This window comes from Streptomyces sp. WAC07094 (assembly GCF_036320405.1).
Lineage (GTDB): Bacteria > Actinomycetota > Actinomycetes > Streptomycetales > Streptomycetaceae > Streptomyces > Streptomyces lannensis.
This window is the reverse complement of sequence record NZ_JAVMJZ010000001.1, coordinates 2,171,836-2,402,521: the sequence shown is the minus strand read 5'-3', so window position 1 is coordinate 2,402,521 and position 230,686 is coordinate 2,171,836. Positions and strand designations below refer to the sequence as shown.

Below are 230,686 nucleotides of genomic sequence, written 5' to 3'. Positions count from 1 at the left end.
CTCGGCGCAGCCCGCCATGGGCCGGGAGATGGACGCCGTGGACGTCGCCGCTGCGGCCGCCGCAGCCCTGGACGGCGCAGTCCTGCACGGCATGCCGCCGTCGCCCATCGTCGCCGACCTCACCCAGGGCGTGAGCGTGGGCGACCGGGCGGAGCCGACGCCGGTGCCCGCCGCGCGCCCCCAGCAGGAGAAGCTCCCGGTCGACTCCGTACCGGACCTGACGAAGGCCGCGCCGGAGGATTCCCGCGGGCTCCCGCCGCGGGCCGAGCAGCTCCAGCTCTCCGGCGACATCACCTACGCCCTGCCGTCCCTGGACCTCCTGGAGCGCGGCGGGCCCGGCAAGGCGCGCAGCGCCGCCAACGACGCCGTCGTCGCCTCGCTCACGAACGTCTTCACCGAGTTCAAGGTCGACGCGGCCGTCACCGGCTTCACCCGCGGCCCGACGGTCACCCGCTACGAGGTCGAGCTGGGTCCCGCCGTGAAGGTCGAGCGGATCACCGCGCTCGCCAAGAACATCGCGTACGCCGTCGCCAGCCCCGATGTGCGGATCATCAGCCCGATCCCCGGCAAGTCCGCGGTCGGCATCGAGATCCCCAACACCGACCGCGAGATGGTCAACCTCGGCGACGTGCTGCGCCTCGCGGCGGCCGCCGAGGACGACCACCCGATGCTGGTCGCGCTCGGCAAGGACGTCGAGGGCGGCTACGTGATGGCCAACATCGCGAAGATGCCGCACGTGCTGGTCGCCGGCGCCACCGGTTCCGGCAAGTCGTCCTGCATCAACTGCCTGATCACCTCGATCATGATGCGGGCCACCCCGGAGGACGTGCGCATGGTCCTGGTCGACCCCAAGCGGGTCGAGCTGACCGCGTACGAGGGCATTCCGCACCTGATCACCCCGATCATCACCAACCCCAAGCGGGCCGCGGAGGCGCTCCAGTGGGTGGTGCGCGAGATGGACCTGCGCTACGACGATCTCGCGGCTTTCGGTTTCCGGCACATCGACGACTTCAACGCGGCCATCCGGGACGGCAAGGTCAAGGCGCCCGAGGGCAGTGAACGCGAACTTCAGCCCTACCCGTATCTGCTGGTGATCGTCGACGAGCTGGCCGACCTGATGATGGTCGCGCCGCGCGACGTCGAGGACGCGATCGTGCGGATCACCCAGCTCGCCCGGGCGGCCGGCATCCACCTGGTGCTCGCCACCCAGCGGCCGTCCGTGGACGTCGTGACCGGTCTGATCAAGGCGAACGTGCCCTCCCGGCTCGCCTTCGCCACCTCCTCCCTCGCCGACTCGCGGGTCATCCTCGACCAGCCCGGCGCCGAGAAGCTGATCGGCAAGGGCGACGGTCTCTTCCTGCCGATGGGGGCGAACAAGCCGACGCGCATGCAGGGTGCGTTCGTGACCGAGGACGAGGTCGCGGCGGTCGTCCAGCACTGCAAGGACCAGATGGCGCCCGTCTTCCGGGAGGACGTCACGGTCGGCACGAAGCAGAAGAAGGAGATCGACGAGGACATCGGCGACGACCTCGACCTGCTGTGCCAGGCGGCGGAACTGGTCGTCTCCACGCAGTTCGGCTCCACCTCGATGCTCCAGCGAAAACTGCGCGTGGGCTTCGCCAAGGCGGGAAGGCTGATGGACCTCATGGAGTCGCGGAACATCGTCGGTCCGAGCGAGGGTTCGAAGGCTCGTGACGTTCTTGTGAAACCTGACGAACTGGACGGAGTGCTCGCCCTGATCCGTGGGGAGTCTCCTTCCTAGAGAAGTGTGCGGTTCCGGTTGGCCGTAGGAGTGGGCCGACCGGGTGTGTCCGCCCGCGTCGGGTGACGCGCCCGGAAGCCCGACCGTGACCGACTCGTAAGTGATCCGTGAGCAACCGTTTCCCGCCCGCGTACGTCAAGTTGAGGGAGGGGACAGGTACATGTCCCAGCATCAGGATGACCGGCCATTCTGATGGCGTACAAAGTCATACCGCCCGGTTGCCCCACCCTTTCGTAACCCCCCTAGACTGAACTTCCAGCACAGGTGGCTCAACGCTCGAAAGGCGCCCCCGTGTCCATCGGCAACTCCCCTGACGGCAACTCCCCCGAGGACGAGCGTCCGTTCGAAATCGATCGCGACGACGCCACGGCGTCGGAGCACGTCTCGATCGGCCGAGCCCTGCAGCAGGCGCGTATCGCGGCCGGGCTGACCGTCGACGACATCAGCAACGCCACCCGTGTCCGTGCCCCCATCGTGCAAGCGATCGAACAGGACAACTTCGCCCCCTGCGGCGGCGCGGTGTACGCCCGGGGGCACATTCGCACGCTCGCGCAGGCGGTGCATCTCGACCCGGCTCCGCTGCTGGAGCAGTTCGCCGCCGAGCACGGTGAACGCCGCAGCACTCCCACCCCGGCCACCCCGCTCTTCGAGGCGGAGCGCATCCGCCCCGAGCGGCGCGGGCCCAACTGGACCGCCGCCATGGTCGCGGCGATCGTCGCCGTGATCGGCTTCGTCGGCTTCACCGTGGTCAAGGGGTCCGACGGCGGGGACGGCGGCAAGACGCAGGTCGCCGAGGGCTCCAAGCCGTCGACCAGCAAGTCCGCCTCGCCCACGCCCAAGACCAGCAAGCCGGCCGAGCAGAAGCCCGAGCCGTCCGACAGTGCCATCGCGGCCGCACCCCGGGACAAGGTGACCGTCCAGGTGAGCGCCACCGACGGCCGCAGCTGGATCTCCGCCAAGGACCACAACGGCCGGACGATGTTCGACGGGCTGCTGGAGAAGGGCGACTCGCAGACCTTCCAGGACAAGGAGAAGATCGACCTGGTCCTCGGCGACGCGGGGGCCATAGAGCTGTACGTGAACGGCAAGAAGATCCAGGACGACTTCCAGCCCGGACAGGTCGAGCGTCTGACCTACACGCAGGGCGACCCCGTCGCGGGCTGACGGGACCCGCTCGGGCACCTGTGAGGTGCCCGAGCGGTACTGAACGGACAGGAACACACGGGGTTGGCCAAGATCGGCCAACCCCGTCGACGTGGGCCGTCAGCGGGACGAAGTAGTCTTGAGCCCATGCCTGAACGCCGTACCGTCGCACTCGTCACCCTTGGCTGCGCCCGTAACGAGGTGGACTCGGAGGAGCTCGCAGGCCGTTTGGAGGCGGACGGCTGGCAGCTCGTGGAGGACGCCGAGGCCGCCGACGTCGCGGTCGTGAACACCTGTGGCTTCGTCGAAGCCGCGAAGAAGGACTCCGTGGACGCCCTGCTGGAGGCCAACGACCTCAAGGGCCATGGGAGAACGCAGGCCGTCGTGGCGGTGGGCTGCATGGCCGAGCGATACGGCAAGGAACTCGCCGAGGCCCTCCCGGAGGCCGACGGCGTCCTCGGCTTCGACGACTACGCGGACATCTCCGACCGCCTCCAGACCATCCTGAACGGCGGCATCCACGCCTCCCACACCCCCCGCGACCGGCGCAAGCTGCTGCCGATCAGCCCGGCCGAGCGGCAGGAGTCCGCCGCGGCGGTCGCGCTGCCCGGACACGGGCCCGTGGACCTCCCCGAGGGCCTCGCCCCGGCCTCGGGCCCCCGCGCGCCACTGCGGCGCCGCCTGGACGGCTCTCCGGTCGCCTCGGTGAAGCTCGCCTCCGGCTGCGACCGGCGCTGCTCCTTCTGCGCCATCCCGTCCTTCCGCGGCTCCTTCATCTCACGCCGCCCGAGCGACGTGCTGAACGAAACGCGCTGGCTGGCCGAACAGGGCGTGACGGAGATCATGCTGGTCTCCGAGAACAACACCTCCTACGGCAAGGACCTGGGAGACATCCGTCTCCTGGAGTCCCTGCTGCCCGAGCTCGCGGACGTGGACGGCATCGAGCGTGTCCGCGTCAGCTACCTCCAGCCGGCGGAGATGCGGCCCGGACTGATCGATGTGCTGACCTCGACCCCGAAGGTCGCGCCCTACTTCGACCTGTCCTTCCAGCACTCGGCGCCCGACGTACTGCGCGCCATGCGCCGCTTCGGTGACACCGACCGCTTCCTCGAACTGCTGCACACCATCAGGAGCAAGGCCCCCGAGGCGGGCGTGCGGTCCAACTTCATCGTGGGCTTCCCCGGTGAGTCCGACGCCGACTTCGCCGAACTCGAGCGGTTCCTGAACGGTGCGCGGCTGGACGCCATCGGCGTCTTCGGCTACTCCGACGAGGAGGGCACCGAGGCCGCGACCTACGACAACAAGCTGGACGAGGACGTCGTGGCCGAGCGCCTGGCCCACATCTCCCAGCTGGCCGAGGAGCTGGTGTCCCAGCGCGCCGAGGAGCGCGTCGGTGAGACCCTGCAGGTGCTCGTGGAGTCGGTGGACGACGAGGACGGCGCCTACGGCCGCGCCGCGCACCAGGCGCCCGAGACGGACGGCCAGGTGCTGTTCACCGGGCGCGAGGGCCTGCGGGTCGGCCGTATGGTCGAGGCGAAGGTGGTCGGTACGGAGGGTGTCGATCTGGTGGCCGAGCCGCTCGCGGGTTCGCTCGGTCCTGAGGAGGCGGGCAGATGACGGGAATCCCGGCATCCGCGGCGGGTGGCTCCTCGGCCGCGCGTGGAGCATCCGGGCCGGGAGGCTCGGGGCCGCCCGGCCTGACCGGTGCAAGGGCGGCCAAGGGCTCGTCCGGCCAACAGGCGGCCAGGAACGACGCGGACACCTCCGGCGACCAGGAGGGCGCACGCCAGGCGCGAGGCGGCAAGCTGACGGCGGCCGCGGTCAACCAGGCCAGCGTCTGGAACGTCGCCAATCTTCTGACGATGCTCCGGCTGCTCCTCGTGCCGGGTTTTGTCGCGCTGATGCTGGCGGAGGGCGGTTACGACCCGGCCTGGCGCTCGCTCGCCTGGGCGGCCTTCGCCATCGCCATGATCACCGACCTCTTCGACGGGCATCTGGCCCGCACGTACAACCTCGTCACGGACTTCGGGAAGATCGCCGACCCGATCGCCGACAAGGCGATCATGGGTGCGGCGCTGATCTGTCTGTCCGGGCTCGGGGACCTGCCGTGGTGGGTGACGGTGGTGATCCTCGGGCGTGAGCTCGGCATCACACTGCTCCGCTTCCTGGTGATCCGCTACGGAGTCATTCCGGCGAGCCGTGGCGGCAAGCTGAAGACGCTGACGCAGGGAGTGGCCGTCGGCATGTATGTGCTGGCGCTCACAGGCTGGCTCGCGACGCTGCGGTACTGGGTGATGGCCGCCGCGATCGTACTGACCGTCGTCACCGGACTCGACTATGTGAGACAGGCCATCGTGCTGCGCAGGCGCGGGATCGCGGAGCGACGGGCGGCGCCCGAGGAGGCCCAGGGGTGAACCACCCGGCCGCCGAGATCGTGCGACTACTCACAGTGAGAGGCGAGACGCTCGCCGTCGCCGAGTCGCTGACCGGTGGCCTGGTGGCCGCGGAGATCACGGCGGTGGCCGGGGCCTCCCGGGTCTTCCGGGGTTCCGTGACCGCCTACGCCACGGATCTGAAGCGGGACGTCCTTGGGGTCGACGCCACCCTTCTGGAGGCACGCGGAGCGGTGGATCCGCAGGTCGCGGCGCAGATGGCGGCCGGTGTGCGCAAGGCGCTCGATGCCGACTGGGGGCTTGCGACGACCGGTGTGGCCGGGCCGGACCCCCAGGACGGGCAGCCGGTCGGCACGGTCTTCGTCGCGGTGCACGGGCCGTTCGAAGAGGTTTCCGACGAACTCGGTGGCGGCAAAGTGGTCTCGCTGCGGTTGAACGGCGACCGCGCGGAAATCCGTATGGAGAGTGTACGGAGCGTGCTCGCACTGCTCCTCAGGGAGCTTGCGGGCGAACAGACTGGGAATGAGCGGGCACAGGATACGGAACAGAACGGGGGGACTTGATGTTTGCAGCCCTGAGTGAACACAACAGCGCTCCCCGCACGGCCGCGGCGCGAGGCGGTACGGTGGGGCGTGAAGGATGCGGTTTCGCGGTCCGAGGAGGGAGCCACCGATGATTCTGCTCCGTCGCCTGCTGGGTGACGTGCTGCGTCGGCAGCGCCAGCGCCAGGGCCGTACTCTGCGCGAAGTCTCCTCGTCCGCCCGAGTTTCTCTCGGCTATCTCTCCGAGGTGGAGCGGGGGCAGAAGGAGGCGTCCTCCGAGCTGCTCTCCGCGATCTGCGACGCGCTGGACGTACGGATGTCCGAGCTCATGCGGGAAGTGAGCGACGAGCTCGCGCTCGCCGAGCTGGCACGGTCGGCTGCGGCACCCGAACCGGTGCCCGCACCGGTACGTCGTCCCATGCTCAACTCCGTGTCCGTCGCCGGTGTCCCACCGGAACGGGTCACGATCAAGGCGCCTGCCGAGGCAGTGGACGTGGTCGCCGCCTGATACTCACTCGCGTGGGTGGGTGAGGTGGCAACGTGTGAAAGAGCCCTGGCCAGAGCCTCTCCGGGAGACCGGAGAGGCCGGGCCGGGGCTCTCGCGCGTCCGGGTGCCGTCACCCGGCGCGTTCCTCCGGTGAGCGGCGCGCGAGCCGGGTTTGTGCTTCCGCCGCCCGTGTGAGGGCCGTGCGGCCATCCGGCCCCGTTTGCCGCGCCCCGACGGTGCGGCCATGGTGGAAGGACGGGGGGCTCGGGGCCACACGAACGCATGCGGAGGATGCCGATGTACGTCGTGAAGAGCCCGCTGTCCGACACGGACCTCAAAATCGTCTCGGAGGCGCTGCAGGGAGCCCTGGTCGATCTGGTCGACCTCTCCCTGGTGGCGAAGCAGGTGCACTGGAACGTGATCGGACCGCGCTTCCGCTCCATCCACCTGCAACTCGACGAGGTCGTGGACAGTGCACGCCGGCACTCCGACACCGTCGCGGAACGGTCCTCGGCCCTGGGGGTCCCGCCCGACGGGCGGGCCCCGACGGTCGCCCAGGGCAGTGGCATCGGCTCTGTGCCCCAGGGCTGGGTCAAGGACACGGATGCGGTGGGCACGCTGGTGGCCGCCCTGGGGGCGGTGATCGGAGCCATGCGCGAACGGGTGGTCGCCACCGCCGAGGCCGACCCTGTGAGTCAGGACATATTCCTGGGGATCACCGCGGACCTCGAGAAGCACCACTGGATGTTCCAGGCGGAGAACGGGTGAACGCGGGGCACCGTGGTGCTCCGCACACCGGTGGGGCCGGTGGTGGGGGAGGGTGGGCGCGGGGTGCGCCCCGTGCGACAGACGCCGGGGGCATGCGCTGGTGCCGGTGCGCCTGTGTGCCGCTGGTGCGCCCTCCTCAGCCGCGACAGGCCGGTCTAGGGTCTGGTTCCTCGGGTTGGAGGTGACGACCATGGCGAGGCCCACGGCGCGCTGGGGGGCTGCGCTGGCGCTGGGCGCGCTGTGGTGGTGGGGAGTGCTCCGACTCGTGCTGGCACCCGATGCGGGGGTGCTGGAGGGGGCGGTCGCGACCGGGGGATGGGGACTGAGTCTGCTGCCGGTGCACTGTGTGCCGAAGTCCCGGGCCGAGGGGGCGGCCGGGTCGGACCAGTGGGCCCGGTCCTGGCGACGGTGGCGTACCGCATGGGGGCGCGGGAGGGGTACGCAGTCCCGCTGAGAGGGTGGGGCGCGGACGGGACCGGTGGGATCGTGCCCGGGGGTGTTCAGGGGACCCCCGGAGGGGTCGGCTGCCGGCCCGGCCGCGCCGCACCGCCCACGGGGTGTCACCAGGGCATCGCGACGCCGCCGTTCGGGCGGAGGATCTGGCCCGTGGTGAACGATGCCGCGTCGGAGGCCAGATGCAGGACCGCGTGGGCGATGTCCTCCGGTTCCCCGACCCGGCCGAGAGGCGACAGGCGCGTCATGAACGCCTCCGTCTGTGACTGTCCTTCCCCGTGACGGGCGGTCATCGGCGTACGGGTCCAGCCGGGCGCCACCGCGTTGACCCGGATGCCGTGCCGCCCGACCTCGGCCGCGAGCGTTTTTGTCATCTGCACCACAGCGGCCTTCGCCACGCCGTAGCAGAGCAGCCCGGGACCGCCGGTGTCGACGGCGCTCGAGGCCATCGTGACGATGCTGCCGCGTGTGCCGTCCGCGATCATGCGCAGTGCGGCCTCCTGGCAGGCGTGCAGCACGCCCTTGAAGTTGACGGCCAGGACCCGGTCGAGGTCCTCGTCCCGCGTCTCCAGCACCGGACTGCTGTGCATGATGCCGGCGACGGCCGCCATGATGTCGAGGCCCTCGCAGGACGCGACCGCGCGTTTGAGGTGCGCACGGTCGGTCACATCGAGGTGGTGGGTGCGCGCCGCGCCCCCTCGGTCCTTGATCAGGATCGCGGTCCCGTGCAGGCCCTGTGCGTCCTGGTCCGCACAGTGCACGGTGGCGCCCGCCTCCGCGAGCAGCACGGCCGAGGCGCGGCCGATGCCGCTGGCGGCGCCGGTGACGAATGCGGTGCGTCCGCTGAGGTCGTACGCCGCGACGGCCATGACAGCGACGGTACGAGTGTTTCTGACGGGTCGTCAATTGGTTGTGCGGGGTGGGGTGCTGTGACGGCCGGCAGGCCCGTGCGACGGGGACGGAGCCGGACCGCGCTGGCAGACCGGACACCAGTAGGTGGGACGGTCGCGGGAGCCGTCGCCCTGATCGGCCACCCTGACGGGAGCGCCGCAGCGGGCGCACGGGCGCGGGGCACGGCCGTAGACGAAGAGGTTCTGCTCGCGCCGCCCTGTGGTGTTGCGGGCGGGGCGGTCGCGATTGGCCTCCAGGAGCCGCTTGGCGAGATCGGGGAGGCGGGACGCGTACTCGGCCGGAAGATCGCCGACGGCGAGCCAGGGGGTCACCCGGAGCAGGAAGCACAGCTCGCTCTTGTAGACATTGCCGATCCCGGCCAGATTGCGCTGGTCGAGCAGGGCCTCACCCAGCGGGCGGGCGGGGTCGCTCAGCAGGTTCTCCAGCGCCCTCTCGGGATTCCAGTCCGGGCCGAGGAGATCGGGACCGAGATGGCCCACCGCGCGGTGCTCGTCCACGGTGCGCAGCAGCTCCAGGACGGGCAGCCGGTAGCCGACGGCGGTGCGATCGCCGGTGCTGAGGATCGCCCGGATCTGGTGGGCGGGGCCGCCGCTCCAGCGCTGCCCGGGTGTGTAGACCTTCCACACGCCGTCCATCCTCAGATGCGAGTGCAGGGTGAGCCCGCCCTCGACCCGGGTCAGGAGGTGCTTGCCGCGTGCGGTGACGTCCAGGACGGTACGGCCGGTCAGGTCGGCGGTGGCGTACCTGGGCACGCGGAGGTCGGAACGGGTCAGCACCTTTCCCGCGAGCGCACCGTGCAGACGCTTCGCGGCTTGGTGGACGGTGTCGCCTTCGGGCATGGGACAAGGGTGACACGCCGGGGAGGTGGGGCGGAGGGTGCCCGCACGGAGGTACGGGCCGTCTCCGTCGCCCCGCCGCGGCCTCCGTGCCGACGTGTCATGCCCGGATCCGCAGTCCTCTTGGCGTCGCGATGAAGCCGACTCCCTCCAGCACCACGCCGAACGGGGACGAAAGGGCCGGGGCGCCGTTGACGCGTTCCACCGTGACCGTGCCGAGCGAGCCCGCCTTTGCGGCCGTGCCCAGCGCCTCGGCGGCGGCGCGCACCCGGGGGTCCTCCGTCGCCCTGGCATCCGGCTCGGACGGCCAGACCAGGAGGGTCTTGCCACCCCGCTCCATGTAGAGCGCCAGCTCACCGTCGACGAGCACCACCAGCGAACCCGCTTTGCGCCCCGGCTTGTGTCCCGCGCCGTCCGGTGGCTCCGGCCACGACAGCGCCGCGCCGTACGCGTTCGCCGGGTCGGCGGCCGCCAGGACCACGGTCCGGGCCTGGCCCGTGGGGCGGCCGCGGTGCGGCGGAAGACCCGGCCCGTACGGCGCGTAGGGAGCGCGAGGGCCCGGTCCCGTGGCGGAGGGGCCGGAGCCCGAGCGGGGGCCACCGAAGCCCGGAGCGGACAACGGGTCCCGGCCGATCGCGTCCGGGTCGAAGACATCGCCGAACGGGTCGTCCAAGCCGTCGGCGCCGGGGCCGTCGGGATCCGGAGCGCCGGCGGGATCGAAGCCGTATGGATGCGCGGCCGTCTCGGGGAAGCCGTTGGCGAAGCCGTTTCCGGCGGGGGGCGCCCCGGGAGCGCCGGGCAACGGCTCGCCCCGCTCGCGTGCGTTCGCCACGGCGCGCAGCCGGTCCACCGCGCCGTCCATCGCGAACTGCGCCGCACCGAGACCCTCGACCACATAACCGCGCCGGGCCTGACCGCTCTCCTCGAAGGCGGACAGCACGCGGTACACGGCCGAGAAGCCGCCCTCCACGCCCTCCGCCGCCACCGCGCCGCGGGTCACCACGCCGTGCCGGTCCAGCAGCGTCCGGGCCAGGGCGTGGGCACGGACGGTGGTGTCCGCCTCGCGGGCGGGCAGCAGCGACCAACGGCCCGCCACGGTCGGAGGGCCGGTACGGGACTGGGGTCGGGCGGCGGCCGTCAGCGAGCCGTACCGTCCGCGTGGCACCGTGCGCTTGGCGCGGTGGGCCGTGGAGCCCGCGGTGCGGCCCGAGCCGAGCAACGACCGCATCGGTGCGAGCGTGTCGTTCGTGAGCCGTCCCGACCAGGCCAGGTCCCAGATCACGTCGGCCAGTTGAGGATCTGTCGCGTCCGGGTGCGTCGTGGCGCGGACCTGGTCGGCGATCTGACGGAAGAACAGGCCGTAACCGCCGGAGAGGGCATCGAGGACGGACTGGTGGAGCGCCGTCAGCTCCAGGGGGTGAGGAGGCGGCAGCAGCAGGGGCGCGGCATCCGCCAGATACAGCGAGACCCAGCCGTCCTTGCCGGGCAGTGCACCGGCGCCCGCCCACACCACCTCGCCGGCGGCCGTGAGCTCGTCCAGCATCGCGGGCGTGTAGTTCGAGACCCGGGACGGCAGGACGATCTTCTCCAGGGCGGACGCGGGAACGGACGCGCCCTGCAACTGTTCGATCGCGCGCACCAGGCCGTCGATGCCGCGCAGTCCGTGTCCGCTGCCCACGTGTTGCCACTGCGGCAGGAACTGCGCGAGCGCGGCCGGAGGCACGGGCTCCAGTTCGTGCCTCAACGCCGCCAGGGAACGGCGCCGCAGCCTGCGCAGCACCGTCGCGTCGCACCACTCCTGGCCGATCCCCGCCGGGTGGAACTCGCCCTGGACGATCCGCCCCGACGCCGCCAGCCGCTGCAGTGCGCCCTCGGTCACGGCCACCCCGAGGCCGAACCGCGCGGCAGCCGTGGCCGATGTGAAGGGTCCGTGGGTGCGGGCGTAGCGCGCGAGGAGGTCGCCGAGGGGATCCTTGACCGGCTCGGTGAAGGCTTCCGGGACTCCCACCGGCAGCGCCGTGCCCAACGCGTCGCGCAACCGGCCCGCGTCCTCCACGGCCGCCCAGTGATCGGTGCCGGCGATCCGGACCTTGATCGCGCGGCGGGCGGCGGCCAGATCCGCGGCCCAGTGCGCGTCGGCGCCCCGCTCCACCAGCTCCGCCTCGGTGAGCGGGCCGAGCAGCCGCAGCACGTCCGCGACCGACTCGACGTCCTTGACGCGCCGGTCTTCGGTGAGCCACTGAAGCTCGCGCTCCAGCTCGGTCAGCACCTCGGCGTCGAGCAGCTCGCGCAGCTCCGCCTGGCCCAGCAGCTCGGCCAGCAGCCGGGAGTCCAGCGACAGGGCGGCGGCCCGGCGCTCGGCGAGCGGGGAGTCCCCCTCGTAGAGGAACTGCGCGACGTATCCGAACAGAAGTGAGCGGGCGAAGGGGGACGGTTCGGGGGTGGTGACCTCGACGAGCCGCACCTTGCGGGACTCGATGTCGCCCATCAGCTCGACCAGCCCCGGGACGTCGAACACGTCCTGGAGGCATTCGCGGACCGCTTCCAGGACGATCGGGAACGAGCCGAACTCGCTCGCCACCTGGAGCAGTTGGGCCGCGCGCTGACGCTGCTGCCACAGCGGGGTGCGCCGGCCCGGGTTGCGGCGCGGCAGCAGCAGCGCGCGGGCCGCGCACTCCCGGAACCGGGAGGCGAACAGCGCCGAGCCGCCCACCTGGTCGGTGACGACCTGGTCCACCTCGCCCTTGTCGAAGGCCACGTCCGCCGCCCCGACGGGTGCCTGCTCGGCGTCGTACTCCGTACCGGCCTTCAGCGGCTCCTGGTCGAGCAGGTCCAGGCCCATCAGATCGGCGTCCGGCAGGCGCAGCACGATGCCGTCGTCGGCGTGCATGACCTGGGCGTCCATGCCGTAGCGCTCGGACAGCCGGGCGCCCAGCGCGAGCGCCCAGGGTGCGTGGACCTGGGCGCCGAACGGGGAGTGCACCACGACCCGCCAGTCGCCCAGCTCGTCACGGAACCGCTCGACGACGATCGTACGGTCGTCCGGGATGTGGCCGCAGGCCTCGCGCTGCTCGTCCAGGTAGGCGAGCACATTGTCCGCGGCCCAGGCGTCGAGGCCCGCGGACACCAGTCGCAGCCGCGCGTCCTCCTTCGACAGCGAGCCCACCTCGCGCAGGAACGTGCCCACCGCCCGGCCCAGCTCCAGCGGCCGGCCGAGCTGGTCGCCCTTCCAGAACGGCAGCCGGCCGGGGACGCCGGGAGCGGGGGAGACCAGGACCCGGTCGCGGGTGATGTCCTCGATCCGCCAGGAACTGGTGCCCAGCGTGAACACGTCCCCGACCCGGGACTCGTACACCATCTCCTCGTCCAGCTCGCCGACCCGCCCGCCGCCCTTCTTCGGGTCGGCCCCGGCCAGGAAGACCCCGAAGAGACCGCGGTCCGGGATCGTGCCGCCCGAGGTGACGGCGAGACGCTGCGCGCCGGGGCGGCCGGTGATCGTGCCGGCGACCCGGTCCCACACCACACGCGGCCGCAGCTCCGCGAAGGCGTCGGAGGGGTAGCGTCCCGCGAGCATGTCCAGCACCGCCGTGAACGCCGACTCGGGCAGCGAGGCGAAGGGGGCCGCCCGCCGGACCGTCGCAAGGAGGTCGTCGAACTGCCAGGAGTCGAGGGAGGTCATGGCGACGAGTTGCTGTGCGAGCACGTCCAGCGGGTTCGCCGGGACCTTCAGCGACTCGATGGAGCCGGACCGCATCCGCTCGGTCACCACGGCGGCCTGGACGAGATCGCCGCGGTACTTGGGGAAGACCACACCGGTGGACACTGCGCCGACCTGGTGTCCCGCGCGGCCCACGCGCTGCAGACCGGAGGCCACGGAGGGCGGCGACTCGACCTGGACGACCAGGTCCACCGCGCCCATGTCGATGCCCAGCTCGAGGCTGGAGGTGGCGACGACGGCGGGCAGCCGGCCCGCCTTGAGGTCCTCCTCGACGACGGCCCGCTGCTCCTTGGAGACCGAGCCGTGGTGGGCGCGCGCGAGCACCGGGGGCGCGCCCTGCGCCGCACCCGAGCCGCCCATCAGCTGTGCCGGCGAGTGGTGCTCCTCCAGCGGCTCTCCGGTCGCCCGCTCGTACGCGATCTCGTTGAGCCTGTTGCACAGCCGCTCCGCGAGACGGCGGGAGTTGGCGAACACGATCGTGGAGCGGTGGGCCTGGACCAGGTCCGCGATCCGTTCCTCGACGTGCGGCCAGATGGAGGGGCGCTCCTTGCCCTCGCCGCCGTCGCTGACGGGGGAGCCGCCCAGCTCGCCCAGGTCCTCGACGGGAACGACGACCGACAGGTCGAACTCCTTGCCGGACTCGGGCTGGACGATCTCCACCTTGCGGCGGGGGGAGAGGAAGCGGGCCACCTCGTCCACCGGGCGCACGGTGGCGGACAGGCCGATGCGGCGGGCGGGCCGGGGCAGCAACTCGTCGAGCCGCTCCAGCGAGAGCGCCAGATGGGCGCCGCGCTTGGTGCCCGCCACGGCGTGCACCTCGTCCAGAATCACCGTCTCCACGCCGGTCAGCGCGTCGCGCGTGGCGGACGTCAGCATCAGGAAGAGCGACTCGGGCGTGGTGATCAGGATGTCCGGCGGGCGCGTGGCCAGCGCCCGGCGGTCGGCGGCCGGGGTGTCGCCCGAGCGGATCCCCACCTTCACCTCCGGCTCGGGCAGGCCGAGCCGCACCGACTCCTGGCGGATCCCCGTGAGCGGACTGCGCAGGTTTCGCTCCACGTCGACCGCGAGGGCCTTCAGCGGGGACACGTACAGCACGCGGCAGCGTTTCCGGGGGTCGGCGGGCGGCGGCACGGAGGCCAGCTGGTCGAGCGCGGCGAGGAACGCGGCCAGTGTCTTGCCGGAGCCGGTCGGGGCGACCACCAGCACGTCCGAACCCTCGCCGATGGCGCGCCACGCCCCGGCCTGGGCCGCGGTGGGCGCGGAGAACGCCCCCGTGAACCAGTCGCGGGTCGCGGGGGAGAAGCCGTCGAGGGCCGGATGCGCGGGACTGGGCATGCGTCCATCCTGCACCCGTCCACTGACAACCACTCCGACCTGCGCAAACGTGGTGCGTGAGGGATGCGTTCCGGTCCGGTCCGCATCGGGCGTGCCGCAGAATGGGGCCATGGCGGGTTCCGGGGAGAGGGCACGGCACTGGCAGTACGAGGAACTGCCCGGTGTCGACCTGCTGCGAGCCCGCTACATCCACAAGAGCTTCGTACGGCACACGCACGAGCACTTCGTGATCGCGGCCATCGCCGACGGCGTCGAGGTCTTCCACCACGGCGGCTCCGACCAGTACGCGGGCCCGGGCGCCCTGGCGCTCGTCAACCCCGACACCCCGCACACGGGCCGGGCCGGCAGCCCCGAGGGCTGGCGGTACGGAGCCGTCTACCCCTTGCCGGGGCTGGTGGCCGAGATCGCCGCGGCGACCACGGTCATCCGTGGGACGCCAGGCTTCGCCAGTCCTGTGCTGGAGGACCCCTATGCGGTCGGTCTGGTCCACGAGGTGCTCAGGGCCGCCGACGAGGGGAACGCACTCGCCGCCGACACGCTGCTGCGGGTCGCCGTGACCCGGCTGCTGCGCCTGAACGGCGGACCGATGCCGCAGCGCACCCCGCGCGGTGCGGGTGCCCGGGCGGCGGCACGCGCGCGTGCGGTGCTCGAGGAGCGGATGACCGAGCCCCCGACTCTGGAGCGGTTGGCGGCCGACCTCGGCACCAGCCCCTTCGCGCTGTTGCGTGCCTTCCGCGACGCCTACGGCATGCCGCCGCACACCTGGCTGACCGACGCCCGGGTCCGCCGGGCCCGGCGCCTTCTGGACTCCGGAGTCGCCCCCGCCGCAGCGGCCGTCGCCGTCGGATTCACCGACCAGCCTCACCTCAACCGCCACTTCACCCGGATCGTGGGGGTGCCGCCCGGGTCGTACCAGCGCGAGCGCAGACGTGACGATCAAGGGGCCACGGGGCGCAAGAACGTACAAGACGTCCGTCACGGGTCGGCCGTACCGTCCGCGGCGTGGCAGAACAAACCGCACGAGCGGACATACACAGCCAAGACGTTGGAAAACCGGACGCGGCGGTCGTTCGTGACGCCCTCGGAGTCGGGGTCGCCGTAGGGCTGTCCGGCTTCGCCTTCGGAGTGACCTCGGCCGGCAGCGGCCTCACGCTGCTGCAGACCTGTGCGCTCAGCCTGCTGGTGTTCACCGGCGCCTCGCAGTTCGCCCTGGTGGGCGCCCTCGCGGCCGGCGGCAGCCCGTTCACTGCGGCCGCCGGCGCCTTCTTCCTGGGGGTGCGGAACGCGTTCTACGGGCTGCGTCTGTCGCAGTTGCTCGCTCTGCCGCGGGCCGTGCGCCCGCTGGCCGCTCAGTGGGTCATCGACGAGACCACCGCCGTCGCGCTCGCCCAGCCGACCCGGCGGAGCGTGCGGATCGGATTCACCGTCACCGGGCTCACCCTCTACGTGCTCTGGAACCTGACCACGCTCCTGGGGGCCGTCGGCGCACGTGCCATCGGGGACACAGGCGCATGGGGTCTGGACGCCGCCGGTCCCGCCGTGTTCCTTGCGCTGCTCGCGCCGATGCTGAAGACCACCACCGAGCGTGCCGTCGCCGGTGCCGCCGTGGTCCTGGGGCTCGGTCTGCTGCCGGTGCTGCCCGCCGGCGTGCCGGTCCTGGTGGCTGCGCTGGCGGCCCCGGCCGTCCTCTGGGCGGAGGGACGCCGGCGCGGGGCGGGACCCGTGGCCCGGGCCGCCGACGACGTACCGTACGAACAGGGGGAGGACCGTTGAACGTCTGGATCGCGATCGGTGTCACCGCGGTCGGCTGCTACGTCGTCAAGCTCACCGGCCTTCTCGTGCCGGCGGGCTTCCTGGAGAAGCCGCTCGTGCGGCGGCTGGCGGCCCTGCTGCCCGTGGCCCTGCTGGCCGCCCTCACGGCCCAGCAGACCTTCGCCGACGGCCGTTCCCCGGTGCTGGACGCCCGGGCCGCGGGGCTCGCAGCAGCGGCCGTGGCCCTGCTGCTGCGCGCCCCCTTCCTGCTCGTCGTCGCCGCGGCCGTCGTGGTGACGGCGGGAGTGCGGGCGATGGCGGGCTGAACGGCCGCCGGGGCAGCACGCACCCGGAGCACGGGACCCCGCGGGGGCGCGCGTGCCAGGGCCCTGCGCCGTCAGTCGATGGGCCGTCCGTATGCCCGCAGGGTGCGCAGGGCCTCGATGGTCACCATGGGGCGGCACTCCAGCGCGGTACCCGGGGCCCAAGCGCGCCACCGGATCGGCCAGCCGCCGTCCGCCTGCTGTTCGGCCGCGAGCAGGTCGAGTGAGCGGGCCATCTCCTCGTCGGTGAACCAGGCCCGCGCCACGGAGTCGGGGGCACGCGCGAAGTCGTGGGGGAAGTGGTGCTCGCCCGGCGCGTATCCGGACGCGACCGGGTAGGCGTCGAGGCGGTCCGGGTCCAGGACCGCGAGCCGCTGCGCCCGCACCAGGCGGCCCAGCCGCTCGGCCGCCGCCTGCGCGCGCACGCGGTCGGGCGCCGAGTCCAGGAAGGCCACGGCCGCCTCGATCTCGTAGGGATGGGACTTCTCCAGGGATTCGACCGCCTGCCAGCAGAAGTCGGTGGCCCGGAACAGCCACGCGTGCCACACCTCGTTGCGGTGCAGCAGGCCCACCACGGGAGCGGTCGCCAGGAGGTCGCTCGCGGGATCGTCGACGATCGGCAGGAAGGGCGCCGCCGGATAGCCCCGCTGACCGGGGTGGATCGCCGGCAGAGCGCCGTCCGGCGTCGCCACCGCGGTCAGATAGCGGCACACCCGCTCCGCACGCCGCCCGCCGCAGCGCCCGATGGAGTCGAGGACGCGCAGCGCGTGCATGGTGTGCAGGGGCTGGCTGAACGGTCCGCGCAGATCCGGTTCGAGGGCGTGACCGTAGCCCTCGTCCTCGTTGCGGTAGGCGGTCAGCGCGGACTCCACCGGGTCGGCGCCGCCGGCGAGGAAGTGGTACTCGAAGCGCCGCTGCTCCAGTACGCGAGCGGTGAGCCAGACGAAGTGCTCGGCGCGGGACAGCGGTGAGCGCGCCGAGGGCGTCGTGGGGAGTGGGGATGCTCCGGTTACGGCCATGGCTCAGACCGTAGGGCGCACAGCGGTCCCGGAAAGCGGTCACCGGCCGGGCCCACTCTCAGGAGCGGGATACTGAGTGCATGCGGTTGACGGTCTTCTGGCAGCGGATGGCGGATCACTTCGGTGAGACCTACGCCGACACCTTCGCGCGCGACCACGTCATGGCGGAGCTCGGGGGGCGCACGGTGCATCAGGCACTGGACGCCGGATGGGAGGCCCGGGACGTGTGGCGCGCGGTGTGCACGGCTGTGGAAATTCCCCACGAGAAGCGCTGAAAGGCCACGACGATCCGTAACGATTCCCCGATCGACGGTGGAGTGGGCGAGACTTGCCCCGTGCCACCCACAGACGAGACCGCGCAGGTCCCTCAGCAGGATTCACCGCTCGGTACGACTCCGCCCCGCCCCCCGGCGGCTGGCGGCGCCGCGCCGAGCGGCCGCATGCCGCGCTGGCTGCCGCGCGCCATGGTGCTGGCGCTCGCCCTCGTCGCCGCGTTCCAGCTCGGCAGCTGGGCGTTCCACCAGGTCACCGGCCTGCTGATCAACATTCTGATCGCCTTCTTCCTGGCGCTCGCCATAGAGCCCGCGGTGAGCTGGATGGCCGCACACGGCATGCGCAGGGGGCTGGCCACCTTCCTGGTGTTCCTCGGGCTTGCGATCGCGGTGGCCGGGTTCGTCACCCTGCTCGGTTCGATTCTCGCGGGCCAGATCATCAAGATGATCGAGGGCTTCCCGGGCTACCTCGACTCGGTCATCAACTGGATCAACTCCACGTTCCACAGCGAGCTCAGACGTGTGGACGTACAGGACAGCCTGGTCCACTCCGACTGGCTCAGGAAGTACGTCCAGAACAGCGCCACCGGTGTCCTGGACGTCTCCGCGCAGGTGCTGGGCGGTCTCTTCCAGTTGCTGACGATCACGCTGTTCTCGTTCTACTTCGCCGCCGACGGACCGCGGCTGCGCCGCGCCCTGTGCTCCGTGCTGCCGCCCGCGCGGCAGGCCGAGGTGCTGCGTGCGTGGGAGATCGCCGTCAACAAGACGGGCGGTTACCTCTACTCACGCGGCCTGATGGCGCTGATCTCGGGCATCGCCCACTACGTCCTGCTGGAGGCGCTGGGCATTCCGTACGCGCCCGTGCTCGCCGTCTGGGTCGGTCTGGTCTCGCAGTTCATCCCCACCATCGGCACGTATCTCGCCGGGGCCCTGCCGATGCTGATCGCCTTCACCGTGGATCCCTGGTACGCGCTGTGGGTGCTGATCTTCGTCGTGGTCTACCAGCAGTTCGAGAACTACATGCTGCAGCCCAAGCTGACCGCCCGGTCCGTGGACATCCATCCCGCGGTCGCCTTCGGGTCGGTCATCGCGGGCACCGCCCTCCTCGGTGCGGTGGGCGCCCTGATCTCCATCCCCGCGGTCGCCACGCTGCAGGCGTTCCTCGGGGCGTACGTGAAGCGGTACGCCGTGACGGACGATCCCCGGGTCCAGGGACACCGGACACCACGGGCCTCGAGCGGTCTCACCACGCGACTGCGGCAACTGCTGCGCGGCTGACGGCGCGAGGTCGTCGCCCGGCGGGGATCACCAGGTGAGCCCCGCCCGGATCCCCGCCACGAGCACCGCGGCCGCATAGGCGCCGACCGCCGCGTACAGGACCCGCTGCCTGGCGACCTCGCTCCAGGAGGTGCGCGCGAGCAGCAGTACCAGGACGGGCAGCACCAGCACGGCGTGCAGGCTCACCCCGTGCAGCGGCTTGAGCGACGCCGTGGAGTCGTACGCCGCCTGCTGGTGTCCGGTGCGGGACAGCACCACCCCGCGCGCGATCATCGCGGCGCCGGAGAGCAGTGCGACCATCAGGATCGCGAACCCGGAGCGCAGTGCGAGCGCCATGCCCGGGGGGCCGCCGGGACGGCGCCGGAACGCCGCGGCGGCGAACGCCGAGAGGACGACGACCAGGACGCCGCCGCCGACCGCGAGTGTCATCGCGACCGCGGTGTCGAAGGGCGTCTCGGTGTTGAGGTGGGACGGCACGCGGCGCCACGCCTGAAGGGTGATCCCGGCGACCTCCACGACGCAGTCGGCGGCGAACACCACCAGGAGGGCGGCGCGCCGCCGCGCGCCGATCCGCAGGTACGAGGTCACCCAGGTGACCGCGATCAGGGTCAGTCCGAAGGACAGTCCGAACGTGACGGGCTTGCGCCAGGAGACGGGTCCGTACCAGGGGCCGCCGTCGACGAGGAACACCACCAGATGCACCAGGCCGGACAGACACAGGAAGACGCCGGTCGCGACGCACAGACGCTCGGCCCGGCTCATACCGGACACCCCGGACGGCACGAGCGCCCGCCGCTCCGGTGCGAGGGATGCCGCCATCAGGCCGGGGCCCCCTTCATGAGGAGTGCGGTGTCCCCGGCGAGGCCGGGACGGGCGACGCGCCCCACGACGGTGGGGACGACGGGCAGGCCGTCTTCCGAGGGGAGACGCCCGCCGGTGTCCCGGCCCCCCGGCGCGCCCACCGCGACGGGCGGACCGGCGGGGTAGGGCCCGGCCGTCGGGCGGCTCGCGGTCCGGTCGGGCGGGTCGGCCGCCACGAGCGGGACGGCGAGGCGGGCGGGTACGACGGGGCGGCCGGTGCCGTCGGCGATGCGGCCCCCCGCCGGCGAGGCGGGCGGGGGCGGTGCGGTCGGTGCCGCGGTCGCGGCGGCGGGACGGCCCGTCCCGCGGTTGTGCGGGGGGATCCTGTCGTTCTCCATGCGCCAAGCCTGGCGAGAGCGGCCCGGCCGGTCGTCCGCCGGCCGGAGGCACCCGCCGTACGCCGTCGGGAGTACCGCGAAAACCGGGTCGCCGTCGGACCCCGAACGTAGTCTCGGTGGTGCCGGGTTGTGCGCTTGACACGAAATTCGAACATCCATTCTTATGGAAGCTCCGGCGGGGTTCTCGACGGGGATTCCGACATGGATTCACGGAGAAGTGCCCGAGTTATCCACAGGCCGGACGGGCGTCGGGGCGCATTGTCAGTGGCAGGCGTTAGCGTCTTTGACGTGAAGCGATCGACTCAAGCAAACCGGGTGGAACCCATGGCAGGAACCGACCGCGAGAAGGCTCTCGATGCCGCGCTCGCACAGATTGAACGGCAATTCGGCAAGGGCGCGGTCATGCGCATGGGCGAGCGGTCGAGGGAGCCCATCGAGGTCATCCCGACCGGGTCGACCGCGCTCGACGTGGCCCTCGGTGTCGGTGGACTGCCGCGCGGCCGTGTGGTGGAGATCTACGGGCCGGAGTCCTCCGGTAAGACGACCCTCACCCTGCACGCGGTGGCGAACGCTCAGAAGGCCGGCGGACAGGTCGCCTTCGTGGACGCCGAGCACGCCCTCGACCCCGAGTACGCGCGCAAGCTGGGCGTCGACATCGACAACCTGATCCTCTCCCAGCCGGACAACGGCGAACAGGCGCTGGAGATCGTGGACATGCTCGTCCGCTCCGGCGCGCTCGACCTCATCGTCATCGACTCCGTCGCCGCGCTCGTCCCGCGGGCGGAGATCGAGGGCGAGATGGGCGACAGCCACGTGGGTCTGCAGGCCCGGCTGATGAGCCAGGCCCTGCGGAAGATCACCAGCGCGCTCAACCAGTCCAAGACCACGGCGATCTTCATCAACCAGCTGCGCGAGAAGATCGGCGTGATGTTCGGCTCCCCCGAGACCACGACGGGTGGCCGCGCGCTGAAGTTCTACGCCTCGGTGCGTATCGACATCCGCCGCATCGAGACCCTGAAGGACGGCACGGAGGCGGTCGGCAACCGCACGCGCTGCAAGGTCGTGAAGAACAAGGTCGCCCCGCCCTTCAAGCAGGCCGAGTTCGACATCCTCTACGGGCAGGGCATCAGCCGCGAGGGCGGTCTGATCGACATGGGCGTCGAGCACGGCTTCGTCCGCAAGGCCGGCGCCTGGTACACGTACGAGGGCGACCAGCTCGGCCAGGGCAAGGAGAACGCGCGCAACTTCCTGCGCGACAACCCCGACCTGGCCAACGAGATCGAGAAGAAGATCAAGGAGAAGCTGGGCGTCGGCGTCCGTCCCGAGGAGCCCTCCGCCGAGCCGGGCGCGGACGCGGCAAGTGCCGCACCCGCGGGCGAGGACGCCGCCAAGTCGGTGCCCGCCCCGGCGGCCAAGGGTGCCAAGGCCAAGGCCCCGGCGGCCAAGAGCTAGCCCATGACACGACGAACCGACTGGGCCGAGTGCGCACACCCCGTCGCCTCGCAGGGCAGGGGGAACCGGGGCGACGGGGGGTCGGTCGGGGGCGGTGACGCGGGGTCGGACGATGTGCGCGGCGAGGCGGACGCCCATGACGAGGGCACTCCGTACGGGGACGGGCGGGCACGCGGGCGACGAGGGCGAGGGCGGCGGCGCGGATTCGGGGATCCGGCCGAGGGCCCACAGGACGGAGGTTCCTTCCACTCGTCGAGGGCCGAGGAGGGGGGGCCCCCGGGGGACCCGGTCGAGCGGGCGCGGGCGATCTGTCTGCGCCTGCTCACCGGGACCCCACGCACGCGGAAGCAACTCGCGGACGCCCTGCGCAAGCGGGAGATCCCCGAGGACGTGGCGGACCAGGTGCTGTCACGGTTCGAGGAAGTGGGCCTGATCGACGACGGCGCCTTCGCGGACGCCTGGGTGGAGTCCCGGCACCACGGACGGGGACTGGCCCGCCGGGCACTCGCGCAGGAACTGCGTACGAAGGGCGTGGACACCTCGCTCATCGACGAGGCGGTAGGCCGGCTCGACGTGGAACAGGAGGAGGCCACCGCGCGTGAACTCGTCGCACGCAAGCTGCGCGCGACCCGGGGCCTGGACCGCGACAAGCGCCTGCGCCGCCTTGCGGGCATGCTCGCCCGCAAGGGCTACTCCGAGGGCATGGCCCTGCGGGTGGTCCGCCAGGCACTGGAGGCCGAGGGGGAGGAGACACAGGGGCTGGAGGACGAGGGCTTCTGAACCCCGCTGCTCGGCGCCCCGGTTCCCCGTTGCCCGAAGCACAGTGGCGACGGACGTCGGTCACGGCTCGAAGTGCCGGCGGGCAGCCCGGCCGCCGGTCCGCCCGGATGCGTGGCCAGGGTCTGTCGTTTGGATCATGCCGGCGTCGCGGGGCCCTAGGTCATGACCGGCAGCCCGGCGGCCCTCCAGGCCTGGAAGCCGCCCACCAGGTCCGTGGCTCGCCGCAGGCCGAGTTGGCGCAGGGACACGGCGGCGAGGCTGGAGGCATAGCCCTCGTTGCAGATGACGACGACGCGCAGGTCGTGGCTCGTCGCCTCGGGGGCGCGGTGGCTGCCCTGGGGGTCGAGGCGCCACTCCAGTTCATTGCGCTCGACGACAAGAGCGCCGGGGATCAGCCCGTCCCGGTCGCGCAGCGCGGCGTACCGGATGTCCACGAGCAGGGCCTCACCGGCCTGCGCGGCCTCGAAGGCGTCCGCCGCCTCCACCCTGTCGAGGTCCACGCGGACCCGTTCCAGGAGTTCGTCGATGCCCAGGGGGCGTTCGGATGCCGAGCTCAACTCCAGTCCTCCGGTCGCTCGACCTGCTCCAGCCGCAGCACCTGGCCGGTACGGCTGTAGCGGCGGATCTGCGGCAGGGGCGGGTAGTAGGCATGCACCGAGACCGCATGCCGGTCGGGGGACTCGTTGAGCACCTCGTGCACATGGTGCTGCCCGAAGGAGCGTCCGGTGCCGGCGGGCAGCCGTCGCTCCCGGTCGACCCCCTCGGTCAGTTCCAGGGTCTTCCAGCCGTCGGAGGGCAGCCGGGCCGCGAGCGAGTTCTCCTTGAGTTCGCCCGACGCGGTGACAAAGGCGCCGCACGAGTCGGCGTGATCGTGCCAGCCGGTACCGGTGCCCGGCGGCCAGCCGATGAGCCAGGCCTCGCTGCCGCCCGGGCCCTCCAGGCGCATCCAGGTACGACCTTCGGGGTCCAGCGGGAGAGAGGTGATCAGCTCCGCATCGGCGGCCGTTCGGCGTACGAAGGCGAGCAGATCGGCCTGGGTGGGTGCCTGCGGCGGGGCGGAAACGGAGGCAGAAAGGGATGCAGACATCGGGTACCGTCCTGAGGGTTCGCGCGAGGCGCGCATCCGTCAGAACACGGCGCGCGCAGGTGAAAGAAGCGAGATCAGCAGGACGGGCGACACACGCAGCCCGCATAGCGGACAAGGTCCATATGGACCCTCCGCCACAGGTGCACACAGGTGTCGCTCACGATCCGGAGTACACCATGGCGGTGCGGTGCGGTCAACCGACAGTCACCATGTGGACGTCGTGGCAATCAGGTGTTCGGGCACATCGGGTCCTGCGTCTGACGCCCTGTCATCCGAAGGCCGCGCCTCCCGCACCGTCACCTCGCGCTCGCGGCCGCCTTCGCCGTCGACTGACCTCCCAGTGCCGCCTCCGCCGCCTGGTACAGGTCCGCCGGGCGCACTCCGCCCAGTGCCGTGACCAGATGGCCGTCCGGACGGATCAGGAGGACCGTGTGGGCGGCCGCGCCCGGGTAGCTCTCGGCGACCAGCAGTTCCGCGGGATGCGGCAGGGCCGTCACCGCGGCGGCCAGCCGGGGCATGATCCCGGCTGACACCCAGTGCTTGCGCTCCCACACACCTGTGCCCGGAGCGACCAGTACCACCAGCAGCGATCCACGCCCGAGCCGGTCCCGCAGCCGTACGAACGAGCCGTCCTCCGCGGTCACCCGCACATCCACGACCGGCGCCCCGGGCTCGGTGCCGACCGGCACCGCCGCCTCGGTGGGGGCGGGCGCGAGCGTGGAGGCGCCGTAGGCTCCCGGAGCCCCGAGCGGGCCGCGCCCGAGGTGGCCGTCCGCGAGCAGCGCCTCCTGCCCACGGGCTGAACCGGGCACGTACGAACGCAGTCCTCCGCCGCCGCGCAGCAGGGGCAGTGCCTGGTCGGCGGCGCGCAGCCGGGCGGCGACCGCGGTCCGGCGCTCCCCCTGGTAGCTGTCGAGCAGGGCCTCGTGCGGACCGTGGTGCCAGGCCAGTGCCAGCTTCCAGGCGAGGTTGTCGATGTCCCGGAGGCCCTCGTCCAGGCCCTGGGTGCCGAGCGCGCCGAGCAGATGCGCGGAGTCCCCGGCGAGGAAGACGCGGCCGGAGCGCCAGCGGCGGGCGAGCCGGTGGTGGACGATGTGCACCCCCGTGTCCAGCAGGTCGTACGCGGGGGTGGTGCCCCCGTTCCAGCCGGCCAGGGTCTCCCGGATGCGGGCGACCAGCAGTTCGGGCGTGACCAGGTCCTTGCCCGGCAGCAGCCAGTCCAGGCGCCACACGCCGTCCGGCAGGGGGCGTGCGGTGACCTCGCCGCCCGAAGGCCCCGACGTCCGCCAGGGCGGCATCCGGTGGAGTAACGCCTCACCGGCCCAAGGAAGTTCGGCGCGCAGCGCCGCGACGGCGTGACGCTCCACGGCCGTACGGCCCGGGAAGCGGATGTCCAGGAGCTTGCGCACGGTCGAGCGCGGTCCGTCGCAGCCGACCAGATGACTGCCGCGCCACCATATGGCGTTGGGTCCTCGGGTGTGTGCCGTCACGCCTGAAGGTTCCTGCTCCAGCAGGTCCAGCCGGCTCTCCACCGCGACCTTGACCAGCCGTTCGCCCGCGATGGCCTCGCGCAGGGCACCGGTCAGCACGTGCTGGGCGATGTGCAGCGGTGGGGGACCCTCGACGGTCCGGGGCCCTTCGGCCGTGCCCTCGCGGTCCTCGACGGCCCGCTCGACCGCGGAGCCGTAGCCGCCCGGGCGGTCCTGCCCGGCGCCGGGCGGTTCGAAGGCGACCTCCCGGATCACCTGCTTGCGCCGCATCGACCGCCATCCGGTCCAGCGCAGTCCGTACTCGCCGAGCGGCACCCCGGTCAGCCGTTCCATCAGCGCGGCGGTGTCCTCGGGCAGTACGACCGTGCGTGCGGGCCGCTGCTCGTCCTTGCCCGGCCCCTCGTCGAGGACCACGGACGGCACCTCCTGGCGCGCCAGCGCAAGGGCGAGCGAGAGCCCCACGGGCCCCGCGCCGACGATGATCACCGGGTCCACGGCGTGGCGCCCCCTGCCCGTGGCGGTGTCCCGTGGGACGCCTGTGAACAGGGGGTTGGAGCAGGGTGCACGATCACAGAACGTATGCAACCTATTGCCGGTGCTTGCGTCAAGCTACCGAGGCAGCGGCGGCCGGGCCGCTGCTCCGGTGTCGTACCTTCGGGTTGACAGCTCGTCAGGCGGCGGCGCCTGTCGACTCGGTACCTGCCATCGCCGCCGGCGGCAGTACCACGCCGGTGGACTTCTTGCCGCGCCGCAGCCGGCGCTCCAGCCAGCCCGCGAAGGTCGTGAGGCTGAAGTTGATCAACACGAAGATCAGTGCGACGACCGTGAAGCTGGCGATGGTGTTCGCGCCGTAGTACGAGCTCATCGTGTTGGCCGAGGCCAGCAGTTCGGAGAAGGTGAGGACGGCTCCGCCGAGTGCGGTGTCCTTCACGATCACAACGAGCTGACTGACGATGGCGGGCAGCATCGCGGTGACCGCCTGCGGCAGCAGGATCGACGTCATGGTCTGGGTCTTGCGAAGACCGATCGCGTGCGCGGCCTCCGTCTGGCCCTTGGGCAGGGCGAGGATGCCGGCCCGGACGATCTCCGCGAGCACGGAGGCGTTGTAGAGCACCAGGCCGGTGACGACGGCGTACAGCGGGCGGTCGTCCGAACTGACGCTGGTGTACTTGAAGAACAGTGCCACGCCGAAGATCATCAGAATCAGCACGGGGATGGCCCGGAAGAACTCGACCACCACGGCGGCCGGCACCCGGATCCAGGCGTGGTCGGACAGTCGCGCGATGCCGAAGACGGCGCCCAGCGGGAGCGCGATGATCATCGACAGCGCCGCGGCGATCAGGGTGTTCTTCAGGCCGGGCAGGATGTACGTGGTCCACGCCTCCGTGCCGGCGAAGAACGGCTTCCACTTCTCCCAGTCCAACTGCCCCTTGTCGTCGAGGCTCTTGAACACCCACCAGCCGGCCGCCGCGAGGACCAGCAGAAACACGATCGTATAGAGGACGTTGCGCCGTTTGGCCCGGGGGCCCTGGGCGTCGTACAGCACGGAGCTCATCGCTTCACCGCCACCTTCTTGCCCACCCAGCCGAGGATCAGGCCGGTCGGCAGCGTCAGGCACACGAAACCGAACGCGAACACCGCGGAGATCAGCAGCAGCTGGGCCTCGTTCTCGAGCATCTTCTTCATCAACAGGGCGGCCTCGGCCACGCCGATCGCGGCGGCGACCGTGGTGTTCTTGGTCAGGGCGATCAGAACGTTGGTCAGCGGGCCGACGACCGAGCGGAACGCCTGGGGCAGCACGATCAGTGTCAGGACCTGGGTGAAGCTCAGCCCGATGGCCCGGGCCGCCTCCGCCTGGCCGACCGGTACGGTGTTGATGCCGGCCCGGATCGCCTCGCAGACGAAGGCCGAGGTGTAGGCGATCAGACCGAGCACGGAGAGCCGGAAGTTGATGGTGTCGAAGTTGTGCGCACCGAGGCTGATGCCGAGGGTCTGGTTGAGGCCGAGCGAGGTGAACAGAATGATCACCGTGAGCGGGATGTTGCGCACGATGTTGACGTAGGCGGTACCGAAGCCGCGCATCAGGGGCACAGGACCGACGCGCATGGCGGCCAGCAGCGTCCCCCATATCAGGGAGCCGACGGCCGAGAGCAGGGTGAGCTGCACCGTCACCCAGAAGGCCCCCAGCAGGTCGTAACCTTCAAGAAAGTCGAACACGATCTCCCGCGCTTCCGCGTGTGGGTTGCCCCGGTGCGCCGCCCCCCGTGGGCGGCGCACCGGCCGGGCGATGACTCAGCTCTTGATGTCGCCGATCTTCGGCGCGGGCTCGTTCTTGTAGTTCGCGGGACCGAAGTTGGCCTGCACGGCCTTGTCCCAGGAACCGTCGGAGACCATGTCCTCGAGGGCCTTGTTGATCTTGTCCTTGAGGTCGCTGCCCTTCTTGACGCCGATGCCGTAGTTCTCGTTGGTCATCTTGAAGCCGCCGAGCTTGAACTTGCCCTTGAACTGGGCCTGGGAGGCATAGCCGGCCAGGATCGAGTCGTCCGTGGTCAGCGCGTCGATGGCCTTGTTCTGCAGACCGGTGAGGCAGGCCGAGTACGTCGGGTACTGCTGCAGGTCCGCCTTGGGCGCCAGCTTGTCCTTGACGTTCTGGGCCGAGGTCGAACCGGTCACCGAGCACAGCTTCTTGCTGTTGAGGTCGGCCGGCGTCTTGATCGCGCTGTCGTCGGCGCGGATCAGAACGTCCTGGTGGGCGAGCAGGTAGGGGCCCGCGAAGTCGACCTTCTGCTGGCGCTCCGGGGTGATCGAGTACGACGCGGTGATGAAGTCCACGTCACCGCGCTGCAGCATGGTCTCGCGGTCGGCGCTCTTGGACTCCTTCCACTCGATCTGGTCCTCGTTGTAGCCGAGCTTCTTCGCCACGTACTTGGCGACGTCGACGTCGAAGCCGGAGTAACCCTGCGGCGTCTTCTGGCCGATACCGGGCTGGTCGAACTTGATGCCGACGGTGATCTTCTTGCCGCCGCCCGAGCCGCTGTCGTCCTTGTCGCCCGAGCCACAGGCGGTCGCGGCGACGGCGAGCGCGAGGACGGCGGCCGAGGCGGCGGTGACCTTGCGGAGCTTCATGGTGAACATCCTTTGCGTGGTGATCAGATGCGGGCCCGGGGCCCGCGAGGCGGACCGCCGGTGGCGGACGCCCCGGCCGCCGTGCAGATGGGGTGGGCCGTCAGTGGTGCAGGATCTTCGACAGGAAGTCCTTCGCCCGGTCACTGCGCGGGTTGCTGAAGAACTGGTCCGGCGTGGCCTCTTCGACGATGCGGCCGTCGGCCATGAAGACCACGCGGTTGGCGGCGGAACGGGCGAAGCCCATCTCGTGCGTGACGACGACCATGGTCATGCCGTCCCGGGCGAGCTGTTGCATGACTTCGAGGACCTCGTTGATCATCTCGGGGTCCAGGGCGGAGGTCGGCTCGTCGAAGAGCATGACCTTGGGGTCCATCGCCAGCGCGCGGGCGATCGCGACACGCTGCTGCTGGCCGCCGGAGAGCTGTGCGGGGTACTTGTCCGCCTGGGTGCCGACCCCCACACGGTCGAGCAGGCCGCGCGCCTTCTCCTCAGCCTTGTGCTTGTCCGTCCGGCGGACCTTGACCTGACCCAGCATCACGTTCTCGAGCACCGTCTTGTGCGCGAAGAGGTTGAAGGACTGGAACACCATGCCGACGTCGGCGCGCAGCCGGGCCAGCTCACGGCCCTCGTCGGGCAGCGGCTTTCCGTCGATCAGGATCGTGCCGGAGTCGATCGCCTCCAGGCGGTTGATGGTGCGGCACAGAGTGGACTTCCCCGACCCCGAGGGGCCGATGACCACGACGACCTCGCCACGGGCGATGGTCAGGTCGATGTCCTGGAGCACGTGCAACGCGCCGAAGTGCTTGTTCACGCTGCTCAGGACGACCAGATCGTCGGTCGCGGCCACCGAGTCCTTGGCCACCGATACTTCGGTCATGTGCTCACTGGCTCCGTCCTCGCTCGGTTTCGGAGGACAGTAGTAAGGCCGTACGACCAGCGTCATTACATCTGAGGGAGATCTGAGCATCACAATCCGATAGCGGCCGGGCACGATCCGTAGTACCCGTGCGGGAGCGCGTACCGGCTGGATAACGGAAGCCCTCCGCAACCCGAAGCCTCTTGACGCCGTCCTTGTTCATCGGAGTGACTGCCATGGTGCACGCGCGCGGGTGGCCGCGTTCGCGTGATCGACGCTTTCCGGTACAAGACGTGAGCACGTACGCGTACGTGCCGGGAGCGGGACCGTAGGGCCGAGTAACCGGAGGGGGCCGGGCATGAGACTGCTTCTTGTCGAGGACGACAACCACGTCGCGGCCGCCCTGTCCGCGGTGCTGGCCCGGCACGGATTCGACGTCACACACGCCCGCAGCGGCGAGGAGGCGCTCCAGGCACTGGTGCCCGAGGGCGCCGGGTTCGGTGTCGTCCTGCTCGACCTCGGGCTGCCGGACCAGGACGGCTACGAGGTCTGCGCGAAGATCCGCAAGCGCACCGGCACCCCGGTGATCATGGTGACCGCACGCTCGGACGTGCGCTCCCGGATCCACGGCCTCAACCTGGGCGCCGACGACTACGTGGTCAAGCCGTACGACACCGGGGAACTGCTCGCACGTATCCATGCCGTCAGCCGGCGCACCCCCCTGCTGGACGACACGGGCGCCACCGAGACCGCGCTGCGTCTCGGCTCCGTGCACATCGAACTCCCCACGCGCCGCGTCAGCGTGGACGGTGCGGTGATACAGCTGACCCGCAAGGAGTTCGACCTGCTGGCCCTGCTCGCCCAGCGCCCGGGTGTGGTCTTCCGCCGCGAGCAGATCATCAGCGAGGTGTGGCAGACCAGCTGGGAGGGGACCGGGCGCACCCTCGAGGTGCATGTGGCCTCCTTGCGCTCCAAGTTGCGCATGCCCGCGCTGATCGAGACCGTGCGCGGCGTCGGGTACCGGCTCGTCGCCCCGGCCGCCTAGCGGGGCCGGGTGGGCGCACGACTGCTCCCGCTGCTCATCGTCCTGATGGCTGCCGTGCTGCTCGCACTGGGCGTGCCCCTCGCGGTGAGTCTCGCGGCCGCCCAGCAGCAAAGGGTCGTCGTCGACCGCATCGACGACACCGCGCGCTTCGCGGGCCTCGCCCAGTACGTCACCGACAGACCGGGGCCGACCGGCTCCCGGGTGGACGACAAGGACGAGCGCGGCGAGACGCTGCGCAAGGAACTCGCCAAGTACTACAGCGTGTACGGCATTCGGGCCGGTGTCTTCTACCGCGACGACGTACCCATGGCCAACGCGCCGGGGAACTGGTACCTGCCGCAACGGGGTGAGGGACGCAACGCGTTCAACGAGGCGCTCCTCGGGCGCCGCAGCCACGATCCGGAGCAGGTGTGGCCCTGGCAGCGCTCCCGGCTCGTGGTCGCCTCGCCGGTCATCCGCGACGGCGACGTCGTCGCGGTCGTGGTCACCGACTCGCCGACCGGGCAGATGCGGTCGAAGACGCTGCACGGCTGGCTCCTCGTCGGCGCGGGCGAGGTGGCCGCGATGCTGCTCGCCGTGGGCGCGGCGCTGCGCCTGACCGGCTGGGTCCTCAGGCCTGTGCGCGTCCTGGACGCGACCACCCACGACATCGCGACCGGTCGACTGAAGTCCCGGGTTGCCGCGGCCGGCGGACCGCCTGAACTCAGGCGTCTGGCCAGGTCGTTCAACGAGATGGCGGACAACGTCGAGGAGGTCCTGGAGCAGCAGCGCGCCTTCGTCGCCGACGCCTCCCACCAGCTGCGCAACCCGCTGTCCGCGCTGTTGCTGCGCATCGAGTTGCTCGCTCTCGAACTGCCCGAGGGCAACGAGGAGATCGCCTCGGTCCGCACCGAGGGCAAACGGCTCGCGGAAGTCCTGGACGATCTCCTCGACCTGGCGCTCGCCGAACACGCCGAGGCCGATCTCCGGCTCACCGACATCGGCGCGCTGGCCGCCGAGCGGGTCGCGGCCTGGGGCCCGGCCGCGGAGGCCAAGGGGGTGCGGCTCGTCGGGAGCTGCCCGCCCACCACCGCCTGGGCTGATCCCGTCACTCTGTCCAGCGCCCTGGACGCCGTCATCGACAACGCGGTGAAGTTCACGCCCGAGGGAGAGCGCGTCGACGTGGAGGTCGCGGCCGGCGGCGACAGCGCGACGGTCGTGGTCACGGACGGGGGCCCGGGACTCGGGGACGAGGAACTCGCCCGTGTCGGCGACCGCTTCTGGCGCAGCCCGGCCCACCAGAACATCAAGGGTTCCGGCCTCGGCCTGTCGATCTCCCGGGCGCTGCTGGAGGCGGGGGGCGGGTCGATCTCCTACGGGCATCACCAGCCGCACGGGCTGAAGGTGACGGTCGAAGTGCCACGAACGGGGACGCCGACGGGCCCCGCGGCCCGTAGTCAGGGCTTGATCGACCGGTAGTACCGGCGCGCGCCCTCGTGCAGATCCAGGGGGTCCGTGTAGATGGCCGTGCGCAGGTCGACCAACTGGGCTGCGTGTACCCGCGCGCCGATCCGGTCCCGGCTGTCGATCACCGTGCGGGTGAGCTTCTCGGTCAGGTCCGCGTCCATGTCCTGGCGGGTCATCAGCAGGTTGGCGACGGCCACGGTCTGCACGGAGGACCCCTGTTCGGAGTCCGGGTAGGCGTCGGCGGGCATCACGGCGGCCCGGTAGTAGCGCGACGCCCCGCCTTGCGCGTGCAGCTTCGCGACCAGATCACCGCCGATCGGCACCAGCCGGATCGCGGCGCGCTGCGAGAGCCCGGTGACCGCGCCGGTGGGGAGCCCGCCCGACCAGAAGAACGCGTCGATCTTGTGTTGCTGCAACAGCCGGGGCATGGTCCCGATGCCGTCGGACAGGGGCGCGATGTCCTTCTCCGGGTCGAGTCCGGCCGCCTTGAGCACGTTCTCCGCGATCAGCCGCACGCCCGAACCGGTCGGCCCCACGGCGACCTTGCGGCCCTTCAGGTCCGCCACGGACCGCACGGGGGACGAGCGCGGCACCACGAGGTGGACGTAGTCGTCGTAGAGCCGGGCGCAGCCGCGCAGCCGGTCGGCCCCGGGCTTCTTCTCCAGTTTGTAGGACTCCACCGCGTCGGCCGCCGCGATCGTGAAGTCGGCCTCTCCCGTCGCCACCCGTCGCACGTTCTCCTGCGACCCGTCGCTGTCCAGCAGCCGGACGTCCAGTTTCGGCATGTCCTTGGCGATCGCCTGCTGCAGCAGGATGCCGTACTTCTGGTAGACGCCGGTCGGGGTGCCGGTACTGAAGGTGACCGTGCCGCCAGGGGTCTCCTCGCCGAGCGGCAGCAGCCACCACAGCAGCAGCCCGCAGACCGCGAGCGCGGCCGCCGAGCCCAGCAGCGCGCGGCGTCGGCCGATCCGGGGGAGTGCCTGGAACATGCGCGCGATCCTGCCAGGCCGCGGGCCCTCTGACCAGGGCGGGGGCCCGGGGCCTTGCAGGCGCTCGGGCGCGGGCGACCGGTAGGGTCACCGGATGCGCCCTTCCCCCGCCTCCCTCGTCCGTGAGTTCCACCTGGCCTTCGGCCTCGACGTACGCACTGTGCCGACAGAGGTCTCCCCGGATCTGGCCGCGCACCGTGGGGAGCTGCTCGCCGAGGAGGCGTCGGAGGTCGCGGAGGTGGCCGTCACCGGCCCCCTCGACCGGCTGGCGCACGAGCTGGCGGACCTCGTGTACGTCGCCTACGGCACGGCTCTCGTGCACGGCATCGACCTCGACGCGGTGATCGCCGAGATCCACCGGGCCAACATGACCAAGATCGGCCCGAACGGCACTGTCTCCCGCCGGGCCGACGGCAAGGTCCTCAAGGGTGACCACTACCGCGCTCCGGACGTCACGGCGATCCTGCGCGAGCAGGGCTGGAGGACCCCGGAGTCGTAGGAGGCGAACCCGCTCGGCGGATTCCGGATCGCGGGCCCGCCTTCGACGATCACCAGGACTGTCACGGCTCCTACCGCACGACCGGGTCGGAGGCGGAGCACGGTGGCGGTGGTTTCCAGAACCCGTCCGCCGAGGCGCCGGCGGAGGCGGCCGGTGCCGAGCGAGCGACCGTCCGCCGGGTGGGACGCGTCGGTCAGGGGCTCGCGCAGTCGTAGCCGTAGGCCAGCGGTTCGCCGTGCACGCCGGGATGGCGTCGGTAGACGTACACCGCCTCCACCCGGACACCGTCCTCCGGGGCCTCGACCCGGCAGGGACAGGTCACCTGCAACACCGAGGGCCGCCCAGCGACCTGCATGTGCAGGCCGTCGGCGGGCCCTCCCGCGAGGACCGCAGTCTCCCACTTCGTCGCGACGTGAAGATCCATGGCTGTACTTTAAAGTTGCGGAATGTTTGAAGTGTTGTGAGTTCTGCCACGTGGTGTTCGCCGCGTGGCGCGCACGACCTACGACCGAGGCGGATCCGTCGGCACGGATGTCTCGAGCACCTCCAGCAACGCCCGCAGCGGCGCGCTCGCGCGACGGGTCGCGGAGACCGCGACCGAAAGCGTCCACCGCAGAGCGGGGTCCGCCAGCGGCAGGACGGCCAGCCCCCTGCTGTCCACTCCGGACGTGCTGTCGTGCAGGAAGGCGACGCCCAGTCCGGCCCGCACATAGGAGGCGACGGTGCCGACGTCGGTCGCCTCCAGCACCACCTGCCGATGCAGCCCGGCGCGGGCGAAGGCGCGATCCGTCACCTCGCGGTTGCCGTATCCGGGCGGGGTGTCGACGAACGGCTCCTCGACCAGTTCCGTCAGCTCGCGCGGCTCGTCCGACCGGGCCAGCGGGTGTTCGGCCGGAACGAGGAGCGCCATCGGCGCGGCGTAGATCTCACGCACGCGCAGTCCGGCCGGGGGATCGCCGGGCAGCGAGACGAAGGCCAGGTCCAGGCTGCCCGCGAGCAGCCGCTCCACGAGTCCCGCCGATCCACGGGGGGACACCGCGAGCCTCAGTGTCACCGCAGGGTGCAACCGGTGGAAGCGTCCCAGGAGCCCGGGGAGGTCGGGACGGACGAGCGAGGTGAACGTCCCGATGTGCAAAGTGCCCTGCAGCCGTCCTTCGCTCAGCTGCGCCGCCTCGCGTGCGGCCTGTGCGGCGTCCAGGGTGTTCCGGGCCTCGGGGAGCAGGGCGGCGCCCGCGGAGGTGAGGGTGACGCGCTGGGAGGACCGTTCGAACAGGGTCGGACCGAGCTCCCTCTCCAGTGAGCGGATCGCCGCCGAGACGGCCGACTGGACCACGTGCAGCCGCGCCGCCGCGCGCGTGAAGCTCAACTCCTCCGCGACGGCGACGAAGTACTCCAACTGTCGCAGCTCCATGGGCCGATTATGGCCGGACCCCACCGGCCGGGCATCTGCGTCCCTGATGGGAGCACCGAGGGAGATCGCCTGCGTGTGATGATCGGTGGCCCTCGGCTCGGACATCGGCGCCCGGCGGCACCCGCGCCGGTGCAGAGTCAGCAGGCCGGGCGGGGGAGCGCCGCCGACCGGGGTGGGCCGACTTCGGCAACCACCTACTCTTGAGCCATGACCAGCAGCAGCGACCGGAGCCCGGCAGTGGACGTTCCCAGCACTATGACGTACGAGATCCGAACCTACGGGTGCCAGATGAACGTCCACGATTCCGAGCGATTGTCCGGGCTGCTCGAAGAGGCCGGCTATGTGCGCGCGCCGGAGGGGTCGGACGGCGACGCGGACGTCGTCGTCTTCAACACGTGTGCCGTCCGCGAGAACGCCGACAACCGCCTCTACGGCAACCTCGGCCGCCTCGCGCCGCGCAAGGCCCAGCGGCCCGGCATGCAGATCGCCGTCGGCGGCTGCCTCGCGCAGAAGGACCGGGACACCATCGTGAAGAAGGCGCCCTGGGTGGACGTCGTCTTCGGTACGCACAACATCGGCAAGCTGCCCGTCCTGCTCGAACGCGCCCGTGTGCAGGAGGAGGCGCAGGTCGAGATCGCCGAGTCGCTGGAGGCCTTCCCCTCGACGCTGCCCACGCGCCGGGAGAGCGCGTACGCGGCATGGGTGTCGATCTCCGTCGGCTGCAACAACACCTGCACCTTCTGCATCGTCCCGGCCCTGCGCGGCAAGGAGAAGGACCGCAGGCCCGGCGACATCCTCGCGGAGGTCGAGGCCCTGGTCGCCGAAGGCGTCTCCGAGATCACGCTGCTCGGGCAGAACGTGAACGCGTACGGCTCCGACATCGGTGACCGCGAGGCCTTCAGCAAGCTGCTGCGCGCCTGCGGGCGGATCGAGGGCCTGGAGCGGGTCCGGTTCACCTCGCCGCACCCGCGCGACTTCACCGACGACGTCATCGCGGCCATGGCCGAGACGCCGAACGTGATGCCCCAACTGCACATGCCGCTGCAGTCCGGGTCGGACACGGTCCTGAGGGCGATGCGCCGCTCGTACCGGCAGGAGCGCTACCTGGGGATCATCGAGAAGGTGCGGGACGCCATCCCGCACGCCGCGATCACCACCGACATCATCGTGGGCTTCCCCGGCGAGACCGAGGAGGACTTCGAGCAGACGCTGCACGTGGTGCGCGAGGCGCGGTTCGCGCAGGCCTTCACCTTCCAGTACTCCAAGCGGCCCGGCACGCCCGCCGCCACCATGGACGACCAGATCCCCAAGGAGGTCGTCCAGGCGCGCTACGAGCGGCTCGTGGCCCTCCAGGAGGAGATCTCCTGGGACGAGAACAAGAAGCAGGTCGGCCGCACCCTCGAGCTGATGGTCGCCGAGGGCGAGGGCCGCAAGGACGGCGCGACGCACCGCCTGTCCGGGCGCGCCCCCGACAACCGCCTGGTCCATTTCACCAAGCCGGACGAGGAGGTCCGCCCCGGTGACGTGGTGACGGTGGAGATCACGTACGCCGCCCCGCACCACCTGCTCGCCGAGGGCTCGGTCCTGGGAGTGCGCCGTACGCCCGCGGGCGACGCGTGGGCGAGGCGGAACGCCGTGGAGGCCGCCAAGCCGACCGGTGTGATGCTCGGGCTGCCGCAGATCGGCGTTCCGCAGCCCCTGCCCGTGGCCGCCGGCTGCGGCTGCGACTGACCCGCCCGTCGCCGGCGTGCGTGGGGGTCCTCCGACCCCCGCCGCCGCGCCCGGCGCGAGCGGGCGTGTCAACGTTCCGCGGTGCATGCGGGGGAGTGACACGTCCCGCTCCGGCGGGGTTACGCTGCGGATCATGCTTGTCGCCGCCGCCGTGTGCCCGTGTCCGCCGCTGCTCGTGCCCGAGGTCGCCGCGGGTGCCGCGCCCGAACTGGACGGCGCCCGCGCCGCGTGCGTGGACGCACTGGGCGTGCTTGCGGCGGCCCGTCCCGACCGGCTGGTGGTCGTCGGCCCCGGCGACACCGGGACCTACCCGGAGGGCGCCCCGGGCTCGTTCGGCGGGTTCGGCGTCGACATCGACGTACGGCTGGGCGCGGGCACGACGGCCCCGGCGGCGTCCCGGCCGGGGCTTCCGACCTCGCTCGCCGTCGCGGCCTGGCTGCTGCGGCGCACGGGCTGGGCGGCCGCACCCGTCGAAGGGACGAGCGTCGCGGAAACACTTCCCCCGGCGCGGTGCGCCGAGGTGGGAGCCGAGCTCGCCGCACGGGACGGGCGGGCGGCCCTGCTGGTCATGGGCGACGGCAGCGCGTGCCGCTCGCTCAAGGCGCCGGGCTACCTCGACGAGCGCGCGGCGGGTTTCGACGCACAGGTCGCACGCGCCCTCGGGGGTGCGGACGTGGCGTCCCTGCAGGCGCTGGACGTGGAGCCGGCGCGGGAGCTGAAGGCGTGCGGCCGCGCCCCGTGGCAGATCCTCGCGGGTGCGGCCGCGGGTGCGGGACTCTCCGGCGCGCTGCTCTACGACGACGCGCCGTACGGAGTGGGCTACTTCGTGGCGGCCTGGTCGTAGCGCGAGCCCCGACCGGCCGCACTCCCGACGGGGGGGACGGCCGTGAGGCGGTTCACCCCGCGGCCGTCCGCCGGGGCGCCCCCGGTGTCCGGGGCGTGCTCAGGAGGCCGTGGGCGGCGGTGCGTCCGGTGGCGTCCCGTCGCCACCCGCGGGGCCGGTCTCCCGGTGCGCGATGCGCTCCATCGCGTCCTTCGCCTTGTCCGTACCGGTGTGGATCTTGTCGCTGTACTTGCCCTTGGTCCTCTCGTCGATCACCTTTGCGGCCTTTTCGAGGCCGCGATCGACCTTGCCCTCGTGCTGCTGCGCGAACTCCGAGACCTTGGCTTTCAGATTGTCCACGAGACGCATGATCCACCTTCCCTTGCGGGGGCAGTTATCTGCGGGCGCCCTCGTCGGCCTCGCTGTCGACGGCCTTCTCGGCGGACTGCTGCTTCGGGATCCCGACGGCCTGGTCGGCGGCCCGGGCGGACACCTCCACCGCGCCCTGCGACCCGGCTGCGGACGCGGTCGCGTCCCGGCCCTCGTCGGGCGCCTCCGCCCCGGCCGGAGCCGTCGGCCGTGTGGCCTCCACCGCGGCGGACCGGTCCTCCTCCGTCGTCCTCGGCCTCCGGAAAAGCCGTCCAAAAACGCCCATATCAACTCCATACATTACCCGTGCGGGCGAAATCCCGTGCAGCTCGGGGCGTCCGATTGCGTCGCCCGGGTCTTTTGCCCTCGAACCGGCGGCCGGACCTCGCTTCGGGCAACGAAGCCGCCTCAGGGGCGTCACGTAACTCGTTCGAGGCGGGGTGCGCAGGTTTGGGAGACTGTTGCGGTGAGTAGTACACCCCCCGCACCGCGGGTCATCGCCGTCGTCGGACCGACCGCGGCCGGAAAGTCCGATCTGGGCGTGTTCCTGGCGCAGCGTCTCGGCGGCGAGGTCGTCAACGCCGACTCCATGCAGCTCTACCGGGGGATGGACATCGGCACCGCCAAGCTGACGCCCGAGGAGCGCGGCGGTGTGCCTCACCATCTGCTGGACATCTGGGACGTGACGGTGACCGCGTCCGTGGCCGAGTACCAGCGCCTGGCCCGGGACCGGATCGACGCGCTGCTGGCCGAGGGCCGCTGGCCCGTCCTCGTGGGCGGATCCGGACTGTATGTGCGCGGTGCGGTCGACAATCTGGAGTTCCCGGGGACCGACCCCGAGGTGCGCGCCCGTCTCGAGGAGGAACTCACGGTGCGTGGTCCGGGGGCGCTGCACGCGCGCCTGGCGGCCGCCGACCCGGAGGCCGCGCACGCGATCCTGCCGAGCAACGGCCGCCGGATCGTCAGGGCCCTCGAGGTCATCGAGATCACCGGGCGGCCCTTCACCGCCAACCTCCCGGGTCACGACTCGTTCTACGACACGGTCCAGATCGGGGTCGACGTGGCGCGCCCCGAGCTCGACGAGCGCATCGCGCTCCGGGTCGACCGGATGTGGGAGGCGGGACTCGTCGACGAGGTGCGCGCCCTGGAGCAGCAGGGGCTGCGCGAGGGGCGTACGGCGTCGCGCGCGCTCGGATACCAGCAGGTGCTCGCTGCGCTCGCCGGGGAGTGCACGCTGGAAGAGGCGCGCGCCGAGACCGTGCGCGCGACCAAGCGCTTCGCGCGCCGTCAGGATTCCTGGTTCCGCCGGGACCCGCGTGTGCACTGGCTCAGTGGTGCCGCCACGGACCGTACGGAACTTCCGCACCTCGCGCTGGCGTTGGTCGAACGACCGGTTACAGCCTGATCACGTGATGGCATCGGGACGCTCGGGCCGTCATACGGGCCTCCGGCGGCATGCCATCATCGAGCTTCGATCGACCAAGTGGAGTCCGAGTTGGGAGGGCGCGTGGCGATGGAGGCCGGCCCTCGCGACACCGCGCAAGGCGCGGAGTACGACAGTGCCGAGGACGGAGAGCAGGGGCTCAGTTCCGACGGTCCCGATCAGGAGCCGCCGGGCGGTGTGACCGCCGACGGACCGGGCGCGGACGAGCTGGCCGCGGGTGCCGAGGTGGAGGTCGAACTGCGGCCGCAGCGCCGGCTGCGGATCTGGCAGCTCGCCCCCATCGTGGGGCTGGCCGCGCTCGGCTCCCTGATGTTCGCCTTCCCCCTGGCCTTCGAGTTCGGCGACGGCGGTGCCGTGGTCGCCATGCTCGGCCTGCTGATCTGCTCGTGCGCGGCCGGCTGGGGCATGATGGCCGCGCGCCGCGTCGGATACGCCTGGCCCGGTCTGTCACCGAGCGGCTCACGGCGGAGCGCCGACTGGCGGGTGGCCCTCGTCTACGCGGTGGTCGTCGCCGCGGTCGTGGTGCTGGCCGTGTGGCGCGTCGCCAGACTGCGCTGACGCCGCTGTCCGCAGAGCGGGCCGGTCGTCGCGGTCGGCCGGCCGGGACCGCCCGCCGCGGCGTGTCGGGGCAACCCGTACGATCGAGGAATGAGCACGCGGATCGCCTTCCTCAAGGGTCACGGCACGGAGAACGACTTCGTGATCGTCCCCGACCCCGAGAACGCCGTCGAGCTGCCCCCGGCCGCAGTCGCCGCCCTGTGCGACCGCCGCGCGGGCATCGGTGGCGACGGTCTGCTGCACGTCGTGCGATCCGCGGCGCACCCCGAGGCCCGTGCGATGGCGGCCGAGGCGGAGTGGTTCATGGACTACCGCAACGCGGACGGCTCGGTCGCGGAGATGTGCGGCAACGGCGTGCGCGTCTTCGCGCGCTACCTCCAGCGTGCGGGGTACGTGGCCGAGGGGGACCTCGCCGTCGCGACCCGCGGGGGCGTGAAGACCGTGCACATCGCGAAGAGCGGGACCGGCGGCGACTCGGCCGAGGGGGACGTCACCGTCGGCATGGGGAGGGCGGTCCTGCCCGAGGGAGACGTCGAGGTGAGCGTCGGCGAGCGCACCTGGCCGGCCCGCAACGTGAACATGGGCAACCCCCACGCGGTCGCCTTCGTCGACGACCTCGCGGACGCCGGCCACCTGTACGACGCGCCCCCGTTCCGCCCGGCGTCGGCCTACCCGGACGGGGTGAACGTGGAATTCGTGGTCGACCGGGCACCCCGGCACGTCGCGATGCGGGTCCACGAGCGCGGTTCCGGCGAGACCCGCTCGTGCGGCACGGGTGCGTGCGCGGTCGCCGTGGCCACCGCCCGCCGTGACGGTGCCGACCCGGCCGTCACCGGTGTCCCGGCGACCTACACCGTGGACGTCCCGGGAGGCACCTTGGTGATCACCGAGCACCCGGACGGCCGGATCGAGATGACCGGGCCCGCGGTGATCGTCGCCGAGGGCGAGATCGACACCGCATGGCTCGCCGCCGTGACCCGCTGACGCGTGAGGGCCGGCGGGCTTCTGCCGGCCGACGCGACCCCAGGGGGTGAACGGGCGGCGCTGTGAAGCACGGTGTGGCACACGAGCGAAGACACGCCATGGCGCCAACTGGCCGGAATGCGCGGCCGTTCGGTTGATCGGACGACTCCGTATCGCAGTCCGGAGGGACCGGGACACTGTGATCCGAAGTTCTGGGGCCTGGGGGACGAGAGAATCGACGGTCCACCCCGTTGCCCTTGGCGAAAAACCGTAAACGTGCGGAACCTTCGCTCGAATGGGTGATCCGTTTCACGCTCGACGAGAGCCGGTCGGGCGCGCGTGATGGGCTCGGTAGCATCAAGCACCGGCCCGGACGGGGGATCGTCACCATCCCCTGCGCCGCGTACGCCATGGGGCACCCGTCCGCCGGTCGACGCAGCCGGAGGTGCCCAATGAGTGCGGAGGCCACGAACCCTGCCACGCCCGCCCCCGCGACACCGGGGACGCACCGCAGGAAGAGCCGCCCCCGGATCGATCTGCGCCGTCTGGGACGGGCGGCCCTGCTGGGCCCGGCCACCCGCGACCGGCTGCCCGACGCCATCGGCCACGTCGCCGAGGCGCACCGTGCCCATTACCCCGACGCGGACCTCGAACTGCTGCGCCGTGCCTATCTGTTGGCGGAGACCTCGCACCGTGGGCAGATGCGCAAGAGCGGCGAGCCGTACATCACGCACCCCCTCGCCGTGACCCTGATCCTCGCCGAACTGGGTGCCGAGACGACCACGTTGACCGCCTCACTGCTGCACGACACCGTCGAGGACACGGACGTCACCCTCGATCAGGTGCGCGAGGAGTTCGGCGAGGAGGTGCGCTATCTCGTCGACGGCGTCACCAAACTGGAGAAGGTCGACTACGGGGCGGCCGCCGAGCCCGAGACCTTCCGCAAGATGCTCGTGGCCACCGGGAGCGACGTCCGGGTGATGTCGATCAAACTCGCCGACCGGCTGCACAACATGCGCACCCTCGGCGTGATGCGCCGCGAGAAGCAGGAACGCATCGCCAAGGTCACCCGGGACGTGCTCATCCCGCTCGCCGAACGCCTCGGTGTCCAGGCACTCAAGACCGAACTCGAGGACCTCGTCTTCGCGGTGCTGCACCCCGAGGAGTACGAGCACACCAGGGAACTGATCGTCGAGAACGCCGCGCACGGCGACGACCCGCTCGCCGAGATGGCGGAGCAGGCGCGGGCCGTCCTGCGCGAGGCGGGGATCCCGGCCGAAGTCCTGATCAGACCACGGCACTTCGTCTCGGTCCATCGCATCTCGCGCAAGCGCGGCCGACTGCGTGGCGCGGACTTCGGGCGCCTGCTCGTCCTTGTGAACGAGGACGCCGACTGCTACGGGGTCCTCGGCGAACTGCACACCTGTATGACTCCGGTGGTCTCGGAGTTCAAGGACTTCATCGCGGTTCCCAAGTTCAACCTGTACCAGTCACTGCACACCGCGATCGCGCGCGAGGACGGCGAGGTCGCCGAAGTCCTCATCCGTACGCACCAGATGCACAAGGTGGCAGAGGCGGGTGTGGTCGCGCTCGGCAATCCCTACGCCCCCGCCTCCGACGACCCGGCCGACGGCGAGCGGGCCGACCCCACCCGCCCCGGCTGGCTGTCCCGGCTTCTGGTGTGGCAGGAGGCGGCCCCGGACACCGACACCTTCTGGTCGACGCTGCGCGAGGACCTCGCCCAGGACCGGGAGATCACCGTGTTCCGGCCGGACGGGGGCGCGCTGGGGCTGCCGGAGGGCTCCAGCTGCGTGGACGCCGCGTACGCGCAGTACGGCGAGGACGCCCACGCCTGCATCGGGGCCCGCGTCAACGGCCGTCTGGCGACCCTGAGCACGGTGCTCAAGGACGGCGACACCGTGCAACTCCTCATGGGGCAGGACCCGGCCTCGGAGCCGTCCCGGGAGTGGCTGGAGCACGCCCGCACCCCGTCCGCGCGCATCGCCATCCAGCGCCGGCTGGCGGCCCGTCCGGGGCCGGAGGGCCCGTCCGAGGACGGGCTCGACCCGGGCGATGTGCGGTACCGCGCCGAGACGTCGGCGGACGGCGGCGCAACCCTCGGGCCCGCCTCCCGCCCGCCCGCGCTCCCCGCCCACCCCACCCCGGAGGCCTCCGGCGCATCGGAGGCCAACGCCGTCGTCGATCTGCCAGGAGCCTCCGTACGCCTGGCGGGCTGTTGTACGCCCGTGCCTCCCGACGAGGTCACCGGCTTCGCCGTGCGCGGCGGTGTGGTGACCGTCCATCGTGTCGAATGCGCCGGAGTCGCGCGCATGAAGGGCGCGGGCCGTGCGGAGGTCGGCGTGCACTGGGGCGAGACGGCCGAGTGCCGGGTCACGCTCGTCGCCGAGTCCTTCGTCCGCCCCCACCTCCTCGCGGACCTCACCGAGGCGATCGCCCTGCAAGGCGTCGGGATCGTCTCGGCGACCGTCGAGCCCCCGAGCCAACAGCGGGTGCGCCACACGTACACGCTCCAGCTTCCGGACGCCTCCCACCTGCCGGCCCTAATGCGGGCGATGCGGAACGTCGCCGGTGTCTATGACGTCGGCCGGGCGCAGCACCCCGCGGCCGCCCAGTAACCTTGTATGACAAGTGAGTTGAGGGTGGAACATCGACGCTGAACCCGTTCGAGTGTGACCGGTGCGCGTCGTCACCGCGCGGCGGGCATGCGCTGGTAGCGGTGGTCCATGCCGCACAGCCTCCGTTCCGCGATCCCCCGTTCCCGCCGTACCACAGCCGCCCTTCTCGCCTGCGCCGTCTCCGGCTGCCTGATCGCCGCGAGCGCGCCCTCGCCCGCGACACCACTGGGCATCGGCGACCCCCTCTTCCCGACGCTCGGCAACCCGGGCTACGACGTGAAGTCGTACGACCTGTCCTTCACCTATCCCGGCAGCAACAACAAGCCCCTCACCGCCGTGACCAGGATCAAGGCGCGGGCCACCCAGCGACTGGAGAGCGTCAACCTCGACTTCGCGCACGGCACGGTCCAGTCCGTCGACGTCAACGGCCTGCCCGCGTCCTTCACCAGCGCGGGAGAGGACCTGGTGATCACACCGGCCGTACCGCTGCCCAGGGGCGGCACACTGCGGATCACCGTGCGGCACACCAGCGACCCCGTGTCCACGAAGGGCGAGGACGGAGGCTGGGTACAGACCGAGGACGGACTCGTGATGGCCAACCAGGCAGACGCCGCCCATCTGGTCTTCCCGTGCAACGATCACCCCTCCGACAAGGCGATGTTCACCTTCCACGTGACCGCGCCGGACACCTACACGGCCGTGGCGAACGGTGTGGTCCGGGGGGTCGAGCGGACCGGCGGGGCCACTACCTGGAACTACCGCACGCGGCACCCGATGGCGACCGAGCTCGCCCAGGTCTCCATCGGCCGCAGCACCGTCCTGCACCGCCGGGGACCGCACGGACTGCCCCTGCGCGACGTCGTACCCGCCGAGGACGCGGCGGTCCTCGAACCGTGGCTGAAGAAGACCTCCGACCAGATCGCATGGATGGAGAAGAAGGTCGGCCGCTTCCCCTTCGAGACGTACGGGCTGCTGATCGCCCAGGCGCGGACCGGCTTCGAGCTGGAGACGCAGACACTCTCCCTCTTCGAGAAGGGGGTGTTCACCGAGCCCGCCTATCCCGCCTGGTACGTCGAATCGATCATGGTGCATGAACTGTCCCACCAGTGGTTCGGCGACAGCGTCAGCCCGCGCGGCTGGTCCGATCTGTGGCTGAACGAGGGGCATGCCACCTGGTACGAGGCCCTGTACGCGGACGAGACCGGGCACCGGCCCCTGGAGACCCGTATGAAGGCGGCGTACGCCCGCTCCGACCAGTGGCGGGCGACCGGTGGACCGCCCGCCGACCCCAGGCCGGCGAAGCCCGGTCAGAAGATCAGCCTCTTCCGGCCCAACGTCTACGACGGCTCCGCGCTGGTCCTGTACGCGCTGCGCCAGAAGATCGGGAACCGCGCCTTCGAGCGCCTGGAGCGGGCCTGGGTGGCCGTGCACAGGGACGGCACGGCCGACACGGCGGATTTCGAGCACCTGGCGTCCGTCGTCGCCGGACGTGATCTGACCTCGTTCTTCGAGGGCTGGCTGCACGGCGAGAAGACCCCGCCGATGCCGGGGCACCCGGACTGGAAGCTCGACGCCGTGCGAGCCCCCAAGGCCACGCGATAAGTCGGGTGACGCGGCGAGCCGCGCCGTGCGACCATCGTCGGGTCGGCGGCGCGGCCCTCGGGGCGGCGGGCGGCCGGGAATGTCCCGGACCGCTCGAGCGTTGTCCCTGGTGCCGTGAGGTGTGGCCGAGATTGGCGCACACATCACCGCGAACGCTGTCCCAACGACGTAAGGACCCAATGACCTCCTCTTCTTCCTCTTCTCAGGACACCAAGCGCATTGCGCACACCTATCCCGAGGGTCTTCGGGCCGATGCCCTGATGGAAGAGGACGTCGCCTGGAGCCACGAGATCGACGGAGAGCGGGACGGCGACCAGTTCGACCGCTCCGAGCGCGCGGCGCTACGCCGTGTCGCCGGACTCTCCACCGAGCTCGAGGACGTCACCGAGGTCGAGTACCGGCAGCTTCGCCTGGAGCGCGTCGTACTCGTCGGGGTGTGGACCTCGGGGACCGTGCAGGACGCGGAGAACTCGCTCGCCGAGCTGGCCGCCCTCGCCGAGACCGCGGGAGCCGTTGTGCTCGACGGCGTGATCCAGCGCCGCGACAAGCCCGACGCCGCCACCTACATCGGTTCCGGCAAGGCCCTGGAGCTGCGGGACATCGTCATCGAAACGGGCGCGGACACCGTCATCTGCGACGGTGAGCTCAGCCCCGGCCAGCTGATCCATCTCGAGGACGTCGTCAAGGTCAAGGTCATCGACCGCACGGCCCTGATCCTGGACATCTTCGCCCAGCACGCCAAGTCCCGGGAGGGCAAGGCGCAGGTCGCACTCGCGCAGATGCAGTACATGCTGCCGAGGCTCCGAGGCTGGGGTCAGTCGCTGTCCCGGCAGATGGGCGGCGGCAGCGGCGGCCTGGCGACCCGTGGTCCCGGTGAAACCAAGATCGAGACCGATCGGCGGCGGATCCGCGAGAAGATGGCGAAGATGCGCCGGGAGATCGCGGAGATGAAGACCGGCCGTGAGATCAAGCGCCAGGAGCGCAGGCGCCACAAGGTGCCGTCGGTCGCCATCGCGGGCTACACCAACGCAGGCAAGTCCTCCCTGCTCAACCGGCTCACCGGCGCGGGCGTCCTGGTCGAGAACGCGCTGTTCGCGACCCTCGATCCCACCGTGCGCCGGGCCGAGACCCCGAGCGGGCGGCTGTACACCCTGGTCGACACCGTCGGTTTCGTGCGGCATCTGCCCCACCACCTGGTCGAGGCGTTCCGCTCCACCATGGAGGAGGTCGGCGACTCCGACCTGATCCTGCACGTGGTGGACGGCTCGCACCCGGTGCCCGAGGAGCAGCTGGCCGCCGTACGCGAGGTGATCAGGGACGTCGGTGCCACCGATGTGCCCGAGATCGTGGTGATCAACAAGGCGGACGCCGCCGATCCGCTGGTCCTCCAGCGGCTGCTGCGGACGGAGAAGCGCGCGCTCGCCGTCTCGGCCCGCACCGGCAAGGGCATCCAGGAGCTGCTCGCCCTGCTCGACAACGAGCTGCCGAGGCCGTCGGTCGAGATCGAGGCGCTCGTGCCCTACACGCACGGTCGTCTGGTGGCACGCGCCCACTCCGAGGGCGATGTGATCTCCGAGGAGCACACCCCGGAGGGCACGCTGCTCAAGGCACGGGTGCACGAGGAGCTGGCGGCCGAGCTCGCGCCGTACGCTCCGGCTCCCGCGTTCTGACCCACAGCCGGCCGAAGAGCCGTCCCTCACATGGAGAAGGCCCGCCCCCTGCACAAGGGGGCGGGCCTTCGGGTGTCCGCGGACCGCCTGCCGTCCGGAGCCGTCAGGGGCGGACCTTCACTGGCTCGCGAACTTATTGCTGACCGACTCGTAGACCCCCTTGGCCACGTTGCCGAGCCGGGGCCCGGCCAGCCAGCCGGAGGTCACCGGACCGATCGAGGTGTTCGACACCAGCACCGGGTTGCCGTCAGGGCCGTTCTCCACCCAGCCGCCGCCGGACGCACCGCCGGTCATGGTGCAGCCGATGCGGTACATCGTGGGGTCCGTCTTCTCGATCGAGAGCCGGCCGGGCTTGTCCTGGCACCGGTAGAGCTTCTGGCCGTCGTACGGTGCCGCCGCCGGGTACCCGGTCGCGGTGATGCTGTCCACCTTCGGGACGGCCGGTGCGTTGAAGTCGACGGGAAGGGCCGAACCGACCGTCTCCTCCAGCGACTTGCCTCCGCTGCCCTGCTCGGGGGTCACATGGATCACGGCGTAGTCGTACGACGCTCCCTGACCACCGGTCTGGCCGCCCTGCTCGATCCACTGCTCCGAGGTCTGAGCCCAGTCACCCCACCAGACCCCGTAGGGGGCGATCTCCTCCCGCTTAGCGTTGCCGAGCTCGGCCTCCGTCTTCCCGGAGTTGTTGTACGCGGGCACGAACGCGATGTTGCGGTACCAGCCGCCCTTCCTGCCGGCGTGCACGCAGTGGCCCGCGGTCCACACGAGGTTCGACTTGCCCGGGTGGGCCGGATCCTGGACGACGGTCGCAGAGCAGACCATCGTGCCCTCGGGGGAGTCGAAGAACACCTTGCCCGCCGTGGGGGCGCTGTCGTGATACGCGGGCGGCACCGCCTGTGCCCTCACCGGGGCCGGGACCGGGTCCGTGACCCCCTGGTCGCCCGAGAGGTCGTTGTCGTCGACGCCCCTGTCGGGGTCGTCGGCCTCACGCATCCGGTCCGGGTTCCACAGTCCCTTGATGATCGGGTTGATGTAGTCGTCGGCCTCGCGCAGCCAGTCGTCCTTGTCCCAGTTCTTCCAGGCGCCGTTCTTCCACTTGTCGATGTCGATCCCGTGTTCCCGCAGCCTCTGCTTGATGTCGTCCGGGATCTTGATCTTGCCGTCGCTCGCGGAGGACGCGGTCGCGGACGCGCTCGCCTTGGCGTCCGCCGTGCTGTCCCCGCCCGAGTCGCAAGCCGTCGCGGTCAGCGCCAGTGCCGTGGCGAGGCCGACCGCTGCCAGCGAGGGGACGACCGTGCGGCGCGCGCTCCCTCCTCGGCGTCCTGAGAAGAGCGGGCGTATGGATCGCATGGTCTGAACTCCCCCTGGAATGAACCTGTGTGAAGAGGACGGCAGCCCGCCGTGGGGGCGGGACGTCTTCGACGGGCGTGTGCTTCCACTGAACAGCACCACACACTATGCGTGTGCTGTGGGGGGCTTCCCACGGATCGGCAACGGTTCGGCTACAAGCCGCTCGCCCGTGGATCTTCCGGATTCCCTTGCGAGGAGACGTCGTTCAGTCCGGCGGAGGGACCATCCGCGCCGACGCGGTGGGATGCGACGAAGCCCGACGGCGGGCGCCTGCGCCGACGCGGGAAATGCGCGCGGGTGAGTCGGGGCCGCCCGGTGGGCGGGGTCGTTCGCGTGTGGACACACGCGGGCCACCGCATCAGCCGGTACCTGGGCGGCACCGGCTGATCGGATCCAATTTCCCCAACGGGGGTGCCCATCGCGGCAATCCGGCACCCGTGCACTACCCAGGATGGGCAACACCGGCCGACCACCACGTCCCCCGGAGAGGATGGGCGGCCCACCGGTTGGATGTTCCCATCCAATCTCTTCTGACTGAGCGTCAGCAAGAAGTTCCCGGGCGCATCACTCGAACAGGTGAGCAGATTCGTTTCCCTTGTTTTTGACGCGGTTGAACCGCCCTCGTCGGGTCACGTCGCCCATGTCCATGAACTGAATACCGACCTGGTGAATCGGAGGAATCGGCACGGTGATTCAGAAGCGATCGGGGGATTTCCGGCAAAGTCCTGCTGCCCGGTGAGGGGACGTTCCATGTGATGCACGTGCCGTCGTCGACCGTGAGAGAGTGCACGATCCGTCCTCGACGGCTGCGGCAGGGCGGACCGAGGTTCGCGTGTCGAAGCCAGCGGAAACGGCGCGCTCATGCCGGCGGGTGAGGCCGAGATGCTCGGTGCCGTGGCGACCGAATGGAGCGGCCTCAATTCACCTATTTGCAAAGGGACTTGCTTTTCATTCCACAAGTCGGGCGAGACGGGATCGAATTGCTCCATTCGAGTGATGAGGTCGACGAGCTCTTGTCACTCGATCGGATGCGTGCGTCACTGGAAATGTGAAACCGGCGGGCTGCCCATCCCCGTGCCGGGGGAACGTTCAGACAGGCAGCGCTTGCCGGTTTTCTCCATGCCCACAGGCAGGGAACGGGCTGTTGCGCACAAAGCCGTAGGTGCCGGGGTGACTGTCCCCTTGTTCGCCCTGCGCCCGGCAGCCCCCGCGCCGTGTTGCGCTCCGCCCCGGAGAGCCCGGCAGAGGCTGACGACTCCCGCCATCGGCGCCGGTCCAGGACCGCTCCGCCGGTTGCCCACACCATCCCAGCGCAGCAGGAAGAAGGAGTGTCCCCATGCCTATCTCTCCGAACCAGGGTTCCACCGGCGGCGGCACGCTGGTGACCATCACGGGTACCAACCTCTCCAACACCAGCGCGGTGACGTTCGGCTCGAAGCCGGCCACGGCCGTCACCAACGTCTCGCCGACCCAGGTCACCGCGGTCTCCCCGTCCGGCACCGGATCGGTCGGCGTGACCGTCACGACCCCGGGCGGGACCAGCAACCCGGTGCCGTTCTTCTATGTCGGCGCCCCGTTCAAGTCCTCCCTGAGCGAGAGCGCGGGACCGCTGGCCGGCGGCAACACGATCACCATCAACGGCACGGGGCTGTCGACCGCGACAAGCGTGTCCTTCGGCGGGAACACGGCCACCCCGACCGTGGTCTCCGACACTGCCATCACGGTGGCGGTGCCGGCCGGGGCGGCGGCGGGGCCGGTGTCGGTGAGCGTGACGACCGCGGGCGGTACCAACAACGGTCTGTCCTACACCTACATCGACGACCCCACGATCACCACGATCACCCCGACCACGGGGCCGACCTCGGGTGGCACGGCGCTGACCATCGTGGGTACCAACTTCACCAGCACGGAGTCGGTCACCTTCGACGGCGTCGCCGGGCCGTTCTCCGTCGTCAACTCCACCACGCTCTCGGTGGTCACCCCGCCCGGCACGGCCGGTGCCGCTGACGTCGTGGTCACCAACCCGGCCGGATCCGCAACCGCGGCCGGCGGCTTCACGTACGTCGCCGGTCCCGGCATCTAGTCCGCCGGCTCCGCACCGGCAGACGTTCGACACCCGTCCGAGCGGCGGTCCCACGCCGCTCGGACGGGCTCTCACGTCCATCGTCCGTGCCCGAGCGGATCTGTTCACGGATCCGACCCCACAGTGACGCGTGAAGGAGTGCACTCATGGCTGCCCCCGTCGTCTCCTCGATCAGCCCCAACCAGGGGCCGATGTCCGGTGGGAACACCGTCACCCTGACCGGTACCGGCTTCAGCGGTGCGACCGCCGTCAGGTTCGGCGGCAACTCCGCCATCTCGTTCACGGTCTTCGGCAGCACGAGGATCGTCGCGGTGGTCCCGTCCGGTGCCGGGGTGGTCAACGTCACCGTCACCACCAGCGAGGGCACCAGTGCCCAGGCCGTCACCTACACCTATGTCGCCGCCCCCTCGCTGTCGAGCCTGTCGCCCGATCGGGGTCCGGTCTCGGGAGGCATCGTGGTGACGCTTACGGGAGCGAACCTGTCGAGCGCGACGGCCGTGCGTTTCGACGGGATCGCGGCGCTGTCGTTCACCGTCGTCTCCGCCACCCAGATCTCCGCGGTCGCCCCCGCGCATGCGGCCGGATCCGCGGCGGTCACGGTGACCACCGTGGGCGGCACCAGCAACTCCCTTACCTTCTCCTACGTCCTGGAGCCCTCGGTCACCGGCCTGACGCCCGCTCAGGGCCCGGCCTCGGGGGGAACCGTGGTGACCCTGACGGGAGCGAACCTGTCGGGTGCGACGGCCGTGCGTTTCGACGGGATCGCGGCGCTGTCGTTCACCGTCGTCTCCGCCACCGAGATCTCCGCGGTGACCCCGGCCCATACCGCCGGATCCGCGGCCGTCACGGTGACCACCCCCGGCGGCACCAGCAACCCCGAGAACCCCAGCATGTACTTCTACTATGCCGCGGTGCCGTCGCTGATCTCCGTGACGCCGACGTCCGGAAACACGGCGGGAGGGACCGTGGTGACGATCACGGGCACCGGCCTGTCGGGTGCCACGGCCGTGAATTTCGACGGGATCGCGGCGGCGTCGTTCACGGTCGGCTCCTCCACTGTGCTGACCGCGGTGACTCCCGCCCATGCGGCCGGTGCCGCGGCGGTCACGGTGACCACGCCGGGCGGCACCGGCAACCCGCTCAACTACGACTATTTCGACACCCCCACGCTGAGTGCCGTGACCCCCACCCTGGGGCCCACCTACGCGGGAAACACCGTCACGCTGACCGGAACGAGCCTGACGACCACCACCGACGTCCGGTTCGACGGCGCTGCGGCGTCGTTCACCGTGCTGTCCCCCACCGAGGTCACGGCCGTCGCACCGGCGGGGTCCGCAGGGCCCGCGACGGTCACGGTCGTCACGACCGCCGGCGTCAGCAACGGACTGACCTACACCCGGGTTGCAGGCCCGGGTATTTGACGCCCCGTCGGACAACGATGCGGCCGGCGGCGGTACGGGCCGCCACTCGTGTGACCTCGGCGCCCCCGCCGCTGCCGGACGGACCTGCCATGAGAGGGATGATCAGGGTTTAGTCGTGTCATAACAACAATCTCTCTGGCATATGCGCTTTTCTCATCACGTCCCCCTTGATCGCAGACGCCCAGCGGAAGGCGTGGTGGTTCGAAATGCGTAGGTCAGTCGGTACATCGCTTGTTCTGGGGGCGGTGAGTCTCGGCCTGACGTGTGAGTTGGCAGGCGCCGCGACGGCGGTCCAGGGGGTGACGGGTGCCGTGCGGACCGGGACCGTCGCCCTCCACGCGGGCGGGAACGGGTCTTCGGAGCCGGTTCGCGGGACCGTCGAGGCCAGGTCCGGCTTGAGCGTCCGCGCCCTGCCGACGACCAACTCCGCCGAGTTGGGCAGATACCCGAACGACGCCCGGATCGGTATCCAGTGCCGGGCGCCCGGGGAGAGCGTCGGCGGCGACTCGACGTGGTACCGGCTTGCGAACCGCACCGGTTGGGTGGCTGCCCGCTACGTCAAGGTCTCGAGCCCCGTGCCGCCGTGCGGCGAGCCCGGTCCTCAGGGGGCGCAAGGGGCGCAAGGGGCTCAGGGTGCGCAAGGTACCCAGGGGGCTACGGGGGCGACCGGAGCTCAGGGGACGCAGGGAACCCAGGGGGCTACGGGGGCGACCGGAGCTCAGGGGACGCAGGGAACCCAGGGCACCACAGGGGCCACCGGTACTCAAGGGGCTACCGGGGCCATCGGCCCTCAGGGACAGATGGGTGTCGCCGGTCCGCAGGGCGGTGCTGGTGCGCAGGGTGCCCAAGGTGACACCGGCGCTCAGGGTATGACCGGTGTGCAGGGTGCCCAAGGTGACACCGGTGCGACCGGCGCTCAGGGCGGGACCGGTGCTCAGGGTGCTCAGGGTGACATTGGTGCTCAGGGCGACAATGGTGCTCAGGGTGTTGCTGGTCCGCAGGGTGAGGCCGGTATCCCGGGTACTCAAGGTGCGACCGGCGCGACCGGCGCTCAGGGCGGGACCGGCGCTCAGGGCGGGACCGGTGCTCAGGGTGCCCAGGGTGACAACGGTGCTCAGGGCGAGGCTGGTCCGCAGGGTGAGGCCGGTATCCAGGGTGCTCAAGGTGCGACCGGCGCGACCGGCGCTCAGGGCGGGACCGGTGCTCAGGGAGCTCAGGGCGGGACCGGTGCTCAGGGCGAGACCGGCATCCCGGGTGCTCAGGGTGCCACCGGTGCTGTAGGCCCCCAGGGCGGGCTCGGTGCCCAGGGCGCGACCGGTGCACAAGGTGACACCGGGGCGGTCGGTGCTCAGGGTGCTGTGGGTCCGCAGGGTGAGACCGGAGCGGCAGGCACTCAGGGCACGCCTGGCACTCAGGGCGAGCCCGGCGTGCCGGGTGCTCAAGGCGCCAACGGCGCTCAGGGCGCTGCCGGTCCTCAGGGCGAGGTCGGTGCCACGGGCCCTCAGGGTGAGATCGGTACCGTGGGCGCTCAGGGTGCAACCGGCGCTCAAGGTGCAACCGGGCCCCAAGGCTCCTCCGGTGTCCAGGAGATCACTACCGTCTCCGAGGAGGGGACGCTGGGGCCAGGGCAGACATCGAATGTGGTTGCTATCTGCGGACCGAACCAGAAGGTGATTTCCGGTGGTTTTTTGGCGGGTTTCGGGGTCGTGAGCCCCGACATCTATGCCACGAAGAGTTATGCGACCATGAGCAACGACAGCGCGGTCAACAATAGTTGGACCGTCGAATTCCATAACGTCTCCACCACTGAAACGTACCTCAACCTCGCTACGGCCTACTGCGTGCCGTCCTAGCGCAGCGCCGTCCCGTGACCATGAGCCGTCCGTCCGGCGGTTCGGGAACGGACGGACAGGCGAGCGGGGCTCTGTTCCGACAAAGGGTCGACCAGGACCCGCTGTCGCAACAGAGCCCCGTGGTCGTTCTCCGGGCCGGAAGTCGCACGACGCAAGAACGAGTTCGGCAGGCCGGGCGGTCGCCCGGGCTCGAAGTGATGGCGGCGTCACGGGCATTGAGCGCGGCCGGACAGCCGACGGTGTTGACCCGCCGCCCCTGAGGGGCCGTTGCCGCGGGACGGATGCAACGCCCGCCCACGGGCCGGGTGACCGGGTGTGCCGACGCCCGCCGCCCCGGTCGTGGTGGGACGACCGGCAACGATCTTGCTCTCACCCGCTTCCGCGGGGCGTTCACGTCGTTGGTATGTACGGGGTGATCTGCTGTCCGTGGTCAACTCTCGCCCCATCCCCTCTGGACAGCGGGAGGAACTGACGTCGTGACCGTGACGGAGATTGCGGTGGTGCCGGTGGAGGGAGAGCCGGAGGTGTACGCGGCAACGGACGGGGAGCGCGCGGCACATGAGACGGGGGGAGTGCGCACGGCGCACGAGAGCATTCTGCGGCGTCAGTCGGCGCGCGAGTCCGCGGCACGCACCTATGCGCGCGCCCTCCCGATCGTGCCCGTGCGGGCACGCGGGCTCACCATCGAGGGCGCGGACGGCCGCCGTTATCTCGACTGCCTCTCCGGGGCGGGCACACTGGCCCTCGGCCACAACCACCCGGTGGTCCTCGAGGCGATCCGCAAGGTTCTCGACTCGGGTGCCCCGTTGCACGTCCTGGACCTGGCCACCCCCGTCAAGGACGCTTTCACCACCGAGCTGTTCCGGACCCTGCCGCCCGGGTTGGCCGACCGTGCGCGTGTGCAGTTCTGTGGGCCGGCGGGGACGGACGCCGTGGAGGCCGCCTTGAAGCTGGTGCGTGCCGCGACCGGTCGCAGCGGGATCCTGGCCTTCACCGGCGCCTACCACGGGATGACCGCGGGGGCTCTGGAGGTCTCCGGAGGCGCGGCCGACGTCCGGGTGGCCCGGCTGCCGTACCCGCAGGACTACCGTTGCCCGTTCGGGATCGGCGGCGAGACCGGCGCCGAACTGGGCGCCCGCTGGACCGAGTCACTCCTCGACGACGCCAAGTCGGGCGTGCCACTGCCTGCCGGGATGATCCTGGAACCGGTCCAGGGCGAGGGTGGGGTCATCCCCGCGCCGGACCCCTGGATGCGCCGCATGCGCCGGATCACCGAGGCCCGGTCCATCCCGCTGATCGCGGACGAGGTGCAGACGGGCGTGGGCCGCACGGGGCGCTTCTGGGCCGTCGAGCACAGCGGTGTGGTGCCCGATGTCATGGTGCTCTCCAAGGCGATCGGCGGCAGCCTCCCGCTCGCCGTCGTGGTCTACCGCGACGACCTCGACGTCTGGCAACCTGGTGCCCACGCAGGCACGTTCCGCGGTAATCAACTCGCCATGGCCGCCGGCACGGCGACCCTTGCCTACGTCCGTGAGAACGGCCTAGCCGAGCGCGCCGAAGCACTCGGCAGGCGCATGCTGGCCCGGCTCGCCCCCCTGATGGACGAGTTCCCCTTCATCGGGGACGTCCGCGGCCGAGGGCTGATGATCGGTATGGAGATCGTCGACGCCGAGGCCACGCCCGGCCCGATGTCCCAGGACCCGCCCACGGCGGATGCCCGACGGACAGGGCCGCTCCCCGCCGCGCCCGCACTCGCAGCCGCCGTCCAGCAGGAGTGCCTACGGCGCGGCCTGATCGTGGAACTGGGCGGACGGCACGGCAGTGTGGTGCGGCTGCTGCCGCCGCTGACGATCACCGACGAACAGACGAGCGCGGTCCTGGACCGGCTGGCGGACGCGGTGGCCGCGGTGGCGCGGGGGACCGTCGAGTCCTGAGACCCGTGCCGCGCTCCCCGGACCGGGCTGCGTAGCCCGGTCCGCCTCGCGTCCGATGCCGCAGAAGGAGGACCAGGCCTGGACGCGTGACCGCCCCCCACATCCGTACCGCACGGCCCGTCGCCGCACGAGCCGGAGACCTCACGAGGAACGACCTTGAACGCCACCCCCACCCCCGACTGCGGCTCCCGGACCCCCGAGCAGGAGACCGGCGGCACACAGGCCACCGCGCTCGCGCCGAGGCCTCCCACGGTCCCCCGGCAGGAGGCGGCCCCGCCGGAGTCAGAGGCGGTGCGCGACGCCGATCTGCTGGAGCATCCCGATCCGCACCTGGCGGCCCAGGCCGCGAGCGTGGAGAACCTGCTGCGCTGCTGGGTCCGCGAGCACGATCTCGCCGCTCCGGCAGACGGTGTGCTGAGGATCCCGCTCCCGGCAGGCGCGACGACGCTCCTCGTCCCCGTCCGGTACTGGTCCATGACGGGTTGGCACCGGTTCGGCCTGCCGCGGCTCGCCGGGACACCCGAGTCGGCCCCGCCCGCCGACGCCGTGACGGTGGCGACCCTGCTGGCCCGGGAGGTCGGCGCCGCCTGGCAGGCAGCCGCCCCGGCCTCCTCACCGCCCCAGGGGTCCGGCTTCCCGCATGACCACGTCGCCGACCTGGTGGGCAGGGTGGCCGACTCCGTCCGCCACACCACGACCTTCATCGCTGAGCGGCGCGAGCGGCCCGTGGACGAGGCGGACCTCTTCCTCTCCGCCGAGCAGGCGCTGCTGCTCGGGCACCCCATGCACCCGACGGCCAAGAGCCGCGAGGGACTCTCCGACGCCGAGGCCCGGCTCTACTCGCCCGAACTCAGGGGCCGCTTCCCACTGCACTGGCTGGCGGTCGCACCCTCCGTACTCGCGGCCGACTCGGCGTGGACGGAGGGCGGCCGGACCGTGCCTGCCGGCCTGCTCGCCCTGCGGCTCGCGGCTTCGGACCTCCCGCTCCCCGAGAACTTCACCGCTCTGCCCCTGCATCCCTGGCAGGCGCGCGAGATCCGGCACCGCCCACAGGCCGTCGCCCTGCTGGAGACCGGACTGATCCGCGACCTCGGCGCACATGGAGAGCCCTGGCGCCCCACCTCCTCCGTCCGCACCGTCCACCGCTCCGGCGTCCCGGCGATGCTGAAGCTGTCGCTGGGCCTGCGCATCACCAACTCCCGTCGTGAGAACCTCCGAAAGGAACTCCACCGGGGCGCGGAGGTGCACCGACTGCTGCGCGGTGGGCTCGGCAGGGAATGGCGCTCCGTGCACCCCGGCTTCGACATCGTCCGTGACCCGGCCTGGCTGGCCGTCGACGACGCGGACGGTATGCCCGTGGCCGGATTGGACGTGGTCATCCGGCACAACCCGTTCGGTCCGACGGACGACGCCTGCTGTCTCGCCGGCCTTGTCTCGCCCAGGGCCCGCGCCCTGCCCGGGGAGCAACGACCCGGACCGGTCTCCAGGCTCGCCGAGACGGTGATCCGTCTCACCGCACGCACCGGCCGTTCGCGCTCGGCCGTCGCCACCGAATGGTTCCTGCGTTACCTGGAACAGGTGGTGCGCCCGGTGCTCTGGCTGGACGGGCAGGCCGGCATCGCCATGGAGGCGCACCAGCAGAACACCATCGTCCTCCTGGACCCCGAAGGCTGGCCCGTGGGCGGCCGCTACCGGGACAACCAGGGCTACTACTTCCGCGAGTCCCGCCGCGCCGAACTCGAGGCACGGCTGCCGGGCATCGGTGAGCACAGCGACACCTTCGTCGCCGACGAGGTGGCCGACGAACGCTTCGCCTACTACCTGGGCATCAACAACGTCCTGGGTCTGATCGGCGCGTTCGGCTCCCAGGGCCTCGCCGACGAACAGCTGTTGCTCGCGGCCTTCCGTCGCTTCCTCGCCTCCGCCGCCGACGGCTCCGGACGGCTGCGCAGCTCCCTGCCGGCCCGTCTGCTCGAGTCACCCGTCCTGCGCTGCAAGGCCAATCTGCTGACCCGGCTGCACGGTCTGGACGAACTCGTCGGCCCGGTGGACACCCAATCCGTCTATGTCACCGTCACCAACCCCCTTCATCCCTGAACGCCATCCGTCCCTTCTCCTGAGAGGAGCGTCGCCGTGTCCCCGATCGACGCGAACAGCGGCGCCGGCACCGCCTCCGCCCCCGGCGCGGGTCCCGCCACCCGCTCGGGCTCCGGATCCGGCGCCGACCGGCGTCTGCGCCCGAACCCCGGCTCGGACTGCGAGGACACCCTCGATCTCCGGCTGCCCGACCAGTTCATGGCCCTCGGCGTGGATCGTGGGCCGAGCCGGAGCAGAGCCGCGGCGCCGACCGTGTTCGACGCGCGTGAGGCCCTGACCGACGCGTCCCACGACCAGGTCGCCGGCGCTCCTGACGGTCCGGCCGACCCTCCTGAGAGCCCGGCAGACGCGATCGCCGGATCTGTCGTACGACCGGGCATCGCACGTGGCGACGACCTCCTGGACGACGTGGCCGACTGGGGTGCGACGCCCACCCCTGTCGGTCTCTTCCACCTCGTCCCGGTCGATCCGAGCCGGGATCTTCCGCTGGTCGCACGCTGGATGAACGACCCCGCGGTGGCGGTGTTCTGGGACCTGGCGGGAGACGTCTCGGTCACCGAGCGGCACCTGTGGGCCCAACTCGCCGGTGACGGCCGCAGCGTCTCGTGCCTCGGTGTGCTGGACGGCACCCCCATGAGCTACTGGGAGATCTATCGCGCGGACCTCGACCCCCTGGCCCGCCACTACCCGGCCCGTCCCCACGACACCGGGATCCATCTCCTCATCGGGGGTGTCGCCGACCGCGGGCGCGGTATCGGTTCCGCCCTCCTGCGCGCGGTGGCCGACCTCGTCCTCGACCGGCGTCCGTCGTGTTCACGTGTCGTCGCCGAACCCGACCTCCGCAACATCCCCTCCGTCGCCTCCTTCCTCAACGCCGGCTTCCGGTTCTCCGCCGAGGTCGACCTCCCCGAGAAGAGGGCCGCCCTGATGATCCGGGACCGGGTCCTTCGCCGTGTGCTGCAGCATCATCACTCTCTGTAACGAAAGGCATCCCGCCTCGGTTCCCGGCCCCCGGTCACCGATTTCCGCCCTCCGCTCGGGCTCCCGCCCCGAGGGCCCGGTTCCGGCCCCTGGCCCCGGCTCCAGTCCGTCCGCCCCGTTCCCGGTCGCGCGCGGCCCTGTGCCACAAAAGGAGTCCTGTGCCGCATCGTCCGCCGAACCGAGGGCCGTCCCGTTCCGCGACGCCAGGCGTGAGCCCCCGGTGGGCTGCGGGGACTCGTGCTCGTTTGTCAGTGCCGCGCCGTAGGGTGGTCGCGCTATGACGAAGCCCTCACTCCCCGAACTCCTGCATGCAGCCGTCTCAGCCGTCGGCGGTACGGAGCGCCCCGGCCAGGCGACCATGGCCCAAGCCGTCGCGGAGGCGATCGACGACGGTTCCCATCTGCTGGCCCAGGCCGGCACCGGCACCGGAAAGTCGCTGGGCTATCTGGTGCCCGCGCTCGCCCACGGGGAGCCCGTCGTCGTGGCGACAGCCACCCTGGCGCTGCAGCGCCAGCTCGTCGAGCGCGACCTGCCGCGCACGGTCGAGGCGCTGCACCCGCTGCTGCGCCGTCGCCCGGAGTTCGCGATGCTCAAGGGCCGGTCGAACTACCTGTGCCTGCACCGCCTGCACGAGGGAGTGCCGCAGGACGAGGAGGACGGCCTGTTCGACCAGTTCGAGGCCGCCGCGCCCACGAGCAAGCTGGGACAGGATCTGCTGCGGCTGCGGGACTGGTCCGAGGACACGGAGAGCGGCGACCGGGACGACCTCACTCCGGGCGTCTCGGACCGGGCCTGGGCGCAGGTGTCGGTGTCGTCCCGGGAGTGCCTGGGCGCATCGAAGTGCGCCTACGGCGCCGAATGCTTCGCCGAGACGGCCCGCGAACGTGCCAAGCTCGCCGAAGTCGTCGTCACCAACCACGCGCTTCTCGCGATCGACGCCATCGAGGGCGCGCCCGTCCTGCCCCAGCACGAGGTGCTCATCGTCGACGAGGCCCATGAACTGGTCTCCCGGGTGACGGGGGTGGCCACCGGCGAGCTCACCCCCGGCCAGGTCAACCGCGCCGTGCGCCGCGCCGCCAAACTGGTCAACGAGAAGGCGGCCGACCAACTCCAGACCGCCGCCGAGGGCTTCGAACGGCTGATGGAGCTCGCCCTGCCTGGGCGTCTCGAGGAGATCCCGGAGGATCTCGGGTACGCACTCATGGCGCTGCGCGACGCCGCCCGTACCGTGATCTCCGCGCTCGGGACGACCCGCGACAAGTCCGTCCAGGACGAGGACGCCGTCCGCAAGCAGGCGCTCGCCGCCGTGGAGGGCGTGCACGACGTGGCGGAGCGGATCACCCACGGCTCGGAGTGGGACGTCGTCTGGTACGAACGGGACGACCGCTTCGGTGCGTCCCTGCGGGTCGCCCCGCTGTCCGTCTCCGGCCTCCTGAGGGAGAAGCTCTTCGCGGACCGCTCGGTGGTCCTCACGTCCGCCACGCTGAAGCTGGGCGGCGACTTCAACGGCATCGGGGCCTCCCTGGGGCTCGCCCCCGAGGGCACGGAGGGAGACGACCTGCCGAAGTGGAAGGGCGTCGACGTCGGCTCCCCCTTCGACTATCCGAAGCAGGGCATCCTGTACGTCGCGAAGCATCTGTCACGGCCGGCCCGCGACGGCGACCGAGCCGACATGCATGACGAGCTGACGGAGCTGATCCAGGCGGCCGGCGGCCGCACGCTGGGCCTTTTCGCGTCGATGCGGGCCGCCCAACTCGCCGCTGAGGAACTGCGCACCCGTATCCCCGAGTTCCCGATCTTCCTTCAGGGCGAGGAAACGCTCGGCGAGCTGATCAAGAACTTCGCGGCCGACCCGCAAGCGTGCCTCTTCGGCACGCTGTCGCTCTGGCAGGGCGTCGACGTCCCCGGTCCGAGCTGCCAGCTGGTCGTCATGGACAAGATCCCGTTCCCGCGCCCCGACGACCCGCTGATGAGCGCCCGTCAGAAGGCGGTCGAGGAGGCGGGGGGCAACGGCTTCATGGCAGTGGCCGCCACGCACGCGGCGCTGCTGATGGCACAGGGCGCCGGTCGTCTGGTGCGGGCGACGGGGGACCGCGGGGTGGTCGCCGTGCTGGACCAGCGGCTGGCCACGGCACGCTACGGGAGCTATCTCAAGGCCTCACTGCCCGGCTTCTGGTACACGACGGACCGTAACCAGGTGCGCAAGTCGCTCGCTGCGATCGACGCAGCGGCCAAGGCGCAGGAGTCGTGACCCGGTAGGGCGCGGTTCGGCCAGGTCAGTACGCTGTTCGGCGGCCCCTGGGCCGCCGAACAGCGTACTGACGGCGGTCCCGCAGGGCGTCCGAGGGGCCCGGGCAGCGCGGGACCCCGGAACCGGCGCAGGGGTCCCGGGGCCCGGATCAGGGGGAGCGTCGTCAGGCCGCCCTCCGTGCGGGTCACACCCGCCGCAGCACCGCCACCACCTTGCCGAGGATCGTCGCCTCGTCGCCGGGAATGGGCTGGTAGGCAGCGTTGTGCGGCAGCAGCCATACATGGCCGTCCTCGCGCTTGAAGCGCTTGACGGTGGCCTCGCCGTCGAGCATGGCGGCCACGATGTCGCCGTTCTCGGCGACGGGCTGCCGGCGGACCGTGACCCAGTCGCCGTCGCAGATCGCGGCCTCGATCATGGAGTCGCCGACGACCTTCAGGACGAACAGCTCACCGTCGCCGACCAGCTGCCTCGGCAGCGGGAAGACGTCCTCCACCGACTCCTCGGCGAGGATGGGGCCGCCGGCTGCGATACGGCCGACGAGCGGGACGTACGACGCGGCCGGCTTGCCCGTGGTGTCCGTGGGCTGCACGGAGGCCGACTGGTCCGATCCGCGGACCTCGTACGCGCGCGGCCGGTGCGGGTCGCGGCGCAGGAAGCCCTTGCGCTCCAGTGCCATCAGCTGGTGTGCCACCGAGGACGTGCTGGAGAGACCCACGGCCTGGCCGATCTCCCGCATCGACGGTGGGTAGCCACGGCGCTGCACGGAGTCCCGAATGACCTCGATCACCCGGCGCTGCCGGTCGGTCAGACCGGAGCTGTCCGCCCGGATGCCTGGAGGTCGGCCGGGCAGGGACCGCTTGGGCCCCTCGTGATTCGTGGCTTCGTTCATGGCATGCACCGGCTCGAGTCGGCCCTGGGAGCGGTCCTGGGCAGTGATGGTGGCGCTGTCTGCGGTGGTGGTCACGTCGGCCCCTCTCGATGGTCTCCCGTGCAGCACAACGGTAGTTGCTTTCGAAAGGTTGCGCCAAACACACGTTCGAGTGAAAAACCGCGAATTATCTGACGCGGTCCTGCGTGCCGGTGTATGGCCGACCCTGATCGGCGGAGGTCCCCCCGCTCGGCCGTGACCGGGAGCGGAGGAGGGCAAAAGCGCTCATTGCTGTACCCTTCACCGCCGGGGCGATGGCCTTGTGGGCCGCCGTGATCGGCGCCCAGTCTGCCACCCGAGGCCCGGCGGGCCGGGTACCGACCCCCCTTCTCCATGCGGCGTCCACCGTATCCACCCATGGTCCGATCGGGTATGGCCCTGCGGCATGTGCCAATCTGCGGGCTGTCCGCGTGTCGCGGCCGAAAGTGTGAGCCGATCGCTAGATGTAGTGGTTGGATTGCACCAGTGGCCCATAGGTTGTGGTCCCCCCGGTCTTCCTGGCTCGGGAGATCGCCTATGCTTGGGGCTGCTTCGAGGGGCCTGTGAGGCCCACGAGGTCCAATCAGTCGTGCTGAAAAGGAGGGTGGGAGCCATGTACTGCCCCTTCTGCAGGCACCCGGACAGCCGTGTCGTCGACAGCCGTACGACCGACGACGGGACGTCCATCCGCAGGCGCCGCCAGTGTCCCGACTGCTCCCGCCGTTTCACGACGGTGGAGACGTGCTCGCTCATGGTGGTCAAGCGGTCCGGGGTCACCGAGCCCTTCAGTCGCACCAAGGTCATCAACGGCGTGCGCAAGGCATGCCAGGGGCGGCCTGTCACAGAGGACGCACTCGCCCAGCTCGGCCAGCGGGTCGAAGAGGCGGTGCGGGCCACCGGGAGTGCCGAGCTGACCACCCATGACGTGGGTCTGGCCATACTCGGCCCCTTGCAGGAGCTGGACCTCGTCGCCTTTCTGCGGTTCGCGTCCGTGTACCGGGCGTTCGACTCGCTGGAGGACTTCGAGGCCGCCATCGCGCAACTCAGGGAGCAGCAGCGCGGGCGCCCCGCCGTGGACGACGACGACCACGGAAACGCCGTCGCGGAGCGCCAGGGAACCGACCGCGGGTCCGGAGCGGCGGCAGACGCCCCCGTGCCCGTCAGCGCCGCCGACTGACGGGAGGGCCGACGGGCAGGGCTCCGTCGGCGGCGCACACAGACCCGTCACGCGCGCCGTCCCGCGACGTGCGTGACAAGCAGACACAACACCGTGCCTTGGGAAGAAAAGGGCACGTCAGGGCGTTTTTGCCTGATACAGGGAGGCGGCATGACAGAGACGGCGAGCGGTCCGGCACGAGGTTCCCGAGCGAAGGGCGCCAAGGCCACCAAGGGACTGCGTATCGAGCGCATTCACACCACTCCCGGCGTGCATCCGTACGACGAGGTCGAGTGGGCGCGCCGTGACGTCGTCATGACCAACTGGCGCGACGGCTCGGTCAACTTCGAGCAGCGTGGCGTCGAGTTCCCCGACTTCTGGTCGGTGAACGCGGTCAACATCGTCACCAGCAAGTACTTCCGCGGTGCCGTCGGCACCCCGCAGCGCGAGACCAGCCTCAAGCAGCTGATCGACCGCATCGTGAAGACGTACCGGAAGGCCGGTGAGGACTACAAGTACTTCTCCTCGCCCGCCGACGCGGAGATCTTCGAGCACGAGCTGGCCTACGCCCTCCTGCACCAGATCTTCAGCTTCAACAGCCCCGTCTGGTTCAACGTGGGCACCCCGCAGCCGCAGCAGGTCTCCGCCTGCTTCATCCTGTCCGTCGACGACTCCATGGAGTCGATCCTCGACTGGTACAAGGAAGAGGGCATGATCTTCAAGGGCGGCTCCGGCGCCGGCCTGAACCTCTCCCGCATCCGCTCCTCCAAGGAGCTGCTCTCCTCCGGCGGCAACGCCTCCGGTCCCGTCTCCTTCATGCGCGGCGCCGACGCCTCCGCGGGAACGATCAAGTCGGGCGGTGCCACCCGCCGCGCGGCCAAGATGGTCATCCTGGACGTCGACCACCCTGACGTCGAGGACTTCATCGAGACCAAGGTCAAGGAAGAGGAGAAGATCCGCGCCCTCCGTGACGCGGGCTTCGACATGGACCTCGGCGGTGACGACATCACCTCCGTGCAGTACCAGAACGCCAACAACTCGGTCCGCGTCAACGACACCTTCATGAAGGCCGTCGAGAACGGCGGCAAGTTCGGCCTGCGCGCCCGTATGACCGGTGAGGTCATCGAGGAGGTCGAGGCGAAGGCGCTCTTCCGCAAGATGGCCGAGGCCGCCTGGGCCTGCGCCGACCCGGGCATCCAGTACGACGACACGATCAACCACTGGCACACGTGCCCGGAGTCCGGCCGTATCAACGGCTCGAACCCGTGTAGCGAGTACATGCACCTGGACAACACGTCCTGCAACCTCGCCTCGCTGAACCTGATGAAGTTCCTGAAGGACGACGGCAAGGGCCGCCAGTCCTTCGAGGTGGAGCGCTTCGCCAAGGTCGTCGAGCTGGTCATCACCGCGATGGACATCTCGATCTGCTTCGCGGACTTCCCGACCCAGAAGATCGGCGAGAACACCCGCGCCTTCCGCCAGCTCGGCATCGGCTACGCCAACCTCGGCGCCCTCCTCATGGCGACCGGCCACGCGTACGACTCCAACGGCGGCCGCGCCCTGGCCGGTGCCATCACCTCCCTGATGACCGGCACGGCGTACAAGCGCTCGTCCGAGCTCGCCGCGGTGGTCGGCCCGTACGACGGCTACGCCCGCAACGAGCGGCCGCACCTGCGCGTCATGCAGCAGCACGCCGACGCCAACGCCACGGCCGTCCGCATGGACGACCTGGACACCCCGGTGTGGGCCGCCGCCACGGAGGCCTGGCAGGACGTGCTGCGCCTCGGTGAGAAGAACGGCTTCCGCAACTCCCAGGCGTCCGTCCTCGCCCCGACCGGCACCATCGGTCTGGCGATGTCCTGCGACACCACCGGTGTCGAGCCGGACCTGGCGCTGGTCAAGTTCAAGAAGCTGGTCGGCGGCGGCTCGATGCAGATCGTCAACGGCACCGTGCCGCAGGCGCTGCGCCGCCTCGGCTACCAGGAGGAGCAGATCGAGGCGATCGTCGCCCACATCGCCGAGAACGGCAATGTGATCGACGCGCCGGGCCTCAAGCACGAGCACTACGAGGTCTTCGACTGCGCGATGGGTGAGCGTGCCATCTCCCCGATGGGCCACGTCCGCATGATGGCCGCGATCCAGCCGTGGATCTCCGGTGCCATCTCCAAGACGGTCAACATGCCGGAGACGGCGACCGTCGAGGAGGTCGAGGAGATCTACTTCGAGGCCTGGAAGCTGGGCATCAAGGCGCTCGCGATCTACCGCGACAACTGCAAGGTCGGCCAGCCGCTCTCCGCCAAGAAGAAGGAGACCGCGCCGGCGAAGGCCGAGGAGCGCACCGCGGAGCCCAAGGTCGAGAAGGTGGTCGAGTACCGCCCGGTCCGCAAGCGCCTCCCGAAGGGTCGTCCCGGCATCACCACCTCCTTCACCGTCGGCGGTGCCGAGGGGTACATGACCGCCAACTCCTACCCGGACGACGGTCTCGGCGAGGTCTTCCTCAAGATGTCCAAGCAGGGCTCGACCCTCGCGGGCATGATGGACGCCTTCTCCATCGCCGTCTCGGTGGGTCTGCAGTACGGCGTGCCGCTCGAGACGTACGTCTCCAAGTTCACCAACATGCGCTTCGAGCCGGCCGGTATGACGGACGACCCGGACGTGCGGATGGCTCAGTCGATCGTCGACTACATCTTCCGCCGTCTGGCGCTCGACTTCCTGCCCTTCGAGACGCGTTCGGCGCTCGGCATCCACTCCGCCGAGGAGCGTCAGCGCCACCTGGAGACCGGCTCGTACGAGCCCAGCGAGGACGAGGTCGACGTCGAGGGCCTGGCCCAGTCGGCGCCGCGTGCCCAGGAGCTGAAGGCCGTGGCCACCCCGCGTGCCGAGGCTGCGACGGCCCAGCCGGCCCCGAAGCAGGCGCACACCAGCGCCGAACTGGTGGAGATGCAACTGGGCATCCAGGCGGACGCCCCGCTGTGCTTCTCCTGCGGTACGAAGATGCAGCGGGCCGGTTCCTGCTACATCTGCGAGGGCTGCGGCTCGACGAGCGGCTGCAGTTGAGAATGAGCGGTATCGCGTCGGATCCTGGATCCGACGCACGCCGCGAAGGTAGCTGACCTGCGGTTCCCGAGGGGGACCGGCCGACGGCCGGTCCCCCTCGGCGTGTCCTGGAAAGTGCCACGGCCGGCTCTTCCTCGGCGGCGTTGCCGACCGATGCATCACGGCCGGGCCGCTATCGGAACCCACGTCCCCGCACGGGTCGGCCCCTCTGTCGCTCGGCCACCGGCGCCGCCCCCTGGGCAGACCAGGCCAGTACGGCGGGTCATGCCCGCTCGGGAGCCTCCAGGACCATACGGATCTCGGCCACCTCGTAGCCCGCGCGCTCGAATGCTGCCGCCATAGGGGCGTTCGTGGTGTCCGTCGTCGCGGTGATGCGCTCGGCGCCTTCGGCCGCATGGAAGCGAGTGATCTCGGCGAGGATCTCGTCGATCAGGCCCTGCCCACGTTGCTCGGGTACGACTCCGAGATAGCCGACGTTGCGGTTGTACGGGGTCGCCGACGGCACGGCCAGACCGGCGAGCGTGCCGTCGGGCAGCTCCGCGAGCCGCCACCAGGAGCGCTCGCCGGGGCAGTCGAGGTAGAACCGCATGTCCTCCTCGGCCAGTTGCCCGGCGTCCTTGGTACGCAGTTCGTCCTGGGTGGCCTGGTCCAGGCTGCCGGAGGACACCCGGGCGAAGGCATCGAGGACCTCCTCGTCGCTGCCCTCGCGAAACGTCAGCCGACCACCGGCCTCGGGCAGTCCCGCAGCCGGAGTCCATTCGTAGCGCAGGCGCTCGATCTCCCGGCTCAGCCCGGCACGGGCGCCCGATTCGCGACGCCAGGCGACCGCCTGCGCGAGTTCCGATCGGGCGCGCCAGTCCCCTGGGAGGGAGACGTTGTACAGCGGGCGCGTGCCGAAGGTGGCATGCCCGGCGTCGAGGAGGCCGGTGGCGAGGGCGGCGGGGTCGGCGACCGTGGAGCGTACCTGGAGGCAGTCGAGGGCTATGGGCCGCTCGCTGTCGGCCCGACCCCACCACAGCGCGCGGGCAAGTATGTACCCGTCCTCGTCCTCGGCGAGCCAGATCCATTCCGGCCGGAATCGGTTGGCGTCGATCTCCTCGCGGATCCGCTCGGCGGTCAGAGCGGCGACGGGACCGTCGGCCGGATAGGCGAGGGCCCGGTCGAGGGCGGTGGGGTCCGCGGTGGCGGCAAAGAATCGCATTCGGCCCATGATCATGAGGGGAGAAAGGCGGAGCAACGCATTTGTCCTTGCCGCCCACCCGTGCCCCCGTCAGGTCGCACTCCGTCGGTGGCCCTCACCGGGGTCGCGCAGGATGCGGGAAACCGGCCCACCCCTCCTCGGCAGGCATCGACGGACGAGCGAACTCGGGATGTCGGACGCCCGGGACCGGTGACACGCGCCAGTACCCGGTCATGACGGGCGGCACCGCTGTCCGCCGGGTCACCGGGCAACGGTGTCAGGAGTCCTGCGGGCTGCCCATCACTCGGGCGAAGCTCTGCGGGTCCGTGTCGTAGCCGTGGATGCCCGGGCGGAACATCCACTCGCCGGAGGCGTCGCGCACGAACTCGGCGACCGTCGCCGCCGTCGCGCCCAGGACCCCGCCGAAATCGTCCTCGGCAAGGACGGTGTATCCCTCGCGCAGCCGCAGCGCAGGGTTCAGGACGCCGACGAACGTCCTGTGGCCGGTGCGCTGCTGTATGACGACTCCGGCCACCACGCGCGCGTACTTGCTGTCGAGGCGGTGGAGCTCAAGCGTCATGACCTCGTCCCAGCCGAAGCCCTTGCCGTCCAGGCTGTCCCGGTTGAGGTAGATCGTGCCGTCGGGGGAGCGGCTGTCGAAGTGCACGACATAGCCGGGCTTCCCGTACGGATCCGACGCGAGATAGGTCGCCGCGACGATGTCGAGGTCGGTCGGCGGCTGTCCGGGCGGACTCGGGTCCCACTTCACCGCCAACTCGACTTTGCGGATGCCCTTGTTGAGGTCGCTCATCACTCATCCCCTCCCCGTTGTCACGACCCTCTGAACGAACTCCTGTGCAGAGTGGGTCAGTTGTCCATTGTGCCTTGTGCGCCGGGGCGCTCGCCCGGGTGCAACCCGCCGGAGCGTGACCAGCGCCACGCATCGGGGCCGTACGATGGCGCGGTGCTGGTCAAGTGGATTCGCTGCACTGTGGTGGACCGCCGCGGTTTCGAGCGGGGGCAGCGAAAGTGGGCGGGACTGCCGGGGGAGCCGGGATTCCGCGGACAGGGCGGGGGCTGGAGCCGGGGGAGACCCGGCGTGGCGCACGTCTTCGCGTTCTGGGAGAGCCGTGCCTTCTACGACTCCTTCATGGCGCGCTCCCACGACCGACTGGCGGCTGCGCAGTCGGGGACGTTCAAGGAACAGCAGGTCAGGCTCTTCGACCACCGCTTCGACGTGAAGACCGGCTTCGAGCCCCGCTTCACCGACGCGGACCTGGTGCGGGTCGCGCACTGCAAGGTGCACGAGGAGCGTGCCGAGCACTTCGCACTGATGCAGGAGAAGGTCTGGAATCCGGCGATGGCCGGTTCGCCGGGCATGACCCGCGGACTGTTCGGCGAGGCGCCGGGTCATGAGTTCCTGATCCTGTCGATGTGGCAGTCGGCGGCGGAACACGGCAAGTACCGCGAGGAACGTATCGAGCGCCTGGCGCTGAGGGCGCAGACCGAGGCCGACATCGCTGCCCTCACGGGGGACATCGTGGACCTGGAACCGTCGTGGACCGTGTGATCGGATGGCGTGAACGGCTGCGGCGCCGGCCCGCGCCTCGGTCGGAGAACTGGACCGGTCCGACGAGCGTCGTTCGAATGTGACCCGTATCAAGGCCGCTCGGGTGCCCCTTCGCGTGTCACCCGATCTAGGGTTTTGGCATGGCACGACCACGGCGCATCGTCCTTGTCCGGCACGGAGAGTCGGTGGGCAATGCCGATGACACCGTCTACGAGCGTGAACCCGACCACGCGCTGCCGCTCACCGAGAAGGGGTGGCGGCAGGCGGAGGCGACGGGCAAACGGCTGCGGGACCTCTTCGGCGGGGAGCACGTCAGCGTGTACGTCTCCCCCTATCGCCGTACCCATGAGACGCTCCACGCCTTCCGTCTGGACCCCGATCGTGTCCGGGTCCGCGAGGAGCCCCGGCTGCGTGAGCAGGACTGGGGCAACTGGCAGGACCGCAACGACGTCATGGTCCAGAAGGCGTACCGGGACGCCTACGGGCACTTCTTCTACCGCTTCGCGCAGGGCGAGTCCGGCGCCGACGTCTACGACCGGGTGGGCGGTTTCCTGGAGAGCCTGTTCCGCAGCTTCGAGGACCCCGATCATCCGCCGAACGTGCTCCTGGTGACCCACGGCCTCGCCATGAGGCTGTTCTGTATGCGCTGGTTCCACTGGACGGTCGCCGAATTCGAAGCCCTCTCGAACCCGGGGAACGGTGAGACGCGCATGCTCCTGCTGGGCGAGGACGGCAAGTATCGACTCGATCACCCGTTCGAGCGCTGGCGGGACCCGCAGCCCTACTGGGTCACCGGATAGAGTGGCAGGGCGATGACCGCTGACTCCTCTTTCCCCGGGCGGCTGGAACGCGCCCTGGCCAGCCTGCGGGGACTGGCCGTCGGGGACGCACTGGGCTCTCAGTTCTTCGTCCCCGTGAACTATCCCCTGCTCAAGCGCCGTGAGCTGCCTCCGGGCCCCTGGCAGTGGACGGACGACACGGAGATGGCCTGCTCCATCGTGTCCGTTCTGGCCGCACACCGCCGTATCGACCAGGACGCACTGGCGCGCTCCTTCGCGGAGCACCATGACTTCGACCGCGGCTACGGGCCTGCCGTCAACCGCCTCCTCAGGCTCGTACGGGAGGGCGGCGACTGGCGCGAGCTGTCCTCGGCACTGTTCGACGGCCGGGGGTCGTGGGGCAACGGCGCGGCGATGCGGATCGCCCCCCTGGGCGCCTGGTACGCCGACGACCCCGAGCAGGCCACGCATCAGGCGGAGATCTCCGCCTATCCCACGCATCAGCACCGTGAGGCCGTGGTCGGGGCCATGGCCGTCGCCGCCGCGGCCGCCCTCGCCGCCGCTCCGGCCGGGCCGCCGGCCCCCGGGGCCCTGCTGGACGGTGTCATCGCGCTCGTACCGAAGAGCGCCGTCGGGGCAGGGTTGCGCCGGGCGCGGGACATGCTGGACTACAGCGACGCCACGACCGTCGCGGCCGTTCTGGGCTGCGGTCGGCGCACGTCGGCGCACGACACGGTGCCCTTCGCGCTCTGGTCGGCCGCCCGCGCTCTCGGCGACTACGAACAGGCCTTCTGGACGACCGCGCAGGTGGGCGGGGACGTCGACACGACCTGCTCGATCGTCGGCGGAGTGCTCGCCGCCGGGAAGGCGGGGACGCCGCCGGGGGAGTGGCTTGAGCGTGTGGAGCGGCTGCCGGAGTGGGCGTCGGCGGCGCCGTAGACGATCGGAGTCGTGCCCCGGAGCATAGTCGCGCTCGTAGGGGACGGCCCGTGTGGTGGCCGGAACCGATGCGCGCAGGGTGAGGCGGCCCCGGCCCAAGGGCCAGGACCGCCTCCGCCGGAAGGCACCACGACCGTGGGTACGGCCGGAGGGCTCTCTGTCGTCGTTCCCCGCCGTCCGGCCGGCGTGGGCGGCCCCTGCCGTCCGGTTCGCGGGCCGGACGACGGGAGCCGGGTCCCCTCAGCCTCCTGCGGGTCCCGCCGTGCCGGCCAGGGCCTCCAGGTCGCTCTTGCGTACGCGGATGACCACGGTCGCCGTGACCAGTGCCAGTACCGCCATCGCCACGGCCGGGATGAAGGCCGTCGAGATGCCGTGGGCGAGCACCTCGTGCCCCCAGGGCGCCGGCAGCTGGTGTGTCCTGGCGAACTCCGCCTTCTGTTCGGCCGTGCCGTTCGCCATGAGGTCGGGCACCTGCTTCTCCGCCTCGTTCCGGCTCGCGGTGCCGAAGATCGTGGTGAGGATGGAGAGCCCGAGCGAACCGCCCACCTGCTGCATGGCGTTCAGGAGACCGGAGGCCGCGCCCGCCTCGTGCGGGGCGACGCCCGAGACCGCGGTGAGCGTCAGGGTCACGAAGTTCAGGCCCATGCCGAAGCCGAACAGCAGCATCGGACCGAGCACGCCGGACAGGTACGAGCTGTCGGGGCTGATGAACGTCAGCCAGCCGAGCCCGAGCGCGACCAGGGTCGCGCCCACCAGCATGAACGGCTTCGGGCCGAGCACCGGCAGGAACCGCTGCGACAGGCCGGCGCCGATCGCGATGGCCACCGTCACCGGAAGGAACGCCACACCGGCCGCGATCGGCGAGTACCCCAGCACGTTCTGCACGAAGAGCACGATGTAGAAGAACATGCCGAACATCGCCGCGGCCAGGCTCAGCATGATCACGTATGTGCCCGAGCGATTCCGGTCGGCGAACATCCGCAGCGGGGTGATCGGCTCCTTGGCCCGCGACTCGATGAATCCGAAGGCCACCAGCAACACGACCGCCGTCGTGAAGGAGCCGATGGTGAGGCTGTCCCGCCAGCCGTCCTCCGCAGCACGGATGAAGCCGTAGACCAGGGACGCCATGCCGACGGTCGAGGTGAGCGCTCCCGCTATGTCGAACCGCCCGGGATAGCGTTCCGATTCGTTGATGAACCTCGGTGCGAGCACGGCTATCAGTACGCCAATGGGTACGTTCACGAAGAGGACCCAGCGCCAGTCGAGCCACTCCGTGAGCATGCCGCCGGTCAGCAGGCCTATCGCGCCGCCGCCGGCCGAGACCGCCGCGAAGACTGCGAAGGCCCGGTTCCGCTCGGGGCCTTCCGGGAAAGTGGTGGTGATGAGCGCCAGCGAGGTGGGTGACGCGATGGCGCCGCCCATGCCCTGCAGGGCACGCGCGGCGAGCAACTGCCAGGGCTCCTGGGCGAGTCCACCGAGCAGCGAGGCGAAGGTGAACAGCAGGATGCCTGTCATGAACACCCGGCGCCGGCCGAGTATGTCGCCGGCCCGGCCGCCGAGCAGCAGCAGTCCGCCGAAGGTGAGCGTGTACGCGCTGACCACCCATGTCAGATCGGTTGTGCTGAACTGGAGCGCGTCTTGAATGTGCGGGAGTGCGATGTTCACAATCGTCGCGTCGAGTACCACCATGAGTTGGCAGGCCGCGATGACCGTGAGCGCGATGCCGGGATGAGCCGCCCGGCGGGCGACTCCCGGCTTCTGTTCCTGGAGCAAAGGAGAGGTTGTCACTATGGAGCCCCCACGAAGTCGTTAGTGAACGACCGCGTTCACTGTCGCGTCAAACGGTAGTGAGTCCCCATCAGTGAACGCAAGCGTTCACTGAGTTCGATGCCGTGTGATTGCCCCCGACCGCTCGCCCCTTCCCCGAAATCCCCGCTTCCCCATGCTCAACGGAGACACTTAGATGGGTACTTCCTCCTGGACGGCCGCCTCCGCTCAGCCGGCTTCCCTTCGTCGACGTGGTGCTGTGCTCGAGCGCGCGATCCTCGAAGCCGCCCTGGAGCAACTCAGTACGGTCGGCTGGAACGGCCTCACGATGGAGGGCGTCGCCGCGGGCGCCCAGACCGGCAAGGCGGCGGTCTACCGCCGCTGGCCTTCCAAGGAGGATCTCGTCGCCGACGCGCTCCAGGCCGGGCTGCCCCGCCTCGACGAGGCGCCCGACCACGGGAATGTGCGCGAGGACCTCCTCGCGCTCTGCCGGCTGGCCCGCGAGGCGATGTACTCGCGCCCGGGTTTCGCGCTTCGATCGGTCATTCACGAATGCGACAACCTGCAGGCCGAGCGCTTCCACGGTGTGATCTACGACGGCGTCGTGGAGCCGACCCTCAAGCTGTTGCGTGAGGTCATCAACCGTGGAATCGAGCGGGGTGAGGTGCGGCCCGCCGCTGCGAACGGCTATGTCTTCGATGCCATTCCGGCGATGATGATGTACCGAGCAAAGATGTGCGGAAGCGAATGGATCGAGCAGGACATCGAGGAGATGATCGACCAGCTGATGCTCCCGCTGCTCCGTCCCGAGCAGGGCTGATCCCGGCCTTCCGAGCCGTCGGATCGCGGCGGCGGGCGCTTGCGAACGAGTCGCCGAGAGATGTGCCGCCGCCGCGGCAAACCGGGGTGTCGCACGGGGATCCGGGCGGCGTAGGCTAAGGGCGCCATGCCGTACGAACCACCTACTCACACCGTCGAGCGCTCCCTTCGCGCAACGACCGGAGCGAAGGTCATCGCCGGTGTAGACGAGGTGGGACGCGGTGCCTGGGCCGGCCCCGTCACCGTCTGCGCGGCGGTCACAGGCCTACGCCGGCCCCCCGAGGGACTCACCGACTCCAAACTGCTCACCGTGAAGCGGCGCACCGAACTCGCCGTGGTGTTGGAGCAGTGGGTGACGGCCTATTCCCTCGGTCACGCCTCTCCTGAGGAGATCGACGACCTCGGGATGACAGCCGCACTTCGGCTCGCCGCCGTTCGCGCCCTCGAAGTGCTTCCGATCCGCCCCGAGGCGATCATCCTCGACGGGAAGCACGACTATCTCGGGACGCCCTGGAACGTCCGTACGGTGATCAAGGGCGACCAGTCGTGTGTGGCCGTCGCGGCGGCCTCGGTGATCGCCAAGGTTCACCGCGACAAAATGATGGCCGAACTGGGTATCGACCATGCAGACTTCGGGTTTGCGGCCAACGCCGGGTATCCGTCCCCGGTGCACAAGGCCGCACTCGCGGAGCGGGGCCCCACCCCGTACCACCGCTTGTCGTGGGCGTATCTTGATGCGTTGCCTCAGTGGCGGCATCTCAAGAAGGTCCGCAGCTGGGCGGACGGAAGCGCACCGGAAATCGAGGGCCAGCTCGGCTTCGACTTCTGACCGGTTCCGATCGCACTCATGTGCCACCCGCCGACGCCGGCCGCACCGGCGTTTGATAGATATCAGCCCATGCCTCTCATTCCCGAGGAGCCTCAGATTCACGAGAGTGCCCAGGGTCCCCGCGCCACGCCGGCCGGAGGCCGCACCGCGCCGACCCCTCGTCCCGTGCCAGGACCGCGTCCCGCGGCCCCCCCGCGTCCCGGTCGTCCGGGGCCGAGGCCCATGCCGGCCCAGCGCACCCCGCGCGAACCGGCCAAGTCCGAACAGCCAGCTCCCTCCGTCAACCCACAGATCCAGCTCATCCCGGCCTCGGTCGAGGGCGCGCTGGACGCCGCTGAAGAAGCCGTCGACCTGCTGCTCGACTCGGGTCGTGTTCCCGGCGACGTGCTGGTGATCACCACCGGCGAACCGCATCCGTGGGCCGCACACGAAATGTCCTTCGGTGAGACCGCGTACTGGGCGCAGCACGACGCCGGTGACGACGTCTTCTACGCCGACGCCTCCGTGGCCTCCCGCGCCGCCGCCCGCCCGGTGGTCGTGGTCGCCGTCAACGGCGGCGCCGACGAGTCGGTCGCCACCGTGCTTCCGCTGGCAATGGGCCGGGCCGGTGCCCTGCTGATCGTCTGCGGCGACCCGAAGCAGATCGACTCGCTGCTCGGCGCGGGCGTCTGAGCGATCCGGGCCCTGTCCGGATCACTCAGGTCCCGCCAGTTCGCGCGGAGACCGGAGCCGGGTCACCCGGTTCTGGCTTCGGGCGTCGGCGGGAGCGCCGGATCGGCGGCCTGTGTGCGGTGGTCGATCCGTCCTGCTCTTTCGCCCGGGCGTCCGGTAGCGCGCGGACTGCCGGAACGCCGTCGGTGACCGCCGGCCCGGTGTTTCGCTGTGGCATATCCAGCTGTATCCATGGGCCAGGTCGGCGCGACGAGTCTCCGGCCGCCCACATTCCGCCTGCCGTTGTGTGTCGCGTCCCTGCGCGGCGCGCTTCGGGGTGGGCCATGGTCCGTCCGGCAGGCCGCCGTCGGAAGTGCCGCGGTCCCTGCGCGACCTGTCGCCGGCGGGCGGTTGTGCCGCCCTCAGCGGGCGGCGGCCCGGTGCATCACCTCGGAGGCGACTCCTCCGGTGCGCGGGAGCGCAGGCGGTGCCCCCATCGGATCGGTGCTCTCCGGAGCGGACTTCGAGTCCGGGCGGCGTCCGCCGCGTCTCTCGCCGAGAACCTGCCAGCCGTCACCGGTCAGCGTGATGTACGAACCACAGCGCAGTCCGTGCAGCGTGCAGGCGTCCCGCAGCCCCCACATCCACGCCCCGTCCTCCTCCGTCCACCGTGCGTCCCCCTCGCGGCAGTGGAGCAGCACGGCCGTCCGCACCGGCGTGCGGCGCCGCAGGTCGTGCGGAATCACCCGGCGCAGTTGGGCGAGAAGCGCGTTGCGGAACGTCCAGCCGTCCGCAGGGGCCTGGCGGCGCGTGAACGAGGCGCTCGCCCGCAGTTGTTCGTCCTGATCCAGGACCGCCACCACAACCGTGGAGGGGCGCGGCCGGTGCAGGGCATGGAGCCCGACGACGACTTCACGGGGGTTGCGCAGCAGCGGGATCCCTGCGGCTGCCCACTCGGCGGGCTCGAGCACCCGGGCCAGGGGATTGGCGGAAGCGGCGGACAGATCGGCGGACGCCGACATGGATGCCACCGGGGACGAAGCGAATCCGAAGGTCACGATCCTCCCTTCGGCTACGCGCCCACACTGCGGGCGAGGTCGGACTCGGGGGGTGCGCATCCCAACGGGCCCTGCCGGATCACGGACGGCCGTGCGGGGAGCGGACCTCAATTCTTGCCGTCGAACTGGAATGCGGCAACGAGCAATTGACGCCACCGGCCGGTTCCTGGCGATCTGTGGCCTATATCCCCTGCTGTATCTCTTCCGGATGTGTTCCCGAGCTCAGGCGAATGTGTTCCCAGGGAAGGGGCGGGTCACGCCTGCACGGCGAGTACCAGCGGCAACACCCCCTCTGCTCCGGCCCGGCGCAGCATGCGTGCGGCCACGGCCAAGGTCCAACCCGTCTCCGTCATATCGTCCACCAGCAGCACGGGACCGCCCGCGTTCCGCAACTCCGAGGCGAGCTCCGGGGGCACGGTCAGCGCACCGTCGAGCGCCTTGAGCCGCTGTGCGCTGTTGCTCCGGGGCACACGGGGGACGTCGCCGGAGTACCGAACGGAACCCAGCAGCGGCAGCCGTCCGATCTCGGCGATGCGCGCCCCCAAGGAGTGGATCAGCTGCGGACGTGTGCGTGAGGCCATGGTGACGACCCCCACCGGACGCGGCTGTGCGTCGGGTCGTCCCGAGGCCCAGCCGCCGGGTCCCTTGGCCCAGTCGGCCAGCACGCCGACCACCGCCTTCGCGACGTCGTCCGGGACGGGCCCGTCCTGGGCCTGAGGCGTCAGTATCGGCCGCAGCCGGTTGCCCCAGCCGATGTCGGAGAGCCGCCCGAGCGCTCGCCCCGGCGCGGCCTGTTCCGCGGCCGGGATGCGTCCCTTCAGCTCCACACCGACCGCAGGCAGACCCGTGGGCCACATCTTGCGGGGTTCGACCTCGACACCCGCGCGGCCGAGTTCACCGAGCGCCGCATCCAGCGCGGCAGGAGAGACCGTGTCGGTGAACCGCGGTCCCGTGCAGGAGTCGCAGCGTCCGCAGGGGGCGGCGCCCTCGTCGTCCAGCTGCCGCCGCAGGAACTCCATGCGGCAGCCCGTCGTGCTCACGTAGTCGCGCATCGCCTGCTGCTCGGTCTCGCGTTGCTTTGCCACCCAGGCGTAGCGCTCGGTGTCGTACGTCCACGGGACGCCCGTCGCGATCCAGCCGCCCTGCACACGGCGCACCGCGCCGTCCACGTCCAGCACCTTGAGCATCGTCTCGAGTCTGGACCGGCGCAGTTCGACCAGCGGCTCGAGGGCGGGCAGCGACAAGGGCCGGTCCGACCGGGCAAGAGCGTCCAGAGTGCGCCGCACCTGCTCCTCCGGGGGAAACGCGATCGACGCGAAGTACTCCCAGATCGCCTGGTCCTCCTTGCCCGGAAGCAGCAGCACCTCGGCGTGCTCGACACCGCGTCCCGCCCGCCCCACCTGCTGGTAGTAGGCGATCGGGGACGACGGTGAACCGAGGTGCACCACGAAGCCGAGGTCGGGCTTGTCGAAGCCCATCCCGAGGGCCGACGTGGCGACCAGCGCCTTGACCCGGTTGGCCAGCAGGTCCTCCTCCGCCTGCTGCCGATCGGCGTTCTCCGTCTTGCCGGTGTACGAGGCCACGGTGTGCCCGCACTGCCTCAGGAACGCGGTGACCTCCTCGGCAGCCGCCACGGTGAGCGTGTAGATGATGCCGGAACCCGGCAGCTCGTCGAGGTGGTCGGCGAGCCAGGCCATACGGTGGGCGGCGTCCGGAAGCCGCAGCACGCCGAGGCTCAGACTTTCCCGGTCCAGCGGGCCACGCAGCACCAGCGCGTCCGTACCGGCCCCGGTACCGAGCTGTTCCGCCACGTCCGCCGTCACCCGCGCGTTGGCCGTCGCGGTCGTGGCCAGCACCGGCACGCCGGGCGGCAGGTCCGCGAGCATCGTGCGCAGCCTGCGGTAGTCGGGTCGGAAGTCATGGCCCCAGTCGGAAATGCAGTGCGCCTCGTCGACCACCAGCAGACCGGTCGCGGCCGCCAGCTCGGGGAGCACCCGGTCTCTGAAGTCCGGGTTGTTGAGCCGCTCCGGACTCACCAGCAGGACGTCCACCTCGCCCGCGGTCACCTCGGCCTGGATGGTCTCCCACTCCTCGGAGTTCGACGAGTTGATGGTGCGGGCGTGGATTCCGGCCCGTGCCGCGGCCTCGACCTGGTTGCGCATGAGGGCGAGGAGGGGCGAGACGATGACGGTGGGGCCCGCGCCGCGCTCACGCAGGAGCGCGGTCGCGACGAAGTAGACCGCGGACTTGCCCCAGCCGGTGCGCTGTACGACCAGGGCTCTGCGCCCGTGCGCCACGAGGGCCTCGATGGCGCTCCACTGATCCTCGCGCAGCCGGGCCTCACCGGCCGGGGCGCCGACGAGCCGGGCGAGCACCGCGTCGGCGGCGGCCCGCAGCTCGCCCCCGGCCCCGGTGCGGGGTGGGTCCAGAGGGGCGGATCCCGAGATAGGGGTGCCCGTCGGCGTGGACGTGGTTCCATGCGTCGTGCGGCGCGGCTGTTCGTCGGTCATGGCATCCATGCAACCTGATCGGTCCGACATCGCGCGAACGAACCTCGTTCGCCTGTGGACAAAACCTGGCGTGCTCATGGCCGTGGTTATCCACAGGCCGAAACGGGATGTGAGGATCCGCGAGATCGTCGCGGCATGACGAACCACGACGAAGCTGCCGGCTCGTCCGGCACCGGTGACATGGGCGCATCCGCACACACCGGCGGCGAGCCCTCAGTACGCGAAGGACACGGACGCTTGGCGGGCCCGTGCAGTGAGACCCAGGTCACGCTGCGTTCCCCGGCCGAACTGGCCGACGCCCTGCCGTATCTGCTGGGGTACCGGCCCGAGGACAGCGTTGTGCTGGTCGCCCTGCACGATCGTGAGGGGCGGGGAAGGTTCGGCGGGCGGGCACGGCTCGGTGTCCCCGTCCTCCCCGACGACTGGCCGTCCGCGGCCCAGCAGCTGGCGCACGGCCTGGTGGACGGCAGCCGGCGCAGAGGGGCCAGGCCGGAAGCCATGATCGCCTACGTCGTCCAGGAACCGGTGGGCGGTGAGACGGGCCGTGACGTGATGGAGCGCCTGCGGCCGCTCGCCCAGTTGCTGCGCACGGCCTGCGGCAGCCTCGACGTTCCCGTGGTGGAGGCCCTGTGCATCTCCGACGGTCGCTTCTGGTCGTACTGCTGCGCGAGTCCCGTCTGCTGTCCCGCCGAGGGGCGGACGATGGGCCTTCCCGGCACCTCGGTGCTGGCTGCCGCGGCCGCCTATGCCGGTCTTCAGGTGCGCGGCACCCTCAAGGAGTTCAGGGTGCGGCTCAGTCCTCGGCAGACGTCCGACGTCCTCGCTCAGGAGGCCGCACTGGACGCCGCGAGCTCGGCACTCGTCCCCAGGATTCTGAGCGAGGGCACGCGTGACGACGTCGCCGCCGAAACACTCGCGCTCGCCGAGCGGGTCATGACCCGCCTCGCCGAGGCCACGCCCGTCGCGGCCACGCAGGTGGTCGACCGTCGCGACGACGAACTGCTCGAGCACGACGAGGCCGCGGCCTTGATCCTCGGCTTGCAGGACCGCACGACGCGTGACCGCGCCGCTGCCTGGATGGAGGGGCCGGAGGCCGCCGTGGCCCTGCGTCTGTGGCGCGCGCTGGCCCGCCGTTGCGTCGGGGGATACGGCGAGCATGCCGCCGCGCCGCTGACGCTCGCCGGATGGGTCGCCTGGTCGACAGGCGACCAGCTCGAGGCCCGTGAAGCCCTGGCAATGGCCCTGGCTGCGGACCCGGAATACCTCTTCGCCCGCCTCCTGCACCAGGCGTGCAACGACGGCATTGACCCGGAGGCGGTCCGCCGGTGCCTGCGGGCAGAGCGCGTGGATGACGGAGGCCACGAGAGCACGGACGCTGTGGAGCCGGACGGTGATGCAGCGGCGACAGACGATCCGGCTGCGTCGAGGGAAGAAACCGGCGGCGACCGTCGTCCGGCGGCGCAAGCCGAGTCCGCGGGCGATCCGCCCGAGGAGTGGCCCGTGCCCGTCAGCGATGACGGCTGCCCCGTCGACGAACCGTCCGACGAATGGCTCACGACGCTCTCGGACGACGAGCCGCTGCCCGACACTCCGGCGGCCTCGAATCCGTCGACCGACAGCCGCCCGGCACTTGACGAACGGGTCGGGCCGACCACTGATGACGCCTCTGCCTCGACGGACCCGGTCACAGCACACCCCGATCCGTCGCAGCCCGCACCAGCCGCACGGCCACCCCGTGGCACGACCGCTCGCGGTGGGTATCGCCGGGCACGTCGGCTGAGCCGAGGCAGCCGGTCCTGGAGTCGTTCCGGCGGGGCCGCCGGTGACCGTCGCCGGCGCCCTGCCGAGGCACCGGCCGAGACACCGACCGGTGGTGACGGGCCCCGCCGCGCAGCGGGCAGCCCCGGCGGCCGGTCGGCGATCCGCCGCAATGGGCGCAGGTGTGTGAGGGGTGAAGCCAAGTGAGTGGCTTGCGCCCCCGGATCTACCGCCGTTCGGTCGGCTTCCCGTTCACAGGCGTGACCCGGGGGAAGCCCTTCCTGTTCACCTGTGTGGCGGAACCCGTGCTCGGGCCGCCCCGCCGCATCACGCACCACCCTCCCGAGCCCCCACCCGGCGCTCGCCGCCTCCCGAGGCGCCCCGAGCGCAGAGGAAGCCCTCTCATGCCCCTGCCCACACCGCAGTTCGCCCACGACGGCGACAGACCCACCCGCCATGGCACCTCGGCGTCACAGCCCCCCAGAGGTGTGCCGGTAGCCCCGCCCCGCAGTGCCGATGGGACGCCGCCCGCCTCACGCGGGAGCCGGACGCGAACGACCGCGGCTCACGCGCCCCGTCATGTCGCCGACCTGCCACCCGCACACACCGCCCTGATCTGCGTCGCCCTTCCCGGACTGGTGATCTCCACGGATCAGGGGCAGCTGACGGGACGAGGACTGGAGGGGTTCTACCGCGCGGGTCGCCGCGTGCTGTCCCGCTGCCAGGTGCGCGTGGCGGGACGGGAGCCCCTGGCCGTGCAGGCTCGCATGATCGCGGCCGATTGCGCGCGATTCGTGGGTACCGTCCACGCGGCTGCGGACGTGGGTCCGGACCCGGACGTCGTCGTGGAGCGACTGAGGTTCGCGGACGGCACCGAGCGGATCATTCTGCACAGCGCGGCCACGCGCCCGCTGCGTCTGCCGCTGGAGGTGTCCCTGGCCACCGACCTCACGGAGCTGGCGGCAGTCGCCGCGGGGGATTCCGGTCCCGAAATCTCCGCCACCGTGCACGGCTCCGGGCTGCGCTGGTCCCACGCCAAGGGCGACTGCGCGGTCACCGCCAGCCCGCCGCCCGCCGATGTTCTCGCCTCCGCCGGGCTCCTTCGCTGGGAGATGGAACTGCCGCCCGGCGGGACACGAAGCGTGGAGGTGCGACTGAGGCCGGACGACACAGTGCCGGTCCGGGCGGTGGGTCACGGGACGACGAGCCCCTTCGCCCAGGCCCGGGCCACCGGCGACGACCCGAGAGTCCAGCCGCTGCTGAACACCAGCATCGAAGACCTCCAGGCCCTGCTCCTGCGTGATCCAGCCCGCACGTCCGACCTTCTCCTTGCGGCGGGAGCCCCCTGGCGTTGCGGACCGGCACCCGCCGACTGTCTGGCGGCGGCGCGGATGACGCTGCCACTGGGCACCCGGCTTGCCGCGGGCACACTGCGGATCCTGGCCGGTACCCAACTCGCCGGTCCCGGCCTGCGCGCGGGCATGATCCCGGGCCCTCGCCGCGACGCGGGCACGCATGTACCGCCGGGCTGCACGGGCACGGAAGCCACCCTGCTGTTCCCCGTCCTTCTCGCGGAGGCCTGGCGCTGGGGGCTTCCGGAGAGGGAGACCGAGGAACTGCTGCCCGCGGCCGAGAACTGTCTGCGATGGCTGCGCACCACGGTCGGCGACGGCGTTTACCTCTCCGATCCCCAGCCGGACGGGCCGCTGCGCTGTGAGACCCAGGCGCACGCGTACCGGGCGGCCATGGTCGGAGCCGATCTCCTGCACGCGTGGGGGCGGCCGGGCGGACCGGAGCTGCGCGAATGGGCCGAAGATCTGCGCGGAGCGTTCGGTGCGGACTTCTGGATCGAGGACCGGTCCGGCGGGAGACCTGCCGCCGCCCGTACCCGGGACGGGCGCGTGGTTCCGCATCTCGGGGCCGGCGCCGCGCATCTCCTGGACACCGGTCTGCTCGGATCGGGTGCGCTGGCCCCAGGCCTGCTCGACAAGGTGCGGACGGAGCAACTGGCGCGGCTGCTCGGCGGTCCCGACATGGACTCCGGTTGGGGACTGCGTGGCCTCGGCGCGACGGAAGGGGCGTACAACCCCTTCGGGCACCGCGGTGGCACGGTGCGGGCGCAGGAGACGGCGGTCGCCGTGGCGGGACTGGCCGCCGTCGGCCACGAGAAGGAGGCAGGCGCGCTGCTGGGCGGGATGCTCGCCGCGGCGGAGGCGTTCGGGTATCGGCTGCCCGAGATGTTCGGGGGCGAGCCGCGTGTGGAGGCCGGCAGACCGCTGCCGCATCCGGCGGCCTGCCGCCCCGCCGCCACCGCGGCCGCGGCCGGGGTTCTGCTGCTGACCACGCTCGCCGGTATCCGCCCCGATGTACCGGGCGGGACGGTGACCCTGTGCCCGGTCCGCAGTGCACCACTGGGCGAGATCGTCCTGACGGGACTGAGACTTGCCGGTGCGCCCTTCTCCGTGCGCGTGGGCCGGCTCGGCCTCGCCACGGTGGAGGAAGTCGCCGACGGGCTGCAGATGGGGGTGTGACCTCGGGTGACATGCCGCAGGAAGGCGGGTGGCGCCCCTCGATGAGGCGGGTCGGCGACAGAACTGGATCAGCTGCGGAAGCGGTTGCCGAAGGGAGTGTTTATCGTCAAGCAGACGACTATGATCGCGGCATGCCCTACGACCCGTCAGCCTTTCCGCCCTTCGCCGTTACCGTGGACCTGGTCGTGCTGACCGTGCGCCGCCATGCTCTGTGTGCGCTGGCGGTGCGCAGGGGCGAACCGCCGTTCCAGGGCCGATGGGCGCTCCCGGGGGGATTCGTTCGGGCGGACGAGGATCTGGCGCAGGCTGCCGCACGTGAGCTGGGCGAGGAGACGGGGCTGTGCGCCCATGACCCCAACGCACCCGTTCAGGACAACGGCGCTCACCTGGAACAACTGGCGACGTACGGCGACCCGAAGCGTGACCCGCGGATGAGAGTGGTGAGCGTGGCGCACCTCGCGCTCGCTCCCGACCTGCCGGCGCCGCGGCCCGGCGGGGATGCCAACAGCGCACGCTGGGCCCCTGTGGAGGAGTTGTTGCAGCAGGGCGGCTACGGCAGGGACGGGGAGCAGGCGGCACCGCTCGCCTTCGATCATGCGCAGATCCTGGCCGACGGTGTGGAGCGTGCCCGTTCCAAGATCGAGTACTCCTCGCTGGCCACCGCGTTCTGCCCGGCCGAGTTCACCGTGGGTGAGCTGCGCCGGGTGTACGAGGCCGTGTGGGGTGTGGCCCTCGACCCGCGCAACTTCCACCGCAAGGTGACCGGAACCCCAGGGTTCCTCGTTCCCACGGGGGGCACGACGACCAGACAGGGCGGGCGTCCGGCACAGCTCTTCCGTGCGGGCGGGGCCACGCTGCTGAACCCGCCGATGCTGCGTCCCGAGGTCTGACCACCGTAGGGGCATCGTTCGCGCAGCGAGGCCGCCGCGGACACATGTCCTATGGGGCAGTCGGCACGGTACCGACGCCACGGTGACCGAAAAAGCGGACATATCGCGCTATCTTGCATCAGGTGATCCAGGCGATCGGACTGACCAGCAATCCCCGCAGGGACCTTCCGCCCGCCGTCGACGACGTGTCCTTCGAGGCGCACGCGGGCCACGTCACCGCGCTCCTCGGAGCCTGCGGTGCAGGCAAGACGACGGCGCTCCGGCTGATGCTCGAACTCCAACCGGGCCGCGGCATCACCTACTTCCGAGGACGTCCGCTGCACCGCATCGCCCATCCGCAACGTGAGGTGGGCGTACTCCTCGGCGACGTCCCCGGCCATCCCGCGCGTACGGTCCGTGGGCAACTGCGCATGCTGTGCTGCGTGGCGGGCGTGCCCGTCCGTCGTGCGGACGAGGTCCTCGAGAGGGTAGGACTCGCCGGCCTGGGTCACGAGCCGCTGGGGACGCTCTCGCGCGGCATGGATCGCCGCCTCGGTCTCGCCTGCGCTCTTCTCGGCGACCCGCACACCCTCGTCGTCGACCAGCCCGTCCACGGTCTCTCCGCTCGCGAGGGGCGCTGGTTGCACGGCGTTCTGCGCGCGCACGCCGCCCAGGGCGGCACGGTCCTGTTCGCCACGGACGACCCCAAGGAGGCGGCCGGTAACGCCGACCGCGTCGTCACGCTCGACAGGGGCCGGCTCGTCGCCGACCAGGAGGCCGCCGACTTCGGCCGGACCCGGCTGCGCCCGCGCGTGGCCGTACGCAGCCCGCACGCAGAGCGACTTGGGGCGCTCCTCGTCAAGGAGGCGAGGGCGGCCCGGCGTTCGGTGGAGGTCGTCCATGAGGACGGCAACCGGCTCTCGGTGTACGGCAGTACGTGCGCCGATGTCGGGGAGGCGGCGTTCCGGCACGGCATCCTCGTGCACCAACTCGCTGACGAGATCGGTGACACGGGACTTGCTGCCGAAGCAGGGGCGGCAGCGGCGCCGTCGCCGTCGGCGAAGACCCAGGAGGCGGGTGATCTCCCCGCGTTGCCGCCGCCCGTCGGGGTTCGCGTCGCTGCCGATCCCCTTCGCCCACTGCGCTACGAAATGCTCCGTACCTCCGGTGTCGCCACGGCCTATCTCGTCACCGCCGCCGCGCTCGTCGTCTCCGTTCTCGTCTCCGTGATCCTTGCCCGCAGCGGACACACCCAGGGGCACCTGGTGGCGGCGGCCTGGCCGCAGGATCTTCCGCTGCCGCCCGCCGCGCTCGGCGCGGGCCTGCTCGGCGCGCTCGCTTTCGGCGACGAGTTCCGCCACCCCGTCCTCGCCGCGCACCGCGGGACCGTCCCGCGGCGCCTGGGGCTGCTGGCCGCGAAGCTCCTGGTCACCGGAGCCGTCGCGCTTGCCCTGGCCGTGCTCACGATCACCTTCGACTTCGAGGTCGTCGCCGTCGTCTTCGGGGGAGAGGTGGCGCGGGTCCCGGCTGACTGGTTTTCCCTCGTCGTGAGTTGGTGCGGGCTCGTCGTGGGGTGTGCCTGGGCCGGTGTGCTGGCCGCCGGGATCTTCCGGTCCACGATGGCCGGACTCGCCGCGGTGCTCGCGGTCCCCGTCCTCGTCGTACCCGTTCTGCAGCAGGTGCTGGCGAGGCCGTCCGTGGGGACCGCGGAGGGCCTCGCCGTACGGATGCGGGGACTCTCGCCGCTGCAGTGGCCCTTGGGCGGCGAGCGGTACCTGACAGCCGCGGTGCATGTGATCGCTCAACCCGTCGGCGGCGCACTGGCCTTGTCCCTGGCCTTGCTGCTCTGCGCGTATCTGCTCACGGTGCTGCGCGGCAGGGCCCGATGACAACCGTCTGTGCCCAACCCTGCCCGCCGTGCACGCAACTCCCCGGAAAGTGCCCATTTCTTTCCGATAAGGCGTCAATTGCGACGCTGTGAGCGATCACCCTTTCGTGTGCTTTTCACCAAAGACCTCAAGGCAGTTGAAGAGGGCGCCGACAAAGGATCCGTGAGTACCCTTGCGCACACCATGATGACCGCCGCCCGCTCCGCAGACTCCGGCCTGGCCGGACCGGGCGAACTCGACCGCTACCCCTACGCCGCGGCGCCCGCCGCCGACCGCGTCGGCTCACCCTCCTGGGAGGGCGCGGACCCGGAACTGGGTCGCGTCGGCCGACGCGCCGCGGGCAGCCGTGGACGTGGACTCCACGGCCAACTCGTCCAGCAACTGGGCCAGATGATCGTTTCCGGCGACCTGGGTGCCGACCGCCCCCTGGTACCGGAGGAGATCGGTCAGCGATTCGAGGTGTCCCGCACCGTCGTCCGTGAGTCGCTGCGCGTCCTCGAAGCGAAAGGCCTGGTCAGCGCCCGGCCGAACGTCGGCACCCGGGTACGTCCCGTGAGCGACTGGAACCTCCTCGACCCGGACATCATCGAGTGGCGGGCCTTCGGGCCCCAGCGCGACGACCAGCGCCGCGAACTCAGCGAGCTGAGGTGGACCATCGAGCCGCTCGCCGCCCGCCTCGCCGCAGGTCACGGACGTGAGGAGGTTCAGCAGCGGCTCGGCGACATGGTCGAGATCATGGGGCACGCCATGGGCCAGGGCGACTCCCTGACCTTCTCGCGTGCCGACGCCGAGTTCCACTCGCTGCTGATCCAGGTCGCCGGCAACCGCATGCTGGAGCACCTCTCGGGGATCGTCTCGGCCGCCCTGCAGGTCTCCGGCGGACCGGTGACGGGTTGCGAGCGCCCGAACGACGCGGCCCTGACGCAGCACGCCCGCATCGTCGACGCGCTCGCCGCGGGCGACGGGGCGGCCGCCGAGAGCGCGATGCGTCAATTGCTCACGGTCCACCCCGAGGTTGAGCGCGTGGTGCCGGCGCCGCGGGAGCACTGACCGCAACCGCGCGGGCGGTGCGACCGGGCGTGGGTGCCCGTCGTGCAGCACCGGGCCGTGCGGTCCGCAACCGCGCAGCGCCGTCCACCCGCCGTCGGACTCCGTCGGATCCTCCAGGGACCCGGCGGAGTCCGACGGGGACGGACGGCGTCGCCGGTTCCGGAGGGCGGCCGCGTCGCCGACGACGCGGAGCCGGTCATGGGTGTCGGCACCGCCGCAGGCCCCCGGGTCGATGGGGGGCTTCGGGGTGCGACGGCGCCCTGCTGCCGGGCGGTTGGCCTCCGGGACGACAACAGCTGAATATCTCTGCCCGTATCTGGACGTTTTTGAGCGGTTACGGGGTGTGATCCGGGCCACGCGGATTGGGCGTAACGCTCCGGGGCACTATGCGATGACCTAAGAGGTGACAGCCGAGGAGGGAATACGGACGCCGTTCACGGCGCTGTGCATCTCCCCGGCCCTTGCCCGCGCCGTCGGCCCATCCCCAAGCCGGCGGTCGGCTCCTGTCCTGGTGGACGGGGCCGGAAGCCGTTTTCCAACGTTCCGAGAGGTTGTTCGTGTCGGCCAGCACATCCCGTACGCTCCCGCCGGAGATCGCCGAGTCCGTCTCTGTCATGGCTCTCATTGAGCGGGGAAAGGCTGAGGGGCAGATCGCCGGCGACGATGTGCGTCGGGCCTTCGAAGCTGACCAGATTCCGGCCACTCAGTGGAAGAACGTACTGCGCAGCCTCAACCAGATCCTCGAGGAAGAGGGTGTGACGCTGATGGTCAGTGCCGCAGAGCCCAAGCGCACCCGTAAGAGCGTCGCAGCGAAGAGTCCGGCCAAGCGCACGGCCACCAAGACCGTTGCGGCGAAGACGGCGACCGCGAAGAAGGCCACCGCCCCAGCCGCTCCGGCCGTGCCGGTCTCCGACGACCCGGCTGAGGACGCGCCCGTCAAGAAGGCCGCTGCCAAGAAGGCGACGACCGCCAAGAAGACCGTCGCCAAGAAGACCGTCGCCAAGAAGGCGACGGCCGCCAAGAAGACGACGGCGACCGACAAGAAGGACGACGCCGAGCTGATCGAGGACGAGGTCGTCCTCGAGGAGACCCCCGGCAAGGCCGGCGACGAGCCCGAGGGCACCGAGAGTGCCGGTTTCGTGCTGTCCGACGAGGACGAGGACGACGCCCCCGCGCAGCAGGTCGCCGCGGCCGGCGCGACCGCCGACCCGGTCAAGGACTATCTGAAGCAGATCGGCAAGGTCCCGCTGCTCAACGCCGAGCAGGAGGTCGAGCTCGCCAAGCGCATCGAGGCCGGGCTGTTCGCCGAGGACAAGCTGGCCAACGCGGACAAGCTGGCCCCCAAGCTCAAGCGTGAGCTGGAGATCATCGCCGAGGACGGCCGGCGCGCCAAGAACCACCTCCTGGAGGCGAACCTCCGTCTGGTGGTCTCCCTGGCCAAGCGCTACACCGGCCGCGGAATGCTCTTCCTGGACCTCATCCAGGAAGGCAACCTCGGTCTGATCCGCGCGGTCGAGAAGTTCGACTACACCAAGGGCTACAAGTTCTCCACGTACGCCACCTGGTGGATCCGTCAGGCGATCACCCGCGCCATGGCCGACCAGGCCCGCACCATCCGTATCCCGGTGCACATGGTCGAGGTCATCAACAAGCTGGCCCGTGTCCAGCGCCAGATGCTCCAGGACCTGGGTCGCGAGCCCACCCCGGAGGAGCTGGCCAAGGAGCTCGACATGACCCCGGAGAAGGTCATCGAGGTCCAGAAGTACGGCCGCGAGCCCATCTCCCTGCACACCCCGCTCGGTGAGGACGGCGACAGCGAGTTCGGTGACCTCATCGAGGACTCCGAGGCCGTCGTTCCCGCGGACGCGGTCAGCTTCACGCTCCTCCAGGAGCAGCTGCACTCGGTCCTCGACACCCTGTCGGAGCGCGAGGCGGGCGTGGTCTCCATGCGCTTCGGCCTCACCGACGGTCAGCCGAAGACGCTCGACGAGATCGGCAAGGTCTACGGGGTCACCCGTGAGCGGATCCGCCAGATCGAGTCCAAGACGATGTCGAAGCTGCGTCACCCGTCGCGTTCGCAGGTGCTGCGCGACTATCTCGACTGAGCCTCGCTCGTAGTCCCCGGAGGGGCCGGTTCCCGTGGGAACCGGCCCCTCTGCGTGTGCGCGTCGCAGCCGAGTGGATCACTGTGGGTGTTCTACGACCATCCGACAGTGAGGAGTGTCCATGCGCCGCCACCTTGCCCGAGCCCTGGCTGTAGGGGTCGCAGCAGCCCTGATACCGCTGGTGTCCCCGGTTTCGGCGACGGCGGACAACGTCGTCATCGGAGGCTTCCCGGTCGACATCTCGAAGAGTCCGTGGACCGTCGCACTTTCCAGCCGTGACCGGTTCGGTGGTACCCGTGCGGGGCAGTTCTGCGGGGGAGTGGTGGTGGACCGTTCCAGGGTCCTGACCGCCGCCCACTGCATGAGCGCGGCCGTCCTGGGCGCACCACCGGGCCAGGTGCCGGACCTGAAGGTCATCACGGGTCGTACGGATCTCATGTCCGCCCAGGGCAAGGAGATCCCGGTGGCCGCCACGTGGGTCAATCCGACGTACAACAGCCTCACGAACGCCGGTGACTTCGCCGTGCTCACCCTTGCCTCCCCGCTGCCGGCGAGTTCGGTCATCGGCATGGCGGCGGCCGGTGATCCGGCCTATCAGCCGGGGACGCAGGCGACGGTGTACGGCTGGGGCGACACCACCGGCGCCGCGGACTACGAGCGCAGTCTGCGGGGCGCGAACCTTCAGGTCCTGCAGGACAATGCCTGCGGGAAGGCATACCCCGGCGGTCTGGACGGCAAGTACCAGCCCGCTTCCATGCTGTGTGCGGGCATGCCCCAGGGCGGTCACGACGCCTGCCAGGGGGACAGCGGCGGACCGCTTGTCGCCATGGGGCGTCTGATCGGTCTGGTGTCCTGGGGAAGCGGCTGCGGGCAGCCGGGCAGCCCCGGGGTCTATACGCGGGTCTCCGAGGCCGTCAAAGCGCTGAGCGGCGGCCGATGACGGTGACACGCGACCGGAGCTCCATCGCGTACCTCGGCGGGTGCCGCTCAGCGGACCACGCCTGCGTGACGGGGCGGGCGGCTCCTTGAGCGCTCTGCGGCGCCGTTGCGATGCGCCCTACGAATACGGGCGGCCACTCCGTGTGATCGGAGTGGCCGCCCGCTTCACCGGCCCAGGCGCCGGTGTCGGCTCGTCGGTACGCGCTAGGTGTCAGCGTTCGTCTTCCGAGGTGCTAGCCGGAACGGAGGTCAGCCGCTCCGTCTCGTCCTGTATCTCAGCGGCGATCTTCTTGAGCTCCGGCTCGAACTTGCGACCGTGGTGGGCGCAGAAGAGCAGTTCTCCGCCGCTCAGGAGGACGACGCGTACGTACGCCTGAGCGCCGCAACGGTCGCAGCGGTCAGCGGCCGTCAGCGGGCTCGCGGGGGTCAGAACAGTAGTCACGTCGCCTCTTCTCTAGCTCGACGAGCTGTCGTACCAGGGTCAACATCCAACCAGGCCGAAAACGTTCCCGCTCGCGGCTTATCCTCGAAAGATTCTTTCCGGGGCGGCTGGCTGCTGCCGGTTGGCGGCGAATGTGCCGTATTACGTCTGTATGTCGTACGGGTTCGCGCTGTTTATCGGTGGTCGCGTCCTCCCGGCGGCGTTGCCGGTTGTGGATGAGGACGTGCCCCGAGGCTAAATGGTTCATGCCTCGAAGGGAACGTGATATGTACTTCACCCCGACCGGGTGTCGAACGTCCGTGCGACTCTGGACTAGTGTGAGTTCTCGACGAGGGTGGCGGTACAACGGCTCTACCAGGCCTCGGTACCCTCGGTCCGGTGACCCAAGCCGGCCCGTTACCCCAAAGGGCCTCATCCGAAATTCAGCGAGGAGCGAACCGCGTGACCGCCGATACGTCCGTGCCGTCCACAGCGCTGCTGACAGGAGCAGACCGCGATGGCTCCAACTACACCGCGCGGCACCTCCTCGTCCTCGAAGGCCTCGAGGCCGTGCGGAAGCGTCCTGGCATGTACATCGGCTCGACCGACAGCCGGGGTCTGAGCCACTGCCTCTGGGAGATCATCGACAACTCCGTCGACGAGGCCCTGGGCGGGTACTGCGACCATATCGATGTGATCCTCCACGACGACGGCTCGGTGGAGGTGAGGGACAACGGTCGCGGCATCCCGGTGGACGTGGAGCCCAAGACCCGTCTGTCCGGAGTCGAGGTCGTGATGACCAAGCTGCACGCGGGCGGCAAGTTCGGCGGCGGCTCCTATGCGGCCTCCGGTGGCCTCCACGGCGTCGGTGCATCCGTGGTGAACGCCCTCTCCGCCCGTCTGGACGTCGAGGTCGACCGCGGCGGCCACACGCACGCGATCAGCTTCCGGCGCGGTGTGCCGGGGGCCTTCGCCGGTGAAGGCCCGACCGCGAAGTTCGAGTCCAAGAGCGGACTGCTCAAGGCCAAGAAGATCCCCAAGACCCGCACCGGCACGCGCGTGCGCTACTGGGCGGACCGCCAGATCTTCCTCAAGGACGCCAAGCTCTCCCTGGAGGCGCTGCACCAGCGCGCCCGCCAGACGGCCTTCCTGGTTCCCGGCCTGACCATCGTCGTCCGCGACGAGTTCGGGCTGGGCGAGGGCGGAAGCAAGGGCGAGGAGTCGTTCCGCTTCGACGGCGGCATCAGCGAGTTCTGCGAGTACCTGGCGAGCGACAAGCCGGTGTGCGACGTTCTTCGCTTCTCCGGGCAGGGCACCTTCAAGGAGACGGTCCCCGTCCTGGACGACCACGGCCAGATGACGCCCACCGAGGTCACCCGTGAGCTGGGCGTCGACGTGGCGCTGCGCTGGGGTACCGGGTACGACACGACGCTGAGGTCCTTCGTCAACATCATCGCCACCCCCAAGGGCGGCACCCATGTCGCCGGCTTCGAGCAGGCGGTGACCAAGACGATGAACGACGTGCTGCGAGCCAAGAAGCTGCTGCGCGTCGCCGAGGACGACATCGTCAAGGACGACGCCCTGGAAGGGCTCACCGCGGTCGTGACCGTGCGCCTGGCCGAACCGCAGTTCGAGGGCCAGACCAAGGAGGTCCTCGGCACGTCCGCGGCCCGCCGGATCGTGACGAACGTGGTCTCCGCGGAGCTCAAGGCGTTCCTGACCTCCACGAAGCGCGACGCCGCCCAGCAGGCCCGCGTCGTCCTGGAGAAGGCCGTGGCCGCGGCCCGTACGCGTATCGCCGCCCGTCAGCACAAGGACGCTCAGCGCCGCAAGACGGCCCTGGAGTCCTCCTCGCTGCCCGCGAAGCTCGCCGACTGCCGCAGTGACGACGTCGACCGCAGCGAGCTGTTCATCGTCGAGGGCGACTCCGCGCTCGGTACGGCCAAGCTTGCGCGGAACTCGGAGTTCCAGGCGCTCCTGCCCATCCGGGGCAAGATCCTGAACGTTCAGAAGTCGTCCGTGACGGACATGCTCAAGAACGCCGAGTGCGGTGCGATCATCCAGGTGATAGGGGCCGGATCGGGCCGGACGTTCGATATCGACGCGGCACGCTACGGCAAGATCATCATGATGACCGACGCCGATGTGGACGGCTCCCACATCCGCACCCTGCTGCTGACGCTGTTCCACCGCTACATGCGGCCCATGGTCGAGGCGGGCCGGGTGTTCGCCGCGGTGCCCCCGCTGCACCGCATCGAGATCGTCCAGCCGAAGAAGGGCCAGGACAAGTACGTCTACACGTACTCCGACCGCGAGCTGCGCGACAAGCTGCTGGAACTCCAGAGCAAGGGCATCCGGTACAAGGACTCCATCCAGCGCTACAAGGGCCTGGGCGAGATGGACGCCGACCAGCTCGCCGAGACCACGATGGACCCGCGTCACCGCACCCTGCGCCGCATCAACCTCTCCGACCTGGAGTCCGCCGAGCAGGTGTTCGACCTGCTGATGGGCAACGACGTGGCACCGCGCAAGGAGTTCATCTCCAGCTCGGCCGCGACGCTGGACCGGTCCCGCATCGACGCCTGACCTCCGCGTACCGCCCCGGCCGACAGTGCCGGGGCGTACGACGGTGATCCCCGCTCGGGCTCGGGGCCCGGCCGGCGTCCGGGTGCTCATCGAACGGGAGACCGGGACCGAGTGCCGGTCGGGCTTGCGGCCGGGGACGGGTTCCGGCCGCGAGCCGTGTGGCTTCCGGGCAGCTTGCCCCCGTGATCGGCGCGGTCGGCAGGGCGGACCGCGCCCGGCTTGCGGTCGGCCGCGGTGGGGCGACGGCCTCGGGGTTGCCCGTGGACCTTCGAGCGGCCGGTGCGTGACGGCCGGCCGCCTCCCATGTCCGCATCACACCGGTTTCACAGGCACGGCTCTCGGGGCTTCCGGACCGCGGCGGCGAGTGTGCGGGTGCGTGCCATCGGCGGCGGGTTTCCGCGGCGGCGGCCATCGGCGGGCGACGGACGGGACCGACGACACCCGGCACCGGCTCCGATCGGTATCGGCGGCCGTGTCCGACCGGTGCCCCTGGGTGTGCGCCCTTGCGACGAGCGGCTGTCGAGGACTTCCTCCACCCCAGGGTGGAGAGGGCGGGCGGTGCCGATTCCACCCACGATCCACCCCGACGCCGATCTGCTGACCTGCCGACTTCCGTAGCGTCCTGGGTGTCGACGGCAGATGCCGTCGGCTTCCTTCCCTTCCGCTCACGGAGGCAGTGATGTCCGGGCTGGTCAACGCATTGGTGATCGTGGCCGTGGTCGCCCTGGTGATCGTGCGCCAGTTCCGGGCACGCCGGATCGACGCCGACCGGCGCTGGTGGCTGGTCCCGGTGGTCCTCATCGTTCTCGCGCTGCGTCGACCCGGCCTGCTCGATCCCCATCACCCCACGGTGTCCGCCCTCCTGCTTGGCACCGAATTGCTGATCGGCGTGGCCACCGGGGCCGGCTGGGCCTGGACCACCCGGATATGGCTGGAGGCGGACGGCACCGCGTGGAGCAAGAGCACCAAGGCGAGCATCAGCGTCTGGATCTGCGGTATCGCCCTGCGGGTCGGTCTCTTCGCGGTCGGGGCAGCGCTGGGCGTCCACCAGGACAGCTCCGCCCTTCTGCTCGCCCTGGCGGGCACGCTGCTGGTGCGCTCGGGGTTCCTGGTCCGGCGGGTGAGGTCCCTCGTCTCGGCTGACGGGCCGGCCTCGGCGTACGGTGACGGCATGCGCCGGCCCGCACCGAAGGAGCGTGTGTGACGGACAATGTGTGGACGCGCTGGCCCTCGCGTGAGGCACTCTCCCGCAGGGGGGTGTCCGGTGCCCGGCGCGCGCTCGGCTGGTGTGGACGGCTCTTCGCCGCCGGAATGCTCCTGTGGACCACCTTCACCGGCGGCCGACTGCCCATGTGGGGCGCGGTGGCGGCCGCGGCCGGGGTGCTGGTGTGCGCGGTGGCGGGCTGGGCCTTCCACCGGACCACACTGCACCATCGGCTCCTGCCTTCGGTCTGCCTGCTCGCGGGGCTCCTCGGGCTGGCACTCGTGGGGCACCTCGCGGGTCTGCGCATCCCGGCGCTCGTGTTCTGGTGCGCCTGTGCCGTCGTCGCCATGGAACGGCTGCCCCTCGCCGCCGCCGTACCCGCCGCAGGCGTCGGTCTCGGTGCGTACGCCGCGGTCAACAACGACGACTGGTTGACCACCCTGGCCACCACGGTCGGCATCGCCCTCGCGGGCTACGTGCTGCGCCTCGACGCGGAGGCGCGGGGCGGGGCCTTGCGGCTGCTCGCCCAGGAGCGCGCCGCGCGGGTGGCCGAGGCCGAGTCGGCGGCCCTCGCGGAGCGGACCCGGATCGCACGGGACATCCACGACGTGCTGGCGCACAGCCTCTCCGCGCAGCTTGTGCATCTGGAGGCGGCCCGGCTTCTGATCGAGTCGGGGGCCGAGCGGGACAGGATCCTGGAGCGGGTCGTGGCGGCCCGGGGGATGGCCAGGGAAGGACTCGCCGAGACCCGGCAGGCGCTCTCGGCGCTGCGTGGTGAGATGTCCCCGCTCGAGGACTTCCTGAGTGAGCTCGTCGCCACGGCGGACCGCGCGGACGTCACCGTGTCGGGTGAGAGCAAACCGCTGCCCGCCGAGGCCTCGCAGGCGGTTCGCAGGGTCGCCCAGGAGGCCATGACGAACGTCCGCAAGCACGCCCCCGGCGCCAAGGTGAGTATTCGGCTGGAGTACGCCGAGCACCAAGTGATGCTGGACGTGCGGGACTCGGGGGGTTCGCCGGGCGAACTGACCGGCACGGGCGCCGGGTACGGTCTGCTGGGCATGCGGGAGCGCGCCGAACTGCTCGGCGGTTCGCTGGAGGCCGGGCCCGGCGAGGAGGGATTCGTGGTGACGTTGAAGGTGCCGGTATGACGGAGGAGGAGGGCGGCAGGCCGGCGCGGGTGGTGGTGGCGGACGACCAGACGGTGGTGCGCGAGGGCATCGTGATGCTGCTGGGTCTGCTTCCCGGCGTCGAGGTCGTCGGCGCGGCCGGGGACGGGGAGGAGGCGGTGAAGCTCGTCGCCGAGCTGTCTCCGGACGTGGTGCTGATGGACCTGCGCATGCCGCGCTGCGACGGCGTCGAGGCGACGCGGCGCATCCGCAGCGAGCACCCGGGCACCCAGGTCGTCGTGCTCACCACCTACGCGGACGACGAGTCGCTGTTCCCGGCGCTGAAGGCGGGGGCGCGCGGGTATCTGACCAAGGACGCGGGCGGCGACGAGATCGTGCGGGCCGTGCGGAGCGTGCTGTCCGGGGACGCGGGGCTCTCCCCGAGCATCCAGCGACGGCTGCTGGAGCGGCTGTCGGAGCCCGAGCGGCAGACGGCCGCGCCCGCGGAGCCGCCGGACGGGCTCACCGCACGGGAGACGGAGGTGCTCGTGCTGATCGCCGACGGACTGACCAATCAGGAGATCGCCCGCAGGCTTCATGTCTCCACGGCCACCGTGAAGACCCACATCAACAATCTCTTCGCCAAGACCGGGCTCAAGGACCGTGCGGGGGCGGTCCGTTACGCGTATGCAAACGGTCTGGTCAGACCGCCCTCGCGCTGAGTCACCTGATGGGGTGAAGAGCACGGGGAAGGAGAGCCGGGGAACTTCCCGATCTGTCCATCCTTGGGCATGAAGTCAAGCAATGACCGTCCCGGCGGAGGCGGGGGCGGTCCCGAGAGTCCGGTCGAGAGGCACGAAGGCCGTGACGCGGCCCCCGCGTCCATGGGGGCGGCCGGACACATCAGGCACGACGACCCCTGGTACGACGCGCTCGCCTCCGGTTGGGGCGAACTGGACGGGACAGGTGCTCCCGCCCCCGTGGTGCCGCCCGCGCGACGCGAGGAGGGCGCCTCCCGTGCGGGGGAGGTGTATCTGGGGGTGCAGCGCAGCGCGGCCTTCCAGGAGGTGCGCAGCCGGTACCGGAGATTCGTGGTCCCGGGTCTCGTCGCGTTCCTGGCCTGGTACCTGGGCTATGTGGTGACCGCGCAGACCGCGCCGGGGCTGATGGCACGGCCGGTGGCCGGCGCGGTGAACGTGGCGATGGTGGCGGGACTCGGGCAGTTCCTGACGACCTTCCTGCTCACCTGGGCGTACGCGTGGCACGCCCGGTTGCGCCGGGACCGGGCGGCTCTCGATCTGCGCTGGCAAACACAAGAGTTGACGCGGGGACTCAAGGGCGGCGAGCGGTGAGCGAGCACCATCAGGCACTGGCTCTGGTGCTGTTCAGTGTGTTCGTGGCGATCACGCTGGCGATCACCACCTGGGTGAGCCGCAACCGGCACGGTTCGGCGGAGGAGTTCTACGCGGGCGGGCGACTGTTCTCGCCGATGGAGAATGGTTTTGCCATTGCAGGCGACTACATGTCCGCCGCATCCTTCCTGGGTGTCACCGGACTGATCGCTCTCTTCGGCTACGACGGGCTGCTCTATGTCGTGGGTTTCCTCGTCGCCTGGCTCGTGGTGCTGTTCTTCGTCGCCGAACTTGTTCGCAACTGCGGACGGTTCACGCTGGCGGACGTCGTGGCGGCCCGGATGAGGGAGCGGCCGGTCCGGGTCGCGGTGGGGACGTCCTCGGTGACCGTGTCCGTGCTGTACCTCGTGGCGCAGATGGTGGGCGCGGGCAGTCTCGTGGCGCTGCTGTTCGGCGGGACGAGCCCCGCGGCGCGATCCTGGACCGTGATCGTCGTCGGCGCGCTGATGGTGATCTATGTGTCCCTGGGCGGGATGCGGGCCACGACCTGGATCCAGATCGTCAAGGCCGTGCTGCTGCTCGGGGGCACGGTGGCGCTGACCGTCCTCGTCCTGATGCGCTTCCACGGGGACCTCGACTCCTTGCTGCGGACCGCGGCGGAGCGCAGCGGGCACGGCGAGGCGTTTCTTGCGCCGGGGCTGAAGTACGGCGGGAACTGGACCGCCCGCATCGACTTCATCAGCCTGGGACTGGCGCTGGTACTGGGGACGGCCGGGCTGCCCCACATCCTCTCCCGCTTCTACACCGTGCCGACGGCGCGGGCCGCCCGTCGCTCCGTCGTCTGGTCGGTCGGGCTCATCGGCGGCTTCTACCTGATGACGATCGTGCTGGGCTTCGGCGCGGCGGCCGTGGTCGGACCCGACGCCGTGCGGGAGTCGAACACGGCCGGCAACACAGCGGTACCGCTGCTGGCCCTGAAACTGGGGGGCGGCGCGGAATCCGCAGGCGGGACGGTCCTGTTCGCGATGGTCGCCGCGATCGCCTTCGCCACGATCCTCGCGGTGGTCGCGGGCATCACCCTGGCCTCCTCGGCCGCCGTCGCGCACGATCTGTACGCATCGCTGAGACGCCGTCGGACCGGGGCGCGCAGCGAGGTGACCGTGGCGCGGGTCGCGGCCGCCGGAATCGGTGTGGTGGCGATCGCGCTCGGGTTGCTGGCCCGCGATCTCAATGTGGCCTTCCTGGTGGGGCTCGCCTTCGCCGTCTCCGCCTCCGCGAACCTTCCCGCGTTGATCTATTCGCTCTTCTGGCGCGGCTTCACGACACGCGGCGCCGTGTGGGCGGTCTACGGCGGCCTGGTGCCCGCCCTGGTACTCGTGCTGCTGTCGCCGGTCGTCTCGGGCAGTCCCGATTCGCTGTTCCCCGCGGTCGACTTCCAGTACTTCCCGCTGCAGAACCCCGGCATCGTCTCCATCCCGCTCGGCTTCGTCGCGGGCTGGCTCGGCACGGTCACCTCGGGGGAACAGCCGGACGAGGCCAAGCACGCGGAGACCGAGGTGCGGTCGCTGACGGGGGCGGGCGCGGTCTGACCCGCTGGTACCACGCTGTGGTGCGCGGGCCGCACGGCCCGCGCACCCTCTGCTACGGCGCCACCCACGCGTACCGGTGTTCGGGCCGCCCCGTGTCGCCGTACTTCAGGGAGAGCTGCAGTCGGCCCACCTGCTCGAGGCGGCGCAGATAGCGCTGGGCGGTGGAGCGGCTCAACCCCGTCCGCGCGGCCACCTCATGGGCCGAGAGCGGCCGGCCGGACCGGTGCAGTACATCGCATATGAGGTCCGTGGTCGGCTCCGAGTGGCCGCTGGGCAGCCCGGGTGAGGAGGACGCCGGCGTGGTGCGCAGGGCGCCGAAGATGCGGTCGACCTGTTCCTGGCCGGCCACCCCCCGGCCGCCGACGCGGTCGACCGTCCGGCGCAGGGCGGCATACGAGTCCAGGCGTGTGCGCAGGGCCGTGAAAGTGAACGGCTTCACCAGGTAGTGCAGTGCGCCCAGACGCATCGCTGCCTGCACCGTGGCCACGTCGCCGGCGGCCGTGATCATGATGACGTCGGTGCCATGGCCTTGCTCCCGCATGCGGTGGACCAGTTCGAGCCCCGTTTGATCGGGCAGGTAGTGGTCGAGCAGAACCAGGTCGATCGTGGCGCGCTCCACCGCGGCCAGCGCCTGGGCGGCACTGTGCGCGCGGGAGGCGACCCGGAAGCCGGGAACCTTCCCCACGTACTTGGCGTTGATCTCGGCGACACGGAAGTCGTCGTCCACGATCAGGACGTTTATCATCGGGCCTCTCTCCCTCAAGGCCAGGCGAGCGTTAAGCCCGTGTTTCGGCTCCGCAGTTGTAGCGCGAGCAAAATGAGCACAACAGACTCTTGCAAGCAGAAGTAGGTCTTGCGCCCAGAAGACTGCTGCCGCGGTGTCCACGACATCTACGGTCCCGGCCATGAGCGCAGACACCAGCCCCGCCATCGAGCTACGGGGCGCGAGCAAGACCTTCCGGACCCCGTCAGGGGGTCTGCACACGGCCGTCAGGGGGCTTGATCTGACCGTCGGCCGCGGTGAGTTCGTCGCCGTCGTCGGACCCACCGGTTGCGGCAAGTCGACGACCCTGACGCTGGTCAGCGGGCTGGAGGAGCCCACCGAGGGCGAGGTGCTGGTGGCCGGCGCGCCGGTGGCGGGAGTCGGGGACAAGGTCGGCTTCGTCTTCCAGCAGGACGCCACGTTTCCCTGGCGCACGGTTCTGTCCAACGTCATGGCGGGCCCCCGCTTTCGTGGTGTGCCCAAGGCGGAGGCGAAGCAGAAGGCGCGCGAGTGGCTGGCACGGGTCGGGCTCGCGGCCTTCGAGGACCGCTACCCGCATCAGCTCTCCGGTGGCCAGCGCAAGCGTGTCGCCCTCGCCGCCACTTTTGTCAACGACCCCGAGATCCTGCTGATGGACGAGCCGTTCTCGGCGCTCGACGTGCAGACCAGGGCGCTGATGTCGGACGAGCTGCTGGAGCTGTGGGAGGGCACGGGCGCCTCGGTCGTCTTCGTCACCCACGACCTGGAGGAGTCGATCGCGCTGGCCGACAAGGTCGTCGTGATGACCGCCGGACCCGCGACCGTGAAGCACATCTTCGACATCGACCTGCCGCGGCCGCGCAAGGTGGAATCGGTGCGACTGGAACCGCGGTTCATCGAGATCTACCGCGAGATCTGGGAGTCCCTCGGCGAAGAGGTCCGCATCACGCGCGAAAGGGGTGCCGCCCATGTCGCCTGAGGTCATCTCCGCGTCGGCTCCCGTGGACGCCTCCAAGCAGCCCGGCCGTGCCGAGTCCCGGGCGCGTGCCGCCCGCAGGCGCAAGGCCGTCGTCCTGGTCGCGCGTGTGCTGCTGCTGGTGGCCGTGCTCGGCCTCTGGGAGGCGCTGTCCCGGGCCAAGGTCATCGATCCGTTCAACTTCTCGATGCCTTCGAAGGTATGGGACCAGATCTACACCTGGATCACCCACGGCACCGCGCTCGGCTCGCTCGGCGAGCAGATCTGGGTCACGCTCCAGGAGGCGCTGCTCGGCTGGGTCATCGGTGTGGCGGCCGGCGTGGTGTTCGGTATCGCGCTGGGGAGGATCGCCTTCCTCGCCGATGTCCTTGGTCCATACATCAAGGTGCTCAACTCCATACCCAGGATCGTCCTTGCCCCGATCTTCGTGATCTGGTTCGGACTCGGCCCGTCCTCCAAGATCGCCTCGGCTGTCGTCCTGGTCTTCTTCCCGGTCTTCTTCAACGCCTTCCAGGGCGCCCGCGAGGTCGACCGCAACCTGGTCTCCAACGCCCGCATCCTGGGCGCCAGCGACCGGCGGGTGACGCTTCAGGTCGTCATTCCGTCGGCCACCTCATGGATCTTCACCAGTCTCCATGTCAGCTTCGGCTTCGCGCTGATCGGCGCCATCGTCGGCGAGTACATCGGCGCCACCAAGGGTGTCGGCCTGCTCGTCGCACAGTCCCAGGGCACCTTCAACGCGGCCGGTGTGTATGCCGCGATGGTCATCCTCGCCGTCGTCGCGCTGGTGGCCGAAGGGCTGCTCACCTTCGCCGAGCGCCGCATCTTCCGCTGGAAGGCGACGGATTCCGGGCACTGACCGGCCCCTCGGGCCCTCGTCGGGCGCGGCCGCCGGCCCCCACACGCACCACCTCTTCCCGCACCGCCATCTCACAAGGACGTGAACCGTCATGCGCAAGTCCGCCAGAATCGCCTGCCTAGCCGCGGCCGGTCTGCTCGCCGCCACCTCGCTCACCGCCTGCGCCAATGACGCGGCGTCCACCGCCGCGTCCGGATCCGGCGGCAAGGGCGACGGCAAGGGCGAGAAGGTCAAGATCATGGTCGGTGGCCTGGACAAGGTCATCTACATGCCCGCGATGCTCACCCAGCGGCTCGGCTACTTCGACGCCGAGGGCCTCGACGTGGAACTGCTGAGCGAGCCCGCCGGTGTGCAGGCCGAGACCGCACTGGTCTCCGGGCAGGTCCAGGGTGCCGTCGGCTTCTACGACCACACCCTCGATCTGCAGACCAAGGGCAAGCACGTCGAGTCCGTGGTGCAGTTCTCGCACGCACCCGGTGAGGTCGAGATCGTTTCCGCCAAGGCCTCGAAGGACATCACGTCGCTCAAGGACTTCAAGGGCAAGAAGCTCGGAGTCACCGGCCTCGGCTCCTCGACGGACTTCCTCACCAAGTACCTCGCGGTCAAGAACGGGGTCCAGACGAGCGAGTTCAGCCCGGTCGCCGTCGGCGCAGGACCCACGTTCGTCTCCGCCCTCCAGAAGGGCTCCATCGACGCCGGAATGACCACCGATCCGACCGTCGCCACCGTGCTCCAGAAGAAGCTCGGCACGGTGCTCGTCGACATGCGGACCCCACAGGGGTCGCAGGAGGCGCTGGGCGGCCCGTACCCGTCGTCCAGTCTCTACATGCAGACGGAGTGGGTCGACGGCCACAAGGCCACCGTCCAGAAGCTGGTCAACGCCTTCGTCAAGACCTTGAAGTGGATGTCCACGCACTCCGCCGACGAGATCGCCGCAAAGATGCCGGCCGACTACTCGCAGGGCGACAAGACGCTCTACGCGAACGCCATCAAGAGCACGCTCCCGATGTTCACCAAGGACGGCGTGATGCCGGAGAACGGACCCGAGACGGTCGAGAAGGTCCTCAAGGCGTTCAACCCCAATATCAAGAACGCCACCATCGATCTCGACAAGACGTACACCACGGAGTTCGTGGAGAAGGCAGCGGGCTGAGCCGACCGGCACCGTCTCAGGCGTGGGCCGCCCAGACGTAGCGATGCTCCGGGCGGCCCGCGTCGCCGTATTTGAGGGTCAACGTGGCCCTTCCCGTGCGCTCCAGCAGTTTCAGATAGCGCTGGGCGGTCTGCCGGCTCAGTCCGGTCCGCTCGGCGATCTCCTGGGCGGACAGCGGTCCTTTGGCGTTCACCAGGGCACGCCCCACGAGATCCGCGGTGGTGGGGGAGTGCCCCTTGGGCAGTCCCGGTTCCGTGGCCGCAGACATGGCGCCGAAGATCCGGTCGACCTCCGCCTGTTCCGCCCGACCGCCGCCGTCGAGCGTGCGGCGCAGTTCGGCGTACGCCTCCAGCCTGGTGCGCAGCCCCACGAAGGCGAACGGCTTGACCAGGTACTGGAGTGCGCCCTGTCGCATCGCCGCCTGCACCGTGCGGACGTCCCGCGCCGCCGTCACCATGATCACGTCCGTCTCGTGACCGCGCCGCCGCATCTCCCGGACGACATCGAGCCCCGTGGCGTCGGGGAGGTAGTGGTCCAGCAACATCAGGTCGGGGCGCGGCGCAGTCCCCAACAGGTGCAGGGCGCTCGCCGCGTTGTGCGCCTGGCCCGTCACCCGAAAGCCGGGGACCTTGTCGACGTAGGCGGCGTTGACGCGGGCGACCCGGGCGTCGTCGTCCACGACCAGTACCTCGATGGGCCGGGTCATCGCGTCTCCTCTCCGGGGAAGTGAACGGGCGTCTGCGGGAGCAGGTTCTCTTCTGCCGGTGCTTCCTGGGCGCGGACGCGGTGCCGGGGGTCCTCGGAGGGCGGCTCCGGTGTCCGGCCGGGCGCTTCGAGGGCGTCGGGCAGCACGACGGTGAACTCCGCACCCCCGCCGTGGGCTTCGCCCACCCGAGCGCTGCCTCCATGACGTTCGGCGAGACGGCGCACCAGGGAGAGGCCGATACCGCGTTTGCCGTGGGACGGCGGCTGCTTGGTGGACCATCCGTCAGTGAAGATCAACTCCCGGCGTTCGGCAGGGATTCCGGGTCCCGTGTCCCGGACCCGGAGGACCGCCGTGCGCTCCTCCGCGCGCAGTTCGACCTCCACGCGCGCGTGCCGGGTGCCGGCCACGGCGTCAAGCGCGTTGTCGACCAGGTTGCCGACGATCGTGACCAGCCCTCTCGGATCGATCAGCCGGTCGGGCAGCAGCGTCCGGTCCGCGATCCACAGTGCCACGCCGCGCTCCGCGGCGACCGTGGCCTTGCCCACCAGCAAGGCGGCGAGCAGCGGATCGTGGATCTTCTCGGTGACCTGTTCCGCGGTGGTCCTGTGGTCGCCCACCACCTCGTCGACGAACTCCACCGCGTCGTCGTACATCTCCAGTTCGAGCAGTCCCAGGAGCGTGTGCATCCGATTGGCGTGCTCGTGGTCCTGCGCACGCAGGGCGTCGATCAGACCACGGGTGGAGTCCAGCTCCCGGCCCAGCTGTTCGAGCTCGGTGCGGTCGCGCAGGGTGGCGACGGCACCCCCGTCGTCGGTGGGCATGCGGTTGGCGACGAGGACACGCTGACCGCGCACGGTGAGCAGATCGGTGCCGGCGACACGACCGGCGAGGACGTCCGTCGTACGGCCCTCGCCGAGCGCCTCGTCGAGGGACTGCCCGACGACCTCGTCACCGATGCCCAGCAGGCGTTGCGCCTCGTCGTTCACGAGCCGTACCCGGCCCGTCCGGTCCAGGGCGACCACGCCCTCCCTGATGCCGTGCAGCATCGCCTCGCGCTCCGCGAGCAGCGCCGAGATGTCGGAGAAGGCGAGGTCTCGGGTCTGCCGCTGGACCCTGCGCGCGATCAGATACGCGGCGAGGGCACCGATGGCGAGGGCCGCACCCGCGTAGGCGAACAGTCCGGGGATCGCGTGCAGCAGCCTGGCCCGCACGCTGTTGTACTCGATGCCCACGGAGACCGCGCCGATGATCCTGCCCCGTGCGTCGCGCAGCGGCACCTTGCCGCGGGCCGAGCGCCCCAGGGTGCCGCTGTCGATCTGCATGACCTCCTCGCCGGCCAGGGCCTGTCGCGGGTCGGTGGACACGACCCGGCCGATCTGCGTGATGTCCGGGTGCGACCAGCGCACCCCCCTCATGTTCATCACCACGACGTACTCGGCCTTGCTCGCCTTGCGGATGTGTTCCGCCTCCGCCTGCACAGGTCCTTGCGGGGACGGCAGCGTCGACTGCAGGTCACGGGCGATCTGCGGCTGGACCGCGGTGGTCTGCGCGATCGCCAGCGCCTGGTGCATCGCCTGGTCGTCGAGCAACCGGCCGAGCGGGGCCAGGAACAGTCCGGTGGCGAGCACGGCGACGCCCGCGGCGATCGCCACCTGCGTCAGCAGGAGCTGCGAGAACATACGCCGCGGCAGACCGAGGCGCAGTCGTCGTGCAGGGGGAGAGGGGGTCATGCGTAGACGGTACGGGTGCGCGGGCGCGTTGCCTCCGCAGATGTGGCACGGATCTCCCGAGGGGCGTGCGCGAGGGCTGTGAGGGCCGACCGTTGCCGTGGAGGGCGGGAGTTCAGCAGTGCGCGGGGCCGCCGACCACCGTGGTGAGCAACTCGCGTACCGACACGACGTCCATCCGGGCCGGTGAGCCGAGCGGGCTGCCGCAGCTGTCGGGGCGTGGGGGCAGGGACGCCCCCTGCGCGACCAGGACGCGCCACAGCCGGCCGTCGGTGTGGGCGACGGTGACCTCCCAGCGGGGCGCGGTCCCGTCCGTGCGGACGACGGTCAGCGCGTCCGCCGCGTACTCGTGGGCCGCAGTGCGGACGGCGAGTTCCGCCGCCTGTGCGGGTCGTTCCCAGGCGGAGCTGCCACGGCATCCCTCCACCACGACCCGTCCGTCACGCACTCCTTGGAGGATCTCCTTGACGTGCGGGGCCTGGGCACGTCCGTACGCGTATCCGAACGGAAGCACGAGCAGCGTGGGTGAGAAGCGATGGCCACCCAGATGAGTGACCTCCCAGACCCCCTCGACTCCGGAGCTGGTCAGCTCGGTCGCCAATGGGCGGCCGAGGAGGGCGCAGCAACGGTCCCGCTTGCCGTTGGTGCAGACGAACGCGAGCGGATCGCCTGTATGGGGTTCGGCCCGGAAGACCGAGTCGAAGGTGCCGGAGTCCCCGCGGCCGAGCGCGGTGAAGTCCAGGTCGAGCAGCCGCTCCGGCTCGGAGGTCGTGGCGGTGCGCAGCCACACGTGGCCCGGAAGGGTGTGGGCGGCATAGATCTGCCGTGCGGCGGGTGTGCCGCAGTCGGCGTGCCGGCCGGGGCGGCGGATGAGCGCGATCCGCACACCTGTGCCCTCCGCGGCCGCCTCGAGGGCGCGGCCGAGCTCGGGATCCAGGTGGCTCGATGTGAGCGCTTTCGGACCCCAGGGGCCGGGCTGTTCCAGGAGCAGCCATGTCCTCGCGGTCGCCGCGGTCCCTGCGAGAGGCTCGTCGAGGTCCCGTGATGCGGTCGTGCACGTACTCACAGAGGTGAGCCTAACCTGACTTCGGCGGCGATGACTTCCAGCCCCGCGAACAGGGGCGCATTCGGGGCGCATCGGGGGTGCGCCGTAGGCACGCGAAGCGCACAGGGGAGCGGGCCGGATGCGGCCGCGCACCGGCTCACCCGGTGCGCGGTTGCGGTCGTGGGCGCGCTCCGTTCACCGGGGGAGCGGCTGTGGCGGTCGCGCCCCCGCATAGCGACCGCTCGGGCGCATGCGCAGCGGACGTTCTTCGTACTCCTCCAGGGTGTGGGCGATCCAGCCCGCCGCGCGGGCCACGGCGAAGACCGTCTCCGCCGCCGTGGTCTTCATGCCGGAGGCGACCGTGAGGACGGCCAGGGCCAGGTCGACATTGGCGTGCAGCGGAGCGTGGCGGGCCGTAGTGGAGACGATGTCCCGCGCGGCCGCCAGGGCCGGTGCCGCGGCAGGCAGCTCCTCCAGGACGGAGAACAGCGCACGCGCGCGGGGGTCCTCGCCCGGATACAGCCGATGCCCGAGCCCGGGGATCGTGCGCCCCGCACGGAGTTCGTCGGCGACCACGGGGGCCGCGGTGCCCCGGTCCAGGACGTCGAGGAGCATCCGGTGCGCCAGGCCGCCGGCCGCACCGTGCAGGGGGCCCTCCAGGACACCGAGGCCCGCGGAGACGGCGGCGTACGCGTGAGCGCGGGCGGACGCGGCGACGCGGACCGCGAGGGTGGAGGCGGCCAGGTCGTGGTCGACGAGAAGTCCGAGTGCGGTGTCCAGCGCGCGTACTGACGTCTCGTCGGGGTCGCGTCCGGTGAGCCGCCCCCACAGGCGCCGCGCCAGCGGGCCCTCGTCGCGGTGGTCGGGCCGCAGTGGCGGGAGGGCGGCGACCAGTGTGGGGATGAGGGTGCGGGCGGCGCCGAGGACGGCCTGCGGCGACAGATCGAAGCGCAGCGGGTCCGCGGTGGCCGCGGCGATCGCCGCCACCCTCAGCCGGTCGGTGGGGCCGGTGTGCTCGGGCAGCGCGGCCACCGCTCGGCGTGCGACGGTGACGGCGGACTCCGGGGCGGTGAAGGTGATTCCGGGCCGCAGCCGTCCGGTCCACAGCCACTCGGCGATCTCCTCGTAGGAGTGCCGGTCGGCCAGCTCGGTGGCGTCGACGCCCCGGTAGAAGTACCGGTCCTTCTCGATGAGGGTGATGGACGTGCGGACCGAGAGTTCACCGGCGGCGGGTGAACCTCCGGCCGGCTCACGCCTGTTGCGCCGCGCGAGGGCCGCCACCTCCTCGGCGTCGAAGGTGCTGCCCCGGCCGCCGGGCTCCCGCCTGCTGCTGAGCTGGCCACGGCTCACATAGGCGTACACGGTCTCCGGTTTCACCCCGAGGAGTTCGGCCGCCTCCCTGGTGGTGATCCGAGTTCCGTCGTGCCCGCGAGTCGTGCCCTGATCCCTCATGGCCGTCACCGTACCCATGGATCGCACATTGATTCAATCAATATTGACAGATGTTGAGTCAAGCATGGACAGTCGAGTCAATTCCAAGGAGGACACATGTCGATCAGCAGGGCCGCATCCACCCCCGTGGAGGTGCCGCGCGGGCTCGCGGGTGTCGTGGTCACCGACACCGAACTGGGTGACGTCCGTGGGCTCGAGGGCTTCTACCACTACCGGGAGTACTCGGCCGTCGAACTCGCGCTGACCCGCGGCTTCGAGGACGTCTGGCACCTGATGGTCCACGGCGCGCTGCCGGACCCGGCGCAGCGGTCCGCGTTCGCAGCCAGGACCGCCGCCCTGCGCCGCCTTCCCGACGACGTCCGGGCCGCGCTTCCCGCGGTGGCGACCGCGAGCGGCCGGTCCGGCCCGCTGTCGGGTCTGCGTACGGCGCTCTCCCTGCTCGGCGCCTCGAAGGGGTTCCGGCCGGTGTACGACATCGATGCGGACCGGCGCCGCGAGGACACTCTGGCGGCGGCGGCAGTCGTGCCCACGCTGTTGACGGCGCTGTACCGGCTGGGCCAGGGGCTGCGGCCGGTCGAACCGCGGGAGGACCTGCCGTACGCGGCCAACTACCTCTATATGCTCACCGGTTCGGAGCCCGACGAGGCGCATGCGCGCGCGATCGAGCAGTACTTGATCTCAACCATTGACCATGGATTCAATGCGTCAACATTCACGGCGAGGGTGATCACCTCGACGGGTGCGGATGTCGCGGCGGCCCTGGTCGGGGCAGTCGGCGCGCTGTCCGGACCGCTGCACGGTGGAGCGCCGAGCCGGGCCCTGGACACCCTCGATGCGATCGGCACGCCGGACCGCGTCGACGCCTGGATCCGTGCGCGCGTCCTTGCCAGCGAGCGCATCATGGGCTTCGGCCACCCGGTCTACCGCACGGAGGACCCGCGCTCGAGGATGCTGCGGGGTATCGCGCAGCGGTTCGGCGGCGGGCTGGTGGACCTCGCGGTCGAGGTCGAGCGCCGCGTGGAGGCGATCCTGGCCGAACTGAAGCCCGGCCGCGAACTGCACACGAACGTGGAGTTCTACGCCGGGGTCGTCATGGAACTCTGCGGTGTCCCGCGCGAGATGTTCACACCGACCTTCGCGACGGCCCGAGTGGTCGGCTGGAGCGCCAACATCCTGGAACAGGCGCAGGACCCGAAAATCATCCGCCCAGCGGCCCGGTACGTGGGCCCGGTGCCACCGGTCGCCGTGCCGACGGTGGCGTGACGTCCGGGGGGATGGCCGAGGAGGGTCTCATCCCGAGCCGGGCGGGGGAGAACTGCGGTCGATGTCTACCAGGGCTCTTGGAGAGCCGGGGCCGCGTGTTGTGCGCGAGGCCCGGAGCCGATCTGGCGCCGGGCCCGACGACGCGTGCCGCCGAGCGAGGACCGGGTGTTGTGCTGCTCGGCCGGGTGCGGCCCCTCGGCGCGCAGATGGCGTGCGGTGGGGCGATGCGGGTGTGGAGCTGAAGGGTGGAGGCTCAGGCGTCCGGGATCTCGGCCTTGGCGCGGACCAAGGTCTCCCGGCTGATGATCACGATGCGTTCGTAGTCGGCCCGTGCGGCGTCGGCAGGCAGCTCGCCATCGAGCCTGGCGGTGGCTTCGGTCCCGATGACGGCGAAGTTGCCGTCACTCAGTTCGAAGATGTCGGGGCAGGTCTCGCCTGTCACGCTGCCGCGTTCACGGGGAGATGCACCGATCCGGCGCACAATCTTCAAAGGTGATCCCGGTCCTCAGAGCAGTAGGTGGTAACGGTGTGGTCAGGTTAGCCTTTTGATGCTCCCGATGCGTTAACACCCCACTAGCCCAACTGGACTCATTCGGGCCTGCGTTGACTCCGAATGGGTTACTCCTCGGGCGGTTCGCCCACGACCCACCACTCATCCGTGTCGGCGTCCTCGAGATCCTGCACGATGCCGTCCATCATCCGGCCCACACGAGCCTCGGTCGAAGCGTGGTCGAGGCTGTCGCGGTGGTGTCGCGTGGCTTCCCAGTAATCCCGGATCATGGGGTTCTGGCAGAGCACTCGAAGGTGTCCGTGCAGTTCCTGCCAGTTGACATAGCCTGCGAGGTAGCTCTTCAGGGCGTGCGCGTACAGCGCGTTCGCGAAGAGGTACTGCCGCCGCAGTCCGGGCTGTTCCGTGGCCGGTCGGCTGCGCAGATCGACGGTGCTCATGACGGCCGCGAGCTCGGGATCGTCGATGGCCTTGCTCAGCAGATGGAAGTGCATACGTTGCTGCTCGACCTGCAATTGCAGCTCGACGGACCTGCGCTGCTGTCGGCTGAGGAACGCGAGAGCCGCCGCCCCGAACGCGAGTCCTGCCGCGGTGGCGGCGGCAGGCCCCCATGTCCCGTGCCTCTGTGTGGTCATGTCAACCCCCGAATCAGGCGACCGTCCGCCGGTCGTCGGATGCGGGTCTGCTGGAGGGGACCGGCGAGCGATGGGCGGCGCGCTTGCCGTCTCCCAGGGTGCCGAGCGGCTCTGATCGGCGGGGAGGCGGAGAGGAGGCGCACGGAGGGAAGTGCGGGTCGCGTTTCCCGGCGCCATGCCAAACGTGTGCCCCGCGAGCGCCGCTAACAATCGTTCACTTCGCAGGGTTTCCCCTCGCTCGTATCCTGATTCGGCATTCAGTCCGCGTACGAGTGCGGCCCCCCTTCCGGTGCGAGCCGGTCCATGAGCCGTCCTCGTGCACCGCCGGTACGCGATCCGGCGCACCTGTCGGTGGAAGAAGGGGCGTACGTTGAGCCGGTCGTCGAGTCCGCAGCAGATCCCCGTCGTCGTCCTCGCCGGATTCCTGGGTTCGGGCAAGACCACGCTGCTCAACCATCTCCTCCACCACAGCGGAGGCAGCCGCATCGGCGCCGTCGTCAACGACTTCGGGGACATCGAGATCGATGCCATGGCCGTCGCGGGAGCGCTCGGCGACTCCACCGTCTCGCTCGGCAACGGATGCCTCTGCTGCGCCGTGGACGCCGGCGAACTCGACACCTACCTCGAGCGTCTGGCCCGGCCGTCCGCCGGCATCGACGTCATCGTCATCGAGGCGAGCGGCCTCGCCGAACCGCAGGAGCTGGTCCGCATGGTGCTGGCCGTCGAGCATCCGCGGGTGGTCTACGGCGGACTCGTGGAGGTCGTCGACGCGGTGGAGTTCGCCGCCACCCGCCAGAAGCACCCCGAGCTGGACCGTCATCTCGCCCTCGCCGATCTTGTCGTCGTCAACAAGACGGATCGCGCCGAGGACAGCGACCAGGTCCTGGGGACCGTGCGGTCCCTCGCCGACCGCGCCGCCGTCGTCCCTGCCGCGTACGGGCGCATCGACCCGGAGCTCCTCTTCGACTGCCGGCCGGCCGAGGAGCGGATCGGGCAGCTGTCGTTCGACGACCTCCCCCGGCACGACCACGAGCACGGTGCGGAGAGCTCCCACCACGCCCATCTGCACGCCGGATACGACAGCCTCTCCTTCCGCTCCGACGTGCCCATGCATTCGCGGCGGCTGCTGGAGTTCCTCGACAGCAGGCCGGAGGGCCTCTACCGGATCAAGGGATACGTCGACTTCGGCGCCGCCGACCCGCGCAACCGGTACGCGGTGCATGCCGTGGGGCGGTTCCTGCGATTCCGCCCGGAGGCGTGGGAGGCCGGTGCCGAGCGGCTCACCCAGCTCGTGCTCATCGGTTCCGGCATCAACACCACGGCTCTGCGCAAGGAGCTTCAGGGCTGCACGGACGACGCCCCACACACCGACGAGCACGGCATGTGGGGCGTCCTGCGCTATGTGCGGGACGAGGAGACCGAGGCTCCTGCGAGCCCCGGTGACCTCGAGGACTGAATCACATCGGTCCCGCCACCGCCGCGATCGTCTTCGCCAGGGACACACCCGAGCCGTCGCGTCGCGGGTCGAGCTCGGGCAGCTCGGCCGGTGTGCCGTTCTTCTGCGCGGCCCGGGCGGGCGTCGGGCCGGCCCAGGCGAAGGACAGGCAGTCCTCGCCCTTCAGGAACCGCTGGCAGCGCACACCGCCCGTGGCGCGGCCCTTGCGCGGGTACTGATCGAACGCCGTCATCTTGGCGGTGGTCTGGACCGAGTCGTCCAGCGTGCCGCGCGAACCGGCGACCGTGAAGACGACCGCTTCCGCGGCCGGGTCCACGGCCGTGAAAGAGATCACCTTGGCGCCGTCCGTCAGCTTGATGCCCGCCATACCGCCGGCCGGCCGGCCCTGGGCGCGTACCTGGGAGGCGGGGAAACGCAGCAACTGCGCGTCGTCCGTGATGAAGACCAGGTCCTCCTCGCCCGTGCGCAGTTCGACCGCGCCGACGATGCGATCGCCCTCCCTGAGCGTGATGACCTCCAACTCCTCCTTGTTGGACGGGTAGTCGGGGACCACACGCTTGACGACTCCCTGTGCCGTGCCGATGGCGAGGCCCTGGGAGGACTCGTCCAGCGTCGTCAGGCAGACCACCGTCTCGTTCGCCTCCAGGGAGACGAACTCCGAGACGGGAGCGCCGCCGGACAGGCTCGGCCGCGCCGCCGTCTCCGGCAGCTGCGGAAGGTCGATCACATTCAGCCGCAGCAGCCGCCCGCCGGACGTCACCGCGCCCACCTCGCCGCGGGCCGTCGCCGGGACGGCGGAGACGATCACGTCGTGCTTCGCGCGCCTGTCCTCGGTGTCCTCCGCGAACGGGTCGCCGTCCGCCGTGCGGGCCAGCAGGCCCGTCGAGGACATCAGCACCCGGCACGGGGCGTCCTCGACCTGGAGCGGGACCGTCGGCGCAGGGGTGCCGGAGGACTCCAGCAGCACCGTGCGCCGCTCGGTGCCGAACTTCTTGGCCACGGTGGCCAGTTCGGCGGAGACCAGCTTGCGCAGCTCGGCGTCCGAGTCCAGGATCCGCGTCAGCTCAGCGATCTCGGCGTTGAGCCGGTCCTTCTCCGCCTCCAGCTCGATGCGGTCGTACTTGGTGAGGCGGCGCAGCGGGGTGTCGAGGATGTACTGCGTCTGGACCTCGCTCAGCGAGAAGCGCCGCATCAGGCGCTCCTTGGCCTGCGCCGAGTTGTCGCTGGACCGGATCAGGCGGATGACCTCGTCGATGTCCACCAGCGCCGTGAGCAGACCCTCGACGAGGTGGAGCCGGTCGCGCCGCTTGCTGCGGCGGAACTCCGAGCGCCGGCGGACGACGTCGAAGCGGTGGTCGAGGTAGACCTCGAGCAGCTCCTTGAGGCCCAGGGTGAGCGGCTGACCGTCGACCAGTGCGACGTTGTTGATGCCGAAGGACTCCTCCATCGGCGTCAGCTTGTAGAGCTGCTCCAGGACCGCCTCAGGCACGAAGCCGTTCTTGATCTCGATCACCAGGCGCAGGCCGTGCTCACGGTCGGTGAGGTCCTTGACGTCGGCGATGCCCTGGAGCTTCTTCGAGCCGACCAGGTCCTTGATCTTGGCGATCACCTTCTCCGGGCCGACCGTGAAGGGCAGCTCGGTGACGACCAGGCCCTTGCGGCGGGCGGTCACGGTCTCCACCGACACCGTGGCGCGGATCTTGAAAGTGCCCCGGCCCGTCTCGTAGGCGTCCCGGACGCCGGCGAGGCCGACGATCCGGCCGCCGGTGGGCAGATCGGGCCCGGGGACGTGCCTCATCAGGGTGTCGAGATCCGCGTTCGGGTGGCGGATCAGGTGGCGGGCGGCCGCGATGACCTCGCCGAGGTTGTGCGGCGGCATGTTCGTGGCCATACCGACGGCGATGCCCGACGCGCCGTTCACCAGGAGGTTCGGGAAGGCGGCCGGCAGGGCCTCGGGCTCCCGCTCCTGGCCGTCGTAGTTGGGGACGAAGTCGACCGTGTCCTCGTCGATCGACTCGGTCATCAGGCCTGTCGCCTCGGCCATGCGGCATTCGGTGTACCGCATGGCGGCCGGCGGGTCGTCGTTCCCGAGCGAGCCGAAGTTGCCGTGGCCGTCGACCAGGGGCACGCGCATCGAGAAGGGCTGGGCCATGCGCACCAGGGCGTCGTAGATCGACGCGTCACCGTGCGGGTGCAGCTTACCCATGACCTCGCCGACGACACGGGCGCACTTCACATAGCCGCGGTCGGGGCGAACGCCCATCTCGTTCATCTGGTAGACGATCCGGCGGTGCACCGGCTTGAGGCCGTCGCGCGCGTCCGGCAGGGCCCGGGAGTAGATCACCGAGTACGCGTACTCCAGGAAGGAGCCCTGCATTTCGTCCACGACGTCGATGTCGAGGATCTTCTCCTCGTACGCGTCGTCGGGCGGCGGGGTCTTCGTGCTGCGGCGGGCCATTGCTGCCGGCTCCTTCACAGTCTGTGCTGGGCATGGACGTGTCTGACGCCGACCATTGTGGACTGCCGCGGTGACAACGCCGACCAGTACCCGTCCTCAAGGCCTTTCGGCGCGGGCGAAGGCGGTCCCGGCGACGCCGTCGCGGGGGTTCGCTCGGTGCGCGTGCCGAGCGCGTCAACCGGGCGTTCCGTCGTCCACCTCCCGTAATCACGGTCTCGCTCTGGGCGTACGCCGCCCGGGAACTTGTCCACTTGCGCGCGCGCTTGCATACAGTGACAGCACCGGCAGGAAACCGCGGTTTTCCGCGACGGCTTCCGCGAGCGAAGGGACGTACATGCCCATGGGTCACACGGCCACAGCCGAGGCAGGCTCCGGGGGCCTGACAGCGACCGAGCACCGCCTGGCCAACGGGCTGCGCGTGGTGCTCTCCGAGGACCATCTGACCCCGGTCGCGGCGGTGTGCCTCTGGTACGACGTCGGCTCGCGCCACGAGGTCGCGGGCCGGACCGGTCTCGCCCACCTCTTCGAGCACCTGATGTTCCAGGGCTCCGCCCAGGTCAAGGGGAACGGCCACTTCGAGCTGGTGCAGGGCGCCGGCGGGTCGCTGAACGGCACCACCAGCTTCGAGCGCACGAACTACTTCGAGACCATGCCGGCCCATCAGCTGGAGCTCGCCCTCTGGCTCGAGGCCGACCGCATGGGCTCGCTGCTCGCCGCGCTCGACGACGAGTCCATGGAGAACCAGCGGGACGTCGTGAAGAACGAGCGCCGCCAGCGCTACGACAACGTCCCCTACGGCACCGCCTTCGAGCGGCTGACGGCGCTCGCCTATCCGGAGGGCCACCCGTACCACCACACGCCGATCGGGTCGATGGCGGACCTGGACGCGGCCACGCTGGAGGACGCGCGCGCCTTCTTCCGCACGTACTACGCGCCCAACAACGCGGTCCTGTCCGTCGTCGGCGACATCGACCCCGAGCGGACGCTCGCCTGGATCGAGAAGTACTTCGGGTCCATCGCGTCCCACGACGGCAAGCCCGAGCCGCGCGACGGGTCGCTGCCCGAGGTCATGGGCCGGGAGCTGCGCGAGGTGATCGAGGAGGAGGTTCCGGCACGCGCCCTGATGGCCGCCTACCGGCTGCCGGAGGACGGCACGCGGACGTGCGACGCGGCGGACCTGGCGCTCACCGTCCTCGGCGGCGGGGAGTCCTCCCGCCTCTACAACCGGCTGGTGCGCCGCGACCGTACCGCCGTCGCGGCCGGGTTCGGCCTGCTGCGGCTGGCCGGGGCGCCGTCCCTGGGCTGGCTGGACGTGAAGACCTCGGGCGACGTCGAGGTGCCGGTCATCGAGGCCGCGATCGACGAGGAGCTCGCCCGGTTCGCCGAGGAGGGACCCACGGCGGAGGAAATGGAGCGCGCCCAGGCCCAGTTGGAGCGCGAGTGGCTGGACCGGCTCGGCACGGTCGCGGGCCGCGCCGACGAACTTTGCCGGTACGCCGTCCTGTTCGGTGACCCGCAGCTGGCCCTGACCGCCGTCCGGCGCGTGCTCGAGATCACGCCCGAGGAGGTGCAGGAGGTCGCCAAGGCCCGGCTGCGCCCCGACAACCGCGCCGTGCTCGTGTACGAGCCGGCCGAGGCCCCGGAGACCGCCGAGACCACCGACGAGAACGAGGAGTCGGCGAAGTGACCGAGCTTGCGACCATGCAGTTCCACCCGCAGCCCCAGGCCGGCGAGGCCAAGCCCTGGGCGTTCCCGGCGCCCGAGCGTGCGACGCTCGACAACGGCCTGACCGTGCTGCGCTGCCACCGCCCCGGCCAGCAGGTGGTCGCCGTCGAGGTACTCCTCGACGCGCCGCTGGACGCCGAGCCCGCCGGTCTCGACGGCGTCGCCACGATCATGGCGCGCGCCTTCTCCGAGGGCACCGACAAGCACTCCGCCGAGGAGTTCGCCGCCGAGCTGGAGCGCTGCGGCGCCACCCTCGACGCGCACGCCGACCACCCCGGCGTCCGGCTCTCCCTCGAGGTGCCGGTCTCCCGCCTGGCCAAGGCGCTCGGGCTGCTGGCCGACGCGCTCAGGGCGCCGGCGTTCGCGGACAGCGAGGTGGAGCGCCTGGTGCGCAACCGCCTCGACGAGATCCCGCACGAGATGGCCAACCCGGCCCGCCGCGCCGCCAAGGAGCTCTCCAAGGAGCTGTTCCCGTCGTCCTCGCGCATGTCGCGTCCGCGCCAGGGCACCGAGGCGACGGTCGAGGACATCGACTCCGCCGCGGTCCGCGCCTTCTACGAGCGCCATGTGCGCCCGGCGACGGCCACCGCCGTCGTGGTCGGCGATCTGACCGGCATCGACCTCGACGAGCTCCTCGGCGAGACGCTCGGCGCCTGGACGGGCTCGCCGGCCGCACCCCGCCCCGTCCCCCCGGTGACGGCCGACGACACCGGCCGCGTGATCATCGTGGACCGTCCCGGAGCCGTTCAGACGCAGCTGCTGATCGGCCGCATCGGTGCCGACCGCCACGATCGTGTGTGGCCCGCTCAGGTGCTCGGCACGTACTGCCTGGGCGGCACCCTCACCTCCCGCCTGGACCGGGTCCTGCGCGAGGAGAAGGGCTACACCTACGGAGTGCGCGCGTTCGGCCAGGTGCTGCGGTCCGCGCCGGACGGCACGGGTGCGGCGATGCTCGCCATCAGCGGCTCCGTCGACACTCCGAACACGGGACCGGCGCTGGACGACCTCTGGAAGGTGCTCCGCACGCTCGCGGCCGAGGGTCTGACCGACGCGGAGCGCGATGTCGCGGTGCAGAACCTCGTGGGAGTGGCACCGCTCAAGTTCGAGACCGCGGCCGCGGTCGCGAGCTCGCTCGCCGACCAGGTGGAGCAGCACCTTCCGGACGACTACCAGGCGACGCTGTATCAGGCGCTTGCCGCGACGGGCACGGTGGAGGCCACGGCAGCCGTCGTGAACGCGTTCCCGGTGAACCGGCTGGTGACCGTGCTGGTGGGCGACGCCGCGCAGATCGAGGAACCCGTCAAGGCGCTCGGAATCGGCGAAGTGAGCGTGGTGGCGGCCGAGTAGGCGGACGCCCCGCGCCCGCAGGAGCAAAATCCGTGCGCGCGGGAAGCCGTTGAAGTCGCCTCGCACGTCGGGCGCGGCTTCGGTGCGGGCCCCGGTGATTTCGGTCACCGGGGCCCCGCCTCTTGGGCTTTGTCCGTATTGCCACAGAGACGGCCGCTCTGCCCTGTGGGATGCGCTACAAACCCTCTGATCGGTTTGCCGATCGAAACAGGGCCCTCTTAGCGTCATCCGGGCTGTCCGTCAGGCACTGCGCCGCATCCGCGGCACCGGACAGCCATCGCCGAGTCCCCGTACGGCGCGAGCCAGGGGAGCCGGGGACCCACCCTCCTGTGCCGCCTTCGTGGCCGGAGGGGCCCGCTGCCGCCGTCCTTGTGGCCGGAGCGGGCCCGATCCCTGGGGTGAATCGGGCGCGCAGCCCGTAGGAGACCTTCCTGCTCCGAACCCGTCAGCTAACCCGGTAGGCGAGAGGGAAGGAAAGGACCAGCCACACACATGGCGTTCACCTGCGCCACCGGGAAGCACCGCCGTCCGAGCCGCGTGAAGCGCACGACCACGAACGCCGTGGGCGTCGCCGCGCTCACCACCACCGGCGTCATCGGTGCCCTGGCAGCTCCGGCGTTCGCCGCCGGCACCCCTGTCGAGCAGACCGGACTGATCCGGGCCGTCAGCATGGGCGACGAGGTCGCCGCGAAGATCGACGCCCAGGCCGCCGCGCAGAAGCAGGCGGCCGAGCTGAAGAAGGCCGAGGAGGCCGCCCGCAAGCGTGCCGCGGAGAAGGCGGCACAGGAGCGCGCGGCCAAGGTACGCGCCGCCCGTGAGGCCGAGCGCCGGCGCCTGAACGCCTTCGTGGCGCCGGTCTTCCACTCCTACGTCTCCACCGGGTACAGGACAGGCGGCTCCCTGTGGTCCTCCGGTTCGCACACCGGCATCGACTTCCACGCCGCCGGCGGCACGCCCGTGCACGCGGTCGGCTCCGGCACGGTCGTCGAGACGGGCTGGGGCGGTGCGTACGGCAACCAGATCGTCATCAGGATGAACGACGGCACCTACACGCAGTACGGCCATCTGTCGTCCATCGGGGTCTCCGCGGGCCAGCGGGTCACTCCCGGCCAGCAGATAGCCCTCTCCGGGGCCACCGGCAACGTCACCGGGCCGCACCTCCACTTCGAGGCCCGTACGTCCCCGGAGTACGGCTCGGACATGGACCCCGTCGCGTATCTGCGCGCTCACGGTGTGAACGTCTGACGATCCGCCTTCGGGGTCCGGCGATCCGCTTCCTGGAGGCGCACATGAAACGAGGACGGCCCCGGCTCCCGAGCCGGGGCCGTCCTCGTTTCGAACGACTGTCTGTCCAAAAAATATCCATGGATTCCGGCCCGCCGTCGGAAATTGCGAAGCGCTGCAATAGAGTCGGGTGAACACACGTCAGTCGACGACGTTTCGCGGTGATTAAGGCGGAGGTCGGACATGCGTATTCCGGCGCACTCGGTATGCACGGCGATCCGTGACGACATCGTCTCCGGTGTCCACGAGCGCGGCAGCCGGCTCACCGAGGAGCTTCTCGCGCGCCGGTACGGAGTCTCCCGCGTCCCCGTGCGGGAGGCGCTGCGGACGCTGGAGGCCGAGGGCTTCGTCGTCACCCGCAGGCACGCGGGCGCGTGTGTGGCGGAGCCCACCGAGCAGGAGGGCGCGGATCTGCTGGACATGCGGATGCTGCTCGAGCCGCTCGGCGCCGCGAAGGCCGCCCAGCGCCGCTCGGAGGCCCATCTCAAGGTGCTGCGCGGTCTGGTCAGGCTGGGCCAGGAGCGGGCCAGGACGGGCGGCAGCGAGGACCTGCGCTCCCTGGGCGGCTGGTTCCACGAGACGCTCGCACAGGCCTGCGGGAGCCCCGCGCTGACGTCCACGCTCGCCCAGTTGCGGCACAAGATCGCCTGGATGTACACGGTCGAGGCGCCGCTGAGCCCCGTGGAGTCCTGGGCGGAGCACGGCGGCATCGTGGATGCGGTCGCCCGCGGGGACGGCGAGCGGGCGCGGGCCGTCATGGCGGTGCACACCGAGCGTGCGACCGCGGCGCGCCGGCTTCGCCTTCCCGGGTCCGTGAGCGGTGTGAGGACCTCGCAACATGCCGTAAACATGTCGGGGCTACGGCATTAACACGGGCACCGTATACAAAGAGGGATATCGGGCCGAGATTTGTTTTCCGCTGCGCTTGTTCTCGCATGCGCGGGAAAACCGGTGCGTGCGATTTTCCGTGCCGTGCGGGGTTTTTCCATGGGCTCCGGAATTCCCGCGCGAACGCGGAGCGGGTCGCTCTCGACGGCCGGAAATGCGCGGAGCCGCGTCCGCCCGCATGGCGGACGCGGCTCCGCCGCGTGGTGGTACCCGAAGGGTCAGACGGTCTCGGGAAGCTCCTCGAGACCCTCCGCCACCAGCTTGGCCAGGCGGTCGAGTGCGGCGTCGGCGCCTTCCGCGTCGGAGGCGAGCACGATCTCCTCGCCGCCCTGGGCGCCGAGGCCGAGGACGGCCAGCATGGACCTGGCGTTGACCGGGTCGCTGCCCGCCTTGGCGATGGTCACGGGGATCCCGGAGGCCGTGGCTGCCCGGACGAAGATGGAGGCGGGGCGGGCGTGGAGACCCTCGGCCCAGCCGACGTTGACGCGGCGCTCAGCCATGTGATGCTGCCCTTCAGGTGTTTCAGGTTGTCTAGACCAGTGTTCCACAGGTGAAGCGTGCCCAGGAAGGGGCGGCGGTCCGTCCCGCCGGCCCCGGCTCGGTTCCCTCGGCCTGCCTCGCGCCCCTGTCCGATGCGAGCCTTACTCTGGGGCGCATGCAGACCGCGTCGGATCGGCACGAGTACCCCGCCCACTGGGAGGCCGACGTGGTGCTGCGCGACGGCGGCACCGCACGCATCAGGCCCATCACAGTCGATGACGCCGAGCGCCTCGTGAGCTTCTACGAGCAGGTCTCGGACGAGTCGAAGTACTACCGCTTCTTCGCGCCGTACCCTCGTCTGTCCGCCAAGGACGTCCACCGCTTCACGCACCACGACTTCGTGGACCGGGTGGGACTCGCCGCGACGATCGGCGGCGAATTCATTGCAACTGTACGTTATGACCGCATTGGCGCCGGCGGGAGGCCCGCGTCCTCGCCCGCGGACGAGGCCGAGGTCGCCTTTCTGGTGCAGGACGCCCACCAGGGGCGTGGCGTCGCGTCGGCCCTCCTGGAGCACATCGCCGCGGTGGCCCGGGAGCGCGGGATCCGCAGGTTCGCCGCCGAGGTGCTGCCGGCCAACAACAAGATGATCAAGGTGTTCACGGACGCCGGGTACCAGCAGAAGCGCAGCTTCGAGGACGGCGTCGTACGCCTGGAATTCGATCTGGAGCCCACCGACCGGTCGCTCGCGGTGCAGCGTGCCCGGGAGCAGCGGGCCGAGGCCCGGTCCGTGCAGCGGCTGCTCGCGCCCGGCGCGGTCGCCGTGATCGGCACCGGCCGCACGCCCGGGGGAGTGGGCCGCGGCGTCCTGGACAACCTCCGGAGCGGCGGGTTCACCGGCCGCCTGTACGCGGTGAACAAGGCGCTGCCCGAGGACCGCAAGGAACTCGACGGGGTGCCGGCCCACCGCTCCGTACGGGACATCGCCGAGCCGGTCGACCTCGCCGTCGTCGCGGTCCCGGCCGAGCACGTGCCGGAGGTCGTCGCCGAGTGCGGCGAGCACGGGGTCCAGGGGCTCGTGGTCATCTCCGCCGGATACGCCGAGAGCGGCCCCGAGGGCCGCGAGCGGCAGCGGGAGCTGGTGCGGCAGGCGCGCTCGTACGGCATGCGGATCATCGGGCCGAACACCTTCGGGATCATCAACACCTCACCCGGGGTCAGGCTGAACGCCTCCCTCGCACCCGAGATGCCGCGTCCGGGGCGCATAGGCCTGTTCGCGCAGTCCGGCGCCATCGGGATCGCCCTGCTCTCACGGCTGCACCGGCGCGGAGGAGGCGTCACGGGGGTCACCGGCGTGTCGACCTTCGTCTCCTCCGGGAACCGAGCGGACGTGTCCGGCAACGACGTCCTCCAGTACTGGTACGAGGACCCCGACACCGATGTCGCCCTGATGTACCTGGAGACCATCGGCAACCCGCGCAAGTTCAACCGGCTGGCGCGGCGCACGGCGGCCGCCAAGCCACTGGTCGTGGTGCAGGGCGCGCGACACGGAGGCGCCCCCCAGGGGCACGCCGTACGGGCCACGCGTCTGCCGCACGCCACGGTGTCCGCGCTGCTGCGGCAGGCCGGCGTCATCCGGGTGGACACCATCACGGAACTGGTGGACGCGGGGCTGCTGCTGGCCAGGCAGCCGCTGCCCGCCGGACCGCGGGTGGCGATCGTCGGGAACTCCGAGTCGCTGGGAATGCTGACCTACGACGCGTGTCTGGCCGAGGGGCTGCGCCCGTTGCCGCTGCTCGACCTGACGACGGCCGCCTCGGCCGAGGACTTCCACCGTGCACTGGCCGCGGCACTGGCCGACGACGCGTGCGACGCCGTCGTGGTGACCGTGATCCCGGCGGTCGGCGAGTCCTCGCCCGGTGACGCCGCCCTGGCGCGGGCGCTGCGTTCCGCGGCGGCCGCCGCCCCTGCCAAGCCGGTGCTCGTGGTGCACGTGGAGCTGGGCGGGATAGCGGAGGCGCTGTCCGCGGCGACCAGCACGTCACCCCAGGCGCAGCGCGGCGACCTCCCGCGTCCGGCGGATCCGCCCCCCGCCGCGGCACCGGCTCCGGAGGAGGCCCGCCTCATCCCCGCCTTTCCAGCCGCCGAGCGTGCCGTCCGGGCTCTGGCCGAGGCGGTCAAGTACGCGCAGTGGCGGCGCGAGGCCACCGACCCCGGCAAGGTGCCCGAGTACGACGACGTGGACGAGAAGGGCGCCGCAGAGCTGATCCACGGGCTGCTCGCCCGTGGGGAGGGGCTGACGCTCGGCGCCGACGAGACCTGCGACCTGCTCACGCGGTACGGCGTCCATGTGCGCAGGGCGCTGCCCGCCGCGACGCCCGAGGCCGCCGTGGAGGCCGCCCGGGAGATCGGCTACCCCGTGGCCCTCAAGGCCACGGCCCCGCACCTGCGGCATCGCGCCGATCTGGGCGGTGTTCGTCTCGACCTCGCCGATGAGGAGCAACTGCGTCGGGCCTACACCGAGTTGACCGGACTGTTCGGCCGGCCGCAGGAGCTGCGGCCGGTGGTCCAGGGCATGGCGCCCCGTGGCGTCGACACCTTCGTACAGGCCGTCATCGATCCGGCGGCCGGTGCCGTGCTCTCCTTCGGGCTCGCCGGGGCCGCCTCGCAGCTCCTCGGCGACACCGCGCACCGGCTGATCCCGGTCACGGACCGCGACGCCGCCTCCCAGGTGCGCTCGATCCGGACGGCCCCGCTCCTGTTCGGCTGGCGCGGTTCCGCCCCCGTGGACACTCCCGCCCTCGAGGAGCTGATGCTGCGTGTGTCCAGGCTGGTCGACGACCACCCGGAGGTCGTCGCCGTCACCCTGGAACCGGTCGTGGTCGCCCCGCACGGTCTGAGCGTGCTCGGTGCGACCGTGCGGCTCGCACCGCCGCCCGCCCGCGACGATCTCGGCCCGAGGACGCTGCCGGTGTACTGAGCGGCGCCGAGCGTGCCTCGCAGTCAGTGCGCCCCCGTAGGATGGACGTCATGGCCAAGACCAGTACGACGACCCAGGGGCTGCGGGCGGCGATCGAGCGCAGCGGCTACTACCCGGCTCTCGTTGCCGAGGCGGTGGAAGCGGCCGTGGGCGGCGAGCCCATCCGGTCGTACCTGGTCCATCAGGAGACCACGTTCGACGCGAACGAGGTGCGCCGCCATGTGACCGTGCTGGTGCTCACCGGCAACCGCTTCATCGTCAGCCACACCGACGAACAGGCCGCCGACGACACCTCCCCGACGCCGTACGCGACGACGTCCACGGAATCGGTGAAGCTCGGCCGGATCTCGTCGGTCGTCGTCAGCCGCGTGGTCGCCAATCCGGAGTCGTACGCGCCCGGCACGCTTCCGCGCGAGGTCGTCCTGACGATCGGGTGGGGCGCCGTCTCCCGCATCGACCTGGAACCCGCGGCCTGCGGCGACCCCAACTGCGAGGCGGACCACGGCTACACCGGCAACTCGACCGCCGACGACCTCAGCCTGCGCGTCAGCGAGACCGGCGACGGCCCGGAGACGGTGCGCCAGGCGCTCGCCTTCGCGCAGTCCCTCTCCGAGGCGACCGCGGATCTCGCCGGCTGATGGCTCTGACCACCTGGGACGACCACCCGGAACCGCTCGCCGCCGGCTCCGCGCCGCTCCCCGAGTACGGCACCGGCTCACTGGCCGACCTCCTGCCCACCTTGGCCGCGGGCATGGGGGTCCCGGGTCAGGCCGCCGCCATACCGGAGCTGACCGCCGCCGACCGCAACTGTGTGTTCCTGGTCGACGGTCTCGGGTGGGAGCAACTGCTGGCGCACCCCGACGACGCGCCCTTCCTCACCTCGCTCCTGGCGTCCTCGCGCGGCGGCACCGGCCGGCCGATCACGGCGGGCTACCCGGCGACCACCGCGACCTCGCTCGCCTCGGTCGGAACGGGGCTGCCGCCCGGCGCGCACGGTCTGCCCGGCTACACCGCGCGCAACCCGGACACCGGGGAGCTGATGAACCAGCTCCGCTGGCAGCCCTGGACCTCGCCGCGCCTCTGGCAGCCCTACCCCACCGTCTTCCAGCTGGCCCACGAGGCGGGTGTGCACACCGCCCAGGTCTCCTCCCCGGCCTTCGAGAACACCCCGCTGACCAAGGTCGCGCTCAGCGGCGGAAAGTTCCTCGGGCGGCTGACGGGCGAGGACCGCATGGACCTCGCGGCGGAACAACTCGCGGCGGGCGACCGGGCGTTGGTCTACACGTACTACGCGGAACTCGACGGCGCCGGACACCGCTTCGGCGTCGACTCGGACGCCTGGCGGGGCCAGCTCATGTACGTCGACCGGCTGGTCCAGCGGCTCGCCGAACAGCTGCCGCCGCGCACCGCTCTGTACGTCACCGCCGACCACGGCATGCTCGACATCCCCTTCGACGAGCGGCACCGCATCGACTTCGACGAGGACTGGGAACTGCGCGCCGGAGTCGCCCTGCTGGGCGGTGAGGGCCGTGCCCGCCATGTGTACGCCGTGCCGGGTGCCGAGAACGACGTGGTGACCTGCTGGCGCGAGGTGCTCGGCGAGCAGTTCTGGGTGGCCTCGCGGGACGAGGCGATCGCGGCGGGCTGGTTCGGTCCGCACATCGACGAACGGGTGTACCCGCGCATCGGCGACGTGGTCGCGGCGGCCCATGACGACGTCCTCATCATCGCGTCGGAGCGGGAGCCGAAGGAGTCGGCGATGGTCGGCAACCACGGCTCGATGACGCCCGTGGAACAGCTGGTGCCCTTGCTCCAAGTACGTACCTGAGTCGCGGCGCACGTCCCCGCGCCCGGTACGCTCCCCGAGATCCGCACGTCCTGACCCGAAAGGTCCTCATCCCCTCATGCCCGAGCTGGTGTTCTTCTCCGGAACGATGGACTGCGGGAAGTCGACGCTGGCTCTCCAGATCGAGCACAACCGCTCGGCGCGCGGCCTGCAGGGCATCATCTTCACGCGCGACGACCGGGCGGGCGAGGGAAAGCTCTCCTCGCGGCTCGGTCTGGTCAGGGACGCGGTGGAGGTGGCGGACGGGCAGGACCTGTACGTGTACGTCGTGGACCATCTCTCGCAGGGCGGTCGCGCCGACTATGTGATCGCGGACGAGGCGCAGTTCCTCGCGCCGGTGCAGATCGACCAACTCGCCCGTGTGGTCGACGATCTGGGGCTGGACGTCTACGCCTTCGGCATCACGACCGACTTCCGCAGCAAGCTCTTCCCCGGGTCTCAGCGACTCGTGGAGCTGGCGGACCGGGTCGAGGTCCTCCAGGTGGAGGCCCTGTGCTGGTGCGGCGCCCGGGCCACCCACAACGCCCGTACGGTCGGTGGGGAGATGGTGGTCGAGGGCGCCCAGGTGGTCGTGGGGGATGTGAACCACTCCGCGGACGAGATCGGCTACGAGGTGCTGTGCCGTCGTCACCACCGCCGCCGAATGACGGCCGCCTCCGCCCGTGCGGCGGCGCTGTCCCCGGACGTCCTGCCCGTGGGGTCCACCTGACGCCTCACCGGTTCACCCGGAGGCTCAGCCGAGCGGGCTGACCACGGAGAACGTCGCGCCCTCGGGGTCCGCCACCGTGATCATGCGGCCCAGGGCCGTGTTGCACTGCGCCCGCACGACATGGCCGCCCAGTTCGACGACCCGGTCGGCGGTCTTGTCCGCGTCGCTGACCTGGAAATACGTCATCCAATGCGCCCCCCGGTCCCGGGGCAGATCAAGCCCGACGCCATGGATGCCGGCGACGGGACGGCCCTCGGTGTGGAGGGTGACGTAGTCGAAGTCGGGCGAGACGACCGGTTCCTCGGTATAGCCGAAGACCGTCCGGTAGAACGTGGCGACACTCGCCGTGTCGTAGGTGATCAGCTCGTTCCAGACCGGGGTGCCGGGCACGCCCGTCAGACCCGTGCCGAGGTGGTCGGCCGCCTGCCAGATGCCGAAGACCGCGCCCATCGGGTCGCAGGCGATCGCCAGCCGGCCGGCCTCGGCCGCGTCCAGCGGGCCGACGCCCACGGTCCCCCCGCAGCTGCGCACCTGCTCGGCCATCGCGTCCACGTCGTCCGATCCGAGATACGGGGTCCAGGCGATCGGCAGATGGCGGTCCAGGGGCAGCTGGCCGATACCGGCCACCTCGTAGCCGTTCAGCAGCGCCCGGACGTAGGGCCCCAGCGGTTGGGGTCCGGGCTGGAACTCCCAGCCGAAGAGCGCGTGGTAGAACTCCTGGGTCGCGGTCATACCGTGCACCATCAGACTCACCCAGCACGGCGTGCCGGGTGCGTGCCTCTCGTGTGTCGTGCCGGTCAGGCCCGCCGACCCCCGTGCCTCGGTCATGGTCACTCTCTCCTCGGCCCCTTGTGGCGGCCGTTCGGCCTCCGCCTGCGCGCTGTTGCGCCGCGTACCCGCATCGGCACGATCCGTGCCGATGTCCACACCGCCGGTCGCACCCCGCCCTCCGGCCGCTCGTGTCGCGGCGCCGTACGGTCGGAGGATGCCCGGAGTAAGGTTTCTCGTCCGTTTCGGCGCGATTGACGTGTGTTGACCATCAGCTGTACAGCATGTACCCGCTCCCGTACACCGGGTGAACGGACCTGTCCGGCGGAGCAGGGTAACCGGACCTCGGCGACTCGGCCACCCCGTGCGCGAGGATGGGGGCCATGAAAGCCATCATCTCCGCATCCGAACTCGCGAGCGACTTGGCGGCGTCCCGGCCGCCGACGCTCTTGGACGTCCGTTGGCAGCTGACCGCTGCGGCAGCGGCCGGCGCTCCTCCCTTCGACGGGCGTGCCGCCCACGCGGCGGGGCACATTCCGGGCGCCGTGTTCGTGGACTTGGACGCCGATCTCGCAGGCCCGCCCGGGCCCGCCGGCCGGCATCCGCTGCCCACCCTGGAGCATTTCGGAGCGGCGATGCGGGCCGCGGGCGTGGTCTCGGACGCGCCGGTCGTGGTGTACGACGGCGGTCAGGGATGGGCCGCGGCGCGGGCATGGTGGATGCTGCGCTGGACGGGGCACCCGGACGTCCGCGTGCTCGACGGCGGACTGGCCGCGTGGGAGGGGCCGCTTGCCATCGGCGTCGAGGAGCCCGTCCCCGGCGACTTCCGGCCCGTACCGGGCGGGCTCCCGCTGCTGGACGCCGACGGCGCCGCCGCGGTCGCCCGTACCGGGCTGCTCCTGGACGCCCGGGCCGGCGAACGCTACCGGGGCGAGGTGGAGCCGATCGACCGGGTGGGCGGCCACATCCCCGGCGCCGTGTCGGCGCCGACGACGGAGAACGTGACCGAGGGCGGGCGCTTCCTGCCCGCCGTCGAACTTGCCCGGCGCTTCGAGTCGCTGGGTGTCACGGAGGGCACCGAGGTCGGTGTCTACTGCGGATCGGGTGTCTCCGCCGCACACGAGGTGCTGGCGCTCACGATCGCGGGAATCGGGGCCGCGCTCTATGCGGGGTCGTGGTCGGAGTGGTCGGCGGACGACAGCCGTCCGGTCGCGGTGGGCGCAGACCCCCAGTGAACACGAGGGCGGGGTCCACGCCCTCGCGTGGACCCCGCCGCTCGTCCGACTCTCTGCTACTCCTGCTTCTTGCGCCGTGTTCCGAACACGATCTCGTCCCAGCTCGGGACCGCGGCCCTGCGGCCCGGGCGGACACCGTCCGCCTCCGCCTGCCGGTCCGTCGCGCCGACCAGACGGTCACGGTGGCTGCCGACCGTGCGCGGCATGAGGACGTCCGCGTAGGCCGAACCGGCCGAGGCCGCGGGAGCGGGAGGCTCCTCCGTCGCGGGCTCCTGGGCGGGTTCCTCCTGCGGTTCCGCCGGACGCTCGGGCACCACCAGGTCGCCGCGGAAGCTCGGCACCGCTTCGAGGAGGCTGGTGAGCGAGTCCCGCTCCCCGGTGCTCTCCTCCGCGGGCTCCGAGGACTGCGCCGGAAGCACGGGGCGCTCCGCCTGGCGTTCGAGGGCGCGGTCCATCCGGCCCTCACGCGGCAGCCGCGCGATCCTCGGTACGAAGGGATGACTCGGCTCGGACGCCGCGAGATCGTCGGACTCGCCGATCAGCGAGCGGGCCTCGTCGTCGACGGCCTGGACGAGTCGCCGGGGCGGGTCGTACGTCCAACTGGCGGAGTGCGTCTCGCCCGCCACGCGGTAGACGAGGAGAACCTCCCAGGTGCCGTCGTCGCGGCGCCAGGAGTCCCACTGAACGGTGTCCTTCTGGGCGCCGCGGAGCAGCAGCCGCTCCTGGACCGCCTCGCCGAGTTGGGGACCGGCGTTCTCACCGGGCCGGCGCACGGGCGTCTTGCGGGCCCGCTCGGCCATGAAGGCGCGCTCGGCGAGGACGGGTCCCTCGAAGCGGCGGACGCGGTCGACGGGGATCCCGGCGAGCTGCGCCACCTCTTCGGCGGACGCACCGGCACGTATGCGCGCCTGGATGTCTCGGGGGCGGAGATGGCTCTCCACCTCGATCTCGATCTGGCCGAGGCGGGGACGGTCGCCGCGCACGGCGGCGCGGAGCCGTTCGTCGATCGCAAGCGTGTACTCCGTGCTGTCCGCAGCCTTCAGCACCAGCCGTGTGCCGTCATTGGAGACGGCCACGACACGCAGTTCGGGCATGGGGACCTCCCGGGTGGTGCCTGCCGACGTCACGTGCGTCGCTGCTTCCGCTAGTCGAGTGTGGCCTGCCCGGGTGCAGCCTGCCACAACCTTGCCGAGTTGCCCGGCGTGTCGGGCACGGGCCCTGGAACGCCGTTATGGCACGGTTACCTATTCGCAACGCTAAGTGACCAACTCCGTCACCCTGTGCAACTAGCCCCCTCCAAACGGTCCAGCTAGGCCCTGGACGCCCTGGCGGGAGACCGGACCCAGGGCTCGCAACAGTACTCCATTCGGGCCACGGAAGTGGATCGGCACGCCGCCCAACTTCTGGCAAGGGGTGCGAGTTGGTCGCCCGTTGTGCCGTTTTCGTGCACATCAAACGTGGCGCACCTCACCCAATTGCCAGAATCGGAGCGAATTGTTTCGGACGCGCGTCCCTCATTTCATGCGGTCGGGCGACGGATGCAGGTGCGGATAGGGGCGGAGGAGGGGGTGTGGGCGGAAGGTGAAGGAAGCGGCCGGATATGAGCGGTCCTCAGCCGGCCACCCCATGTCCTGCTACGCCCCGAGCGTGCGGCGCAGGTAGTCGTTCCCGAAACGGCGGTCCGGGTCGAGGCGGTCCCGCAGAGCGGTGAACTCCCCGAAGCGCGGATAGGCCTCCGCCAAGTAGTCCGCGTCCCGGGTGTGCACCTTGCCCCAGTGCGGGCGGCCGCCGTGGGCCGTGAATATCTGCTCGGCGGCGGTGAAGTAGGCCTGATACGACGTACCCCGGAACATGTGTACGGCGATGTACGCGCTGTCCCGTCCGGAAGCGGTGGAGAGCGTGATGTCGTCGGCCGGTGCGGTGCGGACCTCGACCGGGAAGCTCACCCGAAGGGTTGAACGGTCGACCATGGCCTTCAGTTCACGCAGCGTCTCCGCCAGGGCCTCCCTGGGAACGGCGTACTCCATCTCCACGAACCGCACCCGGCGCGGCGAGGTGAAGACCCTGTAGGCGATGTCGGTGTACGTACGGGCCGACAGGGCGCGACTGGAGACGCCGGCGATCGCCGGGACGGCGGCGGGCACGGCACGGCCGACCCAATTGGCCACCTGGAAGACGCCGTTGGAGAGGAACTCGTCCTCGAACCAGCCGCTCAGCTGCCCGACCGGCTTCGGGGGACCGGCGCTTCGGTTGTTGCGCTTGGTGTTGGTGCTGCCCGTGTGCGGGAACCAGTAGAACTCGAAGTGCTCGTTCTCCGTCCACAGTTCGTCGAACTCGGCGAGGACCCTGTCCAGGGGCATCGGCTCCTCGCGGGCGGTGAGCAGGAAGAGCGGCTCCACCGCGAAGGTGATCGCCGTGATGATCCCCAGCGCACCGAGGCCGACGCGCGCGGCCGCGAAGACGTCCGCGTTCTCCTCCTCGGAACAGGTCAGCACCGAGCCGTCCGCGGTGACCAGTTCGAGTCCCCTGATCTGGGCGGCGATGGAGGCCGAGTCGCGACCGGTGCCGTGGGTACCGGTGCTGGTGGCGCCGGAGACGGTCTGCTCCATGATGTCGCCCATGTTCGTGAGGGACAGTCCCTCACGCGCGAGCGCGACGTTGAGCCTCTTGAGCGGGGTGCCCGCCTCGACGGTGACGGTGCCCGCCTCGCGGTCGATCCGGCGGATGCCCGTCAGCAGTTGAGGTCGGATCAGCACGCCGTCGGTCGCCGCGGCCGCCGTGAAGGAGTGCCCGGTGCCGACCGCCTTCACCCTCAGGCCGTCCTCGGCCGCCTTGCACACCGCGGCGGAGAGCTCCTCCACCGAGGCGGGGACGACCTCTCGTACGGGGTGGGCGGTGACGTTCCCCGCCCAGTTACGCCACGTGCCGCTCTTCCCGCTCACTGTGGTGCTCATGGGACCCTCCCCGCTGCGGAGCCGGCCTGCCCAGCCGGCGGTACCCGAGGAAACCGACCGCGACCGCGACGGCCCCGGACAGCGCCGGAACCTCGTACCCGGCCTCCGCGCCGGCGGCATCGATCACCTTGCCGGCCACGGACGAGCCGATCGCGACGCCGACGGCGAGCCCGGTGGACACCCAGGTCATTCCCTCGGTCAAGTGCGCGCGTGGTACGTGCCGCTCGATGAGGGCCATCGTCGTGATCATCGTGGGTGCGATGGACAGGCCCGCAACGAACAGCGCCACGGCCAGAGACGGCAAGTTTCCGACCAGTTGGAGGGGGATCATACTCACGGCCATGGCGCATATGCCCAGTAGCCATCTGCGTTCCGGCGCACCCGTGAAGCGCAGCAGCCCGAAGACCAGGCCGGCGGCGCAGGAACCCGCCGCGTACAGCGCCAGGACGACGCTCGCGGCCGCCTTGTGACCCCGTTCGTCGGCGAAGGCGACGGTGACCACGTCGACCGCGCCGAAGATCGCCCCGGTCGCCGTGAACGTGGCCACGAGAACCTGGAGTCCGGGGGAACGCAGCGCCGTCCCGCCGGTGTTCCGCTCCCCGGGGTGGGTTGCGGGTTCGGTGGAGCGCTGCGCGGTCAGCCAGAAGACGCCGGCTGCCAGGAAGCAGGCGGCGAGCAGGGGGCCGGCCTCCGGGAACCAGCTCGTGGACAGCCCGATCGAGATGATGGGCCCGAAGATGAAGCAGACCTCGTCGACCACCGACTCGAAGGAGTAGGCGGTGTGCAACTGCGGGGTGCCCCCGTAAAGGGCCGCCCAGCGGGCTCTGATCATGGCGCCGAGGCTCGGCACCGCGCCGATGCCGGCGGCGCACACGAACAACGTCCAGTCCGGCCACGTGAAGTGGGCGGCCAGCAGCAGACCGGCCGCGGCCAGCAGCGCGACGAGCGTCGCCGGGCGCAGCACCCGGCGCTGCCCGTGCCGGTCGACCAGGCGCGAGATCTGCGGCCCGATCGCGGCCGCGGACAGGGCGAGGGTGGCGGAGAGGGCGCCCGCGAGCCCGTAGCGCCCGGTGAGCTGCGAGATCATCGTGACCACGCCGATGCCCATCATCGACAGCGGCATCCGGCCCAGGAAGCCGGCGGCGGAGAAGCCCTTGGAGCCTGGGGCGGCGAACAGGGCGCGGTAGGGGCTGGGCACGGGGTCTCCGAAGCGTTCGGTAAGGCGCGAAATACAAGCATGTGCCTTACGACTTAGGCAACCCTAACGTATGCCGGGCGGAGGGCTCGCACCAGTGATCGGGCAGGCTCGGGTGGAGGCCGACGGCACGCGGCCGGGTGGCGGGGGTGTCGTCCGAGGCGGGTGGCAGGATCGTAGACATGCCCGATGCACTGGATGCCAGCCCGTACGACGCCCTCTTGCTCCTCTCGTTCGGAGGCCCGGAGGGGCCGGACGACGTGGTCCCGTTCCTGGAGAACGTGACGAGGGGCCGGGGCATCCCCAGGGAGCGCCTGAAGGAGGTGGGGCAGCACTACTTCCTGTTCGGCGGGGTCAGCCCCATCAACGGCCAGAACCGCGCCCTCCTCGACGCCCTGCGCAAGGACTTCGCCGAGCACGGTCTGGGTCTGCCGGTCTACTGGGGCAACCGCAACTGGGCACCCTATGTGACGGACACCCTGCGCGAGATGGTCGCGGACGGGCACCGCCGCATCCTCGTCCTCGCCACCAGCGCCTACGCCTCCTACTCGGGCTGCCGCCAGTACCGCGAGGACCTCGCGGGCGCGTTGGCCACCCTGGAGGAGGAGGGCCGCCCGCTGCCGAGGATCGACAAGCTGCGGCACTACTTCAACCACCCCGGATTCTTGGAGCCGATGATCGAGGGTGTGCTGAAGTCCCTGGCCGACCTCCCCGAGGACGTCGGGGCCGGCGCGCACATCGCCTTCACCACGCACTCCATCCCGGACTCGGCGGCTGACACCTCGGGCCCCGTCGAGGGGCACGGAGAAGGCGGCGCGTACGTGCGGCAGCACCTGGACGTGGCACGGCTGATCGCGGACGCCGTGCGTGAGCGGACCGGGATCGAGCGTCCCTGGCGGCTCGTCTACCAGTCGCGCTCGGGCGCCCCGCACATCCCGTGGCTGGAGCCGGACATCTGCGACCACCTGGAGGAGCTGCACGGTTCCGGTGCCCCGGCGGTCGTGATGGCGCCCATCGGGTTCGTCTCGGACCACATGGAGGTGCTGTACGACCTCGACACGGAGGCGAAGGCCAAGGCGGAGGAACTGGGGCTGCCGGTGCGCCGCTCGGCCACCGTCGGTGCCGACCCGCGCTTCGCCGCCGCCATTCGTGACCTGATCGTCGAGCGGGCCGCGACCGAGCGCGGGCAGCAGGTGACGCCCTGTGCGCTCGGCGCCCTCGGCCCGAGCCACAACGTCTGTCCGGTGGGGTGCTGCCCCGCCCGTGCCCCGCGTCCCGCCGCCGCGGGCGCCGACAGTCCGTACGCGTGAGGAGCGCCGTGACCGAGCAGCCCCGGTCGTCCGACCGGCTGAAGAACGAACTTCTGGAGATCGCGCTGGAGGCCGCCACCCGGGCGGGCACCTTCCTGCGCGACGCGCGGCCCGAGGACCTCGGCGTGGCCGCCACCAAGTCCAGTGCCATCGACGTGGTCACGGAGATGGACATCGCCGCCGAGAAGCTGATCACCGGGCTGATCTCCGACCGCCGGCCGGACGACGGCCTGCTCGGCGAGGAGGGGGCGAGCGTCGAGGGCAGCAGTGGTGTCGAATGGGTGATCGACCCCATCGACGGCACGGTCAACTATCTGTACGGACTGCCCAGTTGGGCCATCTCCATCGCGGCCCGCATGGACGGGGAGACGCTTGTCGGGGTGGTTCACGCACCCATGCGCGGCGAGATCTTCCGGGCGGTTCTGGGGGAGGGAGCGTTCGTGAACGACCGCCCCGCGCGTGTGCGACCCGCCTCGGAGCTGGGCCTCGCCCTGGTCAGCACCGGCTTCGGGTATCTCGCCGAGCGCAAGGCCCGGCAGGCCGAGGTGGCCCGGCTGCTGATCCCCGAGGTGCGGGACATCCGCCGGGGCGGCTCCGCGGCGATCGACCTGTGCGATGTGGCGGCCGGCCGTCTGGACGCGTACTACGAGCGGGGGCTGAATCCCTGGGACTACGCCGCGGGCGACCTGATCGCCCGTGAGGCGGGCGCACTGACCGGCGGGCGCCCCGGAGAGCCGCTCTCCCCTGCGCTCACGGTCGCGGCGACCCCGGGCCTCTTCGCCCAGCTCCAGGCCAGGCTGGACGAGCTCGGGGCCTGGCACGACTGAGGCCGCGACGCGCCGATCGGGACGGGCTGCGGAAAAACTCCGCGATGCCACCCGATCGGCCGGGGCGGTCTGGGCCGTACGGGGTACGTGGCGCCGGCGCGCCGATCATGGACCGCCCGCGGCGGCAGGGCGGCGACAGGGCGGCCCCGTGCGGCCGAGCTCTTCGGGCCGTTCCAGGCCGAAGGGCTCGGCCGCACGGGGTGAGCCGTGTGCGCCGTCCAGGAGCGGCGGTGCAGCCTTCCAGGGCCCCGGAGAGGGGACGGCCGGGCGTGCCCGCCCCCGCGCAGAACACGGAGCGGGCCCCGGCCTGGATCTGCCCGGGGCCCGCTCCGCGCGAGCTGATCAGACGCGTGTCGCGCCGACTTCCACACCGTGCTCGGCGGCAAGGCGGTGCAGATCGTCGAGCTCCGACTGTTCGACCTCCGCGAGGAAGTCGTCGCCGGTTTCGCGGGCCCGCGTCAGGTCGGACTCGGTAGCCCGTATGCGCTGCAGAAGTCCTGCGGTGAATGCGTCCATGCTGCGCCCCCTCGTCGTGGGTCGTGGGTGGGTGGCACGGGGGTGTGCCCTTCGGAAGGGGCGATCACGTCTTCTGGGTGCCCAGCGCTGCCCTGGCTGGGCGGCGACGGTGCCGGACATCCACGCCCGCTCTACGGGAAGTCGAGCAGCCGACCACATGGTGGTGTGCCACATGCAGAGCGTGATCGCGGGGTGTAAAGCCGTCCTCCCCCCGCTCCCTTCCGTGGAAACCTCAACCCTCCGAGAAAATTTCTCATTCCCGGACCCCTCGGACGGGCTTCCCGCGTTCGCCCGGCCGTCTTACAGCCGGTTTACGGCCGAAAAGGGCAGGATGGAGCCCTCATCCATGACAGACCCGTCCGTGGGCTGCCCGCAGCAGGGCTACGCGGGTGGACACAGGAAGGACAAGCGACGTGCGCGTACTCGTCGTCGAGGACGAGCAACTGCTCGCCGATGCGGTGGCCACCGGACTGCGCCGGGAGGCCATGGCCGTCGACGTCGTGTACGACGGCGCGGCGGCCCTGGAGCGCATCGGCGTGAACGACTACGACGTCGTCGTCCTCGACCGGGACCTGCCGGTCGTGCACGGCGACGACGTGTGCCGCAAGATCGTCGAACTCGGCATGCCGACCCGGGTGCTGATGCTCACCGCCTCGGGTGACGTCAGCGACCGTGTGGAGGGCCTGGAGATCGGCGCCGACGACTACCTGCCGAAGCCGTTCGCGTTCAGCGAGCTCATCGCGCGCGTGCGCGCCCTCGGCAGGCGTACGAGCGTGCCGCTGCCGCCCGTGCTGGAGCGCGCCGGGATCAAGCTCGACCCCAACCGCCGCGAGGTGTTCCGCGACGGCAAGGAGGTCCAGCTGGCGCCCAAGGAGTTCGCGGTCCTCGAGGTGCTGATGCGCAGCGAGGGCGCCGTCGTCTCGGCCGAGCAGCTCCTGGAGAAGGCCTGGGACGAGAACACCGACCCCTTCACCAACGTCGTGCGTGTGACGGTCATGACCCTGCGCCGCAAGCTCGGTGAGCCTGCGGTCATCGTCACCGTGCCCGGCTCGGGATACCGGATCTGATGACTGTGGCCACCACACCCGCGCCGCCCGCGGCGCCGCCCAGGCCCACCTGGGACCCCCGCAGGCCGGAACCCCCGTTCCCCTGGCTGCGCCCGACCATCCGCATAAGGCTCACCCTGCTGTACGGCGGCATGTTCCTGATCGCCGGCATCCTGCTGCTGTCGATCATCTATCTGTTCGCCGCGCACGCACTCAACGTGGGCAGCGATCTGCCGTTCAAGATCCTTTCGGGCCAGGTCGCCAGCGACACCTGCAACTTCCCGTCGTCCCCGACGGCGAACGAGCTCAACAACGCGATGAACGCCTGCGTGAACGAACAGCGCCAGCACGCGCTGGACAATCTGCTCAGCCGCTCGCTGCTGGCCCTGCTCGGCCTCGCCGTGATCGCCTTCGCCTTCGGGTACGCGATGGCGGGCCGTGTCCTGTCGCCGCTCGGCCGGATCACCCGGACCGCCCGTGCGGTGGCCGGCTCCGACCTGTCCCGCCGGATCGAGCTGGACGGCCCGGACGACGAGCTCAAGGAGCTGGCCGACACCTTCGACGACATGCTCGAGCGGCTGCAGCGGGCGTTCACGGCCCAGCAGCGGTTCGTCGGCAACGCCTCGCACGAGCTGCGCACCCCGCTCGCGATCAACCGCACCCTCCTGGAGGTGCATCTGTCCGATCCGGGGGCCCCCGTGGAGCTCCAGCAGCTCGGCAGGACCCTGCTGGCGACCAACGAGCGCAGCGAGCAGCTCGTGGAGGGGCTGCTGCTGCTCGCCCGCAGCGACAACCAGATCGTCGAGCGCAAGCCCGTCGACCTGGCGGAGGTGGCCGCGCAGGCCGTGGACCAGGTGCACGCCGAGGCGGAGGCCAAGGGTGTCGAGCTCCGCGGTGACCGCGCCCCGGCGGTCGTCCAGGGCAACGGGGTCCTGCTGGAGCGGATCGCGCTGAACCTCGTGCAGAACGCGGTCCGTTACAACATCCCCAAGGACGGCTGGGTCGATGTGACGACCCAGCTCCAGCACGGTCAGGCGGTCCTGGTGGTCGCCAACACCGGACCGATGGTCCCGGCCTACGAGATCGACAACCTCTTCGAGCCCTTCACACGGCTGCGTACGGAGCGAACGGGCAGCGACAAGGGTGTGGGCCTCGGCCTGTCCATCGCGAGGTCCGTGGCGCGCGCCCACGGCGGTCACATCACCGCGCAGCCCCGTGAGGGGGGTGGCCTCGTGATGCGCGTCGTCCTGCCCGTCTGAGGGGCGTCGGCCACGCCGTCCCCATGTTCGCTTTGCGCGGAATTTTCAAGCCCAGCATGTGGGCCGACCATGTGTGATCGATCACAACGGGGGCTTTCCGGCCATCTACTCTCCGTGATCCGGCGGAGGCCTATAAAGCCGGAAAATCCGGGTTTTCCCGGGCCTTGATCACGGGAAGTACACGGGGAGATGCCTTTGAAGTGCGGCATGCGGACCGTGTACGGTCCCGTTCGCCATCCAAGCCGATCACTCTTGAGGAGTTCGGTTGGGTGTCGATTGAGTAACAGACCTTGATGTGAGGCAAAATCTCCGCCTCGAGGCGGGCACAAGTCCGGCCTCTCACGCGTTACGTGCGCTGGAGACACCCGCAGACACCCAGAGGGGGAGAGCGAAATGGCAACCGATTACGACACCCCACGCAAGACCGACGACGATGTCGACTCCGACAGCCTTGAGGAGCTGAAGGCCAGGAGGAACGACAAGTCCGCCTCCGCGGTGGACGTCGACGAGTTCGAGGCCGCCGAAGGCCTGGAACTCCCGGGCGCCGACCTCTCGAACGAGGAGCTGGCCGTCCGTGTACTGCCGAAGCAGCAGGACGAGTTCACATGCATGAGCTGCTTCCTGGTCCACCACCGCAGCCAGCTGGCCCGAGAGAAGAACGGTCAGCCGATCTGTCGCGACTGCGACTGAGGCGGGGTCGGCCGTGACTGGCTCGACCCCTCCCCGGAAGCGCCGCTTCCTGCACAGGGGAGCGGACCCGGAGCCTCCTGAAGGCTCCAATGGCGTGCGTGACGACGAGCGGGGCGCTTCCGATCCGGGAGCAGCCTCGCTCGAGCCGGTGAACAGCCCGGCTGTGCCCGAGGTGCCGGCCCGACCCCCGGCACCCGTCGCACGGCGGCGCGCGACGGCCGTCCGGGACGGAATCCGGGAAGGCGTCCGCAAGGGCGGCAGCCAGGCCAAGGCGGGACTGGGGTACCTCGCCGACCGGATCATCGAGATCGGCCCGCGGATCCCCGTACGGGACCTCAGGACGCTCCGCGGGCAGTTCCCCGGCCTCGGGCCCGAGGAACTCGCCGACAAGCTCGTCTCGGGCGCCGCCAGGGCGACGGCCACGGTCGGGGCCGGGATCGGAGCAGCCGCGATGCTGCCCGTACCGCCCGCCATGCCGACCGAGCTGGCCACGGAGATCACCGGCGTTGCGGCGATCGAACTGAAACTGATCGCCGAACTGCACGAGGTGTACGGGGTGCGGCCACCCGGGAACCTCAGCCAGCGCAGTACCTCGTATCTGAGGTCCTGGTCGGGGGAGCGCGGCATCGAGGTGACCAAGCCGTCGACCGTGGACGCCGCCCTCGGCGGGCGGATGAAGCGGGAACTGCGGCAGCAGATCATGAAGCGGATGGTGCGGAACCTGCCGAACCTGATGCCCTTCATGGTGGGTGCCGCGGTGGGCGCCGTCATGAACCGGCGGGACACCAGGCGGCTGGCGGAGCGGATCCGCAAGGATCTGCGCAAGGCACAGGTGCCCTGGGAGGCCCTGCCGGAGTTGCCGCCGCTGGAGAAGCCGAAGCACCCCCTGCAGATCGAGGACTGACGTCCCCTTCCGGCGCGGCCGGCGGACCGGGTCGCGCCGTCGCTACACCTGCGCCCGCGCCGCCGCGATCGCCGCCGCCAGCCTCTCCGGCTCCCTGGACGACAGGTACAGGTACGGCGTCGGGTCCTCGGGGTCCACGACCTCGACCTTCAGGGCCCTCGGAATGTAGGCGCGCAGCAGCATGAAGGCACGTGTGTTCGCCTTGTACGTGCGCCATGCGCGGGCTTCCTCCGCGTCCAGGACCTCCGAGTCGCCGAGCGCCGACAGCGGGATCCTCGCCTCGCCCGCGATCAGCGAGTCGCCCACCACCCGGATACGCACGGAGCCGTACGAGCTCGCCACGACCGCCGAGGCCGCCGTGCCACCGACCAGCCCGCCGAGCAGCGGGAGCGTGCCGAACGGCACCAGGACGAGGGCCAGGGCGAAGCCGACCAGGAGGCACATCAGCCACCAGGACCGGGGCGCGGTGAGGCGTTCTTCGTACGGCGACGCGGAAAGCTGCATGGAATCAAGCTTGGCACGGTGTCGGGAACGCATTCACGCGCGGGTAAGGTCTGCGCCTGTGAGTGGTACTTCCGAAGCTCTGACACCGCCGGCCGACGCCGTGGCGCCCGTACGGCACCCCGACGCCCCCGCCCCCGGGGAGCTGCTCGGCGCGCACTACGACCAGTGCTTCGGATGCGGGGGAGCCCAGCCCCACGGCCTGCACCTCGAGGCGCGGGCCGGTGAGGGCGTCTCCCTCACCGCCGAGTTCACCGTGCGGTCCGCCCACCAGGGTGCGCCCGGACTCGCCCACGGAGGGGTGCTCGCGACCGCCCTCGACGAGACCCTCGGCTCGCTGAACTGGCTGCTGCGCACGATCGCGGTGACCGGCAGGCTGGAGACCGACTTCGTGCGGCCCGTGCCGGTGGGCACCGTGCTGCATCTGGAGGCCGAGGTGACGGCGGTGGCCGGACGGAAGATCTACTCGAGGGCGACCGGTCGGATAGGAGGGCCCGAGGGGCCCGTCGCCGTCCGTGCCGGCGCCGTGTTCGTCGAGGTGAAGGTCGACCATTTCGTCGACAACGGCCGCCCGCAGGAGATCCGGGCGGCCATGGAGGACCCGGACCAGGTCCGGCGCGCGCGAGCCTTCGAGGTGAATCCGTGAGCAGCGAACCCCGTCGCGAACTCGCCGTGCTCATCCGGCGCGTCGACCCCGACGTACCGCTCCCGGCGTATGCGCACCCCGGGGATGCGGGAGCCGATCTGCGCACCACCGAGAGCCGCGAGCTGAAGCCCGGGGAGCGGGCCGTGCTGCCCACGGGCGTGTCTGTGGCGCTCCCGGAGGGGTACGCGGCCTTCGTGCATCCACGGTCCGGTCTCGCCGCCCGCTGCGGTGTCGCCCTGGTGAATGCCCCAGGGACGGTTGATGCCGGGTACCGTGGAGAGATCAAGGTGATCGTGGTGAATCTCGATCCGCGCGAGTCCGTGCGGTTCGAGCGCTTCGACCGGATTGCCCAACTGGTCGTCCAACAGGTGGAGAGGGTCCGTTTCCAGGAGGTCGCGGAGCTTCCCGACTCGGCGCGTGCCGAGGGGGGCTTCGGGTCCACCGGCGGTCATGCCGCCGTGGGCGGCACTACGGGTGGGAATCGATACGCTTCGGTCGTATCCGACCGGGAAGGACAGTGACGTGTTCGGACGTCGCAACAAGAAGGGTGCCGCCGAGGACGCGGCCGGCGAGGCCGAGCAGGTCGTCGACGGTGTCGACACTGAGGCGGACGTAGAGGTCGAGCGTGAGCGCGTGAGGCTCGAGCCGGAGCCCCGGCCCGACGGCCCCTGGGACAGGTCCGAGGTCCGTGAGCCCGGCGAGGGCCGGGTGGACCTGGGCGGGCTGTTCGTGCCCGGGGTCGAGGGCATGGAGCTGCGGGTCGAGGTCGCGGGCGACGCGATCGTCGCCGCGACCGTCGTGCTCAGGGACAGCGCCATCCAGTTGCAGGCCTTCGCCGCGCCCAAGCGCGAGGGCATCTGGGGCGAGGTCCGCGAGGAGATCGCCAGCGGCATCACCCAGCAGGGCGGCATCGTCGACGAGGTCGAGGGTTCGCTGGGCTGGGAGCTGCGGGCGCAGGTACCGGTGCAGCTGCCGGACGGCACGGGTGGATTCCAGGTCGTGCGGTTCGTCGGCGTGGACGGCCCCCGCTGGTTCCTGCGCGGTGTGATCTCCGGCCAGGGTGCCGTTCAGCCGCAGGCGGCGGGGCTGCTCGAGCAGATCTTCCGGGACACCGTCGTGCTTCGTGGTGAAGGCCCGATGGCGCCGCGCGATCCGATCGTCCTCAAGCTGCCCAACGACGCACAGATGGTGCCCGAGGGCGTGCAGACGGAGGAGGCGGGATCCCGCTTCTCCGGTGGTATGGGCCAGTTGCAGCGAGGACCCGAGATCACCGAAGTCCGCTGACCGGCCCGCTGACACAACCGGCAAAGGCCGTGCCCCGACGGGGGCGCGGCCTTTTTGTGTGCCGCGTGCGCGGACCCTTGACGCGCAGTTGGTCTGTACCTATGTTCTCCGGCCATCGCGAGCGTTCAAAGAGGCGCTCATCGTTCACATACGAGAACGGATGGCTGTCGCATGGCTGCTGCACCCCCACGTCGTCGCCGCAGATCACGGGCCTTACTGTTCACCATGCTGGTCGCCGCACTGGTGACCGGACTTCTCCTCCAGCCCCAGGCCCACCGTGCGGAGGCCGCCCCCACGACCTTCGCCCATCCCGGAGTCACCGTCTCCAGGGCCCAGCTGGACTTCGCCCGCAGCAAGGTCGACGCCGGCGCCCAGCCCTGGAAGGGCGCCTTCGACCAGATGATGGCGAGCAAGTACGCGGATCTGAACCGCACCCCCAAACCCCGCGCCACCGTCGAGTGCGGCTCGTACTCGAATCCCAACTACGGCTGCACCGACGAGCGCGAGGACGCGATCGCCGCGTACACCGACGCCCTCGCCTGGTACATCACGCGCGACGACCGCTACGCGAAGAAGTCCATCCAGCTGATGGACGCCTGGTCGGCCGTCATCAAGGAGCACACGAACAGCAACGCGCCCCTGCAGACCGGCTGGGCGGGCTCCTCGTGGCCCAAGGCCGCGGAGATCATCAAGTACACCTACACCGGCAGCTGGGCGAACTCCGGGCGCTTCGCCACCATGCTCCGCGACGTCTACCTGCCGAAGGTGATCGGCGGCTCCAACTCCAACGGGAACTGGGAGCTGTCCATGATGGAGGCCGCGGTCGGCATATCGGTCTTCCTCGAGGACAGGACGTCGTACGACAAGGCGATGGCGAAGTTCCGCACCCGGACGGCGGCGTACGTCTACCTCGCCTCCGACGGCGATCTGCCCAAGACCGTGCCCAGCCAGAACCTCGACACCAGAGACAAGATCGTCAACTACTGGCAGGGGCAGTCGACCTTCGTCACCGGGCTCACCCAGGAGACCTGCCGTGACCTCACGCACACCGGGTACGGCATCTCCGCCATCTCGCACGTGGCCGAGACCAGCCGCATTCAGGGGCAGGACCTGTACGGCACCGACGTCGGCGAGCGGCTGCGGCAGGCACTCGGGTTCCAGTCCAAGTACCAGCTGGGCACGGCCGTACCCGGTTGGCTGTGCGGCGGCTCGCTCACCCTCGGTCTCGGCCCGGTCACCGAGGTGGGGTACAACGCCCTGCACAACCGCCTGGGCATCGCGATGACGAACACCCAGGCGCTGACCGAGCAGAACCGCCCGGCCGGCAGCAACAACCTCTTCGTCGCCTGGGAGACCCTGACGCACGGGGACAACCCCAGCTGACCTGCGTTCGGCGGCCGAGGGCTCGCTGTGCCGGACCCCGGCCGCCGTACCCCGAAACGGGAGCCCCGCGCGGGTGTATCAGGGTTGCGTCAAAGAGGCCCTGCGTGACGCATCATGCCCCTTTTGCCGTAATTATTGGCCGTAAGGTCGACGCAGCGTACGCAGCGTGCGTAGCTGCGACGGGAAGACAATGGGGCCATGGGACGCGGCAAACTTCGGATCTACCTCGGTGCGGCACCGGGCGTGGGCAAGACCTACGCGATGCTCTCCGAGGCACACCGGCGCGTCGAACGCGGCACCGACTGTGTCGTGGCCTTCGTCGAGCACCACGCCCGCCCGCGCACCGAGGTGATGCTGCACGGCCTGGAGCAGATCCCGCGCAAGGAGCTCGTGCACCGCGGCTCGGTCTTCACCGAGATGGACGTGGACGCCGTCCTGCGCCGTGCCCCGGCCGTCGCCCTCGTGGACGAACTCGCCCACACCAATGTGCCCGGTTCCCGCAACGCCAAGCGCTGGCAGGACGTCGAGGAGCTGCTGGCCGCGGGGATCGACGTCGTCTCGACCGTCAACATCCAGCACCTGGAGTCCCTCGGCGACGTCGTCGAGGCCATCACCGGCATACGCCAGCGCGAGACCGTCCCCGACGAGGTGGTGCGCCGCGCCGACCAGATCGAGCTGGTCGACATGTCGCCCCAGGCGCTGCGCAGACGGATGGCGCACGGCAACATCTACAAGTCGGACAAGGTCGACGCGGCCCTGTCCAACTACTTCCGGCCCGGAAACCTGACCGCCCTGCGGGAGCTGGCCCTGCTGTGGGTGGCGGACCGGGTCGACGAGTACCTGACCGCGTACCGCAGCGAACACCGGGTGTCCAAGATCTGGGGCTCGCGCGAGCGCATCGTCGTGGGCCTGACGGGCGGCCCCGAGGGGCGCACGCTGATCCGCCGGGCCGCACGCCTCGCGGAGAAGGGTGCCGGCGGCGAGGTGCTGGCCGTCTACATCTCCCGCACCGACGGGCTCACCTCGGCCTCGCCGAAGGAGCTCGCCGTCCAGCGCACCCTCGTCGAGGACCTGGGCGGCACCTTCCACCACGTGGTGGGCGAGGACATACCCGCGGCGCTGCTGGACTTCGCCCGCGGCGTGAACGCGACCCAGATCGTGCTCGGCTCATCGCGCCGCAAGACCTGGCAGTACATCTTCGGACCCGGCGTCGGTACGACGGTCGCCCGCGAGTCCGGCCCCGACCTGGACGTGCACATCGTCACGCACGAGGAGGTCGCCAAGGGGCGCGGGCTCCCGGTCGCCCGGGGCGCCCGCCTCGGCCGTTCGCGCATCGTGGCGGGCTGGCTGGTCGGCGTGCTCGGCCCGACCATCCTGGCGCTGCTGCTGAACACCGTCGATCTCGGCCTCGCCAACGACATGCTGTTGTTCCTGGCGCTGACCGTGGCCGCGGCCCTGCTCGGCGGGCTCCTTCCGGCCCTGGCCTCCGCGGCCTTCGGCTCCCTGCTGCTGAACTACTACTACACGCCACCGCTGCACCGGCTGACCGTCGCCGACCCGAGGAACATCGTCGCGATCGTGATCTTCGTCGCGGTCGCGGTGTCGGTGGCCTCGGTGGTGGACCTCGCGGCCCGGCGCACTCATCAGGCCGCCCGTCTGCGCGCCGAGTCGGAGATCCTCTCCTTCCTCTCGGGCAGCGTGCTGCGCGGCGAGACCAGCGTGGACGAGCTCCTCGAACGGGTGCGTGAGACGTTCGGCATGGACGCCGCGGCGCTGCTGGAACGGTCGAGCGAGGTCGATCCCTGGACCTGCGCGGGCAGCGTGGGCCCGGGTGCGGCGGCCGAGCGGCCCGAGGACGCCGACGTGGAGGTTCCGATCGGCGACCACATCGCGCTGGCGCTGTCCGGGCGGGTTCTGCCCGCCTCCGACCGCCGGGTGCTGGCCGCCTTCGCCGCGCAGACCGTCGTGGCCCTGGACCGCCGACGCCTGCAGCAGGAGGCCGAGCAGGCCCGGACCCTGGCCGAGGGCAACCGCATCCGCACCGCGCTGCTGGCGGCCGTCAGCCACGATCTGCGCACCCCGCTGGCCGGTATCAAGGCGTCGGTGACCTCCCTGCGCTCCGAGGACGTCGAGTGGTCCGAGGAGGACCGCGCCGAGCTGCTGGCCTCGATCGAGGAGGGGGCCGACCGGCTGGACCACCTGGTGGGCAATCTGCTGGACATGTCGCGTCTGCAGACCGGGACCGTCACCCCGCTGATCCGGGCGGTCGACCTGGACGAGGTGGTGCCCATGGCGCTCGGCGGCGTACCGGAGGACAGCGTGGAGCTGGACATCCCGGAGACGCTGCCGATGGTCGACGTGGACGCCGGGCTGCTGGAGCGCACGGTCGCCAACCTCGTCGAGAACGCCGTGAAGTACAGCCCGCTCACCACGCCGGTGCTGGTGGCTGCGAGTGCCCTCGCCGACCGTGTGGAGGTCCGCATCGTCGACCGCGGCCCGGGAGTGCCGGACGAGGCGAAGGACCGGATCTTCGAGCCCTTCCAGCGCTACGGCGACGCCCCGCGCGGCGCCGGTGTGGGTCTCGGCCTGGCCGTCGCGCGTGGCTTCGCCGAGGCCATGGGTGGCACTTTGAACGCCGAGGACACCCCCGGCGGCGGGCTCACGATGGTCCTCACTCTCCGGGCCGTGGCAAGCTTCCACGGCCCCGCACGACTGGCCGAAGCAGAAAGGCAAACCACATGACCCGGGTGCTCGTGGTCGACGACGAGCCGCAGATCGTGCGCGCCCTCGTGATCAATCTGAAGGCGCGCAAGTACGAGGTCGACGCGGCTCCCGACGGCACGACCGCGCTCCAGCTCGCGGCCGCCCGTCACCCCGACGTCGTCGTCCTGGACCTCGGTCTGCCGGACATGGACGGCGTCGAGGTGATCAAGGGTCTGCGCGGCTGGACCCGGGTACCGATCCTGGTGCTCTCCGCCCGTCACTCGTCGGACGAGAAGGTGGAGGCGCTGGACGCGGGCGCCGACGACTACGTCACCAAGCCCTTCGGCATGGACGAGCTGCTGGCCCGGCTGCGCGCCGCCGTGCGCAGGGCCGAACCGAACGGGGGCGGCGAGGACGACGTGATCGTGGAGACCGAGGGTTTCACCGTCGACCTGGCCGCGAAGAAGGTCAACCGGTCGGGCAAGGACGTACGCCTCACCCCCACGGAGTGGCATCTGCTCGAGGTGCTCGTGCGCAACACGGGCCGTCTGGTCAGCCAGAAGCAGCTCCTGCAGGAAGTGTGGGGGCCCTCGTACGGGACGGAGACGAACTACCTTCGGGTGTACATGGCCCAGCTGCGGCGGAAGCTGGAGCTGGACCCGTCGCATCCGAAGCACTTCATCACGGAGCCCGGGATGGGGTACCGGTTCGAGAAGTGAGCCGGGCGGCGGGCGGTGCCGCGAGTGGGTCGGCCTCGATGCACCCCGGTACGCTTGCGATATGAGTGCTGTTTCTCGCTCCGAAAGGCCGGTCGGCCGCCTCCGGCGCATGCTCGACCGGCTCTCCTCGTCACAGGAGGACCTGGAGTCCGAGGAGCTGCGGGAGGACTCCGAGACCGCAGGCTGTACCCGGATCGGCGACTGCCACGACCGGCAGATCGTCACGGTTACTGGTACCTTGCGCACGGTCACGTTGCGTCCGCGCGCCGGTGTCCCGGCGCTGGAGGCCGAGCTGTTCGACGGTTCGGCCGCCCTGGACGTGGTGTGGCTCGGCAGGCGCTCCATCGTCGGCATCGAACCGGGACGCAAGCTGATCGCGTCGGGCCGGATCTCCATGAGCCGGGGCCGCAGAGTGCTGTTCAATCCGAAGTACGAACTCAGACCTCTCGGACGGGAGTAGCCGGTGACGTCACTCGAGAAGCCGACCGAAGACGCCCAGCAGGATTCGCGGGCGGTGACCGAGGCCGCGCTCTTCGAGGCGTTCGGCGGGGTCCGCGGCATGGTCGAGACCGTGGTGCCCGGCCTGTTCTTCGTCACCATCTTCACGATCAACAAGGACCTGCATCTCTCGGCGCTCGCGGCGCTGGCGGTGTCCCTGGTGCTGGTCGTGGTGCGGCTCGCCATGAGGGACACCGTCAAGCACGCCTTCAGCGGTGTGTTCGGAGTGGCCTTCGGCGTGGTCTTCGCGATGATGACCGGCAACGCCAAGGACTTCTATCTGCCCGGCATGCTCTACACGCTGGGCCTGGCGCTGGCGTACATCATCACCACGCTCGCCGGGGTCCCGCTGATCGGCCTGATCCTCGGTCCGGTGTTCAAGGAGAACCTCTCCTGGCGCACCCGCAACCCGGGCCGCAAGAAGGCGTACGCGAAGGCCAGTTGGGCCTGGGGTCTGATCCTGCTCGCCAAGTGCGCGATCCTCTTCCCGCTCTACTGGTGGGCCGACACCGCGCAGCTCGGCTGGGTGCTGATCGCCCTGAAGATCCCGCCGTTCCTGCTGGCCGTCTGGCTGACCTGGGTCTTCCTGGCGAAGGCGCCCGCGCCCATCGACGTCTTCGCCGAGATGGAGGCCGAGGAGGCCGCCGCCAAGGAGCGTGAGACGGCGGGCAAGCACCGCCGCGAGTCCTAGGGCCGTCGTTCGGATCATGTCGGCGTCGCGGGGCGCGGCAGGCGCATCCCCCGCGTTGTCGTCACAGGACACAACGACGAGGGGCGCCCCGGAAACATCCGGGGCGCCCCTCGTCGTGTGCCACGGCTAGCCGGCGGCGTCCTCCTTGCGCACCGACAGCAGCTCCTCCAGCTGCTCCTCACGGGCCTGGGCCGCCACGAACAGCAGCTCGTCACCCGCTTCCAGGGAGTCCTCCTGGCTCGGGGTCAGCACCCGCGTACCACGGATGATCGTCACCAGGGACGTGTCCTCCGGCCACTGCACATCGCCCACCTGGGTGCCGGCCAGGGCCGACTCCGGGGGCAGGGTCAGTTCGACCAGGTTCGCGTCACCGTGACTGAAGCGGAGCAGCCGGACCAGGTCGCCGACGCTCACCGCCTCCTCGACCAGGGCCGACATCAGACGCGGGGTGGAGACGGCGACGTCCACCCCCCAGGCCTCGTTGAAAAGCCACTCGTTCTTGGGGTTGTTCACCCGGGCGACGACACGCGGAACGCCGTACTCGGTCTTCGCCAGCAGGGACACGACCAGGTTCACCTTGTCGTCGCCCGTCGCGGCGATCACCACGTTGCAGCGCTGGAGCGCCGCCTCGTCCAGGGACGTGATCTCGCAGGCGTCGGCCAGCAGCCACTCCGCCTGGGGGACGCGCTCGACCGAGATCGCGGTCGGCGCCTTGTCGATCAGCAGAACCTCATGCCCGTTCTCCAGCAGCTCGCCCGCGATCGAGCGGCCCACGGCGCCGGCACCGGCAATGGCGACCCTCATCAGTGACCGACCTCTCCTTCAGGCCCCTCGGCGAACGCCGTCTCGACCTTCTCGACGTCGTCCGTCCGCATCATCACGTGCACCAGGTCGCCCTCCTGCAGCACCGTCTGCGAGGTGGGCAGCATCGCCTCGCCGAGCCTGGTGAGGAACGCCACCCGGACGCCCGTCTCCTCCTGCAGTCGGCTGATCTTGTGACCGACCCACTTCGGTGAGGCGTGCACCTCGGCGAGCTGGACGCCCCCGGTGGGGTCGCGCCACAGCGGCTCGGCGCCCGAAGGCAGCAGCCGGCGCAGCATCTGGTCGGCCGTCCAGCGGACCGTGGCGACGGTCGGGATGCCGAGCCGCTGGTAGACCTCGGCACGGCGGGGGTCGTAGATACGGGCCGCGACGTTCTCGATACCGAACATCTCGCGGGCGACGCGGGCCGCGATGATGTTCGAGTTGTCACCGCTGGAGACGGCGGCGAAGGCGCCGGCCTCCTCGATGCCCGCCTCGCGCAGGGTGTCCTGGTCGAAGCCGACTCCGGTGACACGACGGCCGCCGAACCCGGAGCCGAGTCGTCGGAAGGCGGTGGGGTCCTGGTCGATCACAGCGACCGTGTGCCCCTGTTGCTCCAGGGTCTGGGCGAGAGCGGAGCCCACTCTTCCGCAGCCCATGATGACGATGTGCACGACCGTCCTTCCGATGTCAATGGTCATGGCTCAGCCGAAACGCCAAGGACAGGGTCTCAGACCGCCGCCCAAGCTACACACGCACGGTCCGCGGGGGGCACCCTTGTGCAGGCGTGCCGGGCCCTTCGTGTGCCGGCCGCCACCGATGTCGATCTTCGGACGGGACCCGGCTCCGGTTGCACTCGTGACGCCGATCCATGTCGGGGGTGGAGCGCGTCCGGTTCGAGCCTTTACGATCCTCTCTTGTGTCCAAACTGACCGACGTGCCCAAACGCATCCTCATCGGGCGCGCCCTGCGCAGTGACCGACTCGGGGAGACGCTCCTGCCCAAGCGCATCGCCCTCCCCGTCTTCGCGTCCGACCCGCTCTCCTCCGTGGCCTACGCGCCGGGCGAGGTGCTGCTGGTCCTGTCCATCGCGGGCGTGTCGGCCTACCACTTCAGCCCCTGGATCGCGGTCGCGGTCGTGGTGCTGATGTTCACGGTGGTCGCCTCCTACCGGCAGAACGTCCACGCCTACCCGAGCGGCGGCGGCGACTACGAGGTGGCGACGACCAACCTCGGGCCCAAGGCCGGTCTCACCGTCGCCAGCGCCCTGCTCGTCGACTACGTCCTCACGGTCGCCGTCTCGATCGCCTCGGGCATCGAGAACCTGGGCTCGGCGGTCCCGTTCGTGGTCGAGCACAAGGTGCTCTGCGCGGTCGCCGTCGTGGTGTTGCTCACGTTGATGAACCTGCGCGGGGTCAAGGAGTCGGGCAAGCTCTTCGCCATCCCGACGTACGTCTTCGTCGCGGGCGTCTTCATCATGATCGTCTGGGGCGCCTTCCGGGGCCTCGTGCTCGGTGACACGATGCGGGCGCCCACGGCGGCGTTCCACATCAGGGCCGAGCACCAGGGAATAGCCGGCTTCGCCCTGGTCTTCCTGCTGCTTCGCGCCTTCTCCTCCGGCTGTGCCGCACTCACCGGCGTCGAGGCGATCTCCAACGGCGTCCCGGCCTTCCGCAGGCCCAAGTCGAGGAACGCGGCGACCACCCTCGCGATGATGGGCCTGCTCGCGGTCACGATGTTCTGCGGCATCATCGCCCTCGCCATGGCCACCAAGGTCCGGATGGCGGAGAAGCCGGCCACCGACCTGCTCCACAACGGCACCGCGGTGGGCTCCGGCTACGTCCAGAACCCGGTGATCTCGCAGGTCGCCGAGGCCGTCTTCGGCAAGGGCAGCTTCCTGTTCATCGTGCTGGCGGCGGCCACCGCGCTGGTGCTGTTCCTCGCCGCCAACACCGCCTACAACGGATTCCCGCTGCTCGGCTCGATCCTCGCCCAGGACCGCTATCTGCCGCGCCAGCTGCACACCCGTGGCGACCGCCTCGCCTTCTCCAACGGCATCGTGCTGCTCGCGGGCGCGGCGGCCCTGCTGATCTTCATCTACGGCGCCGACTCGACCCGGCTCATCCAGCTGTACATCGTCGGTGTGTTCGTGTCGTTCACGCTCAGCCAGACCGGCATGGTCAAGCACTGGAACCGGCACCTGGCCACCGAGACCGACCAGGCCAAGCGCCGTCACATGGTCCGCTCGCGCGCCATCAACGCCTTCGGCGCCTTCTTCACCGGCCTGGTCCTGGTCGTCGTCCTGGTCACGAAGTTCACGCACGGCGCCTGGGTCGCCCTGCTGGGCATGTGCATCTTCTACGCGACGATGACCGCCATCCGTAAGCACTACGACCGTGTGGCCGAGGAGCTCACCGCCCCCGAGGGCCCGAGCGACGACAGCGTCCGCCCGTCGCGCGTCCACTCGGTGGTGCTCATCTCCAAGATCCACCGCCCCACGCTGCGCGCCCTCGCCTACGCCAAGCTGATGCGCTCCGACAGCCTGGAGGCACTCAGCGTCAACGTGGACCCCGCGGAGACGAAGGCGCTGAAGGACGAGTGGGAGCGGCGCGGCATCGACGTACCGCTGAAGATCCTCGACTCCCCGTACCGCGAGATCACCCGCCCGGTGATCGAGTACGTGAAGAACCTGCGTCGCGAGTCGCCGCGGGACGCCGTGTCCGTGATCATCCCGGAGTACGTGGTGGGCCGCTGGTACGAGCATCTGCTGCACAACCAGAGCGCGCTGCGGCTGAAGGGCCGGCTGCTGTTCTCGCCCGGTGTCATGGTGACCTCGGTGCCCTACCAGCTGCAGTCCTCGGAGGCGGCCAAGCTCCGGGCCCGCAGGCGCCAGGACTGGAGCGCTCCGGGCGCCGTGCGCCGCGGTCCCGCGCACGAGCGGGCCAGGGAGTCCTCGGCTTCCCAGGGCTGAGGCCCTGCCGTGCTGTGGTGAACGGCCGGACGACACCCACGTAGACTGGTGGGCTGTTGTCCGGCCGCGCCGGTCTCGTAGCCGTTCCCCCTCTCGTATCTGGAGTCGACCCGCCATGCAGGCAGAACCGAAGAAATCGCTGGTGGGGGAGGAGTACGAGGTCGAGATCGGCCCCGTCGCCCACGGCGGTCACTGCATCGCCCGCACGGACGAGGGCCAGGTCCTCTTCGTGCGGCACACGCTGCCCGGTGAGCGGGTCGTGGCCCGGGTCACCGAGGGCGAGGAGGGCGCCCGCTTCCTGCGCGCGGACGCGGTGCGGGTGCTCGAGGCGTCGAAGGACCGCGTCGACGCGCCCTGCCCCTACTCCGGACCCGGCCGGTGCGGCGGCTGCGACTGGCAGCACGCCAAGCCGGGCGCACAGCGCCGTCTGAAGGGCGAGGTGATCGCCGAGCAGCTGCGGCGGCTCGCGGACCTCACCCCCGAGGAGGCGGGCTGGGACGGCACGGTGGTGCCCGCCGAGGGCGACAAGCTGCCCGCGGGCGAGGTGCCGGCCTGGCGTACCCGGGTGCAGTACGCGGTGGACGCCTCGGGCAGGGCGGGCCTGCGCCGGCACCGCTCGCACGAGGTGGAGCCGATCGACCACTGCCTGATCGCCGCTCCGGGCGTCAGCGAGCTGGGTGTGGAGAAGCGGGACTGGACGGGCATGGACTCGGTCGAGGCGATCGCCGCGACCGGCTCGCAGGACCGCCAGGTGATCCTGACCCCGAAGCCGGGCGCGCGGCTGCCGCTCGTGGAACTGGACCGGCCGGTGTCGGTGCTGCGGGTCGACGAGAAGTCCGGCGGGGTGCACCGCGTCCACGGCCGGCCCTTCGTCCGGGAACGGGCCGACGGCCGCACGCACCGCGTGGGCGGCGGCGGGTTCTGGCAGGTCCACCCGAAGGCCGCGGACACACTGGTGACGGCGGTGATGCAGGGGCTGCTGCCGCGCAAGGGCGAGATGGCGCTCGATCTGTACTGCGGCGTGGGCCTGTTCGCGGGCGCGCTCGCCGACCGGATCGGGGAGAAGGGCGCGGTGCTCGGCATCGAGTCCGGCAAGCGCGCGGTGGAGGACGCACGGCACAACCTCGCCGACTTCCCGCGCGTCCGTATCGAGCAGGGCAAGGTCGAATCGGTCCTGCCGCGCACCGGGATCACCGAGGTCGACCTGATCGTCCTGGACCCGCCGCGCACGGGCGCCGGCCGCGGCACGGTGGAACACCTCTCGGGCCTGGGCGCCCGCCGCATCGCCTACGTGGCCTGCGATCCGGCCGCGCTGGCCCGCGATCTGGCGTACTTCCGTGAGGGCGGGTACCAGGTGCGGACGCTGAGGGCGTTCGATCTTTTCCCGATGACGCACCACGTGGAGTGCGTGGCGATTCTGGAGCCCGTCGGCAAGGGTGCCTGACCTGCGGTCCTGCCCGTCCGCGTGATGGCCGTCGCACGTGTGACGGGCGACGGCGCGATGCCGGACGGCATGGCCCCGGCACCCGTCGTCCCGCCGACCGACAAGACGCCCGGACCGTGCGAAACTTGGCCTCTGGTTTCGAACGGGGGGCAGTCGTGCTGCTGCTGGATCTCGACACCGTGGCACGCCACGAACGCGTTGACGCCTTCCAGTACGCGCTGGACCTGTCCGTGCCGAACGACGTCGAGCACGAGGACCCGGACGCGGAACTCCACGCGCGGTTCGACATGTGGCGCGTGGGAGCGGTCGACCTCGTCGAGGTGCACAGCACCGGGTTCCAGGTGCGGCGCACGGAGAAGCACCTGCGCAGACTGCGGGAACGGCCCGTGGTGTCCGTCTCGTTGCAGACGGGCGGCACCGGGCGTGTGGAGTTCGGCGGACGCCAGCAGTTCCTCGGTCCGGACGACATCTACGTTCAGCACGAGGTCTGTGCCCGGACCTACGGCTGGTCGGGGTCCGGAGCCTCACAGGCCGTGCTGATCGACGCCGAACGGCTGGGGCTCCCGGTCGAGTCGGTGGTGGAGGCGGGCTTCCGGCTGCGGGCGAGCCCGATGTACGACCTGGTGCTCGGGCATCTGCGCGGGCTGTGGCGCGATCCGGCCCTCCTTGAGGCCGATCCCGGTGCCCCGGCGCTGTCGGACGCGACCGTCGGCCTCGTCCGGGCGCTGCTCGTCTCCGCCGCCCACGACCCGGGTGATCCGCCGGTCAGAGCCGCCATGGACGACACCCTCCTCACCCGCATCCTGGCCTATCTGCGCAGGCACTTGACCGAGCCCGACCTCACCCCGGAGCGCGTCGCCGCGGAGCACGCGATGTCGCGGCGCCATCTGTACGCCGTGCTCGGCCGGGCGGGCATCAGCCTCGAGCAGTGGCTGATCGAGCGGCGGCTGGAGAGGGCCCGAGCCCTGCTGGCGTCCCCGTCGTACCGTGGACTCACCGTGGCCGCGGTCGCGGCCCGGTGCGGCTTCGGCAGCGCAAGTCACTTCACCCGCCGTTTCCGGGCGGCCTACGGGCTCACCCCGCGCGAATGGCGGCGGCACGCGGAGAACGAGGCGGTGGCGAAGGCATCGCTCGTGCTCTCCCGGGCGGCCGGTCCACTGGCGTTCGTGCCCGCCGTGTCCTCTGCGGACGCCGCTGTGCTCGTCCCGGAACCCGCCGGCGACGTTCCGCCGCCCGAGTCGGACCGCGGGTAGACACCGGCACGGCGCGGCCCCCACGGGGGGGGACGGGCCGCGTGCCACGGCGACCGCCGGGCGTCCCCGCGGGGCCCGCGCTCCGGCCCGCTGCATCCGGGCTCTTGACCTGCGGTGTCGAATCCTTGTCCCAGCATGCAGGAACCCACCGGTTCATGGCTCGTCCCGGGCGACGCGACCCAGGATGGTGCGGGTGGGCCGACGCCGTCGGCGGACGCGAGGGGGAGGGGCCGATGGGGTACGCGGGGTTGCCTCGTTCCGGACCGGTCGTCCCGGTGGCCGCGATGCCGGAACGGACGGAGAACCGGGCCGGACCTCATGGCGTCCGCACCCCGACCGTGGGCCCGCTGAGCGGCGCATCCGCCCCGACACCTCCTGAGACAAGGAATCTCCCATGACAACCGCGGAAGAACTCGAACGCATCGCACGCATCAACGCCGGTGGCCGCACCCCCGTCGTCTTCGTGCACGGACTCTGGCTGCTCCCCAGCAGTTGGGACCGGTGGACCACGGTCTTCGACGAGGCGGGCTACGCCTCGCTCACCCCGGGCTGGCCGGACGACCCGGACACCGTCGCCGAGGCCCATGCCCATCCCGAGGTGTTCGCGGGCAAGAGCGTCGGCCAGGTGGCCGACCACTTCGCGGACATCATCGGACGGCTCGAGCGCAAGCCCGTTGTGATAGGCCACTCCTTCGGCGGGCTGATCACGCAGATGATCGCCGGCCGTGGACTGGCCGCGGTCTCCGTGGCCATCGATCCCGCCCCCTTCCAGGGTGTCCTGCCACTGCCGTTCTCGTCGCTGCGCGCCGCGAGCGCGGTGCTGGGCAACCCGGCGAACTACCACCGGGCCGTGCCGCTCACCTACGAGCAGTTCCGCTACGCCTTCGCCAACGCGGTGAGCGAGGAGGAGGCCAGGGAGCTGTACGAGCGGTTCGCCGTGCCGGCGCCGGGCGAGCCCCTGTTCCAGGCGGCGGTCGCCAACATCAATCCCTGGAGCGAGGTCAAGGTCGACACCCAGTCACCGGAACGCGGTCCGCTGCTGATCGTCTCCGGCGAGAAGGACCACACGGTCCCCTGGGCCATCGCCAACGCCTCGTACAAGAAGCAGGAGCGCAACGAGCACGCGGTGACCGAGATCCACGAGATGCCCGGGCGCGGGCACGCCCTGACCATCGACAACGGGTGGCGTGAAGTGGCCGATACGGTGCTGGCCTTCGTGTCGCGCTTCGCCAAGTGACCCGTCCGGGCCCTCCGCAGGGTCCGGGTGCCGGGGACCGGGCCCTCGCCCGTCCCCGGCACGCGCGTGTTCCGCCGTGCGGAGGGCTCGGGCGAGGGCCGTCCCGGACGTGGTTCCGAGCAACCGGGAGGTTCTTCACGGGCGGTCGGCGACCGTGCGGGAGCACCGCCACGGCCGCTCGCCGGCCCGCCGGTCCGTCGGGCCGGACGCCGCGAACCGCCCGGTCCGCCGTCGCCGCGTGGTGAGCGGGCACGGGTCCACGGGCGGACCCGCGGCGCGACTCCCGTCAGGCCTGCGCTCGCCCGGGGAGTGGAAGGTGTGCAGTGCGTGCCCCGGGACCTCACCGGTCCGCGCGGGCGCTGGTGGCACCGCCGTGCGCCGTGGGCGGGACCCGCTCGCGCGGGAGACACCGGTTTCCGGGGCCCGGCATCACGTAGGCGGCCGGAAGTGTTCCGGGCCCCCGCCCCGCCGGAGGCCGAATTCTGATCCGTACGTGCGCAGTTCTGGCCCTTGTGTGCTCTCCCGGGGCGCGGCCCGCTCCGCAGCCTTGTCCGCGCCGCCCCGGCGACTAGTCTCCCCACGTGTCACCGTGGGAAGGACGACCATGACCACCACGACCTGGAGGACGGCGACCGTCCCGCTGGAGGACCGCGCCGAGGCACTGCGCCAGACCATCCGGCGACAGGTCGTACCGGTCGATCTCGTGCTGCCGCGCGAGCCCGAGTGCGTGTACGCGGATGTGACGATCACGGACATCGGTGACCTCCAGGTGAGTTCCGTGCGGGCGAATCCCGCGACCGTGCACCGCACCGCCAAACTGGCCAGGGCGGACGACGAGCCCGTGGTCTTCATCAGCCTCCAGGTGTCAGGGGAGAGCACCGTCGTCCAGGACGGGCGCGGCGCCGTGCTGCGGCCGGGCGACATCGCCTTCTACGACACAAGACGGCCGTACACGCTGCTGTTCGACCGCGGTGTGGACATGCACTTCTTCCGCGTCCCGGTGCGCGACATCGCCCTGCCCGACGAGGTCATCGGCCAGGCGGTCGCCCGCAGACTGGGACCCGAGGGAGCGGTCAGCGGGATGGCGACGGGCTATCTGACCCGACTGGCGGAGCACCGCGAGCAGTTCGACGCGACCGCCGCGCATCTGCTCGCCGCGCCGAGCATGGAACTGATCAGGGCGGTGCTGTCTGCCCAGTCGGACCGGCCGTGGCTCATGGCCGGGGCCCTGCACGAGACACTCGCCGTACGCATCCTCGAGCACATGCGGGCGCATGTGGCGGACCCGGATCTGTCACCGGCGAGCGTCGCCCGTGCGCACCACATATCGGTCCGCCACCTCTATGCGATCCTGGCGCGCAACGGCATCGGGTTCGGTGACTGGGTACGCGCCGAACGGCTAGACGCCTGCCGCCGTGAACTCTCACGGGTGCCGCCGACCACGGAGACGATCGCCGCACTGGCCCGCCGGTGGGGTTTCAAGTCCCCGTCGCACTTCAGCCGTGCGTTCAAGGCGGCCTACGGGATGTCGCCGCAGGCGTGGCGCGAGTTGAGGCACCTGTCCTGACGGCTGCCGCCCACCGGCCGTCGTCCGCGAGACCGCCGTGGTGCGGGACGCGCCGGCTCCGTGAGCCGAGCGGCTTCGACATGAACGACGCCGAACGGCGTTACGGTTTCCGCAGATCGCCGGCCGCCCGTAGGTCCCGGACGTCAAAGGTGCCCGGGTGCATGGTCGTTCCGGTCGGCCGAAGAGCCGTCCGGCCTTCACGTTCCCGATGCCGCCGGTCTCCCAGGAGCGGACGGGACACCGGGCTGCGACCGGCCGCACCGACTCCCTCTACGCCGCCGCGACGACACCCCTGGTTTCCGGTCAGTTCTCCGATCACTCGCCATCGCACGCGGTCAGCTGTGATGATGTGGATCAGGGGAGTGACCGGTGAGGTCATGAGATCCGGGGGGATCGATGAGCACTACGACGACGTCCGCGCTGATACGGCTGAAGTCCGCGCAGAAGAGCGCGAAGGGTGTGTCGCTGTATTCGCGGTTCGTGAACCGGCCCGCGGGCCGGTATCTGGCCGCCGGCGCCTACCGGGTCGGGCTGACACCGAATCATGTCACCGCGATCAGCGCGGCGTTCAGCTTCGCTGCCGTTGTGGTGGCGGCGCTCGCCGAGCCCACCTGGGCCGTGGGCCTGGTGGTGTGGCTGGGGCTCGCGGTGGGGTTCGCCTTCGACTCCGCCGACGGGCAGCTCGCCCGGCTGCGCGGCGGCGGCAGCGCGGTGGGTGAGTGGCTCGACCATGTGGTCGACTGCGCCAAGATCACCGCGTTGCACACCGCCGTGCTGATCTCCTTCTACCGGCACCCCGATCACTTCGGGACCGAGGCCGCCGGCTGGCTGCTGGTGCCGCTCGGCTTCCAACTCGCCGCCGTCGTCACGTTCTTCGGCGGATTGCTCACCGAGCAGCTCAAGCCCAAGGCGGCCCCGGGCGACCGCGCCGAGCCCTCCACGGCACGCGCGGTGGCCCTGCTGCCGGTCGACCACGGGGTGTTCTGCCTGGTGTTCCTGCTGCTCGGTGGCGGCGGCGCCTTCCGATGGGCCTACACCGTCCTCGCCGTCGCCGCCGCGCTCTTCCTCGTCGCCTTCCTCACCAAGTGGTTCCGGGAGCTGTCCGCAGTTCGTCGGTGAACCGCGTCCCGTCGAGGGCGTCGATGGCGCGTCGCAACTGGGTGCTCGACGTGTGCACGGTGTACGGGAAGTAGACGACGTCCACGCCCACCGTGGCGAAGTCCCGCTCCAGGCGTTCCCCCTTCGGCGTGTCCCGCCAGTCGTCGCCCTTGAACAGCACGTCGAAGCGGACCTGCTTCCACGTCTCCAGCTTGTCCGGCACTGTCTCGACGAACGCGGCGTCCACGTAGCGGATGCTGCGGACGATCTCCAGCCGCTCGACCAGCGGGATCATCGGCCGTCTGCCCTTGGCCCGTTCGGCCATCTCGTCCGAGACCACGCCTGCCACCAGGTAGTCGCACTGGGCGCGTGCGTGGCGCAGGATGTTCAAGTGCCCGATGTGGAACAGATCGTAGGCGCCCGGCGCGTAGCCCACGCGATACGGCTTGCTCGATGGCACAGATGCCCCCCTCGTTCGATGGTGTCCCCCAGTGCGCACCCCTTTGCGGGGGATGCACAGACTTTGACGATAGCGTTCATGCTCGGTGCAGGAAGGGTGAACAATTAGGGTGCGTCCTGGTTCACTTCTGTCAGGGTGTGGGACCGGGGGGTCCTGGTAAGGCGTGGACGCACAGGGGAGGCCGCCGAGGCGGCCGGGGGGAAAGGTTTCGTCTGGTGACAGAGGCCCACAACGAGCGTCGTGAACGGGACGGGGGCGTGGCCGCGCACACACCCGGCTCCGTGCCGCGGCAGCGCACCACCGAGCCGGACGTCGCCGTCGGCGAGTCGGGCGGGTCCGCCCCGTCCGGACGCCGATTGCTCGTGGTGTCCACCAACTACGCACCCGAGCACACCGGTATCGGCCCCTACGCCACCGGCGTCGCGGAGCACTGGGCGAGCCGCGGGCACGACACCCATGTACTGGCCGGGCTTCCCCATTACCCGTCCTGGCGCCTGGATCCCGCCTACCGCGGGGTGTGGCGGGCCACCGAGCAGCGTGCCGGGGTCATCGTGCACCGTCGCCGGCACACCGTTCCGGCGCGCCAGAGCGCCCTGCGCAGAGCCCTGTTCGAGGGGTCGATACTCGCCCACGGTCTTGTCGCCCCGCCCCGCACCGGTCGACTCGACGCCGTCCTCGCCCAACTGCCCAGTCTCGCGGGAGGGGTGCTCGGCGCCCGTATCGCCGCCCGGCATCGAGCCCCGTACGTGCCGGTCGTGCAGGACCTCATGGGCGCGGCGGCCGCGCAGTCCGGCATCCAGGGGGGCGGTCGCGCCGCGGAGCTGGCCGAGCGCGCGGAGTCCTGGGTGCTGCGGCGCGCCACCCTCGTCGGCGTCATCCATGAGACGTTCGTCGAACGGGTGCGGGCCATGGGCGTGGACCCGGGCCGTATCCGCCTGGTCCCCAACTGGTCGCACATACAGGCGCCTTCGGCGCTGCGCGCGCAGACCCGGGAGCGCCTCGGCTGGCGACCGGAGCAGACCGTGGTCCTGCACTCCGGAAACATGGGCCTGAAGCAGGGGCTCGACGTGCTGGTGGAGGCGGCCCGCCGGGATCCCGCCACCCGCGTGGTGCTGATGGGCGACGGCAATCAGCGCGAGCACCTCGTGCGCCGCGCCGAAGGGCTGCCCAACCTGGAGTTCCTGCCTTCGGTGGACGACGCGGACTTCCCCGACGTGCTGGCCGCGGCCGATGTGCTCGCCGTCACCCAGCGTGCCTCGGTCCTCGACATGAGCGTCCCGTCCAAGCTCACCTCCTATTTCGCGGCGGGCCGCCCGGTGGTCGCCTCCGTCGCCGCCGAGGGCGGAACGGCCCGCGAGGTGCTGCGCTCCGGAGCCGGTCTGCTGGTGGAACCGGAGAATCCCGATCAGTTCCTGTCAGCGGTGCGTAGACTCGCCGAAGATCCGGTGACGGCAGACGAGTTGGGCGCGGCGGGACCGCGCCATGTGGCTGCCCATCTGTCACGGGAGGCGGGTCTTGCGCGGATCGACGCGTTGATCGACGAGGTGTTGGGGGGTCTTGCCCGGTGAGCGACACACACGTTCCCCTCCGGGGCGAGGACGAGCCGGAGCAGTTGCGTGAACAGTTCCGTCAACTGCTGCGCTACCGCTGGCTGATCGGCGGCGGCGTCGGTGTCGGGCTGCTGGCCGGTGCCTGGCTCGGCATCACCGGCGCCGACAGCTACGCCGCCACCACCGACATCGTGCTGCGCGCTCCCACCAGCGACCCCTTCGCGCCGACCCTGTCCAGCGACAAGGCGCTCAACATGGGGTCCGAGCGGCAGACGGCGCTCAGCCGCAAGGTCGCCGAGGAGGCCGCGAAGCGGCTCGGCCTCGGCGCGGACGAGGTCGACCGGCTTCAGAACGGACTCCAGGTCACCAACCCGCCGCAGACCCTCGTGCTGCACTTCTCGTACACCGGTTCCGACCCGAAGGAGGCGGCGCGCCGCGCCAACGCCCTCACCCAGGCCTACATCGACCTGCGCAAGGAGCAGTGGGAGTCCGTCCAGGGGGCCATGCTCAAGAGCCTGCGGAACCAGCTCAATCCCGTCGCCAAGCAGAACGACGAACTCTCCCAGCGGCTCAAGCAGTTGCCCGACGGCTCCGCCGCGGACTCCGCCTATGCCGTACAGGCCAACCTGCTCAGCCGCATCACCGACCTGAGCAGCAAGATCACCGGCCTGCAGATGCTCGACATGACGCCCGGCAACGTGATCCGCAACGCCACCGCGCCCACCTCGTCCGACGGCCCCGGCCTGCCGCTCTCGCTCGGACTCGGCGGCCTCGTCGGCGTCGGTCTCGGCCTGCTCGGCGCCTGGGTGCGCCTGATCTTCGACCCCGCACCGCGCTCGGCAGGTGACGTGGCCCGCGCGGTGCACGGTCCCGTCCTCGGCGCGCTGCCGCGCGGCTCGGCCGGTGCGCTGGTGGTCGGCCGCACCGACTCCCGGGCGGCCGAGGAGTACCGCTCGATCGCCTTCCGGCTCGCCTACGACGAGAGGTTCGCGGACCGGCGCCGGCTGCTCGTCGTCGCCCCCCGCGGCTCCATGGAATCCAGCGTGGCGGTCGCGGCCAACCTCGCCGCGTCCTTCGCGGAGACCGGCAAGAACGTGCTGCTCGTGGAGGCCGACCTGCGTACTCCGTCCCTCTCCGAACGGCTCGATGTGTCCGCCGCCGCCCGGCCCCGCTGGAGCAGCACCGTCGAGCCCGCCGAGGGCGAGTGGCCCGGTCCCGGAAAACTCCTGGTCGACGCGGGGGAGTCCGGGGCCTTCGGCCTCGTCCCCGGCGAGCGGGTGCGCAACGTCCCTCGCGCGCTGACCTCCGCGCGGACGACCAGGCTGATCGCCGAGGCCGACGACCCCGACGCCACCGTCGTGGTCGTCGCCCCGCCCGTCCTCGCCTATGCCGACGCCCTCGCGCTCGTCGACCGCGTGGACGGGGTGCTCATCGTCTGCGACCCGCGCACCGTGCACCGCGCCGACCTCGTCCGCATCCGTGAGCTGATCGTCGGTGCCGGCGGGACCGTGCTCGGCGCGGTGACGCACACCGATTCGCACCGGCGCGAGGCGGCCGCCCGCCGCGACTCCCGGCGCCGTGCGGCCAAGAGCCCGGCGGTCCGGTCGGCGGCCCGGCCCGACACCCGCCTCGAGACCGAGCGGCACATCGACGGTGACGGCAGCGACACGATCGCTCTGCGCACCGTCCGCTCGGGGGACCGGTGACAGCCGCGGGGGACCAGGGGCCGGCCCAAGGCCCGTCGCGGGAACCGCGGCGTTCGACGGCCGCGTTCGCCTCGGTGCTCGACCAGGCGGCGTCCAGCCTCACCAACATCGCCGTGCTGGTCATCGCCGCCCGTGTCTCCACCGCGCACGGGTTCGCCACCTTCTCGATGGTCTACCTGACCTTCACGGTGCTGCTCGGCCTCAACATGGCGTACGTGGGCCAGGCGGTCGTGCTCATCCGCGGCGGTACCGCGACGACGGGTGCCGCCTGCCGGTCCGCGATTGTGTTCACCGCGCTGGGCGCCACCGCCGTCGGCGTCCTGCTCACCGCCGTCGGCGCGGGATCCGCCGCCCTCACCGGCGGCTGGGCCGGGCCGGGCGGAGCCTTCCTCGCCCTCGGTCTCGTACTGCCGCTGGTGCTGGTGCAGGACGGGCTGCGCTACGCGTTCTCCACCCTGCGGCGCCCCGGACTGGCGCTGGCCGCGGACAGCCTGCGCCTGGTGTGTGTGGTGCCCGCGTTGCTGCTTCAGCCCCGGCACACCTCCCCGGGGCTGCTCGTGGCCGTGTGGGGACTGTCCGCCGTGCCTGCACTGCTGCTCGGCCTCTTCCTGTTGTGGCCCCATGTGCGCGGCACCCGGGCCGACCTGTTGCCCTATGTGCGCCGGGGTCATCTGGGACAGCGTTTCGTGGTGGAGTTCGCCGTGGGCAACGCCTCCAGCCAGCTCGCCGTGCTGGGCCTCGGGCTGTTCGCCGCCCCGCTGGCGGTCGGAGCGCTGCGCGGTGCCACCACGCTCTTCGGCCCGCTCAACGTCCTGTTCAACTCGGTCAACGCGTTCGGGCCGCCGCTGCTGAGCCGGCTCGGGGGCCGCCGGGCCACCGCCCGCGCCGCCGCCGGACTCGGCGCGGTGCTCTGTGCCGTCGGTCTAGCCTGGGGACTGGTGCTGTACGCCCTGCCCGACGGCATGGGGCGTCAACTCCTCGGGGCCACCTGGCAGTCGGCCTCCGCGCTGCTGCCCGCCTCGGGCGCCCAGTACGCGGTGATGGGCCTCGGCACCTGTGCCCTGGTGACCCTGCGGGTGCTCAGCCCGCGTGCCACGCTGTCGGTGCAGGTGGTGTTCTCGCTGCTCTCGGTCGTCCTCATGCTCGGTGGATACGCGCTGACCGGCTCGGCGCTCGGCGCCGCCTGGGGACTTGCCGCGGGCTCCGCGCTGAAGGCGGTGGCGGCCTGGACACGCGTCGCCCGTCTGCGTGTGGAGGAGCAGCCCGCGGCGGCCCCGGTCCCGGCGGTCCCCACGGGCTGAGAGCCGACCGGCCCCGCTCAGCGCAGCCCGGCCGCCCGGTCCTGCCGGAACGTGGTGATCAGCGCGATGCAGCACGCCGCGATCGCCACACGCCCCGACGCCTGCAACAGGGGCCCCCGGAGCAGGATGAAGGAGTACCCGGCGACCAGCGGCACGGTCAGCGCGATCAGACTGCCCGGCGGGGACCGGCGCACCGCACGGCGCGCATAGCGGCGGTCGACCCGCGCCGCCGCGTACCCGAGGGCCATGAACCCGGCCGACATACCGACCGGACCGAAGTCGATCCACAACTCGGCCCACACCGGGGACGAGAGATTGGTGTTGGTGGCCCCCATCCACTGGCCGATCACCACACCGGTGTCCATCGGCTTGCCCGGCCACACCGACCGGGGAACGGCGAACAGCACCGCGCCCGCCAGCTGGCGACCGTAGGTGTGCCCTGGCCCCGACCGCACATAGGTGACGGTGTTGGCGAACATGCCGACCTGGTCGTAGTCCTTGAGGGCCAGCGGCTCCAGGGGTGAAGTGGTCTGGATCGGGCGGTAGTTGGCGTCGTCGTAGCGGAACCGGTCCGCGAACGGGAAGACGACGAGCGCCACCACCACACCCAGGCTCAGAGCGATCCGGTACATCGCGGCGCTCACCGGGAACACGGTGAACAGCAGTGAGAACAGGACGGTGAGGAACCAGAAGCGCGGGTTGGATATCGGGTTGTTGACCAGAGCGTTCAGCGCGGCGAGCGCCAGCCACACGGCGATGATCAGCACGGAACGGCGGGCCCTGCGCGAGGTCACCAGCCACCGTGTGTACACCAGCCAGGCGATGAGGGCGGGCACGGTGCCGAAGCCCCGTACGATCGCCTGGCCCGCCTGCGAGTCGGCCTGGGAGAGCCCCGACTCCTCGACGCTGCTGATGATCTCCTGACGGCTGGTGAAGAAGACCGCCGGGCCGCCGAGCTTGACCACGAGGAGCGCCGACCCGACAAAGGCGACGAGCGTCAGCAGGTACAGGCGGCGACGGTGCACCAGCGCCGGGCGCACGGTGTCGTTCCGCTCCCGGCCCGGCCGCTGACGGGCCAGCAGCGAGCCGATGTCGAAGGCGACACAGCCGATCAGGACGAGCGAGACCGCTTCGGTCAGGTCGCTGCGCGACCCCACCACCGGGGTCGGTGTGCGGCCGAGCACGGCCTGGGCGAGCGGTGCCACTCCCATCGCCATGTAGACGAACAGCCAGAACGAACCGGCGAGCAGCTTGCGGCGGCTGGTGAGGATCATCGAGGACAGCCGGATGCCCGCGTACATCGTCAGCGCCAACTGCACCCACAGCGCCGCGTCGCGCGGGCCCGTGCCGGGCTGGACCAGCACCAGCAGCGGCAGGAACACCGAGAAGCCGAGCACGAGCGGGACGGACAGCGCGCGCGAGAGCAGCGTGCGCGGTGAGAAGGGCGGCAGCGCGGTGCGCTCCGGCCAACCCGGCCGCGGTGTCTCGGGCGCCGTCGTCGCACCCCGGTCCGTCTGCTGCGTCATGGCGCCCCCGCCCCCGGAAAAGATCCCCGCCGCAGTCTACCGACGCTCCGCCTGCGGTGAACGGTCAGCTACTAGAGTGTGACGAAGGGGCGTCAGGGGAGGCGCCGTTGGGGGGATGGATCGATGCGTGATCTCCCGGCCTTCACACTGGCCGGATACGACAAGGGGCGCGGCAGACTCGTCCAGGCGCTCTGGTTCGCGGTGATGAACACGGTCTTCATGGCGTGGTTCACGCCCGCTCGCGTCAGGGTGGCGCTGCTGCGCGCCTTCGGCGCCGACATCGGTACGGGGGTGCTCGTCCGCCACCGGGTGCGGGTGCTGTGGCCGTGGAAGCTGACGGTCGGGGACCACGCCTGGATCGGCGAGGGCGCCTGGATCCTCAACCTGGAGCCGGTCACCCTCGGCGCCCATGTGTGCGTGTCGCAGGAAGCCCTGCTGTGCACCGGCAGCCACGACCATCGCGCCGCCGACTTCCGTTACCGCAACGCGCCGATCACTGTGGACGACGGCGCCTGGATCGCCGCCCGCGCCACGGTCCTCGCCGGAGTGAAGGTCGGCCGGTGCGCCGTGGTCGGCGCCGGCGCGGTCCTCCACCAGGATCTTCCGGAACTGACCCTGCACACCGCCGACAACCGGCGCCGTCCCGTCGAGGAGCCGGCGTGAGAGTGCTGCACGCGGTCACCCTGCACAGCACGACCCACGCCTTCGGCGGCCCGGTCCGGGTCGCCCTCAACCTCTGCCGTGGCCTGCGCGAACGCGGACACGACGCCCGCCTCACCGCCCTGGCCGACGGCTTTCCGCGGCCGCTGCCCCAGGAGGTGGAGGGCGTACCCGTCCGGCTCCATCAGGCGCGCAGGATTCTGCCGTTGGGCTTCAGCGGACTGACCTCCCCGTCGCTCCTCGCCGGCGCCCACCGGCTGGTGCGCGGCGCCGACGTGGTCCATGTGCACCTCGCACGCGATCTGGTGACGCTGCCGGTCGCGCTGGCCGCGCTGCGCGCCGGGCGGCCCCTCGTGCTGCAGACGCACGGCATGGTCGACCCCAGCGAGCGGCTGTCGGCCCGGCTGCTCGACGCGGTCGCGGTGCGCCGGGTGCTGCGCCGCGCCGCCGCAGTGCTGCATCTCACGGCACACGAACTCCGCGATCTTGAGGCCGTGGTGGGCGCGGCGGGTCTCGCCCGCGCCGTCCGTCTGGTCAACGGCGTTCCCGCACAGCCCGAGGCCGCGGCCCCCCAGGGGCCGCCGCGCATCCTGTACGCGGCCCGGCTCCAGGCCCGCAAGCGCCCCGTCGACCTGGTGGACGCGGCGCCCGCGATCCTGGCCCGGCATCCGGGAGCGACCTTCGTCGTGGCCGGCCCGGACGAGGGCGAACTCGCCGCCGTGCGGCGGCGGATCGACGAACTGGGGCTGGCGGGGAAGGTGAGCTGCCCGGGACCGCTCACCGGGGACCGCATGCTCGAGGAGCTGCGGCGGGCACACGTCTATGTGCTGCCGTCGGTGGACGAGCCCTTCCCGATGTCGGTCCTCGAGGCCATGGCCGCGGGCACCCCGGTCGTCGTGACCGACTCCAACGGTCTGGCCCGCGATGTGGACCGGGCCGGTGCCGGACGTGTGGTGACCGGCCCCGACGGTATCGCCCCGGCGGTGCTCGACCTGCTGGAGCCGTCCGTGCGGCCGTCCGCGTCGGCGGCGGCCCGCAAGCTCACCGCCGACGCGTTCTCCATGGACGTGGTCCTCGGCACCTTGCTCGACGTGTACGAGCGGGCCTACGCCGGAAGCCAGGCGTAGCAGCCCGACGAGACGAACGTACGGGTCCCGGCCGGGATCTTCGCGGTCACCTTCTTCGCGCCGCCCGGTCCCGGCCCGGAGGCCAGTACCTTGTCGCCGGCTCCCAGCGACTTCCAGGTGCAGCCCTTGGAGGTGGTCAGCGCCCGGTAGGTGCCCGGCCGCGGTGTCTTGCGCGTTCCGTCGGCGAAACCGGTCGCGGCGATGTCGAGCAGGGGCTTCTGCTTCGGGCACAGCACGTCGATCGCGTCGTCGGCCGACGGCACGTCCCCGGCGATGAGCGCGCCGACCGCGGCGTCCTTGTCGTGGGCGGCGGTGCGCTCGATGCGCTGGCAGGCCTCCTGGCCGACCTCGAGCACGGCGGCCGGGTCCATGTTCGCCGGTACCCGGCCGTGCAGGTACTTCTTCTCCTTCGCGGTGAAGGAACCGGTCACCGGGGTGAGCTTCGCGTCGGGCAGCACCGGGCCCTTGGCGGGTGTCGGGGTGCTCCGGGAAGCGGGGCTCGCCTGGTCGTCGGGCACGGCGGCGGCCTGCTCGTCGGAGATGCGCTGCGTGGCTTCCGGCTTCGCCTGCGTGCCGCCCCCCGAGCTGCAGCCGGCGAGCGCGAAGAGCGCGGTGAGAGCGACGGCGCCGGCTGTGGCACCGCGCCGGCGAGGCCGAAGAGTGCGAGTGTGCATGGTGGCTCCTGCGGCCCCAGCGGGCCTGGGTATGGTGGCGGGCCCGCACAGAAGTGCGGGCCCGAGCGGGGCGTGCGGAGCACCGGCGCTCGGACCGGTGCCCCGCACGCCGGGACGCCCCGGAGGGTCAGGGCGCCCCGAAGGTGAGTACCAGCTGCGGGGTGTTCTCCGCGGCCGGCGCCTCACTGGACCACAGCCACAACGCGTCCGCCCCGGTGCTGGTGAGCGCCAGGTCGTAGGCGCCGCCCAGGGCCGGGGTGAGCGCAGCGGTGTCGAGCGTCGCCGAGTAGACCGTCGAGAGGTCCGTGGCTCCGCTCAGGGTGCCGACCACGGTCGAAGACACCGCGGGCCTGGAGGTGAAGGTGGTTCCGGCCTCCGTCCAGCTTCCGGTGACCGGCCGCACGGAGATGTCGTCCGTACTGCCCGCGCTGCTCAGGGTGGTGGTCTTCACCGCGAGCCGCGCGCTCTTGAGTACCGTCCCGGCCGGGGCCGAGGGCAGGTCGAAGCGCAGATACGTCTCGTACGCCGCGCTGCCGCGCACCGCCAGCGAGGTGGAGGTGCCGTAATTGGTCCCGGCGGCACCGGCGTTGACATAGGTGTCGTCCGAGGCACTGACGGTCTGCACGCTGTCGGCCGGGGCCGAGGCCAGGGTGTAGTGGCTCTGCACCTGGGCCGCGCTCAGCACCGACGGGTAGATCGCGGTCTCGTCTACCTGCCCGGCGAAGTAACTGCTGGAGGGCTGGTTGGGCCATCCGTTGAGGTTGTCGCCGCCGACGTGCCAGTACCCGCTGTAGGGCTGGCTGTTGGTCTCGGCGAGCGTGCCGACCTGGCTGCCGTCCACGTAGAGCACCATCCCGGAGGCTCCCTGAGTGGCGACGACGTGGTGCCAGGCACCGTCGTTGTAGGCGGCGGGCGAGGTGACGGTGCGGGCGGAGCCGGTCCACACGCCGAAGACCAGTCGGCCGTCGTTGCGCATGTAGACGTGCTTGTCGTACTGGCCGCTGGCCCGTGTGGTGTTGTCGCCGAACCCGACGAGCTTGCCGCCCCGGGTGGTGGTCGTCTTGAACCAGGTCTCGATCGAGTACTGGCTCGGCACCGTGGTGCGCTTGTCGCTGTAGACGATCTGGTCGGTGCCGTCGAAGCCGATGGCGGTGGACGGACCGGTCACGGCGGCCGGCGTCTGGCGCAGCGAGGGCCCGTTGAGGTGGATGCCGCTCTGGTCGCCGGGCGAGGTGTCACCCACGAACGGAGTGGCGGACTCGTCGTAGCGCCAGTACAGGTTCGCACCGTCGTCGAGCACCTTCGCCGCGTACTTCTGGGCGGAGGTCGGCACCGTCACCGTGGCGGCGGCGGACAGTGCGGAGGCGTTGCCCGCGCCGTCGGTGGCCGTCACCCGGTAGGTGTAGGTGGATCCTGCGGTGACGTTCTTGTCGGTGAACGACAGCTGCGGGCGCGACCACTCCACGGAGTCGCCGTCGACGGTGTACACGGGTGTGGAACCGCCGTTGCGGTACACCTTGTAGGTCAGCTCGGTGTCGTCCGTGTCGAGGCTCGCGCGCCACCGGATGTGCGTCTCGGTCGGCTTCACGGACTCGGCGCTGACCGACGGCACCGTCGGCGCGCCGGTGTCGGGCGAGGCGGCGAAGCGCGTCAGACCCTGAGCCGCCGAGCCGTTGACCGTGGTGAACTCGCCGCCGACCCACATGTACTTGTTGTCGGACGTCTCGGAGACCACCATGGCGCGCGGGCCGATGCCCTCGCCCAGGCCGTCGTTGGTGTCCGGGAACCAGCCCAGCTTGTTGGTGCCGGTGGTCGGCTCCGCGAGCAGGTGATGGCGTCGCCCGTCGGGGAACTCCCCGACGCTGGAGCAGTCGTGGGCGTGTGAGGCGCTGTACAGCACGTCCTGGTACGACTTGACGGCCTGGGTGGCGCCGAGGCAGGTGTCGCGCCAGCGCTGGTCGAGCGTGGACAGATCGAGCGCGATGCGGCCGTCGAAGACGCCGCCGCCGGTGCCCTCGTTGCCGGTGTAGAAGCCCGTGCCGTCCGTGTCGAGCGCCTTGACCACGGAGTTGGTCTCGATGAACCCCGGATAGGTGCGGACATTGGCGCCCGTGGTCGCGTCGACGACGGCGAGGGCGTGCGAGTTCGCGCCGTTGACGGTGAAGAAGTCACCGCCGAGGATCACGTCCTTGCCGTCCGGGGTGACCGCGACGGCCCGGCCGGGCTCGTCGACGTCGGCCTGGAACGGCTTGACCGCGCCACTGGTGGCGTCGACCGCCGCGTACCGCGCGTGCGCGCTGCCGGCGACGGAGGAGAAGTCCCCGCCCAGATAGACGGTGTCGTCCGTGACCGCGAGCGCCCGTACGGTGGCGGAGACGCTCGGGTGGAAGTTCGCCTTGGGCGTGCAGGTGGCGATGTCGATGGCGGCGAGGCTGCTGACCTGCGTGCCGTTGACCGCGCCGAAGTAACCGCCCGCGTACAGCGTCTTCTTGTCCGGTGAGACGGCGAGCGCCCGAACGGTCGCGGTGCCGCTTCCGATGGTGAAGGACAGCTTGCACGACGTGGGATCGCCGGTCGCCGCGTCCAGCGCGACGAAGTTCACCGCGGTCTGCGCGGTGCCGCTTTCTCCATCCGGCGGGCGCACCTGCGAGAAGGTGCCGCCCGCGAAGACCGTGCCGTGCGCCTCCGCCAGGGCCCACACGATGCCGTTGGTCTGCCAGGTCGGCAGATCGTCGGCTGTGAAGGCGACGGGCGGGGTGAGCGCGGCAGCCGGCTGCGGCAGGGCCACCAGGCCCAGACCCGCCGCGGTGGACAGGACGAGGGCGGCACTGAGCCCTCTGGATCTTTGCATGTACCCCCCGGCTTCCGGGCCCGGTCGTGGGCCCTCTGCCTCATCGAGCCTGTGTCGGTGTCCCCCGGATCCGAACAGGCCGCTCGAACTTGTTTGTTGGCGAACCATACGAGTACATGACACGCAATGGAACGCACTTGACTCATCTAGTAGGAAATTTCAACGTCTTCACCCCGGCCCCGTGCGTCCCGGACGTCGGGGACGGGCGGGTGCGGGCCGTCACGGCCGCGCCCGCGGTCAGCGGTCTATGCGCACCACGGCACCCGCGAGCTGGTCGTCCACCTGCCGCACATCGGCGTCGACCATGATCCGCGCGAGCTCGTCCACCAGGACGGTGGGCCGCCAGCCCAGCGTCTCGCGCGCCTTGGACGCGTCCCCTATCAGCGCGTCGACCTCGCTCGGCCGCTCGTACTTGGGGTCGTAGCGCACGTGCTCGCTCCAGTCGAGGCCGACGTGGGCGAACGCGGTCTCCACGAACTGCCGCACGGTGGCCGGTACTCCGGTGGCGACCACGTAGTCCGTCGGCTCGTCGTGCTGGAGCATCCGCCACATCGCCTCGACGTAGTCCGGCGCGTACCCCCAGTCGCGTACGGCGTCCAGGTTGCCGAGGTAGAGGCGGTCCTGGAGGCCGGCCTTGATCCGTGCGACGGCTCGGGTGATCTTGCGGGTCACGAAGGTCTCGCCTCGGCGCGGGGACTCGTGGTTGAAGAGGATGCCGTTGACCGCGAACATCCCGTACGCCTCGCGGTAGTTGACGGTGGTCCAGTACGCGAAGACCTTCGCGGCGCCGTAGGGGCTGCGCGGGTGGAAGGGGGTGTCCTCGTTCTGCGGGGGAGGCGTGGAACCGAACATCTCCGAGGAGGACGCCTGGTAGACACGGGTCTCCACCCCGCTCGCCCGGACTGCTTCCAGCAGCCGCAGTGTGCTCAGGCCGGTCACGTCGCCGGTGTAGAGCGGCGCGTCGAAGGAGACCCGCACATGGGACTGGGCGCCCAGGTTGTACACCTCGTCCGGCTGGATGTCGCGCAGCAGGTTCACCAGCGCCACTCCGTCGGAGAGGTCCGCGTGATGCAGCACGAAGTGGCGTTCGGCCTCCTGGGGTCCCTGGTAGATGTGGTCGATCCGCTCGGTGTTGAAGCTGGACGACCGCCGCAGCAGGCCGTGCACCCGGTACCCCTTCGACAGCAGCAACTCCGCCAGGTACGAGCCGTCCTGCCCTGTCACCCCGGTGATCAGTGCGGTCTTGGTCATGCGGTGTTCCCCTCCCCGCCGGACCCGTCTGCGGGACGGATCCGGCCCGTACGCCCGCCGAGTGCGGGTTGTATGTCGTGAACTACGGGAAATTTCGCCAGAGTTGCTGATCCGGGCCTGTCGATCGCGTGGCGCCTGGCATGATCCGGCCCATGACCGCATCGCTGCTGCCCGAACGTGCCCGTGTCTTCGTCGCCGGCCACCGTGGCCTGGTGGGCTCCGCCGTGGCCCGCCGGCTCGCCGCCGACGGGCACGAGGTACTCACCCGTACCCGCGCCGAACTGGACTTGCGTGACACCGCACGCACGGCGGCCGAACTGGCCGCTCTGCGTCCCGACGCGGTGGTGCTCGCCGCCGCGAAGGTCGGCGGGATCATGGCCAACAGCACTCAGCCGGTGCAGTTTTTGGAGGAGAACCTCCAGATCCAGCTCAGCGTCATAGCCGGGGCCCACGCCGCCGGGGTGGGCCGGCTGCTCTTCCTGGGGTCGTCGTGCATCTACCCCAAGCACGCCGCCCAGCCGATCACCGAGGACGCACTGCTGACCGGTCCGCTGGAGCCCACCAACGAGGCCTACGCCCTCGCGAAGATCGCGGGAATCGTCCAGGTGCAGTCGTACCGGCGGCAGTACGGCGCTTCCTTCATCAGCGCCATGCCGACCAATCTCTACGGCCCCGGTGACAACTTCGACCTGGAGACGTCGCACGTCCTGCCCGCCCTGATCCGCCGCTTCCACGAGGCGGTGGCCGAGGGACGGGAGGAGGTCGTCCTGTGGGGCAGCGGCACCCCGCGCCGGGAGTTCCTGCACGTGGACGATCTCGCCGCCGCCTGCGCCGTGCTGCTGCGCTCGTACGACGGGGACGAGCCGGTCAACGTCGGCTGCGGCAGCGACCTCACCATCCGCGAGCTCGCCGGGACGGTCGCGGAGGTCACCGGGTTCGCCGGCCGTATCGCCTGGGACACGACACGGCCCGACGGCACTCCGCGCAAGCTGCTCGACATCTCCCGGCTCGCGCAGCTCGGCTGGAAGCCGGCCGTCCCGCTGCGCGACGGCATCGCCGCCACCTACGCCCACTGGCGCGGTGGGCTCGACGGCTGACGGACTCCGGTCGGGTACGGGCCTCGGCGTGCGGCGCGCGCCGAGGCACTGTGCGGCCACGGGCGGCGCTCTCAGTACGCCCCGCGGCCGTCGACGACGGCGCGGAACGTACGGGCCACGACATCGACATCGCTGGTGAACGACCAGTTGTCGACGTAGCTGAGATCGAGCTGGACGGTCTCGTCCCAGGACAGGTCGGAGCGTCCGCTGATCTGCCAAAGCCCGGTCATGCCGGGCCGTACCGTCAGCCGCCGCCATTCGACCGAGGTGTAGTGCGCCACCTCTTCCGCGAGCGGCGGACGCGGGCCTACCAGGGACATGTCACCCTTGAGGACGTTGACCAGCTGGGGCAGTTCGTCGAGGGACGTACGGCGCAGCCAGCGGCCGACCCGGGTGACCCGGGGATCTCGGCGCATCTTGAACATCAGGCCGTCGTTCTCGTTCTCCTGCGTCAGCGCGGCCTTCTGGCGGTCGGCGCCCACCCGCATCGTGCGGAACTTCCACATCACGAAGGGGCGTCCGGCCCGGCCGATGCGCTCGTGGAGATAAAGAACGGGTCCCCGCGAGGAGAGCTTCACCGCCGCCGCGACCACCAGCAGCAACGGCGCCAGTACCAGTAGGCCCAGCAGGGCGGCGCTGCGGTCCATGACCTCCTTGAGCAGAGGCTGCACGCCCTCCCGCACCGGTGGGGCCACGCGCAGCAGCGACAGCCCTGCGGCGGACCCGGTTTCCAGACGCTTGACGGACACCTCCACCAGGCCGGGCGCGAGGAACAGTTCGACACCGGCGTCGTGCAGGCCCCAGGACAGACGCCGCAGCCGTTCACCGGACAGCGCGGTGCCCGGGACGACCAGCACCAGGTCGGCGCGGTGCCGGTGCACCGCACTGACCACCAGGCTGGCGTCCTCCGTGGGGGACTCCGGGGCGGTGGCGGCGAGCCGTTCCCCGCTCCGGACACCGGACGCGAACGGGCCGCGTCCCACGGGGACGGCGCCCACCGCCACATACGGGTGGTCGGTGCGCGCGGCGAGATGCGCGGTGACGCCGTCCACCGCGGTGGGCTCACCCACCACCAGGACCTTGATCACCGCTTGCGCCCTGCGGCGCACCGCGGCGAGATGACGGTGCACCACCTTGCGGCACGCCAACGTCAGCGGCAGGGCCGGCAGCAGCGCCACAAGGCAGAGCGGCGCGCGCAGTCGTGTCCCGGTTGCGGCGTGCCCCACGGCGAGCACGCCCAGCAGGATGAACCAGTCGTGGAGCACGGGCAGCGTGCCCCGGCTCTCCCCGATGGCGCGTGCCGCGTAACGCGAGCGGAAGAGCTGGACCGCCGCCCAGGCGAGTCCCGCGACGACACCGCTCGGCACCGCCCACGGCTGACGGGTGGCGGAGAGCACCAGCGCTACCGGCACCCCGGCACCGACGAGGTCGGTGATCAGGCAAGCCGGAAGGTACCAGCGGGACTTGCGTCCCATCCACAGTGAGGAGCGCGCCCGCGAGCGCGCCTTGCGCGATCTGTCGGATTCAGCGGCCTGAACATCCCACATGTACCCCCCCAGGCACGTTTCGCGGCACGAGCGGCTTCATGTCGCGAACATCTATTCGTCGAACATGAGGCACGATGGTGAACAGTACGGCAAACTTGTGCTCGCATGGGAGCGTTTACGTGAACGTCGCTGAGAAGTGCCGATCCGTACGAAATCCCGCGCAGGGTCCGATGTTTGGGCCGGCCGGGTCGGCGGACGGGCGGAATGCGTCACGAACGCCGAACGTGCTGGCTACAGTGTGCGCCCGGTGCGGAAGGGGCCGTACCGCGTTGACGTGGGGGGTTTCGTGGTGGGGGACAAGAACACGGCCGAGGCCGAAGCGACCGGTCGGGACGACGCGGCGGAACGGGAGGAAGGGGCGGGCAGAGCCGGTCCTTCGGTCCCGGAAGCGGTCGACGGCGTTCACGATGCCTCAACGGATCCTTCACAAAAGGGGGTTGACACCTCCGGAACCGAACCGAAGCGATCCCCGCGACGCAGGAGCCGTGCGCGACGGGTGCTCCTCGGAGCGTTCACGCTGCTCGCCGTGGGTCTGCTCATGGTGGGCGGGGTCACCTGGTGGGCGGTGGAGCACTACACAGGCAAGGTCGACCGTCTCTCCGGCGTCTTCCCGACGCAGGTGCCCGCGGCGGCTCAGCCGGCGCCCTCCCGTGGCGGCCAGACCTTCCTCCTCGTCGGCGTCGACAGCCGCTCCGAGCTGCCGACCACGGGCCGTGACGCCAAGGCCCCCGAGTGGAAGTACGGGGCCCAGCGCAGCGACACGATGATGCTGGTCCACCTCCCGGCGGACCACTCGGGCGCCTATGTCGTCTCGCTGCCCCGCGACGCATGGGTGGACGTCCCCGGACACGGCAAGGCCAAGCTCAACGCCGCCTTCTCCTGGGGCGGACCGCCGCTGCTCATCGACACCGTGCAGCGGCTGACGAAGGTGCGCGTCGACCATCTCGCCGTCATCGACTGGGACGGGTTCAAGAAGCTCACCGACTCCGTGGGCGGAGTGGACCTCGTCGTGGACGGCGCCGCCCGCCACATGAACGGCACGCAGGCCCTGGCCTATGTGCGTGAGCGTTACCACCTCGCCCGCGGCGACTTCGACCGGACGCACCGTCAGCAGTACTTCCTGCGCACGCTGCTGGCGAAGGTGATGCGGCCCTCGACCTTCTCCAACCCCGTCAAGGGCGCCGAGGTGCTGGACGATCTCACCGCCGCCGTGAGCGTCGACGACCGGCTCGACGACGGCGACCTGCGCGCCCTGCTGTGGGACAACAAGAAGGTCCGGCCGGGGAACATGGTCTTCATGAACGCTCCCGCCAAGGGAACCGACATGATCTCCGGCCAGTCCGTGGTCCTCCTGGACCCCGGCGCCGGTGCCGATCTGTGGCGGGCCATGCGCGAGGACGCCGTCGACATCTACCTGCAGTCGCACGACGCCGACCGGCTCGGGGCCACGACCCCCTGACGGCACGTCGACGACCGCCGGAGATGCCCGGCTGATGATGGTTTGCCGGACAAGGGGCCACTCGTGCACTAGAGTTCGCACCGGCGGCCCCGGCATCCGCGGAGGACACCCATGACGGATCACCCCGCTCGTCCGACGCACCGGCACCGCAGGTCCTCGGCCCGGTGGCGCACCGCGGTGGGTGCCCTGTTCGGCCTGCTGCTGATCGGACTGATCGCCGGTGTCGGACTGGCCCGCGACCGTGGGGAGGCCGCGCCCCGCGCGGCGAGGGCGAGCGCGGCGCTGCCCTTCGACCTGCCGGCCGCCGACGTGTTGCGCGACAGTCCGCATCAGGTCTTCGCGCACTACTTCCCGCCGTACCCGCTCTCCCTCGACAACCGGCCCGCCGAGGACGACTACTACGCCCGCAACTACCTCACACCGCAGGGCGAGCAGGGCAAGCATGCGGCCTACGGCGGGCTGCTGCGCGACCGGCCCCAGCCCGTGCCGCCGGCCAAGGGGGACTGGCAACTCGCCGACCTCGAACGGGAGGTGAGGACCGCTCGGGACGCCGGGCTCGACGGATTCACCGTCGACATCCTCTCCCTCGACGGCATCAACCGGGAGCGCGTCGACAAGTTGCTGAGGGCGGCGCAGCGGGTCGACCCGCACTTCCGGATCGTTCTGATGCCCGACATGACGTCCCTGCACACCGATCCGCGCACGCTCGCCGATCAGTTGGCCCGGCTCGCCGCCTCCCCGTCCGCGTACCGGCTGGCCGACGGACGTCTCGTGGTCTCCCCGTTCAAGGCCGAGGCCCAGGACCCCGCCTGGTGGGGGCAGGTCATCGCCCGGCTGCGTGACCACGGCATCGGCACCGCGCTCGTGCCGGTCTTCCTGGACTTCCGCGCCAACGCCGAGAGGTTCGCGCCGATCAGCCACGCCTTCTCGTCCTGGGGCAACCGGAGCTACATCCGCCAGGACAACGTTCCCGGCGACATCCGGCTCGCCCACTCGCTGGGAAAGAAGTGGATGCAGGCGGTGTCCGTACAGGACGCCCGGCCCAACCAGGGGATCTACGACGAGGCGGGCAACACCGCCACCCTGCGGTCGACCTGGAACCACGCGATCTCCGACGGCGCGGACTGGGTCCAACTCACCACCTGGAACGACTACTCGGAGGGCAGCCAGTTCGCGCCCTCGCTGCACAACGGGCACGCCTACCTGGACATCTCCTCGTACTACCTCACCCGCTTCAAGACCGGGACCTGGCCGCGGATCGTCCGCGACACCGTGTACGTCACCTCGCGCGTGCAGTTCGCCGACGCGGGCGGAGCCACCCTCCAGCCCCGGCTCATGCGCCCGCGACCGGGCACCGCGCCCCCGCGGGACCGGGTGGAAGTGCTCAGCTTCCTCACCGCGCCCGCCACGGTCTCCGCGCGTGTGGGCACCGTGACCCACGTCCATCGCGCGCCGGTCGGCGCATACGCCCAGGATCTGCCGCTGTCCCCCGGCCGCACCGAGGTGGTGGTCCGCCGTGCGGGGCACACCGTCGCCGCCGTCGCCACCCGCTATCCGGTGCGGCGTACGGTCGCAGTGCAGGATCTTCAGTACTACGCCGTCTCCAGCCGCCGGTGAACCCCCCGGAGGCTTCCGGCGGTTCCGGGCGCCGGACCCCGCTCGGTGCGGACGAGCCGATACGCAGACGCGTCACCGGTGCGGGACAGCGGCAACCGCACTACGCACGACACCGGTTGCCGGCGCGGCCCGCGGACGCCCCGCGCCGGTCGGACCGTCGTGGGGCGGGGTCGTCGCGCTCGGCGGCCGGCCGCGACGACGGCGCAGTGACCGCGTGACCGGGCCGCCCTGAGTGGCGCTCCTTCGCTGTGGACCGGCCGTCCTCGGCGGCTGCCGGGCGCGCCCGAGGTTCCGGGTGGTCCGGCCGGGCGATCGCCGGCCGGCCCGCCCGTCATCCGTAATCCCCCCGTACCAGCCGGGCCAGGGTCTCGCGGCCGCGGTCGACGAGCTCCTTGTCCTCGTGGGGCACTCCCCAGGCGATGGCGCCCACGGCGTCCAGGGCGGAAAGGCAGCGCAGGGCGGTCCGCTCCGCGGAGGTCAGCTCGCGTCCGAAGCCCTCGAAGAAGGCGGTCCTCAACTCGGGCCGTCGAACCCAGGGTCCGCAGGCCAGCCGGACGACGTCGAGCACCACGGCGTGCGGCCGGGCCCGCTCGAGATCGACCACCGCGAGTGACCCGCTTCCGGAGTCGTGGAGCCAGTTGCGCTCCTGGAAGTCGCCGTGGACGTATCCCACGGGCAGAGGGCCGAGCAGCACCAGCCCCGCGGCGTGCCGGCGGACGACCTCACGCTCGGGTACGCCGATCAGGTCTCCGGACAGTTCCAGGTGCTTCTCGGCGGCTTCGACGGCGCGTTCCATCTCGCCGGCCGCCTCGGCGCGGTCCCGGTGGGTGAGATCGCGGGCGTCGCCGTGGAAGCGGCGCAGCCACGCACCCGCCTTGCGGTGCAGGGCGCGCCCCAGGGCGGGGGAGAGGGCCGCGGATCGCACCGGCCGGCCCGTTACCGCGGTCATCAGCAGCGCCCTGTGCCGAGCGTCGGACTCCACCAGGTGCGGCACGGTGCCCCGCTCCAGGGCGGGCGCCGCCTCGCGGTAGGCGCGGGTCTCGCGGGCGTAGAACACGGGTGTGGGTGCCACCTTGAGAACGGTCCTGCCGGTGGCGGAGGTCAGTTCCCAGACCTGGGACTCGGGGCGGGGGTGCGACACGTCCCGCACGGTGCTGAGGGGGCCGACGATGTTCTCGGCCCAGGCGGCCAGGGCGGGTGGAACCGGTGTGCCGGAGGTCATGCGCCGCACCTCGGTGTCGGTCGTGACGAGGACGGGCGGCCGGCACCGGCGACTCGCCGAGCGTCGGCTCCGCACCGCGCGGACGAGGAATGCACCGACCGGTTCTCGAACAGGCGACGACCGGCGGCAGGGGCGGGTACGGGGTTCATGATTCCTCCGGAGGCTCTTGGCGATGCGGACAAGCGACCGAACAACCCGCCCGATCATGGACGCGTAACGGGGGATCGGGGGCGAATTTCCATACGTAAGTTCGAACCATTCGGTTCTCCGCCCGCTGGACGGGGGGAACGTAGACGCCAGTGCCGTTCGATTCCCTCGTGTGGTGAAGGGTGCCCCGATCGGAGGATTGCCCGAAGTCCGCTTGATAGAGCGTCAGGTCGCGTCGGCCCCCGGTTCCGCTGCCGGGGACGTGCCGTCGGATCAGGTCAGCACATGCTCCAGCAGTCGCAGCAGATCCCCCGTCGCGTCCGCGGCGCCCAGGGCCGGCAGCGCCCCGAGGGCGAGCGTCGACGCGGCGAGCGGCCACAGGTGCGGGGGCGGGCCGCTCTGCAGGGCCGCGATGCGGCGGGTGACCGCGTGGTCGGTGAAGTTGAGCGCGCACGACGGGGGGCGGCGCCTGGTGGTGAGCGCCGCTCGGGCCAGGGCGCGGGCCGTCGTGGAGCGGTCGCCGACCGCGTCCGCCGCCTGCTCGTCCGCCCAGCGCTCCATCAGGAACGTGACCGTGGTGCGGACGGGCGCGAGAAACGGGTCCGCCGCGGTGGCCAGCGCCACTGCGGTCGCGAGGGACGCGTGCCGGTGGGTGAGATGGGCGCGCTCGTGGGCCAGCAGCACCCGGCGCTCCGCGGGTTCGAGGGCGCCGAGCAGGGCCGAGGTGACCAGGATCCGGCCCGGCGCGCCGCCGCTGCCGGGGATGGCGAACGCCTGGGGTACGGGGGAGGCGGCGACGACCAGTTCCGTGTCCGGTGGATGTCCCGCGCACAGGGTCCGCAGTGCCCGGCGGGTGCCGAACTCGGCGCGGATTGCCCGGTGGACCCGCACGACGACCAGCAGCAGGGCCAGGGTCGCGGCCACGGCGATCGTGCCGGGGACCGGTTCGGGCAGCGGGTGGCCGTCCGCCCGGGCGTCCGCGACGACCGGCGGTGCCTGGCCGATCAGGGTCACCGCGAGCAGCAGGAGCGACCAGGTGGTGGCGGCCGCCGTGAGAACGGCGGACACGGCCAGCACCCGGGCCGCGAGGGCGGGCGCCACCCTCCTGCCCACCATCGGGCTCACCGCGGCCAGCAGCAGCGAGAGCAGGATCGGGGTGTAGACGTCGATCCTCATGCACCCGCTCCGTCGGGGTGCGGGGACCCGTCCAGGAAGCCGCGCAGGGCACGCTCCTCCTCGGGGCTGAGTCCCGAGACGAACTGCTGGAGCGTGGCGATCGGATCGGGGCCGCGGTCGAGTGCCTCGTGCATGGCCTCGGCCGTCAGTTCGGCCGCGTTCTTCGAGGGTCGGTACGCCCCGCGCCGCCCGTCCACATCACGCAGGACGAGCCCCTTGTCGTAGAGGCGCTTCAGGATGGTGTGCACGGTGTTGTAGGCGAGGCCGCCGCCGATCTCGGCCTGGATCTCGGCGGGGGTGAGCGCCTGCTCGGTGGCCCACAGCGTGGCGAGCACCTCGCTCTCCAGCTCACCGGCGCTGCGTCGTTCCATCCTGCCCCGCGGGCCCGTGCCAGCCATGCCCGCAACCTTACAGCGCGTAGGGGCGCGCGATACCGCGGACCGGGGGCGGTTGCCCGCAGTCCCGGTTCACGCGATTGGCGTAACGGTGGCCTCGGGGCTCCGGGTTGCCGCGGGTCTCATGCTGCACCCCCAGGTGCCTCGCGTTAGCTTGTCCGTGTTTTACCTGTTTTCTTTCCCGATTTCCATCGTCGACCCTACGGCTTGTAGGGTGTGATGCCCCTACAGGTTGTAGGGGGTGAGGGATGGGTATGGCCAACTCGAACACCACGCTCGCAGGGGTCCGCAGGCTCGCGGGGCCGTCGGTGGCCGGCACGTCGTGGCAGGACCGCGGTCAGGGTCTGACAGCAGTCGTGGCGGGCGCCTTCACACTGGCCCAGCTCCTGCTCGTCGGGCCCCGCATGGGTCTCGGCTGGGACGAGACGGTGTACGCCAGCCAGATCAGCGCCCATGCTCCCGCCGCATACTTCAGCGCACCCCGTGCCCGCGGCGTATCGCTCCTGGTCGCCCCCGTGACCTCGTGGTCCTCGTCCACGGCGCTGCTGAGGGTCTATCTGGCGGTGCTGTCGGGCGCGGCGCTGTTCATCGCCCTGCGCGCCTGGCGGGGAGTCTTCCCGGTCCGTGTCCTCGCCCTGGGCGGGGCCCTGTTCGCGAGCCTGTGGGTGACCCTCTTCTACGGCCCGCAGGTCATGCCCAACTACTGGGTGGCGATGGGCGCGCTGGCCGTCACCGGCTTCTTCCTGCGCGCCCACGCGGACAGCGCCGACCGGCCGGCCCTGTGGGGAGTCGCGGTCGGCGCGGCGCTGATGACGTGGATGCGGCCCACCGACGCCGCGTGGACCGCGGCACCGCTCGTGTTCCTGCTGGTCTTCCTGCCCCGGTGGCGGAATCTGCCGCTGCTGCTGGCACTGGTGGGCGGGCTGGTGGTCGGCGCGGCCCAGTGGATCGCCGAGGCGTTCGGCCGCTACGGAGGGCTTCTGCAACGCCTGTCCGACGGTTCCCGGTTGCAGGGCGGACTGGGCTGGAACATCGCCGTCGGCGACCAGTTGCGCAGCCTCGGCGGGCGCACCCTCTGTCGTCCCTGCACCGGCTCGATGCCGAACCCGGCGGTCGTCGCATGGTGGTTCGTGCTGCCGCTGCTCGTCCTGCTCGCGGTGTCCGTCGCCTTCCGGGCCCGGCGTCCGGCGTCCCCGAGCCGCACCCTGGTGCCGCTCGCCTGCGCGGCGACGGCGGCCTTCCCGTACCTCTTCCTGATCGGGTATGCCGCGCCGCGCTTCCTGCTGCCCACCTACGCCCTGCTCGCGATCCCCGTCGCCGACGCACTTGTGCACCTGGTCACGGCCCCCGACGGACGATGGCGGCCGATCACCGCCTCGCTCGTGGCGATCGGGCTCGCCGGGCACCTGGCCGTGCAGTACGCGGTGCTGCACAGCACCGTGGAGCGGACCCAGGCGGACCGCCGGGGCTGGTCCCGCACCGCGGCAGAACTGCACCGGCTCGGCGTCCGGCCGCCCTGTCTGCTGACCGGGAACGAGGCCGTGCCGATCGCCTTCTACACGGGCTGCTCCTCCGCCGCGACGGGCGGGAGCAACAAGAACTCCACCGCCGAAGGCATCGCGCGTTCCGCCCGGACCATGCCCGTGGCCCATCTGGGCACGCCCACCGGGCGTCCGCCGTCGTACACGCGCGGCTGGAGTCCGCACTCCTTCGACGGCCTGCGTATCTACGTCGCCCCGGCGGCGACCCGGAACGGACCCGGATGACGCCTCCGACCGCCGCCCAGGTGGCTCCGGGGGCCACGCGGACGCCGGCCGAGCGGGCCGCGCCGGCCGGTCGGGCGAGGGCTCTGCGGCGGCGCGCCCCATGGCACCTGGCCGTCACCCTCGTCGTGCTCGTCTGTGCGGCGCTGCTGGCCCGGCACCACTGGCCGGTGATCGAGGCGGGCATCACCCGGCTCGAGGACGCCGACCGGGGCTGGCTGCTGCTGGCGGCGATCGCGACCGTGTCGACCTGGCCCTGCTCGGCGCTCGCCCAGCAGGGCGCCGTGGCCGAGCGACTGCCCTTCGGGCGTCTGGCTGCCGCGCAGTTCGCCGCCTCGGCCGCCAACCATCTTCTTCCCGCGGGCCTCGGGGCGGGCGCGGTCAACCTCCGCTTCCTGAACCGCCGCGGACTGTCGATGGCCCGGTCGGCGACCGCGCTCGCGGTGAAGGCCACCGCCGGAGCCGTGACCCGTGGCGCGCTCATCGCCCTCCTCGCCCTCGCCGGCCCCGGGCTGCTGAGCCTCCCGCGCGCCTCCGCGGTCGCGGTGGGTGCCGCACTGGTGGCGGGCGGAGGGCTCGTGGTGGTGTTGTGCCGTCCGCTGCGCCGGGCGGTGTGGACGGTCCTCGCGGACGTGCGGGCCGTGCACCGGCTCCCGAGCCGTGCCGCCGCCCTGTGGGGCGCGTCGCTCGGGTTCGCTGCGCTGCACTCCCTGGTGGTGATCGCGGTGACCCGGTCGCTCGGTCTGCCGTTGCCGTCAGGCCGGGTGGCGCTGGCGTATCTCGTGGCGAGCAGCGCCGCCGTCCTGCTGCCCACTCCCGGCGGTCTCGGCTCCCTGGACGCGGCGCTCGCCTTCGCGCTCGCGCTGGCCGGCGTCCCCGGGAGCGCGGCCGCCTCGGTGGTCCTCGGCTACCGGCTGCTGACGGTGTGGCTGCCGCTGATCCCCGGTCTTGCGGTGCTCGGCCTGCTCGTGCGGCGCAAGGAGCTGTGACCCGTCAGCCGCTGACGCCGTCCTTCGCGGCCCGGCGGGAGCGCAGCAGTTCCAGGGCGAGCGGGAGCACCGAGACCACGACGATCACGGCGATGATCGGCAGCAGGTACTTGTCCACGTTCGGCACCGAGGAACCGAGGGCGTACCCGGCCAGGGTGAGGCCGAGGCTCCAGACGAGGCCGCCGACCACCTGCCAGAGCGTGAAGGTCCGCACGGGCACCTGCAGGGCACCGGCCATCGGGTTGAGCACCGTACGCACCACGGGGACGAAGCGCGCCAGGACGATCGCCTTCGCGTGGCCGTAGCGGTCGAGGAGTTCCTCGGCGCGCTCCGCGCCCTCCTTGAGGCGGACCGAGCGGCTGCGGGCGAGCAGCGCGCCGCCGGCCTTGCGCCCGAGCAGATAGCCGCACTGGGACCCGGCGAGCGCGCCCACGGCCGCCGCCACCAGGAGCGGGAACAGCGACAGCCTCACCCCGTGCTGGCCCGAGCCGGTGCACAGCAGGCCCGCGGTGAACAGCAGGGAGTCGCCGGGCAGGAAGAAGCCGATGAGCAGGCCCGTCTCGGCGAACATCACCACACCCACGCCCAGCACGCCGAAGGCCGCGAGCAGGGACTGGGCGTCCAGCAGGTTCACCGCGAGTTGTGAGCCCAGGGTCAAGGATGTGGCCATCGGCGCGAGCCCTTTCGTACGGGGCCGGGCGGGACACGGTGTCGCCCGACGGCGCACCATCGTACAGATCGTCTACTGAACTGTAGACGACGAACGGATGACGAGTGGTCCCGCGCTCGGCGTCCGCACGGCCGCGCCGTGCCGGCCGCACGGCCGTGGTGGCCGGCTCAGGCGGCGGCGAGGGAGATCTCCGTGGACTTGACCAGGGCGACGACCGAGGCGCCCGGCACCAGCCCCAGGTCATCCAGGGCGCTCCTGGTGATGACCGAGGTCAGCACGGCTCCCACGATCGTGACCCTGACCGACGCGACGGCCCCGTCCGGGATGACGCGGTCGACGGTCCCGGGCAGCTGGTTGCGGATGGAGACGCCCGGCATCTCGGCGGAGGCGAGCGCCACCTCCGTGGACTTGATCAGGACGTACACGGCGGCGCCCGGTGCGAGGTCCAGTTCGTCGACCGCCTCCGCGGTGATCGCGGCGGTGATGTCCTGGCCTCCCGCCAGTTTGACCTTGACGACCGCCATGACCCCACCCGGGAGGACGACGGTCACGGTGCCGGGAAGCTGGTTGCGGATGCTCAGGTTCATGGGCGCGCCTCGCGGAACGTGGGGAGATGATCGTGTCCGTTCCCATGCTGGGCCCGCGGCGGCCGGATTCACGGCCGCGCCCGCACGGCGTGTCAGGCCGGATACGCGTGCGTCTGCGTCGCCTTCACGGTCGCCCAGACCGTGGCGCCCGGCTGAAGGCCGAGCTCGGCCGCCGCGACGGCCGTCAGATCCGCGGCCAGGGACAGCTCACCCGTGAGGTCGGCACGGATCTGGTCGCCGTGCGTCTCCAGACCCGCCACCTCGCACCGCCACAGATTGCGCGCGCTGGCACCGCTGGGCCGGTCCCGGAACAGAGTGACCGCCCCGGGCGGAAACGCCACGAAGACGGGGCCGGACAGCTCCTCGGTCGTGGTGATCGCGGGCCCGGCCTCCAGCCGCACGGTGTGCCCGCCGGCCGTCCCGCGGTACAGATTGAGCCCCACGAGCTGCGCGATGTAGTCCGTGCGCGGACGACGGGCGATCTCCGAGGGCGTGCCCTCCTGGACGACCCGGCCGCTCTCCACCACCACCAGCCGGTCGGCGAGGACCATCGCGTCCAGTGGATCGTGGGTGACCAGCACGGCCACCGCCTCGAACTCGGCCAGATGGCGGCGCAGTTCCGCCCGGACCTCGAGCCGGGTGCGGGCGTCGAGCGCGGCGAGCGGCTCGTCCAGGAGCAGCAGCCGCGGCCGGGTCGCCAGCGCCCGGGCGAGCGCCACCCGCTGGGCCTGGCCGCCGGACAGCCGGCGGGGCTTGGCGCCGGCGTGATCGGCCAGTCCCATGCGGTCCAGCCAGCCCGCGGCGATCTCGCGCGCCTTCGCCTTGGAGGCGCCATGGCACCGCGGGCCGAACGCCACGTTGTCCAGGGCGGTCAGATGCGGGAACAGCAGATAGTCCTGGAAGACCACACCCACGGGCCGCGACTCGGGCGGGGTGCGGTCCAGCGCGGCGCCGTCGAGACACACACCACCGCCGGAGACCGGGACGAGTCCCGCCAGCGCGCGCAGGGCGGTGGTCTTTCCCGCGCCGTTGGGTCCGAGCAGTGCGACGACCTCGCCGGGCGCGACGGTCAGGGCCACGTCGAGCCGGAAGGAGCCACGCTGGACGACGAGGCGCGCGTCGAGTCCCTCGCCGCCGACGCCCGTGGGGGTGCTGCCGGGAGCGGTCTGACGGGTGTGGGTCATGACGCCGTCATCCAGCGGTCCCGCAGGCCCGCCAGGACCGCGATCGACACGGCCAGCAGGACCAGGCTGAGGGCGATCGCCGCCGCAGGATCGTTCTGCAGGGCCAGATAGACGGCGAGCGGCATCGTCTGGGTGCGGCCGGGGAAATTGCCCGCGAAGGTGATCGTCGCCCCGAACTCGCCCAGCGCCCGCGCCCACGCGAGGACCGAACCGGCCGCGACACCCGGTGCTATCAGCGGCAGCGTGACCCGGCGGAAGGCGGTGAAGCGGGAGGCGCCGAGCGTCGTGGCGGCCTCCTCGTAGCGCGGATCGGCGGCCCGGAGCGTGCCCTCGACGCTGATGACGAGGAACGGCATCGCCACGAACGCCTCGGCCACCACGACCCCCGCCGTGGTGAAGGGCAGCGTGATCCCGAACCATGCGTCCAGCCACTGCCCCACGATCCCGTTGCGCCCGAGCGCCAGCAGCAGCGCCACACCGCCCACCACCGGTGGCAGCACGAGCGGCAGGGTCACCAGGGTGCGTACGAGACCCCGTCCCGGAAACTCCGTGCGGGCCAGCAGCCAGGCCAGCGGCACGCCCAGTACGAGGCTCACCGCGGTGGCGGCGGTGGCGCTCACCAGGGAGAGTTGCAGCGCCTGCCACACCGCGGTGCTGGTCAGCTGGTCGGGGAGGGTGCGCCACGGGGCCCGTGCCAGCAGAGCCACCAGCGGCAGCAGCAGAAACGCCAGTCCGACCAGCGCGGGGAGCATCAGCGGCAGCGGCACCCCCGGACGCCGGACACGCCCGGGCCGCGGCCCACCGGTGAGGGTGTCGGCCGCGGCACCGGACGTGTCGGCACGGGTCACGGCTGGAGGAATCCCGCCTCGGTCAGGACCTTGCCGCCCTCGGCGGACCGGACCAGCGCGATGAACGCCTTGGCCGCCTCGGCGTTGGGCGCGTCCTTGAGCAGGACGATCGGGTAGTCGTTGACCGCCTTGGCCGACTCGGGGAACTCCACGCCCTCCACCTTGTCACCCGCCGCCTTCACATCGGTCTTGTAGACGACCGCTGCGTCGGCCTCCTTCAGTTCCACCTTCGTCAGGGCGCTCTTGACGTCCTGTTCGTACGACACCGGTGTGAGCTTCAGGTCGCTCGCCTCGAGCGCCTTCTGCGCGGCGGCACCGCACGGCACGGTCTTGTCGCACAGTACGACCTTGAGGCCGGACTTGGTGAGGTCCTTCAGGGAGGCGACCTTGTCCGGGTTGCCGGGCAGGGTGGCGATCTCCAGCTGGTTGCGCACGAAGGTGGCGGGCGCGCCGACCGCGTCCTGCTTGTCCGTGACGATGGCCATGGTCTTGGGGCTGGCGGCGGCGAAGACGTCGGCGGGGGCACCGCCGGTGATGCTCGCGGCGAGCGTGTCACTGCCGCCGAAGTTGAAGGTCACCTTCGTGCCGGGGTGCTGCTTCTCGAACTCCTGGCCAAGGGTCGTGAAGCTCTCCTTGAGCGAGGCCGCGGCGAAGACGGTGACCGTGCCGGACAGCTTCTCGGCGGAGGACGACGAGGACGACGAGGACGACGGGGAGTCGGACTTGGGGGAGGAACCCGAGTCGGACGAGGAGGAGCAGGCGCTCAGGGCCAGCAGCGCGGCGGCCCCCGCACCGGCCACCTGCACCATCCGGCGGGTCCGGCGCGCGGAACGGGTCTTCACGGGTCCACTCCCTCTGGTCGGCCGTGAGGGGCCCGCCGGGCCCCTCCGTTACGCCGATCATACTGACGCAGGTGCCATGCGGAAGTCCCCTGTTGCATCGCATGAGCTGGGAGATCCGACGAAGCGGGCGGCATGTGCGTTTGTACGGGGTGGCCGCACGGGTACTGTCCTGCGGGAGGTGGTGTCCTGTGGGCCGGCCCCTGACGGAACGGGTCGCCGACGCGGCTGCGCCGGCCGTACTCGCGCTGTCCGGAGACCTCGAGCGTCCCGCCCGGCTGACCGTGCCCGACCTGCTGGCCTGGCCCCAGCACCGGGTCCGGGTCAGTTTCGAGTGCGCCACCAGCGGCGTACAGCACCACCGGTTCGAGGGTCCGCTGCTGCACGACGTGCTCTGCGCCGCGGGCCCGCAGTTCGATCCCGGCAGGCGCAAGGACCGGCTGCGCTTCCTGATCGCCGTCACGGGCGCGGACGGCCACCACGCCCTGCTCTCCTGGGCCGAGATCGACCCGGACTTCGGCCGTGCGCCCGTGCTGCTCGCGGCCGGCATCGACGACACCGCGCTGGACGGGAGCGGACCTCAGCTGGTGCTGCCGCAGGACCGTTGCGGGGCGCGGTACGTCAGCGGAGTCAACGCGATACGGGTGGACGGCCGTTACGGCCCGTGGACCTGAGCCGCGCACCCGGTGGGCCGCCGGGCGCTCAGGTCCGGTCGATATGGACGTTCGTCGACTTCACGCGGGCGGTGGCCTCCATGCCGACCTCCAGGCCCAGTTCCTCGACGGCCTCCCGGGTCAGCAGTGACACCAGACGGTGCGGTCCCGCCTGGATCTCCACCTGCGCCGCCACGTCACCGAGCTTCACGGCGGTGACGATGCCGGGGAACGCGTTGCGGGCCGAGGTGTACGAGAGCGCGTCGTCCTCGCCGGCGCCGCCGCGCGCCAATTCCACCGAGAACGCGGCCAGATCCCTGCCGTCGACGACCCGGCGCCCGTTCTCGTCGCGCCGGGTCGCCACCCGGCCCGCGTCGGCCCAGCGCCGGGCGGTGTCCGAGCTCACTCCCAGCAGGCGGGCGGCCTGACCGATGGTGTAGGACTGCATGTCCGTCACGATAAGCGCTCGGGGCGCTCCGGCCGTACGCGCCTGCGAGGGACTCCCACACGCCGTATCCACGGAAACCGCCATGGCTCCCGGGACCGCATGGCAGGATCGCACGCCATGGGTGTGTCCTGGACGGTGCGGAGCCTGCGCGCGGCGGTGTTCGCCGTGGTGTGCGTGCTGCTCGCCGCCGGGGGGCACGCACTGGCCACCGGCACCGTGCCACCGGCACGGGTGGAGGTGGCCGGTGTCCTTCCGGTGTTCGCCCTGAGCGTGGTCCTCGCCGGGCGTGAACGTTCCCTCCTCGGCATCGGTACCGCGATGCTGCTCGTGCAGGGCGGGCTCCATCTCGCCTTCGACGCGGCGGCCCCGCCGGTCGCACCGATGCACATGGCAGGCATGGCGCACGGCATGCACATGGCCGCCCAGCCGCACGCCATGACACCCCATGCCGTCGGCGCGCATCTGGCCGCCGCACTGACCGCCTCCTGGTGCCTGCGGCGCGGCGAGGCCGCCCTGTGGTCGCTGCTGCGCAAGGCGGTCGCCCTCGTCCCGGGCCTCGCGGCCTGGTGGCGTACGGCGCCGCTTCCCGCCTACGGCGGGACACCCCTTCCGTACACCTACCGCCGGCCCCTGCGGCAGGCACTGCTCCGCCACGCCCTGTCCCGGCGCGGCCCGCCCCCGGGGACCCCGTACGCGATCTGACCCCCCCGAAACCGAGCACAAGTACGGAGCTTCCCCACTCATGTCCCCGATGCGTACCACCCTGCGCCGCGCCGGCACCGTCGCCGCTCTGACCGCCGTCGGCGTCCTCACCGCGGCGGGCGCGGCCTTCGCGCACGTCACCGTCCATCCCGAGAGCTACGCCAAGGGCGGCACCGACGGTGTGCTGACCTTCCGTGTCCCCAACGAGGAGGACACGGCGGCGACCACCAAGGTGCAGGTCTTCCTGCCCACCGACCACCCGGTCCTGGGCGTGCTGGTCGCGCCCCGGGACGGCTGGACCGCCCAGGTGACCACCACCAAGCTCAAGACGCCGGTCAAGACGGACGACGGCACCATCACCGACGCCGTCTCCGAGATCACCTGGTCGGGCGGGCGTATCCGGCACGGCCAGTACCAGGACTTCGACGTCGCCTTCGGTCAGCTCCCGGAGGACACCGACCAGTTGACCTTCAAGACGTTGCAGACCTACTCCGACGGAAACGTCGTCCGCTGGATCGAGGAGGCCCAGAAGGGCGCGGACGAGCCGGAGAACCCGGCGCCGGTCCTGCGGCTGACCGCCAAGGGCACGGCGGAGGGCGGCGGTTCGCCCGCGGTCTCCTCCTCCACCACCGCGACGGACGAGAAGCCGGGCGGTTCCACGGCGAAGGCCACCGCCGCCAGTGACTCCACCGCCCGGGGGCTCGGCGTCGCCGGGCTGGTCGTCGGTGTCCTGGGCCTGGCCGCCGCCGGCTTCGCGATCGCCCGCGGTCGTACCCGTACTCCCTCCTCGGAGTGACCTGTCCCCGTCCCGCCGGCGACGACCACCGCCGGCGGGACGGGGAGCCGGCCGTTCCCCGGATGCGCGGTACGGGCCTATCGGCCGTCCGGCGGGCGCCGTGCCGGCGGCGACCCGGCCCTCACCCGCCGGGGTGGGAGCCGGTCACTTGGCCGGGGCGGGCCGGCGCTCCAGACGGATGTCCTGGCTCGAGAGCGTCATCGGCGAAGCCGTGAAGGCGCGCAGCCGGATGCGGGTGCCCTTTCCGGGCACGGAGAAGCCGCCGCCGGGCGCCTGGATCCGGTAGGTGCCCGTCGAATGACCGGCGACGGAGGAAGGGCCGTCGAGCACCTTCCAGTACCGGCTCATCCCTTGTCCCGTGGTCACCATGAAGTGCGGCCGCAGCGCCGCGTCGCCGGTGTTGTCCACATGGACCGTGAGTGTCCTGACCGCCCGTGGCGTCCGGGAGGCGGCGGCGGCCTGCAGGTGCAGCGGAGGTCTGCCGGTCGCCGCCAGGAGCACCGCCACCAGGGAGGGGGCGAGCAGGCCCGCGGCCACCACCGTGTGGGCTGTCCGCCGCCCGTCCGGCAGCCGTGGCTGCCAGGCGGTGGTGAAGGCGCTCTGCGGCACGGTGACGGCGGCCGCCAGCCACAGCGGTGTCATCAGCAGGTAGTAGCCGTCCTGCGAGCGGGTCGCCAGGTAGAAGGCGCACCAGGGCAGCACCGTCGCGGCCGGGCCCAGCCGGCGCACGAACAGGACGAACACCGCCAGCAGGCCCGCCGCCAGCAGCAGGCTGGCGTGCGAGTACCAACTCAGGCGGTCGCTGCCGTTCGTGAAGTACAGGGAGACGTCGACCAGGCCCTGGCCGTGGATGACGGCGCCCTGGGTGAGCGGCAGTGCGACGCCCCGGATCCAGGTGCGCGGCTCGCTCACGATGAAGTACGCGTTGATCAGCAGCCAGGTACCGGCCGCCGCGGCCACGATGCGTCCCACGGCCACGGCGGCTCCGCGCGCCCCCAGCTCGCCGCGCCGCAGCGCGTAGACCCCGGCGAGCAGGAACGGTGTGAGGAACCACGGCAACTGCTGGGCCGCGCAGGCCGCGCCCAGACATGCCGCCCGCGCCCAGTCGGCCGCGCCGCCGGTGCCCATGCGCGTCCAGCGGACCACTACCGGGACGAGGAACGCCAGCGCGACGACCGCCGGATACCCGAGCCGGGCGTACACCGGGAGCATGCCGAAGCCGAGGCACACCATGGTGGCCGCCGAACGCCAGGGCGTCGGCAGCATCTTCCACATGACGACCGTGCCGAGCACAAGGGCGGTGGTGGTGACCAGGGTCTCCGGCAGCGCGCCGTGGCCGATCCACAGCAGGGGCGCGGTCAGGAGCGCCGTCAGCGGCGGGTAGCCGTAGGTGAAGTCGTATCCGCCGCTCACCGTGGCCGTGTAGGCGACCCCGTGCCCGAACAGCCACGGCCACGGCTGTCCGTACACCGGGGCGCCCGCGAGCAGTTCATGGGCGGCCTGTGTGGTGAGTATCGACTCGTCACTGAAACCGTGCGCCACGGACACCGCGCAGTAGGCGAGCGTGACCGCCGTCAGCAGGACGGCCAGATCGAGCCGCGCCAGCGCACGGCTGCGCCGCACCACCAGCGCCAGGACACCCGTGACCAGGATCGATGCGTAACAGACGGAGATGACGGCCGCGATCATCAGTCGGTGACTCGCAGCGGAGGACCACACCCCGCGGGTACCGATGAACAGGCTGATGTCCGCGAGCAACGTCAGGGCGCGATGCCACTGGGCGGGGGTCGGGTCGGGTTCGACCGGCGTCATGGCCGGTCGCGTCGGTCGGCCGCTTGTCGACGGCCTTGCTTCTGCCAACTGCACGCCACGGAACGTAAGGGGACAGGTTGAGCGCCGCGTCCGTGGTGGTGAAGATTCCGGTGTGAGGGCAGTAAGAAGAGGCCGTACGGGTCCGGACGCCGGCCGCGTTCCCCCTGAAGGGGGACCTCATCCACCCGGTCGGCCGCCCACCGGACGAGCACCGCCGCACTCCCGCCCGGGCCGCGCGCGCGGCCGGTGGCACGACCGCCGGTCGCGTGGCGGTCCGTGTCGCTGTTGGGCCGGACGGGTGACCATGCGTAAGAATTGCCCGGTGCAGACATGGAATGCGAGCCATCAGGGGGAGGGCCGGTGAACGGCTACGACGTCACCGACGAACAGTGGGAGGGGCTTGCTCAGGTCGTGCCGTTGCGCGGCCGGGACGCCTGGCCGTCCGCCGTGGACCACCGCTCGATACCCGAGGCCCGGACCGAGGCGCGGCGCCGTTTTGTGGTGCTGAGGGTCAACGTGTTCGCGGACGCCCGCGAGGTGGCCGAGACGCTGATGGCGGGGGTGCCCGTCCTGCTCGACCTGACGAGCGCGGAGACCGAGGTCGCCAAGCGGGTGCTCGACTTCAGCACGGGCGTCGTCTTCGGCCTCGCCAGCGGGATGCACCGGGTCGACCGCAATGTCTTCCTGCTGACCCCGTTGGGTACCGAGGTGCGCGAACTCATGGAGGGCGCGAGGGCTTCCGGCGGCTGAGGACCGCCCGCGTACGCGGCATGTGTCCGGGCCCGTCGCCCGATCGTGGGAAGGGCGCGCGGGCAAAACGGTTCGCCCGTGCCTCCTGCGCCTACGGTCCCGGACATGACGGTGTCTCCCGAGGTGTCCCTGCCCCGCCCGACCGCCGGGACCGAGCCGTGCCCGGACCGGCCGAACGTGACGGAACTGCGGCTGTCCGCCTTCGCGGGGCACCGTCGGGCCCGGTTCACGCTCGGGCCCCTGACGCTCTTCACCGGCCCGAGCGGATCCGGCAAGTCGCGGGCGCTCCAGGCGTACGCGGCGCTGGCGCGGCTCGGCGGCGGGGTGGAACTCCACGAGGTGTTCCCGGATCCGCCGGCCTGTGTCCCGGAGGGGGCGCGGCCCGACGCCCAGCGGCGGCGCGGATTCCGCATTGGCTGCACGGCCGACGGTCCGGAGGGGCCGGTACGGCTCGACGTGGCCGTCCAGGCCGAGCCGGAACTGCGCATCGTCGGCGAGCGGTTGACGTCCGGTGACCTCGTCCTGCTGGAGACGGCGCTGCGCGACCCCGCCAGGCGCACGGTGCAGGCGGCCTGGCACACCGCCGGTTCCTCACCGGTGACCCGGGGCCCGTTGCCCGACGACCGCCTCGGCACCGCATTGCTGCCGCTGCGTGTGTCCGGCAGGACGGACGGACAGCGCCGGGTGCTCGCCGCGGCCGAGCAGATGGTGGTGGCCCTGCGCTCGGTCTTCACCTGCGACCCGAGTCCCCGCCGGATGCGCGCCCCGGTTCCACCGGGCGCGGGCCGGCTGCTGCCGGGCTGCGGCAACCTCGCGGAGGTCCTGCTGCGTACCCGGGCGGAGTGCGGCCGGCGGCACGCGCTGCTGACCGAGGCGGTCGCCGCCGGGTGCACGGGCCGTGTCGTGGATCTGCTGGCGGAGCCGCTCCGGGACGGCACGGTGCGCGCGTTGGTCGACCGGGGCAACGGAGTGCGTACACCACTGAATCTGCTGGGTGACGGTGAGCTGCGTTATCTGGCGCTGGCCCTCGTCCTGCTCACCGGGCCGGGCGTCCTCGAGGTCGACCCGGTGGGCGAGGTGCCGGCGGCGCTGCAGACGCTCACCGTGCTGGCGGACGGTCTCGACCGCGGTCTGGACCGGCGGCAGGCGCGGGAACTGCTCCGATTGGCGGTCCGGATGAGTGCGCGGGGGCATGTCCGGTTGGTGGGTGCGGTGAGTGACGTGTCCCGGGCCGCGGAGGTGGACGGCGTGACGGTGGTAGACCTGAGCCCGTGACTGAAGAACCCGGGCGGCGCGAGGACCTGGACGTGGCGCGGTTGCAGCGGCGGCTTGCGGACTTCGCCGCGAGGCGCAACTGGCAGCCCTACCACACACCGAAGAATCTTGTCGCCGCGCTCAGCGTGGAGGCCTCCGAACTGGTCGAGATCTTCCAGTGGTTGACGCCGGAGGAGTCGTCGCGCGTGATGGACGATCCCGGTACGGCCCACCGGGTGAGGGACGAGGTCGCGGACGTGCTCGCGTATCTGCTCCAGCTGTGCGAGGTGCTGGGCATCGACGTGTTGGCGGCGCTGGACGCGAAGATCGACCGCAATGAGGGCAGGTTTCCGGCACCCGGAGCCGAGTGACTCTCTCTCCCTGTCACTCTCCGAAGTTATTGAGTTGTCCACTTCTCTCAGGATGTCCACAGATTTCGGACTACCTCTGGCTTTTCGTCCGTTGTGCCTTCACGCTGGGTAGTGAACAACGGAGTTCGGGCAGACGTGCGGGAGTGCGTCAGGACAGAGCGGGGGCAGCGCATGGAAGCGGTGCGGCTCATCGTGACGAGCAGACGTGCCCTGGCGGGGAGCGGGGACGGGGCGAGGATCATGACGGAGGCGTGGCAGGCGTACGCCCTGGCGCAGGCGATCGGCAGCCGGCTGGCTGTCTCGGGACCTCCCGAACTGCGCGGGGAGGCCCTGGGGTTGACGGAACTCGCAGGCAGGGGCTGCGGCGTCCTCGACACACCCTCCATCGATGTGGCGGATCTGCGGGCCGCCCAGCTCACCGATCTGGGCGATGCGCGCGGGGCCCTTCTCGACCTCGCGACCCTCCTGGTGGAACTGGGCATGGCCCTGGTCGCCGTCGCGAGCGCGGCGGACGACGAGGGCACCTACTGGCAGTGCATGGAGGCCATCGACGCGGCGGACGAGTCGAGGGACAGGGTCAGGGAGATGCTGCGGCGACTGGCGGCAAGGGACGGCGAGATGCGGGAACGACACAAGGCGCCGGGCTGAGCCGCTCGTCCACGGGCCCTGTCCCGTGGGGCTGCTCGGGACACGAGGGCTCGCTCGGCCCCGGCGCCTTCCCGGGGAGCGGACACGGCGAGGGCGGGAGACACGGCCATGGGCGGAGGGGTCCGGCCGGTGCGGCACCGCAGTGGCGGCGGTCGGCGCGAGGAAGGGCCGACGGAGCGGCCTTTCACCCGATCATCCGATTGACGGACGTTCGCTCGGTCCGGGGCGGGTGGGGCGGATGGGACCAGTGGGATCGACGGCTGGCGGAGCGTGCAGGATGGAGGTATGGATCTTCGCATCTTCACCGAGCCCCAGCAGGGCGCGACCTACGACACCCTCCTCACCGTCGCCAAGGCCACCGAAGACCTGGGCTTCGACGCCTTCTTCCGTTCCGACCACTATCTGAGGATGGGGAGCGGGGACGGCCTCCCCGGCCCCACCGACGCCTGGATCACCCTGGCCGGCCTCGCCCGCGAGACCAAGCGCATCCGCCTCGGCACGCTGATGACCGCCGCCACCTTCCGTCTGCCCGGTGTCCTTGCCCTTCAGGTCGCTCAGGTCGACCAGATGTCCGGCGGCCGGGTCGAGCTGGGCCTCGGGGCCGGCTGGTTCGAGGAGGAGCACCGGGCCTACGGCATTCCGTTCCCGAAGGAGAAGTTCGCCCGCCTCGAGGAGCAGCTGGCGATCGTCACCGGGCTGTGGCAGACCGAGGTCGGCAAGACCTTCGGCTTCCACGGGACGTACTACGACCTCACCGACTCACCCGCACTGCCCAAGCCCGCCCAGGCGAAGGTCCCGGTGCTCATCGGCGGCCACGGTGCGACCCGCACCCCGCGGCTGGCCGTGCAGTACGCCGACGAGTTCAACATCCCGTTCGCCTCGATCGAGGACAGCGAGCGCCAGTTCGGCCGGGTTCGTGCCGCCGCCGCCGAGTCCGGCCGGGCCGCCGACAGCCTGACGTACTCGAACGCACTGGTGGTCTGTGTCGGCAAGGACGACCAGGAGGTGGCCCGCCGCGCCGGCGCGATCGGGCGCGAGGCCGACGAGCTGAAGATCAACGGCCTGGCCGGTACCCCGGACGAGGTCGTCGACAAGATCGGCCGGTACGCGGAGATCGGCTCCAGCCGTCTCTACCTCCAGATCCTCGACCTCGACGACCTGGACCACCTGGAGCTCATCTCCTCCCGCGTGCAGTCGCAGCTGTCCTGACCGGTCTCTCCGCGCTCCGGGCCGCACGCGGTCCGGCCCGGAGCGCCCGTGGGGAGGGCGGTGGCCGCGCAGCGCCGTCCCGGCGGAAACTCCGTGGCCCCGGCGCAGTCCGCACGACGATACTCGTACGCGTGTTCCTGACGATCTCCACTACCGGCGACGAGAAGACCCCGGCCACCGACCTGAGCTTCCTGTTGCACAAGCACCCCGACAACGCGCAGGCGTTCTCGACCTCCTACGGCACCGCTCACGTCGTCTACCCCCGGGCGGACGCCGAGTGCTGCACGGTGGCCATGCTGCTGGAGGTCGATACCACGGCGCTGGTCCGCAGGGGAAAGGGCAAGGGCCGCGGAGGCGCTCCCGACGCCGCTCTCGCGCAGTACGTGAACGACCGCCCGTACGCGGCCTCCTCCCTGCTCGCCGTGGCGCTGAGCCGGGTGTTCTCCAGTGCGATCCGGGGTGTGTGCAACGCCAGGCCCGAGCGCGTGCAGCACCCGCTGCCGCTGCGGGTGGAGATACCCGCGCTGCCCGCCCGAGGCGGTCCGGACCTGGTGCGCCGGCTGTTCGAGCCCCTCGGCTGGACGGTCGCCGCCGAACGGGTCGCGCTGGACGGCGAGTTCCCGGAGTGGGGCGACTCGCGCTATGTCGGCCTCGTCCTGGAGTCGGACCGGCTGACCCTGGCCGAGGCCCTGCGCCATCTGTACGTCCTGCTTCCCGTCCTCGACGACGCCAAGCACTATTGGGTCTCCGCCGACGAGGTCGACAAGTTGCTGCGAGCGGGTGAGGGCTGGCTGCCGACGCATCCGGAGCAGAAGCTGATCACCAGTCGCTATCTCTCGCGCCGCTGGTCGCTGACCCGGCAGGCGATGGAGCGGCTGGAACTGGTACGGCTCGCCGAAGCGGACGACAGCGAGGTCGAGGACCTCGACAACGCGGTCCAGGACGAGACGGGGACGGACGAGACCGGGAACGGCGAGAGCACGACCGGGGAGACCGCGACCGGGGAGACCGCGGCGGGGAGCGGGGTGACCGCGACCGGGGAGGGCGCGGCCGAGGACCGGCCGGTACCGCTCGCCGTGCAGCGCAGGGACGCCCTTGTCGCGGCGCTCAAGGAGTCGGGCGCCGCCCGTGTCCTGGATCTCGGCTGCGGCCAGGGCCAGTTGGTCCAGGCGCTGCTCAAGGACCCGCGGTTCACGGAGATCGTCGGCGTGGACGTGTCCGTGCGGGCGCTGACCATCGCGTCCCGGCGGCTGAAGCTGGACCGCATGGGGGAGCGACAGGCCTCCCGGGTGAGGCTGTTCCAGGGGTCGCTCGCATACACCGACAACCGGCTCAAGGGATACGACGCCGCCGTGCTCAGCGAGGTCGTCGAGCATGTCGACCTGCCGCGGCTGCCCGCTCTGGAGTACGCGGTGTTCGGCTCGGCCCGTCCGAGGACGGTCCTCGTGACCACGCCGAACGTCGAGTACAACGTCCGCTGGGAGACCCTCCCGGCCGGCCACGCGCGGCACGGCGACCACCGCTTCGAGTGGAACCGCGAGGAGTTCCGCAGCTGGGCCGGCCGGGTGGCCGAACTCCACGGTTACACCGTGGAGTTCATTCCCGTCGGCCCCGACGACCCCGAGGTGGGGCCGCCGACCCAGATGGCCGTGTTCACGCTCAACGCCAAGGACAGCACGAAGGAGGAGAAGGCCGCATGACAGAGAACAAGGGACGCACCCTGCCCGTCACCGACCTCTCCCTCGTGGTCCTCGTCGGTGCCTCCGGCTCGGGCAAGTCCACCTTCGCCCGCAGGCACTTCAAGCCGACGGAGATCATCTCCTCGGACTTCTGCCGCGGCCTCGTCTCCGACGACGAGAACGACCAGAGCGCCACCGGGGACGCCTTCGACGTCCTGCACTACATCGCGGGCAAGCGACTGGCGGCCGGCCGTCGTACCGTCGTCGACGCGACCAGCGTGCAGCAGGACTCCCGCCGCCAGCTGATCGACCTGGCCAAGCGGTACGACGTGCTGCCCATCGCGATCGTGCTCGACGTGCCGGAGGAGGTGTGCGCCGAGCGGAACGCGAGCCGCATCGACCGGGCCGACATGCCGCGCCGGGTGATCCAGCGTCACACGCGTGAACTGCGCCGCTCGCTCCGCCATCTGGAACGGGAGGGCTTCCGCAAGGTGCACGTCCTGCGCGGCGTGGAGGAGGTCGAGAACGCGACGGTCGTCACCGAGAAGCGCTTCAACGACCTGACGCACCTCACCGGCCCCTTCGACATCATCGGCGACGTCCACGGCTGCTCGTCCGAACTGGAGGCGCTGCTGGGCAAGCTGGGTTATGTCGACGGCGCGCACCCGCAGGGCCGCACCGCCGTGTTCCTCGGCGACCTGGTGGACCGCGGCCCGGACAGCCCCGGTGTGCTGCGCCGGGTGATGTCGATGGTCGCGTCGGGGAACGCCCTGTGCGTGCCGGGCAACCACGAGAACAAGTACGGCCGGTTCCTGCGCGGCCGCAACGTCCGGCACACCTACGGACTCGCCGAGACCATCGAGCAGATGGAGGGCGAGAGCGAGGAGTTCAAGCAGCGCGTACGGGAGTTCATCGACGGCCTGGTCAGCCACTACGTCCTCGACGGCGGCCGGCTCGTCGTCTGCCACGCGGGCCTGCCCGAGAGGTACCAGGGCCGCACCTCCGGCCGGGTCCGGTCGCACGCGCTGTACGGCGACACGACGGGGGAGACCGACGAGTTCGGCCTGCCCGTGCGTTATCCGTGGGCGGAGGAGTACCGGGGCCGGGCCGCGGTGGTCTACGGCCACACGCCCGTCCCGCAGGCCTCCTGGCTGAACAACACCATCTGCCTGGACACCGGTGCGGTCTTCGGAGGCAGCCTGACGGCGCTGCGCTGGCCGGAGCGGGAGCTGGTGGACGTGCCGGCCGAGCGGGTCTGGTACGAGCCGGCCCGGCCGCTGGCGTCCGAGGCGCCGGGCGGTCACGAGGGCCGTCCGCTGGACCTGGCGGACGTGCACGGCCGCAGGGTGGTCGAGACGCGGCACGCGGGCCGGGTCTCGGTCCGCGAGGAGAGCGCGGCTGCGGCACTGGAGGTCATGAGCCGTTTCGCGGTGGACCCGCGTCTGCTGCCGTATCTGCCGCCGACCATGGCGCCCACCGCGACCTCGCACGTCGAGGGCTATCTCGAGCATCCGGCCGAGGCCTTCGCGCAGTACCGGGAGGACGGGGTCGCGCGGGTGGTGTGCGAGGAGAAGCACATGGGCTCGCGGGCGGTGGTCCTGGTGTGCCGGGACGCGGAGACCGCGCTCAGGCGTTTCGGGGTCTCCGGTCCGACGGGCTCCCTGTACACCCGCACCGGCCGTCCGTTCTTCGACGACGAGGCGGTGACCGAGGAAGTCCTCGGCCGGCTGCGGTCGGCGATCGGCGATGCGGATCTGTGGCGGGAGCTCGAGACGGACTGGATGCTGCTGGACGCGGAGCTGATGCCGTGGTCGCTGAAGGCGTCCGGGCTGCTGCGCAGCCAGTACGCCGCGGTCGGCGCGGCGGCGGCGGCCGCGTTCCCGGGGGCGCTGTCCGCGCTGGAGGGCGCGGCGGCGCGCGGTGTCGACGTGACCGAACTGCTGGCACGTCAGCGGGAACGGGCGGCGGACGCGGGGGCGTTCACGGAGGCCTACCGGCGGTACTGCTGGACGACGGACGGGCTGGACGGGGTGCGGCTGGCACCCTTCCAGATCCTGGCGGTGCAGGGCCGGAGCCTGGCCGACGTACCGCACGACCGCCAGCTCGCGCTGCTCGACCGGCTCGTCGAACACGACGGGAGCGGACTGCTGCAGACGACACGGCGCCTGTTCGTCGACCCGGGCGACCCCGAGTCGGTGCAGGCCGGTGTCGACTGGTGGCTGGAGATGACCGGGCGCGGCGGTGAGGGCATGGTCGTCAAGCCGCTGGACGCGGTGGTGCGCAGCACCGCGGGCCGTCTGGTCCAGCCCGGCGTCAAGTGCCGCGGCCGTGAGTACCTCAGGATCATCTACGGCCCGGAGTACACCCGGCCCGAGAACCTCGCGCGGCTGCGGCAGCGGTTCCTGAACCACAAGCGGTCGCTGGCGATCCGCGAGTACGCGCTGGGCCTGGAGGCCCTCGACCGGCTGGCGGAGGGCGAACCGCTGTGGCGGGTGCACGAGGCGGTGTTCGGGGTGCTCGCCCTGGAGTCGGAGCCGGTGGACCCCCGGCTGTGACGGGGGCCCGCGTCAGCCCGCCAGCCGCAACCGTTCCGTGCACACGCCCACCCGGACCGACTGCCCCCAGGTCAGCTCCAGGGCGTCGGACTCCATCCCGTCGCCGAAGGCGATCACGCGCTCCGACTCGACGGTGACATGGAGCCGGAGCGAGGCCTGCAGTTGCCCCGCCACCAGGGACGTCCCGGTGGCGGGGGAGGGCCATGCCTCGCGCACGAACCAGAGCAGCCGGTCCTCGGTGGGCGCGGGGAGCGGCAGCCGGCCGCCGCGCTCCTGCCATACCGACCGCAGCCAGCCCGTCGCCCCGGTCCCGGTGCCCACCAGCACCCCCGACGAGGCCTGGGCCTCGACGACACCTCCGTCGCCGTCGAGGCCCAGGCGGTAGCGGACGGTCTGGTGACCGGCGGCGCCGAGGTAGATCTCGTTGAGGGCCACCAGCCGCTGGGCGTCGTCCGTGACGGCCTCCACCATGGTCAGCTCCTCCACGGCCGTGCCGCCCGCGGCCACCGCCGGGATCAGCGCGGCGGCGTGCCGGGAGGGATGGCGCACCAGCACTCCGGGATTGCGTCCGGGATCGGTGTTGATGCCCACCACCGGCTGGCCCGTGAGGTACTTGGCGACATTGGCGACGAGCCCGTCCTGCCCGACCACGACCACCACGTCCTCCGCAGCGAACAGGAACCGGTCCAGGTCGGCCCGCTCCACCCGGGTCTGACGCCAGGTCAGCGGGATGGCGGCGGTCACCTCGGCCAGCGCGTCCCGGGTGCGCCGGTGCCGTTCCGCGACCTCGTCGAGGCTCCGGCCCCGGGAGGAGAGGAAGAAGTCGGCCTGTCCGTGCGTGCCGTGACGGGCCACCAGTTCCTCGTACTCCGTGGTGCGATGGACGATCACCGCCCGCGGGGCGAGACTCACGCCCGCTCCCCGTTCCCGAGCCTTGCGAGCAGCCCGGTCAGCACATCGGGTGAGACGGTCACGCTGTCGATGTGCGGCAGGTTCTCCGCGAGACGCGTCGCGGTGAGGGCGTTCAGCGTCGCGACGTCGGCGTCCGCGTGCACCCGCAGCCACGCCGCCTGCGCCTCGGCCCGTGCCTCACCGACCTCCCGTGCGGCGCGTGCCTCCGCCTCGCCGAGCGCCACGGTCCGCCGGGCCTCGGCCTCGGCCAGCCGTACGGAACGGGTGGCCTCCGCGTCGGCGAGCCGGACCGCGCGGGCGGCCTCGGCTTCGGCCAGCCGCACCGTCCGTGCGGCCTCCGCCTCGGCACGTACCGCGTCCGCCGCCGCCTGCTCCTGCGCCTCACGCCGTGCGTTGGTGCCACGCTGCTCGACCAACTGCTCCTCGCGACGGGCGAGTTCGATCCTGCTGGCCAGCTCGTTCTCGGCGATGGCGCGCTCCCGCTCCACGGCCACGGCCCGGCGTTCGTAGGTCGCCCGGTCCGCCTCCTGCTGGATCTGCTCGCGTGCCGGGGTGCGCAGTGCCCGCTCGACCTCGGGCTCCGGGCGCAGTGCCATGACCCGCACCGCGACCACTTCGATGCCGGTCGCGGGCAGTCGCGGCTCCGCCCCGAGACCGGCCGCCACCCGCTCGCGTACCGCCGCGACCCCGTCTGCCAGGGCCTCCGACAGCGGTGTGCGGGCGAGGACGTCCAGCGCGTGCTGCTGGGCCGTCTCGGTCAGCAGGGTCGAGAGGTGCTCCAGCGGCGCGCCCCGCCAGACTCCCGTGTCCGGATCGATGGAGAAGTCCAGCCGGGCCGCCGCGATGCCCGGGTCGCTGATCCGGTACGTGACCGTCGCCTGCACGGAGACGTCCTGGAAGTCGTGGGTGCGCGCGTGGAACGTCATCGCGAGTTCGCGGTCGTCCACGGGGATCTCGGAGAGCGCCGCGGTCAGCGAGCGGTACCAGAAGCTGAGCCCCGGCCCGTCGTGTACCAGGTGGCCTGCGCGGTGGTGCCGGATGTGCGCGGTCGGGACACCGCGCAGATGACGCCAGCCGAAGCGCCGTGTGATGTCGGCCATGATTCCATGCCCCCTCGTACCGGGAGCGCGAGAGCCCCCGTCCCCTTTTTCGTCATGACGACGATAATGGTCCGCGACATTATCGTCAAGATGACGAAAGGAATCGGTCCGGCTCGCCGTGAAGGACGGGTGAACCGGCATGTGAATGGTCAGGATGGAGTCATGGGATTCCAAGTCGACTCCGAGGCCGGGCGGCTGCGCCGCGTCATCCTGCACCGGCCCGATCTCGAGCTCAAAAGGCTCACCCCCAGCAACAAGGACGCGCTGCTCTTCGACGACGTGCTGTGGGTGCGTCGGGCGCGTGCCGAGCACGACGGGTTCGCCGACGTGCTGCGCGACCGCGGGGTCGTCGTCCATCTCTTCGGTGATCTGCTCACCGAGGTCCTCGAGGTCCCGGCGGCCAGGACCCTCGTGCTGGACCGGGTCTTCGACGAGAAGGAGTACGGACCGCTCGCGACCGACCATCTCCGTGCCGCCTTCGAGACGCTGCCCTCCGCCGAGCTCGCCGAGGCCCTCGTGGGCGGCATGACCAAGCGGGAGTTCCTCGACGTCCACCCGGAGCCGACCTCCGTGCGGTTCCATGTGATGGAACTCGACGACTTCCTCCTGCGCCCCCTTCCCAACCACCTGTTCACCCGGGACACCTCCGCGTGGATATACGACGGCGTGTCGATCAACGCCATGCGCTGGCCTGCGAGGCAGCGCGAGACGGTGCACTTCGAGGCGATCTACCGGCACCATCCGCTGTTCCGCAACGAGACCTTCCACCTCTGGTCCGAGGGGCAGGCCGACTACCCGTCCACCATCGAGGGCGGTGACGTGCTGGTCATCGGCAGTGGAGCCGTGCTCATCGGCATGAGCGAGCGGACCACGCCGCAGGCCGTCGAGATGCTGGCGCACAAGCTCTTCGCCGCCGGCTCGGCGCAGACCATCGTCGCGCTCGACATGCCCAAGCGGCGGGCGCTCATGCACCTGGACACGGTGATGACGATGGTCGACGGCGACACCTTCACCCAGTACGCGGGGCTCGGCATGCTCCGCTCGTACACCATCGAGCCCGGCGCCGGCGACAAGGAGCTCAAGGTCACGGATCATCCGCCGGAGCACATGCACCGGGCGATCGCCGCGGCGCTGGGCCTGAGTGAGATCCGGGTGCTCACCCCCACGCAGGACGTGCACTCGGCCGAGCGGGAGCAATGGGACGACGGATGCAACGTGCTGGCGGTCGAGCCCGGCGTGGTGGTGGCGTACGAGAGAAATGTGACGACCAACACCCATCTGCGGAAGCAGGGAATCGAAGTGATCGAGATCCCGGGGAGCGAGCTGGGGCGGGGAAGGGGCGGGCCCCGCTGTATGAGCTGTCCGGTCGAGAGGGATGCGGTGACCCGCTGATCGGGGGTCGCGCCCGGGGACCGGTCTTGTATAGAAATGTGAATCGTCGTATAGACTTCCATCCGCCCCCCTGATCCTTCTGCCTCGACCACCCTGGAGCGCCCCATGGCGACAGTCCCGAGCGCCCTCACCGGCCGCCACTTCCTCAAGGAGCTGGACTTCACCGCGCAGGAGTTCCGCAGCCTGGTCGAGCTGGCGGCCGAGCTCAAGGCGGCCAAGAAGGCGGGGGCCGAGACGCGCCGGCTGGCGGGCAGGAACATCGCCCTGGTCTTCGAGAAGACCTCGACGCGCACCCGGTGCGCCTTCGAGGTCGCGGCCGCCGACCAGGGCGCGCACACCACGTATCTCGACCCGTCCGGCTCGCAGATCGGGCACAAGGAGTCCGTGAAGGACACCGCCCGGGTGCTCGGCCGGATGTTCGACGCCATTCAGTACCGCGGGCATCGTCAGGGCGTGGTCGAGGAGCTGGCCGCGTTCGCCGGGGTCCCGGTCTACAACGGCCTGACCGACGAGTGGCACCCGACCCAGATGCTCGCCGACGTGCTCACCATGACCGAGCACTGCGACAAGCCGCTGGACGGGATCGCCTTCGCCTACCTGGGCGACGCCCGCTACAACATGGGCAACTCCTACCTCGTCACCGGCGCCCTGCTCGGCATGGACGTCCGTATCGTCGCGCCCAGGCTGCTGTGGCCCGACGACACGATCGTGGAGGTGGCGCAGCGGCTCGCCGCCGCCTCCGGAGCCCGCATCACGCTCACCGACGACGTGAAGGAGGGCGTGCGGGGAGTTGACTTCGTCGCCACCGACGTCTGGGTGTCCATGGGCGAGCCGAAGGAGGTCTGGGACGAGCGCATAGCGCTGCTCGGCCCGTACGCCGTGACCATGGACGTGCTGCGCGCCACGGGCAACGACGACGTGAAGTTCCTGCACTGCCTGCCGGCCTTCCACGACCTCGGCACCGACGTGGGCCGCGAGATCCACGAGCGCCACGGGCTCACCGAACTCGAGGTCACCGACGAGGTCTTCGAGTCCGAGCACTCGGTGGTCTTCGACGAGGCGGAGAACCGGATGCACACGATCAAGGCCGTCCTGGTGGCCACCCTCGCCTGACCTGCGTGCCCGCTGCCACAGCGGGTGCCGGGGAGCTTCCCGTACGATCCTCCTCGGCGGCCGGAACCACCCCTTCCGCAGCCGTCGCGCGACCTTCCCCGCACTCCCGGCACCCCGTTCGGCCTCGTTCGAGCGGTGGACCGCCGTGAGCGGGGACACCCCCACCGTCGCATCCGTACCACCGAAAGAGCACCACCCGTATGCCCGGCAGTCCTGCCAACCCGTTCCGCATCAAGTCCCCCGAGCTGCTCGTCGCCGAGTCCGGAGCCGATCTCTCCGGTCATGGCCTCAGACGCCACATGGGCCTGTTCCAGCTCGTCTGCTTCGGCGTCGGCGCGATCGTCGGCACCGGCATCTTCGTCGGCCTGTCCGACTCCGTCGCCCAGGCGGGCCCGGCCGTCGTCGTCTCGTTCGTGCTCGCCGCCCTCACCTGCGTCTTCACCGCGTTCGCGTTCGCCGAGCTGGGCGGTGCGATCCCGGTGTCCGGATCGTCGTACTCCTTCGCCTACGCGGGCCTCGGCGAGGGCACGGCCTTCCTCGTCGGCTGGTGCCTGCTGCTGGAGTACGGCGTGTCCGTCTCGGCCGTCGCGGTCGGCTGGAGCCAGTACGTCAACGAACTGCTGCACAGTCTTGTCGGATGGCAGCTGCCCCCGGTGCTCTCCGCCGGTCCCGGCGACGGCGGTGTGGTCAACCTCCCCGCCGTGATCGTCATCGCCCTGGCCGCGGTACTGCTCGTACGCGGTGTCCGTGAGAGCGCCCGGGCCACCGCCGCCATGGCCGTGCTCAAGCTCGCGATCCTGGTCGCCTTCTGCGCGATCGGGTTCACCGCCTTCCGGCACGGCAACCTGACCCCGTTCGCCCCGGCCGGGCTCGGCGGCATCGGTGCCGGCACCACCGCCGCCTTCTTCTCGTACATCGGGTTCGACGCGATCACCACCGCGGGCGAGGAGGCCAAGAACCCCCGCCGGAACATCCCCGTGGCGATCCTCGTCTGCCTCGGCCTGGTGACGCTGCTGTACTGCGCGGTCGCGCTCGCCGCGATCGGCGCCACCGGCGGTCCCGAGGTGGGCGGCCGGCCCGCGGCGCTGTCGTACGTCGTCAACCAGGTCACCGGCTCCACCCTCGGGGGCGGTGTCATCGCCTTCGGCGCGGTCGTCGCCATCGCCTCGGTCGTCCTCGCCGTGATGTACGGGCAGACCCGCATCCTGCTGTCGATGTCCCGCGACGGGCTCGTCCCGCGTGTCTTCGAGCGCGTCTCGCCGAAGACCTCGACGCCGGTCTCCGGCACCCTCGTCGTGGCGGCGGTCTTCGCGGTCCCGGCGGCCTTCTCCTCGCTGGACGCGGTCGTCAACCTGTGCACCATCGGCACCCTCGCCACGATGGCCGTGGTCAATGTCGTGGTGATCGTCCTGCGCCGCCGCGAGCCGGGCCTCGCCCGCAGCTTCCGTGTGCCGCTCTACCCCGTGGTACCGCTGCTCGGGGTCGGCTTCTGCGGTTACCTGATGTACGAGACGGGCTGGACGACGTGGGTGCAGTTCGCCGCGTTCCTGGCGGCCGGGTGCCTGGTGTACGCGTTCTACGGGCGCCGGCACTCCAGGGCGGCGACCGGAGCCGTCACGCCGGACGCCACTGCCGTGGAACGACAGGCAGTCTGAACCACACCGCCTTGCCGGACTCGGTGGGGCGGTGACCGCAGGACGAGCTGAGGCTGCGGATCAGCAGCAGCCCGCGCCCGTGCTCCTGCCAGGGGTCGCATGGCTCGACGGCCGGACGGGTCAGATCGCCGGGCGGGGCCGGGTCCGGGTCGTGCACCTCGACCTTGCAGCCGTTCGGCAGCAACTCGACGACCAGCTCGATCGGCCCGTCACCCGCGGCGTGCTCCAGGGCGTTCGCCACCAGCTCGGCGGTGAGCAGCTCCGCGGTGTCGCTGTCCGCCGTCGCGGGCAGCTCCGCCAGAGCCGTGCGCACCAGGGCACGGGCGACGGGCACGGCTGCGGCGGTGTGCGGCAGCGCGACACGCCAGGAGGCGGAAGCGGGAGGTTCGTACACGGCGGGTCCGTTCATGGCGCAGGTCGTCCTGCTTTCAAACAAGAGGCATGGTACGGCGCGCCCCCTGCGGGGCGGTCGGCGGGTTTCGCCCGAAGACTGCGTCGGCCTCGGCTTCGTGCTGCGTACCCAGGGCAAGGGCGCCGTATGGCACGCCCGGGTCCGTCGTTACCGGTCTGTCGACGACGTGTGACGGGAGGCCGTGCGGCTGTCACACATCGGGCGGTGTCCGCCCCCGCACGACCGCCGTGCGGTGCGTGGCGTCGGCCGGCCCGCTTGTATCGCGTGCTCGTGACGACAGTCACGAACAAGTGATAAATTCGTCACAGGCCATCAGTGCAGTCAGCCGCCCCGCCCGAGGAGGCCGCACGCCATGAGTCCGTTCACCGGTTCCGCCGTCCGCACCTCCGACTGGCGCCACCTCCGCTGCGACCATGCGGACGGAGTGGCCACCGTCACCCTCGCCCGGCCCGAGAAACTCAACGCGCTCACCTTCGGCGCCTACGCCGACCTGCGCGACCTGCTCGCCGAGCTGTCCCGGGAGAGAACCGTGCGGGCCCTGGTGCTGGCGGGCGAGGGGCGCGGCTTCTGCTCGGGCGGCGATGTCGACGAGATCATCGGCGCCACCCTGTCCATGGACACCGCCCAGCTGCTCGACTTCAACCGCATGACGGGACAGGTGGTCCGGGCCATCCGGGAATGCCCGTTCCCGGTGATCGCGGCGGTGCACGGGGTGGCCGCGGGCGCCGGTGCGGTCCTCGCGCTGGCCGCGGACTTCCGGGTGGCGGACCCGTCCGCCCGTTTCGCGTTCCTCTTCACCCGCGTCGGGCTGTCCGGCGGTGACATGGGCGCCGCCTATCTCCTGCCGAGGGTCGTCGGGCTCGGCCGTGCGACCCGCCTGCTGATGCTGGGCGAGTCGGTGCGGGCCCCCGAGGCGGAGCGGATCGGACTGATCAGCGAGCTGACCGACGAGGGCCGCGCCGACGAGGCCGCGCAGACGCTGGCCCGCAGACTCGCCGACGGTCCGGCGCTCGCCCACGCCCAGACCAAGGCGCTGCTGACGGCCGAGCTGGACATGCCACTCGCCGCGTCCGTCGAACTGGACGCCTCGACGCAGGCGCTGCTGATGAACGGCGAGGACTACGCCGAGTTCCACGCGGCCTTCACGGAGAAGCGGCCGCCGAAATGGCGGGGGAGGTAGCCATGGCGGCGGGACACGCGGCCGGGCCGACGACGGATCCCGGCTTCGACGGCAGGTCCGGCGTCACGCGGAGAGCGGAGCCGGGCGGTGAGGCGCGCTCGGCCGGCCGGCAGGCGCTGCGCGTCGCCGTCATCGGCGGGGGCCCCGGCGGGTTGTACGCGGCTGCCCTCCTCAAGCGTCTTGACCCGGCCCGGGAGGTCACCGTCTGGGAGCGCAACGCCCCCGACGACACCTTCGGCTTCGGTGTCGTCCTGTCCGACGAGACCCTCGGCGGCATCGAGCACGCCGATCCCGTCGTCTACGCGGCGCTGAAGGACGAGTTTGTACGCTGGGACGACATCGACATCGTCCACCGGGGTGTCCGCCACACCTCCGGAGGTCATGGGTTCGCCGCCCTGGGCAGGCGGCGGCTCCTGCAGATCCTGCACGAGCGGTGCCGCTCCCTCGGCGTCGCCCTGCGTTTCGGCACCGAGGCCCCGCATCCCGAGCGGCTCTCGGAGTCGTACGACCTGGTGATCGCCGCCGACGGGGTGCGCAGCGGCACACGCGAGGCGTACGCCGAGGTGTTCCGGCCCTCCGTCGAGGAGCACCGCTGCCGCTACATCTGGCTCGCCGCGGACTTCGCCTTCGACGCCTTCCGCTTCGAGATCGCCGAGACCGAGCACGGCGTGATGCAGTTGCACGGCTACCCCTTCTCGGCCGACGCCTCCACGGTGATCGTGGAGATGCGCGAGGAGGTGTGGCGGGCGGCGGGGTTCGGGGAGCTGGACACGGCCGAGACCGTCGAGCGCTGCGCCAAGATCTTCGCGGACGCGCTCCAGGGCATGCCCCTGCGCTCCAACCGCTCCACATGGACCACCTTCCGCACGTTCGTCAACGAACGCTGGTCGCACGGCAACCTGGTCCTCATCGGCGACGCCGCGCACACGGCCCACTTCTCGATCGGCTCCGGCACGAAGCTGGCCGTCGAGGACGCACTCGCCCTGGTCGCATGCCTGGAGGAGCACACCTCGCTGCGGGAGGCCCTGGTGGCCTACGAGCAGGAGCGGCGCCCCGTCGTCGCCTCCACCCAGCGCGCGGCACGGGCCAGCCTGGAGTGGTTCGAGAACCTCGGGCTCTACCTCGGCCAGCCCGGCCGGCAGTTCGCCTTCAACCTGCTCACCCGCAGCCGCCGGGTCACCCACGAAAATCTCCGGCTGCGCGACGCGCACTTCACCGAGGCGGTGGAGCGGGACTTCGGCTGCCCGCCGGGCACGCCCCCGATGTTCACCCCCTTGCGGCTGCGCGGGCTGACCCTGCGCAACCGGGTCGTGGTCTCGCCGATGGACATGTACTCGGCCGAGGACGGTGTGCCGGGCGACTTCCATCTGGTCCATCTGGGCGCACGGGCTCTGGGCGGAGCAGGCCTGGTCATGACCGAGATGGTGTGCGTGAGCGCCGAGGGCCGGATCACTCCCGGCTGCGCCGGGCTCTACACCGGGCGCCAGGGCGAGGCGTGGCGGCGGATCACCGACTTCGTGCACGGTCGGTCGCCGGGAACCGCGATCGGTGTGCAGCTCGGCCACAGCGGCCGCAAGGGCTCCACCAAGCTGATGTGGGAGGGCATGGACGAGCCCCTGGAGGCGGGCAACTGGCCGCTCGTGGCGGCCTCCCCGATCCGCTACAAGCCCGGGAGCCAGACGCCCCGCGAGCTGTCCCGCGCCCAGCTGACCGACGTCCGCGAGCAGTTCGTGGCCGCCGCCTGGCGGGCCGCCCGCAGCTCGTTCGACCTGCTCGAGCTCCACTGCGCCCACGGCTACCTGCTGTCCGGCTTCCTGTCTCCGCTCACCAACCACCGGACCGACGCCTACGGAGGCACGCTCGCCAAGCGGCTCCGCTTCCCGCTGGAGGTGTTCGACGCCGTGCGGTCGGTGTGGCCCGAGGAGCGGCCGATGACCGTACGGATCTCCGCCACGGACTGGGCCGAGGGAGGCACCACGGCCGAGGAGTCCGTCGAGATCGCCCGCGCCTTCGCCGCGCACGGCGCCGACGCGATCGACGTGTCGACGGGACAGGTGGTGGACGAGGAACGGCCGGCGTTCGGGCGTTCGTACCAGACGCCGTACGCCGACCGGATCCGCCAGGAGATCGGCATCCCCGTGATCGCGGTGGGCGCGATCTCGTCCTGGGACGACGTCAACTCGCTGATCCTGGCCGGACGCGCGGATCTGTGCGCCCTGGCCCGGCCGCATCTGTACGACCCGCACTGGACGCTGCACGCGGCGGCCGAGCAGGAGTACAGCGGGCCCGGCGTGAGCTGGCCGGCGCCCTACAGGGCGGGCAGCCGGCGCCCCCAGACGGGACGCACGGACGCGCCCAGGCCACGGCTCACCCTGGACGGTTGACCACCGCCGTGGCCGCGGCGGAGCGAGCGCGAGTGAACTGGTGGGTCGTGCCCGGTGAACGCGGTCACACCCCCGCGAAGACCGCCCCGGCGTCCCGGAGCCGCTCGTGCAGTGCCCGGAACACCGCGGCCGAGCGCACGCCCGGCCAGTCCGCCGGCAGCAGTTCGGCGGGCAGTCCAGGGTCGGCGTAGGGCAGATGGCGCCAGGAGTCCAGGGCGAGCAGATAGTCGCGGTAGGCCTCCTGGTGCGGGGTGTCCGCGCGGGCCTCCCAGCCGTGCAGCACGGGTGCGTGGTGGTCCAGGAACGTCTCGTGCTGCTTGGCGATCGAGGCCAGGTCCCACCAGCGCGCCACCGACTCCGCGGTCGCGGCGAAGCCCAGGTGCTCGCCGCGGAAGAAGTCCACGTAGGGGTCGAGACGGAGCCGTTCCAGCGTGTGCCGGGTCTCCTCGTACAGGCGTGCAGGGGCGATCCACACCCCGGGAGCGGCGGTGCCGAAGCCGAGGCCGGCCAGGCGCGAGCGCAGCAGATGCCGCTTCTGCCGTTCCGACTCGGGCACCGAGAACACCGCGAGCACCCAGCCCTCGTCCTTCGGCGGGGTGCTCGCGTACACGCGCCGGTCGCCGTCGTCGAGCAGTTGCCGAGCCTCCGGAGACAGGGCGTACCCGGCCGCGCCCGCCGCCGTGCGGGCCGGCACGAGCAGACCGCGCCGCTTGAGCCGCGAGACCGACGAGCGTACGGAAGGGGCGTCCACGTCGACCGCGGCGAGCAGTCTGATCAGCTCCGCCACCGGCACCGGGCCGGGGGAGAAGCGGCCGTAGGCGCCGTAGAACGTGACGATGAGGGACCGGGGAGCGTGCTGATCGGACACGTTGATCACTCTAGGGCGTTCGCGTCACTCATGATCACCTTCCAGGGGCAGGGAGACGGCACCGGCGACGACGTCGGCGCCGGTGCCCGCCTCCGCGGTGAGGTGCGTGCGCAGCCGGAAGCGCTGGAGCTTGCCCGTCGCGGTGCGCGGCAGCGCGTCCAGGAAGACGAACTCGCGGGGGCACTTGTACGGCGCCAGTTCCGACTTGAGGAACGTGCGGAGCTCCTCCGGGTCGCGGGGCGCCCCCGCTCTGAGCACCGTGTACGCGACCACGACCTGCCCGCGGTCCTCGTCGGGCCGGCCCACCACCGCCGTCTCGACCACGTCGGGATGGCGCAGCAGGGCGTCCTCGACCTCGGGCCCGGCGATGTTGTACCCGGCGGAAATGATCATGTCGTCGGCCCGGGCCACATAACGGAAGTAGCCGTCGGGGTCGCGGACGTAGGTGTCCCCGGTGATGTTCCAGCCGTCCCGCACGTAACTGCGCTGCCGCGGATCGGCGAGATAGCGGCAGCCCACGGGGCCGCGGACGGCGAGCAGCCCCGGTTCGCCGTCGGGCACGGGAACGCCGTTCGCGTCCTGTATCCGTGCCTGCCAGCCCGGTACCGGCACCCCGGTGGTTCCCGGGCGGATCCGGTCGTCCGCGGCGGAGATGAAGATGTGCAGCAGTTCCGTGGCGCCGATGCCGTTGATGACGCGCAGTCCGGTGCGCTCGAACCAGGCGTGCCAGGTGGCCGCGGGCAGGTTCTCGCCCGCCGACACGCACCGCCGCAGCGAGGTGACGTCGTACCCGTCCAGCTCGTCGAGCATCGCGCGGTAGGCGGTCGGGGCGGTGAACAGCACGGAGACGCGGTGTTCGGCGATCGCGGGCAGCAACTGCCTGGGGCCCGCCTGCTCGAGCAGCAGGGCGCTCGCCCCGGCCCGCAGCGGGAAGACGACGAGCCCGCCGAGCCCGAAGGTGAAGCCGAGCGGGGGACTGCCCGCGAAGACGTCGTCGGGGTGCGGCCGCAGTACGTGCCGCGAGAAGGTGTCCGCGACGGCGAGCACATCGCGGTGGAAGTGCATGCAGCCCTTCGGACGGCCCGTGGTGCCCGAGGTGAAGGCGATCAGCGCCACGTCGTCGGCCGCCGTGTCCACGGGTGCGAACGGTTCCTCGGAGGTGGGAAGGCGCAGCAGGTCGTCGGGGGAGCCGCCGCCGTAGGCGGTGATGTTCAGCCCGGGGATGCCCGCGTTCACCAGGTCGTCGAGCGAGCGCGCGTCGCACAGGGCGTGCCCGACCCGGGCGATCTCGCACATCGTGCGCAGCTCGTGCGGACGCTGCTGGGCGAGCACGGTGACGGCGACCGCACCCGCCTTGAGCACCGCCAGCCAGCAGGCGGCCAGCCCCGGGGAGGTGGGGCCGCGCAGCAGGACGCGGTTGCCGGGGACCACGCCGAGCCGGGAGGTGAGCACATGCGCGATCCGGTCCACGCGGGTGCGGAGCTCGCCGTACGTCCACACCCCGCCGTCCGCCGTGTGGAAGGCGGGGCGCTCGGGTGCGGGGCCGGCGAGCAGTTCCGCGGCGGCGTTGAGTCGTTCGGGGTAGTGCAGCTCCGGCAGGTCGAAGCGGAGTTCGGGCCACTCGTCCCGTGGCGGCAGGTGGTCGCGGGCGAAGGTGTCGCGGTGGGCGGTGCGGGTGGGGCTCGTACGGGTCAAGGCGCCCTCCCGGTCGGTACCGGTCCCGGTGGCCGTGGCGCTCGTGGCGTCCCTGTGGTCCAAGGCGGTTCGCCCCCTTGTCGTGGTGGGCTCGCGCATCGAGCGTATCGTGTTGGTGACGACAGTCAACGGTCCGCGATACGGTCGGGTTGGGCAGCCCGCCCGACCCGGTACGCCGTCAGGGAGAGGGGACCGGCAATGACCGCATTCTCGCTCGATCCGGCACAGACCGCCTGGCGCGCGGAACTGCGCGGCTGGGCGGAGCAGCGGCTTCGCCCACTGGCGGAGAAGGGCGAGCCCGGCCACGTCAACCGCGCGCTCGTCGTCGAACTCGGCCGACTCGGGCTGCTGGACCGCCTGTTCAGCTCCGGCGCGCTCGACCTGTGCCTGATGCGGGAGTCCCTCGCCTACGCCTGCACGGAGGCCGAGACGGCGCTCGCTCTCCAGGGACTCGGCGCCCATCCGGTGTACGCCCACGGCACAGGGGCCCAGCACGACCGCTGGCTTCCCGGCGTCCGGTCCGGCACCACGGTCGCCGCCTTCGCCCTGACCGAGCCCGACGCCGGCTCGGACGCGGCCGCACTGACCCTGACCGCCGAGCCCGACCCCGCGGACGGCTGGCGGCTCACCGGCGAGAAGTGCTGGATCTCCAACGCCCCCGAGGCCGACTTCTACACCGTCTTCGCGCGCACCACGCCCGGTTCCGGCGCCCGTGGAGTGACCGCCTTCCTCGTGCCCGCCGACCGTCCCGGACTGACCGGCAGCCCGCTCGACATGCTCTCGCCGCACCCCATCGGCACTCTCGGCTTCGACTCCGTGCCCGTGACCGCGGACGACGTCATCGGCGAACCCGACCGCGGCTTCCGGGTCGCCATGAGCACCCTCAACCTGTTCCGGCCCAGCGTCGGCGCCTTCGCGGTCGGCATGGCCCAGGCGGCCCTGGACGCCACGCTCGCCCACACGGCCGGACGGGACGCCTTCGGCGGCAAGCTGAAGGACCTCCAGGCCGTCTCCCATCAGGTCGCCGAGATGGCCCTGCGCACCGAGGCGGCACGGCTCATGGTCTACGCGGCGGCGTCGGCGTACGACGAAGGCTCCCCCGACGTCCCGCGCCGGGCCGCCATGGCCAAACTGCTCGCCACCGAAACCGCGCAGTACGTCGTCGACGCGGCCGTCCAGTTGCACGGGGCGCGCGCCCTGCGCCGCGGCCACCTTCTCGAACACCTCTACCGGGAGGTGCGCGCGCCGAGGATCTACGAAGGCGCCAGCGAGGTGCAGCGCGGCATCATCGCCAAGGAGTTGTACGCCACCGTGGAGGCCCCGTGACCACCGAGCGCAGCGTCCCGCCCGATCTGTCGCGCCTCAATCCGCCCGCTCTGTCCCCGTCCTCGGGCTTCTCCCACGCCGTCGTCGCCACCGGGTCCCGGGTGGTGTTCCTGGCGGGCCAGACCGCTCTCGACACGGACGGGAAGGTGGTCGGCGCCTCGCTCCCCGAGCAGTTCGAGCGGGCGCTCGCGAATCTGCTCACCGCGCTGCGGGCCGCCGGCGGCACACCCGCCGACCTGGCCCGCGTCACCGTCTACGCCACCGACGTTGCGGACTACCGGGCCCGCGCCCACGAGCTGGGCGGCATCTGGCGGAGGCTCGCGGGCCGCGACTACCCGGCGATGGCCGTCGTGGGGACCACCCGTCTGTGGGACGAGGAGGCCCTGGTGGAACTGGACGGCTTCGCCGTGCTCCCCTAGCCGCGGCGACCGGGGGAGTCCGTCGCCGCGAGGAGCGGGACCGCGTCAGGCCGCCATGGCCAGCGGTCCCATCGGCACGCGACGCGGGGCGACCACGCTGCCGTCCGGGAGCAGTTCCCCGCTGTCGTCGAAGACGATCACGCCGTTGCAGAGCAGGGTCCAGCCCTGTTCAGGACGGGCGGCGACGACGTGTGGTGCGATGGTGTCGGACGCCGGGCACGAAGGCTGGTGGGAACACATGGCGCACCTCCGGGTGAGGTTCGGGCGGCCGGTTGTCGCCCCCTCGTCCTAGACCATGCTCCGCCTGTGAAGCCACCGGAAGCATCGGCCGACAAGCGTGACACCATGCGGACAACTCTCGGACACATCGCGGACGGTCGGGGCGGACTCGCCACGAAGGGGTGAAGATCACGCACCCCGGCTAGGCCTCCCGGTACCTGTGGAACCCCCCATTCCAGGAGGTGTTCCATGTTCGTGCGCCAGGTCGTCGGGGTGGTCTTCGGCGCCGCCCTGCTCCTGTCCGCCGCCCCCGCCGCCGGTGCCCAGACCGGACGGCACGAGGAGCTGACGATCCACCGTATCGGCCACCTCAGGGCCGACGGCACGCTCACCCTGTCCGGCACCTACCGCTGTCACGGTGGGGGTGGCCCGGTCTTCATCTCCTCCTCCGTCTCCCAGGGCGACTCCCGCGTCAGCCACGGAGTCGGGGGCACCCTCGCGCTGTGCGACGGGGCCGAGCACCGCTGGACCAACTCCGAGAGGCGCCGGGGCGCCTACCACTCGGGCCGGGCGCACGTGGGGGCCGCCCTGCTGGAGCTGCGCGCGACCGGCCTCCCGCTGCCCACGTTCCACGCGGTACGGCAGCGGGAGGTCAGGCTGGTCGCGGACTAGCGCCCGTCGTCCGCATCATGTCGGCGTCACGGGGCGACCGAATGGCGCGGTCCCTCCCGGCCGACCCGATCCAGACGACAGACCCTGGGGCTCAGATGTTCCGGAACGTCTCGATCTGCGCGCCGACCGAGTTGAGCCGTTCGGCCAGCTCCTCGTAGCCGCGGTTGATCACGTACACGTTGCGCAGCACGGACGTGCCCTCGGCCGCCATCATCGCCAGCAGCACGACCACGGCGGGCCGCAGCGCCGGCGGGCACATCATCTCGGCGGCCCGCCAGCGGGTCGGGCCCTCGACCAGCACCCGGTGGGGGTCCAGGAGCTGGAGGCGGCCGCCGAGGCGGTTGAGGTCCGTCAGATAGATCGCCCGGTTGTCGTACACCCAGTCGTGGATCAGCGTCTTGCCCTGGGCGGCGGCGGCGATGGCGGCGAAGAACGGAACGTTGTCGATGTTGAGGCCGGGGAAGGGCATGGGGTGGATCTTGTCGATCGGCGCCTCCAGCTTGGAGGGCCGCACGGTCAGGTCCACCAGCCGGGTACGGCCGTTGTCGGCGACGTACTCGGGCGTGCGGTCGTGGTCGAGGCCCATCTCCTCGAGCACCGCGAGCTCGATCTCGAGGAACTCGATCGGGACCCGGCGCACCGTCAGCTCGGACTCGGTCACGACCGCGGCCGCCAGCAGGCTCATCGCCTCGACCGGGTCCTCGGAGGGGGAGTAGTCGACGTCGACGTCGATGTTCGGCACACCGTGCACCGTGAGCGTGGTGGTGCCGATGCCCTCGACCTCGACGCCGAGCGCCTCGAGGAAGAAGCAGAGGTCCTGGACCATGTAGTTCGAGGACGCGTTGCGGATGACCGTGACCCCGTTGTGGCGGGCGGCGGCGAGCAGGGCGTTCTCGGTCACGGTGTCACCGCGCTCGGTCAGCACGATCGCCCGGTCGGGCGAGACGGACCGGTCCACCACCGCGTGGTAGTGCCCTTCGGTGGCGGTGACGTCGAGGCCGAACCGGCGCAGAGCGATCATGTGCGGCTCGACGGTTCGTGTGCCCAGGTCGCAGCCGCCCGCGTACGGCAGCCTGAAGCGGTCCATGCGGTGCAGCAGCGGACCGAGGAACATGATGATGGAGCGCGTACGGCGGGCGGCCGCGGCGTCGATGGAGTCCATCTCGAGGTCGGCCGGGGGCACGATCTCCAGGTCGACGCCGTCGTTGATCCAGCGGGTGCGCACCCCGATCGACCCGAGGACCTCGAGGAGGCGGTACACCTCCTCGATCCGGGCGACCCGGCGCAGCACCGTGCGCCCCTTGTTGAGCAGTGAGGCGCACAGCAGCGCCACGCAGGCGTTCTTGCTCGTCTTCACGTCGATGGCGCCCGAGAGCCGGCGACCGCCGACCACTCGCAGATGCATGGGGCCCGCGTAGCCGAGGGACACGATCTCGCTGTCCAGGGCTTCACCGATTCGGGCGATCATCTCAAGACTGAGGTTCTGATTGCCCCGCTCGATGCGGTTGACAGCACTCTGGCTGGTGCCTAGCGCCTCGGCGAGCTGCGTCTGAGTCCAGCCACGGTGCTGCCGGGCGTCACGGATGAGCTTGCCGATGCGTACGAGGTAGTCGTCTGACATGAGGCCGAGGTTATCTCAGATATGAGATTGCGCCTCTTGGGGGGTCTGTTCGGGTGAGTGACCGTCAGTGACCCTTGGTGGAGCGGGTGCGACGCCATCCGAAAGGACCGGGCAGATCCATGGATGTCGTACGACGTCCCGAACTGCTGCGTGTATGGCGCGGGCCGTGCTTGCCGCCCGTGGTGATGGACCACGAGCGCTTGTTGATGTTCAGACGCACCCCGGGCAGGATCCGGAAACTCTTGCGGAACGTGAGGGGCATGCGACGTCTCCCTTCGATTGCCGGTGAACGTCGCATACCCCGGCTCCGCGCATTGATGACACCGCGGCGGCGCGCTCGCCGGGCACGCCCGGAGGCTGCCCTCGGTCGGCACCGTGCGGGCGCGCCGCGGGGCGCGGTGGCGGGATCGGGCCGGGCCGGGCATGACCATCCCGGCCCCATGTACTAGAGTTATCTCGACATCGAGATATCTGCCGAGGCGCACCGCAGCCCCGGGCTTGGTAAGGGTTACCTAACTTAGCCTTACCTTAGCGGATCGGCCAGGCCGTCGTGGCGGCAGGATGCGGTGGTACGCGCACATCAATGAAGGAGACTGTCGTGTCGGCGAACAGCTTCGACGCCCGCAGCACGCTGCAGGTGGGCGACGAGTCGTACGAGATCTTCCGGCTGGACAAGGTGGAGGGCGCGGCCCGCCTGCCGTACAGCCTCAAGGTCCTGCTGGAGAACCTGCTCCGCACCGAGGACGGCGCGAACATCACCGCCGACCACATTCGCGCCCTCGGCAACTGGGACTCCCAGGCCCAGCCGTCGCAGGAGATCCAGTTCACGCCGGCCCGCGTGATCATGCAGGACTTCACCGGTGTTCCGTGTGTCGTCGACCTCGCCACCATGCGTGAGGCCGTCAAGGAGCTCGGCGGCGACCCGGCGAAGATCAACCCGCTGGCCCCGGCCGAGCTGGTCATCGACCACTCCGTCATCGCCGACAAGTTCGGCACGAACGACGCCTTCCAGCAGAACGTCGAGCTGGAGTACGGCCGCAACAAGGAGCGCTACCAGTTCCTGCGCTGGGGCCAGACCGCCTTCGACGAGTTCAAGGTCGTCCCGCCGGGCACCGGCATCGTCCACCAGGTGAACATCGAGCACCTGGCCCGCACGGTCATGGTCCGCGGTGGCCAGGCGTACCCCGACACCCTCGTCGGCACCGACTCGCACACCACCATGGTCAACGGCCTCGGTGTCCTCGGCTGGGGCGTCGGCGGTATCGAGGCCGAGGCCGCGATGCTCGGCCAGCCGGTCTCCATGCTCATCCCGCGCGTCGTGGGCTTCAAGCTCACCGGTGAGCTGCAGCCCGGCACCACCGCCACCGACCTGGTGCTCACGATCACCGAGATGCTGCGCAAGCACGGTGTCGTCGGCAAGTTCGTCGAGTTCTACGGTGAGGGTGTGGCCGCCACCTCCCTCGCCAACCGCGCCACCATCGGCAACATGTCGCCGGAGTTCGGCTCCACCGCCGCGATCTTCCCGATCGACGACGAGACGCTGAACTACCTGCGCCTGACCGGCCGTTCCGACCAGCAGGTCGCGCTCGTCGAGGCCTACGCCAAGGAGCAGGGCCTCTGGCTGGACCCGAAGGCCGAGCCGGACTTCTCCGAGAAGCTCGAGCTGGACCTGTCCACCGTCGTTCCCTCCATCGCCGGCCCGAAGCGCCCGCAGGACCGTATCGTCCTGGCGGGGGCCGCCGAGCAGTTCAAGGTCGACGTCCGCAACTACGTCGACACCGCCGACGAGGCGGGCAAGGAGTCCTTCCCGGCCTCCGACGCCCCGGCCTCCTCCAACGGCGTCCCGACGAACCCGGTCCAGGTCACCGCCCCCGACGGCACGACCTACACCCTCGACCACGGTGCGGTGACGGTCGCGGCCATCACCTCCTGCACCAACACCTCGAACCCGTACGTCATGGTCGCCGCCGCCCTGGTGGCGAAGAAGGCGGTCGAGAAGGGCCTGACCCGCAAGCCGTGGGTCAAGACCACCCTCGCCCCGGGCTCGAAGGTCGTCACCGACTACTTCGACAAGGCGGGTCTGACCCCGTACCTCGACAAGGTCGGCTTCAACCTGGTCGGCTACGGCTGCACCACCTGCATCGGCAACTCCGGCCCGCTGCCGGAGGAGGTCTCCAAGGCCGTCAACGACCACGACCTCGCGGTCACCTCGGTGCTGTCCGGCAACCGCAACTTCGAGGGCCGGATCAACCCCGACGTCAAGATGAACTACCTGGCGTCCCCGCCGCTGGTCGTCGCGTACGCCCTCGCGGGCTCCATGAAGGTGGACATCACCAAGGACGCCCTCGGCACCGACCAGGACGGCAACCCGGTCCACCTCGCGGACATCTGGCCGTCCGAGGCCGAGGTCAACGACGTCGTGGCCAACGCCATCGGCGAGGACATGTTCAACAAGTCCTACCGGGACGTCTTCGCCGGTGACGCCCAGTGGCAGGCGCTGCCGATCCCCACCGGCAACACCTTCGAGTGGGACGCGGAGTCGACCTACGTCCGCAAGCCCCCGTACTTCGAGGGCATGCAGATGGAGCCGGCCCCGGTCACCGACATCGCCGGTGCCCGTGTCCTCGCGAAGCTGGGCGACTCGGTCACCACCGACCACATCTCCCCGGCCGGTGCGATCAAGGCCGACACCCCGGCGGGCAAGTACCTCACCGGGCACGGTGTGGAGCGCCGCGACTTCAACAGCTACGGCTCGCGCCGCGGCAACCACGAGGTCATGATCCGCGGCACGTTCGCCAACATCCGCCTGCGCAACCAGATCGCGCCGGGCACCGAGGGCGGCTACACCCGCGACTTCACCCAGGCCGACGCGCCGGTGTCGTTCATCTACGACGCCTCGCGCAACTACATCGAGCAGGGCATCCCGCTGGTCGTCCTGGCCGGCAAGGAGTACGGCTCCGGCTCGTCCCGCGACTGGGCCGCCAAGGGCACCGCGCTGCTCGGTGTGAAGGCCGTCGTCGCCGAGTCCTACGAGCGCATCCACCGTTCGAACCTCATCGGCATGGGCGTCCTGCCGCTCCAGTTCCCGGAGGGCCAGAGCGCCGAGTCCCTCGGTCTGACCGGCGAGGAGACCTTCTCCATCGCGGGTGTCACCGAGCTGAACGACGGCACCACGCCGCGCACCGTCAAGGTCACCACCGACACCGGTGCCGAGTTCGACGCGGTCGTCCGCATCGACACCCCCGGTGAGGCCGACTACTACCGCAACGGCGGCATCATGCAGTATGTGCTGCGCAACCTGATCCGCAAGTAGGCGGACCGGCAAGGTCATCGGGCCGCAACTCCGGCAACGGGGTTGCGGCCCTGCGCCGTTCCGGCGGGGGTACGCGGAGCCCCGCGCGGGCGCCGCGCGCTCGGCGCGGTCCGATCCCCTGCTCTAGATCCATCCCGCGGCCTGGGCGATCGCGAACGGCGCGGGGACCAGGGCCGACATGCCGAGCCACAGGTTGAGCGGCCTGCCCTCCTGCCACGGCATCAGGACGTCCACCACCAGGATCATGCCGAGGACGAAGGCGCCGCCCAGCACCGCGCCCAGCGTCATCCCGACCGCCTGGTCCGGCGAAACCTTGACGCAGCCGAACCCGTCGGTGCAGGAGATCAGCGCGTATCTGGTCAGCAGCCACCGCAGGCACACGCCCGGGAGGATGGCGGCAAGTCCGATCAGGAGGTTCGCCACCGCGGCCGCCCACCAGGAAACGGCGGTGCCCGCTCTGCGGCCACCGTCCGTAGCGGAACCGTGCACAGCTTGCCCTCTCCCAGTTCACCGCGCTCGTACAGGTAGATGACCAGGGGAGCACTCCGGTTGCCCTGTGCGCCCCCTGGAGCGGCGAACACCGCTCCCACGAGTGACGCCGGGCGGCTTCGGACCGGACTCGGGTTGCCGTCGCACCGTCGTCCGGACGCAGGGCGAGGGGTGGATGGGGTGACCGCGTCCGGGTCGCGCACGAGGGAGCGGCGCGTCAGGAGTTGACGAGGCTTCCGCGACCGCACGTCGGGTACGCCCGCGCGACAGGCGCGGTGGGGCACTCCGGGCGGACCGGGTGGCCGGTGTGTGAGCCACCCGGTCCGCGAGCCGGGCCGGCCCGGGGGAGGGAGCCGGACCAGGTGATGCGTGGCTGGTGTGCGCCCTGATGGCGACAACGTTGTCCGACTGGTCTGTACATGACTGTACCGCCCCAATGGACAACGATGTCAAGGCTGTTCACCCGCAAGGCTGATTCGGCGGCACCCGTCCGCGCACGGGCGGGGCGCAGAAGGGCGGGCGCGGAGGAAACTCCGCGCCCGCCCTGTCCCGTGTGCGGCGGGTCAGGCCGTCAGGCCAGCAACTCCACCTCCGCCAGGGTCGCCTGACCGCTCAGGACCAGGCGGTAGTGCGTGTAGGAGCCGGTGTCCGGGATCGAGAACGCCCTCGTCTGCCGGTCCCATGCGAAGGATTCGCCCGAGCGCCGGTCGAGCGTCGTCCACTGCGTGCCGTCCCTGGACGCCTGAAGGGTCCAGCCCGTGGGCGCCTTCGTGTGGTCCGCCGGGGACGTCAGGGTGTACTGCACCGCCCTGGCGGACTCCGCGACGGGCAGGTCCACGCTCGTCACGGCGCCCTCCGTCGCCGAGGTGTTGTCGAAGAGCGCTCCGTCACCCTTGATCACGTCGGCACGGGGCGAGGGGACCTTGTCGTCCTGGGTGATCGACACCGGCGCCGCCGTCTTCCCGGTGCCCCAGGAAGAGGGCCGGGCACCCATGTCGAAGTCCAGCACCCCGCCCTTGGCCAGCAGGCTGTGCGGCAGCGACGTCGACGTCCACGCCTTGCCGTTCACCTTCACGCCCTGGACGTACACATTGCGGCTGCTGTTCTTCGGCGCCCTGATCACCAGGTCCTTGCCGTTCTCCAGGTGCACCGTCGCCCTGGTGAACAGCGGCGACCCGATGGCGTACTCGCCGCTGCCCATCACCAGCGGGTAGAAGCCCAGCGCCGAGAACACGTACCAGGCCGACTGCTCGCCGTTGTCCTCGTCGCCGTGGTACCCCTGGCCGATCCCGCTGCCGGTGTACAGGCGGGAGAGGACCTCACGGGCCTTCGCCTGCGCCTTCCATGGTTCGCCCGCCGCGTCGTACATGTAGATCACGTGGTGGGCGACCTGGTTGGAGTGCCCGTACATGCCCATCCGGACGTCGCGCGCCTCAGTCATCTCGTGGATGACACCGCCGTAGGAGCCCACGAACTCCGGTGACGCCGTCTCGGGCGTCGCGAAGTACTCGTCGAGCTTGTCCGCCAGCCCCGCACGGCCGCCGTACAGGTTCGCCAGGCCCCGGCTGTCCTGCGGCGCCGTGAAGGCGTAGCCCCAGCCGTTCGTCTCCGTGTAGTCGTAGCCCCACACCCGCGGGTCGTACTTCGCGGAGTCCACCCGCCAGTCGCCCTGCGCGTCACGGCCCTGGAAGAAGCCGGCCTTCGTGTCGAAGAGGTCGACGTAGTCCTGGGCGCGGTTGAGGAAGTACGCCGACTCCTCCTTGTAGCGCTTCTTGTGGGTCTTCTCGTAGAGCGCCTGGCCCATCTTCGCGATGCCGTAGTCGTTGACGTAGCCCTCCATCGCCCACGACAGGCCCTCACCGGTGGCGGTGCTCGTGTAGCCGAGGAACGGCGAGGTCGCCATGCCCTTTCGGCCCACCCCGGACGACGGAGGCGTGACCGTGGCGTTCTTCACCGCCGCGTCGTAGGCAGCCTCCGCGTCGAAGTTCACGCCCTTCACGTAGGCGTCCGCGAACGCCACGTCCGAGGAGGTGCCCGTCATCAGGTCCGCGTAGCCGGGCGAGGACCACCGCGAGGTCCAGCCGCCGTCCTTGTACTGCTGCACGAATCCGTCGACCAGTTCACCGGCCTGCTTCGGAGTGAAGAACGAGTACGCCGGCCATGTCGTCCGGTAGGTGTCCCAGAACCCGTTGTTGACGTACACCTTGCCGTCGACGATCTTCGCCCCGGTGTGGGTGGGGGTGTCCTGACCCGTCATCGGGGAGAAGGGGGACGCGTACTGATTGGCCGAACCCACCTTCTCGAAACCGGAGTTGGGGTACAGGTACAGCCGGTACATCGAGGAGTACAGCGTCGTCAGCTGGTCGGTCGTGGCCCCCTCGACCTCGACCTTGCCGAGCAGTTCGTCCCAGGCCTTCCGGGCGCGTGTCTTCACGTCCTCGAACGAGGCTCCGTCGGGGACCTCCTGGCCCAGATTGTCCTTGGCCTGGTCCACGCTGATGAGCGAGGTGGCCAGGCGGAGCGTCACCGTGTGGTCGGCGCCCGGCTTGAAGCGCAGGTACCCCTTCACCCCCGAGGACGCGCCGTCCGTCACGGGCGCGTCGAACACGCCGTATACGAAAAGCCGTGTGGCACCCGTCGACAGCCCGGACTTCACGTCCGAGAAGCCGGTGACGATCCCCTTGTCCTCGTCCAGGGTCAGCCCGGCCTGCTCGGTCACGTTGTCGAAGATCACGCTTGCGTCGTCACCGGGGTAGGTGAACCGCAGTACGGCCGCGTGGTCCGTCGGCGTCATCTCCGCCTTCAGGCCGTTCTCGAAGGTCACCCCGTAGTAGTACGGGCGCGCGGTCTCCTTCTCGTGCCGGAACGCCAGCGCCCGTGCCTCCCGGCCGGTGTCCGGCGTGCCGGACGCGGCCGACGGCATCACCTGGAACGTCTGCCGGTCACCCATCCAGGGGCTGGGCTCATGGCTCGCGCTGAACGCCTCGACGGTGGGCAGATTGTCGTCGTTGTTGGCCCGGGCGTAGTCGTACAGCCAGCTCAGCGAGCCCGCGTTGGTCACCGGCGTCCAGAAATTGAAGCCGTGCGGCACGGCCGTCGCGGGGAAGTTGTTGCCGCGGGAGAAGCCGCCGCTGGAGTTGGTGCCGCGGGTCGTCAGCGCGTAGTCGGACAGATGTGCCTTGGGCTTGTCCGGTGGGGCCGTCTTCAGCGAGACGTCGTCCAGCCAGCCCCGGAACTTCGCCGGTCCCTTGGGCGAGTCGTAGGCGACCAGAATCCGGTCCACGGTCTTGCCGGCCGCGACCGAGCCGATCCGCGCGACCACGTTGTTCCACTGGTTCACATACAGGACCTTGGCCGCGCCCTGCCCCTGGGGGGTGAGCGGGAAGCCGTGCTGGTCGAGCGCGCCGAGGCCGCTCAGATGGGTTCCGTCGGTGAAGGCCAGGTCGACGGAGACGTTCGTGGCGTCGTAGTCGCGGTCCCCGTCCGCCATCGACGGGAAGATGCGGTAGGACAGCCGGGTGTCCCGCTGGACGGCCACGTTCACGTCGAAGACCTTGTTGTACGAGTACCCACGGCCGTCCGCCGTGTGCGTCCCCGCGTAGCGCAGCGCGCGCCTGCCCGTGAAGCCCATGCCCGCCTTGGCGGTGGGGGAGCCGATCGGGCCGCGGTCCACCTGCGTGCGCATGTCCTTGGGCGTGGGATCGGTGGTGTCGCCCGTGGAGAACTGCACATCGGCGAGCTGGAGGATGTCGGCCCCGTGGTTCTTGGTGAAGTCGAGCCGGAAGTGCTGGTACTCGGCCGGTGCGGCGAGATCGAACGACGTCGTCCTGAACCGCTCGTCGAAGGACACGCCGGTCCGGGTGTCCAGGGTCTTCCAGTCCTTGCCGTCCGTGGAGCCCTGAAGGGTCCAGTCCGCCGGGTCCCGTTCCGCGGCGTCGTTGGCCGAGGTGAGCGCGTACGTCACCACCTTGACCGGGGCCTCGAAGTCGAACTCCACCCAGCCCGTCGGCGCGAACGTGAGCCACTTGGTGCTCGGTTCGCCGTCGATCAGGTTCTCCTTGACCTCACCGGAGCCCGAGTTCTCGGCGCTGGCCCGGACATCGGTGACCTCATCGGTGACATTGCCCGGAATACCCGTCGCGTACGCACCGTCCACGCCGGACGCCCGTTTCGAACCGTCCGCCGCCGTGTCGACGGTGTTGAGCCATGTCGGCGCCGGATCGTCCGTCTCGAACGACGAGGCGAACTCCCGGTCGGCGCTCCCCGCCCGGGCGGGCAGGGCCACCGAGGCGCCCTGTGCCCCTACGAGCAACGCCAGGGCGGCCGCCCCGACGACCGCCGTCGGGGCCCATCTTTGCCGAGATCTGTGCTGCATACGCGAGCACCCTCCCTGCGCTGTGAAATTGGACAACGTTGTCTACTCCGCTGCGCGAGGAACCAGTAGGTGGCCAAGTGGCCGGTGATGTCAAGGTGTTGAGTGTGGCATTCGGGCTCAATGCGGCGGATATGCCGTTCTGGAAGCGCACGGGCATCCCGTATTTCCGAGAGGTCTCAACTCGGAAAAGCAAAGAGTCAACCTTGCATTCGATCTTGCCCAGTTGGCGGGAAGTGGACTATACCTGTCGGCGTCCGGAGCAGCCGTCTTCTGCGGCCTGACGGCTGTGGGCAGGCACGACCGGGGGAATGGGAGGCGGCGAACTGTTTCGGGAATCAACAACTGCCGTGCGCCCCACAGAATCCCTCGTGCACGACCCCAGCTTCACCATCACCGCGGTGCCGGCAAGGATCCGGTTCACCGCCTGAGTCCTGGAGAAGGCGAGGACTTGAGCATGGGATCCACTTCCGGCGAGAACTCCACCACCGCAGGCGTCGGACGCCGTGATCTGATCAGGCGGTCCGCCGCGCTCGGTCTGATCTCCGTCCCCGCGATGAGCTTCCTTTCCGCCTGCGCCAGTGGCGGCGGCGACGATCAGGGGAAGGCCAAATCGGGCAAGAAGACCGCGAAGAACCCGCTCGCCGTCAATGACACGGCGCAGATGGAATTCGTGTTGTTCGACGGCGGCTTCGGCAAGGAGTACGCCGAGGACGCGGTCAAGATCTACGAGAAGGACTTCCCGAAGGCCAAGGTCAAGTTTTCCGCCACCCAGAAGATCCAGTCCACCCTGCAGCCCCGCTTCAACCAGGGCACGCCGCCCGACCTCATCGACAACTCCGGCGCCGAGCAGATGGACATGGGCGTCCTCGTCGGCAAGAGCCAGCTCGCCGACCTGACCCCGCTGCTGGACGCCGCGTCGTACGACGACCCCTCCAAGAAAGTCCGCGACACCCTGCGTCCGGGCATCGTGGAAATGGGCCAGTTCGACGGCAAGCCGGTCTGGATCCTGTACTACGCCTACACGGTGTACGGCGTCTGGTACTCGCAGAAGGCCCTCGACTCGCTCGACGAGCAGTACCCGGAGACCTGGGACGCGATGCTCAAGGTCTGCGAGAAGGCCAAGAAGAAGGGCATGGCGGGCTGGACGTACGCGGGCAAGTACCCGTACTACCTCCCCTTCTCGCTGTACCCGATGATCGGCAAGGTCGGTGGCCGCGAGGTCCTGGACGCCATCGACAACCTGGAGCCCAACGCCTGGAAGCACCCGGCGGTCAAGGCCTGCTTCGAGGCCTACTACGAGCTCTACAAGAAGGGTTACGTCCTCAAGGGGACGCCCGGCCTCGACCACATCCAGTCGCAGACCGCCTGGGCCAAGGGCAAGGCGCTGTTCATCCCGAACGGCTCCTGGGTCGAGAACGAGTCCGCGAACGTGATCCCCAGCGACTTCAACCTCGCGGTCTCCGCCCCCACCGGCCTCGACAGCTCCGACAAGATGCCGTTCGGCACCATCTGGGCCTCCGGCGGCGAGCCCTTCATCGTCCCGGCCAAGGCGAAGAACGCCGCGGGCGGCATGGAGCAGTTGCGCATCATGCTCAGCGAGGCCTCCTCGAAGAACTTCACCGCCAAGGTGAAGTCCCTGACCGCGTACAACGGCGGCACCGACGGCATCACCCTCACCCCGGGTCTGAAGTCCGGTGTCGCGGCGCTGGAGAAGGCCGGCGACAACGTCGTGAACCCGCGCCTCCAGGACTGGTACGTGCAGCTGCAGAAGGAGAAGATCGGCGTGTCCGGCCTGGGCGAGATGATGGCCGGCCGTCTCACCCCCGCCGAGGCCATCCAGAAGATCCAGGGCTTCGCCGACGAGGCGGCCAAGGACTCGTCGATCAAGCACTACAAGCACCAGTGAGGGTCCGTCACCAGCGGCAACACCCGCCCAGAGAACGGGGTCGGTAGCAATGCAGCACGGCAAGTACCGGTTCATCGTGGGGTTCCTGGCGGTTCCCCTGGGGCTGTACGGGCTTTTCGTCGTCTGGCCGTTCATCCAGTCCATCTACTACTCGTTCACGGACTGGACCGGCCTGAGCCCCGAATTCAAGATGGTGGGCTTCGACAACTACAAGAGGATGCTCCATGACGAGATCTTCTGGAAGTCGTTGCAGCACAGCCTGCTGTTCGCCTTGGTGCTGCCGCTGGTGACGCTCACCCTGGCGCTGTTCTTCGCCTTCATGATCAACGTGGGCGGGCGGCGCCGGAGGGGCGGCCCGGTGATCTCCGGTGTCCGCGGCTCGTCGTTCTACAAGATCGTCTACTTCTTCCCGCAGGTGCTGTCGATCGCGATCGTGTCCTTGCTGTTCGCCTTCGCGTACAACCCGGACAGCGGCGCGATCAACTCGCTGCTGCGCGGGATCGGACTCGACAGCCTGCAACCGCTGTGGCTGGGCGACCCGAGTCTCGCCCTGTGGTGCGTCATGGCGGTGCTCGTCTGGTCGACGGTCGGCTTCTTCGTGGTGCTGTTCTCCGCGGGTATGGCGTCGATACCGACGGATCTGTACGAGGCCGCGCTGCTGGACGGCGCCGACCGGATCGCCACGTTCTTCCGGATCACCCTGCCGCTGCTCTGGGACACCGTGCAGTCCGGCTGGGTGTACATGGGCATCCTCGCCCTCGGCGCCGAGTCGTTCGCGGTCGTACAGATCATGACCACGGGACCGGGCGGTCCCGACTACTCGACGACGGTCATGGTCCTGTACGTCTACCAGAAGGCCTTCCGGGACGGTCAGGCCGCATACGCCACGACCATCGGTGTCGCCCTGCTCGTCGTCACGCTCGCCTTCGCGGCCGTCGTGATGCGGCTGGGCCGACGCGAGCGGCTGGAGTTCTGATCACATGAAGACGACTGACACCTCCGCCCCCGTGCCGGCCGAGTCCGGTCTTCCCGTCGCCGAGATCGGCACTTCGCCCGGGAAGGCGCCCAAGGAGAAGAAGGAGGGAACCGTCCTCAATGCCTTCTCGCACGGGATCCTCGTCCTCTGGGCGATCATGGTGGTCATGCCGCTGCTGTGGGCGGTGATGACGTCCTTCAAGGACGACAGCTCCATTTTCGGCTCGCCCTGGGCACTGCCGGACAAACTGCATTTCGACAACTGGGCGCGGGCCTGGACCGACGCCAACATGAGCGACTACTTCCTCAACACCGTCCTTGTGGTGGGAGGTTCGCTCATCGGCACCCTGGTGCTCGGTTCGATGGCGGCGTATGTGCTGGCCAGATTCGATTTTCCGGGAAACCGCTTCATCTACTTCCTGTTCATCGGCGGCATGAGTTTCCCGATCATGCTGGCCCTGGTCCCGCTGTTCTACGTCGTGAACAACATGGGACTGCTGAACACGATTCACGGGCTCATCCTGGTCTACATCGCCTACTCCCTGCCGTTCACGGTGTTCTTCCTGACCGCGTTCTTCCGGACCCTGCCGACCTCGGTCGCGGAAGCCGCGTTCGTGGACGGTGCCTCGCACAGCCGGACCTTTTTCCAGATCATGCTGCCGATGGCCAAACCCGGTCTGATCAGTGTGGGGATCTTCAACTTCCTCGGGCAGTGGAACCAGTACATGCTGCCGACGGTGCTCAACACCGACCCGGACAAGCACGTCCTCACCCAGGGGCTCGTGCAGCTGGCCGTCAGTCAGGGCTACAAGGGCGACTGGTCCGGTCTCTTCGCCGGTCTGGTCATGGCCATGCTGCCCGTGCTCGCGGCCTACATCATCTTCCAGCGGCAGGTGGTGCAGGGCCTCACGGCCGGCGCCCTGAAGTAGTCCGAGGCCTTCGCTCGGCCGACGCCGCCCCCGCCCGGGGGCGGCGTCGGCATGCGTGCCCCGAAGATCCGTACGCGTGTTTGAGGATCGGATCCGTGCGCGTCCACAGACCCGGATGTAGTTCAACCTCTTGACGGGAGGCAACCCGAACGGCTCAGCTTAGAGTTCACTAGTTGGACATAGGCGGGGCCTCATCGAGGCGGCCCCGTGCTCAGGAGGTCGTCGTGGAGACTCCGGGGTCGCAGTCATCGCTGCACCGGGCCAACCTGGAGCGGGTCGTGCGTGCCGTGCGGCTGGCAGGATCCCTCACGCAGGCGGAGATCGCGAGGACGACGGGTCTGTCCGCGGCAACGGTCTCCAACATCGTTCGGGAACTCAAGGACGGCGGAACCGTCGAGGTCACGCCCACGTCGTCGGGCGGCCGCAGGGCCCGCAGCGTCTCCCTCAGTGGTGACGCCGGCATCGTCATCGGCGTCGACTTCGGGCACACGCATTTGCGCGTCGCGATCGGAAACCTCGCCCACCAGGTGCTCGCCGAGGAGGCCGAGCCCCTCGATGTGGACGCCTCCGCCGACCAGGGCTTCGACCGGGCGGAACGGCTGGTCAGCAGGCTGATCGAGGCGACCGGGGTGGACCGGGCCAAGATCGCGGGAGTGGGCCTCGGCGTGCCGGGCCCCATCGACGTGGAGTCGGGCACGCTCGGCTCCACCGCCATCCTGCCGGGCTGGACCGGCGCCAAGCCCGCCGAGGAGCTGCGGGGGCGGCTCGGCGTGCCGGTGCACGTGGACAACGACGCCAACCTCGGCGCCCTCGGAGAGCTCGTCTGGGGTAGCGGCAGGGGGGTCAAGGACCTGGCCTACATCAAGGTCGCGAGCGGTGTCGGCGCCGGTCTTGTGATCGACGGCACGATCTACCGCGGACCCGGTGGCACGGCTGGTGAGATCGGCCACATCACCCTCGACGAATCCGGGCCGGTCTGCCGCTGCGGCAACCGGGGGTGCCTGGAGACGTTCGCTTCGGCGCGGTATGTGCTGCCCCTGCTCCAGCCGAGCCACGGAACCGATCTGACCATGGAGGGCGTGGTCAGGCTGGCGCGCGACGGCGATCCGGGCTGCCGCCGGGTGATCGCCGACGTCGGGCGTCACATCGGCAGCGGAGTCGCCAATCTCTGCAATCTGCTGAACCCGAGCCGAGTGGTGCTCGGCGGCGATCTCGCCGAGGCCGGTGAGCTGGTTCTCGGGCCCATCAGGGAGTCGGTCGGGCGGTACGCGATCCCCAGCGCCGCACGCCAGCTCTCGGTGTTGCCGGGTGCTCTCGGAGGCCGTGCCGAGGTGCTCGGGGCGCTCGCTCTGGCCCTCAGCGAGATGGGCGATTCGACCCTTTTGGATGGGTCGCTTCCCGCGGCAACCCCTGCCTTCACTTAGAGAACGGATGGCACCGTTGCCATCTCGTTAAGGATTTACTTCTTGACGTCGCACGTGTGGCCGAGTTGACTTCCAGCCACCTCGGCCGCAACGACGCGGCCTCGTCAGGGAGGTTTCTGAAGTGAACACGCGTATGCGTCGTGCGGCCTTCGCCGTTGCTGCTGGTGCCATGACCGTTGCGCTGGCCGCATGTGGCAGCGCCAAGGAGTCGGGTGGCGACTCCTCCTCGTCGTCCCCGAGTGCCAAGAAGGGCGACGCCATCAAGGTGGGTCTGCTTCTCCCCGAGAACCAGACCGCCCGTTACGAGAAGTTCGACCGCCCCTTGATCGAGAAGAAGGTCAAGGAGCTCACGAACGGCAAGGGCGAGATCGTCTACGCCAACGCCAAGCAGGACGCCAGCCTGCAGAACCAGCAGGTCGACACGATGATCACGAACAAGGTCAACGTGCTGATCGTGGACGCGGTGGACTCCGCGGCCATCAAGAACTCGGTCCAGAAGGCCAAGGACGCCGGTATCCCGGTCGTGGCCTACGACCGCCTGGCCCAGGGCCCGATCAGCGCCTACACCTCGTTCGACAACGAGACCGTCGGCAAGACGCAGGGTGAGGCCCTCCTCAGCGCGCTCGGCTCCAAGGCCAAGTCCGGCAAGATCGTCATGATGAACGGCTCCGTCACCGACCCGAACGCCGCGCAGTTCAAGAAGGGCGCCCACGAGGTGCTCGACGGCAAGGTGAACATCGGCAAGGAGTACGACACCAAGGACTGGAAGCCGGAGAACGCCAACGCCAACATGGAGGGCGCCATCTCCGCCCTCGGCAAGAAGAACATCATCGGCGTCTACTCCGCCAACGACGGCATGGCCGGCGGTATCATCACCGCCCTGAAGTCCGCCGGCATCAAGGTCCCGGTCACCGGCCAGGACGCGGAGCTCGCGGGTGTGCAGCGCATCGTCGCCGGTGAGCAGTTCATGAGCGTCTACAAGCCGTACGCCCCCGAGGCCGACGCCGCCGCCGAGATGGCCGTCGCCCTCGCCCAGGGTGAGACGCTCGACTCGATCGCCAAGGACAAGGTCGACAGCCCGACCACCAAGCAGGTCCCGTCGGTCCTCGTCCCGGTCCAGTCGCTGACCGCCGACAAGATCAACGACACCGTCATCAAGGACGGCGTCTACACGGTCGCGGACATCTGCACCGCCCAGTACAAGGCGGCCTGCGACAAGCTCGGCCTGAAGTAACCGGCCGACCGTCCTGGTCCCGGGGGGATTCCGGGGGAATAAACAACCCTTGACTCCCCTTCAGGACTGGCGGACGAAGGCTCCTCCGGCGCCCCGCATTCACCAGCCCCGCAAGCTCGTTGCGGGGCGCCGGACGGAACATTCCCCACAAACTTCTGCACAACCTCCCGCCGGGTCAGGCGGCGAAGGAGATGATTCACGTGTCCGCTACGCCCGTGCTGGCGTTGCGCGGGGTCTCCAAGCGGTTCGGTGCCGTTCAGGCGCTCACCGACGTAGAGCTTGAGGTCCACGCCGGTGAGGTGGTCGCCCTGGTGGGCGACAACGGCGCCGGAAAGTCCACGCTGGTCAAGACGATCGCCGGCGTGCACCCCATCGATGAAGGTGTCATCGAATGGGAAGGCAAGTCCGTAACGATCAACAGGCCGCACGACGCCCAGAGCCTGGGCATCGCGACGGTGTACCAGGACCTCGCGCTTGCCGACAACATCGACGTCGTCGGCAACCTGTACCTGGGCCGGGAGGTCCGCCGGTACGGCATCCTGGACGAGGTCGAGATGGAACGCCGCTCGCGCGAGCTGCTGACCACGCTGTCGATCCGTATCCCCAGCGTCCGTATCCCGATCGCCTCGCTCTCCGGCGGCCAGCGCCAGACGGTGGCCATCGCCCGTTCGATGCTCGGTGAGCCGAAGCTCGTCATCCTCGACGAGCCCACCGCCGCCCTCGGCGTCGAGCAGACCGCCCAGGTCCTCGACCTGGTCGAGCGACTGCGTGAGCGCGGTCTCGCCGTGATCCTCATCAGCCACAACATGGCCGACGTGAAGGCTGTCGCCGACAAGGTGGCGGTGCTGCGTCTGGGGCGCAACAACGGCGTCTTCGAGGTCAAGACGACCTCGCAGGAAGAGATCATCTCCGCCATCACCGGTGCCACGGACAACGCCGTGACCCGTCGTGCGGCGCGCAGCACTGGGGAGATCAAGAAGTGAGCATCGACAAGACCTCCGCGTCTCCCGAGGACCACGTCGTGGAGAACCCGGACGCGGCCCCCCAGGCCGTCACCGCCGTCGACCCCCGACTGCTGGTGCGCGAACAGGGATTCAAGGGCTACATCACCGAGTTCAAGCGCAAGATCAAGGCCGGAGACCTGGGCGCGATCCCGGTCGTCATCGGTCTGGCGATCATCTGGATCATCTTCCAGAGCCTGAACTCCAACTTCCTGACCGCGGGCAACCTCTCCGACATCTCCGTCGCCATGGTCGGTACGGGCATGATCGCCGTCGGTATCGTCTTCGTGCTGCTGCTCGGCGAGATCGACCTGTCGGTCGGCTCGGTCAGTGGTGTCGCCGGTGCCGCCTTCGCGGTGCTGACGGTCACCCACGGCATGTCGGCGTGGCTGGCGTTCGTCCTGGCCATCCTGACGGGCACGGTCGCCGGTGCGATCCACGGCTTCGTCTTCGCGAAGATCGGCGTGCCCGCGTTCGCCGTCACGCTGGCCGGTCTGCTGTTCTGGAACGGCTTCATGCTCCAGATCCTGGGCGACAGCGGCACCATCAACCTGGACAGCGAGGGCCTCGTCGCCAAGCTGACCAGCTACTACTTCACCGACGTGGCCGCCGCCTACGGGCTCGCCCTCGCGGTGACGGTGCTCTACTTCCTCAGCTCGTTCTTCGGCAACCGTCGCCGTGAGGCCGCCGGCGTGCCGTCCCGCCCGCTGAGCGAGACCATCCTGCGCACGGTGCTGCTGGCGGTCCTCTCGTTCGTCGTGGCGGCCGTCTACAACCAGTACAAGGGCCTGCCGCTGGCGGTCGTGATCTTCATCGCCGTGCTGCTGATCACGGACTTCGTCCTGCGCCGTACCCGGTACGGTCGGATGATCTTCGCCCTCGGTGGCAGCGTCGAGGCCTCCCGGCGTGCCGGTATCAACGTGGAGATGGTCCGGATCTCGGTCTTCGCGATCTCGGGCACCTTCGCCGCGATCGGCGGTCTGTTCATCGCCTCGAAGATCGCCTCCGCCAACCAGGGCGCCGGTGCCGGTGACCTGCTGATGAACGCGATCGCCGCCGCGGTGATCGGTGGTACCTCGCTGTTCGGTGGCCGCGGGCGCACGTGGAACGCGCTCCTCGGTGTGCTGGTCATCGTCTCGATCCAGTACGGCCTCGCCCTCGAGGGCATCGCCTCGCCGGTCCAGTACATGATCACCGGTGGTGTTCTGCTGGCGACCGTCGTCATCGACGCCATCACGCGCAAGACGCAGAAGACGGCCGGCCGCGCCTGACGCCCCGGCTCCGTCGCGAACCGTGCCCGGCACCGACCACGGTGCCGGGCACGGTCGTGTGCGGCCGAATGTGTGGCAAGGAAGGCCGGGGCCGCCGGTGATCCGCACAGGCGGAAGATTAGACTCGACGGGCCCGGCGAAAGCTCGCTCGTCACAGCTCTACTGCAAGGAGGCACGGGTGCCGCTGCTGACCCGCATCAGGGGACCGCGCGATCTGGACCGGCTCAGCCTGGAAGAGCTGGACCAGCTTGCAGAGGAGATCCGGACCTTCCTCGTCGACGCCGTCTCCAAGACCGGCGGCCACCTCGGCCCCAACCTCGGTGTGGTCGAGCTCACCATCGCGCTGCACCGCGTCTTCGACTCACCCAAGGACAGGGTCCTCTTCGACACCGGCCACCAGGGTTACGTCCACAAGCTGCTCACCGGCCGTCAGGACTTCTCGAAGCTGCGCGCCAAGGGCGGCCTGTCCGGCTACCCCTCGCGCGCCGAGTCCGACCACGACGTCATCGAGAACTCGCACGCCTCGACGGTCCTCGGCTGGGCCGACGGCCTCGCCAAGGCCAACGAGCTGCTGCAGCGCGACAGCCACGTCGTCGCCGTCATCGGCGACGGTGCCCTCACCGGCGGTATGGCCTGGGAGGCGCTCAACAACATCGCGGACGCCAAGGACCGCCCGCTGGTCATCGTCGTGAACGACAACGAGCGCTCGTACTCCCCGACGATCGGCGGTCTCGCCAACCACCTGGCCACCCTGCGCATCACCGACGGCTACGAGAAGT

195 protein-coding genes and 1 riboswitch (2 of these 196 running past the window's edge) are annotated in these 230,686 nt (G+C 70.8%); of the genes, 125 read left to right on the top strand and 70 right to left on the bottom strand.

Features of this window, described 5'->3' with window-relative positions; all coding sequences use genetic code 11:
* From RCR19_RS10480 to RCR19_RS10445, 8 genes are all read left to right on the top strand, one after another.
* A protein-coding gene (locus RCR19_RS10480) for a DNA translocase FtsK (RefSeq protein WP_331264904.1) crosses the window boundary here: on the top strand, positions 1 to 1,762 show its 3' portion. Its footprint begins 932 nt before the window's first position; only the last 1,762 of its 2,694 coding nucleotides appear in the window; the start codon falls outside the window, past its left edge; the stop codon is at positions 1,760 to 1,762.
* Positions 1,763 to 2,053: 291 nt separating this feature from the next.
* Positions 2,054 to 2,926, top strand: coding sequence for a helix-turn-helix domain-containing protein (locus RCR19_RS10475; protein WP_220292063.1), 873 nt, complete (start codon positions 2,054 to 2,056; stop codon positions 2,924 to 2,926).
* A 126-nt stretch (positions 2,927 to 3,052) separates the two neighbouring features.
* Positions 3,053 to 4,522 (top strand): 30S ribosomal protein S12 methylthiotransferase RimO, encoded by a 1,470-nt coding sequence (gene rimO, locus RCR19_RS10470; protein WP_331264903.1) that lies wholly within the window; start codon positions 3,053 to 3,055, stop codon positions 4,520 to 4,522.
* Complete coding sequence (gene pgsA, locus RCR19_RS10465; RefSeq protein ID WP_331264902.1) at positions 4,519 to 5,319, top strand: CDP-diacylglycerol--glycerol-3-phosphate 3-phosphatidyltransferase; 801 nt, start codon at positions 4,519 to 4,521, stop codon at positions 5,317 to 5,319. Before rimO ends, pgsA begins: the two co-directional genes overlap by 4 nt.
* The gene (locus RCR19_RS10460) at positions 5,316 to 5,861 is read left to right on the top strand and encodes a CinA family protein (protein WP_331264901.1); all 546 of its coding nucleotides are present in this window, start codon (positions 5,316 to 5,318) and stop codon (positions 5,859 to 5,861) included. Before pgsA ends, RCR19_RS10460 begins: the two co-directional genes overlap by 4 nt.
* A gap of 109 nt (positions 5,862 to 5,970) precedes the next feature.
* On the top strand, positions 5,971 to 6,348 hold the full coding sequence (locus RCR19_RS10455; protein WP_331264900.1) for a helix-turn-helix transcriptional regulator: 378 nt from the start codon (positions 5,971 to 5,973) through the stop codon (positions 6,346 to 6,348).
* Between the two features lie 276 nt (positions 6,349 to 6,624).
* Complete coding sequence (locus tag RCR19_RS10450) at positions 6,625 to 7,095, top strand: DNA starvation/stationary phase protection protein (RefSeq protein ID WP_059132051.1); 471 nt, start codon at positions 6,625 to 6,627, stop codon at positions 7,093 to 7,095.
* Between the two features lie 190 nt (positions 7,096 to 7,285).
* The gene (locus RCR19_RS10445; RefSeq protein WP_331264899.1) at positions 7,286 to 7,549 is read left to right on the top strand and encodes a hypothetical protein; all 264 of its coding nucleotides are present in this window, start codon (positions 7,286 to 7,288) and stop codon (positions 7,547 to 7,549) included.
* A 106-nt stretch (positions 7,550 to 7,655) separates the two neighbouring features.
* On the opposite strand, the gene RCR19_RS10440 is transcribed toward RCR19_RS10445, so the two are convergent.
* The 3 genes from RCR19_RS10440 to RCR19_RS10430 form a co-directional block, all read right to left on the bottom strand.
* On the bottom strand, positions 7,656 to 8,417 hold the full coding sequence (locus RCR19_RS10440; RefSeq protein ID WP_331264898.1) for an SDR family NAD(P)-dependent oxidoreductase: 762 nt from the start codon (positions 8,415 to 8,417) through the stop codon (positions 7,656 to 7,658).
* 33 nt (positions 8,418 to 8,450) lie between these two features.
* On the bottom strand, positions 8,451 to 9,299 hold the full coding sequence (locus RCR19_RS10435; protein ID WP_331264897.1) for a DNA-formamidopyrimidine glycosylase family protein: 849 nt from the start codon (positions 9,297 to 9,299) through the stop codon (positions 8,451 to 8,453).
* Positions 9,300 to 9,396: 97 nt separating this feature from the next.
* The gene (locus RCR19_RS10430; protein WP_331264896.1) at positions 9,397 to 14,349 is read right to left on the bottom strand and encodes an ATP-dependent helicase; all 4,953 of its coding nucleotides are present in this window, start codon (positions 14,347 to 14,349) and stop codon (positions 9,397 to 9,399) included.
* A 109-nt stretch (positions 14,350 to 14,458) separates the two neighbouring features.
* On the opposite strand from RCR19_RS10430, the gene RCR19_RS10425 reads away from it, so the two are divergent.
* From RCR19_RS10425 to RCR19_RS10415, 3 genes are read left to right on the top strand one after another with little or no spacing between them, the layout of a single operon-like run.
* Positions 14,459 to 15,451 carry an AraC family transcriptional regulator gene (locus RCR19_RS10425; protein WP_331264895.1) on the top strand — a complete coding sequence of 331 codons (993 nt, stop codon included), beginning with the start codon at positions 14,459 to 14,461 and terminating at the stop codon, positions 15,449 to 15,451.
* On the top strand, positions 15,352 to 16,122 hold the full coding sequence (locus RCR19_RS10420; protein WP_331264894.1) for an AzlC family ABC transporter permease: 771 nt from the start codon (positions 15,352 to 15,354) through the stop codon (positions 16,120 to 16,122). The genes RCR19_RS10425 and RCR19_RS10420 overlap by 100 nt, the downstream gene beginning before the upstream one ends.
* Positions 16,119 to 16,427, top strand: a complete 309-nt coding sequence (locus tag RCR19_RS10415) for an AzlD domain-containing protein (RefSeq protein WP_059132056.1) — start codon at positions 16,119 to 16,121, stop codon at positions 16,425 to 16,427. Before RCR19_RS10420 ends, RCR19_RS10415 begins: the two co-directional genes overlap by 4 nt.
* A 71-nt stretch (positions 16,428 to 16,498) precedes the next feature.
* On the opposite strand, the gene RCR19_RS10410 is transcribed toward RCR19_RS10415, so the two are convergent.
* Positions 16,499 to 17,443, bottom strand: a complete 945-nt coding sequence (locus RCR19_RS10410) for a hypothetical protein (protein ID WP_331264893.1) — start codon at positions 17,441 to 17,443, stop codon at positions 16,499 to 16,501.
* Between the two features lie 80 nt (positions 17,444 to 17,523).
* Here RCR19_RS10410 and RCR19_RS10405 point away from each other — a divergent pair, with 80 nt between their 5' ends.
* Both RCR19_RS10405 and RCR19_RS10400 read left to right on the top strand, forming a co-directional pair.
* Positions 17,524 to 17,718, top strand: a complete 195-nt coding sequence (locus tag RCR19_RS10405) for a DUF3046 domain-containing protein (protein ID WP_331264892.1) — start codon at positions 17,524 to 17,526, stop codon at positions 17,716 to 17,718.
* Between the two features lie 60 nt (positions 17,719 to 17,778).
* Positions 17,779 to 18,993: an AI-2E family transporter gene (locus RCR19_RS10400; protein WP_331264891.1), complete on the top strand. Its 1,215-nt coding sequence runs from the start codon at positions 17,779 to 17,781 to the stop codon at positions 18,991 to 18,993.
* Positions 18,994 to 19,020: 27 nt separating this feature from the next.
* Here the strand turns inward: RCR19_RS10400 and RCR19_RS10395 are convergent, their stop codons facing one another.
* Positions 19,021 to 19,755, bottom strand: coding sequence for a hypothetical protein (locus tag RCR19_RS10395; RefSeq protein WP_331269401.1), 735 nt, complete (start codon positions 19,753 to 19,755; stop codon positions 19,021 to 19,023).
* 56 nt (positions 19,756 to 19,811) lie between these two features.
* Entirely contained in the window at positions 19,812 to 20,192 is a 381-nt protein-coding gene (locus RCR19_RS10390) for a hypothetical protein (RefSeq protein ID WP_331264890.1), read from the bottom strand.
* 324 nt (positions 20,193 to 20,516) lie between these two features.
* Here RCR19_RS10390 and recA point away from each other — a divergent pair, with 324 nt between their 5' ends.
* Positions 20,517 to 21,644, top strand: a complete 1,128-nt coding sequence (recA, locus tag RCR19_RS10385) for a recombinase RecA (RefSeq protein WP_331264889.1) — start codon at positions 20,517 to 20,519, stop codon at positions 21,642 to 21,644.
* A gap of 3 nt (positions 21,645 to 21,647) precedes the next feature.
* Positions 21,648 to 22,424, top strand: coding sequence for a recombination regulator RecX (recX, locus tag RCR19_RS10380; RefSeq protein ID WP_331264888.1), 777 nt, complete (start codon positions 21,648 to 21,650; stop codon positions 22,422 to 22,424).
* Positions 22,425 to 22,579: 155 nt separating this feature from the next.
* Here the strand turns inward: recX and RCR19_RS10375 are convergent, their stop codons facing one another.
* From RCR19_RS10375 to RCR19_RS10340, 8 genes are all read right to left on the bottom strand, one after another.
* Entirely contained in the window at positions 22,580 to 22,981 is a 402-nt protein-coding gene (locus tag RCR19_RS10375; protein ID WP_331264887.1) for a rhodanese-like domain-containing protein, read from the bottom strand.
* A complete protein-coding gene (locus RCR19_RS10370; protein WP_331264886.1) occupies positions 22,978 to 23,511 on the bottom strand; it encodes a cysteine dioxygenase in 534 nt (177 codons plus the stop codon). The genes RCR19_RS10375 and RCR19_RS10370 overlap by 4 nt, the downstream gene beginning before the upstream one ends.
* 74 nt (positions 23,512 to 23,585) lie before the next feature.
* Complete coding sequence (locus RCR19_RS10365; RefSeq protein WP_311710492.1) at positions 23,586 to 23,657, bottom strand: putative leader peptide; 72 nt, start codon at positions 23,655 to 23,657, stop codon at positions 23,586 to 23,588.
* Between the two features lie 150 nt (positions 23,658 to 23,807).
* Entirely contained in the window at positions 23,808 to 25,496 is a 1,689-nt protein-coding gene (locus tag RCR19_RS10360; protein WP_331264885.1) for an FAD-dependent monooxygenase, read from the bottom strand.
* Between the two features lie 175 nt (positions 25,497 to 25,671).
* Positions 25,672 to 26,556: an amino acid ABC transporter permease gene (locus RCR19_RS10355; RefSeq protein WP_331264884.1), complete on the bottom strand. Its 885-nt coding sequence runs from the start codon at positions 26,554 to 26,556 to the stop codon at positions 25,672 to 25,674.
* Positions 26,553 to 27,218: an amino acid ABC transporter permease gene (locus tag RCR19_RS10350; protein WP_331264883.1), complete on the bottom strand. Its 666-nt coding sequence runs from the start codon at positions 27,216 to 27,218 to the stop codon at positions 26,553 to 26,555. The genes RCR19_RS10355 and RCR19_RS10350 overlap by 4 nt, the downstream gene beginning before the upstream one ends.
* Before the next feature lie 75 nt (positions 27,219 to 27,293).
* The gene (locus RCR19_RS10345; RefSeq protein WP_331264882.1) at positions 27,294 to 28,127 is read right to left on the bottom strand and encodes a glutamate ABC transporter substrate-binding protein; all 834 of its coding nucleotides are present in this window, start codon (positions 28,125 to 28,127) and stop codon (positions 27,294 to 27,296) included.
* Between the two features lie 100 nt (positions 28,128 to 28,227).
* Positions 28,228 to 29,004, bottom strand: a complete 777-nt coding sequence (locus RCR19_RS10340) for an amino acid ABC transporter ATP-binding protein (protein WP_059132070.1) — start codon at positions 29,002 to 29,004, stop codon at positions 28,228 to 28,230.
* A 337-nt stretch (positions 29,005 to 29,341) separates the two neighbouring features.
* On the opposite strand from RCR19_RS10340, the gene RCR19_RS10335 reads away from it, so the two are divergent.
* Both RCR19_RS10335 and RCR19_RS10330 read left to right on the top strand, forming a co-directional pair.
* The gene (locus RCR19_RS10335) at positions 29,342 to 30,028 is read left to right on the top strand and encodes a response regulator transcription factor (RefSeq protein WP_331264881.1); all 687 of its coding nucleotides are present in this window, start codon (positions 29,342 to 29,344) and stop codon (positions 30,026 to 30,028) included.
* A gap of 9 nt (positions 30,029 to 30,037) precedes the next feature.
* Complete coding sequence (locus RCR19_RS10330; protein ID WP_331264880.1) at positions 30,038 to 31,486, top strand: HAMP domain-containing sensor histidine kinase; 1,449 nt, start codon at positions 30,038 to 30,040, stop codon at positions 31,484 to 31,486.
* Here RCR19_RS10330 and RCR19_RS10325 read toward each other — a convergent pair.
* Positions 31,465 to 32,463, bottom strand: coding sequence for a TAXI family TRAP transporter solute-binding subunit (locus RCR19_RS10325; RefSeq protein WP_331264879.1), 999 nt, complete (start codon positions 32,461 to 32,463; stop codon positions 31,465 to 31,467). The two genes, RCR19_RS10330 and RCR19_RS10325, sit on opposite strands and share 22 nt — an antisense overlap.
* Before the next feature lie 94 nt (positions 32,464 to 32,557).
* Here RCR19_RS10325 and RCR19_RS10320 point away from each other — a divergent pair, with 94 nt between their 5' ends.
* The gene (locus RCR19_RS10320; protein WP_331264878.1) at positions 32,558 to 32,962 is read left to right on the top strand and encodes a MazG nucleotide pyrophosphohydrolase domain-containing protein; all 405 of its coding nucleotides are present in this window, start codon (positions 32,558 to 32,560) and stop codon (positions 32,960 to 32,962) included.
* A 193-nt stretch (positions 32,963 to 33,155) separates the two neighbouring features.
* Here RCR19_RS10320 and RCR19_RS10315 read toward each other — a convergent pair whose 3' ends face one another.
* Together RCR19_RS10315 and RCR19_RS10310 are read right to left on the bottom strand one after the other, a co-directional pair.
* Positions 33,156 to 33,386 (bottom strand): hypothetical protein, encoded by a 231-nt coding sequence (locus RCR19_RS10315; RefSeq protein WP_331264877.1) that lies wholly within the window; start codon positions 33,384 to 33,386, stop codon positions 33,156 to 33,158.
* A 78-nt stretch (positions 33,387 to 33,464) separates the two neighbouring features.
* The gene (locus tag RCR19_RS10310) at positions 33,465 to 34,373 is read right to left on the bottom strand and encodes a LysR family transcriptional regulator (RefSeq protein ID WP_331264876.1); all 909 of its coding nucleotides are present in this window, start codon (positions 34,371 to 34,373) and stop codon (positions 33,465 to 33,467) included.
* A 207-nt stretch (positions 34,374 to 34,580) separates the two neighbouring features.
* Between RCR19_RS10310 and miaB the strand changes: the two genes are divergently transcribed.
* Positions 34,581 to 36,104 carry a tRNA (N6-isopentenyl adenosine(37)-C2)-methylthiotransferase MiaB gene (gene miaB, locus RCR19_RS10305; RefSeq protein ID WP_331264875.1) on the top strand — a complete coding sequence of 508 codons (1,524 nt, stop codon included), beginning with the start codon at positions 34,581 to 34,583 and terminating at the stop codon, positions 36,102 to 36,104.
* A gap of 133 nt (positions 36,105 to 36,237) precedes the next feature.
* A complete protein-coding gene (locus RCR19_RS10300; protein WP_331264874.1) occupies positions 36,238 to 36,948 on the top strand; it encodes a class III extradiol dioxygenase subunit B-like domain-containing protein in 711 nt (236 codons plus the stop codon).
* 99 nt (positions 36,949 to 37,047) lie between these two features.
* Here RCR19_RS10300 and RCR19_RS10295 read toward each other — a convergent pair whose 3' ends face one another.
* Complete coding sequence (locus RCR19_RS10295) at positions 37,048 to 37,296, bottom strand: antitoxin (RefSeq protein WP_059132078.1); 249 nt, start codon at positions 37,294 to 37,296, stop codon at positions 37,048 to 37,050.
* Between the two features lie 25 nt (positions 37,297 to 37,321).
* A complete protein-coding gene (locus tag RCR19_RS10290; RefSeq protein WP_331264873.1) occupies positions 37,322 to 37,519 on the bottom strand; it encodes a gliding motility protein in 198 nt (65 codons plus the stop codon).
* A 243-nt stretch (positions 37,520 to 37,762) separates the two neighbouring features.
* Here RCR19_RS10290 and miaA point away from each other — a divergent pair, with 243 nt between their 5' ends.
* The 6 genes from miaA (at position 37,763) to hflX (ending at position 46,169) form a co-directional block, all read left to right on the top strand.
* Positions 37,763 to 38,701, top strand: coding sequence for a tRNA (adenosine(37)-N6)-dimethylallyltransferase MiaA (gene miaA, locus RCR19_RS10285; protein ID WP_331264872.1), 939 nt, complete (start codon positions 37,763 to 37,765; stop codon positions 38,699 to 38,701).
* Positions 38,702 to 38,809: 108 nt separating this feature from the next.
* A complete protein-coding gene (locus RCR19_RS10280) occupies positions 38,810 to 39,298 on the top strand; it encodes a hypothetical protein (protein WP_331269400.1) in 489 nt (162 codons plus the stop codon).
* 90 nt (positions 39,299 to 39,388) lie between these two features.
* The gene (gene dapF / locus RCR19_RS10275; RefSeq protein WP_331264871.1) at positions 39,389 to 40,282 is read left to right on the top strand and encodes a diaminopimelate epimerase; all 894 of its coding nucleotides are present in this window, start codon (positions 39,389 to 39,391) and stop codon (positions 40,280 to 40,282) included.
* A 431-nt stretch (positions 40,283 to 40,713) separates the two neighbouring features.
* Positions 40,714 to 42,897: an HD domain-containing protein gene (locus tag RCR19_RS10270; protein ID WP_331264870.1), complete on the top strand. Its 2,184-nt coding sequence runs from the start codon at positions 40,714 to 40,716 to the stop codon at positions 42,895 to 42,897.
* A gap of 108 nt (positions 42,898 to 43,005) precedes the next feature.
* A complete protein-coding gene (locus RCR19_RS10265) occupies positions 43,006 to 44,499 on the top strand; it encodes a M1 family metallopeptidase (protein ID WP_331264869.1) in 1,494 nt (497 codons plus the stop codon).
* 179 nt (positions 44,500 to 44,678) lie between these two features.
* On the top strand, positions 44,679 to 46,169 hold the full coding sequence (gene hflX, locus RCR19_RS10260) for a GTPase HflX (protein WP_331264868.1): 1,491 nt from the start codon (positions 44,679 to 44,681) through the stop codon (positions 46,167 to 46,169).
* 117 nt (positions 46,170 to 46,286) lie between these two features.
* On the opposite strand, the gene RCR19_RS10255 is transcribed toward hflX, so the two are convergent.
* Positions 46,287 to 47,519, bottom strand: a complete 1,233-nt coding sequence (locus tag RCR19_RS10255) for a hypothetical protein (RefSeq protein ID WP_331264867.1) — start codon at positions 47,517 to 47,519, stop codon at positions 46,287 to 46,289.
* Positions 47,520 to 48,855: 1,336 nt separating this feature from the next.
* Between RCR19_RS10255 and RCR19_RS10250 the strand changes: the two genes are divergently transcribed.
* The 7 genes from RCR19_RS10250 to RCR19_RS10220 all read left to right on the top strand — a co-directional run bounded on the left by RCR19_RS10250 (position 48,856) and on the right by RCR19_RS10220 (position 60,139).
* A complete protein-coding gene (locus RCR19_RS10250) occupies positions 48,856 to 49,602 on the top strand; it encodes an IPT/TIG domain-containing protein (RefSeq protein ID WP_331264866.1) in 747 nt (248 codons plus the stop codon).
* 146 nt (positions 49,603 to 49,748) lie between these two features.
* Positions 49,749 to 51,023, top strand: a complete 1,275-nt coding sequence (locus RCR19_RS10245) for an IPT/TIG domain-containing protein (RefSeq protein WP_331264865.1) — start codon at positions 49,749 to 49,751, stop codon at positions 51,021 to 51,023.
* Between the two features lie 1,520 nt (positions 51,024 to 52,543).
* Positions 52,544 to 52,876: a hypothetical protein gene (locus tag RCR19_RS10240; RefSeq protein ID WP_331264864.1), complete on the top strand. Its 333-nt coding sequence runs from the start codon at positions 52,544 to 52,546 to the stop codon at positions 52,874 to 52,876.
* 524 nt (positions 52,877 to 53,400) lie between these two features.
* The gene (locus RCR19_RS10235) at positions 53,401 to 54,810 is read left to right on the top strand and encodes a diaminobutyrate--2-oxoglutarate transaminase family protein (RefSeq protein WP_331269399.1); all 1,410 of its coding nucleotides are present in this window, start codon (positions 53,401 to 53,403) and stop codon (positions 54,808 to 54,810) included.
* A gap of 156 nt (positions 54,811 to 54,966) precedes the next feature.
* Positions 54,967 to 56,907 carry an IucA/IucC family protein gene (locus tag RCR19_RS10230; RefSeq protein WP_331264863.1) on the top strand — a complete coding sequence of 647 codons (1,941 nt, stop codon included), beginning with the start codon at positions 54,967 to 54,969 and terminating at the stop codon, positions 56,905 to 56,907.
* Between the two features lie 36 nt (positions 56,908 to 56,943).
* Positions 56,944 to 57,888, top strand: coding sequence for a GNAT family N-acetyltransferase (locus RCR19_RS10225; RefSeq protein ID WP_331264862.1), 945 nt, complete (start codon positions 56,944 to 56,946; stop codon positions 57,886 to 57,888).
* A 277-nt stretch (positions 57,889 to 58,165) separates the two neighbouring features.
* Positions 58,166 to 60,139 (top strand): ATP-dependent DNA helicase, encoded by a 1,974-nt coding sequence (locus RCR19_RS10220; RefSeq protein WP_331264861.1) that lies wholly within the window; start codon positions 58,166 to 58,168, stop codon positions 60,137 to 60,139.
* Positions 60,140 to 60,323: 184 nt separating this feature from the next.
* Here the strand turns inward: RCR19_RS10220 and lexA are convergent, their stop codons facing one another.
* Positions 60,324 to 61,103 carry a transcriptional repressor LexA gene (lexA, locus tag RCR19_RS10215; RefSeq protein ID WP_059132092.1) on the bottom strand — a complete coding sequence of 260 codons (780 nt, stop codon included), beginning with the start codon at positions 61,101 to 61,103 and terminating at the stop codon, positions 60,324 to 60,326.
* A gap of 556 nt (positions 61,104 to 61,659) precedes the next feature.
* Between lexA and nrdR the strand changes: the two genes are divergently transcribed.
* The gene (nrdR, locus tag RCR19_RS10210; protein WP_331264860.1) at positions 61,660 to 62,223 is read left to right on the top strand and encodes a transcriptional regulator NrdR; all 564 of its coding nucleotides are present in this window, start codon (positions 61,660 to 61,662) and stop codon (positions 62,221 to 62,223) included.
* 150 nt (positions 62,224 to 62,373) lie between these two features.
* Positions 62,374 to 65,259 carry a vitamin B12-dependent ribonucleotide reductase gene (locus RCR19_RS10205; RefSeq protein ID WP_331264859.1) on the top strand — a complete coding sequence of 962 codons (2,886 nt, stop codon included), beginning with the start codon at positions 62,374 to 62,376 and terminating at the stop codon, positions 65,257 to 65,259.
* A gap of 262 nt (positions 65,260 to 65,521) precedes the next feature.
* Here the strand turns inward: RCR19_RS10205 and RCR19_RS10200 are convergent, their stop codons facing one another.
* A complete protein-coding gene (locus tag RCR19_RS10200; RefSeq protein WP_331264858.1) occupies positions 65,522 to 66,460 on the bottom strand; it encodes a GNAT family N-acetyltransferase in 939 nt (312 codons plus the stop codon).
* A 256-nt stretch (positions 66,461 to 66,716) separates the two neighbouring features.
* Positions 66,717 to 67,250, bottom strand: coding sequence for a TerD family protein (locus RCR19_RS10195; protein WP_331264857.1), 534 nt, complete (start codon positions 67,248 to 67,250; stop codon positions 66,717 to 66,719).
* Between the two features lie 153 nt (positions 67,251 to 67,403).
* Between RCR19_RS10195 and RCR19_RS10190 the strand changes: the two genes are divergently transcribed.
* The 3 genes from RCR19_RS10190 to RCR19_RS10180 all read left to right on the top strand — a co-directional run bounded on the left by RCR19_RS10190 (position 67,404) and on the right by RCR19_RS10180 (position 69,727).
* Positions 67,404 to 68,009, top strand: a complete 606-nt coding sequence (locus RCR19_RS10190) for a YdbC family protein (protein ID WP_331264856.1) — start codon at positions 67,404 to 67,406, stop codon at positions 68,007 to 68,009.
* A 140-nt stretch (positions 68,010 to 68,149) separates the two neighbouring features.
* On the top strand, positions 68,150 to 68,809 hold the full coding sequence (locus RCR19_RS10185) for a phosphoglycerate mutase family protein (RefSeq protein ID WP_331264855.1): 660 nt from the start codon (positions 68,150 to 68,152) through the stop codon (positions 68,807 to 68,809).
* 12 nt (positions 68,810 to 68,821) lie between these two features.
* Complete coding sequence (locus RCR19_RS10180) at positions 68,822 to 69,727, top strand: ADP-ribosylglycohydrolase family protein (protein WP_331264854.1); 906 nt, start codon at positions 68,822 to 68,824, stop codon at positions 69,725 to 69,727.
* Positions 69,728 to 69,967: 240 nt separating this feature from the next.
* Here the strand turns inward: RCR19_RS10180 and RCR19_RS10175 are convergent, their stop codons facing one another.
* Entirely contained in the window at positions 69,968 to 71,515 is a 1,548-nt protein-coding gene (locus RCR19_RS10175; protein ID WP_331264853.1) for an MFS transporter, read from the bottom strand.
* A 175-nt stretch (positions 71,516 to 71,690) separates the two neighbouring features.
* On the opposite strand from RCR19_RS10175, the gene RCR19_RS10170 reads away from it, so the two are divergent.
* The 3 genes from RCR19_RS10170 (at position 71,691) to RCR19_RS10160 (ending at position 73,814) form a co-directional block, all read left to right on the top strand.
* A complete protein-coding gene (locus tag RCR19_RS10170; RefSeq protein ID WP_059132100.1) occupies positions 71,691 to 72,314 on the top strand; it encodes a TetR/AcrR family transcriptional regulator in 624 nt (207 codons plus the stop codon).
* A gap of 126 nt (positions 72,315 to 72,440) precedes the next feature.
* Positions 72,441 to 73,142: a ribonuclease HII gene (locus tag RCR19_RS10165; protein ID WP_331264852.1), complete on the top strand. Its 702-nt coding sequence runs from the start codon at positions 72,441 to 72,443 to the stop codon at positions 73,140 to 73,142.
* A gap of 69 nt (positions 73,143 to 73,211) precedes the next feature.
* Positions 73,212 to 73,814: a hypothetical protein gene (locus tag RCR19_RS10160; protein WP_331264851.1), complete on the top strand. Its 603-nt coding sequence runs from the start codon at positions 73,212 to 73,214 to the stop codon at positions 73,812 to 73,814.
* Between the two features lie 401 nt (positions 73,815 to 74,215).
* Here the strand turns inward: RCR19_RS10160 and RCR19_RS10155 are convergent, their stop codons facing one another.
* A complete protein-coding gene (locus RCR19_RS10155) occupies positions 74,216 to 74,851 on the bottom strand; it encodes a hypothetical protein (RefSeq protein WP_331264850.1) in 636 nt (211 codons plus the stop codon).
* A 254-nt stretch (positions 74,852 to 75,105) separates the two neighbouring features.
* Positions 75,106 to 77,361 (bottom strand): RecQ family ATP-dependent DNA helicase, encoded by a 2,256-nt coding sequence (locus tag RCR19_RS10150; RefSeq protein ID WP_331264849.1) that lies wholly within the window; start codon positions 77,359 to 77,361, stop codon positions 75,106 to 75,108.
* A gap of 135 nt (positions 77,362 to 77,496) precedes the next feature.
* Between RCR19_RS10150 and RCR19_RS10145 the strand changes: the two genes are divergently transcribed.
* The 7 genes from RCR19_RS10145 (at position 77,497) to RCR19_RS10115 (ending at position 88,503) form a co-directional block, all read left to right on the top strand.
* Positions 77,497 to 79,326: a DUF4192 domain-containing protein gene (locus RCR19_RS10145; RefSeq protein ID WP_331264848.1), complete on the top strand. Its 1,830-nt coding sequence runs from the start codon at positions 77,497 to 77,499 to the stop codon at positions 79,324 to 79,326.
* 431 nt (positions 79,327 to 79,757) lie between these two features.
* On the top strand, positions 79,758 to 81,650 hold the full coding sequence (locus RCR19_RS10140; RefSeq protein ID WP_331264847.1) for a glycogen debranching N-terminal domain-containing protein: 1,893 nt from the start codon (positions 79,758 to 79,760) through the stop codon (positions 81,648 to 81,650).
* Positions 81,651 to 81,781: 131 nt separating this feature from the next.
* Positions 81,782 to 82,540, top strand: a complete 759-nt coding sequence (locus RCR19_RS10135; RefSeq protein WP_331264846.1) for an NUDIX hydrolase — start codon at positions 81,782 to 81,784, stop codon at positions 82,538 to 82,540.
* A gap of 122 nt (positions 82,541 to 82,662) precedes the next feature.
* Positions 82,663 to 84,408 carry an ATP-binding cassette domain-containing protein gene (locus RCR19_RS10130; RefSeq protein ID WP_331264845.1) on the top strand — a complete coding sequence of 582 codons (1,746 nt, stop codon included), beginning with the start codon at positions 82,663 to 82,665 and terminating at the stop codon, positions 84,406 to 84,408.
* A gap of 162 nt (positions 84,409 to 84,570) precedes the next feature.
* Positions 84,571 to 85,458, top strand: coding sequence for an FCD domain-containing protein (locus RCR19_RS10125; RefSeq protein ID WP_331264844.1), 888 nt, complete (start codon positions 84,571 to 84,573; stop codon positions 85,456 to 85,458).
* 557 nt (positions 85,459 to 86,015) lie between these two features.
* The gene (locus tag RCR19_RS10120) at positions 86,016 to 87,563 is read left to right on the top strand and encodes an RNA polymerase sigma factor (RefSeq protein ID WP_331264843.1); all 1,548 of its coding nucleotides are present in this window, start codon (positions 86,016 to 86,018) and stop codon (positions 87,561 to 87,563) included.
* Positions 87,564 to 87,684: 121 nt separating this feature from the next.
* Positions 87,685 to 88,503, top strand: coding sequence for a serine protease (locus tag RCR19_RS10115; protein WP_331264842.1), 819 nt, complete (start codon positions 87,685 to 87,687; stop codon positions 88,501 to 88,503).
* A gap of 210 nt (positions 88,504 to 88,713) precedes the next feature.
* On the opposite strand, the gene RCR19_RS10110 is transcribed toward RCR19_RS10115, so the two are convergent.
* On the bottom strand, positions 88,714 to 88,944 hold the full coding sequence (locus RCR19_RS10110) for a hypothetical protein (protein WP_059132108.1): 231 nt from the start codon (positions 88,942 to 88,944) through the stop codon (positions 88,714 to 88,716).
* A 441-nt stretch (positions 88,945 to 89,385) separates the two neighbouring features.
* Here RCR19_RS10110 and RCR19_RS10105 point away from each other — a divergent pair, with 441 nt between their 5' ends.
* The 6 genes from RCR19_RS10105 to RCR19_RS10080 all read left to right on the top strand — a co-directional run bounded on the left by RCR19_RS10105 (position 89,386) and on the right by RCR19_RS10080 (position 96,760).
* A complete protein-coding gene (locus RCR19_RS10105) occupies positions 89,386 to 91,509 on the top strand; it encodes a DNA topoisomerase IV subunit B (protein WP_331264841.1) in 2,124 nt (707 codons plus the stop codon).
* A gap of 679 nt (positions 91,510 to 92,188) precedes the next feature.
* Positions 92,189 to 92,713 (top strand): DUF1453 domain-containing protein, encoded by a 525-nt coding sequence (locus tag RCR19_RS10100; RefSeq protein ID WP_331264840.1) that lies wholly within the window; start codon positions 92,189 to 92,191, stop codon positions 92,711 to 92,713.
* Entirely contained in the window at positions 92,710 to 93,861 is a 1,152-nt protein-coding gene (locus RCR19_RS10095; protein ID WP_331264839.1) for a histidine kinase, read from the top strand. The genes RCR19_RS10100 and RCR19_RS10095 overlap by 4 nt, the downstream gene beginning before the upstream one ends.
* Positions 93,858 to 94,541 (top strand): response regulator transcription factor, encoded by a 684-nt coding sequence (locus RCR19_RS10090; protein WP_331264838.1) that lies wholly within the window; start codon positions 93,858 to 93,860, stop codon positions 94,539 to 94,541. The genes RCR19_RS10095 and RCR19_RS10090 overlap by 4 nt, the downstream gene beginning before the upstream one ends.
* A gap of 69 nt (positions 94,542 to 94,610) precedes the next feature.
* On the top strand, positions 94,611 to 95,171 hold the full coding sequence (locus tag RCR19_RS10085; protein ID WP_331264837.1) for a DUF485 domain-containing protein: 561 nt from the start codon (positions 94,611 to 94,613) through the stop codon (positions 95,169 to 95,171).
* Positions 95,168 to 96,760, top strand: coding sequence for a cation acetate symporter (locus RCR19_RS10080; RefSeq protein ID WP_331264836.1), 1,593 nt, complete (start codon positions 95,168 to 95,170; stop codon positions 96,758 to 96,760). The genes RCR19_RS10085 and RCR19_RS10080 overlap by 4 nt, the downstream gene beginning before the upstream one ends.
* A 52-nt stretch (positions 96,761 to 96,812) precedes the next feature.
* Here the strand turns inward: RCR19_RS10080 and RCR19_RS10075 are convergent, their stop codons facing one another.
* Positions 96,813 to 97,505 (bottom strand): response regulator, encoded by a 693-nt coding sequence (locus tag RCR19_RS10075; protein ID WP_331264835.1) that lies wholly within the window; start codon positions 97,503 to 97,505, stop codon positions 96,813 to 96,815.
* Positions 97,506 to 97,665: 160 nt separating this feature from the next.
* Between RCR19_RS10075 and RCR19_RS10070 the strand changes: the two genes are divergently transcribed.
* From RCR19_RS10070 to RCR19_RS10060, 3 genes are all read left to right on the top strand, one after another.
* Complete coding sequence (locus tag RCR19_RS10070) at positions 97,666 to 98,481, top strand: ABC transporter ATP-binding protein (RefSeq protein ID WP_329508315.1); 816 nt, start codon at positions 97,666 to 97,668, stop codon at positions 98,479 to 98,481.
* Positions 98,471 to 99,337, top strand: coding sequence for an ABC transporter permease (locus tag RCR19_RS10065; protein ID WP_331264834.1), 867 nt, complete (start codon positions 98,471 to 98,473; stop codon positions 99,335 to 99,337). Before RCR19_RS10070 ends, RCR19_RS10065 begins: the two co-directional genes overlap by 11 nt.
* 91 nt (positions 99,338 to 99,428) lie before the next feature.
* On the top strand, positions 99,429 to 100,490 hold the full coding sequence (locus RCR19_RS10060; protein WP_331264833.1) for an ABC transporter substrate-binding protein: 1,062 nt from the start codon (positions 99,429 to 99,431) through the stop codon (positions 100,488 to 100,490).
* A 16-nt stretch (positions 100,491 to 100,506) separates the two neighbouring features.
* On the opposite strand, the gene RCR19_RS10055 is transcribed toward RCR19_RS10060, so the two are convergent.
* From RCR19_RS10055 to RCR19_RS10040, 4 genes are all read right to left on the bottom strand, one after another.
* A complete protein-coding gene (locus RCR19_RS10055) occupies positions 100,507 to 101,196 on the bottom strand; it encodes a response regulator (protein ID WP_331264832.1) in 690 nt (229 codons plus the stop codon).
* Positions 101,193 to 102,926: a sensor histidine kinase gene (locus RCR19_RS10050; RefSeq protein WP_331264831.1), complete on the bottom strand. Its 1,734-nt coding sequence runs from the start codon at positions 102,924 to 102,926 to the stop codon at positions 101,193 to 101,195. The genes RCR19_RS10055 and RCR19_RS10050 overlap by 4 nt, the downstream gene beginning before the upstream one ends.
* 112 nt (positions 102,927 to 103,038) lie before the next feature.
* Positions 103,039 to 103,989 carry a sucrase ferredoxin gene (locus tag RCR19_RS10045; RefSeq protein ID WP_331264830.1) on the bottom strand — a complete coding sequence of 317 codons (951 nt, stop codon included), beginning with the start codon at positions 103,987 to 103,989 and terminating at the stop codon, positions 103,039 to 103,041.
* 174 nt (positions 103,990 to 104,163) lie between these two features.
* Positions 104,164 to 105,420, bottom strand: coding sequence for a citrate synthase (locus RCR19_RS10040; RefSeq protein ID WP_331264829.1), 1,257 nt, complete (start codon positions 105,418 to 105,420; stop codon positions 104,164 to 104,166).
* A gap of 96 nt (positions 105,421 to 105,516) precedes the next feature.
* On the opposite strand from RCR19_RS10040, the gene RCR19_RS10035 reads away from it, so the two are divergent.
* On the top strand, positions 105,517 to 106,683 hold the full coding sequence (locus RCR19_RS10035) for a citrate synthase (protein WP_331264828.1): 1,167 nt from the start codon (positions 105,517 to 105,519) through the stop codon (positions 106,681 to 106,683).
* Positions 106,684 to 106,936: 253 nt separating this feature from the next.
* On the opposite strand, the gene RCR19_RS10030 is transcribed toward RCR19_RS10035, so the two are convergent.
* On the bottom strand, positions 106,937 to 107,173 hold the full coding sequence (locus tag RCR19_RS10030) for a hypothetical protein (RefSeq protein ID WP_331264827.1): 237 nt from the start codon (positions 107,171 to 107,173) through the stop codon (positions 106,937 to 106,939).
* A gap of 128 nt (positions 107,174 to 107,301) precedes the next feature.
* A complete protein-coding gene (locus RCR19_RS10025; RefSeq protein ID WP_331264826.1) occupies positions 107,302 to 107,826 on the bottom strand; it encodes a DUF6082 family protein in 525 nt (174 codons plus the stop codon).
* Between the two features lie 370 nt (positions 107,827 to 108,196).
* Here RCR19_RS10025 and RCR19_RS10020 point away from each other — a divergent pair, with 370 nt between their 5' ends.
* Positions 108,197 to 109,282, top strand: coding sequence for a GTP-binding protein (locus RCR19_RS10020; RefSeq protein ID WP_331264825.1), 1,086 nt, complete (start codon positions 108,197 to 108,199; stop codon positions 109,280 to 109,282).
* 1 nt (position 109,283) lies between these two features.
* On the opposite strand, the gene RCR19_RS10015 is transcribed toward RCR19_RS10020, so the two are convergent.
* Entirely contained in the window at positions 109,284 to 111,740 is a 2,457-nt protein-coding gene (locus RCR19_RS10015; RefSeq protein WP_331264824.1) for a DNA topoisomerase IV subunit A, read from the bottom strand.
* Positions 111,741 to 112,074: 334 nt separating this feature from the next.
* Here RCR19_RS10015 and RCR19_RS10010 point away from each other — a divergent pair, with 334 nt between their 5' ends.
* From RCR19_RS10010 to RCR19_RS09995, 4 genes are all read left to right on the top strand, one after another.
* Positions 112,075 to 113,427 carry a pitrilysin family protein gene (locus tag RCR19_RS10010; protein ID WP_331264823.1) on the top strand — a complete coding sequence of 451 codons (1,353 nt, stop codon included), beginning with the start codon at positions 112,075 to 112,077 and terminating at the stop codon, positions 113,425 to 113,427.
* The gene (locus RCR19_RS10005; protein WP_331264822.1) at positions 113,424 to 114,812 is read left to right on the top strand and encodes a pitrilysin family protein; all 1,389 of its coding nucleotides are present in this window, start codon (positions 113,424 to 113,426) and stop codon (positions 114,810 to 114,812) included. Before RCR19_RS10010 ends, RCR19_RS10005 begins: the two co-directional genes overlap by 4 nt.
* Before the next feature lie 268 nt (positions 114,813 to 115,080).
* Positions 115,081 to 115,291, top strand: a riboswitch (cyclic di-AMP (ydaO/yuaA leader).
* 13 nt (positions 115,292 to 115,304) lie between these two features.
* A complete protein-coding gene (locus RCR19_RS10000) occupies positions 115,305 to 116,057 on the top strand; it encodes a M23 family metallopeptidase (RefSeq protein ID WP_331264821.1) in 753 nt (250 codons plus the stop codon).
* Between the two features lie 222 nt (positions 116,058 to 116,279).
* Positions 116,280 to 116,966: a GntR family transcriptional regulator gene (locus tag RCR19_RS09995; protein ID WP_331264820.1), complete on the top strand. Its 687-nt coding sequence runs from the start codon at positions 116,280 to 116,282 to the stop codon at positions 116,964 to 116,966.
* 236 nt (positions 116,967 to 117,202) lie between these two features.
* On the opposite strand, the gene RCR19_RS09990 is transcribed toward RCR19_RS09995, so the two are convergent.
* On the bottom strand, positions 117,203 to 117,484 hold the full coding sequence (locus RCR19_RS09990; protein WP_059132130.1) for an HPr family phosphocarrier protein: 282 nt from the start codon (positions 117,482 to 117,484) through the stop codon (positions 117,203 to 117,205).
* A 155-nt stretch (positions 117,485 to 117,639) separates the two neighbouring features.
* Here RCR19_RS09990 and RCR19_RS09985 point away from each other — a divergent pair, with 155 nt between their 5' ends.
* The 4 genes from RCR19_RS09985 to RCR19_RS09970 all read left to right on the top strand — a co-directional run bounded on the left by RCR19_RS09985 (position 117,640) and on the right by RCR19_RS09970 (position 122,999).
* On the top strand, positions 117,640 to 120,444 hold the full coding sequence (locus RCR19_RS09985) for a GNAT family N-acetyltransferase (RefSeq protein WP_331264819.1): 2,805 nt from the start codon (positions 117,640 to 117,642) through the stop codon (positions 120,442 to 120,444).
* A gap of 41 nt (positions 120,445 to 120,485) precedes the next feature.
* Positions 120,486 to 121,082 carry a DUF5998 family protein gene (locus RCR19_RS09980; RefSeq protein WP_220291985.1) on the top strand — a complete coding sequence of 199 codons (597 nt, stop codon included), beginning with the start codon at positions 120,486 to 120,488 and terminating at the stop codon, positions 121,080 to 121,082.
* Complete coding sequence (locus RCR19_RS09975) at positions 121,082 to 122,272, top strand: nucleotide pyrophosphatase/phosphodiesterase family protein (RefSeq protein WP_331264818.1); 1,191 nt, start codon at positions 121,082 to 121,084, stop codon at positions 122,270 to 122,272. The genes RCR19_RS09980 and RCR19_RS09975 overlap by 1 nt, the downstream gene beginning before the upstream one ends.
* 76 nt (positions 122,273 to 122,348) lie before the next feature.
* Entirely contained in the window at positions 122,349 to 122,999 is a 651-nt protein-coding gene (locus tag RCR19_RS09970) for a thymidine kinase (RefSeq protein ID WP_331264817.1), read from the top strand.
* A 24-nt stretch (positions 123,000 to 123,023) separates the two neighbouring features.
* Here the strand turns inward: RCR19_RS09970 and RCR19_RS09965 are convergent, their stop codons facing one another.
* Positions 123,024 to 123,827, bottom strand: coding sequence for a VOC family protein (locus RCR19_RS09965; protein WP_331264816.1), 804 nt, complete (start codon positions 123,825 to 123,827; stop codon positions 123,024 to 123,026).
* A gap of 323 nt (positions 123,828 to 124,150) precedes the next feature.
* Between RCR19_RS09965 and RCR19_RS09960 the strand changes: the two genes are divergently transcribed.
* Positions 124,151 to 125,002, top strand: coding sequence for a sulfurtransferase (locus RCR19_RS09960; protein ID WP_331264815.1), 852 nt, complete (start codon positions 124,151 to 124,153; stop codon positions 125,000 to 125,002).
* Positions 125,003 to 125,058: 56 nt separating this feature from the next.
* On the opposite strand, the gene sepH is transcribed toward RCR19_RS09960, so the two are convergent.
* From sepH to RCR19_RS09945, 3 genes are all read right to left on the bottom strand, one after another.
* Positions 125,059 to 126,096 carry a septation protein SepH gene (gene sepH / locus RCR19_RS09955; RefSeq protein WP_331264814.1) on the bottom strand — a complete coding sequence of 346 codons (1,038 nt, stop codon included), beginning with the start codon at positions 126,094 to 126,096 and terminating at the stop codon, positions 125,059 to 125,061.
* Positions 126,097 to 126,636: 540 nt separating this feature from the next.
* Complete coding sequence (locus RCR19_RS09950; protein WP_331264813.1) at positions 126,637 to 127,956, bottom strand: D-arabinono-1,4-lactone oxidase; 1,320 nt, start codon at positions 127,954 to 127,956, stop codon at positions 126,637 to 126,639.
* On the bottom strand, positions 127,916 to 129,154 hold the full coding sequence (locus RCR19_RS09945) for an MFS transporter (protein WP_331264812.1): 1,239 nt from the start codon (positions 129,152 to 129,154) through the stop codon (positions 127,916 to 127,918). The genes RCR19_RS09950 and RCR19_RS09945 overlap by 41 nt, the downstream gene beginning before the upstream one ends.
* Before the next feature lie 179 nt (positions 129,155 to 129,333).
* On the opposite strand from RCR19_RS09945, the gene RCR19_RS09940 reads away from it, so the two are divergent.
* Both RCR19_RS09940 and RCR19_RS09935 read left to right on the top strand, forming a co-directional pair.
* Complete coding sequence (locus tag RCR19_RS09940) at positions 129,334 to 130,461, top strand: ferrochelatase (protein ID WP_331264811.1); 1,128 nt, start codon at positions 129,334 to 129,336, stop codon at positions 130,459 to 130,461.
* A gap of 8 nt (positions 130,462 to 130,469) precedes the next feature.
* Positions 130,470 to 131,288, top strand: a complete 819-nt coding sequence (locus RCR19_RS09935; protein ID WP_331264810.1) for an inositol monophosphatase family protein — start codon at positions 130,470 to 130,472, stop codon at positions 131,286 to 131,288.
* A gap of 342 nt (positions 131,289 to 131,630) precedes the next feature.
* On the opposite strand, the gene RCR19_RS09930 is transcribed toward RCR19_RS09935, so the two are convergent.
* A complete protein-coding gene (locus RCR19_RS09930) occupies positions 131,631 to 131,804 on the bottom strand; it encodes a hypothetical protein (protein WP_181923169.1) in 174 nt (57 codons plus the stop codon).
* Positions 131,805 to 132,217: 413 nt separating this feature from the next.
* On the opposite strand from RCR19_RS09930, the gene RCR19_RS09925 reads away from it, so the two are divergent.
* From RCR19_RS09925 to RCR19_RS09910, 4 genes are all read left to right on the top strand, one after another.
* Positions 132,218 to 132,871, top strand: a complete 654-nt coding sequence (locus RCR19_RS09925) for a response regulator transcription factor (protein ID WP_059132141.1) — start codon at positions 132,218 to 132,220, stop codon at positions 132,869 to 132,871.
* Positions 132,872 to 132,876: 5 nt separating this feature from the next.
* A complete protein-coding gene (locus RCR19_RS09920; RefSeq protein ID WP_331269398.1) occupies positions 132,877 to 134,109 on the top strand; it encodes a HAMP domain-containing sensor histidine kinase in 1,233 nt (410 codons plus the stop codon).
* Between the two features lie 393 nt (positions 134,110 to 134,502).
* Positions 134,503 to 134,799 carry a DUF4193 domain-containing protein gene (locus RCR19_RS09915; protein ID WP_003993510.1) on the top strand — a complete coding sequence of 99 codons (297 nt, stop codon included), beginning with the start codon at positions 134,503 to 134,505 and terminating at the stop codon, positions 134,797 to 134,799.
* 13 nt (positions 134,800 to 134,812) lie between these two features.
* Positions 134,813 to 135,703 (top strand): hypothetical protein, encoded by an 891-nt coding sequence (locus tag RCR19_RS09910; RefSeq protein ID WP_331264809.1) that lies wholly within the window; start codon positions 134,813 to 134,815, stop codon positions 135,701 to 135,703.
* A gap of 42 nt (positions 135,704 to 135,745) precedes the next feature.
* On the opposite strand, the gene RCR19_RS09905 is transcribed toward RCR19_RS09910, so the two are convergent.
* On the bottom strand, positions 135,746 to 136,207 hold the full coding sequence (locus RCR19_RS09905) for a DUF3093 domain-containing protein (RefSeq protein ID WP_331264808.1): 462 nt from the start codon (positions 136,205 to 136,207) through the stop codon (positions 135,746 to 135,748).
* A 58-nt stretch (positions 136,208 to 136,265) separates the two neighbouring features.
* On the opposite strand from RCR19_RS09905, the gene RCR19_RS09900 reads away from it, so the two are divergent.
* The 8 genes from RCR19_RS09900 (at position 136,266) to RCR19_RS09865 (ending at position 144,128) form a co-directional block, all read left to right on the top strand.
* Positions 136,266 to 136,850, top strand: coding sequence for a hotdog domain-containing protein (locus RCR19_RS09900; protein ID WP_331264807.1), 585 nt, complete (start codon positions 136,266 to 136,268; stop codon positions 136,848 to 136,850).
* The gene (gene dut, locus RCR19_RS09895; RefSeq protein WP_059132144.1) at positions 136,847 to 137,371 is read left to right on the top strand and encodes a dUTP diphosphatase; all 525 of its coding nucleotides are present in this window, start codon (positions 136,847 to 136,849) and stop codon (positions 137,369 to 137,371) included. The genes RCR19_RS09900 and dut overlap by 4 nt, the downstream gene beginning before the upstream one ends.
* A gap of 1 nt (position 137,372) precedes the next feature.
* Positions 137,373 to 138,134 (top strand): DUF3710 domain-containing protein, encoded by a 762-nt coding sequence (locus RCR19_RS09890; RefSeq protein WP_059132145.1) that lies wholly within the window; start codon positions 137,373 to 137,375, stop codon positions 138,132 to 138,134.
* A 171-nt stretch (positions 138,135 to 138,305) separates the two neighbouring features.
* Entirely contained in the window at positions 138,306 to 139,517 is a 1,212-nt protein-coding gene (locus RCR19_RS09885; protein WP_331264806.1) for an alginate lyase family protein, read from the top strand.
* A gap of 198 nt (positions 139,518 to 139,715) precedes the next feature.
* On the top strand, positions 139,716 to 142,259 hold the full coding sequence (locus RCR19_RS09880; RefSeq protein WP_331264805.1) for an ATP-binding protein: 2,544 nt from the start codon (positions 139,716 to 139,718) through the stop codon (positions 142,257 to 142,259).
* Positions 142,256 to 142,939, top strand: a complete 684-nt coding sequence (locus RCR19_RS09875; protein WP_331264804.1) for a response regulator — start codon at positions 142,256 to 142,258, stop codon at positions 142,937 to 142,939. Before RCR19_RS09880 ends, RCR19_RS09875 begins: the two co-directional genes overlap by 4 nt.
* 61 nt (positions 142,940 to 143,000) lie before the next feature.
* The gene (locus RCR19_RS09870; RefSeq protein WP_079050807.1) at positions 143,001 to 143,399 is read left to right on the top strand and encodes an OB-fold nucleic acid binding domain-containing protein; all 399 of its coding nucleotides are present in this window, start codon (positions 143,001 to 143,003) and stop codon (positions 143,397 to 143,399) included.
* A 3-nt stretch (positions 143,400 to 143,402) separates the two neighbouring features.
* Entirely contained in the window at positions 143,403 to 144,128 is a 726-nt protein-coding gene (locus RCR19_RS09865) for a DUF3159 domain-containing protein (RefSeq protein WP_331264803.1), read from the top strand.
* Positions 144,129 to 144,254: 126 nt separating this feature from the next.
* Here the strand turns inward: RCR19_RS09865 and RCR19_RS09860 are convergent, their stop codons facing one another.
* Together RCR19_RS09860 and RCR19_RS09855 are read right to left on the bottom strand one after the other, a co-directional pair.
* The gene (locus RCR19_RS09860) at positions 144,255 to 144,932 is read right to left on the bottom strand and encodes a TrkA family potassium uptake protein (protein ID WP_059132151.1); all 678 of its coding nucleotides are present in this window, start codon (positions 144,930 to 144,932) and stop codon (positions 144,255 to 144,257) included.
* Positions 144,932 to 145,603: a TrkA family potassium uptake protein gene (locus tag RCR19_RS09855; RefSeq protein ID WP_331269397.1), complete on the bottom strand. Its 672-nt coding sequence runs from the start codon at positions 145,601 to 145,603 to the stop codon at positions 144,932 to 144,934. The genes RCR19_RS09860 and RCR19_RS09855 overlap by 1 nt, the downstream gene beginning before the upstream one ends.
* A 245-nt stretch (positions 145,604 to 145,848) precedes the next feature.
* Between RCR19_RS09855 and RCR19_RS09850 the strand changes: the two genes are divergently transcribed.
* From RCR19_RS09850 to RCR19_RS09825, 6 genes are all read left to right on the top strand, one after another.
* A complete protein-coding gene (locus tag RCR19_RS09850) occupies positions 145,849 to 147,900 on the top strand; it encodes an APC family permease (RefSeq protein WP_331264802.1) in 2,052 nt (683 codons plus the stop codon).
* Between the two features lie 115 nt (positions 147,901 to 148,015).
* Complete coding sequence (locus tag RCR19_RS09845) at positions 148,016 to 149,344, top strand: class I SAM-dependent RNA methyltransferase (RefSeq protein WP_331264801.1); 1,329 nt, start codon at positions 148,016 to 148,018, stop codon at positions 149,342 to 149,344.
* A gap of 125 nt (positions 149,345 to 149,469) precedes the next feature.
* On the top strand, positions 149,470 to 150,597 hold the full coding sequence (locus tag RCR19_RS09840; protein ID WP_331264800.1) for an AraC family transcriptional regulator: 1,128 nt from the start codon (positions 149,470 to 149,472) through the stop codon (positions 150,595 to 150,597).
* A gap of 394 nt (positions 150,598 to 150,991) precedes the next feature.
* Positions 150,992 to 151,834, top strand: a complete 843-nt coding sequence (locus RCR19_RS09835; protein WP_220291966.1) for an alpha/beta hydrolase — start codon at positions 150,992 to 150,994, stop codon at positions 151,832 to 151,834.
* 604 nt (positions 151,835 to 152,438) lie between these two features.
* A complete protein-coding gene (locus RCR19_RS09830) occupies positions 152,439 to 153,401 on the top strand; it encodes a helix-turn-helix domain-containing protein (RefSeq protein ID WP_331264799.1) in 963 nt (320 codons plus the stop codon).
* Between the two features lie 396 nt (positions 153,402 to 153,797).
* Positions 153,798 to 154,520 carry a CDP-alcohol phosphatidyltransferase family protein gene (locus RCR19_RS09825; RefSeq protein ID WP_331264798.1) on the top strand — a complete coding sequence of 241 codons (723 nt, stop codon included), beginning with the start codon at positions 153,798 to 153,800 and terminating at the stop codon, positions 154,518 to 154,520.
* On the opposite strand, the gene RCR19_RS09820 is transcribed toward RCR19_RS09825, so the two are convergent.
* A complete protein-coding gene (locus tag RCR19_RS09820) occupies positions 154,480 to 154,959 on the bottom strand; it encodes an adenylyltransferase/cytidyltransferase family protein (RefSeq protein WP_059132157.1) in 480 nt (159 codons plus the stop codon). The two genes, RCR19_RS09825 and RCR19_RS09820, sit on opposite strands and share 41 nt — an antisense overlap.
* 362 nt (positions 154,960 to 155,321) lie before the next feature.
* On the opposite strand from RCR19_RS09820, the gene RCR19_RS09815 reads away from it, so the two are divergent.
* The 3 genes from RCR19_RS09815 to RCR19_RS09805 are packed head-to-tail and all read left to right on the top strand — an operon-like array spanning position 155,322 to position 159,516.
* Complete coding sequence (locus RCR19_RS09815; protein WP_331269396.1) at positions 155,322 to 156,527, top strand: glycosyltransferase family 4 protein; 1,206 nt, start codon at positions 155,322 to 155,324, stop codon at positions 156,525 to 156,527.
* A complete protein-coding gene (locus RCR19_RS09810) occupies positions 156,524 to 158,215 on the top strand; it encodes a lipopolysaccharide biosynthesis protein (protein WP_331264797.1) in 1,692 nt (563 codons plus the stop codon). The genes RCR19_RS09815 and RCR19_RS09810 overlap by 4 nt, the downstream gene beginning before the upstream one ends.
* Positions 158,212 to 159,516, top strand: a complete 1,305-nt coding sequence (locus tag RCR19_RS09805) for a hypothetical protein (RefSeq protein ID WP_331264796.1) — start codon at positions 158,212 to 158,214, stop codon at positions 159,514 to 159,516. The genes RCR19_RS09810 and RCR19_RS09805 overlap by 4 nt, the downstream gene beginning before the upstream one ends.
* Positions 159,517 to 159,533: 17 nt before the next feature.
* On the opposite strand, the gene RCR19_RS09800 is transcribed toward RCR19_RS09805, so the two are convergent.
* Positions 159,534 to 161,042, bottom strand: a complete 1,509-nt coding sequence (locus RCR19_RS09800) for a hypothetical protein (RefSeq protein WP_331264795.1) — start codon at positions 161,040 to 161,042, stop codon at positions 159,534 to 159,536.
* Between the two features lie 123 nt (positions 161,043 to 161,165).
* On the opposite strand from RCR19_RS09800, the gene RCR19_RS09795 reads away from it, so the two are divergent.
* Both RCR19_RS09795 and RCR19_RS09790 read left to right on the top strand, forming a co-directional pair.
* Positions 161,166 to 161,705 (top strand): WcaF family extracellular polysaccharide biosynthesis acetyltransferase, encoded by a 540-nt coding sequence (locus RCR19_RS09795; RefSeq protein ID WP_331264794.1) that lies wholly within the window; start codon positions 161,166 to 161,168, stop codon positions 161,703 to 161,705.
* Positions 161,702 to 162,829: a glycosyltransferase gene (locus RCR19_RS09790; RefSeq protein ID WP_331264793.1), complete on the top strand. Its 1,128-nt coding sequence runs from the start codon at positions 161,702 to 161,704 to the stop codon at positions 162,827 to 162,829. The genes RCR19_RS09795 and RCR19_RS09790 overlap by 4 nt, the downstream gene beginning before the upstream one ends.
* On the opposite strand, the gene RCR19_RS09785 is transcribed toward RCR19_RS09790, so the two are convergent.
* The 3 genes from RCR19_RS09785 to gmd all read right to left on the bottom strand — a co-directional run bounded on the left by RCR19_RS09785 (position 162,808) and on the right by gmd (position 167,605).
* Positions 162,808 to 163,503, bottom strand: a complete 696-nt coding sequence (locus RCR19_RS09785) for a hypothetical protein (RefSeq protein ID WP_331264792.1) — start codon at positions 163,501 to 163,503, stop codon at positions 162,808 to 162,810. The genes RCR19_RS09790 and RCR19_RS09785 overlap by 22 nt on opposite strands.
* Before the next feature lie 127 nt (positions 163,504 to 163,630).
* Entirely contained in the window at positions 163,631 to 166,354 is a 2,724-nt protein-coding gene (locus tag RCR19_RS09780) for a LamG-like jellyroll fold domain-containing protein (RefSeq protein ID WP_331264791.1), read from the bottom strand.
* A 237-nt stretch (positions 166,355 to 166,591) separates the two neighbouring features.
* Entirely contained in the window at positions 166,592 to 167,605 is a 1,014-nt protein-coding gene (gmd, locus tag RCR19_RS09775) for a GDP-mannose 4,6-dehydratase (protein WP_331264790.1), read from the bottom strand.
* Between the two features lie 152 nt (positions 167,606 to 167,757).
* Between gmd and RCR19_RS09770 the strand changes: the two genes are divergently transcribed.
* Positions 167,758 to 168,702: a GDP-L-fucose synthase gene (locus RCR19_RS09770; RefSeq protein ID WP_331264789.1), complete on the top strand. Its 945-nt coding sequence runs from the start codon at positions 167,758 to 167,760 to the stop codon at positions 168,700 to 168,702.
* A gap of 71 nt (positions 168,703 to 168,773) precedes the next feature.
* Here RCR19_RS09770 and RCR19_RS09765 read toward each other — a convergent pair whose 3' ends face one another.
* Positions 168,774 to 170,177 (bottom strand): exopolysaccharide biosynthesis polyprenyl glycosylphosphotransferase, encoded by a 1,404-nt coding sequence (locus RCR19_RS09765; protein ID WP_331264788.1) that lies wholly within the window; start codon positions 170,175 to 170,177, stop codon positions 168,774 to 168,776.
* Between the two features lie 568 nt (positions 170,178 to 170,745).
* On the opposite strand from RCR19_RS09765, the gene RCR19_RS09760 reads away from it, so the two are divergent.
* On the top strand, positions 170,746 to 171,708 hold the full coding sequence (locus RCR19_RS09760; protein ID WP_331264787.1) for an LCP family protein: 963 nt from the start codon (positions 170,746 to 170,748) through the stop codon (positions 171,706 to 171,708).
* Positions 171,709 to 171,819: 111 nt separating this feature from the next.
* Positions 171,820 to 173,325: a glycoside hydrolase family 71 protein gene (locus tag RCR19_RS09755; RefSeq protein WP_331264786.1), complete on the top strand. Its 1,506-nt coding sequence runs from the start codon at positions 171,820 to 171,822 to the stop codon at positions 173,323 to 173,325.
* Positions 173,326 to 173,656: 331 nt separating this feature from the next.
* Here RCR19_RS09755 and RCR19_RS09750 read toward each other — a convergent pair whose 3' ends face one another.
* The 3 genes from RCR19_RS09750 to RCR19_RS09740 form a co-directional block, all read right to left on the bottom strand.
* Positions 173,657 to 174,547, bottom strand: coding sequence for an aminoglycoside phosphotransferase family protein (locus tag RCR19_RS09750; protein ID WP_331264785.1), 891 nt, complete (start codon positions 174,545 to 174,547; stop codon positions 173,657 to 173,659).
* A 420-nt stretch (positions 174,548 to 174,967) separates the two neighbouring features.
* Positions 174,968 to 175,870, bottom strand: coding sequence for a M48 family metalloprotease (locus RCR19_RS09745; RefSeq protein WP_331264784.1), 903 nt, complete (start codon positions 175,868 to 175,870; stop codon positions 174,968 to 174,970).
* Positions 175,867 to 176,268 (bottom strand): BlaI/MecI/CopY family transcriptional regulator, encoded by a 402-nt coding sequence (locus RCR19_RS09740; RefSeq protein ID WP_331264783.1) that lies wholly within the window; start codon positions 176,266 to 176,268, stop codon positions 175,867 to 175,869. Before RCR19_RS09740 ends, RCR19_RS09745 begins: the two co-directional genes overlap by 4 nt.
* 251 nt (positions 176,269 to 176,519) lie before the next feature.
* Here RCR19_RS09740 and RCR19_RS09735 point away from each other — a divergent pair, with 251 nt between their 5' ends.
* Positions 176,520 to 178,031 (top strand): hypothetical protein, encoded by a 1,512-nt coding sequence (locus tag RCR19_RS09735; RefSeq protein ID WP_331264782.1) that lies wholly within the window; start codon positions 176,520 to 176,522, stop codon positions 178,029 to 178,031.
* Positions 178,028 to 179,017, top strand: a complete 990-nt coding sequence (locus RCR19_RS09730) for a YbhN family protein (RefSeq protein WP_331264781.1) — start codon at positions 178,028 to 178,030, stop codon at positions 179,015 to 179,017. The genes RCR19_RS09735 and RCR19_RS09730 overlap by 4 nt, the downstream gene beginning before the upstream one ends.
* 4 nt (positions 179,018 to 179,021) lie before the next feature.
* Here RCR19_RS09730 and RCR19_RS09725 read toward each other — a convergent pair whose 3' ends face one another.
* From RCR19_RS09725 to modA, 5 genes are all read right to left on the bottom strand, one after another.
* Positions 179,022 to 179,687: a DedA family protein gene (locus RCR19_RS09725; RefSeq protein WP_331264780.1), complete on the bottom strand. Its 666-nt coding sequence runs from the start codon at positions 179,685 to 179,687 to the stop codon at positions 179,022 to 179,024.
* A 167-nt stretch (positions 179,688 to 179,854) separates the two neighbouring features.
* A complete protein-coding gene (locus tag RCR19_RS09720) occupies positions 179,855 to 180,274 on the bottom strand; it encodes a TOBE domain-containing protein (RefSeq protein ID WP_331264779.1) in 420 nt (139 codons plus the stop codon).
* A gap of 92 nt (positions 180,275 to 180,366) precedes the next feature.
* A complete protein-coding gene (locus RCR19_RS09715; RefSeq protein ID WP_331264778.1) occupies positions 180,367 to 181,458 on the bottom strand; it encodes an ABC transporter ATP-binding protein in 1,092 nt (363 codons plus the stop codon).
* The gene (gene modB, locus RCR19_RS09710; protein WP_331264777.1) at positions 181,455 to 182,306 is read right to left on the bottom strand and encodes a molybdate ABC transporter permease subunit; all 852 of its coding nucleotides are present in this window, start codon (positions 182,304 to 182,306) and stop codon (positions 181,455 to 181,457) included. Before modB ends, RCR19_RS09715 begins: the two co-directional genes overlap by 4 nt.
* A complete protein-coding gene (modA, locus tag RCR19_RS09705) occupies positions 182,303 to 183,115 on the bottom strand; it encodes a molybdate ABC transporter substrate-binding protein (protein ID WP_331269395.1) in 813 nt (270 codons plus the stop codon). The genes modB and modA overlap by 4 nt, the downstream gene beginning before the upstream one ends.
* Positions 183,116 to 183,336: 221 nt before the next feature.
* Here modA and RCR19_RS09700 point away from each other — a divergent pair, with 221 nt between their 5' ends.
* On the top strand, positions 183,337 to 183,819 hold the full coding sequence (locus RCR19_RS09700; RefSeq protein ID WP_331264776.1) for a molybdopterin-dependent oxidoreductase: 483 nt from the start codon (positions 183,337 to 183,339) through the stop codon (positions 183,817 to 183,819).
* A gap of 28 nt (positions 183,820 to 183,847) precedes the next feature.
* On the opposite strand, the gene RCR19_RS09695 is transcribed toward RCR19_RS09700, so the two are convergent.
* Positions 183,848 to 184,246 carry a helix-turn-helix transcriptional regulator gene (locus RCR19_RS09695; protein WP_115977522.1) on the bottom strand — a complete coding sequence of 133 codons (399 nt, stop codon included), beginning with the start codon at positions 184,244 to 184,246 and terminating at the stop codon, positions 183,848 to 183,850.
* 99 nt (positions 184,247 to 184,345) lie between these two features.
* Here RCR19_RS09695 and RCR19_RS09690 point away from each other — a divergent pair, with 99 nt between their 5' ends.
* Both RCR19_RS09690 and RCR19_RS09685 read left to right on the top strand, forming a co-directional pair.
* The gene (locus RCR19_RS09690; protein WP_331264775.1) at positions 184,346 to 184,948 is read left to right on the top strand and encodes a hypothetical protein; all 603 of its coding nucleotides are present in this window, start codon (positions 184,346 to 184,348) and stop codon (positions 184,946 to 184,948) included.
* A gap of 40 nt (positions 184,949 to 184,988) precedes the next feature.
* Positions 184,989 to 185,744, top strand: a complete 756-nt coding sequence (locus RCR19_RS09685) for a YcnI family protein (RefSeq protein ID WP_331264774.1) — start codon at positions 184,989 to 184,991, stop codon at positions 185,742 to 185,744.
* Positions 185,745 to 185,888: 144 nt separating this feature from the next.
* Here RCR19_RS09685 and RCR19_RS09680 read toward each other — a convergent pair whose 3' ends face one another.
* Positions 185,889 to 187,556 (bottom strand): hypothetical protein, encoded by a 1,668-nt coding sequence (locus RCR19_RS09680; protein ID WP_331264773.1) that lies wholly within the window; start codon positions 187,554 to 187,556, stop codon positions 185,889 to 185,891.
* 330 nt (positions 187,557 to 187,886) lie between these two features.
* On the opposite strand from RCR19_RS09680, the gene RCR19_RS09675 reads away from it, so the two are divergent.
* The 7 genes from RCR19_RS09675 (at position 187,887) to RCR19_RS09645 (ending at position 196,022) form a co-directional block, all read left to right on the top strand.
* The gene (locus tag RCR19_RS09675; RefSeq protein ID WP_079050814.1) at positions 187,887 to 188,306 is read left to right on the top strand and encodes a cell division protein SepF; all 420 of its coding nucleotides are present in this window, start codon (positions 187,887 to 187,889) and stop codon (positions 188,304 to 188,306) included.
* Positions 188,307 to 188,411: 105 nt separating this feature from the next.
* The gene (locus tag RCR19_RS09670) at positions 188,412 to 189,581 is read left to right on the top strand and encodes an ATP-binding protein (protein WP_331264772.1); all 1,170 of its coding nucleotides are present in this window, start codon (positions 188,412 to 188,414) and stop codon (positions 189,579 to 189,581) included.
* Positions 189,578 to 189,931, top strand: coding sequence for a nucleotide pyrophosphohydrolase (locus RCR19_RS09665; RefSeq protein ID WP_331264771.1), 354 nt, complete (start codon positions 189,578 to 189,580; stop codon positions 189,929 to 189,931). Before RCR19_RS09670 ends, RCR19_RS09665 begins: the two co-directional genes overlap by 4 nt.
* Positions 189,932 to 190,102: 171 nt before the next feature.
* On the top strand, positions 190,103 to 190,579 hold the full coding sequence (locus RCR19_RS09660) for a DUF6099 family protein (RefSeq protein WP_331264770.1): 477 nt from the start codon (positions 190,103 to 190,105) through the stop codon (positions 190,577 to 190,579).
* Positions 190,580 to 190,864: 285 nt separating this feature from the next.
* Positions 190,865 to 191,788 carry an LLM class F420-dependent oxidoreductase gene (locus tag RCR19_RS09655; protein ID WP_331264769.1) on the top strand — a complete coding sequence of 308 codons (924 nt, stop codon included), beginning with the start codon at positions 190,865 to 190,867 and terminating at the stop codon, positions 191,786 to 191,788.
* Positions 191,789 to 191,919: 131 nt separating this feature from the next.
* The gene (locus tag RCR19_RS09650; RefSeq protein ID WP_331264768.1) at positions 191,920 to 193,488 is read left to right on the top strand and encodes a 3' terminal RNA ribose 2'-O-methyltransferase Hen1; all 1,569 of its coding nucleotides are present in this window, start codon (positions 191,920 to 191,922) and stop codon (positions 193,486 to 193,488) included.
* On the top strand, positions 193,485 to 196,022 hold the full coding sequence (locus RCR19_RS09645; RefSeq protein WP_331264767.1) for a polynucleotide kinase-phosphatase: 2,538 nt from the start codon (positions 193,485 to 193,487) through the stop codon (positions 196,020 to 196,022). Before RCR19_RS09650 ends, RCR19_RS09645 begins: the two co-directional genes overlap by 4 nt.
* 12 nt (positions 196,023 to 196,034) lie before the next feature.
* Here RCR19_RS09645 and RCR19_RS09640 read toward each other — a convergent pair whose 3' ends face one another.
* Entirely contained in the window at positions 196,035 to 196,934 is a 900-nt protein-coding gene (locus tag RCR19_RS09640; protein ID WP_331264766.1) for a hypothetical protein, read from the bottom strand.
* Positions 196,931 to 198,034, bottom strand: a complete 1,104-nt coding sequence (locus tag RCR19_RS09635) for an SPFH domain-containing protein (RefSeq protein ID WP_331264765.1) — start codon at positions 198,032 to 198,034, stop codon at positions 196,931 to 196,933. Before RCR19_RS09635 ends, RCR19_RS09640 begins: the two co-directional genes overlap by 4 nt.
* A 162-nt stretch (positions 198,035 to 198,196) precedes the next feature.
* On the opposite strand from RCR19_RS09635, the gene RCR19_RS09630 reads away from it, so the two are divergent.
* The 3 genes from RCR19_RS09630 (at position 198,197) to RCR19_RS09620 (ending at position 202,194) form a co-directional block, all read left to right on the top strand.
* Complete coding sequence (locus tag RCR19_RS09630) at positions 198,197 to 199,426, top strand: arginine deiminase (RefSeq protein WP_331264764.1); 1,230 nt, start codon at positions 198,197 to 198,199, stop codon at positions 199,424 to 199,426.
* A 105-nt stretch (positions 199,427 to 199,531) separates the two neighbouring features.
* Positions 199,532 to 200,539: an ornithine carbamoyltransferase gene (gene argF / locus RCR19_RS09625; protein ID WP_331264763.1), complete on the top strand. Its 1,008-nt coding sequence runs from the start codon at positions 199,532 to 199,534 to the stop codon at positions 200,537 to 200,539.
* Between the two features lie 200 nt (positions 200,540 to 200,739).
* Positions 200,740 to 202,194 carry an amino acid permease gene (locus RCR19_RS09620; protein WP_331264762.1) on the top strand — a complete coding sequence of 485 codons (1,455 nt, stop codon included), beginning with the start codon at positions 200,740 to 200,742 and terminating at the stop codon, positions 202,192 to 202,194.
* Here RCR19_RS09620 and RCR19_RS09615 read toward each other — a convergent pair.
* Positions 202,154 to 202,603: an ATP-binding protein gene (locus RCR19_RS09615; RefSeq protein WP_331264761.1), complete on the bottom strand. Its 450-nt coding sequence runs from the start codon at positions 202,601 to 202,603 to the stop codon at positions 202,154 to 202,156. The genes RCR19_RS09620 and RCR19_RS09615 overlap by 41 nt on opposite strands.
* 355 nt (positions 202,604 to 202,958) lie before the next feature.
* Between RCR19_RS09615 and RCR19_RS09610 the strand changes: the two genes are divergently transcribed.
* Together RCR19_RS09610 and RCR19_RS09605 are read left to right on the top strand one after the other, a co-directional pair.
* Positions 202,959 to 203,786: an enoyl-CoA hydratase family protein gene (locus RCR19_RS09610; RefSeq protein ID WP_331264760.1), complete on the top strand. Its 828-nt coding sequence runs from the start codon at positions 202,959 to 202,961 to the stop codon at positions 203,784 to 203,786.
* 116 nt (positions 203,787 to 203,902) lie between these two features.
* Positions 203,903 to 206,170: a bifunctional salicylyl-CoA 5-hydroxylase/oxidoreductase gene (locus RCR19_RS09605; RefSeq protein WP_331269394.1), complete on the top strand. Its 2,268-nt coding sequence runs from the start codon at positions 203,903 to 203,905 to the stop codon at positions 206,168 to 206,170.
* Positions 206,171 to 206,234: 64 nt separating this feature from the next.
* On the opposite strand, the gene RCR19_RS09600 is transcribed toward RCR19_RS09605, so the two are convergent.
* Together RCR19_RS09600 and RCR19_RS09595 are read right to left on the bottom strand one after the other, a co-directional pair.
* Positions 206,235 to 207,047, bottom strand: a complete 813-nt coding sequence (locus tag RCR19_RS09600; protein WP_059132194.1) for a PaaX family transcriptional regulator C-terminal domain-containing protein — start codon at positions 207,045 to 207,047, stop codon at positions 206,235 to 206,237.
* A gap of 15 nt (positions 207,048 to 207,062) precedes the next feature.
* Entirely contained in the window at positions 207,063 to 208,796 is a 1,734-nt protein-coding gene (locus RCR19_RS09595; RefSeq protein ID WP_331264759.1) for an AMP-binding protein, read from the bottom strand.
* A gap of 135 nt (positions 208,797 to 208,931) precedes the next feature.
* Here RCR19_RS09595 and RCR19_RS09590 point away from each other — a divergent pair, with 135 nt between their 5' ends.
* Together RCR19_RS09590 and RCR19_RS09585 are read left to right on the top strand one after the other, a co-directional pair.
* Complete coding sequence (locus RCR19_RS09590) at positions 208,932 to 210,059, top strand: acyl-CoA dehydrogenase family protein (protein ID WP_331264758.1); 1,128 nt, start codon at positions 208,932 to 208,934, stop codon at positions 210,057 to 210,059.
* Entirely contained in the window at positions 210,056 to 210,478 is a 423-nt protein-coding gene (locus RCR19_RS09585) for a RidA family protein (protein WP_331264757.1), read from the top strand. Before RCR19_RS09590 ends, RCR19_RS09585 begins: the two co-directional genes overlap by 4 nt.
* A gap of 45 nt (positions 210,479 to 210,523) precedes the next feature.
* Here RCR19_RS09585 and RCR19_RS09580 read toward each other — a convergent pair whose 3' ends face one another.
* On the bottom strand, positions 210,524 to 210,718 hold the full coding sequence (locus RCR19_RS09580; RefSeq protein WP_220291928.1) for a DUF5999 family protein: 195 nt from the start codon (positions 210,716 to 210,718) through the stop codon (positions 210,524 to 210,526).
* 228 nt (positions 210,719 to 210,946) lie between these two features.
* On the opposite strand from RCR19_RS09580, the gene RCR19_RS09575 reads away from it, so the two are divergent.
* Positions 210,947 to 211,369 carry a DUF6299 family protein gene (locus RCR19_RS09575; protein ID WP_331264756.1) on the top strand — a complete coding sequence of 141 codons (423 nt, stop codon included), beginning with the start codon at positions 210,947 to 210,949 and terminating at the stop codon, positions 211,367 to 211,369.
* Positions 211,370 to 211,460: 91 nt separating this feature from the next.
* On the opposite strand, the gene RCR19_RS09570 is transcribed toward RCR19_RS09575, so the two are convergent.
* The gene (locus RCR19_RS09570) at positions 211,461 to 212,990 is read right to left on the bottom strand and encodes a UDP-N-acetylglucosamine 1-carboxyvinyltransferase (protein ID WP_059132198.1); all 1,530 of its coding nucleotides are present in this window, start codon (positions 212,988 to 212,990) and stop codon (positions 211,461 to 211,463) included.
* Positions 212,991 to 213,054: 64 nt separating this feature from the next.
* Entirely contained in the window at positions 213,055 to 213,252 is a 198-nt protein-coding gene (locus tag RCR19_RS09565) for a DUF4236 domain-containing protein (protein ID WP_059132199.1), read from the bottom strand.
* A 336-nt stretch (positions 213,253 to 213,588) separates the two neighbouring features.
* Here RCR19_RS09565 and acnA point away from each other — a divergent pair, with 336 nt between their 5' ends.
* Positions 213,589 to 216,303 (top strand): aconitate hydratase AcnA, encoded by a 2,715-nt coding sequence (gene acnA, locus RCR19_RS09560; protein WP_331264755.1) that lies wholly within the window; start codon positions 213,589 to 213,591, stop codon positions 216,301 to 216,303.
* A gap of 123 nt (positions 216,304 to 216,426) precedes the next feature.
* Here acnA and RCR19_RS09555 read toward each other — a convergent pair whose 3' ends face one another.
* Both RCR19_RS09555 and RCR19_RS09550 read right to left on the bottom strand, forming a co-directional pair.
* Complete coding sequence (locus tag RCR19_RS09555; protein ID WP_331264754.1) at positions 216,427 to 216,792, bottom strand: hypothetical protein; 366 nt, start codon at positions 216,790 to 216,792, stop codon at positions 216,427 to 216,429.
* 571 nt (positions 216,793 to 217,363) lie between these two features.
* Positions 217,364 to 221,167, bottom strand: a complete 3,804-nt coding sequence (locus tag RCR19_RS09550; protein ID WP_331264753.1) for a GH92 family glycosyl hydrolase — start codon at positions 221,165 to 221,167, stop codon at positions 217,364 to 217,366.
* A 454-nt stretch (positions 221,168 to 221,621) separates the two neighbouring features.
* Here RCR19_RS09550 and ngcE point away from each other — a divergent pair, with 454 nt between their 5' ends.
* From ngcE to dxs, 8 genes are all read left to right on the top strand, one after another.
* On the top strand, positions 221,622 to 223,073 hold the full coding sequence (gene ngcE, locus RCR19_RS09545) for an N-acetylglucosamine/diacetylchitobiose ABC transporter substrate-binding protein (RefSeq protein ID WP_331264752.1): 1,452 nt from the start codon (positions 221,622 to 221,624) through the stop codon (positions 223,071 to 223,073).
* A 49-nt stretch (positions 223,074 to 223,122) separates the two neighbouring features.
* Positions 223,123 to 224,049, top strand: a complete 927-nt coding sequence (locus RCR19_RS09540; RefSeq protein WP_059132202.1) for a sugar ABC transporter permease — start codon at positions 223,123 to 223,125, stop codon at positions 224,047 to 224,049.
* 4 nt (positions 224,050 to 224,053) lie between these two features.
* The gene (locus RCR19_RS09535; RefSeq protein ID WP_331264751.1) at positions 224,054 to 224,977 is read left to right on the top strand and encodes a carbohydrate ABC transporter permease; all 924 of its coding nucleotides are present in this window, start codon (positions 224,054 to 224,056) and stop codon (positions 224,975 to 224,977) included.
* A 224-nt stretch (positions 224,978 to 225,201) separates the two neighbouring features.
* Complete coding sequence (locus RCR19_RS09530) at positions 225,202 to 226,401, top strand: ROK family transcriptional regulator (protein WP_331264750.1); 1,200 nt, start codon at positions 225,202 to 225,204, stop codon at positions 226,399 to 226,401.
* Between the two features lie 133 nt (positions 226,402 to 226,534).
* Positions 226,535 to 227,635, top strand: a complete 1,101-nt coding sequence (locus RCR19_RS09525; RefSeq protein ID WP_331269393.1) for a substrate-binding domain-containing protein — start codon at positions 226,535 to 226,537, stop codon at positions 227,633 to 227,635.
* Between the two features lie 191 nt (positions 227,636 to 227,826).
* The gene (locus RCR19_RS09520; RefSeq protein ID WP_331264749.1) at positions 227,827 to 228,618 is read left to right on the top strand and encodes an ATP-binding cassette domain-containing protein; all 792 of its coding nucleotides are present in this window, start codon (positions 227,827 to 227,829) and stop codon (positions 228,616 to 228,618) included.
* Positions 228,615 to 229,907, top strand: a complete 1,293-nt coding sequence (locus tag RCR19_RS09515) for a sugar ABC transporter permease (protein WP_331264748.1) — start codon at positions 228,615 to 228,617, stop codon at positions 229,905 to 229,907. Before RCR19_RS09520 ends, RCR19_RS09515 begins: the two co-directional genes overlap by 4 nt.
* A gap of 178 nt (positions 229,908 to 230,085) precedes the next feature.
* On the top strand, positions 230,086 to 230,686 hold the beginning of the coding sequence (gene dxs / locus RCR19_RS09510; RefSeq protein ID WP_331264747.1) for a 1-deoxy-D-xylulose-5-phosphate synthase. The gene runs 1,337 nt beyond the window's last position; only the first 601 of its 1,938 coding nucleotides appear in the window; the start codon lies at positions 230,086 to 230,088; its stop codon lies beyond the right edge, outside the window.

Coding starts and splice junctions, on each gene's coding strand:
- hflX (WP_331264868.1), top strand. CDS start 44,679: ATGACCTCCTCTTCTTCCTCTTCTCAGGACACCAAGCGCATTGCGCAC.
- ngcE (WP_331264752.1), top strand. CDS start 221,622: ATGGGATCCACTTCCGGCGAGAACTCCACCACCGCAGGCGTCGGACGC.
- RCR19_RS09885 (WP_331264806.1), top strand. CDS start 138,306: ATGGCTGCTGCACCCCCACGTCGTCGCCGCAGATCACGGGCCTTACTG.
- RCR19_RS09740 (WP_331264783.1), bottom strand. CDS start 176,268: ATGGCTGGCACGGGCCCGCGGGGCAGGATGGAACGACGCAGCGCCGGT.
- recX (WP_331264888.1), top strand. CDS start 21,648: ATGACACGACGAACCGACTGGGCCGAGTGCGCACACCCCGTCGCCTCG.
- RCR19_RS09550 (WP_331264753.1), bottom strand. CDS start 221,167: ATGCAGCACAGATCTCGGCAAAGATGGGCCCCGACGGCGGTCGTCGGG.
- RCR19_RS10145 (WP_331264848.1), top strand. CDS start 77,497: ATGACGAACCACGACGAAGCTGCCGGCTCGTCCGGCACCGGTGACATG.
- RCR19_RS10025 (WP_331264826.1), bottom strand. CDS start 107,826: ATGACCACACAGAGGCACGGGACATGGGGGCCTGCCGCCGCCACCGCG.
- RCR19_RS09655 (WP_331264769.1), top strand. CDS start 190,865: ATGGATCTTCGCATCTTCACCGAGCCCCAGCAGGGCGCGACCTACGAC.
- RCR19_RS09745 (WP_331264784.1), bottom strand. CDS start 175,870: ATGAGGATCGACGTCTACACCCCGATCCTGCTCTCGCTGCTGCTGGCC.
- RCR19_RS09735 (WP_331264782.1), top strand. CDS start 176,520: ATGGCCAACTCGAACACCACGCTCGCAGGGGTCCGCAGGCTCGCGGGG.
- RCR19_RS09950 (WP_331264813.1), bottom strand. CDS start 127,956: ATGAGCACCACAGTGAGCGGGAAGAGCGGCACGTGGCGTAACTGGGCG.
- RCR19_RS10355 (WP_331264884.1), bottom strand. CDS start 26,556: ATGAGCTCCGTGCTGTACGACGCCCAGGGCCCCCGGGCCAAACGGCGC.
- RCR19_RS10320 (WP_331264878.1), top strand. CDS start 32,558: ATGCGCCCTTCCCCCGCCTCCCTCGTCCGTGAGTTCCACCTGGCCTTC.
- RCR19_RS10445 (WP_331264899.1), top strand. CDS start 7,286: ATGGCGAGGCCCACGGCGCGCTGGGGGGCTGCGCTGGCGCTGGGCGCG.
- RCR19_RS10000 (WP_331264821.1), top strand. CDS start 115,305: ATGGCGTTCACCTGCGCCACCGGGAAGCACCGCCGTCCGAGCCGCGTG.
- RCR19_RS09905 (WP_331264808.1), bottom strand. CDS start 136,207: ATGCAGCTTTCCGCGTCGCCGTACGAAGAACGCCTCACCGCGCCCCGG.
- RCR19_RS10040 (WP_331264829.1), bottom strand. CDS start 105,420: ATGAGGGATCAGGGCACGACTCGCGGGCACGACGGAACTCGGATCACC.
- RCR19_RS10015 (WP_331264824.1), bottom strand. CDS start 111,740: ATGGCCCGCCGCAGCACGAAGACCCCGCCGCCCGACGACGCGTACGAG.
- RCR19_RS10325 (WP_331264879.1), bottom strand. CDS start 32,463: ATGTTCCAGGCACTCCCCCGGATCGGCCGACGCCGCGCGCTGCTGGGC.
- RCR19_RS10085 (WP_331264837.1), top strand. CDS start 94,611: ATGAAGTCAAGCAATGACCGTCCCGGCGGAGGCGGGGGCGGTCCCGAG.
- RCR19_RS10065 (WP_331264834.1), top strand. CDS start 98,471: ATGTCGCCTGAGGTCATCTCCGCGTCGGCTCCCGTGGACGCCTCCAAG.
- miaB (WP_331264875.1), top strand. CDS start 34,581: ATGACCAGCAGCAGCGACCGGAGCCCGGCAGTGGACGTTCCCAGCACT.
- RCR19_RS09730 (WP_331264781.1), top strand. CDS start 178,028: ATGACGCCTCCGACCGCCGCCCAGGTGGCTCCGGGGGCCACGCGGACG.
- dapF (WP_331264871.1), top strand. CDS start 39,389: ATGAGCACGCGGATCGCCTTCCTCAAGGGTCACGGCACGGAGAACGAC.
- RCR19_RS10010 (WP_331264823.1), top strand. CDS start 112,075: ATGCCCATGGGTCACACGGCCACAGCCGAGGCAGGCTCCGGGGGCCTG.
- RCR19_RS10395 (WP_331269401.1), bottom strand. CDS start 19,755: ATGAGCCGGGCCGAGCGTCTGTGCGTCGCGACCGGCGTCTTCCTGTGT.
- RCR19_RS10070 (WP_329508315.1), top strand. CDS start 97,666: ATGAGCGCAGACACCAGCCCCGCCATCGAGCTACGGGGCGCGAGCAAG.
- RCR19_RS09835 (WP_220291966.1), top strand. CDS start 150,992: ATGACAACCGCGGAAGAACTCGAACGCATCGCACGCATCAACGCCGGT.
- RCR19_RS10340 (WP_059132070.1), bottom strand. CDS start 29,004: ATGACCGAAGTATCGGTGGCCAAGGACTCGGTGGCCGCGACCGACGAT.
- RCR19_RS09960 (WP_331264815.1), top strand. CDS start 124,151: ATGAAAGCCATCATCTCCGCATCCGAACTCGCGAGCGACTTGGCGGCG.
- RCR19_RS10440 (WP_331264898.1), bottom strand. CDS start 8,417: ATGGCCGTCGCGGCGTACGACCTCAGCGGACGCACCGCATTCGTCACC.
- RCR19_RS09930 (WP_181923169.1), bottom strand. CDS start 131,804: ATGGACGCATTCACCGCAGGACTTCTGCAGCGCATACGGGCTACCGAG.
- RCR19_RS10160 (WP_331264851.1), top strand. CDS start 73,212: ATGCCTCTCATTCCCGAGGAGCCTCAGATTCACGAGAGTGCCCAGGGT.
- RCR19_RS10295 (WP_059132078.1), bottom strand. CDS start 37,296: ATGCGTCTCGTGGACAATCTGAAAGCCAAGGTCTCGGAGTTCGCGCAG.
- RCR19_RS10345 (WP_331264882.1), bottom strand. CDS start 28,127: ATGAAGCTCCGCAAGGTCACCGCCGCCTCGGCCGCCGTCCTCGCGCTC.
- sepH (WP_331264814.1), bottom strand. CDS start 126,096: ATGCCCGAACTGCGTGTCGTGGCCGTCTCCAATGACGGCACACGGCTG.
- RCR19_RS09750 (WP_331264785.1), bottom strand. CDS start 174,547: ATGACCTCCGGCACACCGGTTCCACCCGCCCTGGCCGCCTGGGCCGAG.
- RCR19_RS10170 (WP_059132100.1), top strand. CDS start 71,691: ATGGGTACTTCCTCCTGGACGGCCGCCTCCGCTCAGCCGGCTTCCCTT.
- RCR19_RS09645 (WP_331264767.1), top strand. CDS start 193,485: ATGACAGAGAACAAGGGACGCACCCTGCCCGTCACCGACCTCTCCCTC.
- RCR19_RS10220 (WP_331264861.1), top strand. CDS start 58,166: ATGACGAAGCCCTCACTCCCCGAACTCCTGCATGCAGCCGTCTCAGCC.
- RCR19_RS10370 (WP_331264886.1), bottom strand. CDS start 23,511: ATGTCTGCATCCCTTTCTGCCTCCGTTTCCGCCCCGCCGCAGGCACCC.
- rimO (WP_331264903.1), top strand. CDS start 3,053: ATGCCTGAACGCCGTACCGTCGCACTCGTCACCCTTGGCTGCGCCCGT.
- RCR19_RS10405 (WP_331264892.1), top strand. CDS start 17,524: ATGCGGTTGACGGTCTTCTGGCAGCGGATGGCGGATCACTTCGGTGAG.
- RCR19_RS09825 (WP_331264798.1), top strand. CDS start 153,798: ATGAGCACTACGACGACGTCCGCGCTGATACGGCTGAAGTCCGCGCAG.
- RCR19_RS09610 (WP_331264760.1), top strand. CDS start 202,959: ATGAGTCCGTTCACCGGTTCCGCCGTCCGCACCTCCGACTGGCGCCAC.
- RCR19_RS09965 (WP_331264816.1), bottom strand. CDS start 123,827: ATGACCGAGGCACGGGGGTCGGCGGGCCTGACCGGCACGACACACGAG.
- RCR19_RS09845 (WP_331264801.1), top strand. CDS start 148,016: ATGCAGGCAGAACCGAAGAAATCGCTGGTGGGGGAGGAGTACGAGGTC.
- RCR19_RS10450 (WP_059132051.1), top strand. CDS start 6,625: ATGTACGTCGTGAAGAGCCCGCTGTCCGACACGGACCTCAAAATCGTC.
- RCR19_RS10115 (WP_331264842.1), top strand. CDS start 87,685: ATGCGCCGCCACCTTGCCCGAGCCCTGGCTGTAGGGGTCGCAGCAGCC.
- RCR19_RS10410 (WP_331264893.1), bottom strand. CDS start 17,443: ATGGCCGTAACCGGAGCATCCCCACTCCCCACGACGCCCTCGGCGCGC.
- RCR19_RS09535 (WP_331264751.1), top strand. CDS start 224,054: ATGAAGACGACTGACACCTCCGCCCCCGTGCCGGCCGAGTCCGGTCTT.
- RCR19_RS09690 (WP_331264775.1), top strand. CDS start 184,346: ATGGCAGGATCGCACGCCATGGGTGTGTCCTGGACGGTGCGGAGCCTG.
- RCR19_RS09990 (WP_059132130.1), bottom strand. CDS start 117,484: ATGGCTGAGCGCCGCGTCAACGTCGGCTGGGCCGAGGGTCTCCACGCC.
- RCR19_RS10150 (WP_331264849.1), bottom strand. CDS start 77,361: ATGACCGACGAACAGCCGCGCCGCACGACGCATGGAACCACGTCCACG.
- RCR19_RS10035 (WP_331264828.1), top strand. CDS start 105,517: ATGTCGATCAGCAGGGCCGCATCCACCCCCGTGGAGGTGCCGCGCGGG.
- RCR19_RS10135 (WP_331264846.1), top strand. CDS start 81,782: ATGCCCTACGACCCGTCAGCCTTTCCGCCCTTCGCCGTTACCGTGGAC.
- RCR19_RS09590 (WP_331264758.1), top strand. CDS start 208,932: ATGACCGCATTCTCGCTCGATCCGGCACAGACCGCCTGGCGCGCGGAA.
- RCR19_RS10265 (WP_331264869.1), top strand. CDS start 43,006: ATGCCGCACAGCCTCCGTTCCGCGATCCCCCGTTCCCGCCGTACCACA.
- RCR19_RS09860 (WP_059132151.1), bottom strand. CDS start 144,932: ATGAGGGTCGCCATTGCCGGTGCCGGCGCCGTGGGCCGCTCGATCGCG.
- RCR19_RS09795 (WP_331264794.1), top strand. CDS start 161,166: ATGCGTGATCTCCCGGCCTTCACACTGGCCGGATACGACAAGGGGCGC.
- RCR19_RS10280 (WP_331269400.1), top strand. CDS start 38,810: ATGGAGGCCGGCCCTCGCGACACCGCGCAAGGCGCGGAGTACGACAGT.
- RCR19_RS09565 (WP_059132199.1), bottom strand. CDS start 213,252: ATGCCCCTCACGTTCCGCAAGAGTTTCCGGATCCTGCCCGGGGTGCGT.
- RCR19_RS09915 (WP_003993510.1), top strand. CDS start 134,503: ATGGCAACCGATTACGACACCCCACGCAAGACCGACGACGATGTCGAC.
- RCR19_RS09695 (WP_115977522.1), bottom strand. CDS start 184,246: ATGCAGTCCTACACCATCGGTCAGGCCGCCCGCCTGCTGGGAGTGAGC.
- RCR19_RS10050 (WP_331264831.1), bottom strand. CDS start 102,926: ATGACCCCCTCTCCCCCTGCACGACGACTGCGCCTCGGTCTGCCGCGG.
- RCR19_RS10255 (WP_331264867.1), bottom strand. CDS start 47,519: ATGCGATCCATACGCCCGCTCTTCTCAGGACGCCGAGGAGGGAGCGCG.
- RCR19_RS09870 (WP_079050807.1), top strand. CDS start 143,001: ATGAGTGCTGTTTCTCGCTCCGAAAGGCCGGTCGGCCGCCTCCGGCGC.
- nrdR (WP_331264860.1), top strand. CDS start 61,660: ATGTACTGCCCCTTCTGCAGGCACCCGGACAGCCGTGTCGTCGACAGC.
- RCR19_RS10195 (WP_331264857.1), bottom strand. CDS start 67,250: ATGAGCGACCTCAACAAGGGCATCCGCAAAGTCGAGTTGGCGGTGAAG.
- modA (WP_331269395.1), bottom strand. CDS start 183,115: ATGGTGCAGGTGGCCGGTGCGGGGGCCGCCGCGCTGCTGGCCCTGAGC.
- RCR19_RS10075 (WP_331264835.1), bottom strand. CDS start 97,505: ATGATAAACGTCCTGATCGTGGACGACGACTTCCGTGTCGCCGAGATC.
- RCR19_RS10185 (WP_331264855.1), top strand. CDS start 68,150: ATGGCACGACCACGGCGCATCGTCCTTGTCCGGCACGGAGAGTCGGTG.
- RCR19_RS10315 (WP_331264877.1), bottom strand. CDS start 33,386: ATGGATCTTCACGTCGCGACGAAGTGGGAGACTGCGGTCCTCGCGGGA.
- RCR19_RS09675 (WP_079050814.1), top strand. CDS start 187,887: ATGGAATGCGAGCCATCAGGGGGAGGGCCGGTGAACGGCTACGACGTC.
- RCR19_RS09670 (WP_331264772.1), top strand. CDS start 188,412: ATGACGGTGTCTCCCGAGGTGTCCCTGCCCCGCCCGACCGCCGGGACC.
- RCR19_RS09520 (WP_331264749.1), top strand. CDS start 227,827: ATGATTCACGTGTCCGCTACGCCCGTGCTGGCGTTGCGCGGGGTCTCC.
- RCR19_RS10165 (WP_331264852.1), top strand. CDS start 72,441: ATGCCGTACGAACCACCTACTCACACCGTCGAGCGCTCCCTTCGCGCA.
- RCR19_RS09525 (WP_331269393.1), top strand. CDS start 226,535: ATGCGTCGTGCGGCCTTCGCCGTTGCTGCTGGTGCCATGACCGTTGCG.
- RCR19_RS10250 (WP_331264866.1), top strand. CDS start 48,856: ATGCCTATCTCTCCGAACCAGGGTTCCACCGGCGGCGGCACGCTGGTG.
- RCR19_RS09680 (WP_331264773.1), bottom strand. CDS start 187,556: ATGACGCCGGTCGAACCCGACCCGACCCCCGCCCAGTGGCATCGCGCC.
- RCR19_RS10300 (WP_331264874.1), top strand. CDS start 36,238: ATGCTTGTCGCCGCCGCCGTGTGCCCGTGTCCGCCGCTGCTCGTGCCC.
- RCR19_RS09785 (WP_331264792.1), bottom strand. CDS start 163,503: ATGCACACTCGCACTCTTCGGCCTCGCCGGCGCGGTGCCACAGCCGGC.
- RCR19_RS09615 (WP_331264761.1), bottom strand. CDS start 202,603: ATGAACGGACCCGCCGTGTACGAACCTCCCGCTTCCGCCTCCTGGCGT.
- RCR19_RS09580 (WP_220291928.1), bottom strand. CDS start 210,718: ATGTGTTCCCACCAGCCTTCGTGCCCGGCGTCCGACACCATCGCACCA.
- recA (WP_331264889.1), top strand. CDS start 20,517: ATGGCAGGAACCGACCGCGAGAAGGCTCTCGATGCCGCGCTCGCACAG.
- RCR19_RS09880 (WP_331264805.1), top strand. CDS start 139,716: ATGGGACGCGGCAAACTTCGGATCTACCTCGGTGCGGCACCGGGCGTG.
- RCR19_RS10310 (WP_331264876.1), bottom strand. CDS start 34,373: ATGGAGCTGCGACAGTTGGAGTACTTCGTCGCCGTCGCGGAGGAGTTG.
- RCR19_RS09725 (WP_331264780.1), bottom strand. CDS start 179,687: ATGGCCACATCCTTGACCCTGGGCTCACAACTCGCGGTGAACCTGCTG.
- RCR19_RS10390 (WP_331264890.1), bottom strand. CDS start 20,192: ATGGAGAACGACAGGATCCCCCCGCACAACCGCGGGACGGGCCGTCCC.
- RCR19_RS09630 (WP_331264764.1), top strand. CDS start 198,197: ATGGGATTCCAAGTCGACTCCGAGGCCGGGCGGCTGCGCCGCGTCATC.
- RCR19_RS09875 (WP_331264804.1), top strand. CDS start 142,256: ATGACCCGGGTGCTCGTGGTCGACGACGAGCCGCAGATCGTGCGCGCC.
- RCR19_RS09800 (WP_331264795.1), bottom strand. CDS start 161,042: ATGACGCAGCAGACGGACCGGGGTGCGACGACGGCGCCCGAGACACCG.
- RCR19_RS10425 (WP_331264895.1), top strand. CDS start 14,459: ATGGCGGGTTCCGGGGAGAGGGCACGGCACTGGCAGTACGAGGAACTG.
- RCR19_RS09715 (WP_331264778.1), bottom strand. CDS start 181,458: ATGACCCACACCCGTCAGACCGCTCCCGGCAGCACCCCCACGGGCGTC.
- gmd (WP_331264790.1), bottom strand. CDS start 167,605: ATGACCAAGACCGCACTGATCACCGGGGTGACAGGGCAGGACGGCTCG.
- RCR19_RS09685 (WP_331264774.1), top strand. CDS start 184,989: ATGTCCCCGATGCGTACCACCCTGCGCCGCGCCGGCACCGTCGCCGCT.
- argF (WP_331264763.1), top strand. CDS start 199,532: ATGGCGACAGTCCCGAGCGCCCTCACCGGCCGCCACTTCCTCAAGGAG.
- RCR19_RS09570 (WP_059132198.1), bottom strand. CDS start 212,990: ATGTCAGACGACTACCTCGTACGCATCGGCAAGCTCATCCGTGACGCC.
- RCR19_RS10435 (WP_331264897.1), bottom strand. CDS start 9,299: ATGCCCGAAGGCGACACCGTCCACCAAGCCGCGAAGCGTCTGCACGGT.
- RCR19_RS10205 (WP_331264859.1), top strand. CDS start 62,374: ATGACAGAGACGGCGAGCGGTCCGGCACGAGGTTCCCGAGCGAAGGGC.
- RCR19_RS09755 (WP_331264786.1), top strand. CDS start 171,820: ATGACGGATCACCCCGCTCGTCCGACGCACCGGCACCGCAGGTCCTCG.
- RCR19_RS09575 (WP_331264756.1), top strand. CDS start 210,947: ATGTTCGTGCGCCAGGTCGTCGGGGTGGTCTTCGGCGCCGCCCTGCTC.
- RCR19_RS09660 (WP_331264770.1), top strand. CDS start 190,103: ATGGAAGCGGTGCGGCTCATCGTGACGAGCAGACGTGCCCTGGCGGGG.
- RCR19_RS10455 (WP_331264900.1), top strand. CDS start 5,971: ATGATTCTGCTCCGTCGCCTGCTGGGTGACGTGCTGCGTCGGCAGCGC.
- RCR19_RS10055 (WP_331264832.1), bottom strand. CDS start 101,196: ATGACCCGGCCCATCGAGGTACTGGTCGTGGACGACGACGCCCGGGTC.
- RCR19_RS09830 (WP_331264799.1), top strand. CDS start 152,439: ATGACCACCACGACCTGGAGGACGGCGACCGTCCCGCTGGAGGACCGC.
- pgsA (WP_331264902.1), top strand. CDS start 4,519: ATGACGGGAATCCCGGCATCCGCGGCGGGTGGCTCCTCGGCCGCGCGT.
- RCR19_RS09940 (WP_331264811.1), top strand. CDS start 129,334: ATGCCCGATGCACTGGATGCCAGCCCGTACGACGCCCTCTTGCTCCTC.
- RCR19_RS09995 (WP_331264820.1), top strand. CDS start 116,280: ATGCGTATTCCGGCGCACTCGGTATGCACGGCGATCCGTGACGACATC.
- RCR19_RS10090 (WP_331264838.1), top strand. CDS start 93,858: ATGACGGAGGAGGAGGGCGGCAGGCCGGCGCGGGTGGTGGTGGCGGAC.
- RCR19_RS10270 (WP_331264870.1), top strand. CDS start 40,714: ATGAGTGCGGAGGCCACGAACCCTGCCACGCCCGCCCCCGCGACACCG.
- RCR19_RS10245 (WP_331264865.1), top strand. CDS start 49,749: ATGGCTGCCCCCGTCGTCTCCTCGATCAGCCCCAACCAGGGGCCGATG.
- RCR19_RS09635 (WP_331264765.1), bottom strand. CDS start 198,034: ATGGCCGACATCACACGGCGCTTCGGCTGGCGTCATCTGCGCGGTGTC.
- RCR19_RS09780 (WP_331264791.1), bottom strand. CDS start 166,354: ATGCAAAGATCCAGAGGGCTCAGTGCCGCCCTCGTCCTGTCCACCGCG.
- RCR19_RS10180 (WP_331264854.1), top strand. CDS start 68,822: ATGACCGCTGACTCCTCTTTCCCCGGGCGGCTGGAACGCGCCCTGGCC.
- RCR19_RS09770 (WP_331264789.1), top strand. CDS start 167,758: ATGACCGCATCGCTGCTGCCCGAACGTGCCCGTGTCTTCGTCGCCGGC.
- RCR19_RS10060 (WP_331264833.1), top strand. CDS start 99,429: ATGCGCAAGTCCGCCAGAATCGCCTGCCTAGCCGCGGCCGGTCTGCTC.
- RCR19_RS09720 (WP_331264779.1), bottom strand. CDS start 180,274: ATGAACCTGAGCATCCGCAACCAGCTTCCCGGCACCGTGACCGTCGTC.
- RCR19_RS09985 (WP_331264819.1), top strand. CDS start 117,640: ATGCAGACCGCGTCGGATCGGCACGAGTACCCCGCCCACTGGGAGGCC.
- RCR19_RS10430 (WP_331264896.1), bottom strand. CDS start 14,349: ATGCCCAGTCCCGCGCATCCGGCCCTCGACGGCTTCTCCCCCGCGACC.
- RCR19_RS09970 (WP_331264817.1), top strand. CDS start 122,349: ATGCCCGAGCTGGTGTTCTTCTCCGGAACGATGGACTGCGGGAAGTCG.
- RCR19_RS10335 (WP_331264881.1), top strand. CDS start 29,342: ATGAGACTGCTTCTTGTCGAGGACGACAACCACGTCGCGGCCGCCCTG.
- RCR19_RS10100 (WP_331264840.1), top strand. CDS start 92,189: ATGTCCGGGCTGGTCAACGCATTGGTGATCGTGGCCGTGGTCGCCCTG.
- RCR19_RS09765 (WP_331264788.1), bottom strand. CDS start 170,177: ATGGGACGCAAGTCCCGCTGGTACCTTCCGGCTTGCCTGATCACCGAC.
- RCR19_RS09620 (WP_331264762.1), top strand. CDS start 200,740: ATGCCCGGCAGTCCTGCCAACCCGTTCCGCATCAAGTCCCCCGAGCTG.
- RCR19_RS09980 (WP_220291985.1), top strand. CDS start 120,486: ATGGACGTCATGGCCAAGACCAGTACGACGACCCAGGGGCTGCGGGCG.
- RCR19_RS09540 (WP_059132202.1), top strand. CDS start 223,123: ATGCAGCACGGCAAGTACCGGTTCATCGTGGGGTTCCTGGCGGTTCCC.
- RCR19_RS09975 (WP_331264818.1), top strand. CDS start 121,082: ATGGCTCTGACCACCTGGGACGACCACCCGGAACCGCTCGCCGCCGGC.
- RCR19_RS10200 (WP_331264858.1), bottom strand. CDS start 66,460: ATGCGATTCTTTGCCGCCACCGCGGACCCCACCGCCCTCGACCGGGCC.